Origin of the sequence: Caballeronia fortuita, from assembly GCF_001544835.2 — a bacterium.
GTDB lineage: Bacteria > Pseudomonadota > Gammaproteobacteria > Burkholderiales > Burkholderiaceae > Caballeronia > Caballeronia fortuita.
The window spans coordinates 1-226,107 of sequence record NZ_FCNX02000012.1; the positions used below are offsets into that span (position 1 = coordinate 1).

223 protein-coding genes and 15 pseudogenes (1 of these 238 only partly in view) are annotated in these 226,107 nt (G+C 59.0%); 122 read left to right on the forward strand and 116 right to left on the reverse strand.

Translation table 11 applies throughout. From position 1 onward, the window contains the following. From AWB77_RS36650 to AWB77_RS22175, 12 genes and pseudogenes are all read right to left on the reverse strand, one after another. Nucleotides 1-231: pseudogene (locus AWB77_RS36650) on the reverse strand (hypothetical protein); the annotation flags it as partial. Further along, nucleotides 228-500, reverse strand: coding sequence for a hypothetical protein (locus AWB77_RS22120; RefSeq protein ID WP_061136597.1), 273 nt, complete (start codon nt 498-500; stop codon nt 228-230). The gene AWB77_RS22120 and the pseudogene AWB77_RS36650, both read right to left, overlap by 4 nt. Before the next feature lie 1,059 nt (nt 501-1,559). Next, the gene (locus AWB77_RS22130) at nt 1,560-2,630 is read right to left on the reverse strand and encodes an SDR family oxidoreductase (RefSeq protein WP_061136788.1); all 1,071 of its coding nucleotides are present in this window, start codon (nt 2,628-2,630) and stop codon (nt 1,560-1,562) included. Nucleotides 2,631-2,703: 73 nt separating this feature from the next. Beyond that, nucleotides 2,704-3,783, reverse strand: a complete 1,080-nt coding sequence (locus AWB77_RS22135; protein WP_061136599.1) for a maleylacetate reductase — start codon at nt 3,781-3,783, stop codon at nt 2,704-2,706. Then, a complete protein-coding gene (locus AWB77_RS22140; protein ID WP_061136600.1) occupies nt 3,780-4,643 on the reverse strand; it encodes an intradiol ring-cleavage dioxygenase in 864 nt (287 codons plus the stop codon). The genes AWB77_RS22135 and AWB77_RS22140 overlap by 4 nt, the downstream gene beginning before the upstream one ends. Nucleotides 4,644-4,664: 21 nt before the next feature. Next, nucleotides 4,665-4,949: a YciI family protein gene (locus AWB77_RS22145; protein ID WP_061136601.1), complete on the reverse strand. Its 285-nt coding sequence runs from the start codon at nt 4,947-4,949 to the stop codon at nt 4,665-4,667. 30 nt (nt 4,950-4,979) lie between these two features. Further along, nucleotides 4,980-5,888 (reverse strand): NAD(P)-dependent oxidoreductase, encoded by a 909-nt coding sequence (locus tag AWB77_RS22150; protein WP_061136602.1) that lies wholly within the window; start codon nt 5,886-5,888, stop codon nt 4,980-4,982. Between the two features lie 4 nt (nt 5,889-5,892). After that, nucleotides 5,893-6,882, reverse strand: a complete 990-nt coding sequence (locus AWB77_RS22155; RefSeq protein WP_244158610.1) for a 2,3-butanediol dehydrogenase — start codon at nt 6,880-6,882, stop codon at nt 5,893-5,895. A 139-nt stretch (nt 6,883-7,021) separates the two neighbouring features. Further along, nucleotides 7,022-7,990 (reverse strand): ABC transporter permease, encoded by a 969-nt coding sequence (locus AWB77_RS22160; protein ID WP_061136604.1) that lies wholly within the window; start codon nt 7,988-7,990, stop codon nt 7,022-7,024. Beyond that, nucleotides 7,987-8,940, reverse strand: a complete 954-nt coding sequence (locus AWB77_RS22165; protein WP_061136605.1) for an ABC transporter permease — start codon at nt 8,938-8,940, stop codon at nt 7,987-7,989. The genes AWB77_RS22160 and AWB77_RS22165 overlap by 4 nt, the downstream gene beginning before the upstream one ends. Beyond that, nucleotides 8,924-10,498: a sugar ABC transporter ATP-binding protein gene (locus AWB77_RS22170; RefSeq protein WP_061136606.1), complete on the reverse strand. Its 1,575-nt coding sequence runs from the start codon at nt 10,496-10,498 to the stop codon at nt 8,924-8,926. Before AWB77_RS22170 ends, AWB77_RS22165 begins: the two co-directional genes overlap by 17 nt. Next, a complete protein-coding gene (locus AWB77_RS22175) occupies nt 10,495-11,649 on the reverse strand; it encodes an ABC transporter substrate-binding protein (protein WP_061136607.1) in 1,155 nt (384 codons plus the stop codon). The genes AWB77_RS22170 and AWB77_RS22175 overlap by 4 nt, the downstream gene beginning before the upstream one ends. 229 nt (nt 11,650-11,878) lie before the next feature. Between AWB77_RS22175 and AWB77_RS22180 the strand changes: the two genes are divergently transcribed. Both AWB77_RS22180 and AWB77_RS22185 read left to right on the forward strand, forming a co-directional pair. Continuing rightward, on the forward strand, nt 11,879-12,796 hold the full coding sequence (locus AWB77_RS22180) for a helix-turn-helix transcriptional regulator (RefSeq protein ID WP_061136789.1): 918 nt from the start codon (nt 11,879-11,881) through the stop codon (nt 12,794-12,796). After that, nucleotides 12,793-13,296 carry a hypothetical protein gene (locus AWB77_RS22185; RefSeq protein WP_061136608.1) on the forward strand — a complete coding sequence of 168 codons (504 nt, stop codon included), beginning with the start codon at nt 12,793-12,795 and terminating at the stop codon, nt 13,294-13,296. Before AWB77_RS22180 ends, AWB77_RS22185 begins: the two co-directional genes overlap by 4 nt. 210 nt (nt 13,297-13,506) lie before the next feature. Here the strand turns inward: AWB77_RS22185 and AWB77_RS37010 are convergent, their stop codons facing one another. Continuing rightward, nucleotides 13,507-13,776 (reverse strand): nuclear transport factor 2 family protein, encoded by a 270-nt coding sequence (locus AWB77_RS37010; RefSeq protein ID WP_061136609.1) that lies wholly within the window; start codon nt 13,774-13,776, stop codon nt 13,507-13,509. 532 nt (nt 13,777-14,308) lie between these two features. On the opposite strand from AWB77_RS37010, the gene nthA reads away from it, so the two are divergent. The 10 genes and pseudogenes from nthA to AWB77_RS22230 all read left to right on the forward strand — a co-directional run. Continuing rightward, nucleotides 14,309-14,929 carry a nitrile hydratase subunit alpha gene (gene nthA, locus AWB77_RS22195; protein WP_061136610.1) on the forward strand — a complete coding sequence of 207 codons (621 nt, stop codon included), beginning with the start codon at nt 14,309-14,311 and terminating at the stop codon, nt 14,927-14,929. An 11-nt stretch (nt 14,930-14,940) separates the two neighbouring features. Further along, nucleotides 14,941-15,261, forward strand: a complete 321-nt coding sequence (locus AWB77_RS37220; RefSeq protein WP_208601545.1) for an SH3-like domain-containing protein — start codon at nt 14,941-14,943, stop codon at nt 15,259-15,261. Continuing rightward, complete coding sequence (locus AWB77_RS37225) at nt 15,254-15,601, forward strand: SH3-like domain-containing protein (RefSeq protein ID WP_208601546.1); 348 nt, start codon at nt 15,254-15,256, stop codon at nt 15,599-15,601. The genes AWB77_RS37220 and AWB77_RS37225 overlap by 8 nt, the downstream gene beginning before the upstream one ends. Nucleotides 15,602-15,603: 2 nt before the next feature. Next, nucleotides 15,604-15,960, forward strand: coding sequence for a nitrile hydratase accessory protein (locus AWB77_RS22205; protein WP_061136611.1), 357 nt, complete (start codon nt 15,604-15,606; stop codon nt 15,958-15,960). A gap of 34 nt (nt 15,961-15,994) precedes the next feature. Beyond that, nucleotides 15,995-17,008: a CobW family GTP-binding protein gene (locus tag AWB77_RS22210; protein ID WP_061136612.1), complete on the forward strand. Its 1,014-nt coding sequence runs from the start codon at nt 15,995-15,997 to the stop codon at nt 17,006-17,008. A gap of 164 nt (nt 17,009-17,172) precedes the next feature. Continuing rightward, nucleotides 17,173-17,397: a hypothetical protein gene (locus tag AWB77_RS22215; protein WP_061136613.1), complete on the forward strand. Its 225-nt coding sequence runs from the start codon at nt 17,173-17,175 to the stop codon at nt 17,395-17,397. Then, on the forward strand, nt 17,387-18,805 hold the full coding sequence (locus tag AWB77_RS22220) for an amidase (protein ID WP_061136614.1): 1,419 nt from the start codon (nt 17,387-17,389) through the stop codon (nt 18,803-18,805). The genes AWB77_RS22215 and AWB77_RS22220 overlap by 11 nt, the downstream gene beginning before the upstream one ends. Nucleotides 18,806-19,270: 465 nt before the next feature. Beyond that, nucleotides 19,271-19,480, forward strand: coding sequence for a CbtB domain-containing protein (locus AWB77_RS34625; protein ID WP_074168933.1), 210 nt, complete (start codon nt 19,271-19,273; stop codon nt 19,478-19,480). 9 nt (nt 19,481-19,489) lie between these two features. Then, nucleotides 19,490-20,281, forward strand: a complete 792-nt coding sequence (locus AWB77_RS22225; protein ID WP_061136615.1) for a CbtA family protein — start codon at nt 19,490-19,492, stop codon at nt 20,279-20,281. Next, a pseudogene (locus tag AWB77_RS22230) lies at nt 20,281-20,806 on the forward strand (transposase); the annotation flags it as partial. The gene AWB77_RS22225 and the pseudogene AWB77_RS22230, both read left to right, overlap by 1 nt. Here the strand turns inward: AWB77_RS22230 and AWB77_RS22235 are convergent. Together AWB77_RS22235 and AWB77_RS22240 are read right to left on the reverse strand one after the other, a co-directional pair. Next, nucleotides 20,804-21,000 (reverse strand): annotated as a pseudogene (locus tag AWB77_RS22235) (ISL3 family transposase); the annotation flags it as partial. The pseudogenes AWB77_RS22230 and AWB77_RS22235 overlap by 3 nt on opposite strands. A gap of 103 nt (nt 21,001-21,103) precedes the next feature. Further along, nucleotides 21,104-22,714, reverse strand: a complete 1,611-nt coding sequence (locus AWB77_RS22240) for an acyl-CoA synthetase (protein ID WP_061136617.1) — start codon at nt 22,712-22,714, stop codon at nt 21,104-21,106. Nucleotides 22,715-23,210: 496 nt separating this feature from the next. Between AWB77_RS22240 and AWB77_RS22245 the strand changes: the two genes are divergently transcribed. The 3 genes from AWB77_RS22245 to AWB77_RS22255 are packed head-to-tail and all read left to right on the forward strand — an operon-like array spanning nt 23,211 to nt 27,189. Continuing rightward, nucleotides 23,211-23,666: a (2Fe-2S)-binding protein gene (locus tag AWB77_RS22245; RefSeq protein WP_061136790.1), complete on the forward strand. Its 456-nt coding sequence runs from the start codon at nt 23,211-23,213 to the stop codon at nt 23,664-23,666. 1 nt (nt 23,667) lies between these two features. Next, entirely contained in the window at nt 23,668-25,911 is a 2,244-nt protein-coding gene (locus AWB77_RS22250) for a xanthine dehydrogenase family protein molybdopterin-binding subunit (protein WP_061136618.1), read from the forward strand. Between the two features lie 12 nt (nt 25,912-25,923). Further along, nucleotides 25,924-27,189: a c-type cytochrome gene (locus AWB77_RS22255; RefSeq protein ID WP_061136619.1), complete on the forward strand. Its 1,266-nt coding sequence runs from the start codon at nt 25,924-25,926 to the stop codon at nt 27,187-27,189. Here the strand turns inward: AWB77_RS22255 and AWB77_RS22260 are convergent. From AWB77_RS22260 to AWB77_RS22275, 3 genes are all read right to left on the reverse strand, one after another. Then, entirely contained in the window at nt 27,186-27,473 is a 288-nt protein-coding gene (locus AWB77_RS22260) for a DUF1488 family protein (protein ID WP_244158611.1), read from the reverse strand. The genes AWB77_RS22255 and AWB77_RS22260 overlap by 4 nt on opposite strands. 954 nt (nt 27,474-28,427) lie before the next feature. Continuing rightward, nucleotides 28,428-29,762 (reverse strand): MFS transporter, encoded by a 1,335-nt coding sequence (locus AWB77_RS22270; RefSeq protein WP_082852722.1) that lies wholly within the window; start codon nt 29,760-29,762, stop codon nt 28,428-28,430. Nucleotides 29,763-30,037: 275 nt separating this feature from the next. After that, a complete protein-coding gene (locus AWB77_RS22275; protein WP_157694873.1) occupies nt 30,038-30,790 on the reverse strand; it encodes a cupin domain-containing protein in 753 nt (250 codons plus the stop codon). Nucleotides 30,791-31,094: 304 nt separating this feature from the next. Here AWB77_RS22275 and AWB77_RS22280 point away from each other — a divergent pair, with 304 nt between their 5' ends. Together AWB77_RS22280 and AWB77_RS35975 are read left to right on the forward strand one after the other, a co-directional pair. Next, nucleotides 31,095-32,072, forward strand: coding sequence for an AraC-like ligand-binding domain-containing protein (locus AWB77_RS22280; RefSeq protein ID WP_061136622.1), 978 nt, complete (start codon nt 31,095-31,097; stop codon nt 32,070-32,072). 28 nt (nt 32,073-32,100) lie between these two features. Then, nucleotides 32,101-32,289, forward strand: a complete 189-nt coding sequence (locus AWB77_RS35975; protein ID WP_157694874.1) for a hypothetical protein — start codon at nt 32,101-32,103, stop codon at nt 32,287-32,289. A 96-nt stretch (nt 32,290-32,385) separates the two neighbouring features. On the opposite strand, the gene AWB77_RS22285 is transcribed toward AWB77_RS35975, so the two are convergent. The 3 genes from AWB77_RS22285 to AWB77_RS37495 all read right to left on the reverse strand — a co-directional run bounded on the left by AWB77_RS22285 (nt 32,386) and on the right by AWB77_RS37495 (nt 34,140). Then, nucleotides 32,386-32,679 (reverse strand): DUF1330 domain-containing protein, encoded by a 294-nt coding sequence (locus tag AWB77_RS22285; protein WP_061136623.1) that lies wholly within the window; start codon nt 32,677-32,679, stop codon nt 32,386-32,388. Between the two features lie 158 nt (nt 32,680-32,837). Continuing rightward, entirely contained in the window at nt 32,838-33,521 is a 684-nt protein-coding gene (locus AWB77_RS22290; protein WP_061136793.1) for a type 1 glutamine amidotransferase domain-containing protein, read from the reverse strand. 223 nt (nt 33,522-33,744) lie between these two features. Further along, the gene (locus AWB77_RS37495) at nt 33,745-34,140 is read right to left on the reverse strand and encodes a DUF3331 domain-containing protein (protein ID WP_074168934.1); all 396 of its coding nucleotides are present in this window, start codon (nt 34,138-34,140) and stop codon (nt 33,745-33,747) included. A gap of 196 nt (nt 34,141-34,336) precedes the next feature. Here AWB77_RS37495 and AWB77_RS22295 point away from each other — a divergent pair, with 196 nt between their 5' ends. Continuing rightward, nucleotides 34,337-35,239 (forward strand): LysR family transcriptional regulator, encoded by a 903-nt coding sequence (locus AWB77_RS22295; RefSeq protein ID WP_061136624.1) that lies wholly within the window; start codon nt 34,337-34,339, stop codon nt 35,237-35,239. A 204-nt stretch (nt 35,240-35,443) separates the two neighbouring features. On the opposite strand, the gene AWB77_RS22300 is transcribed toward AWB77_RS22295, so the two are convergent. Next, nucleotides 35,444-36,397: an alpha/beta fold hydrolase gene (locus AWB77_RS22300; protein WP_061136625.1), complete on the reverse strand. Its 954-nt coding sequence runs from the start codon at nt 36,395-36,397 to the stop codon at nt 35,444-35,446. Nucleotides 36,398-36,823: 426 nt separating this feature from the next. Next, entirely contained in the window at nt 36,824-37,492 is a 669-nt protein-coding gene (locus AWB77_RS22305) for a glutathione S-transferase family protein (RefSeq protein ID WP_061136626.1), read from the reverse strand. A gap of 187 nt (nt 37,493-37,679) precedes the next feature. Between AWB77_RS22305 and AWB77_RS22310 the strand changes: the two genes are divergently transcribed. The 6 genes and pseudogenes from AWB77_RS22310 to AWB77_RS22335 all read left to right on the forward strand — a co-directional run bounded on the left by AWB77_RS22310 (nt 37,680) and on the right by AWB77_RS22335 (nt 45,942). Next, a complete protein-coding gene (locus AWB77_RS22310; protein ID WP_061136794.1) occupies nt 37,680-38,423 on the forward strand; it encodes a TrmB family transcriptional regulator in 744 nt (247 codons plus the stop codon). Between the two features lie 726 nt (nt 38,424-39,149). After that, entirely contained in the window at nt 39,150-40,781 is a 1,632-nt protein-coding gene (locus tag AWB77_RS22315; protein ID WP_061136795.1) for an MFS transporter, read from the forward strand. Between the two features lie 109 nt (nt 40,782-40,890). Continuing rightward, nucleotides 40,891-41,961, forward strand: a complete 1,071-nt coding sequence (locus AWB77_RS22320) for a phenylacetaldoxime dehydratase family protein (protein WP_061136627.1) — start codon at nt 40,891-40,893, stop codon at nt 41,959-41,961. 82 nt (nt 41,962-42,043) lie between these two features. Beyond that, on the forward strand, nt 42,044-42,661 hold the full coding sequence (locus tag AWB77_RS22325; RefSeq protein WP_244158621.1) for a glutathione S-transferase family protein: 618 nt from the start codon (nt 42,044-42,046) through the stop codon (nt 42,659-42,661). A gap of 244 nt (nt 42,662-42,905) precedes the next feature. Next, a pseudogene (acs, locus tag AWB77_RS22330) lies at nt 42,906-44,867 on the forward strand (acetate--CoA ligase). 160 nt (nt 44,868-45,027) lie between these two features. Then, nucleotides 45,028-45,942 carry a LysR family transcriptional regulator gene (locus AWB77_RS22335; RefSeq protein WP_061136629.1) on the forward strand — a complete coding sequence of 305 codons (915 nt, stop codon included), beginning with the start codon at nt 45,028-45,030 and terminating at the stop codon, nt 45,940-45,942. A gap of 4 nt (nt 45,943-45,946) precedes the next feature. On the opposite strand, the gene mdcH is transcribed toward AWB77_RS22335, so the two are convergent. The 12 genes and pseudogenes from mdcH to AWB77_RS22395 form a co-directional block, all read right to left on the reverse strand. Continuing rightward, nucleotides 45,947-46,885, reverse strand: coding sequence for a malonate decarboxylase subunit epsilon (mdcH, locus tag AWB77_RS22340; protein WP_061136630.1), 939 nt, complete (start codon nt 46,883-46,885; stop codon nt 45,947-45,949). A 51-nt stretch (nt 46,886-46,936) separates the two neighbouring features. Continuing rightward, entirely contained in the window at nt 46,937-47,551 is a 615-nt protein-coding gene (locus AWB77_RS22345; protein WP_244158612.1) for a malonate decarboxylase holo-ACP synthase, read from the reverse strand. Continuing rightward, nucleotides 47,551-48,315, reverse strand: a complete 765-nt coding sequence (madM, locus tag AWB77_RS22350; protein ID WP_061136631.1) for a malonate transporter subunit MadM — start codon at nt 48,313-48,315, stop codon at nt 47,551-47,553. Before madM ends, AWB77_RS22345 begins: the two co-directional genes overlap by 1 nt. 14 nt (nt 48,316-48,329) lie before the next feature. Then, a complete protein-coding gene (gene madL, locus AWB77_RS22355; RefSeq protein ID WP_061136632.1) occupies nt 48,330-48,725 on the reverse strand; it encodes a malonate transporter subunit MadL in 396 nt (131 codons plus the stop codon). Between the two features lie 39 nt (nt 48,726-48,764). Then, nucleotides 48,765-49,580, reverse strand: coding sequence for a biotin-independent malonate decarboxylase subunit gamma (gene mdcE, locus AWB77_RS22360; protein WP_061136633.1), 816 nt, complete (start codon nt 49,578-49,580; stop codon nt 48,765-48,767). Next, nucleotides 49,577-50,428, reverse strand: coding sequence for a biotin-independent malonate decarboxylase subunit beta (locus AWB77_RS22365; RefSeq protein WP_061136634.1), 852 nt, complete (start codon nt 50,426-50,428; stop codon nt 49,577-49,579). Before AWB77_RS22365 ends, mdcE begins: the two co-directional genes overlap by 4 nt. Nucleotides 50,429-50,434: 6 nt before the next feature. After that, nucleotides 50,435-50,743, reverse strand: coding sequence for a malonate decarboxylase acyl carrier protein (gene mdcC, locus AWB77_RS22370; RefSeq protein ID WP_061136635.1), 309 nt, complete (start codon nt 50,741-50,743; stop codon nt 50,435-50,437). 8 nt (nt 50,744-50,751) lie between these two features. Beyond that, nucleotides 50,752-51,643: pseudogene (locus AWB77_RS22375) on the reverse strand (triphosphoribosyl-dephospho-CoA synthase). Further along, nucleotides 51,643-53,304 (reverse strand): malonate decarboxylase subunit alpha, encoded by a 1,662-nt coding sequence (mdcA, locus tag AWB77_RS22380; protein WP_061136636.1) that lies wholly within the window; start codon nt 53,302-53,304, stop codon nt 51,643-51,645. The pseudogene AWB77_RS22375 and the gene mdcA overlap by 1 nt, the downstream one beginning before the upstream one ends. A gap of 408 nt (nt 53,305-53,712) precedes the next feature. Continuing rightward, nucleotides 53,713-55,248 (reverse strand): methyl-accepting chemotaxis protein, encoded by a 1,536-nt coding sequence (locus AWB77_RS22385; RefSeq protein ID WP_061136637.1) that lies wholly within the window; start codon nt 55,246-55,248, stop codon nt 53,713-53,715. Nucleotides 55,249-55,681: 433 nt separating this feature from the next. Beyond that, a complete protein-coding gene (locus AWB77_RS22390; RefSeq protein ID WP_061136638.1) occupies nt 55,682-56,614 on the reverse strand; it encodes a carbon-nitrogen hydrolase family protein in 933 nt (310 codons plus the stop codon). 120 nt (nt 56,615-56,734) lie between these two features. Next, the gene (locus tag AWB77_RS22395; protein WP_061136639.1) at nt 56,735-58,060 is read right to left on the reverse strand and encodes an MFS transporter; all 1,326 of its coding nucleotides are present in this window, start codon (nt 58,058-58,060) and stop codon (nt 56,735-56,737) included. A 78-nt stretch (nt 58,061-58,138) separates the two neighbouring features. On the opposite strand from AWB77_RS22395, the gene AWB77_RS22400 reads away from it, so the two are divergent. After that, complete coding sequence (locus AWB77_RS22400; RefSeq protein WP_061136640.1) at nt 58,139-59,101, forward strand: LysR family transcriptional regulator; 963 nt, start codon at nt 58,139-58,141, stop codon at nt 59,099-59,101. Here AWB77_RS22400 and AWB77_RS22405 read toward each other — a convergent pair. Together AWB77_RS22405 and AWB77_RS22410 are read right to left on the reverse strand one after the other, a co-directional pair. Continuing rightward, nucleotides 59,098-60,006: a polysaccharide deacetylase family protein gene (locus AWB77_RS22405; protein WP_157694875.1), complete on the reverse strand. Its 909-nt coding sequence runs from the start codon at nt 60,004-60,006 to the stop codon at nt 59,098-59,100. The genes AWB77_RS22400 and AWB77_RS22405 overlap by 4 nt on opposite strands. Before the next feature lie 329 nt (nt 60,007-60,335). Then, nucleotides 60,336-61,118, reverse strand: coding sequence for an alpha/beta hydrolase (locus AWB77_RS22410; protein ID WP_061136642.1), 783 nt, complete (start codon nt 61,116-61,118; stop codon nt 60,336-60,338). A 306-nt stretch (nt 61,119-61,424) separates the two neighbouring features. Here AWB77_RS22410 and AWB77_RS22415 point away from each other — a divergent pair, with 306 nt between their 5' ends. Further along, entirely contained in the window at nt 61,425-62,894 is a 1,470-nt protein-coding gene (locus tag AWB77_RS22415) for an MFS transporter (protein WP_157694876.1), read from the forward strand. Nucleotides 62,895-63,047: 153 nt separating this feature from the next. Here the strand turns inward: AWB77_RS22415 and AWB77_RS34635 are convergent, their stop codons facing one another. Beyond that, complete coding sequence (locus AWB77_RS34635; RefSeq protein ID WP_341844990.1) at nt 63,048-63,965, reverse strand: LysR family transcriptional regulator; 918 nt, start codon at nt 63,963-63,965, stop codon at nt 63,048-63,050. A 46-nt stretch (nt 63,966-64,011) separates the two neighbouring features. Between AWB77_RS34635 and AWB77_RS22420 the strand changes: the two genes are divergently transcribed. The 5 genes from AWB77_RS22420 to AWB77_RS37500 all read left to right on the forward strand — a co-directional run bounded on the left by AWB77_RS22420 (nt 64,012) and on the right by AWB77_RS37500 (nt 67,252). Continuing rightward, the gene (locus AWB77_RS22420; protein ID WP_061136644.1) at nt 64,012-64,785 is read left to right on the forward strand and encodes an MBL fold metallo-hydrolase; all 774 of its coding nucleotides are present in this window, start codon (nt 64,012-64,014) and stop codon (nt 64,783-64,785) included. A 173-nt stretch (nt 64,786-64,958) separates the two neighbouring features. Then, entirely contained in the window at nt 64,959-65,642 is a 684-nt protein-coding gene (locus tag AWB77_RS22425; RefSeq protein WP_061136796.1) for a type 1 glutamine amidotransferase domain-containing protein, read from the forward strand. Between the two features lie 521 nt (nt 65,643-66,163). Beyond that, nucleotides 66,164-66,748, forward strand: coding sequence for a sigma-70 family RNA polymerase sigma factor (locus AWB77_RS22430; protein ID WP_082852724.1), 585 nt, complete (start codon nt 66,164-66,166; stop codon nt 66,746-66,748). Further along, the gene (locus AWB77_RS35170; protein ID WP_061136645.1) at nt 66,748-67,032 is read left to right on the forward strand and encodes a hypothetical protein; all 285 of its coding nucleotides are present in this window, start codon (nt 66,748-66,750) and stop codon (nt 67,030-67,032) included. The genes AWB77_RS22430 and AWB77_RS35170 overlap by 1 nt, the downstream gene beginning before the upstream one ends. A gap of 16 nt (nt 67,033-67,048) precedes the next feature. Beyond that, complete coding sequence (locus AWB77_RS37500; protein ID WP_082852725.1) at nt 67,049-67,252, forward strand: NrsF family protein; 204 nt, start codon at nt 67,049-67,051, stop codon at nt 67,250-67,252. 185 nt (nt 67,253-67,437) lie between these two features. On the opposite strand, the gene AWB77_RS22440 is transcribed toward AWB77_RS37500, so the two are convergent. Next, nucleotides 67,438-68,718, reverse strand: a complete 1,281-nt coding sequence (locus AWB77_RS22440) for a glycosyltransferase (RefSeq protein ID WP_061136646.1) — start codon at nt 68,716-68,718, stop codon at nt 67,438-67,440. A gap of 532 nt (nt 68,719-69,250) precedes the next feature. On the opposite strand from AWB77_RS22440, the gene AWB77_RS22445 reads away from it, so the two are divergent. Beyond that, nucleotides 69,251-70,450, forward strand: a complete 1,200-nt coding sequence (locus AWB77_RS22445) for a lactonase family protein (RefSeq protein ID WP_061136647.1) — start codon at nt 69,251-69,253, stop codon at nt 70,448-70,450. A gap of 463 nt (nt 70,451-70,913) precedes the next feature. Continuing rightward, a complete protein-coding gene (locus AWB77_RS22450; protein ID WP_061136648.1) occupies nt 70,914-71,816 on the forward strand; it encodes a LysR family transcriptional regulator in 903 nt (300 codons plus the stop codon). A gap of 110 nt (nt 71,817-71,926) precedes the next feature. On the opposite strand, the gene AWB77_RS22455 is transcribed toward AWB77_RS22450, so the two are convergent. The 7 genes from AWB77_RS22455 to AWB77_RS35985 all read right to left on the reverse strand — a co-directional run bounded on the left by AWB77_RS22455 (nt 71,927) and on the right by AWB77_RS35985 (nt 79,655). Continuing rightward, nucleotides 71,927-72,577: a glutathione S-transferase N-terminal domain-containing protein gene (locus AWB77_RS22455; RefSeq protein WP_061136649.1), complete on the reverse strand. Its 651-nt coding sequence runs from the start codon at nt 72,575-72,577 to the stop codon at nt 71,927-71,929. Then, the gene (locus AWB77_RS22460; RefSeq protein ID WP_061136650.1) at nt 72,574-73,554 is read right to left on the reverse strand and encodes a nitrilase-related carbon-nitrogen hydrolase; all 981 of its coding nucleotides are present in this window, start codon (nt 73,552-73,554) and stop codon (nt 72,574-72,576) included. Before AWB77_RS22460 ends, AWB77_RS22455 begins: the two co-directional genes overlap by 4 nt. Nucleotides 73,555-73,677: 123 nt before the next feature. Further along, nucleotides 73,678-75,012 (reverse strand): MFS transporter, encoded by a 1,335-nt coding sequence (locus AWB77_RS22465; RefSeq protein WP_063936541.1) that lies wholly within the window; start codon nt 75,010-75,012, stop codon nt 73,678-73,680. Nucleotides 75,013-75,127: 115 nt separating this feature from the next. Next, nucleotides 75,128-75,778 (reverse strand): 3-isopropylmalate dehydratase small subunit, encoded by a 651-nt coding sequence (leuD, locus tag AWB77_RS22470; protein WP_061136652.1) that lies wholly within the window; start codon nt 75,776-75,778, stop codon nt 75,128-75,130. Next, entirely contained in the window at nt 75,775-77,193 is a 1,419-nt protein-coding gene (gene leuC, locus AWB77_RS22475) for a 3-isopropylmalate dehydratase large subunit (protein ID WP_061136653.1), read from the reverse strand. The genes leuD and leuC overlap by 4 nt, the downstream gene beginning before the upstream one ends. 811 nt (nt 77,194-78,004) lie before the next feature. Further along, nucleotides 78,005-79,381: an amidase family protein gene (locus AWB77_RS22480; RefSeq protein WP_061136654.1), complete on the reverse strand. Its 1,377-nt coding sequence runs from the start codon at nt 79,379-79,381 to the stop codon at nt 78,005-78,007. 133 nt (nt 79,382-79,514) lie between these two features. Next, nucleotides 79,515-79,655 (reverse strand): hypothetical protein, encoded by a 141-nt coding sequence (locus tag AWB77_RS35985; protein ID WP_157694877.1) that lies wholly within the window; start codon nt 79,653-79,655, stop codon nt 79,515-79,517. Nucleotides 79,656-79,986: 331 nt separating this feature from the next. Here AWB77_RS35985 and AWB77_RS22485 point away from each other — a divergent pair, with 331 nt between their 5' ends. Beyond that, entirely contained in the window at nt 79,987-81,087 is a 1,101-nt protein-coding gene (locus AWB77_RS22485; RefSeq protein WP_061136655.1) for an alkene reductase, read from the forward strand. A 792-nt stretch (nt 81,088-81,879) separates the two neighbouring features. Then, nucleotides 81,880-82,284, forward strand: coding sequence for a ProQ/FinO family protein (locus AWB77_RS34645; RefSeq protein WP_074168937.1), 405 nt, complete (start codon nt 81,880-81,882; stop codon nt 82,282-82,284). A gap of 775 nt (nt 82,285-83,059) precedes the next feature. Here the strand turns inward: AWB77_RS34645 and AWB77_RS22490 are convergent. From AWB77_RS22490 to AWB77_RS22530, 9 genes are all read right to left on the reverse strand, one after another. After that, nucleotides 83,060-83,821 carry a class II aldolase/adducin family protein gene (locus AWB77_RS22490; protein ID WP_061136656.1) on the reverse strand — a complete coding sequence of 254 codons (762 nt, stop codon included), beginning with the start codon at nt 83,819-83,821 and terminating at the stop codon, nt 83,060-83,062. 91 nt (nt 83,822-83,912) lie between these two features. Then, on the reverse strand, nt 83,913-84,107 hold the full coding sequence (locus tag AWB77_RS22495; protein WP_061136657.1) for a hypothetical protein: 195 nt from the start codon (nt 84,105-84,107) through the stop codon (nt 83,913-83,915). Between the two features lie 2 nt (nt 84,108-84,109). Beyond that, the gene (locus tag AWB77_RS22500) at nt 84,110-85,807 is read right to left on the reverse strand and encodes a hydantoinase B/oxoprolinase family protein (RefSeq protein WP_061136658.1); all 1,698 of its coding nucleotides are present in this window, start codon (nt 85,805-85,807) and stop codon (nt 84,110-84,112) included. An 11-nt stretch (nt 85,808-85,818) separates the two neighbouring features. Further along, entirely contained in the window at nt 85,819-87,849 is a 2,031-nt protein-coding gene (locus AWB77_RS22505) for a hydantoinase/oxoprolinase family protein (RefSeq protein WP_061136659.1), read from the reverse strand. Nucleotides 87,850-87,882: 33 nt separating this feature from the next. Continuing rightward, the gene (locus AWB77_RS22510) at nt 87,883-88,584 is read right to left on the reverse strand and encodes a GntR family transcriptional regulator (RefSeq protein WP_082852726.1); all 702 of its coding nucleotides are present in this window, start codon (nt 88,582-88,584) and stop codon (nt 87,883-87,885) included. Further along, nucleotides 88,581-89,672, reverse strand: coding sequence for a branched-chain amino acid ABC transporter permease (locus tag AWB77_RS22515; protein ID WP_208601547.1), 1,092 nt, complete (start codon nt 89,670-89,672; stop codon nt 88,581-88,583). The genes AWB77_RS22510 and AWB77_RS22515 overlap by 4 nt, the downstream gene beginning before the upstream one ends. After that, nucleotides 89,672-90,583 (reverse strand): branched-chain amino acid ABC transporter permease, encoded by a 912-nt coding sequence (locus tag AWB77_RS22520; RefSeq protein ID WP_061136661.1) that lies wholly within the window; start codon nt 90,581-90,583, stop codon nt 89,672-89,674. Before AWB77_RS22520 ends, AWB77_RS22515 begins: the two co-directional genes overlap by 1 nt. Next, on the reverse strand, nt 90,584-91,351 hold the full coding sequence (locus AWB77_RS22525) for an ABC transporter ATP-binding protein (RefSeq protein ID WP_061136662.1): 768 nt from the start codon (nt 91,349-91,351) through the stop codon (nt 90,584-90,586). A 39-nt stretch (nt 91,352-91,390) separates the two neighbouring features. Next, nucleotides 91,391-92,818, reverse strand: coding sequence for an ABC transporter substrate-binding protein (locus AWB77_RS22530; RefSeq protein ID WP_208601548.1), 1,428 nt, complete (start codon nt 92,816-92,818; stop codon nt 91,391-91,393). On the opposite strand from AWB77_RS22530, the gene AWB77_RS22535 reads away from it, so the two are divergent. Together AWB77_RS22535 and AWB77_RS22540 are read left to right on the forward strand one after the other, a co-directional pair. Next, nucleotides 92,795-93,532 (forward strand): ABC transporter ATP-binding protein, encoded by a 738-nt coding sequence (locus AWB77_RS22535; RefSeq protein ID WP_061136664.1) that lies wholly within the window; start codon nt 92,795-92,797, stop codon nt 93,530-93,532. The genes AWB77_RS22530 and AWB77_RS22535 overlap by 24 nt on opposite strands. 67 nt (nt 93,533-93,599) lie before the next feature. After that, the gene (locus AWB77_RS22540; RefSeq protein ID WP_061136665.1) at nt 93,600-94,190 is read left to right on the forward strand and encodes an HD domain-containing protein; all 591 of its coding nucleotides are present in this window, start codon (nt 93,600-93,602) and stop codon (nt 94,188-94,190) included. A 604-nt stretch (nt 94,191-94,794) separates the two neighbouring features. On the opposite strand, the gene AWB77_RS22545 is transcribed toward AWB77_RS22540, so the two are convergent. Together AWB77_RS22545 and AWB77_RS34650 are read right to left on the reverse strand one after the other, a co-directional pair. After that, nucleotides 94,795-95,034: a DUF1488 family protein gene (locus tag AWB77_RS22545; RefSeq protein WP_061136666.1), complete on the reverse strand. Its 240-nt coding sequence runs from the start codon at nt 95,032-95,034 to the stop codon at nt 94,795-94,797. Nucleotides 95,035-95,079: 45 nt separating this feature from the next. Then, a pseudogene (locus tag AWB77_RS34650) lies at nt 95,080-95,352 on the reverse strand (tyrosine-type recombinase/integrase); the annotation flags it as partial. Nucleotides 95,353-95,472: 120 nt separating this feature from the next. Between AWB77_RS34650 and AWB77_RS22555 the strand changes: the two are divergent. The 5 genes from AWB77_RS22555 (at nt 95,473) to AWB77_RS37505 (ending at nt 99,696) form a co-directional block, all read left to right on the forward strand. Next, nucleotides 95,473-95,706, forward strand: a complete 234-nt coding sequence (locus AWB77_RS22555) for a hypothetical protein (RefSeq protein WP_061136668.1) — start codon at nt 95,473-95,475, stop codon at nt 95,704-95,706. A 346-nt stretch (nt 95,707-96,052) separates the two neighbouring features. Next, entirely contained in the window at nt 96,053-96,184 is a 132-nt protein-coding gene (locus AWB77_RS37230; RefSeq protein WP_279616192.1) for a hypothetical protein, read from the forward strand. Nucleotides 96,185-96,895: 711 nt separating this feature from the next. Then, nucleotides 96,896-98,326, forward strand: coding sequence for an AAA family ATPase (locus AWB77_RS22565; protein ID WP_074168938.1), 1,431 nt, complete (start codon nt 96,896-96,898; stop codon nt 98,324-98,326). Continuing rightward, nucleotides 98,323-99,165 carry an HNH endonuclease family protein gene (locus AWB77_RS35990; RefSeq protein WP_157694879.1) on the forward strand — a complete coding sequence of 281 codons (843 nt, stop codon included), beginning with the start codon at nt 98,323-98,325 and terminating at the stop codon, nt 99,163-99,165. Before AWB77_RS22565 ends, AWB77_RS35990 begins: the two co-directional genes overlap by 4 nt. A 141-nt stretch (nt 99,166-99,306) precedes the next feature. Then, nucleotides 99,307-99,696, forward strand: coding sequence for a ProQ/FINO family protein (locus AWB77_RS37505; protein WP_082852727.1), 390 nt, complete (start codon nt 99,307-99,309; stop codon nt 99,694-99,696). Between the two features lie 263 nt (nt 99,697-99,959). On the opposite strand, the gene AWB77_RS35995 is transcribed toward AWB77_RS37505, so the two are convergent. Next, entirely contained in the window at nt 99,960-100,217 is a 258-nt protein-coding gene (locus tag AWB77_RS35995) for a hypothetical protein (protein WP_157694881.1), read from the reverse strand. 49 nt (nt 100,218-100,266) lie between these two features. Then, nucleotides 100,267-100,479 (reverse strand): CsbD family protein, encoded by a 213-nt coding sequence (locus tag AWB77_RS22575; protein ID WP_061136672.1) that lies wholly within the window; start codon nt 100,477-100,479, stop codon nt 100,267-100,269. Nucleotides 100,480-100,571: 92 nt separating this feature from the next. Between AWB77_RS22575 and AWB77_RS36000 the strand changes: the two genes are divergently transcribed. After that, the gene (locus AWB77_RS36000) at nt 100,572-100,766 is read left to right on the forward strand and encodes a hypothetical protein (protein WP_157694882.1); all 195 of its coding nucleotides are present in this window, start codon (nt 100,572-100,574) and stop codon (nt 100,764-100,766) included. A gap of 128 nt (nt 100,767-100,894) precedes the next feature. Next, on the forward strand, nt 100,895-101,263 hold the full coding sequence (locus AWB77_RS22580) for a response regulator (RefSeq protein WP_157694883.1): 369 nt from the start codon (nt 100,895-100,897) through the stop codon (nt 101,261-101,263). Nucleotides 101,264-101,714: 451 nt separating this feature from the next. Here the strand turns inward: AWB77_RS22580 and AWB77_RS22585 are convergent, their stop codons facing one another. Then, nucleotides 101,715-102,011 carry a DUF6723 family protein gene (locus tag AWB77_RS22585; RefSeq protein ID WP_061136674.1) on the reverse strand — a complete coding sequence of 99 codons (297 nt, stop codon included), beginning with the start codon at nt 102,009-102,011 and terminating at the stop codon, nt 101,715-101,717. Between the two features lie 67 nt (nt 102,012-102,078). On the opposite strand from AWB77_RS22585, the gene AWB77_RS22590 reads away from it, so the two are divergent. Further along, nucleotides 102,079-102,657 carry a response regulator gene (locus tag AWB77_RS22590; RefSeq protein ID WP_082852729.1) on the forward strand — a complete coding sequence of 193 codons (579 nt, stop codon included), beginning with the start codon at nt 102,079-102,081 and terminating at the stop codon, nt 102,655-102,657. 311 nt (nt 102,658-102,968) lie between these two features. Here AWB77_RS22590 and AWB77_RS22595 read toward each other — a convergent pair whose 3' ends face one another. The 3 genes from AWB77_RS22595 to AWB77_RS22605 form a co-directional block, all read right to left on the reverse strand. Next, entirely contained in the window at nt 102,969-103,220 is a 252-nt protein-coding gene (locus tag AWB77_RS22595) for a DUF378 domain-containing protein (protein WP_061136676.1), read from the reverse strand. 640 nt (nt 103,221-103,860) lie between these two features. Next, the gene (locus AWB77_RS22600) at nt 103,861-105,120 is read right to left on the reverse strand and encodes an MFS transporter (RefSeq protein ID WP_063936542.1); all 1,260 of its coding nucleotides are present in this window, start codon (nt 105,118-105,120) and stop codon (nt 103,861-103,863) included. Nucleotides 105,121-105,226: 106 nt separating this feature from the next. Continuing rightward, the gene (locus tag AWB77_RS22605; RefSeq protein WP_061136677.1) at nt 105,227-105,958 is read right to left on the reverse strand and encodes an SDR family oxidoreductase; all 732 of its coding nucleotides are present in this window, start codon (nt 105,956-105,958) and stop codon (nt 105,227-105,229) included. A gap of 121 nt (nt 105,959-106,079) precedes the next feature. Between AWB77_RS22605 and AWB77_RS22610 the strand changes: the two genes are divergently transcribed. Further along, the gene (locus AWB77_RS22610) at nt 106,080-106,991 is read left to right on the forward strand and encodes a LysR family transcriptional regulator (RefSeq protein WP_061136678.1); all 912 of its coding nucleotides are present in this window, start codon (nt 106,080-106,082) and stop codon (nt 106,989-106,991) included. A gap of 18 nt (nt 106,992-107,009) precedes the next feature. On the opposite strand, the gene AWB77_RS22615 is transcribed toward AWB77_RS22610, so the two are convergent. The 6 genes and pseudogenes from AWB77_RS22615 to AWB77_RS22640 form a co-directional block, all read right to left on the reverse strand. After that, nucleotides 107,010-108,032, reverse strand: coding sequence for an LLM class flavin-dependent oxidoreductase (locus AWB77_RS22615; protein WP_061136799.1), 1,023 nt, complete (start codon nt 108,030-108,032; stop codon nt 107,010-107,012). A 101-nt stretch (nt 108,033-108,133) separates the two neighbouring features. Continuing rightward, nucleotides 108,134-108,991, reverse strand: a complete 858-nt coding sequence (locus tag AWB77_RS22620; RefSeq protein WP_061136679.1) for an oxidoreductase — start codon at nt 108,989-108,991, stop codon at nt 108,134-108,136. 771 nt (nt 108,992-109,762) lie between these two features. Next, a pseudogene (locus AWB77_RS37020) lies at nt 109,763-110,216 on the reverse strand (alpha-amylase family glycosyl hydrolase); the annotation flags it as partial. A 652-nt stretch (nt 110,217-110,868) separates the two neighbouring features. Continuing rightward, complete coding sequence (locus AWB77_RS22630; RefSeq protein ID WP_061136681.1) at nt 110,869-111,498, reverse strand: hypothetical protein; 630 nt, start codon at nt 111,496-111,498, stop codon at nt 110,869-110,871. Beyond that, nucleotides 111,495-111,722, reverse strand: coding sequence for a hypothetical protein (locus tag AWB77_RS22635; RefSeq protein WP_157694884.1), 228 nt, complete (start codon nt 111,720-111,722; stop codon nt 111,495-111,497). The genes AWB77_RS22630 and AWB77_RS22635 overlap by 4 nt, the downstream gene beginning before the upstream one ends. Then, complete coding sequence (locus AWB77_RS22640; protein ID WP_061136683.1) at nt 111,677-112,135, reverse strand: DUF2934 domain-containing protein; 459 nt, start codon at nt 112,133-112,135, stop codon at nt 111,677-111,679. The genes AWB77_RS22635 and AWB77_RS22640 overlap by 46 nt, the downstream gene beginning before the upstream one ends. A gap of 616 nt (nt 112,136-112,751) precedes the next feature. On the opposite strand from AWB77_RS22640, the gene AWB77_RS34660 reads away from it, so the two are divergent. The 3 genes from AWB77_RS34660 (at nt 112,752) to AWB77_RS22650 (ending at nt 116,212) form a co-directional block, all read left to right on the forward strand. Beyond that, on the forward strand, nt 112,752-112,952 hold the full coding sequence (locus AWB77_RS34660) for a DUF2934 domain-containing protein (protein ID WP_074168940.1): 201 nt from the start codon (nt 112,752-112,754) through the stop codon (nt 112,950-112,952). A 1,127-nt stretch (nt 112,953-114,079) separates the two neighbouring features. After that, nucleotides 114,080-114,814 (forward strand): bestrophin-like domain, encoded by a 735-nt coding sequence (locus AWB77_RS22645; protein WP_341844995.1) that lies wholly within the window; start codon nt 114,080-114,082, stop codon nt 114,812-114,814. Between the two features lie 831 nt (nt 114,815-115,645). Beyond that, complete coding sequence (locus AWB77_RS22650; RefSeq protein WP_061136685.1) at nt 115,646-116,212, forward strand: FcoT family thioesterase; 567 nt, start codon at nt 115,646-115,648, stop codon at nt 116,210-116,212. A 759-nt stretch (nt 116,213-116,971) separates the two neighbouring features. Here the strand turns inward: AWB77_RS22650 and AWB77_RS22655 are convergent. Next, the gene (locus tag AWB77_RS22655; RefSeq protein ID WP_061136686.1) at nt 116,972-118,018 is read right to left on the reverse strand and encodes an aminopeptidase; all 1,047 of its coding nucleotides are present in this window, start codon (nt 118,016-118,018) and stop codon (nt 116,972-116,974) included. Between the two features lie 955 nt (nt 118,019-118,973). Between AWB77_RS22655 and AWB77_RS22660 the strand changes: the two genes are divergently transcribed. From AWB77_RS22660 to AWB77_RS22670, 3 genes are all read left to right on the forward strand, one after another. Then, nucleotides 118,974-119,309, forward strand: a complete 336-nt coding sequence (locus tag AWB77_RS22660; RefSeq protein ID WP_061136687.1) for an HdeA/HdeB family chaperone — start codon at nt 118,974-118,976, stop codon at nt 119,307-119,309. Between the two features lie 404 nt (nt 119,310-119,713). Further along, a complete protein-coding gene (locus AWB77_RS22665; RefSeq protein WP_061136688.1) occupies nt 119,714-122,155 on the forward strand; it encodes a hybrid sensor histidine kinase/response regulator in 2,442 nt (813 codons plus the stop codon). A gap of 548 nt (nt 122,156-122,703) precedes the next feature. Beyond that, on the forward strand, nt 122,704-123,558 hold the full coding sequence (locus AWB77_RS22670) for a CPBP family intramembrane glutamic endopeptidase (RefSeq protein ID WP_061136689.1): 855 nt from the start codon (nt 122,704-122,706) through the stop codon (nt 123,556-123,558). Between the two features lie 452 nt (nt 123,559-124,010). Here the strand turns inward: AWB77_RS22670 and AWB77_RS22675 are convergent, their stop codons facing one another. Continuing rightward, entirely contained in the window at nt 124,011-124,910 is a 900-nt protein-coding gene (locus tag AWB77_RS22675) for a LysR family transcriptional regulator (RefSeq protein ID WP_061136690.1), read from the reverse strand. Between the two features lie 114 nt (nt 124,911-125,024). On the opposite strand from AWB77_RS22675, the gene AWB77_RS22680 reads away from it, so the two are divergent. The 11 genes and pseudogenes from AWB77_RS22680 to AWB77_RS37025 all read left to right on the forward strand — a co-directional run. Then, a complete protein-coding gene (locus AWB77_RS22680; protein WP_061136691.1) occupies nt 125,025-126,380 on the forward strand; it encodes an MFS transporter in 1,356 nt (451 codons plus the stop codon). Beyond that, on the forward strand, nt 126,377-127,375 hold the full coding sequence (locus AWB77_RS22685; RefSeq protein WP_061136692.1) for a hypothetical protein: 999 nt from the start codon (nt 126,377-126,379) through the stop codon (nt 127,373-127,375). Before AWB77_RS22680 ends, AWB77_RS22685 begins: the two co-directional genes overlap by 4 nt. A gap of 56 nt (nt 127,376-127,431) precedes the next feature. Next, entirely contained in the window at nt 127,432-129,138 is a 1,707-nt protein-coding gene (locus tag AWB77_RS22690; protein WP_061136693.1) for a tannase/feruloyl esterase family alpha/beta hydrolase, read from the forward strand. A gap of 499 nt (nt 129,139-129,637) precedes the next feature. Then, nucleotides 129,638-130,441: a response regulator transcription factor gene (locus AWB77_RS22695; protein WP_082852730.1), complete on the forward strand. Its 804-nt coding sequence runs from the start codon at nt 129,638-129,640 to the stop codon at nt 130,439-130,441. A 205-nt stretch (nt 130,442-130,646) separates the two neighbouring features. Further along, nucleotides 130,647-131,390 (forward strand): response regulator transcription factor, encoded by a 744-nt coding sequence (locus AWB77_RS22700; protein ID WP_082852731.1) that lies wholly within the window; start codon nt 130,647-130,649, stop codon nt 131,388-131,390. Between the two features lie 393 nt (nt 131,391-131,783). Further along, nucleotides 131,784-132,092 (forward strand): hypothetical protein, encoded by a 309-nt coding sequence (locus AWB77_RS22705; RefSeq protein ID WP_061164373.1) that lies wholly within the window; start codon nt 131,784-131,786, stop codon nt 132,090-132,092. Nucleotides 132,093-132,232: 140 nt separating this feature from the next. Next, nucleotides 132,233-133,912, forward strand: coding sequence for an acyl CoA:acetate/3-ketoacid CoA transferase (locus AWB77_RS22710; RefSeq protein WP_082852737.1), 1,680 nt, complete (start codon nt 132,233-132,235; stop codon nt 133,910-133,912). Nucleotides 133,913-133,924: 12 nt separating this feature from the next. Continuing rightward, nucleotides 133,925-134,374 (forward strand): cupin domain-containing protein, encoded by a 450-nt coding sequence (locus AWB77_RS22715; protein ID WP_061136695.1) that lies wholly within the window; start codon nt 133,925-133,927, stop codon nt 134,372-134,374. A 138-nt stretch (nt 134,375-134,512) separates the two neighbouring features. Then, a complete protein-coding gene (locus AWB77_RS22720; RefSeq protein ID WP_061136696.1) occupies nt 134,513-135,862 on the forward strand; it encodes a sensor histidine kinase in 1,350 nt (449 codons plus the stop codon). A 137-nt stretch (nt 135,863-135,999) separates the two neighbouring features. Then, nucleotides 136,000-136,683 (forward strand): response regulator transcription factor, encoded by a 684-nt coding sequence (locus tag AWB77_RS22725; protein WP_061136697.1) that lies wholly within the window; start codon nt 136,000-136,002, stop codon nt 136,681-136,683. Nucleotides 136,684-136,830: 147 nt separating this feature from the next. Beyond that, nucleotides 136,831-137,134, forward strand: a pseudogene (locus AWB77_RS37025) (IS30 family transposase); the annotation flags it as partial. Between the two features lie 432 nt (nt 137,135-137,566). Here AWB77_RS37025 and AWB77_RS22730 read toward each other — a convergent pair. After that, entirely contained in the window at nt 137,567-137,965 is a 399-nt protein-coding gene (locus AWB77_RS22730) for a nuclear transport factor 2 family protein (protein WP_061136698.1), read from the reverse strand. 1,146 nt (nt 137,966-139,111) lie between these two features. Here AWB77_RS22730 and AWB77_RS37565 point away from each other — a divergent pair. Continuing rightward, a pseudogene (locus AWB77_RS37565) lies at nt 139,112-140,124 on the forward strand (transposase). A 768-nt stretch (nt 140,125-140,892) separates the two neighbouring features. Then, nucleotides 140,893-141,069 carry a hypothetical protein gene (locus AWB77_RS36450; protein ID WP_167354168.1) on the forward strand — a complete coding sequence of 59 codons (177 nt, stop codon included), beginning with the start codon at nt 140,893-140,895 and terminating at the stop codon, nt 141,067-141,069. Between the two features lie 719 nt (nt 141,070-141,788). Here AWB77_RS36450 and AWB77_RS22745 read toward each other — a convergent pair. From AWB77_RS22745 to AWB77_RS22755, 4 genes and pseudogenes are all read right to left on the reverse strand, one after another. Then, complete coding sequence (locus tag AWB77_RS22745) at nt 141,789-142,763, reverse strand: NHL repeat-containing protein (protein WP_061136700.1); 975 nt, start codon at nt 142,761-142,763, stop codon at nt 141,789-141,791. 196 nt (nt 142,764-142,959) lie between these two features. After that, a pseudogene (locus tag AWB77_RS37040) lies at nt 142,960-143,325 on the reverse strand (transposase); the annotation flags it as partial. Between the two features lie 11 nt (nt 143,326-143,336). Beyond that, nucleotides 143,337-144,154 (reverse strand): IS5 family transposase gene (locus AWB77_RS34675; protein WP_096031168.1). Its coding sequence is split into 2 segments (ribosomal slippage): nt 143,337-143,806 and nt 143,806-144,154, totalling 819 coding nucleotides; the frame shifts between segments, so codons are not numbered across the junction. Between the two features lie 199 nt (nt 144,155-144,353). After that, the gene (locus tag AWB77_RS22755) at nt 144,354-144,548 is read right to left on the reverse strand and encodes a hypothetical protein (protein WP_157694885.1); all 195 of its coding nucleotides are present in this window, start codon (nt 144,546-144,548) and stop codon (nt 144,354-144,356) included. 1,554 nt (nt 144,549-146,102) lie between these two features. Between AWB77_RS22755 and AWB77_RS36005 the strand changes: the two genes are divergently transcribed. Next, nucleotides 146,103-146,312 carry a hypothetical protein gene (locus tag AWB77_RS36005; protein WP_157694886.1) on the forward strand — a complete coding sequence of 70 codons (210 nt, stop codon included), beginning with the start codon at nt 146,103-146,105 and terminating at the stop codon, nt 146,310-146,312. Between the two features lie 816 nt (nt 146,313-147,128). On the opposite strand, the gene AWB77_RS22760 is transcribed toward AWB77_RS36005, so the two are convergent. The 3 genes from AWB77_RS22760 to AWB77_RS22770 all read right to left on the reverse strand — a co-directional run bounded on the left by AWB77_RS22760 (nt 147,129) and on the right by AWB77_RS22770 (nt 148,985). Next, on the reverse strand, nt 147,129-147,386 hold the full coding sequence (locus AWB77_RS22760) for a cupin domain-containing protein (RefSeq protein WP_244158623.1): 258 nt from the start codon (nt 147,384-147,386) through the stop codon (nt 147,129-147,131). A 381-nt stretch (nt 147,387-147,767) separates the two neighbouring features. Then, nucleotides 147,768-148,745 (reverse strand): alpha/beta fold hydrolase, encoded by a 978-nt coding sequence (locus tag AWB77_RS22765; protein WP_061136702.1) that lies wholly within the window; start codon nt 148,743-148,745, stop codon nt 147,768-147,770. A 42-nt stretch (nt 148,746-148,787) separates the two neighbouring features. Beyond that, a complete protein-coding gene (locus AWB77_RS22770; RefSeq protein WP_061136703.1) occupies nt 148,788-148,985 on the reverse strand; it encodes a hypothetical protein in 198 nt (65 codons plus the stop codon). 703 nt (nt 148,986-149,688) lie between these two features. Here AWB77_RS22770 and AWB77_RS37570 point away from each other — a divergent pair. Further along, entirely contained in the window at nt 149,689-149,940 is a 252-nt protein-coding gene (locus AWB77_RS37570) for a hypothetical protein (protein ID WP_445343887.1), read from the forward strand. A 4-nt stretch (nt 149,941-149,944) separates the two neighbouring features. Next, nucleotides 149,945-150,783: pseudogene (locus tag AWB77_RS37510) on the forward strand (IS21 family transposase); the annotation flags it as partial. 88 nt (nt 150,784-150,871) lie between these two features. Here the strand turns inward: AWB77_RS37510 and AWB77_RS22785 are convergent. The 3 genes from AWB77_RS22785 to AWB77_RS22795 form a co-directional block, all read right to left on the reverse strand. Further along, nucleotides 150,872-151,201 carry an HdeA/HdeB family chaperone gene (locus AWB77_RS22785; RefSeq protein ID WP_061136801.1) on the reverse strand — a complete coding sequence of 110 codons (330 nt, stop codon included), beginning with the start codon at nt 151,199-151,201 and terminating at the stop codon, nt 150,872-150,874. A 607-nt stretch (nt 151,202-151,808) separates the two neighbouring features. Then, complete coding sequence (locus tag AWB77_RS22790; RefSeq protein ID WP_157694887.1) at nt 151,809-152,606, reverse strand: sulfite exporter TauE/SafE family protein; 798 nt, start codon at nt 152,604-152,606, stop codon at nt 151,809-151,811. A 319-nt stretch (nt 152,607-152,925) separates the two neighbouring features. After that, nucleotides 152,926-153,135, reverse strand: a complete 210-nt coding sequence (locus AWB77_RS22795; protein WP_061136706.1) for an MFS transporter — start codon at nt 153,133-153,135, stop codon at nt 152,926-152,928. 161 nt (nt 153,136-153,296) lie between these two features. On the opposite strand from AWB77_RS22795, the gene AWB77_RS22800 reads away from it, so the two are divergent. Beyond that, nucleotides 153,297-153,500, forward strand: coding sequence for a hypothetical protein (locus AWB77_RS22800; RefSeq protein ID WP_061136707.1), 204 nt, complete (start codon nt 153,297-153,299; stop codon nt 153,498-153,500). A 79-nt stretch (nt 153,501-153,579) separates the two neighbouring features. Beyond that, nucleotides 153,580-154,860: an MFS transporter gene (locus AWB77_RS22805; protein ID WP_063936544.1), complete on the forward strand. Its 1,281-nt coding sequence runs from the start codon at nt 153,580-153,582 to the stop codon at nt 154,858-154,860. Nucleotides 154,861-155,433: 573 nt separating this feature from the next. Here AWB77_RS22805 and AWB77_RS36010 read toward each other — a convergent pair. Then, complete coding sequence (locus AWB77_RS36010) at nt 155,434-155,613, reverse strand: hypothetical protein (protein WP_341844991.1); 180 nt, start codon at nt 155,611-155,613, stop codon at nt 155,434-155,436. On the opposite strand from AWB77_RS36010, the gene AWB77_RS36015 reads away from it, so the two are divergent. The 3 genes from AWB77_RS36015 (at nt 155,570) to AWB77_RS36025 (ending at nt 156,666) form a co-directional block, all read left to right on the forward strand. Then, a complete protein-coding gene (locus AWB77_RS36015; RefSeq protein ID WP_157694889.1) occupies nt 155,570-155,791 on the forward strand; it encodes a hypothetical protein in 222 nt (73 codons plus the stop codon). The two genes, AWB77_RS36010 and AWB77_RS36015, sit on opposite strands and share 44 nt — an antisense overlap. A gap of 206 nt (nt 155,792-155,997) precedes the next feature. Beyond that, a complete protein-coding gene (locus AWB77_RS36020) occupies nt 155,998-156,261 on the forward strand; it encodes a hypothetical protein (RefSeq protein WP_157694890.1) in 264 nt (87 codons plus the stop codon). Nucleotides 156,262-156,363: 102 nt separating this feature from the next. After that, nucleotides 156,364-156,666 carry a hypothetical protein gene (locus AWB77_RS36025; protein WP_157694891.1) on the forward strand — a complete coding sequence of 101 codons (303 nt, stop codon included), beginning with the start codon at nt 156,364-156,366 and terminating at the stop codon, nt 156,664-156,666. Here the strand turns inward: AWB77_RS36025 and flgM are convergent. Together flgM and AWB77_RS22825 are read right to left on the reverse strand one after the other, a co-directional pair. After that, on the reverse strand, nt 156,585-156,965 hold the full coding sequence (flgM, locus tag AWB77_RS22820; protein ID WP_082852738.1) for a flagellar biosynthesis anti-sigma factor FlgM: 381 nt from the start codon (nt 156,963-156,965) through the stop codon (nt 156,585-156,587). The two genes, AWB77_RS36025 and flgM, sit on opposite strands and share 82 nt — an antisense overlap. Before the next feature lie 93 nt (nt 156,966-157,058). Then, complete coding sequence (locus AWB77_RS22825) at nt 157,059-157,505, reverse strand: response regulator (protein WP_061136712.1); 447 nt, start codon at nt 157,503-157,505, stop codon at nt 157,059-157,061. A 391-nt stretch (nt 157,506-157,896) separates the two neighbouring features. Between AWB77_RS22825 and AWB77_RS22830 the strand changes: the two are divergent. Beyond that, a pseudogene (locus AWB77_RS22830) lies at nt 157,897-159,446 on the forward strand (methyl-accepting chemotaxis protein). A 70-nt stretch (nt 159,447-159,516) separates the two neighbouring features. On the opposite strand, the gene AWB77_RS34685 reads toward AWB77_RS22830, so the two are convergent. Then, a complete protein-coding gene (locus tag AWB77_RS34685; RefSeq protein WP_074168944.1) occupies nt 159,517-160,116 on the reverse strand; it encodes an H-NS histone family protein in 600 nt (199 codons plus the stop codon). 202 nt (nt 160,117-160,318) lie between these two features. Between AWB77_RS34685 and AWB77_RS22840 the strand changes: the two genes are divergently transcribed. Both AWB77_RS22840 and AWB77_RS22845 read left to right on the forward strand, forming a co-directional pair. Continuing rightward, nucleotides 160,319-161,056 carry a nucleoside 2-deoxyribosyltransferase gene (locus tag AWB77_RS22840; RefSeq protein WP_061136714.1) on the forward strand — a complete coding sequence of 246 codons (738 nt, stop codon included), beginning with the start codon at nt 160,319-160,321 and terminating at the stop codon, nt 161,054-161,056. A gap of 47 nt (nt 161,057-161,103) precedes the next feature. Continuing rightward, nucleotides 161,104-162,036 carry a tyrosine-type recombinase/integrase gene (locus AWB77_RS22845; RefSeq protein WP_061136715.1) on the forward strand — a complete coding sequence of 311 codons (933 nt, stop codon included), beginning with the start codon at nt 161,104-161,106 and terminating at the stop codon, nt 162,034-162,036. Nucleotides 162,037-162,148: 112 nt separating this feature from the next. Here AWB77_RS22845 and AWB77_RS22850 read toward each other — a convergent pair whose 3' ends face one another. Then, nucleotides 162,149-162,610 carry a hypothetical protein gene (locus AWB77_RS22850; protein WP_061136716.1) on the reverse strand — a complete coding sequence of 154 codons (462 nt, stop codon included), beginning with the start codon at nt 162,608-162,610 and terminating at the stop codon, nt 162,149-162,151. Nucleotides 162,611-162,917: 307 nt separating this feature from the next. On the opposite strand from AWB77_RS22850, the gene AWB77_RS22855 reads away from it, so the two are divergent. The 10 genes and pseudogenes from AWB77_RS22855 to AWB77_RS22895 all read left to right on the forward strand — a co-directional run bounded on the left by AWB77_RS22855 (nt 162,918) and on the right by AWB77_RS22895 (nt 172,353). After that, nucleotides 162,918-163,640 carry a hypothetical protein gene (locus AWB77_RS22855; RefSeq protein ID WP_244158615.1) on the forward strand — a complete coding sequence of 241 codons (723 nt, stop codon included), beginning with the start codon at nt 162,918-162,920 and terminating at the stop codon, nt 163,638-163,640. A 320-nt stretch (nt 163,641-163,960) separates the two neighbouring features. Beyond that, a complete protein-coding gene (locus AWB77_RS22860) occupies nt 163,961-164,410 on the forward strand; it encodes a P-loop NTPase family protein (protein WP_244158616.1) in 450 nt (149 codons plus the stop codon). A gap of 81 nt (nt 164,411-164,491) precedes the next feature. Continuing rightward, nucleotides 164,492-164,785: a GFA family protein gene (locus tag AWB77_RS37515; RefSeq protein WP_074168945.1), complete on the forward strand. Its 294-nt coding sequence runs from the start codon at nt 164,492-164,494 to the stop codon at nt 164,783-164,785. A gap of 660 nt (nt 164,786-165,445) precedes the next feature. Next, complete coding sequence (locus AWB77_RS36030) at nt 165,446-166,453, forward strand: hypothetical protein (protein WP_157694892.1); 1,008 nt, start codon at nt 165,446-165,448, stop codon at nt 166,451-166,453. A 25-nt stretch (nt 166,454-166,478) separates the two neighbouring features. Then, nucleotides 166,479-167,015 (forward strand): hypothetical protein, encoded by a 537-nt coding sequence (locus tag AWB77_RS22875; RefSeq protein WP_063936545.1) that lies wholly within the window; start codon nt 166,479-166,481, stop codon nt 167,013-167,015. Nucleotides 167,016-167,471: 456 nt separating this feature from the next. After that, nucleotides 167,472-167,906 (forward strand): SgcJ/EcaC family oxidoreductase, encoded by a 435-nt coding sequence (locus tag AWB77_RS22880; protein ID WP_061136721.1) that lies wholly within the window; start codon nt 167,472-167,474, stop codon nt 167,904-167,906. Nucleotides 167,907-168,008: 102 nt separating this feature from the next. Then, entirely contained in the window at nt 168,009-168,908 is a 900-nt protein-coding gene (locus AWB77_RS22885; protein WP_061136722.1) for a DMT family transporter, read from the forward strand. A 431-nt stretch (nt 168,909-169,339) separates the two neighbouring features. Next, a complete protein-coding gene (locus AWB77_RS36035) occupies nt 169,340-169,618 on the forward strand; it encodes a hypothetical protein (RefSeq protein ID WP_157694893.1) in 279 nt (92 codons plus the stop codon). Between the two features lie 219 nt (nt 169,619-169,837). Further along, on the forward strand, nt 169,838-171,277 hold the full coding sequence (locus tag AWB77_RS22890) for a DNA-3-methyladenine glycosylase 2 family protein (RefSeq protein WP_061136723.1): 1,440 nt from the start codon (nt 169,838-169,840) through the stop codon (nt 171,275-171,277). Between the two features lie 195 nt (nt 171,278-171,472). Next, nucleotides 171,473-172,353 (forward strand): annotated as a pseudogene (locus AWB77_RS22895) (DMT family transporter). Nucleotides 172,354-172,434: 81 nt separating this feature from the next. On the opposite strand, the gene AWB77_RS22900 reads toward AWB77_RS22895, so the two are convergent. Continuing rightward, on the reverse strand, nt 172,435-173,082 hold the full coding sequence (locus AWB77_RS22900) for a TetR/AcrR family transcriptional regulator (RefSeq protein ID WP_061136803.1): 648 nt from the start codon (nt 173,080-173,082) through the stop codon (nt 172,435-172,437). A 163-nt stretch (nt 173,083-173,245) separates the two neighbouring features. On the opposite strand from AWB77_RS22900, the gene AWB77_RS22905 reads away from it, so the two are divergent. From AWB77_RS22905 to AWB77_RS22920, 4 genes are all read left to right on the forward strand, one after another. Next, nucleotides 173,246-173,704, forward strand: a complete 459-nt coding sequence (locus AWB77_RS22905) for a hypothetical protein (protein WP_157694894.1) — start codon at nt 173,246-173,248, stop codon at nt 173,702-173,704. A 90-nt stretch (nt 173,705-173,794) separates the two neighbouring features. Beyond that, nucleotides 173,795-174,181, forward strand: coding sequence for a hypothetical protein (locus tag AWB77_RS22910; protein WP_061136725.1), 387 nt, complete (start codon nt 173,795-173,797; stop codon nt 174,179-174,181). 62 nt (nt 174,182-174,243) lie between these two features. Then, complete coding sequence (locus AWB77_RS22915; RefSeq protein WP_061136726.1) at nt 174,244-174,582, forward strand: hypothetical protein; 339 nt, start codon at nt 174,244-174,246, stop codon at nt 174,580-174,582. 81 nt (nt 174,583-174,663) lie between these two features. After that, nucleotides 174,664-176,142, forward strand: coding sequence for a 3'-5' exonuclease (locus tag AWB77_RS22920; protein ID WP_061136727.1), 1,479 nt, complete (start codon nt 174,664-174,666; stop codon nt 176,140-176,142). Nucleotides 176,143-176,147: 5 nt separating this feature from the next. Here the strand turns inward: AWB77_RS22920 and flhC are convergent, their stop codons facing one another. Both flhC and AWB77_RS22930 read right to left on the reverse strand, forming a co-directional pair. Continuing rightward, nucleotides 176,148-176,732: a flagellar transcriptional regulator FlhC gene (gene flhC / locus AWB77_RS22925; RefSeq protein ID WP_061136728.1), complete on the reverse strand. Its 585-nt coding sequence runs from the start codon at nt 176,730-176,732 to the stop codon at nt 176,148-176,150. Nucleotides 176,733-176,734: 2 nt separating this feature from the next. Next, nucleotides 176,735-177,031 carry a flagellar transcriptional regulator FlhD gene (locus tag AWB77_RS22930; RefSeq protein ID WP_061136729.1) on the reverse strand — a complete coding sequence of 99 codons (297 nt, stop codon included), beginning with the start codon at nt 177,029-177,031 and terminating at the stop codon, nt 176,735-176,737. Between the two features lie 442 nt (nt 177,032-177,473). Between AWB77_RS22930 and imuA the strand changes: the two genes are divergently transcribed. The 3 genes and pseudogenes from imuA to AWB77_RS22940 form a co-directional block, all read left to right on the forward strand. After that, the gene (imuA, locus tag AWB77_RS22935; protein ID WP_061136804.1) at nt 177,474-178,181 is read left to right on the forward strand and encodes a translesion DNA synthesis-associated protein ImuA; all 708 of its coding nucleotides are present in this window, start codon (nt 177,474-177,476) and stop codon (nt 178,179-178,181) included. A 25-nt stretch (nt 178,182-178,206) separates the two neighbouring features. After that, a complete protein-coding gene (locus tag AWB77_RS37050; protein WP_157694895.1) occupies nt 178,207-178,353 on the forward strand; it encodes a hypothetical protein in 147 nt (48 codons plus the stop codon). 239 nt (nt 178,354-178,592) lie between these two features. Then, nucleotides 178,593-179,969: pseudogene (locus AWB77_RS22940) on the forward strand (helix-hairpin-helix domain-containing protein); the annotation flags it as partial. A gap of 2 nt (nt 179,970-179,971) precedes the next feature. Here AWB77_RS22940 and AWB77_RS22945 read toward each other — a convergent pair. Beyond that, the gene (locus AWB77_RS22945; RefSeq protein WP_061136730.1) at nt 179,972-180,220 is read right to left on the reverse strand and encodes a hypothetical protein; all 249 of its coding nucleotides are present in this window, start codon (nt 180,218-180,220) and stop codon (nt 179,972-179,974) included. Between the two features lie 267 nt (nt 180,221-180,487). Continuing rightward, nucleotides 180,488-181,399 (reverse strand): LysR family transcriptional regulator, encoded by a 912-nt coding sequence (locus AWB77_RS22950; protein WP_061136731.1) that lies wholly within the window; start codon nt 181,397-181,399, stop codon nt 180,488-180,490. 458 nt (nt 181,400-181,857) lie between these two features. On the opposite strand from AWB77_RS22950, the gene AWB77_RS22955 reads away from it, so the two are divergent. The 3 genes from AWB77_RS22955 (at nt 181,858) to AWB77_RS22970 (ending at nt 185,344) form a co-directional block, all read left to right on the forward strand. After that, the gene (locus AWB77_RS22955) at nt 181,858-183,720 is read left to right on the forward strand and encodes a CocE/NonD family hydrolase (RefSeq protein WP_157694896.1); all 1,863 of its coding nucleotides are present in this window, start codon (nt 181,858-181,860) and stop codon (nt 183,718-183,720) included. Nucleotides 183,721-184,226: 506 nt separating this feature from the next. Continuing rightward, on the forward strand, nt 184,227-184,565 hold the full coding sequence (locus tag AWB77_RS22965) for a nuclear transport factor 2 family protein (RefSeq protein ID WP_061136805.1): 339 nt from the start codon (nt 184,227-184,229) through the stop codon (nt 184,563-184,565). Continuing rightward, the gene (locus tag AWB77_RS22970) at nt 184,562-185,344 is read left to right on the forward strand and encodes an SDR family oxidoreductase (RefSeq protein WP_061136734.1); all 783 of its coding nucleotides are present in this window, start codon (nt 184,562-184,564) and stop codon (nt 185,342-185,344) included. Before AWB77_RS22965 ends, AWB77_RS22970 begins: the two co-directional genes overlap by 4 nt. Before the next feature lie 600 nt (nt 185,345-185,944). On the opposite strand, the gene AWB77_RS22975 is transcribed toward AWB77_RS22970, so the two are convergent. The 7 genes from AWB77_RS22975 to AWB77_RS23000 form a co-directional block, all read right to left on the reverse strand. After that, a complete protein-coding gene (locus AWB77_RS22975; protein WP_061136735.1) occupies nt 185,945-186,295 on the reverse strand; it encodes a hypothetical protein in 351 nt (116 codons plus the stop codon). A 15-nt stretch (nt 186,296-186,310) separates the two neighbouring features. After that, nucleotides 186,311-186,559 (reverse strand): hypothetical protein, encoded by a 249-nt coding sequence (locus tag AWB77_RS22980; protein ID WP_061136736.1) that lies wholly within the window; start codon nt 186,557-186,559, stop codon nt 186,311-186,313. Between the two features lie 119 nt (nt 186,560-186,678). Then, the gene (locus tag AWB77_RS22985) at nt 186,679-186,969 is read right to left on the reverse strand and encodes a DUF2471 family protein (protein WP_061136737.1); all 291 of its coding nucleotides are present in this window, start codon (nt 186,967-186,969) and stop codon (nt 186,679-186,681) included. 14 nt (nt 186,970-186,983) lie between these two features. Further along, complete coding sequence (locus AWB77_RS22990; protein ID WP_061136738.1) at nt 186,984-187,202, reverse strand: hypothetical protein; 219 nt, start codon at nt 187,200-187,202, stop codon at nt 186,984-186,986. Between the two features lie 33 nt (nt 187,203-187,235). Continuing rightward, entirely contained in the window at nt 187,236-187,412 is a 177-nt protein-coding gene (locus tag AWB77_RS36460; RefSeq protein WP_167354169.1) for a hypothetical protein, read from the reverse strand. Nucleotides 187,413-187,446: 34 nt separating this feature from the next. Continuing rightward, entirely contained in the window at nt 187,447-187,824 is a 378-nt protein-coding gene (locus tag AWB77_RS22995; RefSeq protein ID WP_061136739.1) for a type II toxin-antitoxin system VapC family toxin, read from the reverse strand. Continuing rightward, nucleotides 187,824-188,057 (reverse strand): type II toxin-antitoxin system Phd/YefM family antitoxin, encoded by a 234-nt coding sequence (locus tag AWB77_RS23000; RefSeq protein ID WP_061136740.1) that lies wholly within the window; start codon nt 188,055-188,057, stop codon nt 187,824-187,826. Before AWB77_RS23000 ends, AWB77_RS22995 begins: the two co-directional genes overlap by 1 nt. A 324-nt stretch (nt 188,058-188,381) precedes the next feature. Between AWB77_RS23000 and AWB77_RS23005 the strand changes: the two genes are divergently transcribed. The 7 genes from AWB77_RS23005 to AWB77_RS23035 all read left to right on the forward strand — a co-directional run bounded on the left by AWB77_RS23005 (nt 188,382) and on the right by AWB77_RS23035 (nt 193,994). Further along, complete coding sequence (locus AWB77_RS23005; protein WP_074168947.1) at nt 188,382-189,488, forward strand: CAP domain-containing protein; 1,107 nt, start codon at nt 188,382-188,384, stop codon at nt 189,486-189,488. 672 nt (nt 189,489-190,160) lie between these two features. Continuing rightward, nucleotides 190,161-190,670, forward strand: coding sequence for a DUF2726 domain-containing protein (locus AWB77_RS23010; RefSeq protein ID WP_061136742.1), 510 nt, complete (start codon nt 190,161-190,163; stop codon nt 190,668-190,670). A gap of 95 nt (nt 190,671-190,765) precedes the next feature. After that, entirely contained in the window at nt 190,766-191,707 is a 942-nt protein-coding gene (locus AWB77_RS23015; protein WP_061136743.1) for a hypothetical protein, read from the forward strand. Then, nucleotides 191,704-191,886, forward strand: a complete 183-nt coding sequence (locus tag AWB77_RS23020; RefSeq protein ID WP_061136744.1) for a hypothetical protein — start codon at nt 191,704-191,706, stop codon at nt 191,884-191,886. The genes AWB77_RS23015 and AWB77_RS23020 overlap by 4 nt, the downstream gene beginning before the upstream one ends. Nucleotides 191,887-192,076: 190 nt before the next feature. Next, nucleotides 192,077-192,886 (forward strand): CsgG/HfaB family protein, encoded by an 810-nt coding sequence (locus tag AWB77_RS23025; protein ID WP_244158617.1) that lies wholly within the window; start codon nt 192,077-192,079, stop codon nt 192,884-192,886. A 104-nt stretch (nt 192,887-192,990) separates the two neighbouring features. Continuing rightward, nucleotides 192,991-193,185, forward strand: coding sequence for a hypothetical protein (locus tag AWB77_RS23030; RefSeq protein ID WP_035510755.1), 195 nt, complete (start codon nt 192,991-192,993; stop codon nt 193,183-193,185). A gap of 323 nt (nt 193,186-193,508) precedes the next feature. After that, on the forward strand, nt 193,509-193,994 hold the full coding sequence (locus tag AWB77_RS23035) for a hypothetical protein (RefSeq protein ID WP_061136746.1): 486 nt from the start codon (nt 193,509-193,511) through the stop codon (nt 193,992-193,994). Nucleotides 193,995-194,240: 246 nt separating this feature from the next. Here the strand turns inward: AWB77_RS23035 and AWB77_RS23040 are convergent, their stop codons facing one another. Then, nucleotides 194,241-194,951 carry an SOS response-associated peptidase gene (locus AWB77_RS23040; RefSeq protein WP_061136806.1) on the reverse strand — a complete coding sequence of 237 codons (711 nt, stop codon included), beginning with the start codon at nt 194,949-194,951 and terminating at the stop codon, nt 194,241-194,243. A 196-nt stretch (nt 194,952-195,147) separates the two neighbouring features. On the opposite strand from AWB77_RS23040, the gene ku reads away from it, so the two are divergent. From ku to AWB77_RS23070, 6 genes are read left to right on the forward strand one after another with little or no spacing between them, the layout of a single operon-like run. Continuing rightward, complete coding sequence (gene ku / locus AWB77_RS23045; RefSeq protein ID WP_061136747.1) at nt 195,148-196,104, forward strand: non-homologous end joining protein Ku; 957 nt, start codon at nt 195,148-195,150, stop codon at nt 196,102-196,104. Nucleotide 196,105: 1 nt separating this feature from the next. Continuing rightward, nucleotides 196,106-196,930 (forward strand): tetratricopeptide repeat protein, encoded by an 825-nt coding sequence (locus AWB77_RS23050; RefSeq protein WP_061136748.1) that lies wholly within the window; start codon nt 196,106-196,108, stop codon nt 196,928-196,930. Between the two features lie 55 nt (nt 196,931-196,985). Next, nucleotides 196,986-198,239: a cation:proton antiporter gene (locus AWB77_RS23055; protein WP_244158618.1), complete on the forward strand. Its 1,254-nt coding sequence runs from the start codon at nt 196,986-196,988 to the stop codon at nt 198,237-198,239. A gap of 57 nt (nt 198,240-198,296) precedes the next feature. After that, a complete protein-coding gene (locus AWB77_RS23060; RefSeq protein WP_008343290.1) occupies nt 198,297-198,506 on the forward strand; it encodes a hypothetical protein in 210 nt (69 codons plus the stop codon). A gap of 46 nt (nt 198,507-198,552) precedes the next feature. Continuing rightward, a complete protein-coding gene (locus AWB77_RS23065) occupies nt 198,553-198,837 on the forward strand; it encodes a DUF4148 domain-containing protein (protein ID WP_061136807.1) in 285 nt (94 codons plus the stop codon). Next, a complete protein-coding gene (locus AWB77_RS23070) occupies nt 198,791-199,351 on the forward strand; it encodes a hypothetical protein (protein WP_167354167.1) in 561 nt (186 codons plus the stop codon). The genes AWB77_RS23065 and AWB77_RS23070 overlap by 47 nt, the downstream gene beginning before the upstream one ends. A 55-nt stretch (nt 199,352-199,406) precedes the next feature. Here the strand turns inward: AWB77_RS23070 and AWB77_RS36045 are convergent, their stop codons facing one another. From AWB77_RS36045 to ligD, 4 genes and pseudogenes are all read right to left on the reverse strand, one after another. Further along, nucleotides 199,407-199,889 (reverse strand): hypothetical protein, encoded by a 483-nt coding sequence (locus AWB77_RS36045; RefSeq protein WP_157694897.1) that lies wholly within the window; start codon nt 199,887-199,889, stop codon nt 199,407-199,409. A 606-nt stretch (nt 199,890-200,495) separates the two neighbouring features. Continuing rightward, on the reverse strand, nt 200,496-201,005 hold the full coding sequence (locus AWB77_RS23085; protein ID WP_061136751.1) for a hypothetical protein: 510 nt from the start codon (nt 201,003-201,005) through the stop codon (nt 200,496-200,498). Nucleotides 201,006-201,642: 637 nt separating this feature from the next. Further along, on the reverse strand, nt 201,643-201,933 hold the full coding sequence (locus AWB77_RS36050) for a hypothetical protein (protein WP_157694898.1): 291 nt from the start codon (nt 201,931-201,933) through the stop codon (nt 201,643-201,645). Nucleotides 201,934-202,139: 206 nt separating this feature from the next. After that, nucleotides 202,140-203,486, reverse strand: a pseudogene (ligD, locus tag AWB77_RS34705) (DNA ligase D); the annotation flags it as partial. Between the two features lie 131 nt (nt 203,487-203,617). Between ligD and AWB77_RS23105 the strand changes: the two are divergent. The 11 genes from AWB77_RS23105 (at nt 203,618) to AWB77_RS23150 (ending at nt 212,838) form a co-directional block, all read left to right on the forward strand. Beyond that, entirely contained in the window at nt 203,618-204,892 is a 1,275-nt protein-coding gene (locus AWB77_RS23105; RefSeq protein ID WP_061136755.1) for a tyrosine-type recombinase/integrase, read from the forward strand. Beyond that, on the forward strand, nt 204,879-206,435 hold the full coding sequence (locus AWB77_RS23110; protein WP_063936546.1) for a site-specific integrase: 1,557 nt from the start codon (nt 204,879-204,881) through the stop codon (nt 206,433-206,435). Before AWB77_RS23105 ends, AWB77_RS23110 begins: the two co-directional genes overlap by 14 nt. Continuing rightward, nucleotides 206,428-208,464, forward strand: a complete 2,037-nt coding sequence (locus AWB77_RS23115; protein WP_063936547.1) for a hypothetical protein — start codon at nt 206,428-206,430, stop codon at nt 208,462-208,464. The genes AWB77_RS23110 and AWB77_RS23115 overlap by 8 nt, the downstream gene beginning before the upstream one ends. Before the next feature lie 5 nt (nt 208,465-208,469). Further along, entirely contained in the window at nt 208,470-208,931 is a 462-nt protein-coding gene (locus AWB77_RS23120) for a hypothetical protein (protein ID WP_208601549.1), read from the forward strand. A 93-nt stretch (nt 208,932-209,024) separates the two neighbouring features. Next, nucleotides 209,025-209,360, forward strand: coding sequence for an ArsR/SmtB family transcription factor (locus tag AWB77_RS23125; RefSeq protein ID WP_061136758.1), 336 nt, complete (start codon nt 209,025-209,027; stop codon nt 209,358-209,360). Then, nucleotides 209,357-209,827, forward strand: a complete 471-nt coding sequence (locus AWB77_RS23130; RefSeq protein ID WP_061136759.1) for an ArsI/CadI family heavy metal resistance metalloenzyme — start codon at nt 209,357-209,359, stop codon at nt 209,825-209,827. The genes AWB77_RS23125 and AWB77_RS23130 overlap by 4 nt, the downstream gene beginning before the upstream one ends. A 40-nt stretch (nt 209,828-209,867) precedes the next feature. Next, nucleotides 209,868-210,359, forward strand: a complete 492-nt coding sequence (locus AWB77_RS23135; RefSeq protein ID WP_061136760.1) for an arsenate reductase ArsC — start codon at nt 209,868-209,870, stop codon at nt 210,357-210,359. A gap of 22 nt (nt 210,360-210,381) precedes the next feature. Then, nucleotides 210,382-211,452: an ACR3 family arsenite efflux transporter gene (gene arsB / locus AWB77_RS23140; protein WP_061136761.1), complete on the forward strand. Its 1,071-nt coding sequence runs from the start codon at nt 210,382-210,384 to the stop codon at nt 211,450-211,452. A 19-nt stretch (nt 211,453-211,471) separates the two neighbouring features. Next, on the forward strand, nt 211,472-211,618 hold the full coding sequence (locus AWB77_RS36055) for a thioredoxin domain-containing protein (protein ID WP_157694899.1): 147 nt from the start codon (nt 211,472-211,474) through the stop codon (nt 211,616-211,618). Then, complete coding sequence (gene arsH / locus AWB77_RS23145; protein WP_061136762.1) at nt 211,611-212,333, forward strand: arsenical resistance protein ArsH; 723 nt, start codon at nt 211,611-211,613, stop codon at nt 212,331-212,333. Before AWB77_RS36055 ends, arsH begins: the two co-directional genes overlap by 8 nt. 91 nt (nt 212,334-212,424) lie before the next feature. After that, nucleotides 212,425-212,838: a GNAT family N-acetyltransferase gene (locus AWB77_RS23150; RefSeq protein WP_063936551.1), complete on the forward strand. Its 414-nt coding sequence runs from the start codon at nt 212,425-212,427 to the stop codon at nt 212,836-212,838. A 478-nt stretch (nt 212,839-213,316) separates the two neighbouring features. On the opposite strand, the gene AWB77_RS23155 is transcribed toward AWB77_RS23150, so the two are convergent. The 3 genes from AWB77_RS23155 to AWB77_RS36060 form a co-directional block, all read right to left on the reverse strand. Beyond that, nucleotides 213,317-213,931 (reverse strand): ATP-dependent DNA ligase, encoded by a 615-nt coding sequence (locus tag AWB77_RS23155; protein WP_061136764.1) that lies wholly within the window; start codon nt 213,929-213,931, stop codon nt 213,317-213,319. Nucleotides 213,932-214,202: 271 nt separating this feature from the next. Continuing rightward, a complete protein-coding gene (locus AWB77_RS23160; protein ID WP_208601550.1) occupies nt 214,203-214,421 on the reverse strand; it encodes a hypothetical protein in 219 nt (72 codons plus the stop codon). Then, entirely contained in the window at nt 214,387-214,713 is a 327-nt protein-coding gene (locus tag AWB77_RS36060) for a hypothetical protein (RefSeq protein WP_157694900.1), read from the reverse strand. The genes AWB77_RS23160 and AWB77_RS36060 overlap by 35 nt, the downstream gene beginning before the upstream one ends. A gap of 152 nt (nt 214,714-214,865) precedes the next feature. Here AWB77_RS36060 and AWB77_RS23165 point away from each other — a divergent pair, with 152 nt between their 5' ends. Then, entirely contained in the window at nt 214,866-216,275 is a 1,410-nt protein-coding gene (locus tag AWB77_RS23165; protein WP_244158619.1) for a sensor domain-containing diguanylate cyclase, read from the forward strand. Here AWB77_RS23165 and AWB77_RS23170 read toward each other — a convergent pair. From AWB77_RS23170 to AWB77_RS23195, 6 genes are all read right to left on the reverse strand, one after another. Further along, a complete protein-coding gene (locus tag AWB77_RS23170) occupies nt 216,272-216,538 on the reverse strand; it encodes a hypothetical protein (RefSeq protein ID WP_061136767.1) in 267 nt (88 codons plus the stop codon). The genes AWB77_RS23165 and AWB77_RS23170 overlap by 4 nt on opposite strands. A gap of 107 nt (nt 216,539-216,645) precedes the next feature. Beyond that, nucleotides 216,646-218,589, reverse strand: a complete 1,944-nt coding sequence (locus AWB77_RS23175) for a hybrid sensor histidine kinase/response regulator (RefSeq protein ID WP_167354170.1) — start codon at nt 218,587-218,589, stop codon at nt 216,646-216,648. Between the two features lie 213 nt (nt 218,590-218,802). Next, the gene (locus AWB77_RS23180; RefSeq protein WP_061136769.1) at nt 218,803-219,639 is read right to left on the reverse strand and encodes a hypothetical protein; all 837 of its coding nucleotides are present in this window, start codon (nt 219,637-219,639) and stop codon (nt 218,803-218,805) included. A 524-nt stretch (nt 219,640-220,163) separates the two neighbouring features. Further along, on the reverse strand, nt 220,164-221,783 hold the full coding sequence (locus tag AWB77_RS23185; protein ID WP_157694901.1) for a tannase/feruloyl esterase family alpha/beta hydrolase: 1,620 nt from the start codon (nt 221,781-221,783) through the stop codon (nt 220,164-220,166). A 579-nt stretch (nt 221,784-222,362) separates the two neighbouring features. Beyond that, nucleotides 222,363-222,596: a DUF4148 domain-containing protein gene (locus AWB77_RS34710; protein WP_244158625.1), complete on the reverse strand. Its 234-nt coding sequence runs from the start codon at nt 222,594-222,596 to the stop codon at nt 222,363-222,365. 151 nt (nt 222,597-222,747) lie between these two features. Continuing rightward, the gene (locus tag AWB77_RS23195; protein ID WP_061136772.1) at nt 222,748-223,527 is read right to left on the reverse strand and encodes a cyclase family protein; all 780 of its coding nucleotides are present in this window, start codon (nt 223,525-223,527) and stop codon (nt 222,748-222,750) included. A gap of 232 nt (nt 223,528-223,759) precedes the next feature. On the opposite strand from AWB77_RS23195, the gene AWB77_RS23200 reads away from it, so the two are divergent. Next, nucleotides 223,760-224,209, forward strand: a complete 450-nt coding sequence (locus tag AWB77_RS23200) for a MarR family winged helix-turn-helix transcriptional regulator (protein ID WP_061136773.1) — start codon at nt 223,760-223,762, stop codon at nt 224,207-224,209. A gap of 38 nt (nt 224,210-224,247) precedes the next feature. Here AWB77_RS23200 and AWB77_RS23205 read toward each other — a convergent pair whose 3' ends face one another. The 3 genes in view from AWB77_RS23205 to AWB77_RS23215 are tightly spaced (at most 1 nt apart) and all read right to left on the reverse strand, a layout consistent with a single transcriptional unit that may run on beyond the window. After that, nucleotides 224,248-224,919 (reverse strand): flavin reductase family protein, encoded by a 672-nt coding sequence (locus AWB77_RS23205; RefSeq protein ID WP_061136774.1) that lies wholly within the window; start codon nt 224,917-224,919, stop codon nt 224,248-224,250. 1 nt (nt 224,920) lies between these two features. Further along, nucleotides 224,921-225,679 carry a maleate cis-trans isomerase family protein gene (locus tag AWB77_RS23210; protein WP_061136775.1) on the reverse strand — a complete coding sequence of 253 codons (759 nt, stop codon included), beginning with the start codon at nt 225,677-225,679 and terminating at the stop codon, nt 224,921-224,923. After that, nucleotides 225,676-226,107: the 3' portion of a carbon-nitrogen hydrolase family protein gene (locus tag AWB77_RS23215; RefSeq protein WP_061136776.1), read on the reverse strand. Its footprint extends 615 nt past the window's final position; 432 of the gene's 1,047 nt are visible here — the last part of the coding sequence; its start codon lies off the right edge, out of view — the gene reads right to left on this strand; the stop codon is at nt 225,676-225,678. Before AWB77_RS23215 ends, AWB77_RS23210 begins: the two co-directional genes overlap by 4 nt.

A 226,107-nucleotide genomic window follows, 5' to 3' on the forward strand; every position in this document is an offset into this window, starting at 1 on the left:
ATAACTACCGACAATCATCCCGGTCGACCGGCCAAGATGATTGTCGGTAAACCGGCCATGCTGCTTGACGCTATCTAATGCGTTTTCGTATCCCAGTTCGGTAGCTTTCTCCTCGCATAGCACCATGTAGCGAGCGCCGCGATGTGCTGTTGGCCGCTTAACGCACAGACTGCCGCTTGCGCCGGTCAATTCGCATGTCCGGCTGGCGATTTCGCGAGCTCGGTCGATCATTGGATCATTGCGTCGGTTATCGGCGTGCTCTCTCTGAGCAGGAAATGGAGACCCCCGAATTTTGCCTTGACCTGAGTTGCCTCGACGCGAAGCTGAGTATTTAAGGAACCGTAGTTTGTCAGTTCTTTCGACAGCGAGCGGAGCAATGCGTACCAACCGTCGCCGCATTCGAAGCCCCAGCACATGGAGCTTTCCTCCGATGCCCTGGAGCGGCCGGAGTAAAGGTGGGGAAATTCCTCGTACAGCGCCCGCGTCAGGCTATCGTTCATTGCGTATGTCTATTTTCGATGGAGCGGGTTTGACGCGGGCGTCAGAAATCGCGTCAGCAACGGGGCCCTTTCAGATGCTGTACATCTGCATCGTGACGTATCCCACGGTTCGGCAACGTGCGTTGCCGAACCGAGTTCATGTCAGAGCGGGTCCCAGGGAAGCGAGGTTCGCGTGGCTAAGTTGCCGGCCTTCGCACGCCCCTGCGATCCACGGTTCGGTAGTCGAGCAACAAAACAAGGACATGAGAGTGAAGAGTTCTCCGCTCACTCCTACGGGCAACCTTTCTACCAGATAACCGAATTTATCAACGACTACATGTACATGGTCGGAAACGTCTGGGGTGAACGCGACGATTGGAAGCGCGTCGCGCTGACATCACTGCCAAGTCTTCAGATCTTCTCTGCTTGTCCGTTACTGCGCAGCGCTAGAAACGGCTTTTGGTCGTGAAGAATCGTTCACCGGTCGAAATACCGACGTTTTGCCGCGCCGCGTCGCGAATGACAGCGATGCGGCGACCTGCAGCCGCGCAGCGGACGAACGGCGAGCGTCGGCTTTGGCCGAAAGGGCGCATGTCGGCACGCGAGCAGACGGGCGCGTTTCTCTCGAAGAGCGTCGGACGTGGCAAGCTCAGCACGGCTCGAGACACGTACTGGTTGTTGAAGGTCTTGCTCTCGAGACCACGCTGCGGGTGTGCGATCGGTCCACCACGCTTGCTTGTTGCTTGCAACGGTTCGTAGCGAAGTCATAACCGGGGCAGGCGTCGAATCGTCCCGCTTGCACCTCGGTTGCCCGGCTCGCTCGCAATATGTGGATTGAATTTCTCATCGTTGGTCAGCCGAAGGGGGCAGAAATCTACGCACGGGCTTCATTCGCTCGCTCGAAGAACTCTGCTCGGAATCTGTGCGGCAAAGTGCGCAGGAGCATTTTCAGGCGGCCGCATGCAGCCGACCCGGCATCTGCAGCATACATGCTGCTCGCGGAGTGGAACCACGTGACACTCGAGTGTCGTCATTGTGGTTTGCGTAGGACTGGACGCCCGCCTCGCTCCGAAGCGACGTCTAAGAAGGAATGATCCGTCCGAGCTTCAATTTATCGAACAGCGCGAAGAACGCGTCCGGCGTGGACCGATAATCGAGGAAGCCTGCTTTGCGGCTCTTGCTCATGTCGGTCAGCACTTCCATCGGACGTCCGAGATCGGCATCGGTATGCCACCACGACACGAGCTTGTCGATATTGGCTTCCTTCAACTGATAGCGGCTCGCGATGTCCGCCCATTGTTTTCCCGCGTCCTGCATGCGATGTTCGAGCGGACGCGTCACGCCGTCGAAAGGCGCGGGCTCGATGCCGAAATACTGCGCGAGCTGGGACCACATCCATTTCCAGCGGAACACGTCGCCATTGACGACGTTGAAGTCTTCATTGCGTGCATTGGGCGAGGTGGACGCCCACTCGAGATGCCGCGCGAGCAGTCGTGCGTCGGTCATGTCCGTGAGACTGTTCCATTGCGCCGCCGAGCCGGGAAACACGAACGGCTGCCCCGTTTCCTTGCAGAGCGTTGCGTACACGGCAAGCGTGACGCCCATGTTCATCGCGTTGCCTAGCGCGAAACCGATGATCGTATGCGGTCGATGCACGCTCCACCCAAAGCCGTATGTGCGCGCGGCTTCGAATAGCCGGTCTTCCTGCTCGTAGTAGAAATTATCGACGGGTTGCCGGCCTTGTTCTTCCCGAAACGGCGTGAGCGGGACACTGCCTTGCGCATACGCTTCGAAGGGTCCGAGGTAATGCTTGAGGCCCGTGACGAGCGCGGCGTGTTCGAGCTTGCCGGAAGGGCCGAGCGCGTCCAGCACGTGACGCACCATTGCGCCGTTCACTTGAATGTTCTCGCGTTCGGTTGCCTGTCGCGACCATGCAGTGAAGTAGACGTGACTGAAATGCTGCCCCTGCAGCGCATTCGCCACGGATTGTGCGGAAGTGAGATCGGCGATGACGGATTCGACGCCGTCGGGCGCTTTCGTGCGCCCGCGCGAGAGACCGGTGACGTCCCATCCTCCGCGTTCGAGGAGATGTTGCGCAAGATTGCCGCCGACGATGCCCGTCGCGCCGATGATGAGTGCCCGTTTGTTCATGAAGATCAATGTCGAAAGTTAAAGTGTTGGCGGGAAGAGTCTGCGGATGCGCGCTTTCGCCAGCGGATGCGAACTACATGATCGGAAAGGTCCGGCTGTCAGGCCGTATGCCGTCGAAAGCGCATGCCAGTAAGCGATGTACCGCGTCACGGGAGAGCGGTCTGGGGTTGTAATAGGGAGCCTGCATGGCCGCCGTGGCGGCGGCATCGATGTCGGTCAAACGGAGCCCTAGCGCGCCGAGAGACGCGGGTGCGTCGAGCGAGCGGCCAAGGTCGTGCAGCGCGGCCGCGGGTTCTTGCGTTTCGAGTGCCTTGCACAAACGTTCGTTGGCGTCTGGTGCGGCAGGCAAATTGAACGCCATCGAGTAAGGCAGCATCACCGCATGCGTCTCCGCATGCGGTAGATTAAAAATCCCGCCGAGCGTGTGGCAGAGCTTGTGATGCAGCGCCATGCCGACACTCCCGAGAACGGTTCCGCACAACCACGCACCATACTGGGCAGTTTCGCGTGCCGCAGTATCATCTGGCTGCCTGACGATGCGCGGCAAAGCCCTTGCGAGGCTGCGGATGCCTTCTTCGGCGAACAGCGACATCACGGGATTGGCGTCTTGCGCGTAGAGCCCCTCTGCGGCATGCGCAATCGCGTTAAGGCCGCTCGTCGCCGAGAGCGACGCGGGCAAGGTCAGGGTGAGGCACGGATCGTAGATCACGGTGCGCGGCAGCACGCGAAAACTCTTGCCGGTCTTTTTCTCGCTTGCCGAAGTCACGCCGTAGATAGGCGTGACCTCTGAGCCGGCATACGTGGTAGGAATCGCGAGAATCGGCAGCGAGGTTTCGAGCGCGATGGCTTTCGCCAGTCCGAGCGTCGAGCCGCCGCCTGCTGCGACAAGTCCATCCGCACCCGCTGCGAGCGCCGCCGCGACGCCTTCGCGCGCGGTTTCGACGGGTACATGCATGACGGCCCGATCGAATATGTCGGCGCAGCGCTCGGCTGCGAGCTTGCGCACGCGGTCAGCAAGAAAGCGCTGCTCGGGCGTGCACAGCACGAGCGCGCGTCGGATGCACAGTTCGTCCAGCTCATCGGCGAGGCGCTCGATCGCCCCCGTGCCGAAGACAATGCGGCCCGGGCGGCTGGTGTAGGTAAAGGAAATCATGAGGATTGACTCAGGACGAAGTCGAACGAGAGCGTGCTGAATGGCGTGGTCATCACCGTGCCGTCGGGCGCCGTGCCGTGCCCGTGACGGATCCACGGCGCGATCAGTGAGGAACGCACGCCGAATACGGCGTCCGAGTCCAGATAACGATCGCCGTCGCGGAAGACGTGCGTGACGAGTCGGTCATAGCCGGGCGCCGTAATCATGAAATGCAGATGCGCCGGGCGCCAGGGATGACGCCCCAGCGCCTCGAGCATGCGTCCGACCGGGCCATCGTGCGGAATAGGATAGGGCTCCGCGACGATCGACCGAAAGTGATAGCGGCCATCGGCGAGGCTATGTAGCACACCTCTTGCGCGATGCGTCTCGGCGTCGGCTCTCTGGACGTCGTAGAAACCATCCACATCCGCCTGCCAGACTTCGATGCGGGCGCCGCTCACCGGCTCGCCGTCCTGGCCGCGCACTACACCTGACACGAAGCAAGGTTCGCCGCGCGCGCCGTTGGCGACGTCGTCGCCGTTACGATATTCCGGCGCATTGTCCACGAAGAACGGGCCAAAGACGGTTGCTTCCGTGCAGCCATCGGGCTTGCGATGCGCCATTGCCGTCACGAGCATCGACAGGCCCAGCGTATCCGACAGCAAAATGAACTCCTGGCGGCGGTCGTCGGTGATATGGCCGACGTCGGTCAGAAAGCGGATGCCGGCTTCCCACTCGCGCTCGCTCAGACCAACTTCGCGGGCGAAGGCGTGCAAATGCCGGACGAGACTCGTGACAATCGTCTTGAGCCGCTCATCGGCTGCATGTTCGTGGCGGGCAAGTACCGCCTCCGTGATGGTGTTATCGTCGAGGTTTCGCATTGGTTCAATCCGTGACCGTGACTAGCGGTTGTCAACGCGCTTGAGGAACGGACGGATATCCACGCTGCGCCAGATCCCCGCTTCGTTAAACGGATCGTTGCTGTTAAAGCGCATCACCTCGCCGATCTCGTCCGCCTCAAAGAGGAAGAAACTGCCAATCATCGTTTCCTGGTCACCCGCCAGCAGCGGGCCAGACATGACCATCTTGACGGGTGACGTGGCCAGATAGGCCTTGTGTTCTTCGTAATGGGCAAGACGGCGTTCGACCATGTTGTCATGGTCAAGGCAGTAGACGGTGTAGTGCATTGCAACTCCTGGATGTAATGAGCAAAGAATTCAGCGGCGAATCCCGGCTTGCGCCTCGACGGCGCGCACGATGGAGAAGAAATCCAGATCCGCACCGTCGCTCTCTGCGTAGCGCTTGAACTGCTCACGCACGAGCGCAGCGGCTGTCATCGGTACGCCGGCGTCCGCGCCCGCATCGACCACGAGCGACATGTCCTTGAGCATTTGACGCGACGAAAACGCGGGGGAGAAGTCCCGTTTCTTCAGCGGATCGAGCTTGTATTTGACGAGTGGGGACGCCGCGACGCTATCGCCGATGACCTCCAGCATCTCGGCCCAGTCCAGCCCGCCCTTTGTGCCGAGCGTCAGCGCTTCGGCTAGCAGCACGGCGGTCGAGCCGACCAGATGATTGATCGCGAGTTTCAGGTAGCGTGCCTGCTGATCCTCGCCGACGTAATACTGCCGCGCGGACATGGCCTGAAAGACAGGCAACGCGCGGCCGTACGCGTCTTGCGAGCCGGATGTGAACACGGTCAGCTGCGCCTTGTCGGCAAGAACGGTGCTGCCCGACACGGGCGCGCAGATATAGCCGATTCCGCGCCTGTGCGACGCGTCGCGCACTTCGCCCGACGCCGTGGGCGAGACCGTGCTCATGTCGATATAGACGGCACCGTCGTTTGCGTTTTCGATCACGCCATGTGCACCGAGCGCAACCTTACGCAATACGGCATCGTCGGGGATGATCGAGAACACGAGCGGGGCCGAACGCGCGACGCTGGCGAGATCCTCGGCGCGGCGGGCGCCGAGTCGAACGGCCTCGTCGATGCGCGCTGCGTCGACGTCAAACACGGTCACGTGGAATCCTGCGGCGAGCAGATTGCGCACGATCGGCGTGCCCATCTTGCCGAGGCCGATCCAGCCGATCTGTTGTGCGTTGTGTTTCTCTTGCGTTTGCGGCATGTCGTCACCGTACCTGGGGATTGATGAGAATCTTCATCTTGTCGCTGCCCTTGTCGCTCAGCACGTCAAAGCCTTTTTCGACGACATCGTCGGCATCGATCAGGTCGTGGATGAGCTTTTCAACCGGGAATTTGCCGTTCGCAATCATGCCGATGATGCGCGGCCAGATAGTGACGGGATAGCACCACGTTCCCTCGATTCGGATGTCCTTGAGTGACCATTTCATCGGATCGACGCTCGCAGTGCCGACGTGCAGACCTGCCTGGACCACGGCTCCCGCCGAACGCACGGCATCGACGCAGGCGTTCAGCGCATGCTGGTTGCCCGCGCATTCAATCGCAACGTCGACGCCCACGCCTTCAGTCAAATCGCGAATCTTTTGCGGCAGGTCGCCGTCGGATGGATCGAAGATTTCAGTCGTGACGCCGAAGCCGGCCATCTTCGCGGCGCGCGCCGCGTTGGGTTCGCTGACAAATATCTTCGTGGCGCCCGCTGCGTGACAGGCGAGGGCAGCAAGCACGCCAATCGGGCCCGCCCCTGTAATCAGCACGGTCGAGCCGACCGTGACGCCGCCCCGGTCCACGGCATAGAGTGCGACGGCAGCCGGCTCGATCAGCGCACCCTGCTTGTCGCTGACGGAGTCGGGCAGGCGGTTCGCGTGATAGTCGTTGAGCACTGTGTATTCGGCCATACCGCCGCCGTCCCAACTGAGCCCGACGCAACCCATTTTCGTGCAGAGATGGCGCATGCCGCGCGCGCAGTAGTAGCACTGACCACACGACGCGAGCGGCATCACAGAGATACGGTCGCCGCGCTGCACGTTCTTCACGTCCTTGCCGACTTCGACTACCTCCGCACTGAACTCATGACCGAGAACCTGAGGCGCTTTTGCTCCCGTCAATGCATGCGGCTCGGTCGGCACGACGATGGGACCCGCCTGATACTCGTGCAGGTCGGTGCCGCAGATGCCGCACCACAGCGGTTTGACGATCATCTGGCTCGCGCCCATGCTCGTCGGGTCGGGGACGTTCTCGACCCGGATATCGTGCGCGCAGTGAAAACGCACTGCTCTCATATTCGACTCCTTGGTTTAGACGGGCCATTTCGAATGGCCTCATGGGGATCTGGAAAATTCAGCGTTGCCGGCGGCTCACGTAGCACGCCGATGCGCCGATGATGATGACGCCCTTAACGATGATCTGCGCTTGCACGGGCATGCCGATCAGCAGCACGATGTTGAAGACGATGACGAGAATGGCTGCACCCGCGAGGCCGCCGAGCAAGGAGCCGCGGCCACCGGAGAGTGCGAGCCCACCCATCACGGCGGCGACGATCGAATCGAGTTCGAACCCGCGGCCCACCCAGTTGTCGACGATGCCGACGTAGCCCGACAGGATCAGTCCCGCCAGACCCGCGAGCAGAGCGCTAATCACGTAACACGCGATGCGTACTGTGTCGGGACGCACGCCGACCAGTCTCGCCGCCACGGCATTCCCGCCCGCCATGTACACCCGCCGTCCGAAGGTTGACAGATGCAGCAGCGTGCCGAACACGATCGTGCACACGAACAGCAACAGCACGTTGACGGGCACTCCCGCGATCGAGCCTGTTCCCAGTAAGTGAAAGAGCGGCGGTACGTTGCCGGAAGGCGCGCCCTGCGTATAGGCAAAACGCAGGCCGTCAAGCACGACGGCGGTGGCGAAGGTCGCGAGAAACGGCGATACCTGGCGCTTCGTGACGAGCAGACCGTTGAGCAACCCGGCACCGATGCACAGCACGAGCGTGACGCCAAAAATGGATGACGCTGAATGGTTCGTATCGTCGAACGCAGTCGCAATTACGGCCGCCGTCGCCATCACCGAGGCAACGGACAGATCGAGCCCGCCCACGAGAATCACGAACACCTGGCCAATCACGACGATGCCGAGCGGCGCGAACTGCACCAGCATGTTGACGACGTTATCAGCGCGAAGGAAAGTGGGCGACCACGCGCCAGAGAGCACAATCAGCACCACGAGAAACAGATAGATGCCATAGCGCTGCACGGCACGCAGCGACAGCGTGCGCACGGGCGTGGCGCCGCGCGGAGCAACCGAGTTCATGCGAGCCTCCGTTTCTGCTGGACGTTGACGCAGACAGCCGCAATGATCGCGATGCCCTGCACGATGAGCTGATACTGAGAAGGCACGCCGGCGAAGTTAATCAGATTGTTGAGCATGCTAAGCAGGTACACCCCAAGTAACGTGCCAACGACACCGCCGCGCCCCCCGCTCAGAATCGTGCCACCGACGACTACGGGCGTAATCGAAGCAAGCGTGTAGTTAGCGCCAAGATACGGTTGGCCCGAGCCGAACTGGGCGGCGAGATAAATGCCCGTGAGGCCGGCGCAGAGTGACGAGAATGTGTAGACGAACAGAATGACCCTTTTGCGGGGAATGCCTGAGAGGGTTGCCGCATTGTCGTCGTCGCCTACGAGATAGACGTACCGGCCCAGGCGCGTATTGCGCATGAAGTACGACACGCTGGCATAAAGAAGCAGCACGACGGTGGCGGTGACCGGGACGTTGGCGTAGCGTCCATAAGCCAGCGCGTCGAAGCCGTCCGGTACGCTGCCTGCGGGGCCGTTCGCGTAGTACAGGATGCCGCCTTGCAGGATGGCGCCCATCCCCAGCGTGATGATCAGCGGATGCACGCGCAGCCAGAGTACAAGTAGGCCATTGGCCAGTCCCACCACCGCGGACAACGCAATCGCGACGGAAATCGCCATGCCCCATCCGCCCTGTGTCGCATCGGAGATACCGGATGTGAGCGTCGCGGTCACGCTGATGAGCGAACCAACTGACAGATCGATGCCCCCTGTCAGGACGGCGAGCGTCTGCCCGAGCGCGACGAGCGCCAGGCCTGTCGCCTGCTGATGGACGTTCAGCAGATTGGACAGCGTTGAAAAACGGTCGTTGACGTTTGTGCCCGTGACGAACAGCACCGCGATCAGCACTGCGACGATGAACGGCGCTGCATTCTGCGAGACGTGGCGTCTAATGAGCGTACGCATGAGCGCCTCCCGTCTGCGTGAGCTGCGTGCCGCCCGTTGCGAGCGCCATGATGTCGTGCTCGGTCATCTGCTGGCCGCTGACTTCGCCCGCGATACGCCCTTCGCGCATCACCAGCACGCGGTTGGACATGCCGATGACTTCCTGTAACTCGGAACTGATCATCAGGATGCCGAGGCCGCGATTCGTCAGTTCGCGCATGAGGCGATAGATTTCCGCCTTTGCGCCGATGTCGACCCCACGGGTTGGTTCGTCGAGAATCAGCACGCTGGTGCACACCCGCACCCATCGGCTGATGAGCACTTTTTGCTGATTGCCGCCCGACAGCGTTGCGACGCTGCCCGCAGGCCGTGCGCCCGCGATGCCGTATTCGCGGATTGCATCCGCGCCTGCCGTGCGCTCTTCTTTGCGTCTCAGCAACCCGAAACGCGACACGCGTCGCAGGGTAGTCGCCGTGACGTTCTGCGCGACGTTCAGATACATCAGCAAGCCTTCGGTCTTACGGTCTTCCGTGACAAAGCCGAGACCCAGGCGAATCGCCGCTGCTGGCGTCATACGTGTATGGCGCGTGCCCCGCACTTCGACCGTGCCGCGTGCGGGCAGGGCGCCGAACACACCCGAGGCGAGTTCCGTGCGGCCCGAGCCAACCATGCCAGCAAGCCCGACAATCTCGCCAGCGCGTACAGAAAGCGACGCATCAAAGACGCGATTTCCAACGTGCAGACCTTCGACCTTCATGAGCACCGTGCCGCCAGGGGGCAGCGTGGGCTTGGGCGGATAGATGTCTTTCATTTCGCGGCCGACCATCATGCGCACGAGTTCTGCGCGTGTCGTTTCTGACACGGGCTGTGTACCGATCTTGCGGCCGTCCTTCATGACGGTCACGCGGTCGCACAGTTCAAAGATTTCGTCGAGCCGGTGCGAGATGTAGATAATGGCGACGCCTCGCGCGCGCAGCACGCGCAGCCGTTCGAACAGAAGTTGCACTTCCTTGCCCGCGATGACCGCCGTCGGTTCGTCCAGGATGAGGACGCGTATTTCGCTCGCCATCGCCTTGGCGATCTCGACCATCTGCTGGCTTGCGACAGAGAGCGCGCCGACGCGCTCGCGCGGATCGAGTTGTACGCCGAGTTCGTGTAGCAACTTGGCGGCGCGTTCGTTCATCGCGCGATGGTCAATCGTGCCGAGCCGCGTGCGGGGCTCGATCCCCGCGAAGATGTTCTGCGCGACGCTCGACTGCGGAAACAGCACGAGTTCCTGATAGATGATGTGAACGCCGTGCGCCTTTGCGTCAGCGGGGGACTTCCACGCGACGGGCCGACCGTCGAAGCACAATGCGCCTTCGTCCGGCAGATAGGCACCCGCGAGCACTTTCATCAGTGTCGATTTGCCCGCGCCATTTTCGCCGACCAGTGCGTGAATTTCGCCGCAGCGCACGCCGAAGCTCACGTCATCGAGGCTCCTGACGCCAGGGAACTGCTTGACGATACCGCTTACCTGGATGACGTCAGGCGGTGGCGCGGCGCCATCACCTGAAAAACTCGATGTGTGCGCGTTCATTTCTCACCCGGCAGCTTGATCTTGAATGTCGACGGGTTGTAGTCCGCTCCCATGCCGCCGTCGATGATCTTGTCAGGCGGCCCCTTCGCATCGACCACCTGATCGATGTACTGGTCGGGATGCGGCACTGATGCCGTTTCGTCGCCGCGCGTGAGTGCGATTTGCGGGCTAATCTCGTAAATCTTTGGCAACGGTTGACCCTGCATCACCTTGAGGGCGACATCTAGCGACGTGCCGCCCATCGAAGGCGGATAGCCGATCTCGAGTATCGGAATCTTGTACTTCAACGCGAGTTGCAGCGGTCCGTTGAGGTCGGCCGTCGTGTGCGGCGGAATTTCACCGGGCTTGAAGCCAGCGGCAAGGAACGCTTCGATCGAGCCCGCGACGGGCAAGCCGTGCGCGCACCATACGGCGTCGATGGTGTGCCCGTACTTTGCGATCATCGCCTGCATCTGTTGCTTAGCCTTCACGGGGCTCCAGTCGGAGTAGACCGTGTCGAGCACTTTGATGCCGGGATATTGCGAGAACACTTGGTGCGCGGCGGCTTCACGGTCGGCGCTGACGCTGGAGCCCGCTTGGCCCGCGAGCATGATGACGTTGCCCTTGCCGTGAAGCTTCTCGACAATCCACTGCGCCCACATCCGGCCCATCATCGCATCCGAGCCCGTGACGAACGATACAAAGTTATCTGAGGAAATGCGCCGGTCGACCATCACGACGGGAATGCCCTGTTTCATCGCACGCGTAACGACGGGGTCAAGCGCCTTTTGCGTGTTCGCGCTGACGATCAGCAGGTCCACGCCGCGCGAGATCAGGTCCTGGATGTCGGCAGCCTGTTTGGCATCGTCCATGTTGCCGTTGGTAATCAGCAACTGCTTGATCTGGTCAGGATGCTCTGCCGCAGCTTTCATCAGCGAGTGTTGCATTACGACTCGCCAACTGTCGCCGAGTCCCGCATTGGAGAAGCCGATGACATAGGGCGGCTTCTTCTTGAACTTTGCGGTATCGGAGAACGGTATCTGCACTGCGGGATTGAACAGGAACGTGCGCGCTGCACCGGTGTAGTCTGCTCGAGCGGCGCATGAAGCCGTCAATGTGATTGCTGCAGCGGCAAATAAGCTTGCGCGCTGAAAGCGGGTCGAACGACTCATAAGTGTCTCCGTAAATGTTCTAATATCCGTCGGGAGACGCGCGTCGTTGTTCCGACTTTCCAACGCGTCTGACGGTCACATGCGCCGGCAACGGCTTCGATATGGCGTTGCCGCGTCTCAGACACGGCGTGCTTCCCGACGGCGTGACTGTGGCACGGTTGACGGAGCGCATCTAGCAATTGGCATTACTAGTAATGGCAGTAACAGGGAAAGGATGAGGAGACGAAACATGGAAAAACAGCAGCGCCTGAACGAACTGGCCGATTTCCTAAAGACGCGTCGAGCACGTCTTCGGCCCCAGGACATCGACTTTCCGAGCGGCACCCGTCGCAAGACCCCGGGACTGCGCCGGGAAGAGGTTGCGGAGCGCGCCGGTATTAGCGTGACCTGGTATGCGTGGCTCGAGCAGGGCAGGGAAGTGAATGTATCGTTCAAGACGATTGAAAGCCTCGCCAATGCATTGAAGCTTTCGCCGCACGAGCGCACGCATCTGTTCGAGCTGGCCAATCACTACACGCCGCCTGGCCCGTATCCGATTGCGCAGAACGTGACGGACACAGTTCGACGCATGCTCGACCAGCTTGGCAACATGCCAGCGTATGTCGTCGACGGCAACTGGAACTATGTGACGTGGAATGAAGCCGCTGTGCGTGTGTTCACCGACTTTCGGAAGATGCCTGCGGGCCGTTGCAATTTGCTGTGGTTTACGTTTCAGCAAGACGGCGCCCGTTCTCTCTTTCAGGGCTGGGATGCGTACGCGAAATGCGTACTGGCACAGTTTCGTGGCGATTACATCCTTCGGCCTTCCGGTGAGGTTTTTCTGCGTGATCTCGTCGAAGAACTGAGCGACACGGATGCTGACTTCTGCCGCTGGTGGGCGGAACACGAAGTGCTCAAGCGCAGCGACTGGCGGAAGGTGATTGAGCATCCGGTGGCGGGGTTGCTCGAGCTGGATGCGCTATCGCTCGAAGTTCCCGATGCGCCGGGGATGCGCATCATGGTCTACACTCCCGCGCCGTCGACGGATACTGCTCAACGTATCGAGGCGCTGATGAAAGCTAGCGGGGATGCGATTCCTGTTCAGGCGGCAACGGTACTAGATACATTTCGGAAGGCTAGAGTTTCGAAGACAAGGCACGGCGGATGATCAAGATGATCCGCGCCGAGGAAGCATGGTTGCAAAACGACTTCGCGGCGGAGGCGCGCTACTATGAACGAAGTAGCACCAGCAATTTCGATTCTGCAGTCGAGGAAGAGAGCGCGAGCTGCTCAACGCAATTCGCCTTCTTTCTTGGGCGTTACGAGGAAGGCAAGCGCTGGGCCAGCGAAGTCCTGCGTCTCAGAGAAGAAGACAGCGGTCTGCGGACTAATACAGCTGCAGTTGCTTTATCACATCTGGCCGTCGAGGCAACGCGAGCCGGTGCCCCTAATGCCGTCGCGCTAATGGCCGAGGCGGAGAGAATTCTAAAACAACATCACTATTCGGACGCGCTGCTTGTCCTCGATAGGATCAAGTCGGATGAGCAAACGCAGGTGCTCAAGCCAGCCCCTGAGAAAACTTTGCCGGTTCTCAACGCACGCACCTGGCGTCATGACGCTGCGAATAACATTCTTATTGCCGAAAGTCTGAAGCCTTTTAAGGAATAGGCCCGTTTCAGCGTACGTGACGCCGGAGTCGCTCGCGTAACGCGCGTCGGCCAGGGCGGCGGTCCGACGAATGAAGCGCCAACGAGCGATTCCAGAAATCGAGAATGGCGGGCTCGCCTCTCACAAAAGAGCGTCAAGCGCTGAGCCTACCCGCTGATCTGGCGCCGAGACTCGCTTGCATAGTGGCTGCAAAGTGGTTGAAAAAGTCGTTCAGAACTTATATCCCACGGAGAAGAACGTCACGATTGGATCCAGCTTGAGCTTAGATTCACTCTTGATCTGCCCGAGGGCAGAATTCGTCGTAAAGCGTCTTCCCCACCATAGGGTAGGGTAGACGCAGATAAGCGCTTGCGTGCCGTTCACCATTCCGAACAAAACCGCGTCTGGGTGGAATATGCTCCGCAGGAGCGCGACGTCACCTGCATACATGCCCTCGAAGTACTTTGGCAAGACCGAGAGAATTTCTTGATGTGAACTCATTTCGTGCCTTTCCTCGTTGCAGTAGGTGAGATTATGGGCGGCACAACTTGTCGTAGTACAGGTTGGTCGGAGTCCATTGCACAGACAGGCGAGCAGCGCCCAGCGAAGTTTGTTCAGTGGCGTAGTATATCGGTTGCTCAATGCTTCATCCTGTTTACCTGGGCTTTAATGCTGGCGCCGGCGGCCGGTGACAGCGCGAAAGCGGGTTTTCCACTTAGAGCCGACTTAGTCCTTCACCGGCACGTCGGCGTCCGGAGCCTCGCCGAGCGCTGCAAAGGCCGCGACCCTTGATCATCAACGGCTGCGGTTTCGAAAGGATGGGCTTACGGGGGACCAAATGCGACTCGAGCTTCCTGCAATTTGAGATATAGAGGTGCCACGGAGCCCGGCGGTGCTGTGCGCCGCCTAAGGCGTACCTACTCTTGACTTCGCTGTCCGCGTCAGACAACTAGCGTGTCGCGGGTGGTCAAGCCCGCTTTTTCGCACCTAGTACTATTAGAGAACGGATAATCAACTCGACTGAAGGACGTCTATGGACTCGAACGCGAATATCCCTGGCACCGGCTCTGACGCCGCCCTGCGGGTTAGAGCCATTGAAGAAATTCTTACAGAAAAAGGCATCATTGATCCTAAGGCCGTAGACGTGCTGGTCGATATGTTCGAGCACAAAATTGGGCCGCGTAACGGGGCGCAAGTCATCGCGAAAGCTTGGACAGACGCCAATTATAAGAAGCGCTTGCTTGCCGATGCGACTTCCGCCATCGCCGAGCTGGGTTTCTCGGGTCTGCAAGGCGAAAGCATGGTGGTCGTCGAGAACACGGATACGGTCCATAACGTAATTGTATGTACATTGTGTTCTTGCTATCCGTGGCCAACGCTTGGACTTCCCCCGGTCTGGTACAAGTCGGCAGCCTACAGGGCCAGAGCAATCAGTGACCCCCGAGGGGTTCTGAAGGAATTTGGCACTGAGATCGCTGAAAATGTTGAAGTGCGAGTGTGGGACACGACCGCAGAACTTCGATACCTTGTTCTTCCACAGCGGCCAGCGGGCACCGACGGTATGCATGAGGATGAACTTGCCAAACTGGTGACCCGGGACTCAATGATTGGCGTCACAAACGCGCGCGAACCGGCCAACGGCCGAGCAAACTAAGGACTGTCTTCATGAACAGCATCGCAGACATCGGTGGCATGGAAGGCTTTGGCCCGGTTACCCCCGAGCAAAACGAGCCGGTTTTTCATGAGGAATGGGAGCGACGGTGCTTTGGAATGTTTCTCACCTCCGCGGCCGCTATTGGTTACGGCGTCGATGAATTCCGTCACGGGATGGAAAGCTTGCCGCCCGTTCACTACCTCTCGGCCTCATACTATGAACACTGGCTCGGCGCATATGAAAAAATCTTTGCCGACCGTGCTGTGATTTTGCCGGAGGAACTGGAGCAAAGAGTTGCGGCATTGAAGCGGGAGGAACAAGCAAATGCTTAAAGCAGACCAGATTCCCGCCGCAGTTGCGGCTGGCGGTGTATATCGCAACGGCGCAAAAGTTGCTCCTTCTTTTTCGGTGGGCGACCGCGTGAGGGTGAAGAACCATCAGCCTAGTGGCCACACCCGGCTCCCTGGCTATGTGCGACTAAAGAAGGGCATCATCGCCATCGACCACGGGGTGTTCGTCTATCCGGACACAATGGCCCATGGAAACGGCGAGACTCCACAGCACGTCTACACGGTGCACTTCGAAGCAATAGAAGTATGGGGGGAGAAGGGCGTCGCCGGCGATACTGTTCGCGTTGACCTCTTTGATGACTATCTCGAGCGCTGCGAGTAACGATGGCTCTTCTTAACGAGCAGGTGGTCCTTCTCCGTGAGCGCGCGATGCCTCTCTGTGCCGACGGAGATATGGTCTTCAAAGAGCCCTGGGAAGCCAAAGCTTTCGCGATTGTGGTCACGCTTTCGCAAGAAGGGCGGTTCACGTGGTCCGAGTGGGTCGAATGCTTTTCGGCGCATGTCGAACGCGCGACCAACGCAGAGGCTGAAGGAAGAACGGCGCAAACTTACTATGAGCAGTGGGTGGATGCGCTCGAAGAATTGCTTGTGCAAAAAGGAGTAACTTCCGCTGAGCAGATCTACGCTAAGCGCCTTTCAGCATTCAAGCCGTCTCTTGGCCATCCAGTGACGAGAACTTGACCAGCAGAGTGTCGAAGAGTGATCGGAGCTAGACGTGAACGCTATAAGACAAATCGAACCGAAATTGCCTGTGACCATTCTCACTGGCTTCTTGGGTGCGGGAAAGACTACGTTGCTCAAAAACATTCTAAGCGAGCGTCAAGGGGAGCGAATCGCGATAATCGAGAACGAATTTGGCGAAACAAGCGTCGACGCGGACCTGTTGTTCGAGGACCGCAACGAACAGGTCATCGAATTAAACAACGGGTGCATATGCTGCAAGGTACGCGGTGACCTGGTGCGCATTTTGACCGATCTCCATCGTCGCCGCGCCGCAGGCGAGCTTGAATTCGGTCGTGTGATTATCGAGACGACCGGCTTAGCCGACCCGGCTCCCGTCGCACAAACTTTCTTCGTTGAAGACGACGTTTCTCAATACTACGTCCTTGATGCCATCGTCACACTTGTTGACGCTGTTCATGCCGGCTCACAGCTCGATGTGCATCATGAGGCTGTCGAGCAGGTAGCGTTCGCGGACCGACTGCTGGTGAGCAAGGCAGACATGGTTGACCCTCGGGCCGTCGAAGCGCTTTCGGCTCGTCTACGCAAAATCAATGCTCGTGCACCAATAGCATTGGTCAGCTTGGGTCGAACGGACCTCCGAGCTCTTTTAGACGTCGGTTGCTTCTCTCTTGATTCCGTACTCGAGATCGAGCCCGACTTCCTTAGCGATGTGGCGCACGAACACGACGATGATATCGGGTCATTTGTGTTTTCGTCGCTGCTGCCTTTCGACCCAGCAATGATTACGCAACATCTGCCGGAGATGATTCAAAAGCATGGGACGGAACTGATGCGCTACAAGGGCGTCTTGTCGTACGCCGGATTTGAGCGCAAGGTCGTTCTTCAAGGCGTACACATGGTCACGCGCTCTGATGTAGGACAGCCCTGGCTGAACGAAAAGCGTGTCTCGAATATCGTGTTCATCGGTCGAAAGCTCCCCGAGAGTGATATTAGACGGGCGCTCGAAGGCTGCTTAATAAAAACTGCCGCGCCAGCGGCGGCCTAGCAAAAAGCGTTAAGCGGTGCACCAGCGCTATGGACGGACTTGCCATCGGGACGCAGCAGTCGCCCAACCGGCAGTCCCTTGACGCCCCCCTCATTGGGCAGCCGAACAAAGCGGTTCAGACCGGACGATCTGTCCGGAACTGAATCTATTGATGGAGAGCGAGAATGCGGAATCAAAGTGTCGAGCAGTTGATTGCTACGACGGCTGAACACTCAAATCTGCCGCTTGAACAAGGTCGGGTCACAGTCATCAGTGAAATTTTGGCAGCGTGGTTGAGAGACGCCAACTCCCTGTCAGCGAAGATGAGCGCACCGGAATTCGCGCACGTGACGCCGATTACGGGGTTTCTACAAACCGCCGTACACGGTGAGGTCGCGCATGAGCTGTGAACTTGCAAGACTGTCGATTGCTGCGGCGGCGAAGCTAATTCGCAAAGGTGAGGTCAGCCCGACCGATCTGCTTAACGCTTCCCTTGCAGAAATTGAACTACATAACGATGGTCTCTGTGCGTTCATTTCAGTGACCGAAGACTCAGCGAGAAAGGCCGCGGCCGCGGCGGAACTAATGCTCTCCGCTGGATACGACCTTGGTCCTCTGCATGGCGTGCCACTCGGGATTAAGGACAACATTGGCATCCGGGGCCAAAGAACCACTGCTGGGAGCAAGATCCTAGCTGATTGGTATCCGGAGAAGGACGCGACTGTTATAGCCAAGCTAAAACAGGCCGGGTCAATCTTTGTTGGCAAAACCAATATGCATGAGTTCGCATGGGGCGGCACTTCAGCCAACCCTCACTATGGACATGTGCGCAATCCTTGGGATACAAGCAGATTTCCCGCGGGCTCGAGCGGCGGCTCGGGGGCTGCCGTGGCCGCAGGGCTCTGCTTCGGTGCGCTTGGTACAGACACAGGCGGTTCTATTAGACTACCGTCTGCAATCAACGGATGTGTTGGGCTACGGCCTACATACGGTAGAGTTAGTAACTCAGGAATCGTCCCGCTTGCATGGAGCATGGACACCGCTGGCCCAATGACTCGTACGGTTGAAGACTGTGCATTGATTTTTAATGCGATTGCAGGGCCCGATCCGATGGACGTTGCAACGTCGCCCTGCGCCGTTGATGATTATGTTGCTAGGCTCAATTCGGGCGTGCGAGGTCTGCGCATTGGAGTGGTGCCGCGATACTTTTTCTCACATCTGCAGGTAGAAGTGAAGCGAGCCGTGGAGCAAGCGTTGCGCACCTTCGAGGGATTGGGCGCGCAACTTATCGAAGTCGATATCAAGCACATTGATGGAAATATTTCCGCACAGCTAACCATTGAGTCAGCAGAGCCGAGCACATACCATCAAAATGCTTTGCGGGCGCGACCGAATGATTACGGCAGCGATGTGCGCGCGCTCTTAGAGGTGGGCGAGATGCTTTTGGCGACGCACTACCTGCAGGCGCAACGTTACCGGTCTCTGCTTCGCGCGGAATTCATCGATGCATTCAGGCAGGTTGATGTTTTCGTCTGTCCTACCTTACCATTTACTGCGACGACCTTAGGAGCAACAAAGGTTGTCATTGAGAACGATGTGGAAGAAGACATGCTATCTGCGATCATGCAGTTCACCGGGGTGCCCAGCTTGACCGGCCTTCCTTCACTTGCTGTTCCATGTGGATTTGATTCGGACGGGCTACCGATCGGCATGCAGATCATTGGGGCACCGTTTTCAGAGTCGAAGCTTTTCTCAGTGGGACACGCGTTTCAGACAGCGACGGACTTCCATACAAGACGTCCGAGCCCATCAGCGTAGTCCTGACGACGCCGCTTTGCAGAGGGAGCTGACTTTTTAGCCTGTCGGCATCAATTGCAGCCTAAGGCGGAAACGGGGCAGCGGCAGAAGGGAACGCTGTTGCGTTGCAGTTCCCCTCGCACCGACCCGAGCAAATCGTGGCACTCGCCGCCGTGCTTGGTGTCGCGGCCGCGCCACAAACGGTGTCTGTGGGCCATCGACCCCGCTAGTGGCGCCTGGGCAGCTATGCGTGTGTCGCTTCGAGACCGACAAGAGGAAAGTTTGCGATACGGTCCGGCGAGTGGGTGAGCGTTGCGGGTTACCTTGTCTGAGCAAGACAAATGTGGTGGCAAGGAGAGGCAAGTCTAAGTCGTGAGTTGGGCCTAGCATTGAGTACGGTCAAGCGCCTGCTGATGCGCTGGCCCTTTCAGGCCGAAATGGCCGGTTCCATCCCGTATAAGCCGCCATCGAGGGCAAGGAGCGAGCATGAGCGAAGCAGTCACCGGTGCAGTGAGCACCCCGTCCGCAATTCCCCTGAACGAACTTGCGCCTTGGCTTGTCTTCGGAGGATTGCTTTGCCTGATTGCAATCTATTTCGTTGGTGCTGAGCAAGGCGCTACTTCGCTCGTCTCGGGCACATATGTTCACGAGTTCGTCCACGATGGCCGCCACCTCCTGGGCTTTCCTTGTCATTGAGGTGCGGAGATGGCTGGTAAGTTGCTTTTGCGCGGGATGCTTGCAGGCGTCATTGCTGCACTCATCGCCTTCGTCTTTGCACGACTGGCTGGCGAGCCGCTTGTTACGAGCGCGATCGCTATCGAGCAACGCTCGGGGCACACGACTTCGTTGCAGAACGATGCGGCTCGGTCAGAAGCTCATGCTCATCAACATCATCACGAGGAAGCGGCTTCGGACGACGTTGTGAACCGGGAAACACAAAGCGGAGCCGGCTTGCTGGTAGCATTGGTCGGATTTGGGGCAGCGATAGGCGGGTTGTTTTCACTTGTATTCGCGGTTATATATGGCCGCATCTGGAAAGTCGACGCAACGACGCTGTCGTTGTTTCTTGCACTCGGCGGCTTCATAGCGCTGGTGCTCGTGCCAGCTTTAAAGTATCCACCGAACCCCCCTGCCGTCGGGAATCCCGAGACAATCGGAGCCCGCACTGCATGGTTTTTTATTGCCATCGCCGTGTCGGTGGCGCTTCTGGTTGTTGCGCTACGCTTCTACAGCGGTTGGCGTTTGAAGCTTGGGAACACAATGGCGGCCCTCCTGTCGATAGCCATGTATGTCGCCACGGCGGCGGTACTCTTCACTGCAATGCCAACAATTGATGAAGTTCCTAACGGCTTTCCAGCAACTCTTCTTTGGGACTTCCGGCTGACGGCGTGGGGTTTGCAGCTCCTAATGTGGATGAGTCTTGGTCTCGCGTTTAGCTGGCTGTCTCATCGCGCAAACATGAAACAGCGTCTTTTCGGGAGAAACGTCCGCTCCTGATGTTCCCGGAAACGACGGTCCAGACCTGCATCGTGCATCTGATCCGGAACTCGCTGGACTTTGCCAGCTGGAAAGACAGGAAATCGGTTGCAGCGGCGCTCAAGGAGGTCTACGGGGCGCCGTCGGCGGAAGCCGCCGCCGTGGCGTTGGATGCGTTCGATACGAGCCCGTGGGGTACGAAATACCCCGCGATTGCCGCACTCTGGCGCCGAGCCTGAGATCAGGTGATTCCGTTCTACGCCTTCGCGCCCGACATCCGGAAAATGTATATGACCAACGCGATCGAGTCGCTGCATATGCAGCTTGAAAGATCATCAAGGCGCGCGGCCACTTCCCGTCGGACGAGGCCGCACACAAACTGGTCTTGCTCGCGCTGCGCAACTTCGGGCCAAGTGGACCGGTTCCCGGCACGATTGGAAGAGCGCGATGACCCGGTTCGCGCTGCTTTACCCGGAACGATTCAACTTGGAATCTGAATCTCAACCCGCCTCACACACGAGATTCCGGATACCTCCGTCTCAGTGAGCGCCCGGGCCCGATCCACAGCACTTGACGGTTGATCGGATCGACCACCACGGTGGCGTAGCGATGTCCTTTATCAGGGCAAGCACGTCCATCCCCAGATAGCGCAGCGACGACCAATCGGGCTCGACAAGACCGGCACGCAAGCGCATCTTGTCGATCGACTTGACCGTGTGCCAGCCCAGATCAATAAAAGCCGTCGGTGGAATGCCTTTGCCTGTCTCGTCTGGTGCGTACATCTTTGCACAGGAAGGGGGCCGAGTAGAAGTCGTCGATGGCATTCACAGCGTAACAGTACATTCAATCTTTGAGCGCTTGGCGCAATTCATGGCGCACGACTTTCCCGGTTGCCGTCAGCGGAAGCGCGTCGATAAAGCGCACCATACGCGGATATTCGTGTGCAGCGAGGTTGGTTTTGACGTGTTGTTGCAAAGCGTGCGCGAGCGCATCGTCAGGCGCATGCCCTTCGTTAAGCACGACGAATGCGCAGACGACCTCAGTTCGCTCAGCATCGGGCGCACCGACTACCGCCGCTAACCGCACCGCAGGGTGACGGGTCAGGCAATCTTCGATAGGTCCAGGGCCGATCCGATAGCCAGCGCTCGTTATAACGTCGTCGTCGCGGCCGAGAAAGTGAAAGAATCCTTCGTCGTCCTCCCGGCCTAGATCGCCAGTGATGAGATATTCGCCGCGAAATTTCGCCGCGGTAGCCGCGCCATCCTGCCAGTAGCCGAGAAACATCACCGGGTCCGGCCGAGCGACGGCGATCGAGCCGGTTGAGCCGCGCGGCAGACGTTGACCGTTCTCATCCACTATCGCAACGCGGTGACCTGGCACTGCGCGCCCGATCGCTCCACCGACGGGCGAGAACCATCGCGCGCACGACGAGAGCACTATGTTGCATTCGGTCTGACCGTAGAACTCGTTAATCGTCACGCCGAGCGTTGCACGTCCCCAGGCTAGCAGCGCCTCCCCCAGCGGCTCGCCTCCGCTTGCCACCGAGCGCAACGCGAGCCGAGGCGGCGCGGCGAGCGACGTCGCTCGCATCATCTTAAGAGCGGTTGGTGGCAGGAAGGCGTGGCTCACCCGATGGCGGGCGAGCAGTTCGAAGGCGGACGCGCCGTCGAATTTCTCGAAGCGGCATGCGAGTACCGGCACGCCGTGATGCCATGCGGGCAGAAGAACATCGAAGAGGCCGCCGATCCACGCCCAGTCGGCGGGCGTCCACATCAGGGCGGCATCGCGCGGAAAGCCCTGTTGGGACATCTCTACCCCCGGGAGGTGACCAAGCAAGACTCGATGGGCGTGTAGGGCACCCTTTGGTTTACCAGTAGTGCCGGACGTGTAGATGATGATCGCAGGATCGTCGGCGGCGGTATCAACGCGCGGATCCGACTCGCCCGCGAGTTCGACCGCGTGCCAGAACGATGGCGCTTCGCCATTGGTCACGAAGCGATGATTCAGTTCAGGCAGCTCGATGTCGATAGCATCGAGTTTGGCTGCACCTTCAAGGTCGGTAATGATCGCTCGCGCGCCGGAATTGGCGAGACGATATGCGAGCGCCTCGGTGCCGAAGAGCGCGAACAGCGGAACTGCGATGCTGCCCATTCGGTACGCTGCCAGGTGGGCAACGGCCGCTTCGACTGACTGTCGCACAAAGATCGCGATGCGATCGCCTCGCACTACGCCGTGGGCGAGCAGAGCGTTGGCGAAGCGCGCCGATAACCTGTGCAGATCGTCGAATGTGTAACGCGAATCGGTGCCGTCGGAATGCTCGACGATCAGCGCTAGACGCTGGGAGCCATCGGCCCACTTGTCGCAGACATCGTGCGCGATGTTGTAGCGCGCGGGCACGCGCCACTCGAAATCGCGCGCCGCGTCGTCGTAGGAGTTGGAATCGGCAGGTAGCATCGGTCTCGTCGGCGCCAGGGAAAGTCGCCATCTTAGCTATCCGGCGCCGGCGGGCTTGACTGAGCGTGCCGCATCGCTTGCGTTGCTGAGACAGTGCGCGCCGTCGCCTTAGCGCACGAAGACCGGTTCGCTCAACGGCTGACTTGTTCGATCGGTTCACCTCGATCCCACTCGTTGCGGATCCCAATGACGCCGCGCGCCAACTTCACGCGCGTCATGCAGGCGCGAACCCTTGGGCTGGCGGCCGGTGACGCGATAAGCATCTCACCGTCCGCGTCATCGGCCAGATCGGCACCTCAGCGAAGTCCGCCGCCAGAGCGGAGCGGCGGGGGCAAGGGTATCTGCTAAAGATTCAAAGCCAGACTAGAATCTCGTTGCCTCACATCTGGCAAGCGTCCTCTCGAGTGAATGACGCCAATCGACGCGCGCCTTACGTTGTTTGCAGGTTCGATCGCAGTTGCGCCATCCGGCGACCCCACTTATGCACGGAACCGTTATGACAATGCTTTCAATCAATGGCCAGATACGTACCGTCGATGCGCCGCCCGACATGCCGCTGCTCTGGGTCCTGCGCGATATCGTCGGCTTGACCGGCACAAAATTCGGCTGTGGCATCGCGCAGTGCGGCGCGTGCACAGTGCATATCGACGGCGCGGCCGTGCGGTCGTGTGTCTTGCCGATTGCCGCCGTCGGCGATCGCAAGATAACAACGATCGAAGCAGTCGGCGATACGCCCGCAGGCAAGAAAGTACAGACCGCGTGGATCAAGCTCGATGTCGTGCAATGCGGCTATTGCCAGTCGGGCCAGGTAATGTCGGCCGCTGCATTGCTGAGCACGGTGCCCGATCCGAGCGACGCGGATATCGATGCCGCCATGGCCGGCAACATCTGCCGCTGCGGCACGTATAACCGCATTCGCGCGGCCATCAAACAAGCTGCGAAGGGGGCGTGACATGTCGCAAGGTCTTGTCGAAGCGGGGCGCCAGACGGGGCGTTCAGGCTTGTCGCGTCGAGGTTTTCTCAAGTTCGGCCTGTCGGTCGGCGCGACGGCGGGCGGCGGCTTGCTGATCGGCTTCAGTATTCCGGCGAAGAGCCAGGATCAACGCGATGCCTCGACCGTGATCGGCGGCGATGCCGTCGAAACGCCGCAGAACGGCGTATTCGCACCGAATGCATTCGTGCAGATCGACAAGAGCGGTAAAGTCGTGCTCATCATGCCAAAGGTGGAAATGGGCCAGGGCGTCTACACGTCGCTGCCGATGCTCATTGCCGAAGAGCTCGAAGTGCCGCTCGACAGGGTCACGATCGATCATGCGCCACCGGATGAAAAGCTTTTCACGGATCCGTTGCTCGGCGGTCAACTGACCGGCGGTTCGACTTCCATTCGCTATGCGTGGGAGCCGCTGCGTCAGGCGGGCGCGGCCGCGCGCACCATGCTCGTTGCCGCAGCAGCGCAACAATGGCAATGCGATCCCGCAACCTGCGACGCGCAAGGCGGCAAGGTCATGCGCGTATCAACCAGACAAACCGCGGATTATGGCGATCTGGTGGAAGCGGCCGCGAAGATGCCCGTGCCGCAGAAGGTAACGCTCAAGGCTCCGAAGAATTTCAAGGTGATCGGCAAGCCGGTCAAGCGGCTGGACTCCCCGGAGAAAGTGAATGGCGCGGCGAAGTTCGGCCTCGATGTGCGGCTGCCCGACATGGTATACGCGTGCATCGTCAACTGCCCGGTGTTTGGCGGCAAGCTCGTCTCTGTCGACGATACCAACGCCCGCAAAGTCCCTGGCGTCAAGCAGATCGTCAAGTTCGATGACGGCGTGGCGGTCATCGGCGAACATACGTGGGCCGCGAAGCGCGGCGCGTCCGCGCTCGTCGTCCAATGGAACGAAGGCCCGGGCGCAAGCGTGACGACGGCCCAGCTCTTCGATGACATGGCTAACGCGTCGCTGCAAAAGACGGATGCGATCGCGCGCAAGGACGGCGACGTGGACATGGCATTTTCCAGCGCCAAAACACGCGTCGACGCCGTCTATAAACAGCCGCTTCTTGCGCATGCGACGATGGAGCCGGTCAACTGCACGGTGCACGTTCAGGCCGATTCGTGCGATATCTGGATCGGCACGCAGGTGCCCACGCGCATCCGCGATGCGGGCATGCAGGCCACGGGTCTGCCGGCGGACAAAATCGTCGTGCACAACCATCTGATCGGCGGCGGCTTCGGCAGGAAGCTCGAATTTGACATGGCCACGCAGGCACTCAAGATCGGCAAGCAAGTGAACGCGCCTGTTAAGGTCATGTGGACGAGAGAAGAAGACATTCAGCACGACATGTATCGTCCATGCTATTACGACAAGGTGTCGGCGGGGCTCGACGACAAAGGCAGGCCGGTCGCGTGGACACACCGGATCGTGGGATCGTCGGTGCTGGCGCGGTTTGCGCCGCCCGCGGTCAAGAAGAACGGCGTCGATCCGGACGCGGTGGAAGTGGCCTCCGACTTGCCTTATGACGTGCCGAATCAGCTCATCGATTACGTGCGTCATGAACCGCGCAACGTGCCGACCGCATTCTGGCGCGGCGTAGGGCCGACGCGCAGCACCTTCGTCGTGGAAAGTTTCGTAGACGAACTCGCGGGGCAGGCAAAAGCCGATCCCGTGCAGTACCGGCGCGAGTTGCTTGGCAAGTCGCCGCGCGCGCTCAACGTTCTCAACGTCGCCACGAAAGCCGCGAACTGGAGCACGCATCCCGCACAGGGACAAGGCAAGGGTCGCGGCGTGTCGGTGATGCACGCCTTCGGCAGCTTCTTCGCGATGGTCGCGGATGTCACCGTGGACAAGAACGGCGCAGTAGGCGTAGATCGCGTCGTATGCGCGGTGGATTGCGGCATGGTGGTCAATCCGAATACAGTCGAAGCGCAAGTACAGGGCGGCATCATCTTCGGCATTACTGCGGCCCTGTATGGCGAGATCACCATCAGGAACGGACGCGTCGAGCAGACGAATTTTACGGATTACAGAATGCTTCGCATCAACGAGACGCCGCCTATCGAGGTGCATCTCGTGCAGAGCACTGAAGCGCCGGGCGGCATCGGCGAGCCGGGGACGGCAGCGCTCGCGCCAGCCATCACCAATGCGATTTATTCGGCGACGGGCAAGCGGCTGCGGCAACTGCCCGTCGGACAACAGTTGCACAGTGCGTGACCGAGGCCGACCATGAAAACAACACTGAAGCTGCTTGTTGCAGCGTGCATCGCGATGCCTTTCACGGCGCACGCCGACGATTCGCTCGTTCAGCGCGGAGCCTATCTCGCGCGCGCGGGCGATTGCATTGCATGTCATACCGCGCCTCGCGGCAAGCCGTTCGCGGGCGGCTTGCAGATGATGACGCCAATGGGCGCGATCTATACGACGAACATCACGCCCGACGCGGATACGGGCATCGGGCGCTACTCCGAGGAAGACTTCACGCGAGCCGTGCGCGAAGGCGTCGCAAAGGACGGCCACAATCTTTATCCGGCCATGCCGTATCCGTCCTACGCGAAGATAAATAACGACGACATGCATGCGCTTTACGCTTATTTCATGCAGGGCGTAAGTCCCGTGAAACAGGCCAACCGCGAGCCGGATATCAAATGGCCGATGAGCATGCGATGGCCGCTCAAGCTTTGGAACATTGCGTTTCTCGACAAGGACGTGTATCACGACAAGGCCGGGAAGGACGTCGCATGGAATCGCGGCGCGTATCTGATTCAAGGGCTCGGGCATTGCGGCTCTTGCCATACGCCGCGTGGCATCGCGTTTCAGGAGAAGGGCGTCGACGAGAGCAGCCGCGCCTATCTGACAGGCGGCGTGCTCGACAACTGGTTCGCATCCAACCTCACGGGCGAGCATAACGTCGGACTCGGACGCTGGTCCGAAGCGGATATTGCGGCGTTTCTCAAGACCGGCGCGAACGCTCATGCAACGGCGTTCGGCGCGATGACGAGCGTCATCAACAACAGCACGCAAGGCCTGACGAACGCCGACATCATCGCAATGTCGCGCTATCTCGAGTCATTGCCTGCTCAGGGCGGCAATGGCGCGCCTGCTTATTCGTATGATCCGAAAGCGACGAAGGTATCGCTTGCGCGCCCGGCGGCCCACGATTCCGGCGCGCGCGTCTATTCGGCTTTCTGCATGCATTGCCACGGCGTCGATGGACGCGGCTTCGCGCCGATGCTTGCGCCGCTTGCGGGCAATCCGAACGTGCTGGAGAAGGATGCGAGCTCGCTCATCAACGTGACGCTCAACGGCACCGACGATCTCGTGGTCGGCGGCGTGCCCGCGCCGTATCCCATGCCGCACTATTCGTCCGTGTTGAGCGATCAGCAAATTGCAGACGTGCTGACCTTTATTCGAGGTGCATGGAACAACAATTCGCAACGGGTGAGTGTCGACGATGTTGCTAAACTGCGTAAGGAGACGCAGGCGCCCCGCTAGGAAGCAAAGTCAATGACATCGAGACGAATGGAACTCGCCGGGTGCGCCAGAAACTTGCGATGCGCGCGCGCGCTGATTCGCTCATAGCCATCCAAGAGCGCCTTGAGGAGGCGCGCGTCGCTGGCGCCCGCCGGCACCCAGAAGCATTGTTCCAGCGCCTTGCGGGTAATAATGCATTGAATCGCATTGTTACGTGATAACGCGATAAAAGATACTGAGGCGCTGTCCGCAGAAATGTTCGCATTGATCTCGGGCTTGCTTGTCATAATTTGACAGAAGGTCATTTGGCTTTGCACTGCATTTGGTCAGGAAGTCACCGCTGACACGTGCTAATTTTTTATGCTGCGAATGCGTTCCGAGGGGCACCGAAAACCCAAGCGGGGTAGGGACTCGAAGACGAAAGGAATGTGCTAATAATTACCCCGCAGCTTTGGACGCGACTGTCCTTAGCTTATGTCGGTAGAAGCAAGGGCGCACGCTCGGACACCATCCTCATTCGCGGCAGCACGAGAGCTTCGGCCGCATCAAGCACGAGACAGCATAGGCCATAAGCGGGTTGCAACGACTGAGGTCGCATCTTGACTGCACCCTGCTCGCTCTAGCCGCCGAACGAAAAGGAACTTGTCAACGTTCGACGGGTTGCGCCAATGCGTTCAACGGTTTCTGACGCCGGTGGTTCGGCTCATCGCGCCCCACGGGATTGTACAGGTTGTCTGGCTTACGAGCCCAACGCTTCTGGCGCCTTCGCTTTTGGGGTGCGACGCGCACCGCCGTTAGCCGCCGGCGAGGGCGCCGCGGCGAGTTCCAAGTCGTGTGAGACAAATGCGGCCACGCCGCATCGGCATGCCGGGCTAGCTGCGCGGCGAACGGCGCGCTTGTGTGTTGCATGTCGGAGGAATGGACGGTTCACCGATCCGATCGGCCAGGAGAAAAAGAAGCGCATGAGGCGACAAATCGACTGAAATCTCGCGAGCGCGATCGGCGAAGAGCGGCCGCGACTGTACACGCATACGCGCCTGTATCGCGGCGCGCGGACGTTTCCCGTTTTCGCAGATATCGAGCATTTGGAAGACGCCGGTGCGACGGCCGACTGTGCGGCTGGCTATCACTTCGCGGTCCGGCTTTAGAGGCGCGAGCAACAGGAATCTGCTTGGTTGGACACTGCTTGGATCGTAAGTAGCCGTGCCCGCCACGCAGCGTGGTGGGCCAACGAAGTTGCGCGTGGCATTCGCCGGCATTTACTCGTCCTCGTGCGTGCGGCCCCGATGGCAGAGCGCCGCGAGGATCGCTACAGCGCATAACGCAACCACATAGATAACTGGCGCGCGCGCCGTCACCGTGTTCGCGAGGGCGATCAGGATTGGCGTAAGACCGCCGAAGATTGCGTATGCGACGTTGTACGAGAACGAGATGCCGGAGAAGCGGATCGCCGGGGGAAATGCGCGCACCATCATCAGCGGGATCGCGCCGATCATACCCACTGCAAAGCCCGTCGCCGTGTACGAAAAAAGCCACGCGCCCAGCGGCGCGCCCGCCGACAACTGGCAATAAAACCAGGTGAAGCTTGCTGCCAGCAGCACGGCGCCGCACGTAAGCACGATGCGCGGACCCATCCGATCGGAAAGCGCACCGGCGACGACGCAGCCGATCGTCAACGCGACAGTGGCTATACTGTTCCCAACGAGGGTGTCGGCGGCGGGTAAATGGAAAGACTTTTGCATCAGCGCTGGCATCATCAGCACGGTCACGATAATGACCGCAGACAGCGCCCATGTAAGCGTCATCGACAGTGCGACGCCACGCCAATGCGAACGCAACACAGTCCTTAGCGGCAATTCCGAAGCGATTTCGCGATTCGCCTGCAATTCGCGAAAGACGGGCGTTTCCTCGAGCCAGCGTCGCAGGAACATCGCCGCGATGCCGAACACGCCGCCCGCCAGAAACGGCAGCCGCCACGCGTAAGCGAGGATCTCGTTGCGGGTGAACGCGGCGTTGATCCCCGTGGCGATTAGAGAGCCGAGCAGAATCCCTGCGGTAAGGCCACCCGTAAGCGTGCCGCACGCGAAGCCAACGTGACGGCGCGGCACGTGCTCGGCGACGAACACCCAGGCACCAGGCACTTCGCCGCCGACTGCCGCGCCCTGCAGCACGCGCATGGCGAGCAGCAGCAGCGGTGCGGCGAAGCCAATCTGCGCGTAGGGTGGGAGCATCCCGATCAGGAGTGTGGGAACAGACATTAGCAGTACGCTCAGCGTAAACATTTTCTTGCGGCCGAGCACGTCGCCAAAATGCGCCATCACCACGCCGCCGACAGGCCGGATGAAATATCCGATCGCAAAGATGCCAAAGGTCTGCAACTGGCGCAGCCATTCCGGGCTACTGGGCGGGAAAAAAAGGGTGCCGATTACCGACGTGAAGAATACAAATATCACGAAATCGTAAAACTCAAGCATGCCGCCGAGCGCGGCAAGCGCGAGCGTGCGGTAGTCGCGGCGGCCCAGTGGACGGGATCGTTGCGAAAAGGGAAGCGGCGTGTCGATCAACAGCGCTTGATGAGGCGGCGGCGTGTGCATAGCTTTCCGTTGCGGTCTCGTTAGGTATAGCGCATCGTACGAAGCAGAAATTGCTGACGCCTGACTAACCGCGCCAGCTTGATGGTCCGCCCCCGCCAGAAAGCCCCGCCGCACGGCGGCGCACGCGGGACTGGTCCGCGCGTCTACTCGTTGGCGCTTGTTTGCACGTCGCACTTCCCAACAAGGCGACGGGTTTTCGTCGCCAAGTGCTGTCGCTTTTTGAGGCGCGCACGGCCTGACTTCTTCCCGTGTGCGGATTGCACGACAACCGTGCATCACTGCAATGGCTGGCCCATCAGCGACGTTTCGAACGGCACGTAGTTGTACTGGCCCCCTCCTTGCACAATCAGAAAGAGACACGCGTTTCCGTGTGTGCCGGAAACGAAATGCGGCTGCCGCGGATGGGCGCGACATGTGTCGCCAGGCATCAACACGTGCGACGCGTCAGGATTGCGCGTAATAACCCGCATTGGGCCGTCGATGCAGAAAAAGGTATCTGCGACATGATCGTGGCTATGCCATGGCACGCAGTGCTTTTCGCCGAGACCGAGGATCAGAACGCGCAGTGCGTCTGCGCGCGCAAGCACGTCGACCCGCGTGTAGCCGGCGCGATAGGCGTCGAGATCGTCGTCGACGACGCCGTCGAAAGCGTTGTCGCGTGGCGGGGGCGCGTCGCGCAGAAACGGCTCACGGTCCAAATGTGCGACGCTCGCCTCGCACACGTCCCATGGCGTGCCGGCTCGCATCAACACAAACCGTGCGTCGCAGTGGGGCGCGGCGAGTCGATAGGTCAGATTCGGTGGGAACGTGTATAGCTCGCCGGGTACAAGATCCGCGGCGTACATCGGTTTATCGACGTCGATGCGCAGCCGTCCGTGCAGACACATGACGATTACGCTCGCGGCTGAGTGGCAGCGCCATGACGTTGCCTGCAACCGCGGCAGCACCGCTGTACCGATCGCAAGTCCCGGCGCCGAATCGAGTGCCGTTTCGACTGCGGGGAAAAAATCTGCCGAGTGCTCTGTCATGAACTTCCTCTATTGAGATTTTTTTTTGCTGTACGTATGATCGCTCGCATGCACCGGGGCGCATCCTGCACCCAGCGGGGTCTGAAGCCCGATCGTAGCTGAGCCTTCGCGCGGTGGATGGCTTCTGCCAGCCGCCCATCTGGAACCTAGGCGCCAAGCACAGGCAGTTGCCATGGCGGCAAGCAGCACGCAGTGAAACTGCCAGTTGCCAAAGTCGCTCACCACTCTTAGATTAGGCCGTAGAACCTCAGACGAACACGCCTAACCGAACACTTTTCGACGGGCTTTTGTAGGTTTCTCGGCCATGGATCACATATATACGACTGTCGCCGTCCCGCCGTCGCAGCGGTTTGCTTACTGGCAGGAAGTCGTTTGTCGCCATTGCATTCCGGCAGCAAGCGTGCCGCTCGACAGCAACCCGTTTGACGGCAGCTTGCGCGTGCGTAATCTAGGCACGCTGAGCATGAGCGAACTGATCGCGCCGCGTCATAGCTGGAAGCGCGAGAGCACGCATATCCGCACCGGACCAAACGACAGCTACTGGGTTGGGCTAATGATGCAAGGCGAGGGCAGGCTTGAGCAGGACGGCCGCGCTGTCGTCCAACAAGAAGGCGATCTAGTTCTCTACGACGCGGCGCGGCCGTTCCAATTCGAGCTAGCGGCGGGCGCGCTGTGCATCGTCGAAGTGCCGCGCAAGGTGCTGAACTACCGTTTCCCGCTCGCGGAGACTTTTACTGCAACGCGCATCGGCGCGGGTCTGCCGACCGGCGATTTGCTAACGCGGATGATCCGCGAGGCGAACGCGCTAACACTGTCGGAGAACCAGGCAAGCACCGCCTCACTGGTGTCCAGTGCGATCGTTGATATGCTGGCGGCAACGCTCGAATGGCAGGCGGGGCGACCCGGTCACGTATCTGCACACGAGGCGCTGGTTGCCCGCGCTAAGGCGTATATCGATCGCAATCTTGACATGCCAGATCTCGACGTCGAACAGATAGCCGCGGCCCAAGGAGTATCGAGCCGAACGCTCACGCGAGCGTTCGCACAGCAAGGTGCAACGCCGATGAACTGGCTCTGGAAGCGGCGCATCGAGGCAAGCTATTGCGCGCTGAAGGAAGCGAGTGTTCGTAACGTTACCGAAGCGGCCCTTCGCTTCGGTTTTTCCGACCTTTCGCATTTCAGTCGCGCCTTCAAAAAACAGTACGGTGTCTCGCCGCTTGCTGTAAAAAAAGAGAGCGACTCCCAGAAACACTTGTCGAAAATTGTTGCGAGCAGCGGGTGAGCGACTTGAATCTCTAAAAGCGCCCGTGATGAGCGAGCATAGCAGTCTTTATCGCAGTTACTCACCGGAAATCAGCCAGATGGCGAATATTGCGACGATCGAGCAAGGCCGTGTCAAAAACCAGAACATCCAATCAACTGCGCGCCACCGTTATGATGGCCTGATTCATCGATCTTTGCCTGCCAGCCGCCTCTTCAGCTACCGCCGTCGCCAGTGAGGGCGACAAGGTATAGAGCGGCGCGGCCCCCCCACCGATTCGATGCCGAACCTTATCTAGCCAGGAAACGATCTGAATAGATCTTTGCACAATCTGCTATGTGGCAACGCCCTTGACGATAAATACTTGGTAACTTGCCGCCAATTTCCGCAATCTGAGAGCATCTTGGTATGCCGGGCTGTAATACCAATCTTTCGCCGCAGAGATCGACGGAAACTTGAGAATCACACAACCTTCGTTTTCTTTACCCTCAAGAAACACTTCTTCACCGTAAAACACTAGGGATTCGATAGCGTGTCCTTCTCGAGCTTTTTTTGCCAACTCGCCATATGACTTAAGCTTTTCCGTATCGTTCACGCCCTCGCGAATCATCACGACATACGCGCTCATATTGTCTCCAGATCTCTGCGTAATAATACTGTTGATTTGAGGAATTTTTTCTTTCCCAACAAGAAAGAAAATTAAGCGATGGATGGATCTTTTCTCACGGGTTGCCGCGCACGTTCCTCAGCAGGTGAGGAACGGCATGACAAGCCCGCACACGACCGTTAGGGCCTCAATTTATTTAGCAAGGCGCGGGCGGCCGGGTCCGCTGAAGCAGGGCTCTGTCCAGTGATTAAAAGACCGTCTTCAACAACATGTGGGTGCCAGTCTTCGGCACTAGAATAAAGGCCCCCGAGTCTAACAAGCTCGTCCTCGACGGAGAAAGGAACGTGCTGCGTCATATCCACTGATGCTTCCTCCGAATTCTTGAATCCAGTCACGCGCTTCCCGTTGACGATCGGACGCCCGTCGGGACCCTTCGCATGTCGAAGGGCTCCCGGTCCGTGACAAACCAAGGCGAGCGGCTTTCCCGCGGCAACCGTGGTTTCAATGAGTTTCACCGAGTCTGCGTCTTCAGCCAAGTCGAACAGCGGGCCATGCCCGCCGGGGTAGAAAACCGCGTCGAATCCCTCATGCGAAACTGTATTTAATGGAACAGTAGAGGCGAGTTGCTCAAGGGCAGCGGGGTCCGCGTCGAAGCGCCTCGTTGCGTCTGTCTGAAATTGCGGGAGTTCGCTGCGCCAATCCACAGGAGACTTACCGCCCTTCGGTGAGGCCAAAACTACGTCGATGCCAGCGTCCTTGAACAGAAAATATGGGGCAGCGAGTTCCTCGTACCAGAGGCCAGATTTCTCCTCCGTATCGTATCCGAGTTTGTCGTGCGAAGTTAACACCATCAATACTCTCACATTTATCTCCATTGACGTTCAAACAACCCTTGTTACCCATATATTGATATGCAACCCTCACCAAGACACTAAAAACAGTGTCAGAAACAATCGCAGGCTATCAACGATTTTTGTGCCATCATCCGACAAACCTGCCTGCACGAAGATTGCGTGCTGATATAGTCCGAGGCAAGCCGTCAGCCCAACATTTGTCGGGACGCGACGGCCAAGTCTATTTGATCTGTCACTTGTACGGCATGAGGCTCGGCACAGCGTTCGATAAGATCATCATGTCATGGTTTACTGGCTTACTTCCTTTGGTGGAAGGGCAAAATATGCTGTCGCCTTTCGCGACACGTTGATTAGTCAACGCGCAGATGCCGTTGCGCTTTGCCCTACTAAGTCTCCACAATTGGTCCTTGTAAACGCATCGCGACGCGTCGGACCAGTAGATAATCACGGTTTGATCCGTCGGGCGGTCAACTACGTGAATAACCGCGCTGGTTAGACGGTTAGCATCGTAGTGCTGTGTGTTGGAACGGAAGGTACTGATATTTCGTCCGCGCGCATCTTCGTCAAAGCTCGGTAAGCTCTCGAGAATCTGTTCCCAAGGGTCCCGATCGCATTCTTTCGACTGCATAACTTCTCCTTGGCATGTGTAAGGTCTGCTAGCCGACGGCGGCTGGCACGGGGCCTTGAAGGTCAACGCGACTTACTTGCGCTCTTAAGCCTCACGCGGACGCTACATTCTTTGCGGATTGAGAAGCGGCAGATGTTCGGGTAAAGTCTGCGCCGTCAATCAAGAAATACATCGCACGTACTTCTGCGATTAAGCCATGTCGATCAACAAACTATTTGCAACTCACCCCGCTGCGATCGATTGGGAGGACATCAAAGCGTTCACATCGCTTGCCCGCCACGGCAGCTTAACTGCCACGGCTCGCGCCCTTTCAGTGACTCACGGCACCATATCTCGGCGAGTCAACTCACTCGAACGCTGTCTCGGTACGAAGCTGGTAGAGAGGCGGCCAGATGGATACGTACTCACGCAGGCAGGACATATAGCGTTGACCTCCGCAAGCGAGATGGAATCAGCGGCGCAAAAGTTGGCCCGCGAAGCTCTTGGGGAAGGCCCAAAGGGGATGGTTCGCGTGAATGCTACCCCGGGCTTAACTTTCGGATATCTTCTCCTGCGCCTTGCGTCTTTGGCAGTACAACAACCTACTCTCGACATCGAAGTAACCGCTGATCTGCGACAAATCAGCTTAGAGCGGAGGGAAGCAGACATCGCTCTTCGTTTTGGGCGGCCAACCGATGGAGATGTCCTTGCTTCACACCTCCTTACTATCGACTATAGCTTTTACGGAACGCCGGAGTGGCGCGAACTTCTGGAGTCGGGATGCAAACCAGTCTTCGTTGGATTCGATGAGGCAAACTACGATATCCCAGACGCTACGTGGCTCTCTAAGTCCTTTCCCTCGGCGCGAGTGGCTTTCCGAGCAAATAACCAGATGGCCCATGCAGAAGCAGCACGCGCGGGTGCCGGCGTCGCTTTGCTCCCATATTTCATTGGGCGTTCTATCAACTCGCTGGTCGAATGCACACTAGACAAGGTTCCGCCTTCGCGGGAATTGTGGCTTGTTACTCGCCGGACTGACTCAAAAAGTGCGCCGATCGTTGCAACTGCTGAATTCCTTAAAGAGCTATTCGATCGCGAACGAGCCTTATTCACTCGGTAGTCGCGGCCATCTCAAGCGGCATGCGGGCGGAGGCTCGGCTGGCCATACCAAGCGATCGGGCGGCTCAGATCACAGTACTACCAATATATCTTTCCGAGTGACGCGCCGCCTCTTGATGTTCCTCAAGGCATTGTTCGAACGTTGTTTACAGTCGCACAAGAAGCGTTAGACAAGTCGATCAAGCCACGCATCTGCCACATGTTCCTACTGGGTCGGCGGCAAGGTCGCGTCTAAGAAACGATGAATCTCAGCACCGATTTCCGGGAGGTCGCTCTCGAGGGCGAAATGGCCAGCGTCGACCAAAACTACTTTCGCTTCGGGAATGTCTTTTTTGAACGCTTGGGCGCCAGCGGGAAGAAATAGCGGGTCGTTCTTCCCCCACACGGCGAGAAGTGGCGGCTTAAATTTTCGGAAGTACTGCTGATATAAGGGATATTGCGCAACGTTATTCTTATAGTCCTTGAAGAGGTCCAACTGTATCTCCACATTTCCGGGACGCGTAAGCAGCGCTGAGTCCAACGTGTACGAGTCCGGTGCGATGACCTCAGTACTGTGCGCACCTTGAGTGTATTGCCACTTAACGGCATCGGGCGTCAGAATGCGCCGAAGCTGGTCACGATTGGCTTGAGACGGTTCGCTCCAGTATTTTTGTATAGGATCCCATTCTTTGCTCAGTCCTTCAACATAAGCATTCCCGTTCTGCGAGATGATCGCGGTGATTCGCTCGGGGTGAGCTGTCGCTAAGCGCCATCCTATAGGAGCGCCGTAGTCGAACACTTCGAGAGCATAGCGACGGAGGCCGATTTTGTCTGTAAACTGATCAATGGTGTTGGCCAGATTTTCGAACGAGTAGGTGTACTTGTCTCGCGGCGGAGCTGACGTATATCCAAAGCCCGGAAGATCCGGGGCAATAACATGATATTTGTCCGCCAGCATGCCCATGAGATTGCGGTACATGAAGGACGATGTAGGGAATCCGTGCAGCAGAAGCACAGACGGCGCAGCTGGATCGCCTGCTTCCCGATAGAAGACCTTCACATCGTTCACTTCCGCGTAGTGGTAGGTCACCACTGGCCGGACCGATTCAGCGTGAGCTCCGTAATTATAAAAGAAGACAAAAAAGCTCAGAAGACCACCAGCAAGCTGCTTTATCGGCATGTTCGCGATTACCGCTTCAGTAAGATGCTCGGTTGATGTACGACGGTTGCCATGTCAGTCGACTCATTCTCGTCGAGCAACTTCGCTTAGTCACTGTTTATTATTGCTCGACCGCTGTGCGAAAATCCTCCAGCGACGCATAGAATGACATGCCCGGCACCCCCGAGGTAAATGCGCGTCGTGACAGAAGCACGGGTCGCTGCCTCGAAGCGCAATGCGCTTCGAGACCCCATTCCACCGGCGTTCATCAGAGACCTAATTCCTGCGGCGCTTAAAGCCGGCACAGCTTCGAGGGCAGACGGTGTGCGACGGGGACATCAGGTTACAGTGACGGCCGGAACCTCTGATCATCATTCGCTTGCGAGCCAATGCCGTAGATGCGCCTCGAAGCGCGGCCGCGTTCTATACCCGGGATGCAAGAGGCGCTCAGCCCTTCGTCGGCGACGTAGCCGGTCGCGCTGCCTGCCATTCTGCCGCGACAGCGTCCGCAACAGCAGGGCGCGCTGCAATACGCTCGTGCCAATCCCTCAGATTTTCGAGATGCGTTAGGTCCACGTCGGCATCGAAAACCGAGTTTATCCATGGCGCCTTGCCCCAATTACAGAGAACCCATAGATATGAATCGACGGCCGTATAGGTGTTACCCATAACGAACTCCTTGCCGGCGAGATGCTTGTCGACGAGCGCGAAAGATTTCTCAATCTTCGGCTTGTTATAGGCTGCAAAATCAGCGAAGCGCTTCATCTTCCGTTCATAGATCAGAGGCACGAATCCTTTATGTATCTCTGTGGTTAGGAAGTTGAGCCATTCATGGGCACGGTAACGGTCGTTGCTTCCATTCAGCGGGAGTAAGTATTTGTTGGGCGCTAAATCTGCTATGTATTGCATAATCGCGGGCCCTTCGCGCAACGCGAAGCCTTCCCCGACCTCCAATACCGGAACGTATCCGAGTGGATTGACATTGGCAAAGTCCTCTCCACTCGACGTTCTTTTGGTAGCAAGGTTTACCTCGACAAGTTCGAACTCGATGTCTGCCTCTCGGAGAACGATGTGTGGCGCTTGTGAGCATACTCCAGGTGTGAAGTAGAGTTTCATGACTGTACCTAAGTAGATTGGGATGCCGATCGCATGGTCGCCCGATGATAGGGAGGGATGTTAAGGACGTCCATCAAGCCGCACACCGGATCGCTTCGCGAGCCCTAATACATTGTTCTTTAAGAGTTTTCCTTGTACTATCGTCGCGAACGACGGCGCGGCCGGTGGCGCGAGGAAGGAGAGGAAAATGGACCTGAAAGGGATGCTGCAGGCAGCAGGTGTCGAGGGGAACAAGGCGGATTTCTATCTAGCGTCACTTGAATTGGGCGAGTCGTCGGTCGCAGCGATTGCGCAGAAGGCAGGAATTGGCCGAACAAATGCATACGAGATACTCGATCGCCTCTTGGCTAGTGGCCTTGTCGCCACTGTTCAAAAGGGTACGCGGAGCTTTGTAATACCGCAGGACCCGATCGCTCTTCTTCGCAGGGTCGAAGCGCAGCGTCAAACCGTGCAAGAGCTACTTCCGCAGTTGCGTGCAATACATAACTCGGCCGGAGGGAAGCCCAAAGTACGCTTTTTCGTTGGTGTCGAAGGCATAAAGACGGTTCTCAACGAGACCTTGGACTGCCAGTCCAAAGAATTACGCGCGATAATGTCGAATAGTGAATTGTTTCAGACACCTGGATTTACCGTTATCCGTGACATCATCGCGAAGCGGGTAAAGTCTGGCATTACACTGCGAATAATTCGTTCTGGTAGCCCGGACACGCGTGATCTTTGGAGGACTTCGGAGCGTGAGCGTCGTACGCTACGCTTCGCGCCCCCGTCCTTCGAAGCGGGCGTCACTACTTATCTTTATGACGACGTGGTAGCCTTTATTTCTTCAAAAGCGGAACATTACGCATTGTCTATACAAAGTGCTGAGCTTTGCGCGTTTCAAACTGGGCTTTTTGAAGCGCTTTGGGAGTCAAGCGTGCCAGATGTTCGCTGACAAGCATGTTCAAAGACCTCTCTAGAGTTGAGATCGGAACAAATAAGGCGGGAGACGAAGTAAACGGCAAAAAATCGGCCGAATTGTTGGCGACGAAGTATCTCTTCGCGCAGCGACTGGGCTACAGGGCAATCGCGACTCGCCTTTGCACACACACCAAAGTCCGTCGCTAGCTTATCGGCGCACCTTCTGTTTGATTTTGCGGTGGTGGACAACTACATGGCTTCAAAAAGCCGTCAGCTGCCAGCTAGAAGTCATGCGATCGTGTGGCGCCCCTTGAGGCCTGCAGGCTGACAGAGTCAAGCAGCACTGCGGGCGGCTAGTTGACGGCGACCTACCGCATTGTGCCGTTGCGCGGCCGCGGACTGCTGCTTACTTCTTGGATTACTCTGCGCGACACCTAAGTCTCCGCAACCATCACGTTGCTCTGCCGACCGGGCGTGGCAAAGTCTCCGCGCCGGTTGATGGAGATGTTAGGGCAAACCCACGAAATCGTCGATAGAACGCCGGTGACATTGCGTGTACATCTCGACGTCTCAATGGCTGCCTAGTTGTCGAGGGCTCCGAATCGCCGACTTGCCCCGTTTCGTTCGGTCGAATAGTACAAATATTGTCTCGTAAAAACAGTAACTTAGAAAAAATCGTCAGTGCATTTTGCGGTTCCGAGTGACGGCGGAGAATTGGCCTCCTAGGATGGATTTCATTAATAAAGGAGGACTGGAGATCATGCAAACGTCTACGCCCGCGGTTCCAGGAAAGGAAGCTTCAAGCGAGAAGTTGGTCATTATCGGATCGACGCTCGGTACGCTCTTTGAATGGTACGATTTTTTCCTCTACGGCGCGGTAGCGTCCGTTTTCTCGAAGCAGTTCTTTTCAGCGCTTTCGCCGACAAGTGCATTCCTTTTTGCGCTTATCGCATTTGGAGTTGGCTTTGCCGTTCGGCCCCTCGGCGCTCTCCTTTTCGGGCGACTAGGGGACACGATTGGACGCAAGTACACGTTCCTAATGACCATCGTTCTCATGGGCGGAGCGACCTTTTGCGTGGGCCTCTTACCGACATACGCACAAGCCGGGATCATCGCGCCGATCCTTTTACTGTCATTGCGGGTATTACAGGGTTTAGGGTTGGGAGGCGAGTATGGTGGTGCGGCCATCTACGTTGCCGAGCACGCAGCTGCAGGGCGAAAAGGTCGTAATACAAGTTGGATTCAGATGACGGGCGCAGGCGGGACGATACTCGCATTGCTGGTAGTGTTCACGTGCCGCTCCATTTTCGGAAGCCAGTTTGAAGAATGGGCCTGGCGCATTCCTTTTCTGCTCTCCGCGGTAATGCTAGCGGTTTCGATTTGGATCCGTACCACGCTTCACGAGTCGCCCGTATATGAGAAGATGAAGGCAGAGGGCAAGACGGCGAAGGCCCCAATTCGCGAGACCTTTGGAAGCTGGGCTAACGTCAAGCAAATGCTGATTGCGCTGTTTGGCTTAGTCATGGGCGTAACGACGGTTCTGTATATGGGACAGACGTACACCTTCTTCTTTCTCACGCAGACCTTGCACTTGGATATCGGAACCGCGAGCTTTTTGAACGGCGCCTCGTTGCTTGTTTGTCTCCCCCTTATGTGGATAGCAGGCGCGCTTTCGGACATCATCGGGCGCAAAAAAGTCATCCTCACCGGTTGTCTTCTAGCCGCATTGACGAGCTTCCCGATTTTTAAAGGTATTACCCACTTCGCAAATCCAGATCTCGAAACAGCGACGCGAAATAATCCAGTGGTTCTGCACGCGCCCGCTTCGTCGTGCAGCTTCCAGTTCGATCTTCTGGGTAACAAGCCGGCTACGAGCGAATGCGATAAGTTCAAAGCAGCGCTTGCAAAGGCGGGCGTTCCGTACACGAATGTCGCGGACTCAACTGCGGCTCGCCCATTCGTCCTCGTCGGGACTACAAAACTGAGCGGATACGATGCGATCACCTTGCAACAGCTCCTTCACAACGCAGGGTACTCGAACGAAGCCGTCGCATCGCATATCAATAAGCCGATGGTGATCTTGCTGTTGATCGTTCTCTGCACGTATTTCGCAATGGTATATGCACCGCTTGCCGCGGCGCTCGTCGAGATGTTCCCGGCTCGCGTTCGATACACTGCGTTGTCTTTTCCTTATCACGTAGGCAATGGGATCTTCGGAGGCTTCTTCCCTGCCGTAGCATTCGCAATGGTTACTATGACCGGCGATATCTACTTTGGAATTTGGTACCCCGTATTCTTTGCGGCGGTTACTTTTGTGGTCGGCGGGCTTTTCTTGCGCGAGAGACCCGTCGTTGACGATGCGACCGCGCCGGCCTCAACTGCGCGGGCCTAGCGTTCCTCGCTGACCTCGTTCTGTGGGAGCCGGCGTTCAGCGGTCCGAACACAGGCTCACCTCCCGAAAAGCGACGACCTTTACGTGAGCCAATTCAAAGGCGAATATCATGAGCTTCCATATCGAATATCCACGGACCTTGCCCTTGCAACGTCCGGGTGACTTTCAACCTGGCGCCCCGAAGTTCCACGCGAGATGGGACTCGGCTGTTACGACGCTGGTGTGTGATTACATTGCGGTCCAGCGGGACCGCGATGATTTGACCTCGGAGAACAACTTTTTCGAGCGTCTCCAGCGCGATTTCGACAGTGAGTTTGGGCCAGACTGCGCAGAACGCATGCGAATGGTTGATGAAGCAGGCAAGACTAATTCAATAATTGTTGCATACTGGACCGATCCGTCCAGATACGCATTTTGGAAATTCACGGCAGCATTTAATGCGTGGCTTCAGTCAGCCGAGCGTGAGGCTGAGGATGTCGGATATTGGCGGGAGACTCTTGTAGTGCCGTATGATCGGCTGGAAACTATCTATTCAGAGCCGGAGTATCGAGTCGGCCTGAATCGTACAAAGGGCTGCAATATCGAGCCGATGTACACCGCGGGCTATTTTGGAGCTATGCGCGATCGGCTTCCGATTTCCGCCGTTGATGGCTTGAATTCTCCCTATGAAACGTCACTGCCGAAAGGGGCTTTCGAAGACGGTCTTCGTAAGCGGATACGCGTTGACATCCCCCACAACCTCGTAAGTATCCGATCTGGTCAATATTGGCAGAAAGCCGAAGGCGAACAGCTCGCAGACTATTATGAGAATCTGCAGCCCAAGCTCGAAGTTGGCATGTCGTATATCAAAGATAATCCGCTAACAACGGGTTGCCTGTCTTTGCGAGCGATGGTTAACTTGGATCAAGAGGGCAATGAGCTTCGAGAGACGTCCAAGCACGGATACTTCATTTCCCTGGCTTTTCTGGAGCGCTGGGCGTCGAGTCATAAAAGTCACCTTGACATCTTCAAGCACGCGCTCGCGATGAGGCGAAAGTATGGAGCGGAACGTTCTGTTGTTACGTGGCACGAGGTGTTCGTTCTCGGGAGTTCCCCATCTTTCGAGTACGTGAACTGTCATGCGGAAACCGGTCTTCTGAAGTATGCCAACCTTTGGGGTTCGGCTCCGATCGCCCGTTGATCAGGGTCCAATATTAGTTCATTCAATGGGAGGCGACACCGTGCCAGACCAACAAGTTCAAAAACCACTCAAACTCTATGGGATGACTTATTCGGGGCACAGCCACCGAGTGGAACTTTTCCTGTCTATACTTGGGTTGCCCTATGAAAAGGTAACCATTGACCCAGACACTGAGGCGCACCACAAACCAGATTTCCTAGCCCTGAATCCATTTGGACAAGTGCCAGTCATCGTTGACGGCGAGGCCGTGGTTTTTGACTCCAATGCCATACTCGTTTATTTAGCAAAAAAATATGGAGACGAATCATGGCTCCCAAGCGAGCCAGTCTTGAATGCTTCCGTTCAGCAGTGGTTCTCGTTGGCGGCTGGAGAAATTGCGTTTGGTCCATGCGCCGCACGGCGGCTGGTCGTCTATGGGGAGGAGTTGGTCCCTATGTCGGTGGCCAAACGCATTACAACCAAATTGTTCGAGACGCTTGAAAAACGGTTGGAAGAGAGGCAATGGGCGGTGGGTGATCGTCCGACCCTCGCTGACATTTCGGCGTATAGCTATATCGCCCATGCACCGGAAGGATATATCTCGCTGCAACCATACCCGAGCATCCGAGCGTGGCTTTCCCGAATCGAGGCATTGCCTGGTTACGTGCCCATGCCGAAAGCGCCTCTCCGTGCGGAGCGGAATGAGTTCGTCACCAACTAATAAGTCTTCGAGGAAGGTCGATACGTCCCCGAAGGTTCCTCTTGATATCGAAGACCTCCAGTTGAATGCAGTTCCCGCCAGGCTAACTATCCGTCTCTCAGGTTAATTGATCCACGGGGGTCGGGCGGTTACGGTACACGTGAAGCCCGTAACATTGACAACGATTGGCTAAGCGACAACACAGCGGGACGGCTGTCAGTCGCTATGGCCCTCACCCGGAGGCAACGTGTCAATTCTTGAACCCATGCGGGAACACCGCACCTGTCCTAAGGATCCTTCATTATCCGGTCGGGAGAACATCCCCGACATGGTTGCGTATGATGAACTATGCGCCGAGGCCGAGCGCGATTACGAGAGCTTTTGGGCGCGCTTCGCGCGGAGCACTCTCTAATGGTCAAAACCGTTTAGTGAAATCCTTGACCAGAGCAACGCACCTTTTTATCGGTGGTTCAGCGATGGTCAACTAAATGCGTCATTCAATTGCCTAGATAGAAATCTGTTGAACGGCAATGCGGATAAGGCAGCTATTTTGTTCGAGGCGGACGATGGCACTCAGACGCGTGTCACGTATCGCGAGCTGCACCTTCGGGTAAGTCGGTTTGCCAATGCGCTGCGTAGTCTAGGAGTTGGAAAGGGCGACCGCGTTGTGATCTATCTGCCGATGTCAGTCGAAGGTGTAGTCGCTATGCAAGCCTGCGCCCGCATCGGGGCGATTCACTCTGTCGTATTCGGCGGGTTTTCCGCCAAGGCCTTGCAGGAGCGTATTGCCGACCTCGGTGCCGTCGCACTAATTACGGCCGACGAGCAGTTGCGAGCCGGAAAGATTCTCGCCCTTAAGTCCATAGCAGACGAAGCCCTTGCGGGGAGCGATTGTTCGAGTGTAAAAAATGTTGTGGTTTACCGTCGTACCGGAAGGAAAATCGAATGGACGAAGGGGCGCGACCATTGGATGGACGAGCTGCTCTCGGCGCAGTCGAACGACTGCGAGCCTGAACCGGTCGACGCAGAACACCCGCTTTTCGTCTTGTACACCTCCGGATCTACTGGCCGCCCCAAAGGCGTACAGCATAGCACGGCGGGTTACCTGCTGTGGGCAATGCTCACGATGCGCTGGACGTTTGACATCAAATCCAGTGATGTCTTTTGGTGTACCGCAGATATAGGCTGGATAACCGGGCATACATACATCGCGTACGGACCGCTTGCGGTAGGCGCGACCCCAGTAATCTTCGAGGGCGTGCCGACTTATCCCGACGCCGGTCGCTTTTGGGAGATGATCGCCCGTCACAAGGTCAGTATTTTCTATACGGCACCAACTGCCATCCGTTCGCTAATCAAAGCGTCGGACGCGAACCCGGCAGTTCATCCTGCTCGGTACGATCTATCAAGCCTGAGAGTGCTCGGTAGCGTCGGCGAACCAATCAGCCCGGATACGTGGGAGTGGTATCACAGTAACGTTGGCTCGGCCCGCTGTCCTGTTGTCGATACGTTCTGGCAGACGGAAACTGGCGGCCACATGATCGCGCCTTTGGCGGGCGCCACCCCGCTTGTTCCGGGATCTTGCACGCTCGCTCTACCGGGGATCATGGCATCGGTCGTTGATGAGACGGGCCAGCCAGTGCCCGACGGAAGCGGTGGCAATCTCGTCATTCGGCGTCCTTGGCCGTCGATGATTCGAACCATCTGGGGCGACAACGAGCGCTTCAAGCAGAGCTACTTTCCCGAGGAACTCGGTGGCGGCGTCTACCTTGCAGGCGACGGAGCCGTTCGCGACATTGAGACTGGCTACTTCACGATCACGGGCCGCATTGACGATGTGCTCAACGTTTCGGGACACCGCATGGGCACGATGGAGATTGAGTCAGCCTTGGTGGCTCACCCGCAGGTTGCCGAAGCTGCCGTCGTTGGACGCACCGACGATGTTACCGGCGAGGCTATTTGTGCCTTCGTGGTTCTGAAAGGTTCGTCGCCCGTCGGCGACGAAGCGCGCAAGCGCGCGGTCGAGCTGCGCAAGTGGATCAGTGACCAGATCGGACCGATAGCCAAACCAAAGGATATTCGGTTTGGCGACAATTTGCCAAAAACCCGTTCTGGCAAGATTATGCGCCGACTCTTGCGTTCTCTCGCCAAAGGGGAGCAAATTCTACAAGACGTGTCCACACTAGAGAACCCGTCTGTTCTGAGCCAGTTGGGCGAAGCATACTGACTCCTGAGAACTTGCGTTCGGCCGTACGCCGTCGGCGGTACGGGCCGAGCGCAGCCAGCTGCGAGATGTTTCCTCTCTGGGCGTGAAGACAGTGTCACCCAGCAGTATAGGTCGCTGGCGAGGCGATAAGTTAAAAACTTGGCCCATACCTTGAGCTTAGATGCGCGACCGAATCGACGATGAGATAACTTTTCGCAAGCTTGAAGTCCTGCTTGCCTTCATGGAGACCGGTAACCTGGCGAAGGCGGCCGAGGCATTGAACGTGAGCACGGTAAGCGTGCATCGCGCACTTCATTCGCTTGAGCAAGGCGTGCGTTGCGCACTCTTTCGCCACGAGGGCCGTAACCTAAGGTCGACCGAGGCCGCGCAGATGCTTGCCGACGTGGCACAAGAAGTAATCACCCTTATGTCTGACGGTATTCGCGCGACACGCGAGGCCGCAGGCTATTCGTCAGACCGCCTAAAAATTGGCTCTTTGTATTCGCTTACGATTAAGACGGTGCCGGGAATCGTTGTTGACATCAAGGTGCGCAAGCCTACGCTCCATGTCGAATTGGTACTCGGGTCGAATGTCGAACTGATCGAGAAGCTAAAGCGCAACGAGATCGATGCGGCCCTTACGGCTATGCCCGACGCCGAACCCGAAATCGAATCTATTCCTCTTTTCGAGGACGATATTTTCTTCGCGGCGCCTGCCGGTTCGCGGTATGCGCGGCAGAACCAGGTCGATCTCCGCGACTGCCGCGAGGAGACATTCGTTTCGCTCGGTGAGGGCTTCGCTACGTATCACGGGTTCGTCGAGGCATTTCGCGTCGCTAACTACACGCCGAACGTGACGATGCGAACAGGCGACATTTTCTCGCTAATGAACCTGGTGAGCGGCGGTGTCGGCTATACGCTGCTGCCGGGTCGCGTGCGCGGCGTCTTTGGCGACAAGGTGCAATTCATTCCGCTCGAGGCGCAATATATGATGCGCCAGACAATCGGCGTCAGCTTCTTGCGCGCACGTGAGCGCGATCCGAATCTACTCGCGCTCATGGCGGTCTGTCGTCTTCGGACGAGACGCGGCGACTGAGGCGTCAACGCGCTGCGCGAACGCGTTCCCTATTGATAAGCGCGCTGAGGTCGGGAAGCGAAGTGTCGCTGCCACTCACAGCAAGTCCGTCCGTGAAAATCGGGCTGGCGAGCCGCGTCAATACGTTCGCGGGAGGCATCTCTATTGCAAGACGCGCTCCGCGTTCCCATGCGAGTCTCATTGTGTCATGCCAGCGCACAGGGTGTGCCATATTGCCGGCAAGATCGGCGGCGATTTGCGCGCCGTCGAAAAGTGGCCGCGCAGCACTGCTGCTGAGATAAGTGACGCGTGGCGCACGCACCTCGACGTCCGTAAAGGCATCGGCGAGCCTGGCTGCCGGGGCGTTAAGCAGGGCGCAATGGGACGGCACGGCACCGTCGAGGCGCTCACAGCGTTGCGCACCTTGTCTCTTCGCCGCTTCGGCGAGTTGATTGATGGAAACCTCGCTGCCCGAGACGACCATCTGGGTTTCAGCGTTTATATTTGCAAGAAAAACCGGTCCTACCTCACTGTTGACTTGCGCAATCAGCCGCTCGAGCGGACGTTGCGTCAGGCCGACGATTGCGAGCATGCCGAAGCCGCACGGATATGCCTGTTCCATCAATTGGCCGCGCAAGGCGACGAGCCTGAGCGCGTCGGAAAAGCCAAGAGCGCCCGCTACCACCGCGGCGGGGTACTCGCCGATCGAAAGTCCCGACACCATATCAGGCACGTGACCGTGAGTCTGTAGGGCGCGCGCCTGACCGACGCCTGCGATCAGCAGACAAAGCTGCACGGCGACGGTGGAGCGTAGCGATGCCGCATCGTCTATAGATCTGATATCGAAGCCTAGCGCGTCACCCGCTTCTTCGATAGTGCGAGCGATTTCGTTGTGAGCCGGCAGCGCATGCAACATGCCGGCGCGCTGTGAGCCTTGGCCAGGAAACGTAAACAGCACGCTCATGATATGTTCGGTACCCTTAAATTGTCGACGAGCAATGGGCCGTACCCCGTCTTAAGCAGCACTCGGTCCGATGCACGCTAGCGCGAAGCCGCCGTAACCAGTGTCAACTTGCATATCGATGCGTGCCGGCGCGGTCCGCAGCAGCCACAGCAGCGCGTACGCTTCAGTGCGCGGAAGCGGTCGCGCGTCGCGAAGCAGCAGACCGAGGTCGCTGTCTTGCCGCAAAGTGCTCACGCCGCTTGCAAGCGTAAAACCGACGCTTCCGATGACGCCCCAAGCCAGCTGGAGTTGATCGAGTTCGGGCGCGATTTGAGCGAGGGCGCGCATGCAAAGCAGGCGCGCGACCGCGGTTTGCTCACGCCGCGCGCCCGCCCGAAATAGCGCTTCGGGTGTTATGCGACGGGATTTGCGCTCGCTTGTGATAAATGCCGCAAATCGCTCGCCGCGTGTGCGTCCTCGAATGCCTACGGGCACGATGTCATTTGCGCTGACCGCTTCTCGACGCACTACGACCGGCGCGACTGACAGCCACTCAGGCGACGCCCACGCAGGCAGCTCCGCCTTCGCGCGAAAGTCTCGCGGCTCGGAAATCCACAGAAGATCGTGCGGACGGATCTCCTTATTGGCGAGCAACACAGCGGTTCTCCATGAGGCATTGGCGCCCATTAACTCATCAGCGCCTTTGTTGCGAAGAACAGCACCGACGGCCCGAGTAGGCAGCCAACGCCCGTGTGGAACGTCGCGATGAGTGCGCCGTATGGAACGAGCCGCCTATCGGTTGCGGCTAGCCCAGCGCTGACGCCACTCACGGTGCCAGCCAGTCCGCCAAAGATCATCGCGGAACGGGGAGTCTTCAGCCCCATGAAGCCCGCAGCTATCGGCGTGCCGATCATCACGATGATCGCCTTGATTAGGCCAGTCGCGATACTGAGTGCGATCACATCGGAGCTTGCGCCAATCGCAGCGCCCGTCACCGGTCCGACGATATACGTCACGGCGCCTGCGCCGATGGTCGTCATGCTTACGGCGTCGTTATAACCGAAAGCGTGCGCGATGCTCGCGCCGACGATGAAGGGTAGTACTGTTCCAAGCAACAACGATACGACACCAATCAGACCCGCCTTGCACGCTTCAGTCGCCTGCACCTCGAACGCCGTCGCGACGATGGCAAAGTCGCGCAGCATCGCGCCTCCCATTAGGCCCACACCGGTGAGAAGCGGCAGGTCCGCCAGCCCTTTTTGCCCTCCGGTGAATGCTCCGCCGCAATAGGCGAGCACGAGGCCGATCACAATGGCGATCGCCGAGCCGTGTACGCGCCCGAAGGTCAGTTTGCGCGAAATCAACGACGACACCCACATGATTAGGCCCACCAGCGCGAGCGCCGTAACCAAGCCGTTTTGGATCAGAATTTTATCGATCATCTGCAACATGGCTGTCTCCTCGTTCAAATTTCTTCGAGATGCGGCGCGTTTACGAGCGAGGTGCTATCGCGACCGGTGCGCGACAGCACGGCGATGCAACCCGCGCAGACAGCCGCAGCACCCAGAGCCGACAATAGCGCGACAGGGCCGCCCTTCAACGCGGCGACGACGTTTTGATTCGCCGCCATCGCGACGACGACTGGAATGTACATCGCGCCCCAGAAGGCCACGCCCGCTTCGGTTTCCTTTGGCAGCAAGCCTTTCCCCTGCAAATAGAGGCGCAGGAAAATCAGCAGCAGCATCGCGATGCCGACACCGCCGACATTCGTCTTGACGCCGATCGCGACCCCGAGCAGGTCCCCGAGGAAAAGTCCCGCCAGATGGCAGAACGCGAGCAGGGCGGTTCCATAGATGATCATTTCGTGTCTCCTGTATTTGTCTGTTAGGATTTCGATGCTTTAGCGCCACGCTTCCCGCAGCTTGCGACGAACGGCCGCCGAGGCCGCGCGGTGCTCGCTTCGAAGGCGGCTTTCGAGGCCGCGCGACGGGTCGGCGCGAATGTCGTCGACTGCAGCTTTCAGCGCCTTTTCAACCGCCGACTGGTCCGTGCCGGTAGGGGCATCTGCGTTGCTAACGGGAAGCAGTTTCCAGAGCAATCCGAGCGACGCGTAGTTGTCGATGTCGTAGGCCATCGGCGGAACGCGCTCCGTGAAAGCTTCGAGTTCGGCGACCGAGCGCAGCGTTACGCGCGCGGCCGATTCCTTACCCATCGCGTGGACCATTACGCGCGGATCAGCGAGCGCGATTAGCCTATTAGCCTGGTAACCGTGTGCGAGAAACGCGCCGGACATTGCGCGTCCCACGATCAGGCCAATTACCGGGTGACGAGCCAGGCGCGCGCTTGCGTAAGCATCGGCGGCCCCAGCGAGCGCCTGATGAATGCCGTACGCTTCCTCGCGGCGTCCATAGGCCTGACTCGCCACATCGATGACGGCCACGAGCGCCCGTTTTTCTTCGCGATGTGTATCAGCATCGATGACTTCACGCACCGCCCGCGCGATCTCCCATGCTTCCACGAGTCCCACCTCGCCGCCGCGGGCTCGCGGGAACGGGTTGTTGGGGTCCGGCAGCACCGCGATGAAACGCGCTGCCTGGTCCCCGAGACGCGCATCGGCGACGCGCACAGAGGGTGGGTAGCCGGCCCGCAACGGCGCGCTGCCGGTGAGCGCATCCAGCCAGACTGCGCCGCGTTTCGAAAGGTCCTGTGTTCTCACGATGCAAATCCCCTGCTAAAGATGGCGGCTGCTTGTTCCGGCGTGGCCTGCACCCGCGGATCGACTTCGGACAGCCGCTGGAGAAAGCCCACGACGCGTTCGCTGCGGCATGCGTCTGGACGCCCGGCGCGAAAACAATCGATGATGGCAGTGCGGATCGCATCGGCATCATCGGCGGTGTATACGTCGAGCAGTCCCGTGCGATGTCTTTGCTCGCAGCCCGTAAAGCTCCAGATCATCGCGCGGTCGCGGGAATCGAACTCCGCAATGCCTGCTTCCTGCTCGATTACGGCCGGTCCGTTGAGCCCGAGCCGCGCCTCGCGCGTGCCGATCAGATAGCTGCAAAGACCTGCGGCGATCGACATGCCGCCATAACAACCGATAGGGCCAGCAGTGATGCCGATCACCGGCTGGTAGCGCCGCAAATCGACGATGCCCGCGTGGATTTCCGCGATGCCCGCGAGACCGAGATTGGCCTCCTGCAAGCGCACGCCGCCCGTCTCGAAGAGAATGACGGCGCGCGTAGGAATGCCTCGGCGGTTGTCATCGGCGGCAAGGTCGAGGCTGCCCGCTATTTTCGCCGCCGACACTTCGCCCATGCTGCCGCCTTGAAATCCGCCATCGATGGCAAGGACGACCGCGGGCTGACCGTCGATGGTTCCCTTGGCGACCACCATGCCATCGTCGGCTTGCGTCACGATGCCCTGGCGCTTGAGCCAGGGCGAGCTCACGCGCTCGAACGGACCGAGTAGCTCATTGAAAGTGCCTTCGTCGACTAGCTTTTTGGCGCGGCCGCGGGCATCGAGTTCGATGAAACTTTGGCGCTCGAGCAGTGCTTGCATATCCATAGTTTTTCAAGCTCCCCCGTTGGATTTCAGCTGTTCAAATACTTGCCCAATGCGCATCTGCACCACACCGGGGGTCGCGCCGGAATCGTTAATTTCGAGCTTTGCGGCAGGCAGGGACCCGCCGCCGAGAATGCGTTCGAGCACGGCTCGCCATAGATGGCCATTGCCGTCGACAGATGTCGTGATGTTCACCACCGTGCGGTTCGCCGCGTTCGCTTCGAGCAGAACTTCGAGGTCGCCCGACGCGACCACGCCGGCCAGCGCACGGCCGTGTGCGGGTGCGCCTGCCGGAAATTCAAGGACAATAGTTTCCATGAGCGTTTCTATGCCTTCGTCGGATGACCCGCTTTGCATCGGAGCTGGTCGAGGAAGAGAGCGGCGGCGAGCAGATCCGCTGCGCCGCCGGGCGATACGGACAATTCGACAAGCCGCCGGTCCAGCGCCTTGAGCCGTCGACGGCCGTCGAACCGTGCCGCACCTCCATGCATCAGCACGAGCCGCGCGCCGTCCTGCGTCTCGGTGAGCGCGCTTCGTCCGCCACGCGCGAGCACGCAGGTGTCGTCGAGGCTCGCCATAATCGCGAGCAGCGCATTGAGGCGCGCGGCGGTTTCGCTGTCACCGCGTTCCCGTGAGCGTTTGAGTTCCGGCAAGGCAACGTCGACAACATGCGGAAAGCCTGCCTGCGCTTGCCCACGCGCACCTCCGACGTCGTAATCGCGGCACGCTTGCTCGCCTTTGTTGCCGGTGACGGCGGGCGCGTGACGATCTTGCACGCGGGCGATCGATGCCGCGCGCGTGGCAACTGATCGAGGATCGAGCTCCGAGGGTGCCCGCGCTGCAGCAGTCACAAGCAGTCCGAGCGCCCAAACTGCGCCGCGATGCGTATTCACGCCGCCGGTTGCGTCGAGCATGCGTGCTTCGCCTTCGCGGCCAACTGCTCCGATGCGCTCGCGCAGCGCGAGCATCGGGCGCGTCTCAAGGCCCGCGCGCGCCAGTTCGACAAACGTCGGCTGCAGCGTGAGAGCCGATACGCACATCAGCTTCCAGTCGAGATCGTCGTGGCGCGCCGCGGCTCCGAATATCGACAAGGCCAGGCTTCGGCGCCAGCGTCACTTCGTCGATCAGCGCTTCAACCGCATGCTTGCCGAGAAGATCGGCCAGAGCTGGCGCGTAAGCTAAGGGACGCGCCGCATTCGTTGCGATAAGATCCTGCATCACCAACTCCGAAAGCGTGCGGGCGGGTCGTACAGCCCGCCCGACCAGTCGACTAGATCCGCCACGCTCTTCGCCGCGAGCAACGAGCGGCTGGCTTCACTGCGATGAATGCCGAGATCTTCGGGCAGCGCGACGAAGCCGTCTCGACGCAGTTCGGCGAGCTTTTCCGGGCGGCTCGTGAGCCCGACCGGCGTGACGCCCGCGACGGCCGCGATCATCTCCTTCCTATGTTCGAGCGACCTTGCCTTGTACAGATACGCCATGCCTTCCTCGGTAAGCACGTGCGTGACGTCGTCGCCGTAGATCATAACGGGCGCGAGCGGCATGCCCGACTCGCTTCCGACCTCGACCGCATCGATTGATTCGACGATGCTCGGCTGGCCGCTTGCTTGGAACGTCTCCACCATCTGCACGACGAGCTTGCGGCCGCGTTCAAGCGGACTCTCCGTTTGCAGCAGGTCAAGCCATGCAGGTGTCGCATGTCGTCGGCCGTGCGGGTCGTGTCCCATGTTGGGCGCGCCGCCGAAGCCGGTGAGCCGACCATGCGTCACCGTCGACGAGTTGCCGGCGCTATCCATCTGCAGCGTCGATCCGATGAACATGTCGACTGCGTACTGTCCGGCAAGCTGGCACATCGCGCGGTTGGAGCGCATTGAACCGTCGCGTCCTGTGAAAAATATGTCCGGCCGTCGCCCAACGTATGCTTCCATGCCGAGCTCGCCGCCGAAGCAGTGCACGCTTTGAATCCAGCCGGTCTCGATCGCGGGAATCAGCGTCGGGTGCGGGTTAAGCGTCCAGTGCCGGCAGATCTTGCCTTTAAGGCCGAGCTTCTCGCCGTACGTCGGCAGGATCAGTTCGATGGCCGCCGTGTTAAAGCCGATTCCGTGATTGAGCGACTGAACCTGATGCCGCTCATAGATTCCGCGAATCGCCATCATCGCCATCAGGATCTGAATCGGCGTCACGAGGCGCGGGTCGCGCGTGAAAAGCGGCTCGATAAAAAACGGCTTGTCCGCTTGTACGACGAAGTCGATCCACGAGCCCGGGATATCGACCCGGGGCATTTTTTTGGGATCGTCGACGATCTCGTTGACCTGCGCGATGACGATGCCGTCGCGAAATGCGGCGGCTTCAACGAGCGCGGGCGTGTCTTCAGTGCTCGCGCCCGTGTAGATGTTGCCGTCGCGATCCGCTATGAAGCCGGCGATCAGCACGACGTTTGGCGTCAGGTCGACATAGAGGCGCGCGTACAGTTCAATGTATGTGTGGATCGCGCCGATCTGAAGGATCCCATCCCGGAGAAATTGAGAAACGCGCAGGCTTTGAGCGCCCGCGTAAGCGAAATCGAGTTTTCTAGCGATGCCACGCTCGAAGAGATCAAGATGCTCGGCGCGGCTCACACTTGGAATGATGAGATGCAAGTCGTGTATGATTTGCGGATCGACCTTCGCGAGCGAACGCGAGAGGAAATCCGCTTGTTTCTGGTTATTGCCCTCGACGACGACGCGATCGCCCGGTGCGATCAGATTTTCAAGGACGTCGACGATGCGTTCGGGCGGCAACACGACGCCGTCGGCGATCGATGCCACCCGAGCAAGCCGGCGCTGTTTTTCCGCGCGGCGCGTCGCCCAACGTGAAGAGGATGAATGCGGACTTAACATGTTTGCTCTCGCTCAGGACTCAAGAGCCGAGTCTAGAGAGCCAGCGACCTGCGTTCAATCACGCTCGGACGATGATCATTATCCAAAGGCTAACGAATTGACGTTGTTGTTGGTCAATCAAATAGTCAACGACGGCTGCCTGGTCTGGCGCGCGAAGCGGATGAAAGCCCACGAATCAATTCGATGAAAAAAACCGACGCATTGAGCGTCGGCAGAAGGGCTCCGGGTGGGGCCACTGAGAGATCGGTACTTCAGCTTCATCTCGGAAACCGCACTGTTTTTGACAAGCCGCACACGAACTGCGCGCCGCCTACTGCGGCCGTCAAGAACAGTCGTAGCGGCGCGTCGACGCCTGTCATAGGGTTCGTACTAGTCGTCAAGTCCGCGACGTAACCACGCGAGCGATCATCAGGCAATTTTGAAGACTGCGACAGCTGCCGTCAGTTGCTTGGCCTGATCGTGCAATGAACCGGCAGCAGCTGCAGCTTGCTCTACTAATGCAGCGTTTTGCTGCGTTACTTGGTCCATTTGGGAAACCGCAATATTGACATGAGCGATTCCCCGACTCTGATCTTGTGAGGCTAGGGCGATCTCAGTCATGAGATCGGCAACATGCTGAATTGCGACTCCGAGATGGTCCATCGTGCCTCCCGCCTTGGCAACCTGGTGAGCTCCTTCTTGTACGCGAGTCGCGGACGCTTCAATCAGTGTTTTGATCTCCGCTGCGGCGGCCGATGCCCGTTGTGAGAGACTTCTTACCTCGCTTGCCACAACTGCAAAGCCGCGCCCCTCTTCTCCCGCCCTTGCAGCTTCCACTGCCGCGTTGAGCGCCAAGATGTTCGTCTGCGAGGAAATCGCTTCTATCATTCCAACGATCTCAGCAATCCTTCGCGAGCTTTGCTCAATCCCAGTCATCGTACTGATGACTTGGCCGACAATCGCACCGCCTTCCCTAGCAACCTCGTTGGCAGTTTCGACAAGCTTACTGGCTTGCTCGGCGCTTACAGCATTCTGTTCAACTCTCGACGTCAGCTGCTCCATGCTCGCTGCGGTTTCCTGAAGCGATGCAGCCTGCTGCTCCGTCCTCGACGACAGATCGGTATTGCCCATCGCGATTTGATTACTCGCGCTGGCAATCGCGTCGCTGCTCGCGCGAACTACCCCTACGGTTTCCGCTAGTCTTAGCCTCATCGCAACAACGCCCGCTAGCAATTGCCCCATCTCGTCCGTACCCCGAACCTTTATCTCTCCCGTGAGATCGCCGGACGAAATGTGGTCGAACTGCCTAAGCGCTTCGGCCAGCGGGTTCATAATCGCCTTGCGAAGAAAGATCCAAGCGGCGATGGCAGCAGCGATCCCAGCTGGGACCACAAGAAGGGCCCATAACCGCATGGTTTCAAACTGGCGGTCGTTATCCGCGTCTTGACGCGCTGCATCCGTCAGTTGAAAGTTCCTGAGAGCATCGAATGCATTACTAACCCGATTGTATGCATTCGGAACGTCCTCGGTGACGAAGTGATCGATTTCAGCCGAGTTGCCTCTCGCAATTGCCTGACTAAATGCGTCAAGCACCTGGCGGAAATTCTTGCGAGCCTCTACTAATGCCTTGGCAAGAGCGTCCTCATCCGGTTCACGAAGAATCAAATCATACTTGTCGTACCACTGATCCGACGTCGCCATGAACTGCGCGGCTCGCGCCGGCAGGGTCGCAGCGCCGGGTGCGTCAGGGGACAGTGCATATCGGTCCAAGACAAGCCGAGCTCGACCGAGATAAAGATCGGATAAGCCCAACGCATTAATGGCAGGAAGACTATTCAAGCTCACATCCTTCGCGGATGCGTTGATAGTGTTCAGGCTCCAGAGGCCGAAGCCCACGCAAATGCAGAGAAGCGCCGCAAGGGACGCGATTGTGAGTGCAATACGCGCCCGAATTGTCATGGTCATCTGTCAAGTGGTTGTTGCTCGCTGACCCACGCGAGTTCATTGCGCTTGGCGATACGGGGCGTGACGAGCGTGGAGCCACCCGCGCCTGTGCGGCTTCTCAGCCACATCGACGGACCTTGTCAACGACGTAGAGGACAACAAACGCCCGATAAATCTGCCAGTTGAATCATTCTCGTCTACCACCTTCGCTTAGTCACTGTTTATTAATCCCCGACCGCTGTGCAAGAATCGCAGTGCGCGTCACCTGGTGGTGCGAAGTCAGAACTTCGGCAACGCGTACATGCTTCAAAACGCCGAACGACGATCCGAGTGGCCCCCTAACGTCCAAGGTATTTGGAGCGCATGCAAAAAGCGCGGGTGGAGCTCCCGCACTGCCGTCGTCCCCTTCATCCCGCACTGGTGGAAAAAGCCTCTAACAGCGAGGCGTACACGGTCATTTGGTTTGGAAGTTGACGGGCGACATCGGTGCCGTGTTGACTGACAGGTTGAACACATCCGGGCGCGAGTAATGCCCGACTACGTCGAAGTCAAGGTTACTTGCTCGCCCCAACCCCGGGTCGATCTCAGCATAGAGGATGGTCTCTTCGTCGAAGATCGGTCCAGCCAGTACTTTTCCGAGGGGGTCAACAATCATACTGCCACCATGCATAATGTAATCATCGCCTCGAGCATCAAGGTGGAAATCCTCGAGGTAATATGATGGATATTCACTCAGGCGAATCGCCTGGCACGCACTCAATACATGAACTCTGCCTTCGATTGCAACGTGAATCATAGAAGGCGCCCACGTGGCTCGATCGTCAGCCGTTGGCGCACAGTAGATTTCGGTGCCTTGTGCATACATAGCTTGACGAAACGCCGGCATGTAGTTTTCCCAGCAAATAACGGCACCGACCTTGCCAAACGGGGTATCTACCGGAGATATTGTCGATCCATCGCCGAATCCCCAGATGATGCGCTCAGTGCCTGTCGGCATAAGCTTTCGATGGTAGCCAGCGACGCCCGCATTCGGCGAGATCGTAACCGCTGTGCAGTAAAGCGTTCCGCCTGCGCGTTCGATAACCCCGGCAACGATGTGAACACCGGTTTCAGCTGCCACTTCGCTCAGCCGGGCGATCTCTGGGCCGGTGAGCTCCACTGCACCATCTCGATAGCGTTTGAATAGGGCGCGTCCGGCGTCGGTGCGACGACCGACGAGAGTGCCGAACGATGCCCCTTTCGGGTAACCGCCGATGAACGCTTCCGGAAAGACCACAAGCGAAGCCCCTTCGCTCGCTGCCGTTCTCACAAGCTTCACTGCTTTTTCCGCCGTTTGTTGAGCGTCAAATGGAATTGAGGAGGCTTGTACCACTGCGGCCTTGAACATTTAGAACCTCGCGTTGGTGATGGTTGATATTGCGCAGGCCGAGTGTTTTCCGCCCGCGTTTGATTGCCGTGAACTGTTGGGGTTAGTGTCCGCTTGAGGCAAGCACTTGAAGTTACGCTTTCAACCTTGGGAAAGGTCGCGGTTGCTGGTCTCGGGAAGCATGCGCCATAGCACGATGAAGCATGCAAGCGACACACCGGCAAGATACCAAGCCGGGATGTTTGGGTTATGCGTGTACTGGATCAGGGCAGCTGCAATGAACGGACCCGGGCCTGCAAGGATCGCCAAGGCTAGGTTATGGCCCAGCGCGGCGCCAGTCGAACGAATGGAAGCTGGGAATACCTCTACTAGCAAGACAACATCCATCACAGCAGTAATGGCAACCAACGCGGCGAGGATGGTCAGTCCGATTAAAATGGCGACTGGATTGCCGGTGTTCATGAGCAGAAAGATCGGATAAGAAAATACGGCCAAGCCAAGTGCCGAAGCGAGAACCAACGGGCGGCGACCGATCCTGTCACTGAGTCTTCCGACGAGCGGTTGAAAGATGGTGTACATCGCGAGCGAGATACTGCACAGCCATAGGGACGTTGCCTTGCTCAGACCGACCGTCTGCGTCAGGTGATTGTTCGCATAGGTGATGAAGTAGTAAAGCGAGACGCCGAACAGCGCAGAGAAAGCGAAAGTAACGACAAACGCGCGCGTTTGCTCACGTCTTGGCACCGCCTCGACGTCATTAGAGGCGCGCCTACGCCGTACTTCTTCGAAGACTGGTGTGTCGCCGAGTCGTCGGCGGATATACATTGCAACGGCCGTCATCACAATAGACGATACGAAGGGCAGTCTCCAGCCCCAGCTTGACACGGCCGCGTCTGGCAGGGAGACGGATATGGCCGCTGCAATCAAGGTGCCGAAGAGGAAGGCCGCGCCCGCCGTGCCGGTGATGATGCTGGCTGCGACTGCGCGGTTCCTGTGCGCAGCGCTCTCGACGATGTAAATACCCGCACTTGACCATTCCCCGCCTACCATCATCCCTTGCGCGAAACGCAGCAAGATAAGCAAGGCAGGGGCGGCCAGCCCCCATGTCTTGTAACCGGGAAGAAGCCCAATTAGCGTCGTCGTGAGACCCATGCCGAAAACCGTGATAATCAGCACGGCGCGGCGTCCAAAGCGATCGCCGACCGGGCCAAGAACAACCGCGCCTAATGGCCTCGAAACGAACCCGACGGCGAATACCGCTAAGGATGAAAGCAGCGAGACACCAGGTGCCGTAGACGGAAAGAACGTGTGCCCGATTACTGATGCAAAGTACCCATATATTGCGAAATCGAACCATTCCATGAAATTACCGATGCCCACTGCGGCCGAACGCCTGCGCAGCTCATCCCTCTCCCGAGCCTGCGTAGGGTTGGCTTCTAAGTTCAGGTGCGCAAGCGTCTGTTTCATCGGAGCCTCAACGCGAGAATTTGACGTCGTTGTCGAAGTGTCGGATTAGATCGCCTATCAATCAAACGATTATTAAAAATGACGATAATTAACCTAGCTAATATCAGCAGGGTGGACCTCAACCTGCTGGTCGTATTTCAATGCTTGATGAACGAGCGCAGCGTTACCCGCACAGCGGCGATCCTCAACGTTACGCAGGGGGCGGTGAGTGCTTCCCTGAAGCGACTTCGGCTCCAGTTCGGGGACGACCTCTTCGTACGGAGCGCCGCCGGGATGGTCCCAACCCGCCGCGCGGTCGAGTTGGCTCCTCAGATTAACGATGCGTTGGCGCGTGTCTCGAACATATTTATCAGTGAGTCCCAGGTTGACGCAAACATCGCTCGTCGAACCTTCAACATCGCGCTTTCTGACGATATCGAAGCGTGTATTTCCCCGATGCTAATCAACGAGGCACGTGTCCGTAAGCTTTCTGTCGGTTTTGCTTTCCATCAAAGCAACAGCATCATCTGGAAGGAATCGTTGTCTGACGATGCCATTGACTTGGTTCTTTGTGGAGAACCGAAAGGTCTTGGGTCGCACTTTTCATCGAAGGTGCTTTTCTCAGCCTCGTATTCATGTCTTTACGACGGCGTGCGCTTGGGCATCCAGTCGCCGATTACACGCGATGAGTATCTTTCTCACGATCACGTGCGTATCTCATACGATGGGCGTCGAGGGTTCGTAGACGACTTGCTGGAAGCGGACGGCGTAACAAGAAAAGTGTCCGCGTCATTCACACACTTCGCTGGAGCGATCGCTTCGCTCGTCTACTGCGACGCCATTGCAACCATTCCGACCTTCGCGGCGAATGCATATGCACGAATAGCTCGTCTAACGGTAAGCCCGCCACCCATCACAGTCCCAGCGTTTCGTGTTTTTATGATTTGGAATGTCGCGCGCAACGAAGGCGTTCATAATCAATGGCTCCGCAGCTTCGTCTCAGAGACGACTAGGGAGCTCCAGTATGGAGCAAGCCAGCCGCAGTCTCCATTGCGGCCCTAGCAACTTCTCGCGAGCTGCTCGCAAGTGATAAATCTCGCGCCGTCGCCCAACAAAGCATATTCAATCCACTTCTCTAGCAGCAGGAGTGTGCTCGTCTGCCGCGCTGCGAACGGATGTATCCGGATCGTAATGTTAGAAGCGAATGAGTCCCGACGTAAAAAATCTAATTGTGCCCGCCATGCTGTCTCCGCATCGCGGAGGCTTGGCGCCCCCTGATGACCAGGGAAATGCCTAAAATACAATTCAAGCGGCAACTCTTCGATAAACCAGTTCGTCGGTATTTTGGTCAAACTTGAGTGATCGCGCTCAACTTCACGACGCCAAGGCTGTCCGGCTTTTTCGTCTACCAAGTACCAGCCGCGGCCGATACGAATGCATCCGCACGCGTGTCCACGATAGGCGGCTGTGAGTTCGTATGACAGGCCTCGGTTCTCGATGTCCGCTGAGCTGAATTGCCAGGCGCCGACCAGAGGGGCGGTGTATCCCAAAGGGGCTCGGCCGCACAGCCGAGTGATAACTGAAATTAGTTCATCCAGTCGTTCGCCAGGGCGCAGACCCTCGACTCTGCTCGAGTCCGTTTGAGTGGGTCCTCGAACGCCTATCTCGTGGCCACGTACAACGATATCTTGCAATGGAAGCATCTTGGTCACGCGGTCGCAGATAAACCATGTCGTTCTGATTGCATAGCGCTGAAACAAATCAAGGAGAGCTTGCATGGCCTGTTCAAGGTCTGACAGCTCGCTCAGTCGTCTGCTCAGACTGTCATCACCGCAAGCACGGCTTACTGCCGACGGCCACATATCCAGGTCGATGGCAAAAGCAATGAAGATATGGCCGCGCATTCTGGTTAATGTGATCACGGTTATTTCCACGAATCGACGTACATCGCTGTTGCCTTTGCGCACTGCACGTCTCTAATTTCTACCTCCCCGCATCGACTTCGGCGAGTCAACGCTGATAATGCAAGAAAGCGCCGGAATCGGCTTGGCTGATGAACTCGGTTCCTAGAGGCATGATAAAAGACGAATCACCACCATCAGTCGACTGTAAGGCGGAACCCTTCAATTGACCCCAGCTGATGCCCCAACTGACTTCAACGGACGCGCGGATCTGCGACAGCTACTACTGGCCAATAATGTTGAAAGGTTGGGGTGACCACTAAAAGCAGGTGGCTGAGTTGAATCCGCGCGATCCGGCTACATGGAGTTGTTAGTGCGACTCGATCTCTAGGTAGCTAGTTGGTCTCAACACCTGTCGCGGAAATAATCAAGTCGGCGATTTCCTTAGGGTGCGAAATGAGTGATACATGACTTGACGCAACCTCGATTGTATGGGCCTGCATTCGTCGCGCCATGAACCGCTGGAGCTCCGGGTTAATCGTTCTGTCCTCCGTGGAAATTGCATACCACGTAGGCTTCGCACGCCACGCAGCCACGGTAGTCCTCGCCGCTAGGATGGGCTTGCCCATCGGTTGCTGCACCGCATAGTACTTTTCAGCTTCAGAGGTGGGGAGATCACCCGCGAAGTCGGTCAGGAACGCGGGCTCAGAGAGCTTCCCGTAGCCGTCCGGCGACCACTGCAGCCCCTTCGACGCAGGCGCCGCCGGAAACTTACGAGTCAGTCCAGGATAGTCTTCGCCCGCATCGGGGGCCCGTGCTGCCACGTAGACTAGGCCGCTAACCTTGGGATCATCCCCCGCTTGGCTAATTACCATACCCCCGTACGAGTGCGCCACTAGGAGTGTCGGCCCGTCTTGCTCCGCAAGCGCCCGTTTCACCGCCTCGACGTCGTCATCAAGTGAGGTCGTTGGATTTTGTACTGACGTGACATGGAAACCTCTCGCTTGCAGCAACGGGATCACTTTCTCCCAACTGGATCCATCTGCATACAGACCGTGCACCAACACGATGTTGTGGACGCTCGCAGAGGAGGCCGCCGCCGTGTCTCGTGCGAGAGCGTTGGCGCCCGCGAGAGCGGCAAGCAAGGCCAGCGTTAAACCAACACGCCGAATTTTCATTCCAACTTTCCTTTGATCTATTTTCGCTAGGGAAACGAAGCAAAGCGTCGGTCTTGAATGCACAATCCACTTCGTCCGTTTGATCGTGACTCTATCACCGTTATAAGAATCGATGGCCGTTCAAATTTGTACAGCCGCTGGGACAGAAAAGAGGATGCCTTCTCGGTGACGGCACTGCTACGATTAACAAGCCTAGCTACTTCTCTCGGCCTGAAGACAAGGGGCTGTATTCGACCCAGTACCCTGCCGCGCTCCGCGGACAGTATTTTGAACATAGTTCTTCCGGCGGTCAAAAAGGAAACTTCCATGAATGAAAGTTCTCTGAATTCGCCCCGTGCAAACGCGACACGACCTGTTAAAGGCGAAGCGATGACTCTCAGTCGTCGGCAATGGTTTTCGCTCTTTGTTATGTTGACCGGGACATTCATGGCAATCATGGATGTTTTCATAGTCAACGTGGCGATTCCTAGCATACAGAGGGAACTGAAAGCGAGCGTGGCGGAAATTGAGTTCATTATCGCTGGTTATGGATTGACTTACGCTTTATCCCTGATTACCAGTGGTAGGCTTGGCGACATCTATGGACGGCGACGACTATTTATGATCGGCTTGGCTGCCTTCGCTTTCACGTCTTTGGGCTGCGGCTTAGCGCCTACTGCTCCTATGCTTGTGCTAGCCCGACTGTTTCAAGGCGTAGCGGCCGCCATCCTTTTTCCTCAGGTCTTTTCCCTTATTCGAATTACTTTCACGCAGCCGACACAGCGGCGGATCGCATTTTCCAGCCTAGGTGCCGCAATTGGCCTCGCTGTCATCGCCGGACAGGTTTTGGGGGGGTTCCTTGTTGATATCGACTTGTGGCATTTGGGTTGGAGAGTTGTCTTTCTGATTAATGTCCCAATTGGTCTCACGGCGTTCATCGTCTGTCCCATGTTTATTGTCGAGTCGCGCGCTTCATCTGCCGGTACCCTCGATGGCGCCGGTGTGGCTTTGAGCGGCGCCGGCCTCGCCTTGCTGCTGTTCCCGATGATACAAGGGAGGGATCTCGGGTGGCCAATATGGTCAGTCATTATGATGCTATTTTCGGTTCCTGTACTGCTTGTGTTTGTACTGCATCAGCGCAGTAAGACTGATAGCTCCAAAACGCCGTTACTAGACATCACGCTTTTCCGTGACCGAGACTTCTTAATCGGAGCAGTGACAGTCCTCGTCTTCTACTCAACGCTCAACTCAACCTATTTGGCGCTGACAATGCTTTTACAAACCGGACTGGGTCGATCCCCGTTGTCAGCCGGCCTTATTCTAGCTGCCAACGCCGGGGCATTCACGATTACATCATTGCTCTCGGCTCGTATTCCCGCTCACAAGGTGAAAGCCTCGCTGATCGTTGGTGCCACCGTTACCGCTGTTTCATCAATCATTGCTGCGGTTATAGTCTGGAGAACCAGTTTTTTGCTCGGTACGGAGCTCATACCGGCCTTAGCTCTGCGGGGTATCGGTCAAGGACTATTGATGACGCCTTTATTAGGTGCAATCTTGGCGCGAGTGGACGAGCGCCGCGCAGGAGCGGCCTCCGGCTTGCTGAGTACGATGCAGCAGGTTGGGGGGGCGATAGGTGTCGCCATCGTTGGCATCGCGTTTTTCAGCGTTGTCGGTAGCGTTACAGCCGCGGGCGGAAGCGTTCAGCACGCCTATACAGCGGGATTTATTGCCGCTTCGATCTACGGAGCGGTTGGGGTTGCAATCACAGGTGCGCTGCTTAGCGCGTTGTCTTCTTGACGCCTGCACCCGTCCAATCGCGCTCCCTCGCTCGACTGTAGAAGAGATCCTTAGTCGTCGCGAAAGGCAGAAAGATATTGGCAACAAGCGCTCTTTGAGCGCAGCGTCTTCATTGGCTAGGACTGGTTTGGATTCCAGTAGAAATCATGTCACCTATTCGAAAAGAGCTGATTTTGAAGCAAAAATGTCTGTGAGGAATTCAACAATTGTTCTAGTGGTCGGATTACCGCGATCTTGCCGCCGCGTTATTATCCAGAGGTCACGTGATGGCGGACTAGGCTCCAGGTTGCATGGATATAATCCCGCTGTTGTGCGTCCAAGGAAATGCGGAAGTAGGGCGATGCCGGCGCCTATCCGAGAGGCGTCAGCTTGCGCAATTTGCGTGTTGGTTTTAAAGGCAACTCGGGCGCGGGCAAACCGTTGCGAAAGCCATGCCGCCTCAGGTAAATGCGCGTTTCCCTCATCGAATCCAGCAAACACAGGGGGCGCGCCCGCAAGAACGCGCTTACACCAGCTTTCCGAAGCGTAAAAGCCGAAGCCGCATTTTGCCGCAAACCGCGCTATTACGTCCCCATCTTCGGGGCGACCGAATCGTAAGGCGACGTCGGTCTCATGACGTTCCAAACTCACATTTCGCAGGTTTGTAGTCACGTTGATATCCAAGTGAGGATTTTCTACCGCCAATTCAGCGAGACGCGCGGCCAGAAAACTGTGTGTCAAAGTTGGCGGAGCGTTAACACGAACCATCCCCTTAGGTCCTTCCGCCGGGGCACCGCGCACCATCCGCGAAGCGGCGGCTTCCATCTCAGTCGCTGGGGTCAGAAAATAAGAACCCGCAGGTGTCAGGACGTAACCATCCGGTCTGCGTTCAACCAGCGTTTGCGCTAATACCCTTTCCAATGCCTGTATCCGTCGAGAAACAGTTGCGTGTGTAAGAGACAGCGCTCTAGCTGCCGCGGAAAGACTTCCGTAGCGTGCAAGCGCGACGAAAACGCGTACGTCTTCCCAATCAAGGTCTGTGAATTTTTGTTCAGCCATTGAGACAGAATAAGGGATTTCTGCACGATCCACAATCGACTACATTGTCCTTGTCAACACAACCTCAGCGGAGACTGTCATGCCGTCCACCTTAACGCTGACTCTCATCGGCGGGCCGACTGCACTTATCGAGAGCAACGGATTCCGGCTTTTGACGGATCCGACCTTCGATCCTCCCGGGCTGTATCAAGAAGCGCCCGTCCGGTTCGAGAAAACAACCGGTCCTGCCCTCACGGTCGAAGAGGTTGGTGCGTTGGACGCTGTGCTGCTGAGTCACGATCACCACTTCGACAATTTAGACCATTCCGGTCGCGCCATGCTCGCGAACGTCGAGAGGACGTTCACTACGCATTCTGGTGCAAGACGCTTGGGAGGAAACGCGCTTGGCTTGGCGCCTTTCGAGACCCGCCTCCTCGAAGGTTTTGATGGAAGAAGAATGTTTGTCACTGGAACGCCGGCTCGTCATGGTCCTGTCGGCATCGAGCGGCACTCAGGTGATGTCATCGGCTTCGCACTCGGGTTCGACCAACCCGGCGACCTTGTCTATGTCACCGGAGACACTCTGTGGTTCGAGGGCACCGAAGAAGTCGCTAGGCGTTTTTCCCCGAAAGCAGTAATTCTTTTTACAGGGGCAGCGGAGCCGCGGGGGCGCTTCCATATGACCATGGGAAGTGAGGATGCGTTAGAAGCGGCTCGAGCTTTTCCGAGATCTGCACTTTTTGCCATTCATAACGAAGGCTGGGTCCATTTGAAAGAGACGCAGGAGCAACTCGTAGACGTCTTTAGCAAGCTGGACGCAAGCCAGCGTTTAACCCCTTTGGAACGGGGAAAAGCCATCCAACTAGTCATCTGAACCTGATCGGCTAAAGCAAATCGTGCAAAGCGTTGTAGGGTGTTAAAAAAACATCGATCAGATTCCAAGATTCAAACGTTAGTTGTGCAAATGGGTGGGCTATTTTGTAATCAGGAATCAAATCCCTGGGGATGCGGTCGCTTTCTCTTTAACCAATGCGTGGAGAGCATATTATGAAAGTCTTAATGGTACTTACGTCACATGACAAGCTTGGCTGGAATACGGACGAAAAATCCGGGCTGTGGTACGAAGAGCTGGCGTCGCCGTATTACATCTTCAGAGATGCAGGGGTAGATGTAGTACTGGCGTCGCCCAAGGGAGGCAAGTCACCCGTTGATTGGCGAAGCGAACTTCCTCAGTTCCAGACCGATGCGACGAAAAGGTTCGACGCGGATCCTGAGGCGCTGGCGGCGTTGGCTTCTACGGTTCCCCTCGCTAGCGTGTCCCATCAGGATTTCGACGCTGTGTTCTATCCGGGTGGACATGGCCCCTTGTTTGACCTCGCGGAGGATCCGAAGTCTGTTGGGCTGATTGAATCGACGATCGCGGCGGGTAAGCCGCTCGCGCTGGTTTGCCACGGGCCGGGTGCTCTGCGACACGCAAAGTCAGAAAGCGGTCAGCCACTTGTGAAAGGCCGAAAGGTGACCGGGTTCAAAAATTCCGAAGAAGCGGCGGTCAACATGACAGCCCACGTTCCCTTCTCGGTGGAAGACGAGCTGAAGCGTCTAGGCGGCGAGTATTCAAGCGCGGATGACTGGCATCCACACGTGGTGGAAGATGGTTTGCTCATAACTGGCCAGAGTCCCGCGTCTGCCGATCCCGCAGCGCGCCTACTTCTTAGTCGCATTTCGTCGTGATTCGCGGAACTGGTTGCGCCCTTGCTTAGTGTGGGCGCGGCGCGACCATGTAGTCACGGCTCGCCGCATCGTGGGCGAGCCGGTTGTTGAAACTCGTTCATGTGTGCGCGCACCGTCGTCGCTCAGCTACAAATCCCCGTCAGGACTAAGCCTGGGTTGTCTTTCGTCGCGCGAAATCGCCTGAGTTGGAACTCGGCGGGCGCGGTCGTTCATGCGGGCCGACATTGGCTCGTCGGGCATGTAACAAGCGAACGTTTTCCTTCCTGAGCGCCAGATCAAAGCTACTAGATGCGTGCACTGTGGCGTCCCATGGACTCCGACGTCGCATCATTGCATTCGCGACGTCGTCCAATGATGCGAATAACGCTGTTCTGTGTTCCACTGTTTGGGGCCTACGTCAGCAAAGCATCGTGGATGCAATTGCGTGCGTCGCAACCGTTGCGACGCTGCGCAGGTTCGGCTATTCTCAAGCGCTTTACTTGATCTCGACGTTGAGCCCGCCGCAGCGTTGCATCGTTCGCATGAATCCTGGTCCTGACGTTACCGACGATGGTCGTTCCAGACTGCAGGAAACGGAAAGCAGCCTGAAAGCGGTTTTCGCGCGCGGGCTTGAGGGCGATCACAATGCCTATCGCTGCTTCCTGCAGGCGTTAGCGCAAAATCTCCGTGCCTTCCTTAAGCGGCGCATCCCCGCCTACCGTGACGACGTTGAAGACCTCGTCCAAGAGATTCTTCTGGCGGTGCATAACGCGCGTCACACATATCGCCCAGACGAACCGCTGACAGCTTGGCTTCACGCAATTGCTCGCTACAAGCTGATGGATTTCTTTCGCTCGCGTGCACGCCGTGAAGCGATGCATGACCCCATCGACGATCATCTTGATCTTCTATCGGCGGTCGACGACGAACCGCTGGAGGCGCGTCGTGATATCACCAAGCTGCTTGAGGCTCTACCGGATCACCAGCGTTTGCCCATCGTCTATATGAAATTGAATGGATTTTCGGTGAAAGAAACCGCGCGTATAACAGGGCTGTCCGAATCGGCGGTGAAGGTAGGCGTTCATCGAGGCCTAAAGGCGCTGGCCGCGCGCCTGCGAGGCGTGTGATGACGACTGACGACCTAATCGGCCTGCTCTCAACCAAGGCAGCACCCGTCGACCAGGCTTGTTCGGTGCGATGTGCAACGGCGCTGCCCCTTGGCATGCTTGCTTCTTTCATCATCATGATTTTGGTGTTAGGCGCGCAGCAGAATTTAATCAATGATCGCATTCCCTTCATAATCGGCATGGGCCCATTGCTAGCTGTCAATCCCATTGAACGGCCCGGCGACCGCGCCGGCGCCGCGCGGACTTTGCTTGCGTTGCCTCTCATCCCTGAGTGGAGTGTTTGACAGCGCGACGCCTGACATGCGTCCAGCGAAGTTGCTCGGCCACTCATGGCCCATATGCCCGTTCAGCATATTGCTACTGGCGGTTACCGCGTTTCCCGCTGTTTTCCGGTCAATGACATCATTAGCGCAGAGCCATCTACGGCTTGCAGGCGCAGTAGCCCAGACTAGTCCCAAGCTCGACCGCGACAGTCTTCTACGGCGTGCACTGCCCCTGAGATGAACGTTGGTACGTCCTCGGGATGGCGATCCGGTCAATAACCGCGCTGGGCTAGGCCAGAACCTTTTGCTTTGTAACCATCGGATCGGGGAACCGGCCTCCTCGCAAGGCGCGCTGAACGCGCTCGGCCCTTTCGAACGAATGCGTGTCAGCTAGCAGACCAGATCGGGAAGACCCCGTTTGAGTCATTAAGCTACCGAAAGCGATTCGAGAAGTCCAACGATGTTTGCGTCGCGTCTGACTCGCTGATGCTCTTGGGACATCTGCCGAGCCCGCATGGAGAAGTGTGGTTTAGACATAACGGTGTCCACGGCCGTCCTTATCGCGTCGACACTTGGTCGATCGGTCTGTAGGTCGATTCCAACGCCTGACCATGCGATACGAGCATTGACGTCTGCCTTGTCCTCCGATTGCCCGGCCCCGATTACTGGGATGCCATGAGCGAGTGCTTGATTTACGGTCCCATATCCGCCATTCGTTACAAGGAGATCGATCTTCGGCAGCAACCATTCAAACGGGAGATACTTTGCTATCCGGGCGTTAAAAGGTATGCGTCCCGGAATGCTGTCGATGCAGCGCCCGCCCGCGGTAACAACGACAAGTAGATCGGACCGATCCGCTAGCGCGTCGAGGGCAGGGCTGACGAGTTGGCTGAAGTCATGGTTAGATAGCGTCCCTTGTGTTACAAGAACCACTCGTCGGGATCCGTCGAGCTCCGACGACCAAGGCGGCAAGGGCGCCTGGCCGGACATGATCGGCAGCGCGCCAACGTACCTCAACGGGGCGGGCAAGTTGCTGCGTGGAAACTCGAACGACGGCACGGTCAATTGAAGGTGGAGGTCGGGAAGCCGAGCCGTCGCGTCAAAAATATTTTCATGCAGCGGTGGACTGCCCGCGCGTAGAAGAAGCGCGTTGAGATTGGAAGCGAACGGCGCAAGGAATTCCTTGTCCACCTCTTCGGCGATGCTAGCGTAGGCCTTTGGCTCTGCGAAGGGGAGGCCCAAATTGCAGGGAGCGAGGTCGTCACGGCGCGAAAGAAGATAGGTGGTTCCGCAGAAAGCAATTGGCGGCCTCTCGCAACGAGGATGCTTCAGCAGCAGCGGAATTGCACCGAAGAACAGATTGTCGGTCACGACAAGGTCTATGGGGAGTTCGTCGAGCACATTGCACAGGCTGGTGTACTGGTCGATCAGCGGATCGGCGAATACTCGCTCGAAATAGAATTTCGTCATGTCCAATCCCGGCTTCATCTGGCTGAACTCTGGGAATGCAACGGCGAAGTCGCTTAGATCACGATTGGCTTCCCCTTGGAGAGGGCGAAATGCGCCCCCGATCCCTGAAATTTTGTGTCGCAACGATGTCGATGTCATTCCGATGACATCGTGTCCGGCGTCAATTAACGCTTTGCCAACGGACAAAATCGGATTCAGATGCCCGACCAGGGGGACGGAAGAAAGTAAGACGCGCATCGTTTTTGGTCCACGTGAGAATGATTGAAGTAATTCGTCATCGAGAGCGCACAGGTTACAGTCGACGTAACGATTAGCTCGAGCAGTGCTGGCAGATATTTGACGGCTATCAATCTTCGAATAGTCGCCCTGGATAGCGCATCTCACACTCGGCAGCCAGCGACGTTGCTCGCACTCGGCACTGAACGGGCTACGCGGGCTTGCTCGAGAGCAAACACCCAACGCTTCGGATGACGTCGCACGGTGAACCGCGATGCGGCTCGAACCTCAATCGACAGGTCTTCGCGCCTGGCTGGCTCAGGCGGGCGCGAATTACACCGAGGAGCTTTTGATGCCTACGCTGTTGGTTGCGAATCCGTAACCCGAAGCGAAGCAAGCGGAAGAACGGGGCGCGCCGCCTTCAATGCGCATCGCAAACTGCATTGAGGAAAAGAATCGGTTCGCGCTGTAACTCTCTCCGTGTTTCCGACGAATCTACGTCAGAGTTGCTCCGATTTTTGATCAGTAGGCACTCTCGAGAACAGGAGAAAGCATGTTGAATAAACGATTGATCGCTTCCGCAATCCCGATGGCTTTTCTCGCCGCCTGCGGTGGAAATAACGACAGTTCCCCCGCGGCAGCTGCGCACACGGTGTCGCCACAGCTCTTTGCGCAAAGCGACGATAATTCGAACGCTGTGCTCCAATTCATCCGCAGGGCGGACGGTTCCCTCGGACCTGTAACGTCGATCCCAACGGGTGGAAAAGGGACCGGCGGCGTTGCATTCGCAGGCGGTGGCGCGATAGCCCCCGACTCTCTGACGAGCAATTCTAGCGTCGCCGTGAATGCCGATCGCACGCGATTGTTTGTCGTCAATGCGGGCGACGCTACGGTCAGTGTGTTCTCCATTGATCCCGCCGGGGGCAAACCAACGCTCTTAGCGACGTCCAGTACAGGCGGGCTCCTCCCAACTTCGCTCGCGGTTTCCAACAATGTGCTTTACGTGACGCACCAGCGCGGGGCGAATCAGCTAGGCGCCTATCGAATCAGTATGGACGGCAAGCTGACGCAGATCGGAACATATCCAACAGTTCAGGCGGACGCGCTTCCCACCCAAGTCTCCGTATCGCCGGACGGGACATTCGTTCTTGTCGATATCCGTAGCCAGAGTAATGTTGTGGGCGGGACCCCAGGTCGGCAGCTTCTGACGTATCGTGTCAACGGAGACGGGTCGCTCGCGGCGCCCGTCGTTTCGCCTACCGTGGGATCCGGTCCCTTTGGAACATTTTTCGGAAGTGGTCCGCTGTCGAGGAACGCTGTATCCGTCGAAGCAATCAGCAACAGCGTGGCCTCCTACCGTTTGAACGACGACGGAACGCTTAGCGCTGCGAGCGGCCCGCTGACCGTCCCAGGGCAGGGTGCACCATGTTGGCTCGCGCTCACGCCCGACAACAAATTCGCCTATGTCGGAAACGCAGCAGGCTTCATATCGTCGTACGCCGTCGGCGCCAACGGAGAGCTTTCACTAATCAACGGGAATGCCGCTTCAGAGCCGCCGGTGGTGACTGGGTCAACCAGTTTTGCAGAAGACTCATGGATTAGCCCTGACAGCAAATTCCTGTACCAAGACTTCCCTGGCGACGACAAAGTCGTCGCGTACTCGATCGGTGCGAACGGTGGACTGACGAAGCTTAACGAACAGCCTGCGAAGGCTATCGGAACGATCACCTTGCAAGGCCTTGCCGGTACGTAACGCGGCGTGCAGCGCTCGGGCTGGCTGCGAGACAGACGCCAACGCCGAGGTCTGGCGCTGGCTTCGCAAGCTAGCGCTTAGTCCTCGCATCGGTAACAGTCGATCCGGCGCGTCGTTCATCTCGCCCACGCTCCCGATGCCCCAAAAGCGACTGTCGAATCTGCCGCACCTCAAGATGAGCGTGCGGAGGAACGCGTATAGCCCTAACGTTTCGAACACGGGCCGAACCATTGCTTGCCTCTTTTGATGCCCCTCGGAACGTTTCCGATTGGCGTTTGTTCTACTGCACAAGCTCCTGACCCTCCCTTATTATGACTGGTCTTGGAAGTCGCTTCGCGTAACGTAAGTACTCATACGGCACTATGCAGACACGTCTTCCTTCAGTCGCTCATCCAGGTTAACCGTAAACTGAATCCGCTGAGCGAAAGCGGTTCGCGTGCGTACCGATTAGCTTCCTGTCACGATGGACAACTTTTCTGATCTAAGCCTTTTCTCTCTGGTCGCCCGGCGCGAGAGTCTCGCCGCTGCTGCACGCGAGCTTGGCATCACACCTCCAGCGGTAAGCAAGAGGCTGAGCCAACTCGAACGCAGGTTGGGCGTAAGGCTTATCAACAGGACAACCAGGCGGTTGAGCCTCACCCCAGAAGGCGAGGTCTACCTCGCCAACGGCCTGTCGATCCTTGATGACGTCAAAGCGCTGGAGCAGTTGGTGACACGAGGACGGGCCGAGCCTGCGGGCCTGTTGCGAGTGAATGCGTCGTTCGGCTTTGGCCGATGCAGGATCGCGCCAGCCCTCTCTGAGTTCGTCGCACTCTATCCAGCGATGAAGATACAGCTTCAGCTGACTGAGCAGCCGCTAAGTCTGGGAGAGGATGGATTTGACGTTGGAATCCGATTTGGGAAAGTTCCTGATGCGCGACTCAATGCGAGATTGTTGCTCAGGAACAAGCGAATTGTCTGTGCCTCGCCATCCTACCTCAAGCGCTACGGAGCACCGAACGAACCGCATGAGCTTACGAAACACTCATGCATTGTGCTTCGCGAAAACGAATCGGCCTTTGGTACATGGCACTTCTCGCGTGGAAACCGCAGCCAGATGGTGAAGGTGGACGGCTGCCTTACGAGCAACGACGGAAACTCGGTTCTCTTGTGGGCACTCGAAGGACGTGGGATTGCAGCACGTTCCGAGTGGGAAATCAATGAGCATCTGCGGCGTGGTGATCTCGTTCCGCTTTTAAGTGAGTGGTCGCTGCCGCAGGCTGACATTCACGCGATCTATCTCGAACGCAACGTCCTAACGACCAAGCTCCGGACGTTCGTCGACTTCCTGTCCGAGTATCTACAGCGCGGAAAGAACCAAAGGTGACAACGCTCGGTGCGCAATTTGGGGGAGGCCGACTGACCAATGCCAACTGGCGCTTGGCGCGCGTCAGATTCTCGCATTCTGCGGCCGGCGTCGGCCTGCCGCCGCCGTTCTCACTGGGGACGCGTGGGGTCGAGCCACTCCGCGTCCGGTCTAGTCGCCAGCATCGACGCACGTCTACTGAACGGCTCAAACCAGTCCGACAGCGGTGTTCGGCCTAATCTCCAATCGAAGACATTGAATCGAAAATCCAGATACGCTAGAAGGCACGCTACCGATATTTCGCCAATCGTTGGGTCGGTGTTCAATTCATCAGCCAACCTATTCAACTCATCGAGCGCCTGAAAGATCCGTCGCTTTTGGAGGTCCATGCAAAGGTTCCAGCGGTTTGCTTCAGAGCGCGCATTCTCGAATCGTACAAGTAACGCCGCATCCATTGCCCCATCGGCTAGAGCTTGCGCTCGCAACGACGACCACCGATTCTTCCGCACGATTGGAAACATCGGCGGTCCCTGATGCAGACTGTCTAGGTACTCACAAATCACTCGTGAATCGAAAAGCGCGTCGCCTTCGTCGGTTATTAACGTTGGAATCTTCATTAAAGGATTGAAAGCCGAAAGCCGCAGATGTTCGCAGGACTCCAATGGAATATGCGTCCCTACGTTGCAGATGGACAGCTGGATGCGACTCGCAAGGTCCCGTTCCCACGCTAAAACCATCACCTTGCGGGCGAAGATAGAGTATTGCGTGTAGTGAAGGATCACGACCGCTCCCAGTCGGTTATGCGACAAGAGAAACGGACTGCCGGCTTCGGTGAAGTGTCGACCGTCAAGTTGAATACATCCGGCCGACTGTAGTGCCCGATAGGGTCGAAGTCATACATCGCTTCTGTAATCTTTCCCAGATCGATCTCGGCGGTAATGATGCCCTCTTCGTTCCAAAGTGGCCCCGCTAGCACCCGGCCCAACGGGTCGATGATACACGACCCTCCTCGACATACGATCGCATCGGGATCCGATGGCAACGTGCTTACGAAGTCGCGGGGGAAGTCGTGGCTACGGTTGAACTGATTTGTCGACAGCACGAAGCAGCGTCCTTCCATGGCAATGTGCTGCATGGAAGGCAGCCAAGTTGGGCGAGGGTCAGCAGTCGGCGCGCAGTAAATCTGGATGCGGTGGGCATACATCGCGGCACGCGCCATAGGCATGTAGTTCTCCCAGCAGATGACGGCGCCCACTCTACCTCGCGATGTTTCGAAAACCGGCATCGTAGACCCATCACCAAAGCCCCAGACCAGTCGCTCGGCGCCAGTCGGCATCAGCTTGCGACGTTTTCCAAGGTACCCCCTTATTGCATCGAAGAACAACACGGAACAGTAGAGGGTTCCGCCATCGCGCTCGATCACGCCAATAACGATGTCTATTCCAGTCTTATTCGAAATTTTTGCCAGCGTGCTCACGACCGGACCAGGTACCTCGATAGCGGATTCATGGTATCTACGAAACTCTGCACGTCCCGCATCTGATCTATTGCCGATGACAGTACCGAAGGCCGACCCACGCGGATACGCAGATATGAAGGCCTCTGGGAATACCGCCAGCTTGGCCCCTGTGGCTGCAGCGTCGGAAGCAAGGTCAGCGGTCTTGTGCAATGTTGCCTCGACGTCGTAGACGATTGGCGTCGCTTGGACACATGCGGCAATATATGGTTTATTTGCAATGCCGGACTTCGGGTCGTTCATATTTGTTCATCCCATTTCTTGTGTCTTGAATGGCGCTAGCAGCCTGATGCGCTGCCGACTTGACGTTTCCACATGCGACGCTGCCTGTTTCTTCGGGCCCGCTGGCCCCCATCTCTTGCCCCGTCAATTTGACAGGTAGGCGTGTCCCCGCGTCCGGGCAATCATGTAGACAATAACGCTCAAGACCGCGATCGCTGCCCCATAGATCGGAAAGAGGTGGCCAAGGTTGTTGTGGTGCAACCACAAGAGCAGATATGGTGAGGTGCCGCCTAGAATGGAGACACCGAGTGCGTATCCCACAGCCACCCCGGTCGTCCGAATACTGCGAGGCATCAGAGTAACGGCAATGTAGTTGGACAGACTCATGTTGAAGCCGACGACGGCACCGCCCGCGATCATCACCAACGCAAATCGCTCGATGTCTTGTTTAGTGTACGCCCAGAGCAGGAAGAAAGCGGGCGCCATCAAAAGTCGGAACAGGATGAAGGCGCGGGATGCACGCATACGGTCAGCTAACCCTCCAATCACAGGCCCAGACAACATCCACACAAAGCCCATTGACACAGTGATCGCAAAGACGAGACTGTTATTTTCCTTGAAGACCGAATTGGCCATACTGGGCAACCCGGTGATCCACGCGTAATTTGCAATCTGTACAGAGCCGATTACTAACGTTACAGCGAGCAACGCAAGGCGGACATCCCACAATTGCTTCCAGACATCGCGGGTTCGTTCATGGATCCTTGTGTCGTCGTTTGGGGCATGTGTGTGCAGTGCAGCCGCGATCAGAGTTTCCGGGAGGCTACTGCGTAGATACATGATGACTACCCCCATTACGCCACCAACTGCAAAGGGGATTCTCCAGCCCCAGGCATGCATCTCGGACTTGCTGATGCACAGACTCACAATCAACGCTACGAGGCTTGAGCCTACGATCCCGATTTGGATGGATGTACCGCTAACGAGTCCCATGTAGCGACCTTCCTTTCCACGAGGCGCAAGCTCGCTCGCAATTGCGTTAGCTACGCCCGCCTCAGCTCCGGTTGCGAGTCCTTGAATTAGTCGTAGCAACAGAAGCGAGACTCCAGCCCAGACCCCAATTGTGCTGTACTCGGGCATTACGGCGATCATTAGCGAGCAAACCGCCATCGCTGACACCGACAGGATCATTACCCCCCGGTGACTAATTCGGTCGGCAACGGGTCCGAGTAGCGCCGCCCCAATTGGACGAGCAAAAAACCCAGCACCGAAGACAGCCAACGCGGAAAGCAGTGATACGACAGGGTCGGTCGAAGGGAAGAACTTGGGTGAGAGAATCGCAGCCATCACCCCGTAGATATTCCAGTCGTACCATTCGAGGGCAACGCCACCCATCAGGCCCGCTGTCATTCGACGTGAACTGCGCTGCGAATGTGCAGGCGCAATCGAGCGTACTCCAGTGGACGAAGCTGTTTCCATAGTATTCGCTCCAGCGCATTTCGCGCTTGTTTAACCTACGGTGAACTGATCTATGTCGCCGTATCGCCATCAACGCGTCGCGGTATCCATTAGGGCGACCCATTGAATCGACGCGCTAATCTCTAGAAGTCTCGTGAGCGAGCACTCGCTGACTCAACACGCGAGCCCATGGATACCTCTTATGATGCTGCGCCTCGAACTCGCTGATCTGCGCCGCGAGGCCAAGCGTAAGGTCGATCGCGTCTAATCCTTCGACCACCATTTGCTTGTGGCGCGCGTCGATCTCGTAACTGAAGCTTCTTCGTGCCGATGTCCTGACCGTCTGCAGCAGCAGATCGATTTGCAACTCGGAGGACGGGTTTTGTAGGACGAACTGTGTGAGTTCGCATATTTCCTCGCGATCAAGCTGCACGAGCAAGAGCCGATTGTTCATCGCGTTCGAGTAGAATATTTCGGCGAAGCTAGGTGCAATGACTGCCTGAAAGCCGTACTGCTGCATCCCCCACACTGCATGTTCGCGACTCGAGCCACATCCGAAGTTTGATCCGCCAATCAATATTCGTGCGTTTGCGTACGCTTCGCTGTTGAGAATCGAGTCTCCCCGTGGCATCCCGTAGGCATCAAACCGCAGGTCGTGCAGAAATCCTTTGGCAAGTCCGGTCTTGTCGGTGATTCGCAGAAACTGCTTCGGCATGATCTGGTCGGTGTCCAGGTTCTCGATTGGAAGCGGCAGGGCGGTGCCCCGAATATTAATAAGTCTCGTCATCGCGCGTGCACCCGTATGGTTCGGACATCAGTGATGCAACCGTTCAGCGCGGCTGCGGCAGCCATTGCAGGGCTCATAAGATGGGTGCGGCCGCCTAGACCCTGCCGACCCTCAAAATTTCGATTCGTCGTCGATGCACAACGCTCTCCCGCCTCAAGCACGTCGTCGTTCATCGCAAGGCACATTGAACATCCCGGCTCTCGCCATTCAAATCCAGCGTCGAGGAGAATCTGGGCGATGCCCTCCTTCTCGGCAGCACGCTTGACTGTTCCCGACCCTGGAACGACCATCGCGCGCACACCTCTCGCGACGCGCCGGCCACGCACGATAGCCGCGACGGCACGCAAGTCTTCTATACGGCCGTTAGTACAAGACCCTATAAAGACCCGATCGATTGGAGTGCCTGCTAGAGGACTTGACGGGACGAGGCCCATGTATTGCAAAGCGCGACGAAGCGACGCCGCTGCCTCGGGAGTCGCCTGCGCCGCTTCACTCGGGATAAATTCGTCAACCGCGATGGCTTGGTCCGGGCTTGTTCCCCAGGTAACGAAAGGGGCGACGTTGCTCGCGTCGAAGTGAAACTCGACATCAAAAGATGCATCGTCATCCGACCGGAAAGCGCTCCAGTCGGATGATGCCGCCTTGAACTCCGATGCGTCCATTTCGACGGCGTGCGCGCGAACATAGTCCAGCGTTTTATCATCCGGCGCAATAAGAGCAGCTCTCGCTCCGGCTTCGACAGTCATGTTGCAAAGGGTCATGCGCCCCTCCGCTGATAGAGAGGCAATCGTGGAGCCGGTGAATTCTACGGCATAGCCCCGTGCGCCCTGAGCTCCGATTCGGCTAACCAGCCAAATTATGACGTCTTTCGCAGACGTTCCGTAAGGGAGTGCGCCGTCGATCGTCACCCGCATCGTTGGAGCAATGCGGTAAACGAGCGTCTGCGTGGCAAGGACGTGCTCGACGTCTGAGGTACCAACGCCAAATCCCAATGCTCCCAGTGCCCCGTAGGTCGTGGTGTGACTGTCACCGCAGAGAACGACCATCCCCGGTCTTACCAACCCTAGTTCTGGAGTGACGACATGCTCAATGCCCTGCAACGGATTGTCCAAACCAAGTACGTTGATTCCGGCGTGCTCGCAGTTTTCAGAGAGGTTCCGGGCGAGGTGTATCGAAGCCGAATCACGGATTAGACGTGGCGCCTCAGGGTGCGTCGGGATTATGTGGCTGAGGACGGCCAGATTCTGGCTCGGTCGAGCGACGCGTCTATTACTTGCCCGCAATGCGCTGAATGCCTGGGGGCTCGTGTACTCGTTCATCACATGCAGATCGACGTAGAGAAGAACGTTCTGCTCGTCGATCCGCTGAACAACATGGGACTCGACTAGTTTCTGATAAAGCGTTTTTCCTGCCATTTAAGCCATCCTCCGAAAAGCGGTCAACCAGCGCCATATAACGTGCGGCAATGGGTGGCTAAATCGGCCTGCAGTTCTCGCCTCCCACATTTGGAAGCAGTCTATCTAGCGCAATGGAGGAATTGGTTTCCGGCGCAGCAATGCAGCCGTAACTTTTCGGAACGAATGAAATAGCTCTCGATACCGTAATGCCGAGTTCCGGACGGGACTGAGGGGCGCGACGTTTTGAAACGTCTGCTACAAGCCGAATTAATGGCGATACCTCTGCACGCCTCGGGGAAGCGGGCTACTATGCATCAGGCCTCGGGGCAGTTGCATAGCGTTTCCTCGTTTTAGCTTGTTCGCTTGGCAGTCAGCGTGCGGCGACGCGGTCCGTAGCCGGGACTAGTTTCTTGGGGAACCGGTCGACCCGGACCGAAGAGCACCCCTAAGTAGCGCGCCCGCGTCTGTTCCGCCAATAAGAGTTCGAGCGCCAAGAAAAGAGTGCAAATCGTGCTCGAATTGAGTCAGTTTTATTTGCTCGCGCCCTTGGTTAGCGCCTACAGTCTTCACTGGAAGTCCGCTCGTTAGCGTCCCAAATCATCGTAATTCTTCATTTCCGAACGACTTCACCCGCCTGTTGATTTTGACCGGTTGAGGAGGGCCGAGCACGACCACGAGGCGATTCGCGGCAGGTATTGTGACAGGTCCCGATTGGACCGCACAGTAAGCACAATCAATTGTGGCTTTGTGCGTGTCTCGCCATTCGTGACCCCCGTGTCAATTGCGCATGCGACCAGAATTTCCGCAAGGTTCCAATCGATTGAGCGAATCAGTTCGGGCCGACCGTCTGCTCGACGGCCAGCGCGAGCGCGATGAGCGCATCGTCGTCGTTTTGCGCGCGCATGAGTTGCACGCTGGTGGGAAGGCCCGCTGCGTCGACGCCGGTGGGCATCGCGAAAGCGGGCGTATCGAGCAAGCTGCCGGGCATCGTCATCGACAGCGTCTCGAGGTTCACGCGGGCGAAGCGTTCCGGATCGGCTTCGAGCGGCGCGCATTCCGGCGCGACGTGCGGCACCGTCGGAAGCAGCAGCGTGGCGCCCGCGAGTTCGTCGCCGAACTGGGCGATCAAGCGCTCCCGGTCCGCGAGCAACTCGCCAAGACGCGAGGCAGGCACACCGCGGCTCAGTTCGAGCCGCGTGCGCACGCGCTGGTCGATGCGCCCGGCATCGGCAGAATCCAGCACGCCGCGATACGTCTCGAAGGCTTCGAGCGATCCGAACCAGCCGCGCTCGCGGATGAGATCGCAGGCGGCGTCGAAGGCGACGACCGGCGTAGCGTCGATGCGCGCGCCGGCTTTCGCCAGTCGAGACAGGAAGCGCATGAAGTTGCCCGCGACTGCGTCGGTCACCGCGAAACGCGCCTGCCATCCGGTCGGCACGACGAAGCGCTGGCCGCGCAGGTCGGGCAGCGCGGCAATGGCTTCGCGGCCACGCACGACCGCGTCGAACGCGGCGCAGTCGGCGGCCGTGCGGGCGAGCGGGCCGATGGTGTCGGCCGACCGCGACAGGCCGGTCATGCCCTGCTGCGGATAGCGCGCCCGGCTCGCGCGATAGCCGACGACGCCGTTCAGCGCGGCGGGCACGCGGATGGAGCCGGCGGTGTCGGTACCGACGGCGATCGGCACGACGCCCATCGCCACCGCGATCGCCGAGCCCGACGAAGAGCCGCCCGGCGCGCGATGTCCGCCACCCGCGACGGTTGAATCGAAAGCAGGATTGAAGGGCGTGCCGAAGTGCGGGTTCACACCGAGGCCCGAGTACGCGAATTCACTGAGGTTCGTCTTGCCGATGCCGACTAGCCCCGCGCGCACGCTTGCCGCGACGACCGGCCCATCGGCGGTTGCCCGAGCGCGGGCGCGGAACAACGCCGCCCCGGCCGTCGTGACGCTGCCCGCGATATCGAACAGGTCCTTCCACGCGACCGGCACGCCGTCGAGCGCGCTGGCGGGGCGTCCCTCGCGCCAGCGCGCAGCAGCGGCGCGGGCTTCATTCAATGCCCGGTCTTCGTCGATGGAAATGAAGCAGCTGTTGGCATCGCGCGCGGCGGCAAGCGACTGGCGCACGACCTCTTCGACGTTAGCGCTTCCCTCCGCATACGCGGCGGCAAGCGTGACGGCGGACGCTGGCTTGGCAGGCTGGTTCGGCATCAGAGCTCCTCAAGAAGAGTAGGTTAGCAACCGTTTACGATGCGAAGCAGGAGAAACGGCGACGACTGAGATTACCCTTAATTGCCGCCGGGCGAGAGGCAACGGCGATACGCGCCTCAATGCGTAAGGGGCGCTACGTGCGTGCGACGCCCATACCTGAACGTTCGGCTTCGTAATCGGCGTCAATGGCGACAGCAAGTGCATCGGCAGCCACGCCTTGTGAGATTTCGAGAAAAACTATCAAACTGGCCGCGGGCGTGAAATCGTACAGCATCAGGACTCGCAGCCGACGGCCTTATCCTTTTACAAGTCCCTGGGCGCGGCAACCCAGCGACTTTCAGACGATGGTCCAGGAGCGCATGGGAATTGACGGCCGGCGGATGTCGAAGTTGCTTAGTTAAAGAAGCACTCACGATGTCGTTCTACTCCAGACAAAAAGTGACGATGACCTGATCATTTTTGCACAACGGCAGAGAGGAAACTGGCATTCCTCGACGGAATTCGACATCGCATAATGACACCTTCTATGGCAGCACGCCTCGCTCGATTCAGATGGACGCGAGTTCGCCCAACAACCGGATGTCGTTAATCTTCCAAGGAAAGCTATGGCTCAGGCTGGTCTGTTCGATGCGGGCAAATTAGGTGCAATTCCGGTGTCCAACCGCATCGCGATGGCGCCGCTGACGCGCTCGCGCGCAGACTCCGAGGGTGTGCAGACGCCGTTGGCGGCCGAATACTATAGTCAGCGTGCGTCGGCTGGTCTTATCATCTGCGAAGCAACGAACATCTCTCGGCAAGGTCGCGGCTACGCATGGACGCCAGGCGTTTACACGGATGCGCACGTCAAGGCGTGGCGCAAAGTAACCGACGCGGTACACGAAGCTGGCGGCCATCTCGTCCTGCAACTCTGGCACGTCGGACGCGTTTCGCACGTTAGCCTCCAGGATGACGGTCAAGCACCGGTGGCACCTTCCGCAATCCGAGGCGAGGACACAGTATATACAGAGTCTGGCCTTGAGCGCCTGTCAATGCCGAGGATGTTGCGTCACGATGAAATTCCCGGCCTCATCGATGATTATCGAAACGCCGCGAGAAGGGCAAAAGAAGCGGGCTTTGACGGCGTCGAAATCCATATGGCTAACAGTTATCTCCTAGACCAATTTCTCAGGGACAGCACCAACCGTCGAGATGATGAATACGGCGGCTCCGTCGCGAACCGATCGCGGCTGCCGCTTGAGGTCGCGCAAGCCGTGACCGAAATATGGGACGCGGACCGAGTGGGAGCACGACTCTCTCCGCTCACTCGCTTCGCTGGCAACACACCGTTGGACAGCGACCCTCAGACCACCTACGGGTATCTCGCCGAAAGGCTTGGAATGCTTGGTATGGCGTACATCCATTGCATCGAGGGGCAGACACGAGGCGCCAATGCGAAAGCGGTGTATGACTTCCAGGAGCTGCGCCGTGCGTTTGGAGGTGGATACATTGCAAACAACAGCTACACGCGCGAACTCGCGATCGAGACGATTTCGAAGGGTGAGGCTGACATGATTGCGTTCGGACGTCCCTTTATTGGCAACCCGGATGTGGTCGATCGATTGCGGAAGAATGCGCCCTTCGTCGATGCGCCCAAGGAGGCGTACTACGGAGGCGGCGCAAGCGGGTACACAGACTTCGCTACGCTCAATGCTGTTGGCGGCTTCTAGTCCAAGACGAACGGCGTACGTGGCTTAGTACGCGCACGGAAAATACGATAGTGCGAACGTAATAGGGTGCTGGTCTAACGACGGCTTGCTGACAATATTAGTACGACTGATGGACCGACAAGTGGGCTCTCAGTGGTATATCTCGCAGTCTGTTCGAAAACTCCCGCTCGGGAGCATTAGCTATCGATTTAGCGCTCAGTTTTACTGGTAGAAATACGCTCGATGACGTGTTGATAGGGGCGCGTGGATAGCACTCGTTCGGTGTGGGCCATCGCGTTGCTCGACACTTCAATCTACTCTAACAGATGTGTCCATTGGATATGCTCCATGAAAATTGCAATCAAACTGTCATTGACCGTCACTTTCTTGACCATGCTGTGCGCGGCATGTACAACGTCGACCGTGGACGATGGCGCCAGTGCTTACCGCTCTCAGTCAGTCGCGACACTGCAGTACGTTCGAGGATACTAATGCCGTGGTTTGCGAGCACGGTAACCATGACCTCTGGGACAAACCCGGCCACTTGGTCAAGTTCGAGGCGCCAGAAATTGTGAGATATTGCATCGCGCCTTGCGACCGGAGATTTGAAGCATGGAAAGCAAAGGCATAACAAGGAAGCCTGCTGTAAGCGATATTCCGATGAGGTCCGTGAACGAACAATGCACGGTAAGGTGTGGAAGCGCGTTCGTTCGCCGTCCTAGGGATGGAGTTCGATCGCGCGGTTACCGCCTCTTGAGCGCACCAAGCTGTTCGAACCGCAAGACGTTCGCTTCGTCCGTTGGGGGGCGGTGAGTGAGCATTGCACGAGAAATCAGGCAGTCACCAGCGGCTTCACACGCGTCGGCTGATGCAGCCGCGCGCGCAATAACGACACTGCAACGTAATTTCCCGCACGCCTTCCCACGCGCTCCGGCACCTAAGGTTCCTCTCAAAGTCGGGATTCTCCATGACGTACTTGCTCATGCCGCGTCGCTTGGACTCAGCAAGCGAGACGCTCGCAACGGCCTCAAGATGTGGTGTCGTGGTCAACGCTACTGGACGTGCCTCGTCGAGGGAACAACCCGCGTGGATCTCTCTGGTGCGAAAGCCGGCAAGGTGACCGCGGCTGAAGCACTTTACGGTGCTAGGCAGGAGGGGTCTCGGCTCGCGCGCAGACAACAGCAAGTGGTGAACAAGCGCCGCGCTATTGAGCCGTAGGGCAATAACCCGCGCCCGCAGTAGTCGACATAATATAATATGAGCACGTGGATTAACACATTGCCGAACTCGCCACGCACTTAGCCCATGAAGAAAACAATCGATATCTTTAGAGAATTGGTTTGGCGATATATCGCTACTCACGGCCGCGTCGGTCCGCTAGCCGCGGCGAGCCTTTTGGCGTTTCCACCGTATGTCCATTGGCGCGAAAAGGGGGTGATACCGACCGACGCGGCGCCCTCCATCAAACGCTCCGCAAACGGAAACGGAGCTTTCGCCGATTGGACGCGAACCTTCCGTTCGTGCGCGATTATTACGGGATCCGGGTCGCCGACCTCTTCTCGCATGCCTTCCCCGCAAGAGTGAGAAAACGGCTGAATACTTCACGCATGATTGTGCGTCAGCTGGACGTAGAGAACGAAGTCAGCCTCGTGCCCGCGCCACCACGTCGATACTTTGATGCTGGAGCCGCCGCCAGGTGCTTTTTCCATCGAACAGGCGAGCGACTGGCCATTCACTGGGCTGCGCGGAGTATGCCCATTTCAACTTACCAGCAAGCGTTATCGGCCATTAATTCGAGCACTGCGGTCATGTCCGGCGCAATCAACGTCCAGGGACGAGCGCGTGATGCGGGACGACCGTGCCGTCGCAAACGCCGGTGACATCTCCGGTTCGGCGAGCAAAGGCGGATCCTTCCGTCCTTTCCAAAAAAAACTCTCCTTTCTCAGGAACACGCAAAGCTGAGCGCATCGGACGATGCGTCTCAAAATATGAATCAACTACGGTATTCCGGCATTTGCTTGTCGATCAGCTCGAGCAGCGCGTTCCAGGCGAGCACGTCGAGATTCTGGTCTAGTTCGGCTTGGGACTGTCTGGCGGTGAGTTCGCAAACCTCAGGCGGCGGGAATCGCAGCTTACGTCCGGATCTGACTGCGAGCACTTGGGCCTGGCAAGCGCGCTCCAAAAAGTAAATCTGATTGAACGCTTCTTGAACCGTCCTGCCCACTGCAAGGAGTCCGTGGTTGCGCAGAATCATGGCCCTATGTGGACCGAGGTCGGTCACCAGACGTTTTCGTTCCGACGGACTGAGCGCGATGCCTTCGTAATCGTGATAGCCGATCCGCTGGTAGAACTTCAGCGCGTGCTGACTCATCGGTAGAAGGCCTTCGTCCTGCGCCGATACCGCGATGCCGGCGGAGGTATGCGTGTGTACGACGCATCCCACGTCCTCCCTCGCAGCGTGTATGGCCGAGTGGATATTGAGCCCTGCCTTGTTGACCGCGCCTCGAGCGACATCTTGTACGACGTTGCCTTCGTAGTCCACCTTGATTAGATCGGATGCGCGGATGTGCTCGAACAGAACGCCATAACGGTTGATGAGGAAAACGCCGTGCTCGCCCGGGACACGCGCGGAAATGTGAGTGTCGATAACGTCCGTCATGCGGAAATGTGCAAGGAGCCGATAGAACGCGGCGAGGTCGTACCGCACCGCGCGCTCCTGCTCGCTTATGTTTTCAAGGACGCTTGTATCTAACATATGGTCTTCCTTTGCGAGGCACGGTGATTTCTTTGCCTGAAGCTGTGCAAGCCCGGGACCTCCATGTGTCCCGGGCCGCAAGCAAGCAGCACTACGATTCGACTAACTCGCCGCGTCTGAGTCGGCGGGCTTCAGCCCAGTCGACGCACCATTGCGAACAAAATAACCGGTCGCTGACCTGAACCGCGGTCTTCATTTCCTTCGGCTCATCCACATACACCAGCGTGCCGCAGTTGGCGCACTTAATGTACTTGTCGATGTACAGCCCGTTTTGCGAGAACTTCATCTTTAAGCCTCCGTGCGACCATAAATGTTGCGGGCGGCGTCGGCCGACACGTATCCGTCGAGAACGTCTGCCGACACGGCTTCTGCCGAGCGGCTCTTCGGGTCGCCATAGCCTCCGCCACCCGGCGTGACGAGCGTCACGCGATCTCCGCGTCTGATCGGTACGTTCGAATAGCGGCTCGACGAAGCCTTGCCGTACGCTTCACGCATGGTTTGCCATGCCGATGCTCCAGCCTTCTTCACAAGCGTTGCACCGAGACCGCCCTCAAGTCCGCCGTTAAGACCCCACGGCGCCAGTTCATGACGGTCGGTCATCTGCGAAACGGTGATGAGTTCATTCAAACAGAGCATCTGTTTCGAATAGCCGACGCCCCCGCGGTATTCGCCTGCACCGCAGGAGTCCTGATTGAAGGCGAGCTTCTCGATCCGCCACGGAAAGCGCGTTTCATAGACTTCGACGGGCGTGATCCGGCAATTGCCATTGATTGAGTCGACTGCGTCGTTGCCGTCGGCGAACGCACGGCCGCCCCAGCCGACCGCTTCCAGATCGTAGCACGCGAAGTATTCACCGCTCGCCGCACCAACACCGCCGAACACGAAGTTGCAATGCGTGGCGCCTTCTGCGGCCATCACCCGATTAGGCACCGCGTTTGCCATTGCGCCGAGGATCGCGCCGACGATACGCGGATGCGTTTCTGTATTGCCCCCGACTTCCGGTGCAGGGAAGTCCACATTCACGATTGTCCCGCCCGGTGCAACGATCCTGATCGGCCGGAAGCAGCCGCTATTGCGGGGAATCGACGGGTCGGTCATGTGCAGGATCGCGTTGTAGGCGGCGGATGTCGCCACGCCGAGCGTCGCGTTGATCGGTCCCGCTGCTTGCGGCGACGACCCGGTGTAGTCGACCACGATATTGCCGCCGGTTTTGTGAACTTCGACCCGCACTTCGTACCGGCGACCGGCGTCGATGCCATCGCTCTCGATGTGGTCGGTGAACGCATAGATGCCGTCCGGAATCGCTTCGAGCTCTGCGCGCATGCGTCGCTCCGAATAGAGCAGCAGATCGCTAACGTTCTCGCGCACGCGTTCTTTGCCGTATTTTGCTAACACGCCTTTGAACTGCTTTTCGCCGAGATCCACCGCCGCGATCAGCGCGCGCAGATCGCCATAGTTCGCGCGCGGCGTGCGCACATTAGCGAGCAGCAGTTTCCAGATGTCGCGATTGTCCTTGCCGCGCGTCTTTACCTTCACCGGCGGAATGCGCAGCCCTTCGTGGAAGATCTCGGTCGCTTCGCCGCAGAAGCCCCCAGGCGCCATGCCGCCGACTTCCGCGATGTGGCCGATGGCAACCGCCCATGCCACCAGTTCGCCTTCCACATAGATGGGCTTGAAGAAGGTGTGTTCTGGCGTGTGCAAGCCGCCGCGATATGGGTCGTTATGGAGAATGACATCGCCTTCGCCGAGGTCGTCGAGATCGATTTCCTTCAGGCAGGACTTCACGAGCAGCGGCATGCCGCCAATCTGCGCGGGGCAATAGTCAGCCACTGCGATCATTTCTCCGTCAGTATTCGCAAGACCGCAGGTGAAGTCGAGCGCTTCGTTGAAGATCGTCGAGTAGGACGTCTTCATCAGGGTGATGCCCATCTCGCGACAAATGGAGACCATCGTCGATTCGAGGATGTTCATGGTAACGAGATCCATTTGCTTGCTCCTCATGCGGTAATGATCAGATTGCCGTACGGATCGACCCGCAGCGTCTGCTTCGGCCGCAGGATCGTCACGGACGCGTTCTCTTCGACGATCGCCGGTCCCTCGATGGTTTGACCTTGCAGCAGGGCCGCACGATCATAAGTAGGCGTGTCCAGCCAGCCGTCTTCGTAGCGCACGCGACGGCTGCCGTTGCGCTGCGGCGCGGTGGCACTTTCCGGCAGCATCCTGAGTTCTGGCTTGCCCGATGCGGCGACAGCCGTGACCTTGATGGTGACGACTTCGATCGCCTCGCCTGGGATCGCGAAACCGAAGCGTGCCTCGTGCTGCTGATGGAACTTGTCCCACAGCGCGACGCCGTCTGCTCGACCGAAATCGTTCGAATCAAGCACCACCTCGAGTTCATGGTTCTGCCCGAGATAGCGGGCCTCCACCGAACGGTAGATCTCGATGTTGTCCTTATAGCCTTGTTCCTTCAACTCGGCATGGGCGTCGTCCACCAGTTCGCGCATGGCACGCGCTAGGCGCTCCATGTCGAAGCGCGTTGAGATCTGCTGCACGGTGCGGTGACGGTCGACGCGCGCGTCAGTCATCACAAATCCGAAGGCCGAGAACTGACCTGGAAAATTCGGCACCATGCCGCGCGGAATGCCGCTGATCTCCATCAGATCGCACAGATGCACCGGACCCGCGCCGCCGGAACCGACGAGCGTGAAATCCCGCGGATCGAGCCCGCGTTGCAGCAACACGGTTCGCAGCGCGCCCAGCATGTTGTTGTTGGCGATCTGAATCATCGCGTAGGCAGCCGCATCGACTTCGAGGCCGAGTTGATCGGCGATGGTCTTGACCGCGCGGCGCGCCGCATCGGCGTCCAGCTTCATCTTGCCGCCCAGGAAGTTGTCGGGGCTGATGCGGCCCAGCACCACGTTGGCGTCGGTGACCGTGGCATCCAGTCCACCGCGACCGTACGCGGCGGGGCCGGGATCAGCGCCGGCGGACTGCGGACCCATGCGCAGCATGCCGCCCTTGTCGATCCATGCAATGGAGCCGCCGCCCGCGCCGATCGTATGGATATCGATCATTGGAATTTGAATCGGAAGACCCCATTCGATCTCGAAGTCCGTCGTCACATGTTCCTTACCGTCGACGACCGTCGCGCAGTCGGTGGAGGTGCCGCCCATGTCGAATACGACGAGATTATTCACGCCGTTCAACTGGGCGATCGCGCGTGTTGCGACTACCGCTCCTGTCGGTCCCGAGAGCGACATCTGCACCGGGCTTTCGGCGGCGCGGTGCAGCGTGGACTCGCCCCCATTGGACTTGATGACCCCGACCTTGTTGCCAACACCCAGTTCCGCGAAATGATGATGCATGCGGCGAAAATTTTTTGATACGACAGGCTTCAGATAAGCATCCGCAATGGTCGTCGACGCGCGCTCGTATTCCTTCCACTTGGGCACGACGTCGTAGGAAATAGAGATCGGCATCTCGGGCAATTCGGCGCGCAGCAGCTCGCGAATGCGTCGCTCATGCGTGGGATCGATATAGGAAAACAGGGTGCAGACCGCGACCGCCTCGATGGAACTGTCTTCCTTAATGCGCTTCGCGACTTCGATCACGGCGTCTTCGTCCAACTCCGTGACCACTTCGCCAGTGGCGGATATGCGCTCCGTCACCTCGAACGCGTTGCGGCGCTTGATCAGCGGCCGGGTCTTGATCCAGGAGATATCGTAGTGACTACGGCGGTCGCCTCGCTGAATGAAAGGCACATCCCGGAATCCCTCGGTCGTGACGTAGGCCACGTTGGCGCCGCGTCGCTCGAGCAGCGCATTGGTCGCGATGGTCGTGCCGAGCCGGATCTTGCTCACGCTCGCGACATCGGGGTGCAGCATCAGACCCTCCAGCACGCCCTGAATTGGATCCTTTGGCGTCGTCAGGTTCTTCCAGTTCGAGATGTTTCCGGTCTTTGCATCATAGGCGACGAAATCGGTGAACGTGCCGCCAATGTCGATGCCGATAATATCGGTGCCCTGCATGAGTGACTCCTTGATCCAGGCCGCGGGATGCGGCTAATTTTCGGGGTAGGCCGCGCTGATGCGCGCCCAGGAATCCTTGATGTGGTACTCCAAGGCTTCGACTGCTTTGTTCATGTTGCGCGTCGCAATGGCTTCGACGATTGGAATATGATCGACCGCCGCATCTTCCAGTGTTTCGAAGCGGTGCTCGACCAGCGTGATGGACATCTGCACTTCCGCGCGAATATTCATGAACGCGCGCAAGGTCTGGCTGTTTCCGGACAGCTCGCAGATCCGTTGATGAAAGCCAATGTCGGCCTCGACCAGTCCCATTTCATCGCGCGCGGTCGCGCAGTCCTGCATGCGCTGCACGATGCCTTGCAGCCCGGCCTGATCTTCATCGGTCATGCGGGGCAGCGCTTGCTTCAGCGCGAAAGCTTCCACGACGGTGCGGAATGAAAAGATGTCGGTCATGTCCTGCTTTGAGAAGGAGCGTACGAAGGTGCCGCGTCTTGGCGACGACACCAGCAGGCCCCGCTCTTCCAGCTTTCTGATCGCCTCGCGAATCGGATTGCGGCTAATACCGAGTTCCCGCGCCAGTTCCGCTTCGTTGATTCGTTGCCCACCTCGCAACGTACCGTTCACCAGCAGCCGGAACAGGTGAGTCGCGACCTGTTCAGAAAGCATGCGGTTGTCGATGATGTTGCTGTGATTTCCTTGACGATCGCCAAAGCTGGAAGAGGAAGTAGGATTCATGGTTTTTGCTGGCCTCGCATCTTTCGCAGTAAGTTCTCTATCGACAGCTCACGGCCGCCAATGAGACCGTCGCTGCGATAGATCAGGATCGATAACATAGCACCCGCGAGAACGAGTTCCTGTACGCCGCTCGGGATCGAAACCGACGTGCCTGCCAGCGTGACGCCGCCTTCGAGCGCACGAAAGATCTCCGTGATGCCTTGCACGACGACCACGCCAACGACCGCGCCTGCCATGCTGCGCGTGCCGCCGACGATGAGCATCGCCAGCGTGATGAAGGTCAGGTCGAGGAAGAAGGCATCGGTCGAGATGCTGCCGAGAAAATGAGCCTGCAAGACGCCGGCGAGACCCATCACAGCGCCGGAGATTGTGAATGCGATGAGGCGCGACACATAGAGCGATACGCCCGATGCCTTCGCCGCGACTTCGTCCTCACGCGAGGCCCGCAACAAGAGGCCCCAGCGCGACCGCTGATAGAGAAAGGCGATCAGTAGGGCGAGCGTCGCGCCGGCGGCAGCAAGCGGTGCGGTTACGAATTCGGGCAGACCGACCACGGAGGCGGTGCCCATCGTGACGCTGTCCCAGTTAGAGTAGATCGTGTGGAAAATGAACAGGATGGCAAGCGTCGAGATTGAAGCCGCAAGTCCCGACAATCGCATCAGGACGAGGCCGACGACCAGGGCCGCGAGCGTCGCTGTGCCGACCGAAGTCGCGCCGGACAGCCAGATCGGCACGCTATGGCCCAGTAGGAAGCCAGGCAATCCCGGCATGACCATGGGCTTAAGCATCTCGCAGCAGGTTTGCCACGCGGTCGCATAGGCGGCGACGCCCATGAAGGCAATATGCCCGAACGAGATGATGCCGGAGTTGCCGATGAAGATGTACAGCCCGACCACGGCAACGATGCGGATCAACGCCAGTGTGACGATGCTCTCGACCTGCGGTCCGCCGACATCGTGAGCGAGAAACGCAACGGCAAGCAATGGAATCGCCAGCAGCAGCATGGGTGACCACGCGCTTAACATCGAACCGGCTGCGTCAGGCTTCGGACCGGCGTCACTGCGCACCGCGTTTTGTGGAGTGGACATCAGACGCGCTCCCGATTGGTGCTGTTCGGAATGAGGCCGTTGGGCTTCGCGAGCAGCATCACGATGACAAGAATGAATACGCCGGCATCGCGGAAGGGACGCAGATCTGCCGGCAAATAGGCTTGCAGGAACACGCCGAAGAAGCCGACGATGAACCCGCCCAGCACGGCGCCGGCAAGCGAACCCATGCCGCCGATAACGGTCGCAAAAAATGCATAGATGACGGGCAGGGTGCCAAGACGGATATCGAGCGTGCCAGTCTGCATCACGAACAGCAGAGACACCGCGCCCGACAGCACGCCGCTGATCGCGAACGCGATGGCGATGACGCGGTTCGCCCGCACGCCGACGAGGCGCGCCACCTGCACATTTTCCGCCGCGGCACGCATCTGGATGCCCATGGGCGTGAGCCGCAGGAAGGCAAGCAGAGCAGTCAGCAGCACGGTGCAGACGCCAAGGCTGAAGATCTGCGTGCCCTGCACACGCAGGGGGCCGAAGTTCAGCACGGTGTTGAGCCCGTGACTGATGTCGAGCGACTTGGGCCGGCTGGTGTAGACCAGCATCACAAGGTGCTGAAGGAAGTAGCTGACTGCGAACGACGACACGAGGAGCGTAGTCGGATTGGCGCGGCGCATCGGGCGGAACGCTAGGCGTTCGGTCATGAGCGCGACGATCGCCACGGTCGCCACCACCGCGAGCATCATCAGTGGGATCGGCAGCGCGCCGAACAGCAAGGTGGGCGCGGCCGCCGTGCCCGGCACGATGAGCGCATAGGCGCCGATCGTGATGTAGTCGCCCTGCGCGAAATTGACGAGCCGCATGATGCCGAACACAAAGCCGATCGCCAGTGCGACGAGCGCATAAAGACTGCCTAGCGCGAGCGCATCGAGGACTGTCTGGACGAAATACATTCAGGCCGCCCTCATGGTGTGGGACGTTTTCGCCGCGGCCTTGTCGCCGAGATACGCGCGGCGCACATCCGGGTTGTGCATCACTTCGGCCGGGCCGCCTTCCGCGAGGCTCTTGCCGCCGTCGAGCACGTGCACTCGCTCGCATGCGCCCATCACGACCTCCATGTTGTGTTCGATCAGCAGCACCCCGCAGCCGAACTCCCGTGGGATTGACGCGATCAGGTGCATGAGCGCGTCGCACTCCGCGTCGTTCATGCCGGAGGCGGGCTCGTCGAGGAGCGCGAAGCGGGGAGCGAGCGCCAATGCCCTGCCGATGCCGATGCGTCGCTCGTTGCCGTAGGACAAGCTGTCGCAGCGCCGCGCGCGCATGTCGCTGCAGCCCATCCAATCCAGGATCGTGCCGGCACGGGTTTTCGCTTCCCGGCTGCCGAGCCCGGACGACAACGCGGCGACGGTTAGATTCTCCAGCACTGTCAGCTCCTTGAAGAGCCGGCCTGCCTGAAAGGTACGCCCGACGCCCATGCGCGCTGCCTGATGCGGGCCCCTGAGTCCGACATCGGCTCCGTCCAGTTGCACGCTGCCTTGCGTCGGCCGCTGGAAACCGCTCAGCACGTTCACCATGGTCGTCTTGCCAGCGCCGTTCGGACCGATGAGGCCGTAGACCTCTCCCTGTTGCAGCGTGAGGTTGACGTCGCTCAGCGCGTTAATGCCGCCGAAGCAGACGTGAACATCGCGCGCGATTAACTGTGAGCTTCTGTCAGCGTTCATGTCAGTGCCTGTTCAGGAAGTCGGAAGCCATCGCCGGTTCTAGCTGCCGACACGAAATAACAGTTTGGTGTCAGGCGTGAACTGGTTCTGATACATCTCGACAGCGCGGAAGGAGCCGTCCGATACTTTCATGATCAGCCACGGACGGTTCACCTGGATGTGCAGATCCTTCCGATAAGTGGTCGGACCGACCAGGAACGGTTGGTTGTTGAAGCCGTTCATCACAGCGAGCACGGTGTCAGAATCGGTCGAGTTCGCCTTGGTAACGGCATAGGTCCATTGCTCGATCAAGCTATAGCCGAGCACCGAGTAGGACGACACCGGCGGCTGACCCCAGCGGCTCTTGAACTCCGACACGAAGGTTCGCATGGCCGGCCGCGGGTCGTCGCCATAGAGCGACATGAAGGCGGGCACGTAGAAGTCCTTGAGCTGAGGTACGGCGCCGAGCCAGTAGTTGTCGACCATCGCGGTGGTGCCGAGGATCGGCACGTTGATGCCGGCCGCGCGCAACTGACGGATGGCCGAAGCCCCGCCCGGTGTATAACTGCATACGAACACCGAGTCCGGTTTCTTCGGCAGACTGTTCAAACGTGTGATCTGCGCGGCGATGGACGGATCGTCGTTTTTGAAGACATCGTTGCCAAGGATCGAATCCTTGCCGCTCTCCTTGGACCACGCGGCACGAAAGCCCGCACATCCGGACTTGCTATATTCGATCGACGTGTCTTCCAGCACGTAGGTGCTCTTCAGCGCGAGCTTCTTCTGTGCATATTCGGCAATCGCGATGCCTTCCGACTGTGCGGCACTGTTCGCCGTGAAGGCGTAACCGCCGACACCTTGTGCGCCCATCTTTGGATCGGCGGCGCAGAGGCTCATCGAGATGATCTTCGCTTTCTGCGCCGCAAGCGCCGCAGGCGCGCCGAAATCGTAGTCGCACGACACGACGAGCAGTTTCACGCCCGAGCGAACCAGCTCTGCGCCGGCACTCGCCGAGCGTTCGCGATCAGTTTTCGTATCGATGACCTTGTAGTTCAGCGGATGGCCGAGCAACCCGCCCGCCTTGTTGATCTCGTCGATCTTCAAAACGGCCGCCTTAAAGGGCGCCGAATCATAATTTTCCAGCCAGCCCGACTGGGCGATCGCGAAACCGATCGTAATGGGCTCCGCGCCTGCGGCGGACGCGCTGCCGTCGCAGCCTAGCAACGACAGTCCGGCGATGACGGCTCCGGCAAGAAAACGACAGCATTTGTTGCGCATTTTTGCTCTCCGAGGGCACTGGGCTGATTTGACTTCCTGTCCTCTGTGGATTGTGGACTGTGGACAGATGCGAGTCTTATGGGCACAATAAGTTGTGTCAAGCGCTTTCTTTTGACTTGGGGCAACCGGTCGCCGAGTCGATGCAAGGCTGGTCTGCGCCAATAATTTCAAATTGGGGGTGTCGGAATGCTCGAATTCAGGGATCTTCATGCGTCATACGGCAAGCTTCAGGCGCTGCGGGGCGTGAGCCTTTCGGTGGGGGCGGGCGAACTGGTTTTCGTGGTCGGACCGAATGGCGCGGGCAAGTCGACCTTGCTCAAATGCGCTTCGGGATTGCTAGCGCCGCGCGCCGGCGAGATTGCGTTCGATGGCAGGAGCATTGTCGGGGCGCAGCCCGAGGATCTATGCCGGAGCGGGCTGGCTTTGGTGCCGGAAGGCCGGCACGTTTTCGGAACGCTGAGTGTCGAGGAGAATCTGCGTCTCACGGGCATGCATCGAAAAGATAAGGCCGAGGTGCGGGCCGATCTCGACGCCGCGCTCGACACCTTTCCAATTCTCAAGAAGCGTTTCAAGGGCGCGGCAGGTTATCTTTCCGGTGGCGAGCAGCAGCAGCTTGCGATCGCCCGGGCCATTCTTCTCAAGCCGAAGTTGATGATGATCGACGAACCGTCGCTGGGTCTCGCGCCCCTCGTGGTCGATCAGGTTTATGAAGCGCTGAAGGCGCTTAAGAAGCGTGGCATGACACTGCTGATAATCGAGCAGTCGACCGCCCGCGTGCTTGGCCTAGCCGACAGGATCGCCGTGTTACGAAACGGCCGCATCGTGTTGAGCCAGTCCCGCGAGGAGATCGGCGACGGACTGGAGCTCGAAAACGCCTACTTCGGCTATCACGGCGAGCACGCGTTGCTCGCGACAAGCGCGTAAGGCAAGCTTGCGCGCGAATCGGCGCGATGCAGCGCTATCGATAATTCAACTCACACTGAAGGTCACCATGGAATCCGATAAGCCCACCGGCGAACTGGCCACGTTCTCGGACATTAAGACCAGCACGCAGCGCGACTGGGACATCATCGGCCGCGAAGCGGTGCCGTACGACTCTTCGGTCGGCGAGCGCGTGCTGGCTCATTTGAAGCTTCTAAAGGGCGAGTTCGGGGGATTCCCCGTCGACCGTCTCGATCATAGCCTTCAGTCAGCCACGCTTGCACATCGCGACGGGAAAGATACAGAATATGTCGTGTGCGCGCTGCTGCATGACATCGGCGATACGCTCGGAAGTTATAACCACTACGATGTTGCTGCGGCGATACTCAAGCCGTTCGTGTCGGCGGAAAATCTTTGGATGATCCAGAATCATGGGATCTTCCAGGGGTATTACTACTTTCAGTACCTGGGTCTTGATCGCAACATGCGCGAGCAATTTCGCAACGAAGCCGAATTGTTCGAGCGCACGGAGGAGTTTTGCGCTAAGTACGATGCGCCGGCGTTCGCGAGAGACGGCGAGGCACTGCCGCTTGAGTTTTTCGAGCCGATGGTCCGCGTGATATTTGCAAGGAAACCGTTCTCGATCTACACGTCTTCGTGACAGCTTTCGCGTTTAATTTGGACCGTCGAAGTCGAGGTGTCGTATCGGCGCCGCAGGTACATAATGGGGAGCGTGATCCGCATGACCGTCCATATCATCCGCAATGACTTTAGGTTTGCCATCACGGCCTTAGGCCGCCTTATGTTGTATATTTGGCATAACCAATTCAGTGCGTTATCGTCAGGATTACATATGATATGGCCGCGGGAGCGAGCGGTTATCCGCGCAACCAGACACATTGACGCCGCACCATTCTTGTTGGACGGACCGGGGCAGCGGGCCTTCGCGTGGCTTCTCAATTGGCAAGCCGCTCCCTCCCTCACGCTCTTTTCGCGTCCTCACCGTGGATGTAGTTGGAGTCGTCGCAATCGTCGCAATCGTCGCAATCGTCGCAATCGACGCTAGCACTAATTGTCGCGCATCGCGACGGGTTCGGCTCGAGCCTTCGGTGCGGACGTCGTGAGCGTATGTCTTCTCCGCCGCCGGGTAGCAGTCGATCCTTTTGTGAATGCAACTAATCGTCAGTTCGGCGAACTCCCAGGACATCGAGTTTCGTGCACTCGACTTAAGCGAATCAGCCCTTTGCGACGTCAGGTGCCGATAACTACAAGTCGGTGGAAGGATGCGCGAGGAGCTTTCGCTCTGCGACGGCGGAAATGCGGCCGAATCCGTTGCTGAAAACCGTCAGCGTCCGCGCATCGTCTGTGTTCGGGGCGAGCCCAAAATACGCTGCAAGGGCTGCTCGAGAGACGGTGCACGTCACTGGCTCCCCGCGCCGAGGCAGAATGAAGGTGAGATTGCTTTTATCGGCTGCGATCTGGGTTTCCGGAACAGGAACTTTCATGAGGAGTGTTGGGGAAGCGGCGTAGCCAAAAATTAAATCAGGGCGTCAGCAGGCGATATGTCGCAAGTTGCATTTCAAAGTGATTACCATCGCTGTGAGCGAGGCATGTCCGAGCGTGTCAGGCACCATCCGCAAGTCTACCTGTCGATCAGCCATGTGCGATCCAGCGCTGTGGCGAAGCCAATGATCCGAAGCTTTTTCCAGCAGATCGGCACGCGCCGCAGATGTCTTGTCGCGCTCACGAAGTCGAGCGGCGGCCCCTGCAAACACCTCCTTGAGGATCGCATGCAGGGCGGCGCGCGTTAAGGGCGTGCACGTCTGCGTGTTCCAAGGCGCAGCGGGGGTACCAGCTTGGTTAACACACTACGTCGCAGAAGCGCGTTCACAGCAGCAAGTTCGGTGAAACCGACGACAATCAGGAAACACCGGGAGAGCGCCATGGGGCAACTGACTTTCCCGAACGCGATTACGGCCGGCAACGGGACCGTCGCGCAAGCGGAAACCGGCGAGTCCCGGTTGCTGCTAAATCTGATTGTGCAATTAACGAACTGTCAAGCTGGCAAGCAAATCTCAGTAGGCGCGTTGTGGATGAACGATGCGGAGGTTCTGGCGCTGAAGTTCTACTACCACCTCGCCTCGGAATTTCGCAACATGACGTGGCAATGTGCGTGACTTGGCAATGTGCGGGCTTGCTGGACCGGCAGAACTTAACGGCTAGCGCGCCGCTTCTCGAGATTAAGCAAAGGCTCGCGGAGGAAAGGGCGAGCATCGAGAGCCTACGCGCCGAGATGCAGAAGCATCACCTGTGGCTACTGTATATGAAAAAGAACGCGATGCATTTTTGAAAGCGAACTGGCGCAGTGGGCGCTCATGGGCCGCAATTGGTGTCGAGGACGGCTTGCATCCAGTGCAATACACATTCGAGAACTAAATAGCTACCTGTGCGGCTACCACCCTTACGAGCTGGTTGAGCATCTTGCAGATGCGGGCTGCACGTGACCTCTAACAGCAGGCTGCAATGACCAAGACGTCTGTAAGTACCGTGCGCGTGCTGATGAGCTTCTTTGCGCTTCGCTATGTTGCGCTCCTTTCCGACGCAGAGCACATCTTCGCCGCGCACCCGGAGGCGACCGCGTTGGTCGAGAAGTAGAATCTGCATGCCAGTCGCCTAGCCGACCATTATAAGCGCGAGTAGTGGATGACTATCTGACGTACTTTAAGTCGAAAAATGGCGGCTAGGTCCGAAAAAATTCAGAAGGACAAAGGACTTCGATTGGTCCGCCTGCCCGAAAATCTCAAGGGCGACAACCCAGTGCCGCAGACGGGTCGGCGCCCCGAAAGCCGTAAGAGATCGCATAAAAGGGGCGATCATCCAGACTCGCTCACCGTAGGTTGTTGGCCTCAGCGATCTTCGCGATCGGATCCCGCTACTCTCGCAGGGTCTGGTGAAGCGGATGTGCTAACCTTCTATAAATAGAACCGTAACTAAAGTATCTCGCGGCGTGCCTTCACTCGCCACCTGAGCCCGGTGCGAAATTGTCAACTGCTTGGCTCGCTGGGAGACTGGGGCATTCAGTATGTTTATTCCGGCTCCGCGCGTCGCTGTTCTGAGTATCGTTGCCGTGAGAGTTTCGATGCTAACGAGTCTTGCAGAAGTAGCTAAGCGACTTTCGGCAGGCTTTGTAGCAATGGACTTCGAATGAGCTTACGGGAATATCGGATGACTAGGCAGACCCGTGGCGACGGGTTCCGCGACATTATGCCCCGAATTGCACTATCGTGAGCCACGAAACCACCGCTCGAACACTCAGACTAACCTCGTGGAGGACTTGCTCTTGACTCCGCACCAGACATTTATTCTATGCACTTGATATCGCTTGCGATTACCGACGTTCGGTCGATTGCGAAGATGACGCTGGACTTTTCCAGTGACAAGCCAACGGCGCGTCGATGGACCCTTTTGCTTGGAGAGAATGGGTGCGGCAAAAGTACCGTCCTCCGGTGCATCGCCTTGGTGCTCGCGGGCGGAGATGGCTTGGCCGACTTGCTAAGTGACCCTGATGCATGGATCCGCCATGGACGTCCGAGTTGCAAGATATCTGCGACAATCGAATTTGAACCGGGGCGCCATTTAGATATTTCGCTGGAAATGCGCCGAGGCGATACGCTGTCGGAGATCTTAGATCGCAATCGTGAATCGTTAGTGCAATTCGACCAGTCCCTGAAGCAGAATTCTGAGTCAGCAGTAGCATTGGGTTATGGCGTCTCCCGCCGATTACCGGTTGCCGGTAGGCGCGTCACTGGGTTGAGCCGGCTAACGCGATCACCACGAGCGGGCGCTTTCGCGACAATGTTTCTGCCCGAATTTCCCCTAATCTCCCTTGAAGATTGGGCCATTGATTTACATTACCGAAAAGGCGCAAAGGGATTATCCGCGATCCGTGATTCGCTCAATACGCTGTTGCCCGGTATGGAATTCGCTCGTATCGATCGCGTGAGAGGTAAACTCATGTTCCGTACGACCGATGGGCCGATTGCTTTGAGCGAGCTTTCGGACGGTTACCAAAGTATGGCTGCATGGTTTGGGGACTTGCTCTTTCGGATCACGCAGACTTTGCCGCATGCTATAAATCCATTAATGGCGTCGGGACTTCTCTTAATCGATGAACTTGATCTCCATCTGCATCCACTTTGGCAACGTAGACTCGTTCAATTTCTCGATAAAACTCTACCTAACTTCCAGATCATCGCAACGACCCACTCGCCGCAGACCGCGCAGCAAAGTTCAGAGGGTGATCTTTATGTAATCAGACGGCATGCTCGAACGAACGCGCCCGAGCTCATACCGTTTGTTGGAGAGCCAAAAACGATGCTGCTCCATCAGCTCATCATGAGTCCAATGTTCGGCATTGATTCGATGGACTCCCTGGAAGTTGAAAAGAAGCGCGCGGCAGCAAGGCGACTCGAATTAACCGACTCACGAACCGCAAATCAAGAAAAGCGTCTTCGCAATCTCGCTACGGAGCTTAGCAGTCTTCCTGAATGGACCGTCTCCAAGGACGAACTAGTGAAGCTTGGCGTTCTTACCGACACGCGTCGCAAAACTGGCCAGGCAAGCCATTCGCCTAAACCTGTAATCTCACCCACACACCTGCGCGCGATGCGTAGACGTCTAGAGGCTAAGGGTGACTCCATGCAAGGAATTGTAGGACGTGCTCCGACTGAGCAACGCGCAACCGAAAGACCTTCACGCGCGTCCACACCTAAGAAGCGGCGGAGCGCGAAGGCATGATCCGACTTACCCGCATTCGCGATGAAGCTCATTTGAAGGGTTTTACTGGTGCTGCCCTTCAGGAAAAGCTCGAAAAGCTTCTGGGATACTATTTTTCCGATCCAGGGAAGGGCGTTGATTTTAAGATCAAATCCCGTCATGTATGGAAAACTGCTAAGAACTCGCTGAAGATTGAATCGCATAACAAATGTGCTTATTGCGAAGCAGATACTGCTACCGTTGCCTACGGTGACGTCGAGCATTTTCGACCTAAAGATCATTATTGGTGGCTTTCCTACTGTTACGACAATTTCGCTTTCAGTTGTCAAGTATGTAATCAATCATACAAGGGTGCGAATTTCCCGGTGGACCAACAGCGACTAGCTAGGCCGAAGCTTCCGCGCGCACTACCAACAGATGTCCTTAAATTATCTTCGTATGCGAAATCGCTGTCCCCAGATCCTTTCGTACATAAAGATAATGCGATAACGCGATTGTTCCGTAGTGAATTAGCACATTTGCCGAACCCTTATCAAGGTCAGCCAGAGAAACTATTTGGATGGAAGGTTACTAAGTCAACGAAAGAGGTCCACGTAGTCCCGAGGAAAGGCAGCGTGCGCTCCACGAAAGCCGTCGTAGCTGCAGAGAAATTCTTGGGCATCAATCGTTCGGAGTTGTTGCGGGTACGTTTTCTGCACTATGAAAGTCTTGAAACTATGGTATCTCTCTTTCAGGACAGTAAGTATAGTCCATCAGCTCAGAAAAAGATGCTGGCTCGCATACAGAGAATGGGAGATAACGATCAGCCGTTCGCCGGGATGAAGCGCTTCTTTCTTCGACAATGGGGTCTCATCGATTAATTAGCGCTGTCGGCCAAGCAAAACCCGCTCGCTGGCGGGGTGAAGAAAGTTCAACCCGTCCTTAATGAATGCGCTTCTTCCGTGCATGTATGCCCCGACGCCTTTTGCAAGCTTCTTGTTTGTGACGTCGAAACGGTCTGCATGCATCTATCCGGCTTCCCAGATTGGCAGTTGCCGAAGCGCAAAAAGGCCGCACCGCGCCGGACGTCGGCGCCAGTAGGCGTCGAAAGGGCAATTAAGCGGCCACCGAAGCGTGCGCCAGTATTGGCTGACGCGGCCACGCGCGCAGTCACTACGCTGCAACGAGATTTTCCGCACGGCTTTCCGCACAGTCCCGCACCGAAGGTTTCTCTCAAGCTTGGGATCCGCAAGGATGTGCTTGGCCGAGCGGCGTCGCTTGCGCTGAGCGAGCGAGACGCTCGTAATGGCGTTAAGCTCTGGTGTCGCGGCGCAATCACTGGCGTAGCACGGGGCAAGTCAGGAGAAGCTCGGCTCGCGCGCAGGGCGAAAGATTGCGAAGCATCGACATGATCAACTGCGTTGACGGCGGACACACGCTTTGGTGCAGACTATATTTTACATAATACAAATTATCGAACGATCGTTCGATAAGAGGGCCGTCGGAAATTAAAGGCGGTTGTCGCAATTCCACGAGTCTCGTTGATGGGAGCGTCGCGGGCCTCCCGGCTGGATAGAGCGAACCGTTCGCGCTCTCCGTCCTCCGCTACGGGATCGACCTCTAGCACTCGATAGCCCGTCTCCGACAGGTCCGCGTCGCAGACGGGCGTGGAGCATTATTGCTTTATTTTCCCAGTCGCCTTGCCGGTCGCGTCCGTCCCCGAAGCGCCATCCGGCGACATGCCCTTTTCACGTTGCTGCATCAGTGTCGGGCCGCCCGAGGCGCTTGCCCCGCTGGAAGCGCTGTCGGTCACTTGATTCTTCGTGGCGCCGTTCTGAGGCGTTGGTGACGGAGCCTTTTGCGTGGTCTGCGCGGGCACGTTCGTGCTTGCCGCTACAAGGAGGACGCTTAACAGAGCTGAGATGCGATTCATGTTTTTCTCCCGAGCCTTACACGGCTTCCCTCATTCTTGAACTAGTCGATTACGGTGCATCGGAGCCGCGGTCACGATCCACCGCCTCATTGGCTGCGTCTTTTGCATCCTCTTCGGCGTTGCCGACTTGTTTTCTTGCCTCGCCAGCAATTTGCTGTGCGTCGCCCTTCGCTTCTTGTGCGGGATCGTCTGTTACTTTGCCGACGCCCTCGTTGATCTTGCCCTTCACCTTTTCGCCGACCCTGACTTGGTCCTCATTCATTGCGGTTCTCCTGAATTCCTGCCGATCGCAGGCTTGACTACACTCGCAAGGAGAGTGCCGACTCCGGTGATGTCTGAGGGAGATAATTAACCGTGTCCGATGCTCCGGAAATCCGGGTTGAACGTCAGCCAGGCGGCTGGATCTGGATCGCACTGGCGGTCGATCCCGACGGCGGGCCATCGCTCGTGCTTCTTCATTCTAAGGAAGCATTCGCGAACGAAGAAGCCGCTCGCTGCGACGCCCAAAACGTCCTCAGGAACCTGGGTTTTTCGAAAACCAGCAAGTGAACCTGCGGCATAGCCGTTGCTGTTTTCTTGAAAAACCCGTCGTTCCGAACATGCAGCCCAGCTCTTCGCGTCCTTCCGGTATGTGGAGCGTCCGATCGTTCCCGAGCGTTACTCCGCCCGTCGCTGTCTTGATTGTCGATGACGATCGCGCCGGGGCGGAGGCGCTTGCGGCCGTTCTGGCGCTCGAAGGGTTCCGAACAACGGTTGTCGAAGGGGGACGGCAAGCATTGACGTCACGGCAAACATTCAGACCACACATTGTCGTCCTGGACATTGAGATGCCGCTCTGTGATGGATTCGCGGTGGCTGCGGCCATGCGTGAATCGGCCTGCTTCGCCGCGGTTCCTATCATCGGGTATAGCTCGCTCAACGAAGCTGAGGTTGTCGAACGCGGCAAACAAGCGCAGATCGACGCGTTCTGCCGAAAAGGGAACACTCTGCATTGCCTGTTCGAACTCATCGAGTTTATGGCGCCGGTCGGGCCCGCCGGCACTTAAACGTCGCCTTGTGTCGCGGGTCACGCGTTCTAGTCGGAGGCGGACTTGCTTTTCCGGGCGGACGCGTTGTGATTGGCACCACTCGACGGTGTGGCAGGCGTGACGGGCTGTCTACCGCCCGAAGATTCTTGCGTTGGAGAACGGGCGCTATCCGCCGTGTTCCCGGTATTGCCTCCCGGCGTGGACGGCTGCATGCCGCCGGCGGATCCTTGTCCACTCACCCGACCGTCTCCCTGCCCCGAAGCTGCAGATTCTTTCGAGCTCGATGCGGAGGGCCCTTGCCCTTCCGTTCCAGCCGCGTGCGCAATGCCGATTACAACGACAGTGACCGCGCACAGGCAGGCATTTCCTAGAATCAGTTTCATACGGCCTCTGAAAGCAGTTCTGACAGCCGGCCTTCTGCCTGATACAAGACAGCAAGTCGCTCCTGTGGACGTCCCCATGTATTCGGTCAGAGTTCTGGTGAATGGAGGTCCGCTTCGACGATTTCCATACCGCGACGCGACGCGGCGTCTCGCGCCGCCTCCTTGGTCTCGAAAGGACCGATTTCCTCGGCGCCGTCAAAAGGAAAGAGCAGTCGTCCGTCCGTCACACGTACGACCTTCAATGTACCCATGAAGCGCCCTGTGGTGCCCGGACGATACGACGCGTACACGCGGTAGTCTTCCGCCGAACGACCAGCAGTCGGCTCGGGGCGCTTCGTTGGAAAGAAGACCAGCTTGGGCCGGCGCAGGCTATTGTTGTCCATGGCGAAAGGCACGACTCGGGCACGTTGAGCCCTTTAGTGCGTGGCTACGTGACGCAAAATCTGCTCCATGTCCAATGCCGTGCGAACCGCAGAGCGCACACCCGTCACCGCCGCCCACCATTCGCTTGGCTGCGGAGCGCGATCGGATCGGTCATTGGTGCAATATTGGACCGATACCGTGCCCGCCATCATGAAATCGCTTCTCTTCATCGAAGACAATCCGTACGACCTCGACCTCGCGCAGATCGCTCTCGAGCCGTATTGTGAAACGTGCGCAATGGCCATCGCCCGCGACGGCGAAGAGGCGCTTGCGTATCTGCGGCGCGAGGGTGCCTGGAAACACCGCCTCAACGACGACCCGGCGCTCGAGTTATTGGACCTCAAGCTGCCAAAGATCGATGGTCTTGCTGTTCTGCAGGAAATCCGCAGAACGCCGAGCATCTCACTACCCGTTGTTGCGTTGACTTCTTCACGTGAACCGCGCGACCTGCGCCGCTGCTACGAACAAGGCGTTAACGCATACCTGGTTAAGCCTACGGATGTCAGCGAATCGAAAATGCTGGCGCTCGTTGCTCCTTTGCTGGTTGCGGTTGAACACGTTCACTGGCGCGGATTGGCGGACTTCGCTCGTAGGGTCGCCGAATGATTGGAATCACAGCGGCAAGCGGTCGGCTGACAGAGGCGCATAGGATGCCTTGAGTTTTGGTGGCGCAGAACCGACACGACCGCAGCACCAACACGGCGCGCCTCCCACGAAAACACGCCGCGCGGTACGTATTGCAAGCCACAAACGAGCTTCTGACATGCTCTAATGCACCCCTAGGGCTGCAAGCGCGAGCACCCCGCCGATACGCGGGAACGGGACCACCGTCTCGAGCACGGACCCGCTCCTCGCGTGTCGGGCAACTATGCTGCGTCCTGCTGCGCATAAGAAGCGAGACGCGTGCGCCGCATGGCTCAACGATGCGTCAACCGAGGTCCGCGCGCCGGGACAAACGCGCGAAACAGCATGTAGAGTCCGGCAAGTCCCACAAGCACATACACGATGCGCGAGGCGGCCGAGCCCGTGCCGAGTATGGCCGCTACGAGATCGAATTGTGCGAGACCAACGAGGCCCCAGTTCAACGCGCCGATGATGACGAGCGCGCCCGCGATCCAGTCGACAGGGTTACGGTGAACGACACTTCCTTCCGATGTAACCGTTGGCATATTGACTCCTTTGTTGAACGACGCGTGTCTTCCTGCGGCGCGTGAGCGCAGCAAGCCGTTTCCGAAAAGTGGGTTGTCTCGCAGCGACTGAGAGGAGCGTCAGAACGTCACTTACAGTCGGTCGATGCTACGAGCCTCAGCGCGAGAGTGCGCTGGCTTGACGCGGCGGGCCCCGCCACGAGGGTCGTTACGTGCATTCATCGGGACTGCAGTGTGTGAATGCGATTGCTTCCAAAGTTGTTTAGCAACGGCCGTGCCGATGCGCCGGCGCAACTTCTCGCGCCTGCCCGAAGGCACCGTTTCACAATCGCTGACCGAGCTTATCGAGCTAAGCCGGCTCGGCGTGCCCACGTAGGCTGGCAGTCGGGCAGCGCCTCGCCGCGCTACTCCATCCGGAATTCTTCCCCGCGCGCACCGCAGCGGCCGCGCAGTTCAGAAGAAGTTCGCTCCACATCGCGTGCGGTAGGAGACGCGCCGCTTCGTCCACGTCGGGGCGACAGCATGACATCGATTATCGCGGACCGATTTAAGGCGATCGTCGACGTTCCCGTTCCGGTCGGGCGCGACCCAATCACCCGAACAGGCGCGTAATCGTCACTGCCAGCCAAGCGCAACGTGGCCATCGTTCTGTGGACCGAACTCATGGCGAGCGGCGAGCGAGGCTAGAACTCCTCGTGGCCTGCTGGGCACGGCAAACAACAGCATCCTTGCACCGCCCGAGGGCGTCTCGAGCACGCACGACCGCCGGACGCTCCGACCATCGATACCTCGCGACAACCACGAGTCCCACCACCGCCAGAGCCACGCCGGCGTACACCGTCGTCAGGACGTCGACGCCTGCCAGCGTCAGTCCGCCGACGAAAGACCCGCCAGAGATGCCGAGGTTAAACGCTGCGACGTTGAGCCCCGCCGCCGTACCGACTGCCTCGGGCGCCACGCGTCGAGCCACAAGCACGACAGTCGCCTGCATGATGGGGGGAACGGCGAAGGCGAATGCACCCCAGACAAACAGGTTGACCAACACCAGCACCGGGTGGTGTGCGGTGAGCAAGAGCGTGCCGACCGACGCGGCGATGCCGGCCAGCGCGATGTTCATGCTGAGCTTCGGGCCATATCGGTCGGATAAACGCCCTCCGCTGATCGTTCCCACTACAGAGCCGAGTCCGAATACCATCAGCCCGAGGGTGACGCCTTCGCTTCGGAATCCCGTGGCATGAGCTAACAGCGGCGACAAGTAAGTGAACACTGCGAACGTCGCTCCCATACCGAGTGCTGCGATCGCATAGAGCGGCATCAACGCCTGGCTCTTCAGCAAAGCGAGCTGCGAGAGAACGGTCCCGGCGCTGCGCTGAGCCGCAAGCGCGGGCAAAAACCGCCAGAGACCGATGGTCGCCAGCGCGCCCATGGCAGCCACTACCAGGAACGGCAGCCGCCAGCTCATCAGATCGCCGAGCCACGTTCCGCCAGGCACGCCAGTCACCATCGCGACCGTCAGGCCACTGACCATGATCGCCACGGCCCGGCCCGACTTCTCGGACGGCACCAGCGACATAGCAACGGTCGTCCCGAGGCCGAAGAACACGCCGTGCGCGACCGCCATCACGATCCGGATCACGAGCAGCGCTGGAAAGGCTGTCGAAAGTCCGGCTGCCAGATTGCATAGCGTAAAGAAAGCCATCAGCGCGAGCAGCAGTGCGCGGCGCGGCAAGCGCGCGGTCACGGCCGAGACCACAGGCGTGCCGACGGTAATGGCCAGTGCGTAGAAACTCACCAGCAAACCGGCCGTCGACACTGAGATGCCGAACGCTCTTCCAATGTCGGGCAACAAGCCGACGATGACGAATTCCGTCGTTCCGATTGCGAACGCGGCAAATGCGAGAGAAAACACTGCTGCGGGCATGATCAACTCCTCGATAAAGTCATTCGCGCTGGCTTCGCAGTGACTGTCGCGCGGACGGGTCCGAAGCCCTCTTGCCGCCGGCGCCCAGCCACCGCAGTGCCGCGCTTCAGAAGTCCTGAACGGTGGGACGAATCACGATCTCGTTGACGTCGACCGAACTAGGCTGCTCGATCGCGTAAGCGATGGCTTGCGCGATCGCGTCCGCTGGAATCGCCATCTTGTAGAAGTCGACGACAAAATTGCGGCTGTCGTCGTGGCCCGATCCGAACTTCAGTTCGGTGTCGATCGCGCCCGGTGAAATGACGGTCGTGCGGATGTTGCCGCCCACTTCGTGACGGAGACCTTCGGAGATTGCGCGGACCGCGAACTTCGTTCCGGAATAAACCGTGCCTCCCGGGCTGAAGACCTTTAGACCCACGACCGACGCGATGTTGACGAAGTGGCCCGACTGCTGTTTTTCGAAAACCGGCAGCGCCGCGGCGACTCCATACAGGAGGCCCTTGATGTTGATGTCAATCATCCGGTCCCACTCGTTGGTCTTGCGCAGTGACAGTGGCGCGATCGCCATCAGACCCGCGTTGTTCACCATGACGTCGAGTCGGCCATGTTGCGCTACGACGTCACTGATCAAGCGGTTGACCTGCTCTTGATCCGTCACGTCGACTTTATGAACCGACACGCGCCCGCCTTTCGCCAGGATTTCCGCGGCAACGCGTTGCAGCTTGTCGAGGCGGCGAGCGGCCAGTGCGACAGTAGCACCTTTGGATGCAAGAAGTTTGGCGGTGGCTTCACCAATTCCGCTCGACGCACCGGTAATGACGACGACTTTGTTTGCCATGATTTCTCTCCAGGAAGTTGGACTGCTTGAGGAGCAGTCTCGTCCCACCGAAGATTTTTGAGTAGACTGGAATATATGGAATGTCTTTTCCACCGTCGCAAAAATCACCGCTGAGCTGCACATGACCCAACTCGCCGACCTCAACGACGTCGCCGTCTTTGTGCGGGTGGCACAGTTCGAGAGCTTCAGCCGCGCCGCGCGCGCGCTCGGCATGCCTGTCTCAACGGTCAGCCGCAAGGTAACCGCGCTCGAAGAACGGCTCGGCGTCACGCTGTTGCAACGCACGACGCGCAAGCTGAGCCTGACGTCACAGGGTCGCGCCTACTTCGATCAATGCAGCGAGCCGTTGAGCCATCTGTACGACGCGGAGCGCGTCATTACTCAGACGCAGAAGAAGCCGGAGGGCGTGCTACGCATCTCCGGTCCTGTGATGCTCGAACAGGAGCCGTTTTACGCGTTCCTGTCGGCATTTCTGAAGGACTATCCGCAAATCTTGGTGGATCTGTATTTCACCAACGCATTCATCGACCTGATCGCCGAAAACGTCGACGTTGCGATTCGCTTCGGAGAATTGCAGGACTCAAGTCTCGTTGCACAGCGAGTGGGAAGGAGCGTGCGGCAACTGGTCGTCTCAGCCGACTATGCGCGAAACCATCCCCTTCCCTCTCGCCCCAACGAGCTGAGCCAGCACCCCTGCGTGCTGATCAACGCCCGCAACAATGAGACGGAATGGCACCTGGTCAGCGGCCGCAAAACGGCCAGGGTGCACGTGAGTGGGCCTGTCGCAGCACGCGACTTCCACATCGTCAGTGCATTCGCGCTCCGGGGGCACGGCATCGCGCTGCTTCCGTCGAGTTATTGCGATCCGCACATTGCCAGCGGAGAACTGGTGCGCGTGCTGCCCGAGTGGTCGTCACCGGAAATATTCGTGCATGCTGTTTATCCGACGCGGCGCTTCATGCCGTCGAAATTGAAGGCGTTTCTTGATGCGCTGAAAGCGTGGCACGGACCGCTTTGGCTTCCGCTGCGCTGAAGCCAAAGCGATCTTGTCCTAACGCCAGCCGAGCGAGGGGGCGACGTGCGTGAGGATCGATTCGATCACGTGTGCGCAGTACTCCACGCCGAGTTGATTCGGCACGGTCAACAGTAGCGTGTCGGCTTCGGCAATCGCCTCGTCGGCTGCGAGCTGCCTGACGAGCGCGTCGGGCTCTGCCGCATAACTGCGGCCGAAAACCGTCCGGATGTTGCCGTCCAGCAGGCCGATCGTGTCGTCGCTGTTCGCATCGCGTCCGAAGTACCTGCGATCGCGATCGTTCACCAGCGGAAAGATGCTACGACTCACCGACACTCGCGGCTCACGCTCGTGTCCGGCTTCCTTCCACGCCTGCCGGTAAGCGCGGATCTGCTCCGCCTGCTGAACATGCAGAGGACGGCCCGACTCATCGTTCTTCAAGGTCGAGCACTGCAGGTTCATGCCCATTCCGGCTGCCCATACCGCGGTGGCGTGCGATCCCGAGCCCCACCAGATGCGATCGCGCAAGCCCTCCGAATGAGGCTCCACCCGTAGCAGGCCCGGCGGGTTCGCGAACATCGGTCGGGGATTTGGCTCGGCGAAACCTTCGCCGCGCAGCACTTCGTAGAACACTTCAGTGTGCCGACGGGCCATATCGCCGTGCGTCTCACCCTCACCCGGTGCAAAGCCGAAATATCGCCAGCCGTCGATCACCTGTTCGCCCGAGCCGCGGCTGATGCCGAGTTGCAGGCGTCCACCGGCGATGAGGTCGGCGGCGCCCGCCTCCTCGGCCATGTACAGCGGGTTCTCGTACCTCATGTCGATGACGGCTGTGCCGATTTCGATGCGGCTGGTTTTCGCGCCCACAGCCGCCAGTAGCGGGAACGGCGACGCGAGCTGCCGCGCGAAATGATGCACGCGGAAAAACGCCCCGTCCGCGCCCAGTTGCTCGGCAGCAACCGCGAGGTCGATGGATTGGAGCAGGACGTCGGAAGCTGAACGCGTGTGCGAGTGTGCCGACTCAGACCAATGGCCAAACGATAAAAAACCGATTTTTTTCATGTCAATGTTGCGCGCAAGCTCGATAGGCGATGCCCGCATCTTGTGCGAATCGGGCAGACGCCGCTTGCACGCGCGCCGTCTGCCCCTTAGTTTTTTGCGGTTCAGGCCGGGAAGTCGGTGGATGCGGAAAGCGACTTCCAGGTTTGCGTTTCGGCCGTCACATACGCATTCTTTTCGGCCAGTGCCTTAAGTGTGTCGGTGCCGAGCGGCAGACGCAGCGGTGGCGTCTCGGCATCGACGAGTCTGATCATCGCGGTTGCCAGTCTTGCAGGATCGCCTGGCTGATTATGATTGATTTCGCCAGCGAGGCGCCGCAGCCTGCCCGAGGTCTCTTCATAGTCACCAATGATCGTCTTGCCGACGGCCAACGACGACGCATCCAGAAAGTCGGTGCGGAAGAACCCGGGCTCGATCATTGTTACGTGAATGCCAAGCGGCCTGAGTTCAGCATGCAGCGCTTCCGTGATACCTTCCACAGCGAATTTCGTCGAGCTGTAGACGCCGACGCCTGCCGCCGCCTGATAACCGACGATTGACGACGTGTTGATCACATGCCCCGAACGCTGTTTGCGCATCACAGGCAACACGGCGCGTGTGACGTTGAGCAAGCCAAACACGTTGGTCTCGTAAATGCGGCGAACCTCGGCATCGCTCGATTCCTCGACCGCCGCGAGCAGCCCGAAGCCCGCGTTATTGACCAGCACATCGATGCGGCCGAACTTATCGACCGCGGCTTCAACCGCTGCCTTCGCCTGTGCCTCGTTTGTCACGTCGAGTGCAAAGGTGAGCAACGCAGGCGACTCTCCAAGCCGCTCGGCGATCGCGGCGGCGTTGCGGCCGGTCGCGACGACGGCGTTGCCATCGTCGAGCGCGGCTTGCGTAATCAGTGCGCCGAAACCGCGGGATGCGCCGGTGATAAACCAGACGCGTTTAAATTGCTGTTTCGTGAGGGTGTTCATGGCTCTTCTCCGTGGTTCGTGCTGGATGTGGAACGAGGTGCATGGGAGAAGTGTCGGACCGGCGGAAGCTTTTGATTAGACGGGAATGGGTGGAATGACTTTTCCGTCAATGGAAAATTGCGCGCGCGAACGCAAATGTGTCCTGCGTCGCTCACCAAGGTCGGGAAGCGCGATTGCGACGAAGCAGGTCTCGGACGCTCGCGGCAACACGGTGTCTGCGCTTATTCGACGGCTTCTAGAAAGACGACGACTCCCGGTTCGCGAGGGACGTCGCCACGTTCCTGAAGGAAGGCGGAGTCGCCCTCGAAGACCACGGCCGCTCCTAAGCGCTGCAGGCGTGAGCGGAAATTAGTCGCGGCCCAGCTTGACGTCCAGACAGTTAGCGTTCTCCATGGAGGAGGAGCAGCAACGTCAAAAGAGCCTTGAGAAGTCCATATCCGGCGAGCCCAATGCCAATTGCCCCGCAGACCGTCAAGGCCAGCGCGATCAAATGGTCGGACATCGGATCCTCATGGTCTGCCTCGCAAAATCGCGGCTTATCGGTTGGAAAACAAGGCTCGCATAGCACAGCTGAGGGCGGTGCCTAAATCTTAGTGCACTAGGACGTCAGCTTGGTCCGCATCACGCGCCGCGCCGCTATCGGCGCCTAGCTCTTTGCGACGAGATGATCGGATCTTGTCACACAGCAAGTCACGCGCCTGCGGCAGTGCGGAAATCGGTCGCAGGACGCCATGGTGCGTTCACCCCTTCCCCGAAAAATGTCTTGGCCTACGCATGCAGGTAGTTCCCGTCGGGACCGAAGTGGTGAGACGACATCAAGAACCACCATCAGCGCCAGGCCATGCGCAGCGTCGATGAGCTGCTTGAGTTCTTCCGTGCGTCCATAGGTCGAGTCGCGCGCGTAGGGCAGCACCCCGTCGTGGCCTAAGTTGCGGTACCGGAAAAGTCGTTGAGCGGCATCAGTTCGATGGTTGTCACGCCAAGTTGCGCAAGTTCCCGCAGACGCGCGTAGCGCCCGCATAGCCACACATCGCGCCGACGTGCCGTTTGTATAGCACCGTTTCTTCTCACGGGCGCCCTTGTCAATCCTCGTTGTTCCAGTTGTATGCGTCAGGATTCAAGACTTCGCTTGCCCAATCACGTCCTGCGGTTGGAAGCGCGACGCGAGATCGAGAGCGGCGAGCTCGCAGTCGAAACAATATCGATACAGCGTCCCGGCCCCGGCGTCGGCTTCCACTTCGGACCCGCCGTCGTCAGCGAGTTCAATTTCGATGAGTTCAGGCGTGGTGCTCCGGCTCGCTGAATCTCGCCTTGCACGCGTTGGAGCGACGGCGCCCCAAGCCGAAAGCGCGTACGCGGATACCCTTGTTGTGGACGCGTCCCGTGATCCTCCTGCCGTTGATATTGAGATGCGCGCCGAAGGAGAGGCAGTGGGTACCTCGGTGCCGCTCATGAACTTGTTGTCGTGCATAGTAGGGCCACTAGTGCTTTGCCATCTTGATTCAAACTCTGCCGCGCTGATTTCGGCCTAAGGCGCGACGCACATGAGTTTGTCCTATCAGCCGGCGTTCGCCCTGTCGAACTGCAAGGCATGAGCAGTCGTCGTAGACGCCCGCTGTCCATGTTGAGATTTTTCTCGTTGCGTGCAGTCGCATTGAACGCACTTGTCGGTGCGACCGGTGTCCTGCAGTCGTCTCGGCGCTAGCACGACGGTGCTCGTTTCACGCTTGACTGTCCGCCAAGGCCCGCTGGGCGCGGGCTGACATTCACCGCCCGTCCGCGTGAGTGCCGAAGATCTATGTCCCGTTTCTTGGGGCCGGAGCGGCAGCGAACGGCCGGGCCGTAGGCCGCACAACGGGACCTACCTGAGCGTCGTGTCATGGAGCGTTGACTGCGTCGGTAAAAGCGGCGAGCGCGCGTACCATTCCTCGCACTGGGATCAAAAGCCAGTCCGGTCGGTTCGCCGCTTCATAGCAGACCTCGTAGGCCGCTTTTTCAAGCGCAAACAAGTTCAGGAGATCGGGTGCGTCACTCATTACGGATGCGGTCACCTCCGTTCCGCGCGCGTCCTGATACGCGCGCAGGAAGCCCTTTTCCGCAGCGCTGATCGGCGCATGGAGAATCGCTGCGCCGTCAGCCCTATTTTCCTCTTTGGCCGCGAATGCCGCCGCATAATCGATCGATCTGAGCAGGCCGGCCACGTCCTTCACCGCGCTTGACTTCGCACGGCGCGATTCGATCGGCCGCGCGGGCTCGCCTTCAAAGTCGATGATGTAAGCATCCGTGCCCGACCACAGCACCTGTCCGAGATGGAAGTCGCCGTGGATGCGGATCTTCAATGCGCCCGAGTCACCGAACTGCGCGCGGCGAACGGCTTCGACGATCTCCGATCGCGCATCAACGATGCGGGAGACGAGCGGATCATCGCAAGACAAGAGAACATCGACTGCGCGCTCGAATTGTTCAATCGCCGCGAGCAACTTCGGGATCGAAGGCAGCGTCGTCATGTGCCTTCGACAGCACGGCGTGCAACTACGCCCAGACGCCCACCGACGACCTCCACTTCGCGCGCGGCGGGCTCCGGCCTGAAATCGAGCGTGCCGTTTTCCTCCGAAGCGCTCGCCGCTCCTTGACTCGTCTGGCCAAGCAGGGAACGGATGAACGCGGGCATAAAGAACGCGTCGCTCAGAATGCCACGGCGCCCGTCGCCAAGCACCGCCACGATGGCCATGTCACGCATCGGAGTACGCTCGGCGTCACCGCCAGCGTCACCGTCCCATGAAACCGCCAGCGGCAAGGCGTAGCGTTCAACGCTGCGTCGAGTGCGACTTCGATCTGGGCGAGTACAGCAAACTCGTCGATGGCGGCCGGGTCGGCGAGCTTGAGCGATCGGATTGCTTGGTTTTTTGTCGCGAACCAGCGACGCCGCGCGAGATAGTTCGGCAGGATCTGTTGCTCGAGAACCGCGCGGTTTTCGGGCGACAGAACGTCGGCAAGTCGATCGGCAACGATCTCCTCCCGTGCCTCATCGATCAGGCCCGCGTCGCCACGAGCCTGCGCCCAGTGTCGATCCGGATCGCCATCGGGTCGACCGGCCGCTTCCCACATGTAGTACGCCCGGAGGCGTAGTTCGTCGTCGTTCATGTCTGTTCACTCCGCTCGACTCAGTGTCATCAGCACGTTCAAGCCGGCGATGGCGCACGATCCGGTCCCGCCGAGAACCGATCCAAGTAATGGCACGGTGGAGAGAGGCGGAGATCCCCGGGACACGGCCGGGACACCGCATAGTGCGCGGGAACCGGTTCGGAACGCCGCACGGGCGAGGCGCTCCTCGCATCAATAGCGACCTCGCTGATCTCAGGAGTCCGCAAGTGAAGACCTCAGCCGGTCGGACGCGCGTGCTAAGCCTGTCCGACCGAGGCAGAATCGAAGCCGAGCGTACCCCAGGTTCTGGAAGGTACGTCCGTCAACGTCGCGAGCACCAAGTAGACAGGCTCAAATAAAGGTACTGATGGCACCTCGATCACCTCGCGCTGGTGATCAGGCCCCGTCGGCTTTCTTTCCTGACTGTGGAGATTGCCGTGGCGCTTCGGTGTCAAGCAAAGTTGTCCGGGCGCCTGCCACTATGGAAGGAATTGCAGCCGCAGAAGGGGCCGGCCAGACGACTTGCTCGGCAAGCAAACATCGCAAGTCCACTTGTTCAAATCATCTACTATGATTGGTGTACCCAGAATGCGAACCTCTTCGTCGCGAGGCACCTATGCAATCGTCCATCACCGAAGAACAGATTAGAACTGTGGCTTATCGGCTCTGGGAGGAAGCCGGGTGCCCTGAAGGCCAAGCCGACGAGTTCTGGGAACGCGCTCGGCAAGAACTCGGCGTGAATGGGCCTACTAACAATGCTCGAGCGATTGAACCCGCTGAAGAACTAGACGCACGCGGTTCCCCGGATGGGGCGTAATCGCGGAGCCGTGCCGCAGATCGCCATGTGCTCCGCGCCGGCCGGTGGTCGGCTTCAGCGACGCGTGGACTTTGATCGATCGTCACCGACTCGCCGCCGCGCGGCTCGCCACCGAGACGGGCAGTCATTGGGTCCACAGGAACCGAAGCGGCAAACAAGCCGGTGCGCTGTTCCTCTGCTGCACGGCAGAGTTAGATCAACAAGAAGGAGTGGACTTATTGGAAGCGCGATCATTGGAACTGGCATACCGAGGCACGCCCCAATCGTCTCGGCCGGACTACCATTGTTGCGCCGCCCACTCTGCCCCAGGAAGCGGCCGGTGATCGATTTCGGCCATTGCGTACAGGAAGACGAAGCGGAGCCCTTCGATGGGTCACGGGAAATCGCCCAGGACGCGGTTGCGCGGGTTATGCCATCGGGTGCGCGAATAACGAGCGTGACGGCAAGCATCACGTTGTCTCCAACAAGGTCCCGCGCGAACACCACTCTTTCGCATCGCATCTCGGCCCATTGTATGACGCTCGTCCTAACCGAACTTGCTAGCGGCTGCCGCATTGCTTAAACGATACGCACCGACGGCGTCATCTGCTTGCAAGCCGGACAGCGGTTCGCCTTTCCGGTAGAACGCGTCGGTTTCCACCGCATACCGTGCTATTTGGAAAGCTGACTCTAGTCAAAACATCCGGTTTATTGTTGCTTCTTAGGAAACACGCTGCCGAGGCAAGAGGACTGCATCTCGAAGGTCGGCGCTACGAAGAGCTAGATTCGCGCGCGCAGCTGCAGCATGCGCTTCAATCCGCTAGTACGGGCGTGCAAAGCAGGAAGGGTGGCAGCGGCGATCACTAGCGGGGCGACTCAGATCGCCAGCCGGCCTCCGGGATCCTTTGCCCTTAGACCGTATTGCCCGAGTTTCGAGGCGAGATGGTGAGCGACTCGGTTGCCAAAGAAGTACAGAAGCCGGTGACCGCAGACGAGTCGGTAGCCGTCCGGGCGGGCATCTTTCGGTTATCATGCGCCTTGTCGCAGCGGGCGTCGCCAGTTTGCAAAGGCAGCATAACATCGCCCACTCGCACGCCAGGACAACGCCCGGGAGAAGCGCATTGTCTCATTCAATAGTTGCGTTGCTGGTGTTCTTGGTCGTTTCGCTTAGCGCGCTGCTCGGTCTCTATATCAGTACGCGCTTGCCCGATCACCATCTCAGCGACGACTCGATGAGTGCCATCAAACTCTCGATCGGCTTGGTCGCGACAATCGCGGCGCTCGTCCTCGGTCTGCTCATTTCTTCGGCGAAAAATTCCTTCGATGCGGTCAACAACGCCCTGATCCAGAACGCGGCGAACATGATTCGCCTTGACAGTGTGCTTTCGCAATACGGACCCGAAACCGGGCCGTTGCGGCAAACGCTGAAGCGCAACTACGCGGACTGGATCGCGTTGATCGCATCGAACGACGCGACGCGCGACGCGCGGCTCGACAGCCCCGCGATTATCGGGCGCATGGAAGAGTTCGGCCGCGGCATCGAGAGTCTTCAAGCGGCCAACGACACTCAACGAGATCTTAAAACGCGCGCCAAACAAATCGCCGATGACGTTTTCACTGCGCGATCCCTAGCGCTGCTGCGGCGGGAAGGCACACTGCCGCGCACGCTGATGTTCGTGCTCGTGTGTTGGCTTGCGGTGATCTTCGGGACTTTCGGTGTGCTGTCGCCGCGCAACGGCACCGTCATCTTTGCATTTTTGATTTGCGCGCTCTGCGCATCCGGGGCGATTTTCGTAATCCTAGAAATGGATACGCCGCTCGATGGCGTCATCCGGGTATCGACGCGCGCCATGCGCGAAGCCCTCGAACGTCTGGGCCGGTGACGCGCGCCGTCCGGCGCTTCCCAATGACCTGTTGAGCGACGAGCCGAAGCGTCGAAGTCTTGCCTCGCCGCATAGGCGCGAACTTTCAAGAGCGCCGCCGCCTTCCTGGCGAGTCATCGGCGCGATGGGGCTCGCGATCACGACGCGGATATTTCCAACCGTGCCGGCCACTTTGTCCGCACGTGCACTATTAGCGTGGCGACGCTGCATTTTGTGCTCGTTTGTCGCCCTGTGGAGTAGCGAGTGCATCGTCGCATGAAGAGTCGGCAGTGACCGGCTATGCGGCGTTGCCAGCGTCGCCTTAGGAATGTCGGCAAGGGGTTCGCTAACGACCCGCTCGCGCGAGCCCGTCTAAATGGACGCACCGGATAGCGCCAGTGTCACTTGTGGGTGTATGAATTTGTTGATCATTCAGGTGGGGCCTGCCGCGAGGCGCCGGTAACGTCGGCGATCCGTTCGGCCGCCGAATTTGCCCGCAACCAGCACCAATGCCGGCAATGGCCGAAAGGGCGATCGGTCGCACTGGTGCAGCCAAGCAGTACACAGACACCAGTGCTAAGTGAAGCCTAAACCGCTAAAGCATTAGCCATTTCGTCCGCGGGCAAGACGCGGTCTCATCCGCTGAGCTTTGCGCCGCAGAATGCATCATCGGCGCGCCGCGCCGGTCGAAGCAGCTTTAATGGGCAAGAGAGCGCTCACCCTCGGCTAATTCTTTGCGCCTACATTTCACTTGCCTAGACACGCTGAACCGAGCAGCCTTAACCACTCGATCGGACCGCCATTCGTTGATGTTCGGGTTTGCGTTCATCTCCCAGTTCAAAGGAAACGACCATGCTTGCTCCGCAGAGACCGCTCCAGTCCCAGTTGAAACACACTGATCTTTTTCGCCCCATTTCCTCATCCCTGAAAGACAGCATTCTTGAACCTTACAAGCAGGAGTGCGTATATATTAAGGAGGCGTTCCGGGACGTCACGCAGGACAAGTCGTTGGTGACAATCGCCGAAGTGTGTGTGCCTGTGACGTTCTATGGATCTGAGACGGGTCACTTCAACGCCGTGGAGTCGCTGCTTTGCCTGAACCAACTCGCCTTTCTCGCAATTGCTGAGCTCATCGTCGATGACGAGCCGCACGAGCTCCGCAAATCAATTAGGACGACATCAATTCATGTATTCAAGGAACACGTTCTTACTAGGACGTTCATTACTTCTGTTCGAATGCAGTACCGGCGTACGCTAGACGGCAAAAATACCTTCATGCGCCTCGCATTCACCGCAGCGAGAAAACGTGCTGGCGTGATATTCCTGGCATCGGAATTTGCGTTCATCGACGGCTCTTCTACTTTCGAGGCACGGCCTGCGTTTATGGGCGACGCGACTTTCGCCATGCCCGACATTTGAGCGTTGCCGCTCGGGCGACAAGACCATAAAGATTGCCGATCCGCAGGCTATCCTTGAGTCGGACGGATTCGACTGCCACCACCGCGTGCGCCATGCGAACCAATGTGACAGCGTCGCGGCCTATGCGAGCTCGTACACGGAAGATGCGTGATGGTGCGTCCGGGATCAGTTGCAGAACTGTCGGTGGTTCTCCTCGAATGATTCGTGCGCCGATCAAGTTATGCTGGTTTGCTGAGCATCGGCAGCCTTGGCTAGTTGTCCCCGTTCCGAAGTCGAGCTACATCGGTCCACAGTGCGTGGCCAGGTCGGTCAATCGTCGATGATGCTGGTCGAGCCGCCGAACGACAGTTCCTGGTGGACCACGTCTCACGCCAGCGCGGGGGTGTCCAGCGCCGTTGATAACTTGCTATGCCGCCCACCGTGCCACCTCAGCTCGAGTTTCGCGGTAGCAGCTTCGCGTCTCGCTGCGCTCAGGTCGGCGCCCAGCAACTCCTGCCAATCCCGTTGCAAGCACTTCTTCCAACGCATCGTTCTTGAGCGCCTTCATTGGGCCTCGGTCGCCGCCAGTAATCGCTTCCGCTGGCGGCCGGTTCCGCTACGCTGGGTCGAGACCATGGCGTGAGCCCTTCCGAGGGTAGTTCACGCGGTGGGTGGCGAAAAGGCCTGCAAAAGGGTCGACGGAAGATACACCGACTTGTCCCGGAGCCTTGCGCTGGCGCCGTTGGCCGAGACTGTTACGTGGGTATGGCGTCACGCGGCTCAAATTGCATCCACGTAAAGATCCGCCTCGGCGGTCATTCCGCTTGAAAGCGTCCACTTCCCGTCGCTGAAGACAATCTCATCATCGAAACGGATCGTCGGTCGCGCGAGAATGAAATCGGTGTGCAAACGGCAGTTCCAGTCCGGATACGCGCCTTTCTTAACGGGTGAGCCGATGCCCAGATGAAATCCGGCAACGCGCTCATTGATTAACGACCGGAAAGGAACGAAACGTGAGATTGTTTGGTTCGTACCGAGGCCGATTTCACCTACCCTGTTAGCGTTCTCGATTTCAAACAACTTCTTGCACAAACTGTCGATCAGAACATCCTTGCACGAGTAATCAGTCACACGTCCTTCGCTTATTTGCAGAACAACTTCCCTACCGTCCAGTCGCGGATCGAATTCGAACGGATAGCTCATGTTGATCGCACCATCGGCGACCAAGACGCCTTCGATGTCCGCCGAGTACGTGCTGACCTCGCCACAGGGAAACACACCGGGAAACGGTGCGCGAAAATCTCCATGATTGCTCGTCCAACTAGCCAGCGAATCAGGGCGCACCACCAGATCGGTCCCCGTGTCGCTCGTGATGGTAATCTTCGAGCATGCTTTTGCGCAGGCTAAAACTCTTGTATTTAGATTCTGCAATTCGTCTTTCGACATACGGAAACATAGTTCGAACAATTCGTATCCGAAATCGAACAGGCGGTACACGGTTGTCCTGCCGACATAGTCTTGCAGACCTGTAAGAAGCTGCTTTCTATGAATGCTCTTGGTTTTGCTGACGTAGAGAACGACATCGTATCCTGCCATGTCGTCAAAACAAAAGGTCGACTGCTCATCGACCGCTTCAGCGTTCACATCGACAGATTCCTGACCACACAGGGCGACGAAATCCGAAAGCGCTGTTTGCGCCGCCAGATCGGCCGCGTCCAGGTTCCAGCGTATGAGTAGTCTGGAGCCAGCGCCGAGCCTCAGATAGTCGAGGATGAGCATGCGCATTCCTTCGGCTACATGCGGGCGCTGTTCGAGATGATGTTGCATGGTCGATGCCTTACAAAAGATGGGGGATAGAGCCTCGGTCACACTGGACCACCGTGCTTGCCCGTCCGTCACGCCTACTGCATTCCGAGCGCGTGCATGCAGTATCGGCATCGAGCAGCACGGTGGACTCAATGCACCATCGTTAGTCGTCGCCGACGGATGCGAACAACCAGCTCGACGGATAGGCACCCTCAGCGGCGCCTACGACTGCTGTCTGAATTTGACGGACAGCATCATCTACAGACTGAGGTCTTGAAGCAGCGAACTGCGCGCCTTGCGCAACTGCCCCACCGGTTTGTCCCATACTGAGTTCATTCCACATGATTCACCTCTCTAGATTGTGCAACGCCGAATACGTTCGGCAGACCAGGACCGCCCATGTCAGCGGGCGGCCTTATACCCCGAATCGGGGAGGCTCGTTCGGTGCGGATCAAAACCGTCCGAAGAAGTCTGGAATGGAGTTTCCCTTGTTTCAATTAGCAGAGAATTATGCGATCTACGTGCAACGTTGACGTGGCGCGCGGATGAGATTGCTGCCGTCGCGAAGTCCTTTGTCCGGTTTCGGGCTCAGGATTCAATCCAAGACCAATTGACATTGCACCGATGCTTCGTGCCCGCTGAAGTTCATTGAAAGTGAGGTGGCGCGACGCGAAGTATGGAGGGTCGACTCCCCCTGCTGGCGAAGATGTCTTAGGTCGCGCAGGCGACTGTTCGCAGCGGCCTCCGAATATCAACAAGGTCACAGTGCTGTTTGGTTCGATGCGAAAGTGTTTTCGAAGCGACATAAGTTGGCAACGTTCGTGGCATCGACCGGACGTCCAACTCAGCCATCCGATGACTTGCGCACCCCCGGAAAGGAGCGCAGTGGCTTCTCATCGAGAATAATTTGTGGCTAATTCAACGTCGATACGATGCCCAGGCAGCCTTAAACTCAATAACCATCAAGGAGTATTAAATGACACTCGTTAAATGCATCGCAGCCTCCGTATGTGCTCTCGCCATCGGAGCGTCCACAGTGGCCCGCGCTGCCGAACAGAAAATCGCGCCAGCCAAGATGACGTGCGCGGACTTCGTTCAGGTGGATGAAGCGTATAAGCCGGCGCTCGTTTACTGGGTTGCAGGCGTCGACAAGCTCGGTGTGACAGGCACCGAAACGACCGTCGTCGATACCATGCAGCCCGTCGCCGCCACCGTCGCGCAGGAATGTCAGAAGGACCCGCAGACCAAGTTCATGACGAAGGTTCGCTCGATGATCAAATCGAAGCAGATTGCACTGTTTGACCACCATTAATGATTTATCGAGGGTAGGACCGAGCAGGCCCCGCGAGACGCTGAGCGCCGAGCGGGAAAAAAGCATTGCTTCGGACGCGCCAGCGATGACAGCTGGTGCATCCTGGTCCCGATGTCGCCCGAGTTGTATGCTGCAGGCTTCGTTAACAAATGCGCTCACACTGTCTGCCTGCGAGGGGCGAATCTAGTTTCTCCGAGCAGTCGTTGAAGGACCACAAACCTGCGTGGTTTCTCCGACGTTTCTCAGAAAAACCGTGTAGGCGGCGGATCTGAGCCTCCGCGATAGATGCGACGCGCCACGGGACCGCAGACTGGGCCAATTACTAAGCGAGTTCCTTAACGGCTCTGGCATAAAAAATGCGTCAATGACACACTTTTGTCCATACCATCCGCGCACCGTTCCCCATGAGCAACGACATCTCCCGCGCCGCGAGCTTTGGCACAGCATGGCTTCAACTGTGGGCCGGGTCCACTGACGACTACTCCATTTTCGCCCTTTCGCCCGACGGCATCGTCATGACGTGGAACCCGGGGGGCGAGCGTATCCAAGGCTACAGGGCTGACGAAATTATAGGGCAGTCGTTCTCCGCGTTTTACACAGACACCGAACGCGCCTCGGGCGCGCCCGAGGCCGCACTCGAAGCCGCGGCCAGTTCAGGTCGCTATGTTAGTGAAGGATGGCGTCTGAGAAAGGACGGCACGCGGTTCTGGGCCCATGTCGTCATGACAGCACTTCGTGACAGCGCCGGTCAGCTCCTGGGCTATGGAAAGGTGGTTCAGGATGTCAGCGATAAGAAGGCCGCGCACGATGCGGTGCTGCAAAGCGAGCGGAGCTTTCGCCTGTTGGTTCAGGGTGTCATCGACTATGCCATCTTCATGCTCTCGCCCGACGGCCGGGTCACAAGCTGGAATTCCGGCGCCCGGCGGATCAAGGGATACAGCGAACGCGAGATCGTGGGCTCGCATTTCTCCAGGTTCTACACCCCCGAGGACGTCGCCGCCGGAGTGCCGTTTCGCGGGCTGGAAACGGCAAGACGCGAAGGCCGTTTCGAGGCGGAAGGTTGGCGCGTACGCAAGGATGGCAGCCGCTTCTTCGCACACGTCGTCATTGACGCGATCCGCGAGAATGGTGAGCTCGTCGGGTTTGCGAAGGTCACCCGGGACATCACCGAGCGTCGGCGTGCCGCGGAACTTCTTGAACAGACGCAGCGCGCTTTGTTCCAGGCGCAGAAAATGGAAGCGTTGGGAAAACTGACCGGCGGGGTGGCACACGATTTCAACAATGTCCTGCAGGTACTACGGGGAAACTTGGAACTGCTGGAAAGCAGGTACGGACGGGACAACTGGAGCGCCGAGCGTTTGGGCAAGGCGATCGACGCCGTGGATCGCGGCGCGAAACTGGCCTCGCAGCTGCTCGCCTACGGACGTCAGCAACCACTGGCGCCACTTGTCATTAATCCCGCGCGCCAGCTCCGCGCACTAGACGACCTGTTGCGCCGGGCGCTGGGCGAGACGATTGAAATCGAGTCCGTTGTCGCGGGCGGTCTCTGGAACATCATAGTCGACCCGCATCAGCTGGAAAACGTGATTCTCAATCTGGCTATCAATGCACGCGACGCGATGCCGGACGGAGGGAAGCTTACGCTCGAACTCGCCAACGCGACGCTGGATGACGAATACGTCTCGACGGTCCCTGACGTCAAGGCCGGACAGTATGTCATGCTGGCTGTTACGGATACGGGGACCGGCATGAGCCGGGAAGTGATGGAGCGCGCTTTCGATCCGTTCTTCAGCACGAAACCGGAAGGCGAAGGTACTGGCCTCGGACTGAGCATGGCATACGGATTTGTCAAGCAGAGCGGCGGGCACATCAAGCTCTACAGTGAGACCGGCGAAGGAACGACTGTCAGGATCTATTTACCTCGCTCGACCGGTACGGCAGTGGAATTCCCGCCGCGCGCGAGGGGCAGTGTGAAGCACGGCGAAGAGACCATTCTCGTGGTTGAGGACGATCCGCAGGTCCAATCGACGGTTGTCGAGCTTCTTACGGGTTTGGGCTACGCTGTGTTGAAGGCCAATGACGCCGAGCAGGCACTGGCTGTCGTCGCGAGCGGCGTGCACATCGATCTGTTATTTACGGACGTGGTCATGCCGGGGTCGTTGCGTAGCCCCGACATGGCCAGGCAAGCCACCCAGATGCTCCCCGGACTCAAGGTACTCTTCACTTCAGGCTACACACAGAATGCTATCGTCCACGGCGGCCGGCTGGACCCGGGCGTGGAACTGCTCAGCAAACCGTACAGCCGTCAGCAGCTTGCGACGAAGGTGCGGCAGGTGCTCGGCGAAAGCGATCGCAAGGTCATCGAACAACCGATGGCCGAGTCCGACGATGATCCTTGTGCTCCGGTCCAGCGCCTTGAAGATTTGCGGGTGCTTGCAGTAGATGATGACCCGGCGTCGCTCGACGCGCTTTGTGAACTGTTGCAGCTGCTGGGCATCGGCGCACGGCGCGCGGAAGACGCCGCCGTAGCACTCGAAGTGCTCAAAGCCGGCGACATTGATGTTCTTCTCACGGACGTCGTCATGTCCGATATGTCCGGCCTGGAACTGGCGCGCCGCGCAGCGGCCATGAAACCAGACCTCGAGGTTATTTTTGCTTCCGGCAACACCCTCCCGGAGCAAGAGACCTTGCAATTCGAATGGTCGGCGCTGCGCAAGCCCTATTCGCTTGCGCAGTTGCAGGATACGCTGCAGTCCGCCAGTAGCCGTCACGCAAAGCAGAAAGCCGGCAGAGGCGATCACGCCAGGATCCGCGCCTCAGATGATAAGCCGGCATCTAGCTCTTAATGCGCTTGGACCGACGTTGCTCCGAAGCGTCCTGACCAAAGAGGGCTACGCGCCGGATATACGAAGTCTCGAAAACGGTAAAACGGATCGCCGACTTGCCTCCTTTAAGGTCACAGGACGGGACAGGATGTGAGGTTCAGCGAGTCGAGCAGGATCGGCCTAGAGACGAAACGAACGCGGCGGGTATTGCGCACGGGCGCGATCCGTAGGTCCGGCCGCTGCGCAAGGGTGCGGATGTAGACTCGGACTTCTCGCGGTCCTTTCTCTTTTGCTGGTCGGGTCAAGGTAATGTCACCGGCGATGCGCTCGGTGTAGAAGTTTCCGCTTGCGAGGGCCAAGGCTCGCATACGCCGCATCTGACGGCACAGCGCACAAACCGGCGTAACTCCGGGCTAAGAAACGCGGCATAAATTGGCGACTGAGACCGCTGGCTCTCTACCGAGAAGATACACTTCCAACCTCACTTGGTGCGTCGCAGGGTGACTAACACGACGCTACCCGACGACCCTTAACATTCACGCTATCACTTTCGCTGTTCGAGGAAACACATGCTCGCCGCGCCGTTCATTGCGCTTTTTCTTGCTGCGCCTGCTTTGTGGACGCCGGTCGCCCAATGGCTGGTACCCGTTCTGCTCGTAGTCGGATACGCGCTTGCAATGGCCAGCGGGCAAGTGACTGTTCTCTCCGCCCTACCGGTCGCTCTTCTGGTCATCGCAGCATTCTCCATCGCGCCACATCGCGAAGCGTGGGTGCGTTACACAGGACATGCGCTATTCATTGTGCTCGCCGTTGCGCTAAGTATGCACTGGGTGCCAGGCTTTCATAATCTGCGCGTCATCGACGCCCAGCGACTAGCTGGCGATGCCGTACCGTTCACGATGTATTTGAATCTTGACAAGCCCCTTATTGGATTCTGGCTGCTGCTGGCGTGTCCGTGGATTCGCCCACGTTACGAAGCGAAAGCATCGATGAAAGCAGGCATGGCAAGCTTCGTTGGTACGACCATCGCCTGTTTGCTTCTCGCCGTGGCATTAGGGCTGGTGAGATGGGAGCCAAGATGGCATTCGTTGACTTGGCTCTTCATGCTCAATAACCTGCTGCTTGTCACGTTGACTGAAGAGGCGCTATTTCGAGGTTATCTCCAAGGCGGGTTGTCACGCCTGCTCGCGCGCTTCGCGCGTGGGGACCTCGTTGCGCTGTTCATCGCGGCGATCGCGTTCGGGCTGGCCCACTTCGCCGGCGGCTGGCAATGGATGGTACTCGCAAGCGTGGCGGGCGTCGGTTATGGCCTAGCCTATCGCTTTGGCGGCCTGAGTGCCGCCATCCTCGCGCACTTTGGCTTAAATGCCGTGCATTTCCTCTTTTTCACTTATCCGATGCTTCAGGCGCACGCGGCTACATAGATCACCCCGGTCCTCCCGCATCACAAGGAAGACAATACGGCTGAGATATGCGTCGATCCGTCCTTCATTCGCACGCGACCCGACGGAGTCACCAAAGTCCAGACGCCCGTGCAGTTACGATAGCGATGATGTCTCGCGCTGGCAGAACGCTGGCCGCGCGCAGGGCGCGGCAAGTACCCGCGGCTCGTCGAGTTCTCGGAACGACGATTGTGCTCCGAGGTGCTCGTCCTGCGACGGCCATGGGCACGAGCGAGAAGCGGCCGCTCGGTGGTCGGAATGCCCGACGAAGAAGCGCTCGTTCCGAAGTGCTCCGACTACCTACATGCATCGGATTTGATCCGTTGATACGCCCCCCTGCCCGCGCTCGCTGATCCGTGAGATTTTGGAGAGGAATTGTCACCGGGAGCCATCAAGTTTGATGTTCTGGAGATTTTGCGGCTCCGGCCGCATCTTCAAGCCGATGCGTGACTGAACGTGAGCACCATCTCCCTAAAGCGCGACGCGGCCGGACTTTGCGTCTGTGAACGCGTGACGAGGTGCAACGGCGCTCTAAACGCATCGTCGCCGGCGACGCGGCAATAGCGCACGCTTTCCTGCCGATATCGTTGCATCGACGCCGGCACCAGTGTCACGCCCCCGCCCGCCGCAACGAGGTTGATCGCGGTTACCATACGCGGCACTTCATCGACCACGCGAGGCGTGAAGCCGCGCGCCTCGCAGGCACGGATGAAATCCGCGTACATACCCGGCGCGCCCGGCCGTCGAACGAAGATGAACGGCTCGCCGGCGAGCGCGTCCAGCGCTATCGCGCGCGCGCCGATCAGCACATGTCCAAGTGGCAGCACCAACCGCATGCGCTCCTGCGCCAACAGTTCGAAACGCAAATCGGCGGGCGTTTCGGTGGGCTTGCGCAATATCGCCGCGTCGACCTGCCCGTTCGACATCATCTCGATGATCTCTGCCGCGTTGACCTCGCTCAGTTCGATCGAGATATCCGGATGCGTCTGCCGGAATGCCCGGATCGCCGTGGTCGCGAGCGGATGAAACGCCGCCGAGCTTGTGAGCGCGATACGCACCCGCCCGACTTGCCCCTGCGACACGCGCCGCGCATGCGCCACGCCCTGCTCCAAGGTGCGCAAGGCCGCGCGCGCATGCTCCGCAAGCGACTGGCCCGGCGCGGTGAGTTCTACGCCGCGCGGCTGACGCAGGAACAGCGCGAAGCCTAATTCCTGCTCGAGTTCCTGAATCTGCTGCGACAGCGGCGGTTGCTGCATGTGCAAGCGTGCCGCCGCGCGGGTGAACTGCCCCTCCTCCGCTACGGCGAGGAAGTAACGCAAATGGCGCAATTCCATGGCATTCGCTCTGTGAGATATCCATTGGATATGGTCACCCTATCCGATATGTATTTTACATTTGCCGGCGCGCTTCTTATGCTTGCATCACTCGAAAAGGTAGGGGAGACAAAAATGCACACCGTGTTGAACACGGGCGCGCCGCTCGCCGCCGCGCCGCCGATGTCGAACTCGCAAGTGCGCAGCGCCGTGCTGGCGTCGGTCATCGGCAACGGGCTCGAATGGTTCGACTTTCTCATCTACGGCTATTTCGCCAAGACCGTCGCGCATGTGTTCTTTCCGGTCGGTAACAGCTTTCTCTCGATCACGCTGACGCTCGCGACGTTCGCGATCGGCTTCATCGTGCGGCCGCTGGGCGGCATCGCGATCGGCGCGTGGGCCGATCGTCACGGACGGCGGAAGACGCTTTCGATGCTGATTCTGTTGATGGCCGCCAGTACATTGCTGATGGGTCTCACGCCGGGTTACGCGAGCATCGGCATTGCTGCGCCCTTGCTGGTGCTCTTCGCGCGCGTGCTGCAAGGCTTGTCGGTCGGCGGTGAATTCGCGACCGCCGCCGCGATGCTCACCGAATATGCGCCGCCTGGCCGCAAGATGTTCTTCGGCAGTTTTCAGATGACATCGCAAGCGGTCGCGCTGCTGCTGTCGTCGTCATGCGGCTATCTGCTGACGACGCATCTCTCCAGCGACGCGCTCACTTCGTGGGGCTGGCGCGTGCCGTTTCTGCTCGGCGCGCTCGTCGGCCCGATCGGGTTCTATATTCGCCACAGGGTCTCCGAATCGCCGGAATTCGTGCAGTTGCGACAGCAACTCGGCCACGCGCCGCGTCAGTCGTTGCGCGCGTTCTTTCGTGAACGCGGCGATGCGGCGCTGTGTGCAATGGGCGTCATCATCGTCGGCACGGCAACCAACTATCTGTGGCATTCGTATATGCCGCTGTATGTCGAACGGCAGTTGCATCTGCCGCTGGAGAACGCACTGCTCGGCACGGCCATTTCAGGTTTGATCGGCATCGTTGGCTATCCGCTGGCGGGCAGGCTCGCGGATCGCTTCGGCGCATATCGGCTGTTCTTTCCGATCACGATTCTGTGGATCTGCGCGGCGTGGCCGTTGTTCTCCTGGGTGCTCGCCGCGCCCACGCCCGAGCGCGTATTCGCCGCGCAGATGATCGCCACCGTCGTATTGAGTTTGATGTCGGGCGCGCATCCCGGCATGTTGACGCAACTGTTCCCGACCGCGACGCGTTCGATGGGCGTCGCGCTTTCGTACAACATCGCCGTGACGTTGTTCGGCGGGCTCGCGCCGCTGACGGTATCGACGTTGATCGGCGTGTCCGGGTCGCGCATGGTGCCTGCGTGGTATCTGATGTTCGCGGGCATCGTGTCGCTGCTGCTCGTGGGACTGAGTGCATCGGGACGGCGGCTGTGCCGCGAGCCGAATCTGTGGCTGAAGGACGGCGCGCATTCATGACAATGCCCGAGAACGGAGCGCGTCCGCGCAACGAAGCGCCGGTGCGCGTGGTCGGCGCTGCGCGCTTTCGCATCTCGACGCCGCGAGGCGCCGGCTGCGTGCCGGTGTTCTTCGGCGGCGCATCGGATAGGGCGTCGATCGAGCGCGTCGTCATCATGCTGCACGGTCGCCTGCGCGATGCCGATGCTTATCTGCGCACAGTCGAACGCGCGCTGTATGCATCGTCCGTGGCACGCGAAACGACGCTACTCGTTGCGCCGCAATTTCTCGCGACCGCCGATGTAGAGCATCACGCGCTCGATGCCGGCACGCTGCATTGGGAGTGGACCGCATGGATGGGCGGCCTCGATGCGCGCGGTCCGAACGCGCTGAGTTCGTTCGATGTGCTCGACGCGTTGATCGCGCATTACGCGCATTGCGCGCGCTATCCGGCGATACGCGACATCGTGATCGCGGGACATTCGGGCGGCGCGCAGGTGACGCATCGCTATGCGATCGTCGGACGCGCATCGAGCGGCGCGGCGAGGCTGCGTCATGTGATCGCGAATCCCTCGTCGTATGTGTATTTCGATGCATCGCGGCCCTATCCGGCGAGTCTTCCATGCGATGACGTGAACGACTGGAAATACGGCCTCGCCCGCTTGCCGCGCTACGCAAGCGAGAACGCGCACACGCGCGATCTCGAAGCGCATTACGCGCGCAGCGACGTGACCTATCTGCTGGGCGAACGCGATTGCGATCCGCTGCATCCCGCGCTCGATCGCACGTGCGCGGCGAATGCGCAGGGTCCGCATCGGCTGGCCCGGGGCCGAGCGTATTACGCGTATCTGCTGGCGCGGCATCACGGGTTGATGCATCGCTATCACGAAGTGCCGGAAGCGGGTCATAGCGGCGAGGCGATGTTCGGATCGGATGCGGGCATACGCGCCCTCTTCGGCGATGATGCGCGGCTCGTGCGATCCGTCGCCGGCGACGTGGGCGGCGCAAGCGAATAAGAGAAGCACTTTCAACCGGCCCGGGCGTTCGATCCGTGCCGATACAGGAGACGACCATGATCAGCAGAACGTCGGGGCGCACGCTCGCCCTCGGTGCGCTATGCGCAGCGCTTTCGATGACGATTGCCGGATGCGGCGGCGATAGTGGCGGCTCGCCCGCAGCCGTCGGGAACGTGCAAACGCAAGCGCAAACGCAAACTCAGACTCAGACTCAGACGGCATCGCAACAATGCGCCGCGCTCGCCGCCATGGCGATTCCGGCGTCATCCATCGGCGCGCCGACGAGCGGTGCGAAGATCGCGACCGCGACGCTCGTCCAAACGAGCGGCGAGTATTGCCAGGTGAACGGGGCCATCGCGCCCGTCGATCCGGCAGCGCCCGCCATCAACTTCCAGGTGAACCTGCCGACCAACTGGAACCACAAGTCGCTGCATTACGGCGGCGGCGGTTTCGATGGCACGCTCATCACCGGCGTCGCCGCGCTGGACATGGCGCCCACCGGCGCGCCGACGCCGCTCGCTTCCGGCTACGCCACGTTCGGCGACGATTCGGGACATCAGAGTTCGAGCATCACGAATGGCTCCTTCGCGGCCAACGACGAAGCGCTCGCCAACTATGGCGGCCTTAGCCTGAAGAAGACGCACGACGTTGCAATGCTCCTCATCAAGAAGCGCTACGCGCAGATGCCGGCGAAGAGTTACTTTTTCGGCAGCTCGACGGGCGGCCGCGATGGCCTCACGGAAATCCAACGCTGGCCCGGCGATTACGACGGCATTGTCGTGAACCGGCCCGCACTCAATTACACTGGCTTGCGTCTGTCGAACGTCGTGTTGGGACGCGCGCTTTATTTGCGCAACGGCGCGGGCTGGCTCGATGTCGCCAAGACCGGACTGCTGCAGAACGCCGTGATGAAGGAATGCGATACGCTCGACGGCGTGGCCGACGGAATCATCTCGAACGTCGATGCCTGCAAGCTGCACGCGCTTAAGGTGCTCGCGTCGGTGCGTTGTCCGGGCGGCAAGGATGCGGGCGATAGCTGTCTCTCCGATCCGCAACTTGCGACCGTCGTCACGATCGCTTCTCCCCTGCTGCTGCCTTATCCACTCGCCAACGGCGTGCATCGCTATGCGGGCTACAACATTCTCGCCGGCTCCGTGTTCGCCGGACCGTTCACGACGCGCGATCTCGGCGAATCGAAAACGCCGTCGAATCCCGCGAGCAAGCACGACGCGAATCAGTGGGTGACGGGCGATCAATGGGTCAAGTTCTTTGTCACCCGCGTGCCGACATTCGATTCGCTGACCTTCGATCCATACGATCCAGCCACCTACCGCTCGCGCGTGCAGACCGTTTCGGCGCTGAGCGATGCCACAAACACGGACGTCGGCGCGTTCGCAGCCAAGGGCGGCAAGATCATCATGACGCATGGCCTCGCTGACGAGATTGTCAGCACGGATTCCAGCACGGATTACTACAACGGACTGCTCGAGCGCTACGGGCGCGGCAAGGTCGACGACTTCGTGCGCTTCTATCTGATGCCCGGCGTTGGACATGGGACGGGGCCGTTTCATCCGGCAATCGATTCGCTGTCCGCGCTCGATCGCTGGGTCGAATCAGGCACCGCGCCCGAGACTTTGCAGATGAGCGACCTCAACACGGCGACGCTCGGCCGCACACGGCCGCTCTGCCGTTATCCGGCGTGGCCGCGGTTTGTCGGCGGCGACGTGAACGACGCGACGAGTTTTGCGTGTGTATACCGATAAAACATAATCGTAAAGTGCCTACGGCGCGGCAACTGGCAAAAAAGCGCATCCACGATAAGCGCCGTAAGCCCGTGCCGCCCGAAGACTCACTGTGGTTGGTTCGATCCGCGGCTTACGTCGTTTTAAGCTGCAATGTCGTCCGGCTCACGCGACAGAGATGCAGCACCTTTAACTGACACGCCAGCGCAGAACCGACGCGAGTTTTACGCAAAGCGGCCGACAGAACCGAACGTTCGGACTAGTTTTTGAGTGTAGTACCAATCTATGTCCAAAACATTGAGACGCATCTCGGCACTATGCTGAAATCGTCACGCCACGGGTGCCAAAGTGACAAGACACCTCCTCTGTGACGTCTTTAGTATTGCGTCGACTGATTAAGTGGTATCTAAGTGGACCTGCGGCGAAGACGCCGTAGTTCACAGCCGAGCGCGCTATCCGTTTCTGACTTCGGTCGCCCGCTCCCCCGATTGCCGCCCGGCGCTCAGCCGGCAATCGAGTGATGCTCTCCGAGCGCGATCCGCATGGAACCGTGTCAACGGCTGAGCCCAATATGAACTCGCGAGACTTCGCAGGAATTCTGCCATTTTCCAACTGCGTTCGTGCCGCTGGCACGAGTGAATTCGGCTTCGGCCTGCTCAAAGCAATTGAAGGCCTCGTTGAGGTCGACCATTGTGTCCTGGTTAATGTCTGGCCGCGTCACGCAGAACTGTCGGCGTTTGCAAACCGGCGCAACGGTGCAGGCGAACACCTGACCGAAGCGTATATTGGTGGGCGCTATCGCGAAGATCCACTCGTGCAGGAGTTTGTGACCTCCAGAGTCGCTGAGTTGGATAAGCCGGTCCTGCGATCGCTCATGCCGGAATGCCGATTCAACGAAGCCTACTACGAGCGCTTCTTCGTTGAACCGGGGCTCGTAGACAAGTTCTCACTCATCGTGCCCGATTCGAACAACACAGTCTTCCTGAGCTTTTATCGCTCGGTGGAGATGGGCCGTTTCAGCAACAGGGACAAAGTTCACTTTTTCGAATTTGCCGACCTACTGGCCGCGCTCGCATCCATCCACACCAGACTGCTAACAACGCCTCGGGTCTCCCGCGAGGTCTCGTTCAAGTGGCACACGATGCTATCTGAACGAGAACGGTCCGTTGCCAGATTGCTCGGCCGCGGTGAAACGGCAAAGACAGCAGGCGCGATGCTCTCGCTATCCCCGACCAGCGTTGTTACCTACAAGCAGCGTGCATTCGCAAAGCTGGGCATCGCGACACAGCGCGAACTTGTTGCACTGACGGCGTTGATGAGTTGACCCGCGACATCCCTGTCCTAGTTCAGTAGGACAGACGTGCACAATTGATCAATTTAAGATACTTCTGCTCGGTGATCCCTGCAGAGAAAGATCACCGAGCAGTTCCTCAAACGCCTTACATTTCACTTCGGATACCGAATCGAAAAGCCGGGCGAACTCTTTTGTCCCTCAGGCCCAAAGAGGGCCGCAACACGGTTGAGACATCATGCGCGTACTTCTTGTAAAAGACGATTTGCAGTGCGGTCAACACTTGTTCCGCGAGCTCAGAAACGCGGGCTACAACGTTGATTGGGTGCGCGATGCGCGCGCTGGAAGTCTCGCCATTGGCGCTGCCTACTATGCTGTTGTCCTCCTTGACTTGAGTCTCATGTGTGGCGGCGCTCTGGAACTTCTCCGAAGGTCGCGGGAGTCGGGCAACAAGGTGCCCGTACTGACCTTCATTACCTCCGGCGATCCGCAGGCACGTGTTCACAGTCTCGATATTGGTGCGGATGATTGCATGCCCAAACCGTTCGATGTTCGCGAGGTGCTAGCGCGCATTCGTGCGGTCCTGCGTCGGCAAGCCGGCTCTGCCACTTCACGAATCGGCAGCGAGCAAGTCGGCCTCGATCTAGACCACCGGACGCTCCGATGCAACGGTGTGTCGTCGTCACTCTCAGCACGAGAGTTTGCGTTAATGCACGCATTGTTAGAAAGACCGGAGGCGATCCTATCGCGTGCTCAACTCGAGGAGCGCATCTACGGTTGGGGGCGAGAGATCGAGAGTAATGCGCTCGACGTATTGATCCATTCGATGCGCAAACGGTTCGGTCGCAATTTGATCGAAAACGTGCGGGGGATCGGTTGGACCGCAAGGCGCGCCGTGGGCGGTTCGGCTCAGGCACACTGCGCTCCGATCCCATCAAAAATGCGCAGCTATTCTTCCCTCGAGGCGGGGCTGGTTCATTAACAACACCATAGACGGGCCAACCCAACGCCGTTCGAGGTCTGACCTAATGCGCTCGACGCACAAGGATCTGATCGCTCTGGTGTGCAGGCATCTGACTTTAGTCAACGACGTACGCAACGCGGACTCGCGAGCGCGCCCGCGGTGGTCCGCGAGTCGCCAACTGGCAGCCATCTGCTCGTCAATCGAACGATTGTGAAAGCTGCGTTCTGCCAAACGTCGCGCAGTCGATTTTCAAATCTAGGGTGCCGCATATCGCGGACTCCGAGTTCCGCATATGCGCACCGACGCGAGAGTCAACTGCTTCGATAGGGGCACCTGTCAAACGATCGGCTTAATTCTCAACTCATTGTCAGATGCAACAATCGGCCGCAAAGACAACCGAGGTCTCGAAAAATGGAACATCCGCAGGTTGAAGTTAAAAAAGTCGCTCAATCGCGACCGGACGAGAAGTTAATGGGGCGCCGCACTCGCCGGATCGCGCTTTTAGCATGCGCTTTGGTACTGGCGTTCGCCGCAATGCAGGTCGCCCTGCCTCGAGAGGAGGGATTTGCGGCCGCGCTCATCAATTCGACGTGGGGCAAGTGGCAGGAAAAACGGATGGAAGCAAGTCGCGAGGAACTCATGCGCGGATGCGTCAAGCAGGGTTTCGCGACGTTCGACGCTTGCTTCGACAGTTCCTTGTCCACCATGGGCCCTGGTTGACTATCCAATCACTGCAATCGGCGAGCATGTGCCAACGCCATCGATCGGAAGATCTTCAACCCATCTTTCCAATTTAAGGCGGTTCGCCATGCTTACACTTATCACCTGCATTGATCGCCAAAGGCGAACGAAACATCACCATGGAAAACAAAGTCAAAACTGCTGATGAAGCTGTTGCATTGATTCGCAACGGCGACGTGGTGAGTTGCTCAGGTTTCGTCGGAACCGGCACGCCGGAGGAATTGATCGCGGCGCTGGAGCGACGTTTCGTCTCAACGGAAGGTCCGCGCGATCTGACGCTCGTCTTTGCCGCCGCGTGTGGCGACGGCAAGGAGCGCGGACTGAACAGGATCGCCCGCAATGGACTGATCCGTCGAGCAATCGGAGGCCATTGGTCGCTCGTTCCCAAGCTCGCGAAGCTGGCGATGGACAACCAGATCGAGGCCTATAACCTTCCGCTAGGTACGATCTCGCATCTCTATCGCGATTCGGCCGCTCACAAAGCAGGCACACTCACTAAAGTAGGCCTCGGTACCTTCGTCGATCCACGCCAAGACGGCGGGAAGATTAACTCACGAACAAAAGAAGATCTCGTATATTTAATGCAGATCGGGGGCGACGAGTGGCTCTTTTACAAGGCCTTCAAGATCGACGTCGCCCTGATTCGCGGCACTACTGCCGATCCCGAAGGCAATATCACAATGGAGCGAGAGGCGCTGCTGTTGGACGCTCAGGCTGCTGCCATGGCTGCGAGGAATTCCAACGGGCTAGTCATTGCCCAGGTCGAAAGGATTGCATCGAGCGGCTCGCTCGATGCGAGGACCGTGGTGGTTCCGGGCATGCTGGTCGATTACGTTGTGGTAGCGCCAGGTGCGACCCATTGGCAAACCTATGCCACCGATTACAGCCCAGCGTACTCAGGCGAGATCCGCGTCCCCATCGACGCAATGCCGGCACTTCCCCTCAATGAGCGAAAGCTCATCGCGCGGCGCTGCGCCTTCGAGTTACCCCGAGGCGGCGTCATTAATCTCGGAATCGGCATGCCCGAGTCAGTGGCGGCAGTCGCAGCGGAGGAACACATACTCCACGACTTAACCTTGACGGCGGAATCCGGTGTGATCGGCGGCCTGCTCCAAGGCGGCCTCGATTTTGGCGCGGGCATCAATGCGCAGGCGTTGTTGCATCAAAATCAGCAAATTGACTTCTACGATGGCGGTGGACTGGACCTCGCGTGCCTTGGCATGGCTCAGGTCGACGGCGCGGGCAACGTCAACGTCAGCCGATTCGGTTCTCACCTTGCCGGCGCCGGTGGGTTTATCAACATTAGCCAGAATACGCGCCAGCTTGTGTTCGCCGGGACGTTTGCCGCAGACGGAGGCGCCAGCTGTGTCGAAGGTGGCGAACTGCAAATCGTAGCCGAAGGGCAAACGAGCAAATTTGTAAAAGCGGTGGAGCAGATCACGTTTAACGGACCCCTTGCCGCGGCAAGAGGCCAGTCTGTGCTGTACGTGACAGAGCGATGCGTTTTCAAGCTCCAGCCCGAGGGCCTGCAACTGATTGAAGTGGCGCCGGGAATCGACATCGAACGAGACGTGCTTGCCCATATGGCGTTCCGTCCGATTATCGGTGACGTGGTGCGGATGGACCCACGCATCTATCAATCAAAACCCATGGGTCTCGCCACGATGCGACAGGATCCGCCGCAATCGAATCATTGCGCTCAGGCCAACGATGAAAAATCCAGTGTTCTCAAATTTGAAGCCAAGCCGAACTCACACGAGGTTTTGCGTCCTTCCGCACGCCCCCCAATTAACTCGTAAGGAGTGTGTTCCATGCGACTGGTCCGTAGAACTGCAATCGCGCTAACTCTGGTCCTGATCACCGCGCGGGCGTTGGCAGCGCCCGCTGCGGCGGCGGCCGCTGGTGATCCGGAGAAGCCGGTGTCGACCGTCCTCCTCAAGACCGAGCGCTCATGGGATGGCAAACTATATAAAAGGTATCCTGCGGGGCGGCCGCAACTCACCGTTCTCAAGATTGTCATTCCCGCCCACACGACGCTACCGTGGCACATGCACCCAATGCCGAACGTCGGATACGTACTAAGCGGGAATCTGCATGTGGAAAGCAGGGACGGCCATCATCAGACGACCCTGCACGCAGGCGACGTGCTTCCTGAAATGGTGGGAAGCGCTCATCGTGGATACACCGATAACTCTCCAGTCAAACTGATCGTATTTTATGCGGGAGGGAAAGGCTTACCCACTGCGACAACAGTCCATTGAACGGCGTTCTGCGACTCTTCCGATACTTTGCAACGGCGCACTGGGACATGGAGACGCACTTCGCTTACGTTTTTTGAAGTCGCTAACTTGTAACGGGCTGCAGCATCGCGCCGTCTCATCCCAAGGCGGCGGACTCGAATGATCAAATCATTGAAGAATCAGCTGGTGCTCGCGCTCGGACTGCTCGTCAGCGGGATCGGCGTCGTGCAGGGCGTGAGTTCGTATCAGTTGAGCAAGACCGGAATGAACGCGCTGCTCGACATGCGCCTCGAACAGGTAGCCGCGCGCCTGCGCGACGGCTTGGCCGAAAGCCTGCCGAAAAATCCCGCACGCGGCACGCAGGACGAGCGCGATGTCGTCGCCGTGGTATGGAAGCCGGGCGAGGCGCTGCCTTTCCGCACGACCGACCCGTCGCTGCACTTTCCGCGCGACGCGCAGCCGGGTTTTTCCGGCGTCGACGTCAACGGCGAGCATTGGCGCATGTTCACGCGCCAGGAGCCGACGATGACGATCCAGGTCGCGCAGCGCTCGTCGATCCGGCGCGAAATCACGCAGGAAGCCGCGACGCAAACGCTCTGGCCGATCGCGGTGCTTTTGCCGCTCGTGTGGATCGCGGTCGCGCTCGTCGTGCGGCGCTCGCTGCGTCAGTTGAACGAGCTGGGCGAGGAAGTCCGCGCCATCGACATGGGTCATCTGCAGCCGCTGCCGACCGTCGGCGTGCCCACGGAAATCGCGCCCTTCATCCATTCGATCAACACGATGATCGAGCGCCTCGCGACATCGATCGAGAAGGAGCGCAAGTTCATCGCCGATGCCGCGCACGAATTGCGCACGCCGCTCACCGCGCTGCAGCTACAGGCCGACAATCTCGCGCCGCATATCTATCCCGGCAATCAGGAGCGCTTTCAGGAGTTGCGCAAGGGCATCGCGCGCAGCGGCAAGCTGATTACGCAACTCTTGCGGATGGCGCGCGCCGATGCGCCGATGAACGGCGCGCCGCTCGCGCGCGTGAACATCGCGGACGTGGTCACGGCCGCCGTCGCCGACGTGCTGCCGATCGCCTTGTCGCGCGGCATGGATATCGGCGCGGAGGAAATGGTGAACGCGCACGTGCGCGCGGTGGAAACCGACATCGGCATGGCGGTGAAGAATCTCGTGTCGAACGCGGTGCGCTATACGCCCGATGGCGGCACCATCGACCTGCGCACGCGGCGCGATGGCGACATGGTCTGGATCGATGTCGTCGACACGGGGCCGGGCATCGACGAAGCGTTGCTGCCGCGCGTGTTCGACCGCTTTTTCCGCGCGAATCCGGACATCGAGGGCAGCGGGCTGGGGCTGTCGATCGTGAAGGCGATTGCCGCGCGTTACGGCGGCGACGTGACGCTCAAAAATCGCAGCGACGGGCGCTCGGGCATCGTCGCTTCGATCGGTTTTCCGGTCGAGGAAGTGAGCGAAAGAGTGCCATCGCCTACGTTGATTCTTTAGCATTTGCGAGCGATAAAATACAATCGTCGCCTGTCACGGAGTCGCCTTCGCCGGTCAGTCCGAGCGAAAAGACACCCGTGCGAATGAAACAGTCTCCGGCGCGTGTGGCACCATTCTCGCGGGATTAGGAGTAGGACATGCGAATTCTTCTGATCGAAGACGACCTGCAGATCGGCACGAGCCTGATGCGTGCGCTCAAGGACGCCGATTACGCCGTCGATTGGGTCCGCGACGGCAACGCAGGCCGCGAGGCGATCAACGCGGCCGAGTACACCGTCGTGCTGCTCGATCTCGGCTTGCCGGGCATGACGGGCATCGAACTCTTGCGGCAGGCGCGCACGGCCGGCAACGCGACGCCGGTGCTGATTCTCACCGCGCGCGACGATCTCGACACACGCGTCCAGGGCCTCGATCTCGGCGCCGACGACTATCTGCTCAAGCCCTTCGACATGCCCGAACTGCTGGCGCGCATCCGCGCGGTGCTGCGCCGCAAGGCGGGCTACGCGGTCTCGCGCCTCGGCGACGATTCGCTCTGCCTCAATCTCGATCAGCGTACGCTTACGTGCGGAGAGACGTCGGGCGTGCTGTCCGCGCGTGAATTCGCGCTGATGCACGCGCTGCTCGAACGTCCCGGCACGATCTTCTCGCGCGATCAACTCGAAGACCGTCTCTACGGCTGGGGCAAGGAAGTGGAGAGCAACGCGGTCGACGTGCTGATCCATTCGGTGCGCAAGAAATTCGGCGCGGGCGTGATCCGCAACGTGCGCGGCCTCGGCTGGACGGTGATGCTCGGCCAGCCCGGCCGCCAGGAAACGAGTTAGGACACTTGGCATCGGCGGGCGGCTCACTGCTCATCGTATCGACGGCCGAGCGCGCCGCAAAAATGCATGCCGTAGTTGTGATCCTGCGTTTCAATCTGACACATGCGCCGCTCGGTTTCGGCGGGATTGTTAGACAACCCGAGATAACAACAAACTTTTACCTCCGACCAGCGAAAAGAAATGTCGCGGCATCAAGAACTCACAGAAGCCACTGGCGTACGCGTGTACTTCTGCGACCCACATAGCCCCTGGCAGCGCGGGACCTGCGAACACACAAGCGGATTGCCCCCTCAAGGGTATCGACCCCTCGGTCTACAGCCAGGACGAGCTCAATGCCATCGCCGACAGCCTGAACAGTCGGCCGCGCGCAACCCACGCTTTCCATTCGCCATTCGAAGTCTTCGCTGCAACACTTGCCTCAGCGAGCCGACCTCAACGACCTAAACCTTAGCCCACGTTGCACTTCGGTTTGAAACCGCCCGACGTTATCGCTATAGGCCGCGCGCCGGTCCTTTCATATCACCTTCGATTAACCGCGAGCAATCGGAAGCTCGGCATTCGCGGGCGCCGTACCCGCCACGGGCGTCCCCTTTGTTTCATGGGAAGTCGGAGATGTCAAATGGAGCGGCCGCCTGTCGCTAACGTGCTTTATGCTTTTTATTCTGAAGCGCCCCGAGTGGCCGGTCCATGCATCAGCTGGTGTTAGAGATCTACGCGACCGCGGGACAGAATGTACGGCGTCGCATTAGGCAGTCAAGTGCGTCTGCCGTCTCGCTCAATCCGTCGGAACTGGACTCTTGAATCCTGTCGGGCGGGACCGCGACAAACAGGTGTTGCACTTGAGAGTTGAGGCGGCCCCGGGAAACGTGCGCCTGTTGGCGGCTCATTCTCGTTGAGACGAATAGCTATCGAACGCCTTCACCTGTCGCCAATCCGGATAGGTGGTTTCCCAAACACGATGGATCTTGCCGTCGACAAAGGACGCAATCAATAGGATTTCGAATTCGACGGGCGCCTCGTCGGGCCGCTGGGTCTTGATCCAGAGCCTTACGGCGACACGATCTTCCGATTCAACCCAGGTGGCTTCGTCATAACGGACGTCGTAGCGGATCGAGGTCGGATACACCTTCGCATGGCCCGATTCAAATGCTGCGTAATCTTGAATATTGCCATTGGTCTCGAGTATAAAATCGCGGCTGTAATAATGGGCGATCCGGGACAAGTCCTTCTTGAGCACCATCTCCTCAAACATTTCGCGCAGGAGCTCAGCAGGCGAATTCATGTCCGTTTCCTTTGACAATATTGTTTGGATTCAATCGCGCCGCCACCTATCGGCCATAACACATTGTAACGACCGTCTCGGTGCGTAGGCTTCTATCATCGAGCCTTTCAAGTGCGGCTCCTCGCATAAAGTTTGACATTCATACAACAGGTGACCGCAATCAAATAAACGAAACGGATAAGGGGGCTCAGCCGCGCGGACGCCGGACGCGTGCTCGAAGAGCGCACGGTTCGGCCGAGTCCCGATCGTAGCGGCGCAGAGTTAGCCTAGAATGAGCGCGCGGGGTAGCTTTGCCTTCGAAAGCGAGGAAACCTCAGTGAACCGGGGCACGCGCTGAACGCCGTTGCGCCGGGGTGCGTATCCGTCGCGCCGATTCGCCGCCTTTTAGTCTTTCCCTTTGCCTGCATCATCGCCGGCGCACGCCCCGGCCGCTTCATTTATCCGGCTGTCCGATCCGCGCGGCCACTTCTGAAATCGATTTGCCAGGTTCGTTGACTCATCTTAAGCTAAGTTTCGCGCCCTACTCTACCCGGAAGAATAGACAGACCAGGAACGAACTATGAGCGCGCGACCCGACGAACGCCTTTGCACATTGAGCGAGATTGCCGCCGAATGCTTTAACGTCGATGTCCTGAACGCCGATGCACCCGAGTGCCGTGTGTCGGTGAGACCGGTCGACATCGTTCGCGCTCTCGAGAGCGCTTACGACATGGGCCTAATAGCCGGCTATCAATTGACGCGTTCAGCAACGCTTCACGCTTGACTTTTTTCAGCGCATCTGCTCATACGATGTACACATCGTTTTTAAGGCCCGCGACAATGATGCTCCCTACGCTGCCGCTTGAGGGAAAGCCAGTTGCGACTCTTCAGAGCGCTCCAGGAGAAGCATCGCAGTCGTGTGCGACGGGGCACGGTCTAGGGAGTCCCAGACCGTCGCGCTCGAAGCGCCAACCGTCGTCGCGACCTCGCGCTGCCTACGTTGCATACGAAAAGCAGGCGCAGCACTTCGCTGATATGACGCATGGATAATATTCTTTCGACATTCGGCCGCTCGACAAAATCGTCGAGAATGCCATGGTTATCCGCGTCGCCATCGCCTCCACCTTACTGCTCGGTTACGCGTATTCGCGCTCGGGCGGCGGTCGGATTCCCGCTCGGTTTGTGATCGATGAGACCGATCGCATTGTCGCAGAGAAGCGCCTGCCGAACGATCTCGCGAGGATCCTGGCGTTTCTTTCGCCCTGCCGGACGAAGTTGCCGGCGTCATCATCGAATCGACCTATAACCGGTACTGGCTTGCCGATGGTCTGCAGGCAACCGGCTTCACCGTGCACGTGGCCAACACTACCCCGACCGGCTTCACCGTGCACGTGGCCAACGCTACCCCGATCAGGAAGTATGACGGACTCAAATACAGCGACGACGAGACGGATGCACGCTATCTCGCCGACCTGTTGAGGCTCGGCATCCTGCCCGAAGGAACCATCTTGCCACCCGAGATACGCATGGTGCGCGATCTCGCACGCAAGCGGCAATAACTCGTGCGTTCGCATAGCTAGCACATTCTCGCGTCGAGAACATTACCGCCTGCTATCACGGAAACAGAATTACCAGCAACCAAGTCAAGCGGCTGGACAGGGAAAACCATCGAGCAGTGGCGTCTGCCAGACGACGTATCACTCGCCCTTCGGGCCAACGTCGCGGTCATCACGACGCTCTTTGCCCAGATCGTGATTCTCGAAAAAGCGTCTCGAGAAAAAGTTCTACTTCGACCCGAGTCTGCATTGCTAATGACCGTGCCTGGGACTGGCCTCACCCTTGCGACCGTTATCCGGCTGCAAATCGGCTCGACCGAGCGTTTCGCCAGCGCTGCCAACTTCGCTTCCTACGCGCGCTGTGTCGAACGTCAGTATTTGATCAACGGCAAGAAGAAAGGCGAAGGTAACGCTAGGAACGGCAACAAGTATCTCGCCTGCGTATTCGTCGAGGCAGCTAACTCGCGCTGCGCTTTTGCGATCGGAGCCGACACTTCTATTAGCGCAAGAACGCCAAAATCAGTCCGGTCGTCGCCCGCAAGGCCTCGGCCCCCAAGCTGGCGCCCGTGTTCCCATATGCTGAAGAAGCGCAAGTCGTTTGATATGACCCGCTGCTTCGTATAGCGCTACCACGGCGACCGACAAGCCCGGTTCCACCGATGGAGCCACAGCACTGGTTTGAATGGGACACCGATTCGCCGTCGCCCGTAGTGTAGTCAAAACGGACCGTCTGCAATGCGGACCACCCACAGATCGGCGCCGGTTGACCGGCAGCCCCGATATGTGTAAACCTTTGGGCGCATTTGCGGTACCAGAGCTCTTATGGCGTGGCCAAGCCACCAGGGCGACCGGCTGCTTGTCGCCGCTCGCTTGATCCCGCTGGGTGTCTGGCGTGATTCGTCGCAGCCTCCAAGTGAAAAAACGGGCACCCTCCGGGGACTGCCTCTCGCGCCGACGATCCGTTGCAGGGTAGAAGGGATTGCTTGATTCACGGAAATATTAATTCGGCGCCAGAAGGCAAGTCCTTTTCGGAACTAGGGCGCCCTAACCCGGAAGATGTACGGGAATCAAGACCACCCCAAGGCGCGCTTCACGAATCCGGAGAAAATGGGCTCAACATCCGGTGATTGCTCCGGCGAGCGTGGGCGCGAGGATATGCAGCAACGGCATGTCGCACAAACTGTGACGGCGGAGCGCGCCAACGACAATGGCCGGGGGCGTCGAACGGGATCGAAAGATCTACAGACGGCCACCTGTTCGATGGAGGGCAGTTTGGGGCAGATGCATCGAATCGGGAAGCGACGTCAAAGCCTGCGAGAACCGCGGGCCCTCACGCTCTGCTAATTCTCCCCGATCACACTTCCCTCACACGCTGCAAGACAGGAGGGAAAGATGAAGACCGAACCGACGCCAATCGCCGCGGCATCGCCCGTCGCGCAGGATGTGCAGGACGTGCAGCGCGATGCATCGTACGGGGAAAGCGCGTTCGACGCATCGTCGCGTGCCGCGTCGATGTCCTACGAAGACCTTCTGCCCTACCTGCTTCTGCCGATGGCCGGCTCGTACTGAATCATGACACCGATCAGCCGATGTTCCCGAGACGGCGTCGCCTACAGGTTTCATCACATTGGCATTTCGACGCACGCCGTGCGCAATCACCGCTTCTTGAAAGCCAGCATGAGCATACAGTCGGCGTCGCTCTTGCACGTGCGGAACTATATGCCCACATCGCTCACCCGCGCGTGGCCCGTCGGCTGCCCGAATTAATGGTTGGCGCCGGGACGCGGCGTTCAGGGCGAGGTCTGGCGAAGGGACTGGAAGGACAGACGGTGCTGCCCAGTCCTTACGAGCGAATCGACGGCTTACACGTCACGGTGATTCGGAACGGTGACTCAAACGCCGTAGCATAACCTTAGCTGCTTGAGTCGTAACGTGTGATGTGCACATACGCGTACGAAGAATGAACGCAGGACTAGCGCACGCTGAACCGCATCACGGCCCTCGCACACTTGCCGATGGGCGCCTTGCACGCAGCGGGCAGCACGGGCACATCGCTGACTGCGGCCCGCGCCGACTTCAGCACGTCAATGCTCTCGATACCCGGCACACCGAGCCCCAACAGAGCGACGGCATAGTACGCCGCGCCGATCACTACGCTGCGCGCCTGGCCGTCAGAAACCCGGTTGACGTTAGTCCGCGTCTTTCAGTGAGCGTTCCAAGCTGCCGCCAGCCTTCAAATCGTCGTCGACAAGTAGTACTCCCCTCGTTGTCCATCGCCATGTTGCCTCTCATTGAAGCGGGCCGATTGACAGGATTACGTTGTCGTCGACATCGGTCGAGTACAGCGCCTGTCCGATGAAAAGCAGCCCGCCGAGATCAGGCAACGGTGCGGGCAACGGTCCCGTTACGAGATTCGTCTGGCCCGGAACACCTGCCACCGTGCTAACGACGCCGGCCGGCGAGATTTCGCGAATGGTCTTATTGAAGAAGTAGCTGGCGTAGATGTTGCCGGCAGGGTCAAGCGCCAGCGTCGTGAGGCCGTTGAAGGTCGCGACGGTGCCCGGGCCGTCCGTCCCGCCCTGCACTTCAGTCGATCCGGCGAGCGTCGTGACGACACCGTGCGTGCCGCTGAGCTGCATCTTGTAGAGAACGCCTGCGCCCGCGTTCAGGTCATCGTCCGATACGTAGAGGTTGTTGGCCTGATCGATCGCGATGGCTTGCGGGTTCACGAGCGCGAGCGACGCACCGTTCGTGATGCCCTCCAGCGAAATCACGTTGACCGTACCACCCGGCGTGATCTGCGCGAGCACGCTGGGTTGCGTCGGCGTGGACATGAAGAAGTACACGTTGGCGTTGCTGTCGGTGCCGATCGCGTCGCTTCCGTCCGTCTGCACGGCGACGTTCGTGGCCGAGTCGATTAGCGTCGTCACCTGTCCGGCGGGCGTGATCTTGCGAATCACGGCGACCGTCGCGGTCGGGCCTTGATCCGTGACATAGAGATTGCCCGCGCGGTCCGTCGCAATCTGCTGGGGACCTTCGAACAATGCGCCATTACCCACGCCGTCTGCGGAACCGGCCTTACCCGGCGTGCCGGCGATCGTGGTGACGACGCCATTGCTGATCTTGCGGATCGTGTAGTTGTCGGTGTCCGCGACAAAAATGTCGCCTGCATTGTCGGACACGAGACCTTGCGCGTAATTGAACTGCGCAGCCCTCACGGGGCCGTCGACATTGCCCGTCGCATCCACGACGCCCGCAAACACGTTGATGGCTGGTTGCGGAACAACGGGCGGCGGAGGGGCCGAATTGTTCGCTGACGAAGGCGAGCCACCGCCGCAGGCGCACAGAAAACCTGCCAGCGTGCCGACAACAACCAAGCGGGCTATGGCGGAAGAACACGGAATGGAATAGAGCTGCTTCATTTTGTATCTTTACCTGCATGAATAGGCAACACCGCAAAACCCTGCTAAGGGAATTCTGCAAAACACCGGCCCTTCGCTTGCTGGACCGCATCGCGACATGCCATCGCGCTGAGCACGTGTGCTTACGCTTTTCGATGCCTTGGTATCCGGCGTCAGCATAAACATCCGTTTCTTCACCGTGCAACAACGCAAGGGCCGGATTGATGTCGTGCTCGTTAGCCGCCGTGCCGATGACCGTGTGAACGATGCCTGAATCCGCGTCCACGCCTATATGCGCGTTCATGCCAAAGTACCAATTCCTGCCTTTCTGGGTCGACTGCATCTCGGGGTCACGTGTGCCCGAGCCGTTATTGGTCGAGCTCGGCGCTGCGACCAACGTAGCGTCGACAGCCGAGGCCGCCTTAAAAGGCCAGTTCAAAAAGACCGCTCCGTTCGGCTGAAGATATTCCAGCAGACGAGCGCGCAGGCCAGTTTTAAGAATGCCTCGTGAATGTCCGAGCGGCGTTCGAAGCGAGTACGAAGGCGACGGAAACCATGGAGCCACGAATGAGTTCGCTCGACGACCCAACGGAATTTCCCGAGACCGCTGCCGTGTTCGGTCCGACGCCTAGCGATAACCGGTCGGATGCCGCGCTCGCGAAGTCGGCGGCGATGGGCCTCGGAATCGTAACCACGGTCGGCGCAGATAACCTTGGGCTTACGAAGCGGTCGGCCGCGCGTTCCACGAATTGACGGGATAGCGTCGACCAGCGGCAGCAGTTGCGTGACATCGTTGCGGTTTGCGCCGGTGAGGATCACGCTGACTGGAACGCCGTTCGCGTCTACGAGGACGTGGTGCTTGGAGCCTGGTCGTGCGCGATCGGTGGGGCTTGGCCCAGTTTTTGGCCCGCCCCAACGGCTCGTACAGACGAGGAATCGACAGCCGCATATGAGAAGTCGAGCTGCCCCGATTCGCGCAGCTTGTCGAGCAGCAACCCATGCAGTCTGTCCCACACCCCGGCCTGCTGCCAGTCGTGCAATCGACGCCAGCAGGTCGCGCCAGAGCCAAAGCCCAACCGGGTCGACAGATGGTTCCATCGCATACCTGTCTTTAGCACAAGCAGGATGCCATTGAGTGCCGCACGGTCCGAGACTCGTAGGCGCCCAGGGTATCGCTTGCGTCGCGGTTTGGACGGTGGAAGTAGTGGTTCGATTAGTGCCCACAGTTCGTCATCGATGATAAGTGCCGGCATTCCTTGATCCGTTGTTCAGGCATCCAAGGTTAACCGTTTCGAAGGAAAGTAAACAGCCCTCCTGGGCTCTTTTTGAACTGGCCTTTAAGAGCTCGTCGAGTAAGTATCGCCCTCGGCGCGGAAAGCGGTTGTTCATCTGGCTTCACGGTGACTCATCCATTCACCGGACGGGCTGTGATCGGGTCACAAGAAGTGCCAATCAGTATCGATGATCACGCGAATCACGCCTGCGATCGCCGTAGTACATCGAATACGGTGAGTGACTTGCTTCAAAGTAGCGGTCGCGGCGCTCCAGACCGGCCAAGTCAGTCGCCGAGCTAAGGTACGCATCGCGTCGCATGTCTTCCGCCGCAGTCAATCGGGATACGAGCTTTTCCATCAGTTTCTTGAACATGATCTCCTCCGGGAGAGGCACGGCTTGACCGTGCATAGAACGTCTATCAAGGGAGACGAATGTTAAGTAATGAGAATTAGGCGAACGTGAGCGGGCGCAGGGCAACGTGGCAGGAAAGGAAAGTGACGGAGCAAAGCCTCGGCATGATCGCCCCGACTGCTAGCATCATCATGCATCATGCTTAAAGCCCAAAGGCGCAGCTGTCGCTCGAAGCGCCCCTGCCTGCGAAAACACGAAAGTGCAGCTAGCGCCCGCAATAGCGCCGCGACGCGAAAGGTTGCGGGAACCGAGATGGTCTACAACGAGTTCGCCGACCGACGAGCCGGCCGTAAACGCAACCTGCACTATTGCAGACAAGGAGAGCCGCGCCAGCTTGAGCATTTTCCGCAGTTGCGCGTTGCATCCACAGCAGCTCTGTACAGGAGCGAGTCACGGCAAGGCAGCCTCGACCGTGGGAGCATCATGGCGACGACCGCGATTGAACGCTTCAATTGCGTTCGACGGCGCGGGAATACACGAGATTTGACACCAAACCAACGGTCCCGGAGCCCGGTAGATCCAGGTGATGCTCGACATTGCGAGATTCGCACGCTCAATGAAAAATGGCGTGACGTAGGTGTTTGCGCAGAAGTGGGCGCCAAACGGAAGCCCGACAACGATGAGTGCAATCCGGGCATCGTGGTGATGCAACGGGCGCACAAGATCTCGCCATCGCATGGCTACATGCGATGGCGGCGCCGGTACGAGGCAGAACTGGGCGGCGAATGCCACGCCGACAAGCACGGCCGTCGACGTGAACGCGCCCCCGCCACGATAAAACTGCCGTGCGCTCAAGCGACGTGGCCGCGAAGCGCTGGATCGAGCTTACGGCGAGTGAGGACGTCCAAACTCTGCGGGAGCATTACGCGCTAGACGCCCCCGACGCAGAAATCGAATGCGGTGCATTGCCGACCCGCAAATCTTTTGACACCGCATTGGGAATGCGACGTACCGAGGCGCTTCACTGGCGTTTCCGATAGCTAACGCTGCCGTAAGCCGCGAGCCATTCGCGGTTAATTCGAACGCGCGAAGGTTGCTGCTTATTCGATGTCAGTGAGGACATGCCAATGAGCCGACTCGTTAAGGCCGGACCGCGACATGCGCGAGAGCTCGTCGAACTGAACTGCACGACGGGCTCCGTATCGAGCGGCAGTCGCAAACAATTCGGAAGGTTGGAACTCTCGGGAATTCGTCGCGCGCTTTTTCGCGCTACCGCACCTCGGGGAGCGAAAGCGCCGACGTCACGGTGTTGTCGGACTGAATGTACCGACCCGGCTGACCTCTAACGAGCAATACGACAGGTAGAGTTGATTCGCGATGTTCCGTCTGAAGGAAATTTGTGTAAGCCGTTACGAACTGTGTGGCCATTCAATGGCCGATAACGGGCGGGGGAAGCAACTCATTCAGCGCTAATCATCGTCCACTATCATGGTTCGGACAGCGCGGTAACGTTACGCGAGAGGATCGAATCGCTCGCAAACGCGGCAGTCGCTCGTCTTTGACCTGGAGTAGAGCATGAACACAGCATATGAAGAACGCCTGAATGTCCTGAGTGAAATCGCCGAAGAGTGCTTCGATGTGAACGGGTTGTCGTCGGACGCCTCGGAACCGGAAGCGCGCCTTTCGGTTCGGGTGAGCGATATCGTCCGTGCTTTGGAATCAGCGTATGACGTCGGGCTGATTGCAGGATATCATCTGTCTCGTAAGCAGCGGGCACGGTACTGAACCTCAATGATCCAAACTGCCCGTTGGACTGTCACACGTCAACTTGGTCAAGACATGTGAAGGCCAAGAGACACTGGCCGATGGTCTTTTTTACCCCCCGACGGGATCGCGGGATGGACATGATGAGCCGCACGTCAGGTGGGAGAAAAAGGTTTCATGCGGAGGCTTAGACGTGAGTCGAATGCTTCCCTCGAGCCGATAACTACCGTCGCATTGATTTTCGGAATGCTGTGCGCAGGCTTTGTGGCGGGGTCTGTCATTTATGCTGCCGCTGCCGTCCACGTTTTGACTTTGGACCCGTCCCCTGGCACCGTTTCCGCAAAGGCTGGGGAGCATCCGTGAATCGCTCTGCGAGAACCGTTCGCTTAACGAGCGGTACGAATTCGGGGAGACCGATAAGAACTATGCCTATTCGCCCCGTGCGAGCTGCGGAAACACCTGCTGAGAATCGCTCGAGCGAGTCCGAGGCGAGTGCTGAGCGCCTGTAGTGTCCCGTCCGCAGGTAGCACTGCGCAATACACTGTTGCGGGCGATCTTCGTCCCGGGCTGTTGACTTTGTATTCAGCGTGCGGCTGCGTACGGATGAGCGGGTGCAACGGCGAGTCGCCGTCGAAGCGATGTCATTGGATTCGTCTGGTCCTGCCGGATCGTCGGCCGTATGGAGGCCAAGTGAGCCCGCAAAGCGCTCACGGTTCAGCGGATGCTCTGTTGGAATGCCGATTCGGCGCAATGTGTACGTCACGCCTTTGTATTCCGTCGCGCGCGCCGACACGCTCAGTCCGGCCGCGGCGCGCTTCATACAAACGCTGTTGCAGTTCACCGCGACTTGTCGGCCGTCGACATGTTCTTGACGCCCGCGTAGAACACGATCAGTTCAACGGGCGTATCGCCCGTGACGCCACGATGCGCGATTCCCACCATTTCCGGCAGCGTATCGCCCGCATGCAGGGTCTTCTCGTGATGTCCGTCGCGGCTCTGGACCTTCAGCGTTCCCGAGATCACGTAGGCCGCGTTCGGCATGGGATGCGTGTGCCAAGGCAGCGCCGTGTGCGCGGGAATCACGATCTTCAGCACGGTCAATTGCGGCTCTCCGGCGGGATAACTCTTATAGCGCGTGCCATCCCATGAATGGTCGCTCTTGGCGTGTCACGCATGCTGTTTCGTGGACTTTTCGTTCGCCTGCTCGCAGGCTGTTGCGTCAATCACGCGTATGCGGCGGATGCTGCCGCCTACCCTTCTAACTACGCACCAGGAGTTTCGTCGGATTCGATACTTCTGAAGTCGCGTGGTCGACGGTGTCTCTGCGTCCACACAGCGCCGCGCTCGAACAGGCGGCGAATCGCATTGCAAATGGCGAAGACGTTTCTCGCGCCACCGCGTTTGCGCAACCATCCGACGACGCGGATGCATGCGCTCTTCGCGCAGTACGTCGATCAGCAGTTCGCGGCGAGCGACTCAGGGCATTGACTGGGTATCCGGCGATCGCGCGATGAAGCGGTTGACGGCTGCGGCGAGCGCGTTCGGATACTGGAACATCATCGCGTGGCCTGCCGCCTTGACGTCAAGAAGCCGCGCGCCCGGAATTGCCTTCGCGAGCGCCTCGCCGTTCTGTTCGTGCAGCACCTGATCGTCGGCGCCTGACAAGACCAGCGTATCGATGCGCAGCTTCGGCAACGCATCGGCGGCCGCATCGTCTTTTTCCCATGCGGATATCAGCGCGGACTGACCCGCCGTCACAGCGGCGGACACGGGCGGATTGCCGTAATCGGCAGGCACGAACATGTTCTGGCGGAAGCATTTCGACGCCGCCTTCACCGCCGATGCGGGAAACAGCACTTTCATCACGTCGTCGAAAGTCGTGCCGGGCGCGCCCGAGAGCGCCGCCATCACGTCGGGCGCGACGGGGACGCCGAGGCGGCCGGGTGCGGGCGCGCTCATCAACACGATGCGCCGCACGTTCGCGGGATGATCGAGCGCGAGTTGCGCAGCAACTGCGCCCCCCATCGACCAGCCGAGCACGGTCGCATCGCGCAGTTTCAACGTGCCGATCAGCGCGTCGAGATCGTCTGCCATGTCTTTCGCGGTGAACGCCGACGCATGTGGCTCGGAGCGTCCGATGCCGCGATTGTCGAGCACGATCACTTCGTGCCCTCTGGCGAGGGTCGCAAGAAAGGCGGCGTTCCATTCGGAGAGCGTCGCGCGATAGCCGGTTTGCAGCACGATCGGGCTGCCTTTGCCAAAGCGGTAATACGCGATGTCGCCGCGCGCGGTATGCGCGATCTGCTCGCGGATCGTCGGGTTCCTGTCCGGACGGTTCGCGACAACGGAACACGCGTCTTCCGCCGGATAGATGACGGTTCTCGCGTCGACGGGGCGGCTGAGCGTGCCGGCCAGCAGCGACGCAAGCGCGACGATCGTGAGCAGGCGGTTCATGTGTCGGGTCCTTTCGCGTGGCTTTATCTGTAGAACGTCGGTTCAGAGATGCAGGTGCGGCCCTTTTTCGTCCATCGATGCCGGCGAAGGTTCGCTGCGGATGCGCTTAGTTGCGGGTCGGGCCTGACGTTTGAGAACGCGGGCGTCGATCATCTCGAGGAGAAATGCCAGCACGATGCAAGCGGCAAAGACGCTCGATCCGAGTGCGAAGAAAACGGCGAAAGTCGGTTGGAAATCCATGATGTGCTCCTGAGGCAAAGATTCGTTTTCCCGGGTCGGTCCGTAGCGCGATGCCAGAGCTTCTGGCCACTGTGCAATGATGCGGGCGTCGAATTAGGTGAAAATGATCGGCATTCACGCGATCAACGCCAATCGGCCTTCTACCGGAACCGTCCGGTCCGAGCCCGATCCGTCGCTGTACCGCTCGCTCCAACGCGGCATGGACACCTGTCGGCTCAGTATTCCCTTGCTGAGTGCTGCGCAGCCCCCGGGCGCGGACCTAAGAGATGGTGTTTCTGGAGCCCGTCTGCTACACCCCGCGTGCCCTTCTGCGCACGGTGATGTTGTCGGGTTAGCACCTGCCAATGGTTCGCGCTAACCCGTGGCGTCTCACCCGATAGCATAGCCCCGCCTCGGAGCACATACTTGAGGACGGGAATTCGGAGTAGAGGCCTGACCGGGATTCGCTAAAAAGCCACCACGTCTTAGCCTAAGCGGCTGATCTGGATGCGGAATCGATGGCTAGAGAACGCCAATTATCTTGGCCGGTCCTTTGACAGTTACCTTGGCCGGTGGCGAGGAGTCGAAGGCGGCGTAGCCGCCGAAGCCGACGAACTACCGGCGGCGCCGGAGTGGCGGCTTTTACGTTGGGCTGATCGCGTCGAACAAGAAGCGAACAGCCATGCCTGGAACCTACGTAACGGACCAGCAGGTCCGACTATATATGAGCAAGCGCAAACATCACACTCAGGAAGTCGCCGTGGCGATGGCGGGCATGAGCGTTCGCGCGGCTCGGCGCATTGAGCATGACGACCGTCTGCCGTCGCAGAAGCCACCGCGCGCGTGGCGTACACGTCACGATCCGTTCGCGAAAGTCTGGGAGTGCGAAGTCGTGCCATTGCTGCGGCACGCGCCCCGGCTCAAGGCCATCACGTTGCTGTGCGAGCTCAGGAGGCGCATCTGGCCTCTTACCTGACAGCATGCGGCGTACGCTCGAGCGGCGCGTCAGCCAATGGCGCGCACTCGAGGGCCCTGGCAAGGAGATCTTCTTCCCGCAGCAGCACTTGCCCGGCGTGCAGGGGCTCTCCGACTTCACCGACATGCGGGATCTGCGCGTCACGGTTGCCGGCGCGGCCCTCGATCACCGGCTCTATCACTTCGTGCTCCCGTTCTCGCACTGGGAATACGCCTATGTCGTCGAAGGTTGTGAGAGCTTCCAAGCTCTCACAACCGGTTCACAGAACGCGCTGTGGCAGGCTGCCCGCATGAGCATCGCACCGACAGCCTATCCGCAGCGTCTAAGAATTTGCAGACTGAAGAGGATTTGACGGCTCACTATGACGCACTGCTGGTGCATTACGGCATGGCCGGCACGCGTAATAACGTCGGCGTGCGCTTGAGCACCTCGATGAAGTGCCGGTAGTCGAGCTTGCGACGGCGGCTGTTAGCCGCATGCGAGCCGCGCGCTGTGTTGTGCACGAGCGCGCGGATAGATAGCAGTCGAGGTGATCGGCGTAGACGCGCAGCTTCAGACGGTGGCCAATCAGGCGCGACCGTACGCTGTAGAGAATGCCCGCACGGTGAAGGTGCCACAGCGTGTCACGCGTGCTTCGTCTTCGATGAAGTCGGTCGTGCGATGCCCCATGTGTTCAAGGGGCTGACGTTTCGCGACGACTTGTTCCCGCGCGAGGCGTACCGCCGGACGTGGGAGCGGCTCGAGGCGGAACTCACCCAGCGGGAAGCCTGCAAGACCATGGTCGGCTTACTGGAACTGGCCGCGAATCACGGAGTCGAGGCCGTTCTTGCTGGGCGGCTCGAGATTAGCAGGCTTCTGGAGGACGCTGAACGCGTGTGGAAATGAAAATGCCGCGAACGATGTTGCGGCATTGAGCACGCTAGCGAAGCGATCACGTATGGCTGAAGAGCGCGATACGGCCAGCCTTGTACAGGTCGCGCACTTTGCTCGCGAACGACGCGTTTGGCGCGCGCCCGCATTCGCCGACGACGGCTGCCACGGGCGTTGCCGTATCGACGACCGTCGTCACCGTTTCCTGCACGCCGAGCTTGTCGGTACCCGACACCCAGTAGACGAGCGCAGGCTTGTACGTATCTTCAACAGCGAGAAAATCGCCGCAACTCATCGTTGCGGGCTTGATGGGTTTGGCCGCCTGTGCGAGCGCAAACGGGGACGCACAAAGACTGGCCAGAACGGCGGCACTAACTGCGATGCGTTTCATGAACTTCTCCAAGGTAGTGTTGTAACTCTCCCTACCTTGCGGGCGGCAGAGTCGTGAGCATCATTACGGTAGGCTATGCAATGATGTGTACATCGTAAGGGCGCACAGTGAGTTGAAAATTACGTCAGGAACAAGGCGTTTCGGAACATGTCGGTTGACAGCCGGCGATCAGGCGCATGTTGTACTCGTTTTCGAGCGCACGAACGATATCGACCGGTTTCACCGATACACCGTATTGGGGTGCGTCGGCATCGAGAGTACGTGGTGTGCGAATGGTCGAGCGCGATGATTCAAAGCTTTGCTATTTTCATCGCACGGGTCACGTGTTCCGGGGCAGCAGCGTTGTCCCTGGGCGGTCGACTGGTCGGCCGGTCTTTCGCTCAGTTCTTCACGACGCCGAGGGCGCCTGAAGCATCGGATAAGTGAAAAGAAGGAAAGAGGTTGACAATGAACCGTATCAGTCTTCGAGGCGCGTCGCCAGGCGATGAAGTTAGACCATTCAACCATCATTGTGTTCGCATCACTTTCAGCGTTGACGGGGAACCCACCGGCTGCCGTTGCCACGCTGCTCCTCACCTGCAGATGGCAGACATCAAAGAATTTTGAGTTAAAAAAATACCGCACCCAGCAAATGTATGAGTTCTGCCAGCGTGACCAGCACGAGTAATCCGACAATCCATCGCCGAGCCTGCTCCGACACCGCAAGTCGTGCACCCAGCAGTCCCCCTGCCACACTGCCTAGCGCCATCACACCGCCAACGCTCCAGTCGATGCTTCCTTTCTCGGCGAAAATCATCATGGCCACGGCGGTTACCGGAACAAGCACAAAAACTTTGATCGCGTTCGCCTCCACGATCGGTATACCCATTGCAAGCACGAGCACCAGAAGCGTATATGTCGCCGACAAGCCGATGAGGCCGGCCCAAACTCCTACGAGGAACAGCATCACGAAAGGCTTAGTTCCGAGTTTGAAGGTTGCCGACGCAGCGGACTTTAAAAGGACGTTAAGTTTCGTCAGCAAGAGCGCTAGCGTGATTACGACGGCGCCAACGATACCGATGCGAATATCATGGCTGGGTAGAGACTCTGCAAACAGGGCGCCGATGACGGAACCTAGAGTAGCCGGAGTTGATACGAGGAAAGCCCGTCTCCACGGTATTGCACCTCGGCGAGCGAGGCCAACGACCGAAGACATCGCTCCGACCAGGACCGGGATGCGATTCGTCGCGTCGGCATTGATCGCATGAAGGCCGGACCACATCAGGATAGGCAAAGACACAGCCGATCCTGATGATGCAACGGCATTTAAAAAACCTGAGGCAAGCCCGGTGAGAACGACGATGAGTGCGCCGGCGGGTGTGATATGCATGCTGATATTGACATTACGGAAGATTGAATGCGGCACCGGCACTCCATCGGATCACTAGTACATGTGGCGAAACGCTCAACAATAAATAGCCGACACGTCGCAGGGAGGATCCTGAACCCGGTACGCTTGGGTTGCGGCAAAGATAAGCAGGCAGAATTAGTCGAAAGTTACACGCATGCGCAAGCTTCGCTTTGAGAGCAAACGTAGGCTTTACTGGAAGCTCGCTTATCGAGCAGCCCACGCCACGACGAAGGGAACGGCTTAGAAAGAACCGTGAAAAGTACGGTTTGTGAGAAGCCAGATTCTTGAGAAGCAGATCTGCATCACCGGCATCACCGCGCGCGACAGTTGCCTGCTACCACGCTGACCTGCAAAAAACGAGATAGACACCTCTCCGATGTTCCGGAGAAATTTCGCTCAGGCAGGTGGTACTGGTGCCGTATTGACAGCCCATGCTCAAGGCTTGCAGGAACGGCGCGAAAATCAGCATGATTGGCGCGAAGACGCCGATCGTGGCGTAGTCTGGTGCGCCAGCGATGATTGGCGAGCCGATGGACATCGCCATGCCCTATTCCTCAATGAAGAGATGATCGGTCCGAAGACGAAAACTAGGTTGATCGGCGATATAAGCTGCGAAGCGACGCATTTGCGCAATCCGGCTCCTCGGCATTCGGTTCGACCAGCTTTGCAGCGCCCGTCTGCCACACGAAAACAGGTATCGTCATCATGGCGATCGACAACATCACCGTGATGTTACCTGTCAAGTGCAGTGCGATTCTCAGTGAACACATTCTTCCGTATGTTTGCTCCTTCCTGCTCGCGGGTGGAATGTACGACGCTTGCCCTTTTCAACGCCTGGTCGCCGCGTTTCATGCGGCTTGCGGCAGCCTCGAGATGGATTCTGCGAAGCTAACCGTAACTCTCGACTAAATCTCGACCGTTATCGTCTGTTCGCCCTTAGTGACGCCGGTGCGTGAGCGCACCGCATTTGACGAAACGGAGATACTGTATGTCGGAGCTTGTCAATGCAACTCTCGGACCCGAAACGAAACGTAGTCTATACCGGGGTGCTATTGCAGGTGCCATTGGTAACGCGATGGAGTGGTACGACTTCACGGTGTACGGCTTCTTTGCGGCTACCATCGGTGCGCTGTTCTTTCCTTCACAAAACCATTTCATGTCACTGTTGGCGTCGTTCGCTGCGTTCGCGGTGGGCTTTGTCGTGCGCCCGTTCGGCGCGCTGATATTCGGGCATATCGGCGACAAATTCGGCCGACGTGCGGCGCTGTGGACTTCCGTCGTCTGCATGGCCGTACCGACATTCATGATGGGCGCGCTGCCGACCTATGCGCAGATCGGCGTGTTTGCGCCGGTGCTGCTCGTATTGCTGCGTTTACTGCAGGGTCTCGCGGTTGCCGGTGAGATGGGCACATCCGTCACTTTCCTCGTCGAGCAGGCTGGCGGACGTCGGCGCGGCATCGTTGGCAGTGCGGCGATGATGAGCGCAGCGGGCGGAACGCTGGCCGGCTCCGCTGTCGGTGCTCTGCTCACGACCGTATTGAGCAGCGAATCGATCCACGCGTGGGGTTGGCGCATCCCTTTCCTGATCGGTCTCGGCATCAGCGCGATCGCGTTGTACCTCCGGCGCACGATTTCCGACAACGCGGCGCCCGCGAAGAAATCATTTTCGCCGTGGCGTGAGTCATTGACCACGCAATGGCGCATGATGCTGCGACTGATCGGCATGAATGCAGTCGGATCGATCGGCTTTTACCTGTGCTTTGTGTTTTCGACGACCTATTTGCGGCAGACGGTGCATATGCCCGCATCGATCTCGCTCGACATCAATACGCTGGCTGTGGCGATTCAGATGGGCATGTTCCCGATAGCAGCCGCGCTCTCGGACAAGGTCGGACGGAGGCCGGTTCTGCTGGCTGCTGCGACGGCGCTGTTGGTGCTCGCGCTGCCACTTTTCTGGTTGATGCATCACCTCAATCCGATATTCGCCGCAGCGGGTCAATGCTTGTTCGCGGCGCTCATCGGCTGCTTCGTCGGCGTCGCGCCGACCTACATGGCCGAAATGCTACCCCGAAACCTGCGATGTACGACACTTTCGCTCGCGTACAACGTTGGCTTTGGCGTCCTCGGCGGACTGACACCGTTGGCGGCGCTGTGGTTCATGCACCTCGATGCCAACCCCCTATCGGCCGCTTATCTGTTAATGGCGGCTGCCGTCGTCTCGCTGCTTGTCGTTGTGCGCTTGCCGGAAACAGCCCATGTCGAAACCTGATCGAGATACTGACCACGCATGCACGGGCATAACCAGTTCTTCCATTGGCGATTGCAGAAGACGATCAACCGGGTGCGCAGCCTGTCGTCCCAGTGTGACCCTGGTTGCACTGCAACTGGCATGAAATACGTGCCGACGAACAAAGCGCGCTGAATTTGCAGTGCTTTCGCCAGTCGCGCGCATAAGGATTGGAGCGCAGTGCCATTTCGTATTCATCTTCCGACACCAGAAAGATGTCGATCGTTAGCCTGTCTGGACCGACGGCCACGTGAAGCCTTATCTCGACATGCGTCCTGTGCAAATACACACGGACAGTTACACCGAGGACGGCGCCGGCGGGGCTGGAGACCGGCGCTCGCGCGCCCACAACCCCATTCCCGTGCGGGCACGGCGGTTGCCGCAATGCAGGGCGACGCTATCGAACACAGATGCTGGGCGCACCGCATGTCATCATCTCGCGAGCACATCGCTGCTGAAGAAAAGGCAGCCACGCGCAGTGACGCCTCAGGCAGTCATTCGAAACGATCGAGCGCTGACCTGAACAGCGGTTTCCACGCAAAATGTGGCGGCTGATCAGCGCGCCGATTTTTTCGACTTCGCCGTTTTCGGCGAAGGGCACCATCTGTAGTGCTCTTCCACGGATTCCTTCTGCCGTTTGAGACCTTCAGACGAATCGATTCCGTAAAGCCGCATGTCGTCGCGCAGTTGCATGACCATCTTCGTCAGCAACGGATTGCCGACCTGGCTCACCATCGCCTTGTTTAAACGAGCGGTCGCACGCAATGTAGGCGACGACGTCGCGGGCTTCGACTGCCTGCGCGACTTCATCCGCAAGACAAATCATCGACTCGCGATTTTTCGGACCCTGATGAGCCAGCATTTCGAGTGCATAGCCCTGACGCAAAGCCTTGCCAGGGCGGAATCGCCCTAGCCCGGAATCTGCACGGAATCAACACTACCCCTCATGGGAATGTCCAAACTTCTTTTTCGACTGACAGGCGCGCCGCTTTCGTCATGCTGCCGCCGTTTGCCGATTATCGGATATCTACGACGTGGTAGACCAGCCTACTGGCTTCGGTCGCCGCTAAATGATAGTCCCGGAAGGAGAAGGGCAAAGGCTTAGACGAGGAAAAGCAAGTGTCTTTCGCGCTCGTACATGCGTGCGAGGCAATCAGCAGGCATTTCTGCATTGACGCGGGAATCCTGGAACGCGCATTGCGGCCTGAGAATCTGGCGGAGTTAGCCGCCGCACGCGATGCAGAAATCGCATCTCTGCTCCAAGATCTTCCCGAACTTACGAAAGACGCCGAGGCCGTGCGAGAAAAGCATGCGTCGGTGCAAGCGGCTCTTGCCGACGAGCTTGCGAAGGCGATCGCTGCCGGCAAAATTACGTCCCACTGAGCATCCAAAACGCGTCAGGCGCTGCCTTGACAATACTGTCGCGTCGGTACCCTGGGTAGTGAGCCGAGTATCCTGCTCGGCCGCTACCGATGGAGAAATTGGATGGCTTTTCGTATCGACCCCTCGTCCATAGCGTTCCTAGAAACCCGCCGTGGCATCAACGCGACCGCGACGATCGTGTCTGATGAAGGCGTCAAAATCGGCGAAGTTGACGATATAGCGGAGAAAATCGTCGCCGACGTGGCGTTCGTATCGGCGGCCGCCCGTTTGGCGTTCGTTGAGGAGGCGCGGCTCGTGAATCCCATAGTTCTGGGTCGCGCCGATCACAACGACGATATATTTGCCTCGGAATTTGCACGAGCGCTGCTTGCAGAAGCGGAGAAGGTCCTGCTCTCTAATATGTGACCGCGTTGCAGCAGGTCGCGCGCCGTGCCGAGCATGCCGTCGGCGATGCTGCCCGAATCGATGCTGTAGCTACCGTCGCGCAGAGCGGCTTTGATTGCTGCGACCTTGTCGATATCGATATCCACTGCGCCCGACGGGCGCAACACGGAGGTCGATGAAAGCGTTACTGCTGAGGTATCGGCGGTGACGGCTTCTGTTTTCTGCGCCGTGCCGGCGGCGTAGCCTGCGCTTGCGTTCGTGAAACGTCGAACGGCAAATTCACGCGACGTATTTGCGGTGATTGTGGTTTGGATCTTCATGGTGTCGTTTGTCGCTGGCATGTGTCTTCTAACGGTGCCTGCGTTGAAACCTTTACCATGTGCGCGACCGGGCGTCTGCTGTGAGTCGTGCCGTTACATGGTGCGTTCGAAGATTGCGCCGAATACGGACGAACCTTTTTCTGTTGGGGCGGCGCTAGCGGACGGCGGCGCAATTTGACCCAGCTTGTCCGCCAGTGCAGCCTCTGAAAACGGCTTTACGATATAGCCGCTAGCACCGGCCTGAATCGCCGCAAGTACGTGCTCACGCCTCTTCTCAGCGGTCACCATGAGGACCGGCAGTTCAGCCAGATCCCCCGACCAGCGAATCTCCTGCAGGAGGGTCAGCCCGTCCATATTGGGCATGTTCCAATCGGTGATGACCAGATCAAATTTCTGTGCGCGCAACTTTTCGAGCGCTGATACCCCGTCCTCTGCTTCGTCGATGGCCGTATAACCGACCGCCCTCAGCATTTTTCGGATCAGATTGCGCATGGTGGCCATGTCATCGACCACCAACAGACGCGTATGGACATTTACCATCTGTGAACTCTTCCCTCTTCCACCGGGCCTCCCGGTTCGCTTAGAACGACAGCAAGTCCCCGTCAGCCGGCGTCAACAACTGCTGTCCGCTATGCGGTGCTGTCGGTCGTAACACTCGCGTCGGTGTGCGGCGCTCGTCGCCGAGCGTGGGGCCCGATGGCTCGGCGCAGGTGCGAGACCAGCTTATCGGCGGTGACCAGCCGAACTGAACAACGGAACGTCACAATCCTGACAATTGTTCGTCGGACCAGAGGTAGATGTTTCCGACGCGCGGTCGCGGTGAAAAAGACGCTGTCTGCGCGGCATTAAGTCGCGGTGATCGCTTCCGTAATGGCAAAGAGACGCCCGAGCTTACGAGGCGTCGCCAATTACAACGACCGGTCGATAACGCATGTCTTTTTCAAGAAAACTGTGGCTCCCCTTGCTTCTCAGCCTTGCTTGCCTCGCGGGCGTTTCCATTGTCGACGCATATCCCATGCGCGCCGTGCGGACGGAACTGATCCAAGCGGATATCAAGCACGCGACCGAGGTCGTCAACAGCATCGTTAAGGAGTTTGCCGATGACGCGGCAAAGGGCTCGCTGACGGAAGAGCAAGCCAAGCAGGGCGCGCTGCGCGCGATCAGTGGAATTCGCTTTGGCGATAACGGCTATTTCAGCGTGTTCGACTCGCAGGCAAAGGTGCTGGTGCATCCGATGAAGCCCGAATTCGTCGGCAAGACGATGATGGACTTCAAGGACCCAAACGGCGTCTACCTGTATCGCGACCTGATTGACGTGGGCAAGCGCCAGGGCGCGGGTTACACCTATTACTCGTTCGCCAAGCCAGGCAGTAGCGAAATCCTTCCGAAGATGTCCTACGTGTCGCTGTATCAGCCGTGGGATTGGCTCATCGTGACTGGTGTGTATATCGACGACATTAATGCAGCGTTCTATGTGTCGCTCGAATGGAGTCTTGGTGTGCTTGCGGTGATCGCGATTGTGCTGAGCGTCGTGGTGTCGCGCCTCAATCGCGGGATCCTTCGCTCGATGGGCGGGGAACCGGCCTACGCAGCCGAAGTGGCGAACCAGATCGCGGACAACAAGACAACAATCTCGCGGTCGAAGTAGCAACTGCTTCGAATGACCGCTCCAGCCTCATGTATTCGATGGCCCGCATGCGCTCGCAACTGCTGTCAGCCGTTGACAGCGTAAAAACGTCCGCAAATGCGATCGCCAATGCGAGCCGTGAAATCGCCGTCGGCAACACCGACTTGTCGTCGCGCACCGAGCAGCAGGCAGCGTCGCTGGAAGAAACAGCGGCCAGCATGGAAGAGCTGACTGCCGCCGTGAAGCACAACTCCGAAAACGCGCGGCAGGCAAGCGGTCTTGCCGGGACGGCACGAGACGTCGCACAAGAAGGCGCGACGATCGTCGGGAACGTCGTCGGCACGATGGCGGAAATCGAGGAAAGCTCGCACAAGATCGCTGAGATCATCGCGATGATCGAGGGCATCGCTTTCCAGACGAACATTTTGGCGCTCAATGCTGCGGTCGAGGCCGCGCGTGCCGGTGAACAAGGTCGCGGTTTTGCAGTGGTCGCGGGCGAAGTGCGCACGCTGGCGCAACGGTCGTCCACGGCCGCCAAGGAAATTCGCGAGTTGATCGAGGCGTCGGGTTCGCGCGTCAACGCAGGCACCGCACTGGTTGGGCAAGCCGGGGAGACGATGACGAAGATCAGCGCAGCGATTCAGAAGGTCACCGACATCATGGACGAGATCGCGTCTGCTTCCAACGAACAAAGTCGCGGCATCGAGCAGGTCAATCAGGCGATCAGCCAGATGGACGAGGTCACGCAGCAGAATGCAGCGCTCGTTGAGCAGGCGGCCGCCGCTGCGGGTTCGCTTCAAGATCAGGCTGAAACGCTGCGCGCGACGATGGCCGTGTTTAAGACCGAAGCGTAGCAGGCGTGGGCGAGCGGTCCGCTGACGGCTCTGCCTTCTTTAAAGAAAGAAGACGCCCCACGCTGCGCGGCTATGTCCGCTTCGCGCGGGGCGCCTTTGCCGCGATGGGCGTCTTTGCGGCCTTAGTGGAGCGCGCGGGCGTCGGGTTCGTTTTTGACTTTGGCTTCTTAGTGCCAGCCGCTTTGGTATCGGCAGCGGAGATCAGAAACTTGGTCCTGTCCTTCACCGATGCCAACCATCCCGGCGCCTTGCCGCGGCCGCTCCATTCTGCTCCTGATTTGGGATCTCGGTACTTCGCCGGTTGGGGACCGCGAGGGTAGTTCCCCGTGCGCTTGCCCGAGTCGCTATCGTTAGACTCGACTGCCTCAGAGACCAGAAATCTCGCACGATTCTTAGCGTTCGCTATCCACGCCGGCGCTCGGCCTCGACCGCTCCACGTTGCGCCAGTTTTTGGATCGCGATATTTGCCGGTCGCAGCTAGCGCAGCGTTGGCCGAGTCCTTTCCTGCGCCAACTCTACCTCGACTAATTAGGTCGTCGATTGTCAGGCCGTGCTCTTTCATGAGCGAATGAATTTTTGCGACGGCAGCAATGGCCTGCTTCTTTTGAATCGCGTCTGCTCGAGCCTGCAATTTCCTAATCCTTTCTTCGATGTTTGAGAGGGTCGTCATATTCTCCCCTGGGTTGGCCGACGTCCCGCACTATGCCATACGTCATTTCTTCCAGGCTGGGATACGCAGGCTAACGAACTCGCAACCGCCGTTGGTCAGTTCCGCGCAACTCAGAGGCGGGAGGGGCCAGTGACTTGACAACCCGGGGTTATTGGTAAGCTCATAGGCGTTCCAATAGCCCCGCAGTCGAAGCCACAAACCGATGTCTAAAAGAAATCCGACGAAGTCGCAGCGTGCCGTGATGGAGTTGCTCGATCAGGGCTTACCGGTCGAGCAGATTGCAAACAGTCTCGGCAAGAGCGCCTTGGCTGTGAAGAAGCAGCTAAGCCGGATCAAACGCCGGGTCCGTGAAGGAAGGATCGATCCTTCTCCTCTCCCGATAGAGCGCGCCGCGAGCGAGCCGCGCATCTACCTGGCAGGCTTCGATGTGTTCGGCCGCGACGCGAAGGAACACGGCGAGCACCTCAAGCAGCTCTGCCGCGATCGCGGCTTCGTTGGCCTCTATCCACTCGACGGACAAGTGCCCTCCTCGCTCCGACGGCAAGACGCTGCTCGATGGATATACGCCGCAAACATCGAACTGATCCGGTCGGCCGATATCGTGATGGCGAACCTCGATGACTTTCGCGGGTCGGGTGAACCAGACAGCGGGACGGCTTTTGAGGTTGGCTTTGCGGCCGCGCTTGGAAAGCCGATATGGGCATATCGGTCCAGCGGAGAGACGCTTGTTGAGCGCGTGAAGGCTGCGGCGATTGGGGCCGAAGGCGGCTTCTGTGCCGGCGGCTACCTGATCGAGGACTTTGGCCTGAGCGTGAATCTGATGCTGGCGTGTTCCACGCAACTCGTTGTCGGCGGACCGGCTGGCTGCCTCGACGCCATTCGAAGCGAGGTCGTCGAAGGCAGCCACCACGTTGGTGGCTCGGGGTTGGCGAAGCGTTAGCTTCGCTGTAGGGTTTGGGATGAGCGAATTTCAGTATATCGATTTCTATGTCTGACGATATTTGGCTTGTTGCACCGAACGACGCCTACATCCAATGGCAACGGGAAGAAGCCACCGGCGCCGATCGCCGGGCGTTCGCCGACCAATCGATCGTCCAGCACTGCTCGATGTTTTCTCGCTTCAACGACTATCTGATCGCGCACCGTGCGACGGTGGCGAGCTTCGGGGCGGACCACATCGATGGATTCTTCGCCGAACTGGCGCAGGAATGCGCTCCCGGCACGACGACACGCCTGCGCTATCTAAAGCTCATCGACCGGTTCACGCGTCACCTCGTGAACATCGAATTGCGCGGTGACAATCCGGCGGCGCTGATGTTGGTCAATCAGAGCTGGCCACAGGACGAGCCGACGCCGATCTATCTCTCATCGGAAGACGATGCACGGCTACAAGCGGTGTGCGTTGCAACCGAGGGCGCGGCGTTCAAGGAACTGCGAAACGCGGCGATCGTGGCGCTATTTCTGGCGTCAGGGGTCACGGCCGCCGAACTCAAGCAGTTGCGCGTCGACGACCTCGATGTGCATGGCGAGCGCCCCACTGTCTTCGTTGACAAGCATGGACCTCGCATTGCACGGCGGGTGCCGATCGAATCTTTCGCGGTCGACGTGCTGCGCGAATATCACAAGGCGCGCAGCCGCATCCAGGCCCCGACGCAATGGCTTTTCATAGCCACTGCGGGCGGCAAGCCGATGCTGCCGGATACGATGCTGAAATGTGTCCGCGTAGCGCTATGCCGCGCTGGCCTGTCGGCGGCCGACGAGAGTCCACGCTTGCTCAGAAACACGTTCGGTCGTCGGCTGATCATCGCCGGCAAAACCAATGCGCAAGTGAGCAATCTTATGGGCCTGTCGAGCCATCGCACTGCGACTCGCCTTCGCCAAACTCTCAAACTGAGCGAGGCGTCCGACGCACAAGCCTAGCGCCTTGCGGGCCGGCCTCGGCCACAATCGGGGATCGGACGCCGCGACGCGCTTGCCCCCTGTCACCTGGTCCGAGCAGGACCAGTACGTTGATCGGAATACCGTCGTCGCGTCATCGCTTGCCAGATGCTTTGTCACGGTCTTCCAGCGAGCCTAAACGACCGTTCGACGCCGCGCGTCGAGCCGGCGCACGCGTCACGCTGGAACCACCCTTGAGCCATCTATCAACGGCTATGTAGCGGGCGGATGAGAACTCGACCATTTTCTCGACCGCTTTCGCCGTCCGTATTTGTTGCGCGATTTCGGGAGGAATTTCGCCACAGGCAAGCAACACGCCCTTTCCGCTGATTGCCTGCTCTATCGTCTTCCCACGAAAGGAAAGACGTACGCGAAACGACGGCTGCTCATCTGCGTCCGGCGAGTATGCAACGTCAAGCGTCGAGTCCGCAAAGTCGGTCCACAATTCGGCGAGTCCAGGGTGCTCACTGCCCGTCAACTCCGATGCACGGTCGAACCCATCGTTCACCTTGGTTATGCAGCGTCTGTCAGGGTCAATCAGGTAGCACAGAAACATGTTACCTCCTGCAGTTGGAGGACCTCTCCGAAAGCCAGCTTCCGGTTAATGACTTTGGTCGAATGGCTTGCTGCCCGGCCAAAGAACCGAGCCACGGTGTTGGGAGGCGCGGTACAGCGCGCCGTGGTGCTGACCGCCGCTTTAAGGATAGGAGCAAAAAAGAGCCCTGAGCGCGGCTTTTGCGTTCGTCAGACCAAAATTGGGATAGGAGCCGAAGCGCAGACTCGTGGACGGAGGCGCGGCGAAGGGGCGAGTCGTCCGGCTCATTCCGGCCAGAAGCGGTCACTCGACGTGGACCTCTGAACCGTTGACAATCCCTATCGTTGACATTTACGACAGGGACAGCCGGAAGAGCACCATCGATGATTCCCGGTTTGTCGAGCGCGATAAAAAAGGACCAGAATTGAGGCTGCGGACCCTATTTGCCACAACGGTATCGATCGCTTGCTGCGGATGCTTGCATTCACCACCGAGCTATCCGGGCGCAGGTGGCAAGAACCTCGAACCTGCGTATTACGCATCAAGTTCGTGTCCAGATCTCAGCGGAAAGTATGAGGGACGTGGATCGCTGGTGGACGGGGATCCCGCTGCCAGGCAGGCACAGCAGAGCTTGCGTATCCATTATGCCTTCCCTTTCAGGGATGATCTGGAGGCGGGCGAAATGCAGGCGGCAGAAAGGGGTAGAACTCCGCAGTCCGGATCCATCGCCTGGAACAATCGAAGGGCGACTGTGACGCTTGCCTTTGCTATCGGACAGCCTGTCGAGTTCACCTCCTCTATGGAGGACAAAGATCGATTCGTGTGCACGGGTCGAAACGGAAAAATTGTATGGGGTGGCGCAAGTGGAACGGGGCGTTCGGAGTTGGGCCCAAACAGTACAGATTCATCGGCTGCGCTTTACCTCGACGAGCATGGCGACCTGATGGTTGAGGACCACATGCAAGTTCACATGAGTATGCTGTTTGGCGCAATCCCGACGGGAACGGCAAAGCATTACTCGATCTATAGATTTAAACGCATATTGGACTAACCGGCGCAATTTGCGGCGACCATCCCAACTGCTTGTAAGATGGAAACGCCGAGAATTTCTTGTATTCATTTGTCTCGCGGAATGCCTGCTCTGGAGCAGATCGAAAGTCCGCGTTGGGTCGGGTGCGGCAGTTCGCGCCGCGGTACGCGAACGCCTACGGCTCCGCCGGTGAACAATCGGCAGCCGGCCAGTAGGAGACTGGTCGACAAGTACCGGCCAATCGTCGACAATCACAAGCCGACGGACGGACGATTGGGCCACGGCTTATGAATTTAACAAGAACCGTTGTGATCGGAAACTCGGGCTCGGGTAAGAGTTGGATGTCGCAGCGACTTGCCGCGTTTACAGGGGCCAACTGGATCGATCTCGACGCGTTGAACTGGGAGCCTGGTGGCTACGGTGTTGCTCGCGAACGGGAAGACGTCGTCTCGATGGCGCGTGAGGCGGCTCTTGTCGAACGGTGGGTGATGGAAGGCATCTACGGCTGGATCGTTTCCTACATTCTGCCAAGCGCATCCGCATTGGTTTGGATTGCCCTCGATGAGTCGGAATGCGTCGCGAATATTCACCGACGAGGCATGCGTGGCGGGGCGACTCCCGAGTCGTTTGCCGAACTGCTAACGTGGGCGCAAACATATCGATCCCGCAACGGGTCAAGTTCGTATGGAGCACATGAGGCGCTGTTCACCTCTTTTCCGTTGGACAAGATATCGCTGCGAACTCGGGGCGACGTTACCTTATTTTCTGAAGGAAAGCTTTCGGCGTCGTAGGCTATCGCTCGCACAGATACGAGGGCTTGGATCGGCCATCGTCGGAGTCCATCCGCATGTAGTTACCGTTCCGGGGAATCAATGTCTGGCCCTTACATTGGCAACTGTCTCTGTACTGAAGTCCACTATGAGCTCAGGGCGGAGCCGCTAACGTTCTATATCTGCCACTGCACAGATTCTCAGGCAAGGTGCGGAGGTCCTGCTTTCCCCGTTATGTGTGTCTACCGACGCGAACTTCATGTTGTGAAAGTTGTTCCGGCCATGCGCATATTGGATCTCGGAGAGGGTCGACAACGAAAGCGAGTTGCTTGTTCGCGATGCGACACCCAACTTTGGGGCGAGCCGGTCAATAAGCCTGGCCGGGCACGTTGCTAAATCAAGACTAGTTCTCCCCTATCGCGCACGTTTTCACCCACAGTAAGCGTCCTTGGGTTCTGATTCCGGACGGCGTGCCAACGTTTGAGGGCGGAACGGGCGACCCGGATGCGCTCTTCCGTCTATGGCGCGAGAGGAACGCGGTGTCGGAGCCAACGATCCATAAATGACCCGCTGCACGCGAAGGGCTTAGACTGCATCGTGGCGGGCGTGATGACCCGCTCCGCCCCAGACCGTGTCAAAACGCACAGCCAATCGAATTGACAAAGCGCTGCCTCGGCGCGAGTCGCGTCTTTCTCCGCACGCTCGCGAACTTCTGGGGAAGACATGGTTACCTTCTAGCTCATGCTCCATTGTCTCAAGAGTTGGAGCCTCCGCAAAATCTGATGCGGTTCAACTAGCTGCTGACCAATGGCACCGAAAGGAAGAATGTGGGGTGGACACCTCGACGATGACCGCGTGCGGCATGCCGCCATGCAAAGCGGCGAGCGGATCATTAACGCCGTCGACCACGCCCCCGGCTTGCCGGATGCGCAGTGCGCCGGCCGCGCGGCCGATTGCAAGAGCGTAGGTTCGCCTTGAAATAAACACATCCTAAAACTATCCTCATGTGACTGAAGTATGGGACGTGAATCGGTGAAGGCCACGTCGGGGAGAGACATGATGCGTCGCTCGTTGTTTTTGCTGACCTCCTTGCTTTATGGCGCCATATGCTTGGCGTATGCCGATTCACATCACGAAGAGAGGCATAGGCGCGACGCCGCCGATGGCATATCCGTGGTTTTCGATGCCAATGGCAAGCCGGTCGGACCGCTCGTATCGTACGGACGCAATGACGGCGTGTTTCTCATCGTGAACGGGGCGCTTGTCTTCGTCCCGCTCACGCTCGTCAATGTCAATTTCAATCCGTCGCAGTCTGCGCAGTTCCAATGGCTCACGGTCGATCCCATCGGCAATTGCGGCGGCGTTCCAGCTATCACGGCAGACAGCGGACCGAGGCCATCGGTCGCCGTCAGGACCGCCACTGACGTCACTCTTAGCATAGCGGCAGATGCAAATTCTTTACCTTGTCCATCCTCGCCCGGCGAGACGTCGTCCTCGATGACATTCGCGGTTGAGAGCACCTATTCGCTGCTCTCCCACTATCCTGAGCCGCTGACGCTTGACAGCGTAGACGGTGAACGACGGCATCATGACGGCGCCAAAGACCGCTTGCCTGTAGTGTATGACGCCCAAGGCAAGGCGGTCGGCGCGCTGCAATCGTATATGGGGCGAACGGGCGTATTTCTTCGCATCGACGGTTCCATTGTCTTCGTGCAAGTCGGTCATAAGCGGGTCGTTGGAACCACGTACTCCGCGTCGCAGTTCGAATGGATAGGCTATTCGCAGGTGCCTTATTCATCGGCCGGTTGCAGCGCGGGAATCTTGGTCGTGGACACGGGGAGTCCGACGCCGGCGATGGCCGTTCGCGATGGAGTAGACGTCACCCTTTACATTGCTAGCAACGCGCCATCCATGGACGTGACCGCCGGATCGTCGCGGTTGACCGATTTGGCTGGCGCGACTTCGTGCGTGTCGCTTTCGGTGCCAATCAATGTCGCTTGGATGCCGAGGCGTGGCTATTCGCTCACGCAGCATTATCCAGAGCCGCTGCGCGTCGGCTACTAAACGGCATGATCACGGGAGGCCCCTCATGAGAAACTATCTATGCGCAATGCTGTTACTCGCCCATGCAGTCGGCGTCCGCGCTGATGAGCGTTTCCATTCCGCGGGGCACCGATGGCCCCAAGTGTATGATGCCAGCGGTCAATGGGTCGGAGGGCTGGAGAGCTTCGGCGGCGTAAGCGGAGTTCGTGTCATTGCCGGCGATGCCGCAACGATCGTCCCAATCGCACGAACAAGTGATGCGTACGGTAACCAATCGGCGACCGACTTTACTTGGGCCACGTCGTCGTCCGCCGAGTTCACCTCCACCGATTGCAGCGGTGATCCGGTCGTCGTTCCGTCTGGCGGGCCAAGACCATCTATCGCAGTCCGACAGGGTAACGACGTAACGGTTTACATCGCCGCCGAAGGCCCGACGCAAAACTTCGCGGCTCGCTCGGTTCTCCTAGTGGTGCCGGCCGGATGCGTGGCGAACCAGACGCCTGTCACGGTGACGGGCTTCGCGGTGGGTGCCACGATTCCCGTCAGCAAGCTTCATCCGGGCGCGCTAACAATCGGATTTTGAAATCGATGACGAGGCTGAGAGCTAGAACGACGCGTAGAGCGCTGCGTCGTCAAGCATTACCAGGCCATGCGGTGCTTTTCTTCGGTCTCTTGATGGCGCCATCGTCGCCGGGTTGCAAGTAGACGAGTAGATGCTGATCGTCGTCAGCGGCGCATGTCCGAGGTTGTCGCGGGCCACCGCCATTGATCCAGGGCGAGACGCGCCACCAGAACGGGATGCTTCAAAGCAAGCTCGCGGCGCTCGAGGCGGCACATCGGTCCCTTCAGGAACGGCTGAAGTCGCTGCGGACGGCGGCGCGACCGTCGACGCGCGTGGCCACCCCAAAGTAAAGCTTCACGTGCAAGCTGGCGTAGACTGCATTCGGCATGAAACGGGCGATTGCGGCGAACGCATCGCGGGCAAGCAAGCGCTCAATGCGGCGTGGACGCCTGCACATGGGCAGTCAAGAGAATTCACATGATTGAAATTAGACAACCCGAAGACGCGCTTTATGCATTTCAGATCGCGTGGAACGGCCACGACATGGAGTCCTTCGAAGCATTGTTCCATGTGGATGCCACGTTCGTTAATAGGTTTGGCCACTATGTGCGCGGCGTCTCGGCGATTATTGAGATGCATGCACCCATTCACGCCACCATCTACCGCGATTCAACGTTGAAGAACGAGCTAATCGACGTGGTGCCGATCAGCGACGATGCGGCGATCCTGCACTTCTGGAGCCGGCTCACGGTCGGTGCGGCTCATCCGGCGGGCCCGCACGCCGTCGACACGCTGATTCTTACCGTGATGACGCGACAGGATGGGCAGTGGCGAATCAAAGCGCTCGAAAATGTCACCCTGACGAATCCTCGCACGGGAGAAGCCGTCTTAAGGCAGGGCGGGGGACTTTGATCGAACAGTGAAATCAGCTCAACGGCGCACACGGCCGTAAGCGAATGTCCGCTTGCGGACGGACTGTGCTCCCGTACTTCGCAATTACGCTGCCGAGGTGATATGCGCGTCAACGTCTCCGTCTTCGATCGCACCGCCCAATACCAAACAATCGCACTGATTTTGGTTTCGATGTTTTGTTTTGCCGTCGTCGATGCGCTGGGCAAAGCGGTAGCCCTCGACTACCCGGCAAACGAAGTGACTTTCTTCCGGATGCTGTTTGGTGTTGTGCCGGCTCTTCTCGTCAGTTTTCGTGGTGGTTCGTTTGGCGCTCGGATCCGAAAGATCGACCTTCGCGGACAGACAACCCGCGCACTCACGCTCCTCGGTGCTTCCGGGCTCTTTTTCGCGGGCTTGCCGTATCTGCCATTGAGCGAAGCAGTGGCGATTGTCTATTCGGAGGCCATTTTTGTTGTCCTCCTTGCTCCCATTTTGCTTGGTGAACGCCTACTGGCGCGAAATGCCGTCGCCGCGTTTGTCGGCTTTGTCGGGGTGCTTCTAGTGGTTCGACCACAGGGCAGCTTGTCCAATCTCATTGGCCCGAGTCTGCTACTGCTGAGCGCTTTGTGTGGTGCTCTTTCAATGATTCAGATTCGCAAGCTCAAGGCTGCCGACGATTCAAGCATCACGGTGCTCTTTTTCACGGCGTTCGGATCTGCCGTTACAAGCGTTTCTTTATTCTTTGCCTGGCGGACGCCGACGCTCAAAGACCTGCTGATCATGGCACTGCTGGCGCTATTTGCGACAGTCGGCCAGCTGCTTTTCACGGTGGCGGTAAGGCGTGATAGTGCTGCGAAACTGGCTCCCTACACTTACACAAGCATCATCTGGGCAACGCTTTTCGGGTTCCTCGTGTGGGGCGAGACGTTAGGCCTCGTACCAGTCATTGGAATAGCCGCGATCGTCGGCAGCTCTATCGCTGTTGCGGTTCGCGAAGAGCCACCTGAGGGACCGGCGGTCTAGCAAGGGTGCTCTTCGACGCATATTGGACCGGCTTCGAGTAAATCGACGCAGGTCGGCCACGAACGTCATTCGACATGCCGTCGCAAATCGCAGGCAATCTCGCGGATTCACACCCCCGCAGGCGGAGCGATGAAATGCCAGATATGTGGACGAGCACTCGATCAGCCCGACGAGCCCTTGTCGATGAACTGTGGCGGTGACTGCTGGGGTTGCGTTGGCGAGATTGAGGCTGAGTTGGGCTATGAAGAATCGGTCAAGCAGGTCCGAGACGAACACGTTCGCGAACTTCGCCCAGGATGAAAGTCTCTGCGATGCAGTGACTAATATTTTCCTGCTAGGGTCAGTGTCGGCCAGGAAGGGACGTTCGACGTGATGACCCGAATCGTTGACAATTGTGGTCGGAACGGTAATCGAGGACTCAGAAGACCAAGATGCTGACTGAAGAATTTACCGACGGGTGGCAGCCAATTCATGTTGGATTCGGGGGCGCACCTCTCTCGATCAACGGCATCAACCCGTGGTTGCAGGTCAGTAACTGGCAACGGGTGTCTCAGAAACACATTGTCGTTCCGCACCCGGCTTATCCTAACGAACGTCATCGTGCATGGGTCTATGAAATCACAATTCCTGGAAAGGCAGTTTGCTTCGCAGCCACTGAGCTTTCCAACGGCGTGTGGGGTTTCTACGTGCAACCGGATACCGCGTCATAGTCAAGTCAAGGGCTGCTTTACGGCAACGTGACTGTGCTCGGCCACTTTCGGCCGTTAACCCGTCGGAGCAAGATCGTCAACAATTAGAAATGACGTCCGGTGCTCCGCTCAGCAAGAAGTGATGATGCATCATCGCGCGGGGACCCGTCTCGCAGGGGCTTGAATACTCATGTCCGAATCTGGCCAGAACCACGCGCTGGTTTCCGCTAAAGTTTGAGCATGAATCTCGACCCTGACACCTTCTATCAGACATTGCTTTCGCGAGATCGCCGCTTCGATGGCTGGTTCTTCGTCGGCGTCACCTCGACGGGCATTTACTGTCGACCGGTTTGTCCCGTCCGGACGCCGAAGCGGCAGAACTGTAGATTTTTCCCCAACATGGCAGCGGCCGAGAAAGCTGGGTTTCGCCCCTGCCTGCGCTGCCGCCCGGAGTTGGCACCGGGAAACGGACTGCTAGATGCATCGGCCCGACTGGCGCAAGCGGCCGCGACGCTCATAGAAGAGGGTTTTTTGAACACCGCAAGTCTCGCAGAGCTTGCGGCGCGCATTGGCATTACCGATCGGCACCTGCGTCGGATTTTCGATGCCGAGTATGGCGTATCGATGATCGAATTCGCTCAGACGCAAAGATTGCTGCTAGCAAAGCGCCTCCTGACTGACACGCGTTTGCCCGTCACCACGGTGGCATTGACCGCAGGGTTCGGCAGCGTTCGGAGATTCAACGATCTGTTTCTGAAACAGTATGGTTTGAATCCACTTCGGTTCCGGAAGGAGATCGACTCTCTTCCGCTGGAAACCATCACCTTTTCGCTTGGATACAGACCGCCTTTTTCCTGGTCAGGCATGCTTGCGTTTCTCGCGCACCGGCAAATCGACGGCGTTGAGCACATTGGCGACGACTCCTATTCCAGAGTCATCGAGCTCAAGCGGGGTAGCCAGAACACAGCGGGCTGGATCAGCGTAACGCAGGCACCACAACGATACGCAGTCGACGTTAAGGTTTCCATATCGCTGACGCCGATCATCGCACCGATTCTCGGTCGAGTTCGACGAATGTTCGATCTTTCCGCCCGCCCAGACCTGATCGACATGCATCTCGGCGATCTGGCTGCTGAGTTACCGGGTATGCGGGTTCCCGGCACCTTCGATGGTTTCGAGGTTGCGGCACGCGCTATAGTCGGACAGCAAATCTCCGTTTCAAGTGCACGAACGATCTTGTCGCGTTTAGCTGACCGTTTTGGCACCAAGCTCACGGGCCCCTTCGACTTAACGACGACGTTTCCTTCGGCAAGCGTGTTCGCCGATATGCCGGTCACAGCGCTTCAGGAGGCAGGGATCACACGCATCCGGGCCGAAGCAATCATTGCCGTCGCGAAGGAAGTATCCGCCGGTCGGATCGTTTTGGAACCGTTGGCACCGTTGGACGAAACGCTCGCCTCGCTAAGGAGTATCCGGGGAATTGGCGAATGGACGGTCCAGTACATCGCTATGCGCTCGCTGGCATGGCCCAATGCGTTCCCCGACGGCGATGCCGTACTGAAGAAGCAACTGGGCTATTCGAGCGCACCAGCACTTAGCCAACACGCCCAACGATGGCAACCCTGGCGAGCCTATGCAACGCAGCACGTTTGGCGTCGCCACGAAGCGCAGCGCGAATAACTCAGATCTACCGAGTTCACGGCCCGTAGGGTGACGCGGTCCCATACACCCCGGACGAGGTGATATTTAACGCCCCGGATCTCCGTCGCGACGAAGCGTTGTCGCGCGGTTCATTCATGCACCCGCCACTCGCAGCCTTGCAGAAGTGGCGGATGCTAGCGCCTATACCAATCAACCACTGGATCGACATATTCAATGAACGTAATCGAACTGCTCACGCTTGCTGCTATCTGGGGTGCATCGTTTCTCTTTATGCGCGTGGCGGCACCAGTGCACCAGATATCGGACCGATCCCTCTAATCGCGCTACGCGTCACAATTGCAGCAATCGTGCTGGCGCCTGCGCTTCGATCCGCAACAGCGCGTAGCCAGTTTAGATCCAAAGCGTGGCCGTTGTTTGTCGTGGGCGTGACCAACTCTGCCGTACCGTTTTGTTTGCTCGCATATTCGACTCTCTACGTGAACGCGGGCGTTGATTCGATCTTGAACGCGACGACGCCGCTTTGGGCTGCGCTGATCGCGGTCGCTGGTTTCGGAGGATCGATGCGATTCGGGCAGGCTATCGGGTTGATACTTGGGCTTGCGGGTGTCGTGATTCTGGCGTGGAGCACTCTCATCAACGGCGCCAGCGCTCTCCCGCTCGCGATCGGTGCTGCACTGCTCGCGACTCTGTTCTACGGATTTGCGGTGAACTATTCCAAACGTCATCTTGCGGGTATGAATCCGTTCCTTGTCGCTTTTGGCAGCCAGTTGTTCGCCTCGATCTTGCTGATCCCTCTCGCGCTGTATTTTTGGCCAAAGCACTCCGTCGCGCCGTCAACTTGGGCATGCGTCGCAGCACTCGGCGTGGTGTGTACGGGCTTTGCGTACGTGTTGTTTTTCAGGCTGGTTGAGCGTGTCGGTGCCGCATACGCTGCGTCTGTCACTTTTCTCATCCCTATCTTTGGAATGATCTGGGGCGCGGCTTTTCTGGGGGAGACGATCACATTGGTGATGATCGCTGGATGCGCGATTGTACTCTTCGGAACGGCTTTAGCGAGCGGAAAGCTCGGGTGGATGCTGGCTCGCAGCGCATGACCGTCCGCTTTGGAGGGCTGCGTAGGACCGCTGCGGGTCGGCAACGGCCGGCGCCGACTCGACACATCGGCGTTTGCGCGGCTACGTTGCGGAACGCAGATAGGCGTCCAGCATCTCCAAATGCATTTCGGAGATTTTCTGCCGATCAGACCAGTGTGCATAATCGCGACCGGTGAACGCGTTTATCGTGAAGCGGTTCGAAGCGATGTAGTAGCCCATCCCAACTAGCGTGACGTAAAAATCGAGCGGATCGATTCCGCTACGAAATTGTCCTGCATCGGCTCCCCGCGCAAGAATCGACCTGACGACTTCAACCACCGGCGAGATCGTCTCGCCGAGTTTTTGTGAAGACTTCAGGTACCGGCCCTGATGCAGGTTCTCGTTGTTGATCAGGCCGATCCATTCGGGGTTGTCCCATAGATGCGCCCAGATGGAGGTAGCGAGCGCTGCCATCGCCTCACGAGGCTGCAGCCTGGTCAGGTCCAGCTCGCTCTCCTTCTTCGCGTAGTCGGCGTACATGGACTCCAACACGGCGACATAGAGCAGCTCCTTACTGCCGAAGTAATAGTAGAGCATTCGTTCGTTCGTACCAGCGACCTGGGCAATTGCGTCGGTCCGCGCGCCGGCTAGTCCGAACTTGGCGAATTGGCTTTTTGCCGCTTCAAGAATGCGGCGACGAGTCCCCTCGGGATCACGTTTGACTACTGACTTAGGCGGTTTGCTGTCCATTTTTTGTCGGTTCATTTTGCGGCGGCATATGGCCGCTCGACAGCATTATGAACGCCACATCGCGCCCTCGATCGGTTTGCCGGCTTGCCTTGACTTCACTGGCCGTTCCGTAGGCTAGGTAGTGAGTCGTGACGTTAGTGTCGCGGCAGCTAACGGAGGGACCATGGCGTATCTAGGTCAATTTAGGGACATCGTCTACGCGAATGAGAAACGGGAGCCTCGCGTCGCGACTTACCGCTTGGTGCTACTTGAAGAAAAACCCACAGCGGCTGTTGTGATCCACCTGCATCGTAAGCACCACGCAGGAACCGTTCGCCTCGCGCGAGAGCAAGAACTCGACGTCGTCATCGGCCGCATTGTCGGCCAAGAGCTTCGGGGCATTCGCGTGGACCGCACGCGTGTCGTGGTCGAGACAGACCGGAGTTTCACGGAATACTCGCTCGACTTTAATGCGGCTGACCTGCCGACCACTCGGCCGGCTGCCGAACCATGGAAGCTCCCCGTAGTCGCCGTAGAGTCACGCGACATCGTCGGCGGCAGTCTTCCCATCTTCGTGGACCTAGCTAGCGCGCGCCCCGTCGACGCGTGGCTGCTGAAGGTTCTAAAACAACGGTCCAGATAAGGACTTTTCGGCAAGCTCTTAAGAATTTCGGTGGTTTGGCCGCTATGACGTCTTCTACCGCCGAGAATATTTCAGGAGAGAGGATCTGCTGTGCCGCCGAGATTTATAGAAGCAGGAAACGAGATAAGCCTCGCGCTTTTGGACATTGAATTTGACGTATTCGAGCAGTACAAGACGAACGAAGACCGCATTCAGGCACGTCGCGACGTCCATGAGCACGTGCGGCAAAAGTACGGCTTGGCGAGCGCTCGCGAAGCCGTTCGCTGTCGGGAGATTAGCGCGTTGGTCGCGAACCGACCCGCGATGATCCATCTCTTCGACTATGACGAATTGGAGGCGATGGTGATGCTAAGGGTGAAGCCGACACTCGTTGACCAATTCATCGCAGCAAAACGAAGGGCGTCGTCGTTTGGCTTACCGGATATTCTTGGGTTGGCTCTCCATGCGAAAGAGCGTCACGATTGGCGCTGGGACTAGGAGCGTCGATGCAACGATATGCGGTCGGAGAATGGGAATCGCTGTGGGCCAACGAGCCATACATGAAGCACCGGTTCGTGCTCGATCTTGAGTCGCGCACCGTAATCGCCGGCGAAGACCGCGTCCGACGTCACTGGCGGTCGATGCGTCTTGAGCACATCGCCTACATGCAGCAGATCCTCGACGAGACGTTCAACCTGATATGGGACGAGCCGGAGGAGTTCGGGTTCGTTCTGCAGGCGGACATTCCATCGTGGGCAACCGAAGCTTGGCCGTGGCCTCCGTTGCCTGAGGTTGAGGACGTTGAGAAGATGTTGGACAGCCCAGACCTGCCCGTCGAGCGAGACGAGCTCGGTCACATCATCTTTCCACCTCGCTTCATCGCCGACGGACGCAAGTAGCAGCAGCGAGCGTGGCGGCCGCGCCGGCACCGGTCGGTCGAACTTGCGGCACACTGCTTCTTTTCGTTGGAAGAGCGATCGGTGGCCAAGGCATACAAACCCACGGCGGAACAGGAAGCGGTCGTCGAAGCCGCAAAAGGTGGTGGCGATCTGAAGGTCAAAGCGTATGCGGGCGCAGGTAAGACCTCGACGCTTCGGCTCGTCGCTCTGCAGCTCACTGGCCGGCGCGGTAGCTATCTGGCGTTCAATAAGGAGATCGCGGACTCGGCGCGCCGAGGCTTTCCCGCCAACGTCTCAGCCCGCACCGTCCATTCGCTCGCCTACGCTAGCACCCCCGCGTGGCTGACCGCGCGCATCAATCTGCCCGCGGAGCCACCGCACGAACTGGCTGCCCGATACGGCTTCGGTCCTGTTGAGGTGCCGACCATCACGGGAAAGAACGCGGAAGTCGCGCCGTTCGAGATCGGCCGGATGATTGCCGACGGTCTCGGCCGCTTTTGTCGGTCCGCTGACGACACGCCACAGCCCTTCCACATACCGGTCGATGAAAAGATCCGCGACGATGCGGCCGACTGGCTGCGCGAGCAGCTCGCGCCTAGCGTTGGGCGGCTATGGGCGGAAAGCATCAACCCACGCGGTCTGAAGGCGATACAGCCAGACGTTTATCTGAAGGTGTGGGGCCAGTCCAATCCGCGCATCAACGCCGACTTCATCTTGTTCGACGAAGCCCAGGATAGCGATGGGATCATGCTGTCCGTTCTTGCCCAGCAACGGCATGCGCAAAAGATTTACGTGGGCGATCCGTATCAGCAGATTTACGAGTGGCGCGGCGCGGTCAACGCGATGGCGCAGATCGCTACGCCCGAACGGCCGCTGACCGAATCGTTCCGTTTCGGGCCGACCTTCGCAGGTCTCGCGAGTTGTGTGCTCGCACTACTTGGGGAATCCACCCCGATCCGCGGCCAGCCGACCATCGGCTCGATTATGGTCGAAGATCCGTCAGTGCAGCCGCCCGTGGACGCGGTGCTTTGCCGGAAGAACGCGACCGCAATCTGGCAGTTCGCGGCGGGCATTGAGATGGGACACCGACCGGCGCTTCGCATGAACCCGAGCGAGATCATTGCCTTTGCGGACGGCGCCGATCAGTTGCTCAACGGAAGGCGCACCTTTCGACCAACCGCCCTATCGCTATTCGAGAATTGGAAAGAAGCGCAGGCTTTCGCGCGCAGCGCTGTCGGCCGCGATTTGCTGCCTGTCGTAGAGATCATCGACTATCGCGGCACGGATTACTTGCGCGCGCTCGCTCAACGTCAGACGCCCGAAGGCCAAGCTGACTATGTCATCTCGACCATCCACCGGGCGAAAGGACTGGAATGGAAGCGGGTGCGGATCGTCAACGACTTCCGCTTCAAGATGGTCGATGGGCGGTTGACCTTGGACGAGGACGAGATGCGGCTGCTCTACGTAGCGCTCACGCGCGCGCAACACGTGCTCGACATCTCCGATGTTCGTGACGAGCTGCTTCGGCTTTTCAACGTGCCGAAGGCCGCTCGCGGATAAAACGCTCAGGCCGCCTTTGCCTGCAAGGCGGCGTCGCGCTCGAGCGCGGCTTTTGCGGCCGCCTTCGTCTTACCTGCTCGTGACGGCGGCTGGCAGATGCCACACACCATCGAATGCGACGGCTCATGGGCGTGCGCGACGAACTTGCCGCGGCAACGCGTGCAACCCGCGAGACGCAGGATGCCGGCGTCCTTAAAACGTATGAAGGTCCAGGCGCGCGTCAGGTCCATCTGCAACGGCTCGCCGATCATGTCGAAGTGCTCGGCATAGAGCGAGTACGCGCGACTCAGCAGATCCACGCGGTCCAAGCCTTTGCTGTTCGCTTCGAGAAAGGCGTAGACGTTTGCGAACATCGACGTATGGATGTTCGGTGCCCACGTCAGATACCAGTCCTCCGAGAACGGCAGCATGCCCTTGGGCGGCGATGCGCCCTTCACTTCTCGATACAGACGAATGAGCCGTTCACGCGAAATCGTCGGGATTTCCGATTCCAGCACTTGCATGCGAGCGCCGAGCTTGATCAGCGTGATGGCGCGCATGACTTGTGCAGCTTCGTCAGCGAGGCTCTTTGAAGGCGTGGCCGTGGTCATCTTCAGGCCGCCATAAGGACGTCGTTAGCGACGGGCGACGCCACAACGTCGTGGCTGCGACCAGCCAGGCCCGCGAGCATCGCATCCGTGCTCATGCGAAAGAAGCACAGCACTTGCGACGACGATGCGAGTTTCAGCGTCTGTTCCGGCGAGAGCTTCAGAAGCATGTCCGCCGTATCCACCGAGAGACCCAAGTGCGACTGTGCCGCTTCCCGGTCCGATGCCAGAATGCGCTGCGCGAGCGCGAGGTACGACATGTTCAGTTCGCGGATAGCACTGAGATCGGAGGTGGTGTTCATAGCGGCAGCCCAGAGAGTAATTTCGACTTGCTCATCGCGCTGTCAACCAAAGCGCGAATGAATTGTCTGATTACAAATCCCACTTTGCAACAATTAGTTACACAGGGTAAACGTTTGCGAGAGGCAGTCAGTCTTTTCGCAATCGTTAGCGCGGAATAGGATTCTTCTCATGAACGCCACCTCCACACAAAGAATATTCTCCCTTTCCGGTGATCTGTGTGCTGTCTGCCGTGATGCTTTCACTCTCGTGAGCGCAGTCCCCTTCGTGGCTGTTGGAAGCGTGAAGCGCCCGAATAAGTAACCGATACCGATTCGGCAATTAAGACTGACGTTTCCATGCGACAAGCTTACACGCGCTGCGAAAGTTGTTGCGCTCCTCCGGCATACCAAACCGCTGTCCTTCCTGTAGACTACTGTACAAACATACAGTACTGGGTTGAACATGGGAGCGTTGGCCCTCGAAGACATTCATCCAAGTTTGTGGCGAGGTTCGCAACTGGCCTCTGCTCGCGTGAACGTCGTGCCGTGTGGATCTGAGACGCTTGCCGCGGAACTGCCGGGAGGTGGCTGGCCCAAGGGCGCGCTGACCGATCTGCTGGTGCAGCAGCCGGGCGTGGGTGAAATGCGATTGCTGCTGCCGGCGCTGAAGGCGGTCGCGTCACGGCGCATTGCTTTTCTGCAGCCGCCTCACCGCTTTCAACCCGAAGCGGCGGCTTACTGGGGTCTGCCTGAGACGTCGATCAACGTCGTGCGCGCTCAGAAGACCGCCGATGGGCTGTGGGCGGGTGAGCAGATTCTTCGCGCGGGGACGTTCGGCGCACTGATCTTCTGGCAAACGCATGTGCGAGCTGAAGCGCTACGCCGCCTGCACCTTGCCGCGCAGACGAGCGAATCGCTGTTCTTCATGGTCCGGCCGCTCGCTGCTGCAAGCGATACGTCGCCTGCCCCGCTTCGCATTGCTGTACGCCCTGCGCGCGACAGCGTTTCATTGGAGTTCATCAAGCGCCGCGGCCCGGCGCGTGATGAGCCGCTTGTCGTTGGACTGACCCATTCGCCTATCCTGTTGAATCGCCATGCAAGTGTGGATCGGCGTGTATCTGCCGCACCTCAGCCGAGAAGTCTTCCAGCCGAACTGGTCGTCCACGAGTGAGGCCGGCTTCGGTCCGGGCCTAGTCGTGCTCGACCATGAGCGTGTGGTCGCACTTGATCATGTGGCGCACGAGGCCGGTGTCCGCATGGGCATGCGCAAGGGCGGCGTCCTCACAAGCAAGGCGGGCAAGCGCGGCAACTGCCGCATCAGCGAGCGGATGGAAAGCCGGTGACCGCCGCGATAGCGGGCCATGAGCCATGCGCTTTGGCCGGTGGGCGCGACGCTCATCCGAGCCGTGAAACCGAAAGCCGCGAGCGATGTGCGGATCGCGCGTCTAAGCGCGCGCACGCCACCAAAGAGGCGCAAGCTCGCCGACACATCAACGAGAGCCGTTTGCTCCTCAGCGATCGATACCTGCGGGCTGAACTGCATCAAGGCCGTGGCGACATCCGCGACCGCCTGCTGCTCTTTGATTTCGTCCTTGTGTTCCAAATCGAATCGCGTGCGCAGATGAGCATGTTGCCGCGCCTGCAGCCGCGCCAGTTCTATGACCTCGTGATCGAAGTCGCGATCGTGCGGCCGGGCCCCGTTCAGGGCGGCATGGTGCATCCGTACCTACGCCGGCGGCAAGGACTGGAAGCTGTGTCGTTTCCCTCACCCGAGATGGAAACGGCGCTGGCCCGCACGCTCGGCGTGCCGATCTTTCAGGAGCAGGTGATGCAGGTCGCGATGCTTGCCGCAGGCTTCAGCGCCGGCGAGGCCGACCAGCTTCGTCGCGCAATGGCTGCGTGGAAGCGCAAAGGCGGGCTACAGCATTACTACGACCGCATCGTGAACGGCATGCTCGATCGTGGCTACGACCGCGAGTTCGCTGAATCCATCTTCGCGCAGATCCAGGGCTTCGGGGAGTACGGCTTCCCCGAGAGCCACGCCGCGAGCTTCGCCCTGCTCGTCTATGCAAGCTGCTGGCTGAAGTGCCACGAACCCGCTGCGTTCCTGTGCGCGATGCTTAACAGTCAGCCGATGGGCTTCTACTCGCCCTCGCAGCTCGTTCAGGACGCGAAGCGTCACAAGGTGCGCGTGCTGCCAATCGACGTCACGATCAGCAACTGGGATTCGTTGTTAGAAGGCGATGGCTCGATAGCGCCGGTGCGGCTCGGCATGTCGCTCATTCGCGGCATGCGGGACGAGTCGGCCGCGCGCATCGAGGCCGCGCGAGCAGTGCGTCCTTTCGAGTCGGTCAACGATCTTGCCAACAGAGCACGGCTCGATCGCCGCGACCTTCAGCTGCTCGCCGACGCGAACGCCCTTTCCGCGCTATCGGGCAATCGGCGGGAGGCGCTTTGGCAAGCGGTGGCAGCCGTTCCCGACAAGGACTTGTTGCGCACGACGACGCGCGATGAAGAACTGCCGGTACTGGCCGCGCCCAACGATGCGCAGGAGATCGTCAGCGACTATCGCTCGACGGGCCTGACATTGAACCGGCACCCTCTTGCTTTGCTGCGCGAACGGCTCAGCGAGAAGAAGATCTTCGCGGCGTCGAAGCTCGCCACCTATCCGAACGGCCGTCTCGCAAAGGCATGCGGGATCGTCACTGTGCGCCAGCGGCCCGGCACAGCGAACGGTGTTCTTTTCATTACGTTGGAAGACGAGACCGGCCAGATCAACGTGATCGTATGGCCGTCGTTGGTCGAGAAGTTCAGAAAAGAAGCACTCGGAGCTTCGCTGCTTGGCGTCTATGGAGTCTGGCAGAAGGAAGGCGAGGTAAAGCACCTTGTCGCGAATCGCCTCGTCGACATGACGTCACTCCTTGGCAACTTGGCGACGTCAAGCCGCAATTTTCACTGAACCTATTTGTGCCCACCGTTTATGCGGTATATCGTGTTGTCAACGTCTGCCTGGGCTTGCTTCAAGTGCGCACATAGACCTTGTGGTGCTTCCAAATCGCCGCATTTTACCTCGGCGATCACCATCTGGATTTGTTCGTTCGCGGCGCGGGCAGCCGACAACAGCGACTCTTTTTCGTCGGACGGTCGGTGCTCGCTGCAACCAAATGCGAACGCAGCAACGAGCGCAACGACGTAAGCAGTGGTTCTCATTGTTTTGGTTTTCCGGTGTCTTCGCGCAAGAACGTGGTCTTCGCTCCCGCTTGTGATGTGCTCGCTGAGCGACTGAAAAAAGACTTGGCGCTCCCTTTGCTAATGACATTGCGCGGTCGCAAACGAGCGCAGGCCAGCACCAACATTGTTGCCGAGAGCGGCCTGGCGCGTCGCGGAGCACTGGCCAGGACAGACCATGAGCCGGGTGGTGCCCCGCTTTCTATAAAACTTCCGGGATCCGCGGACCAGTCAACAATAGCGAAGGGCCTAAAGCTGATCGAACGGCTTTCGATCCAACAAACAGTCGATGAATGCACCGAGGAGCGCTGGTCGGTGCTGCCTACTCGGATAGTAGAGGAACAGCCCCGGGCGCGAAATTGACCAGTCCGCGAGAACTTGGACTAGCCGTCCCTGGGCCAGAAGCTCACCCACGCCATCTCGTTCAAAGTGATACGCAATGCCGAGCCCGTTCACGGCAGCAGCTATCCCGATGTCAGCATGGTTCGTGACGACGGGGCCGTCAACCTCAACTTCGAGTTGTTGCCCCCGTTTCCTAAACTCCCAGCGGTAACGCCTGCCATCCATCTGGAGCCGCCAGTTGATGCATGCATGCTTATGCAAATCGGCAGGTGATTTGGGAGTCCCTCGACGCGAGAGGTAGTCTGGGGACGCTACCGCAACCATGTCTAGGTCCGGCGTGAGGCGCACGGCCACCATGTCTTTCTCGAGTCGGTTACCCACACGGATGCCCGCGTCAAAGCGGCCAACCACGATATCGGCCAGCGCATCGTCGACCACGATGTCGAGAACCACGTCAGGGTGTGCTTGATGGAAACGTGAAAGCCGGGGCGCGATGATAGTTCTCGCCGCTATCCCCAGCGTGTTAATGCGAAGTGTGCCGCTCATCTGTCCCGTGGACTCACTGGCTTCAGCGACTGCAGCAGCCATCTCTCCAAACAACGGAGCTATGCGCCTGTACAGCAGCTCGCCACTTGCCGATGGCGCAACGCTTCGAGTAGTGCGATTCAGAAGACGGGCTCCGATGCGGCCCTCGAGCTGTCGGATGGTCTGGCTGAGTGCCGAAGCGGATAGGCCCAGATGCTCTGCGGCGCGCGCGAAGCTCTGTCGCTCCACGACGGCAATGAAGGCCTTCAACTCAGCAAAATCGGACCCGCGCATTATGCACCGTTATCTTCATTGACTGCACGCAATATACAGCGATTACCTAAATTATCGCAAGGGCGACGCCTGCAACTGTCTCCACCAAAGAGTCCAACGCATCGGCCCCCTCGCCCCAGACCCGGAGAACGGTAATGAACGCCCAGATTTCCCTCGATGGCCAAATCGGCTTCCTTTGGACGGCCGGCGAGCGGGCTCTGGAAACTTCCCCATCACTTGAATCAGCAGTTTGTATGCGCCGCGCTACATGACCTATTAAGAATTCGAGCGATTACCTGTTAGCTCCGACCGCGTCATGCTTGTTGCGCGGCGAGTTCGGCTCGGAAGGAACCAGACGGCTGCGCGAATCCGGTCATCGATAAGGATGGCAGGCACTTTCAAACAAAAAATCTGGAGACAACGGTATGCCTATAGTACGGAGCACGGGTTGCTATGCGCTTGTCTCGGCATGCGCGGCAATGCAGATAGCGGGCTGTGGCGGCAGCGATGCAGACAATCATTCTGCTGTGAACGATTTGAAAATCGTCACGTCCCCCGACTATCCGTCTTTGGTTTGCGAAGAACAGATTGTTCCAGCGCGAGACGGCACTCGTCTCAAGACCTATGTTTATCGCAACAACAAAACGACGGGGAAAATGCCGACGTTGATGATCCGAAGTCCTTATAGCCGCCTGTATGGCGAGAAATGTTTTTCCGGGTACCACTTCGAAAATCTCGTCTCGTATGCAAAAGATGGGTATGTCGCGGTCGTGCAAAGCTCGCGCGGGACGTTTATGTCCGAAGGCACCTTCAAGCCGATTGATCAAGAGGGCCAGGACGGCTACGACGCTATCGAATGGGCGGCGTCCCAGCCGTGGTCGAGCGGGAAGGTGGGGATGAAGGGTGCGTCCTACTTTGGCCTAACACAGTGGCAGGCGGCCATTAAGCGCCCTCCCCACCTAGTTGCGATCGCGCCTGACATCACGGCCTCCGACTACCACGACAACTGGACGTATCAAAATGGCGTGTTTGATCTCTGGTTCAACGTCTCATGGACGGCAGGAGCCTTCGAAGCGGACCAGATCATTCGAAAGTTGACCGCCAGCGGGGCGCCCCAGAGCACGATCGACGCTCAAGCGGCAGCATGGACTGCGGAAGTCGCGCAGAACGTCGATACGACGTGGCCCAATACCCTGCCTCTGACCTCTCTTCAGGTGATGAACGCGGACCAGCCCTTCTATCTGGAATGGTTGAAGACGCCCACCTACGATGCCTCGTGGGAGAGGATCGATATCGAGAACAAATATGGCACGCTTGACATCGCGACCCTCACTAGCGGTGCCTCCTATGACATCTTTTCTGTTGGAAGCGCTCGTAATTTTCAAGGAATGAAGAAAGCTGCTGCAACTGCGGCCGCGCGCAACAATGCCAAGCTCGTGTGGAGAGCCTACGGACATTCTGTCGATAGCGGCTTTCCGACGTTCGGCAACGATACGCCCGATCCGAGCATCGAAAAGCGCTTCTTCGACTACCACCTGAAGGGCGTTGCAAACGGGTTTGACAGGGAGCCGCCAGTTCGGATCTACGTGCTGCTTCCGCCGGATTCAGGCCAGACGGGCAGTGGCTTTTGGATGACGGGCGACGACTTCCCGCTACCTGGCACGGTTTCGACCCGCTACTACATGGGCAGCGGTGGTAGTGCAAACACGCGATCGGGCGACGGCTTCCTCTCGCCGACGCCGGTGACCACGGGGGCCACTTTCGATTCATTTGCATATGACCCGAACAAGCCAGTGCCGACCGTGGGCGGCAATGTCTGCTGCTTCGTAAGTCCGACGAACGCCGTACGAGGGGGTGCGCAAGAGCAGGCATCCGTAGAACAACGCCCGGACGTCCTGGTTTATACAAGCAAAAGCATGGACCGTGATATGCCCGTGATCGGTAATGTCAGAGCCAGCTTTTGGGCGAGTTCTTCAGCCGTGGATACGGACTTCACGATGAAGCTCGTGGATGTTCGCCCCGACGGCAGTACGCACAATGTGGTCAACCGCATCGTCCGTGCAAGTTATCGTGCCGGATCGAAGCTGCCTCGGCAGCTGCTCACGGCGGATGGAGCCACCAAGTTTGAACTTGATCTGGGACCGACTGCGATCATCGTGCCCAAGAATCACAAGCTTCGTGTGCAGATTTCGTCCTCGGACTTTCCGCACTACGCGAGGAATTTGAATACTGGGCTCGACAGCAACAGCACGGAACAGATAAAGACGGCCCAGCAGCGTATCTTTCATGATGCTAACCATCAGTCCTTTATCGAACTACCTGTCGCACCTATCACGCGATGAACGGCGGCGCTGCCCAGAAGGTCTCAAATACTTGGGCTCGGGGCAGGCGCATCTTGGAGCCCTGTAGTCGGAAAAGACGAAGGGCGGGTCGATCCAGCCCTTCGTCTCGACCTCCAGGCTGTTGATGGCCACCTGCTCCGTTGGGTGCAACGCGGAATCGACGGCCATTGCTGCAATTCAACAGGCGCCGACGTCTCCATCGGCGTCAGGCGCCTCGCGATTCAAGCCGACTCGGTGCAAGGCTCAGAGTGTGCCGCGGCAATCAGTATGCCGGCGAAGGGCTGTGAGCAGCTCAGTGAGCGCTCGGTTGCAGAGCAAAGGCCGGCAAGGTGGTGCTGCCCTGCGCACCTCGCGATCAGCAACCAGCCGAAAACACTGAACCCGGGAAACGCATCCGCGCTGATTATGTGCTGTTTTTTTAACTGGCCATACGGATTCTGACTCATTCTCTAATTACGAAGCTTGAAGCACTCTTACCAATTCGTTCGTTACAAGGAGCCATGTATATGAGTGCACAAGTTGAGCTGACTCTTCCCGGACCGATCTCAGCGTATTTTGCGGCGGATCGGCAGGGCCCTGAAGCCGTCGCGCGGTGCTTCACCGCGCAAGCCGTCGTTAACGATGTCGGGCAAATGCACACCGGGACAGACGAAATCAAGGCTTGGAAGGCGAAAGCTGACGCAAAGTACACCTACACGATGATGCCCTTCGAATTGGAGCGCGACGGGGAGTTTCATATCGTCCGCGTACATGCAGCCGGTACCTTCGAAGGGAGTCCTATTGACATGACCCTCCGCTTCGGGTTTGCCACGGGCTTAATCGCATCTCTGGAGATCTCGGTATGAGCTTCGACCTTCAGTTGAATGGTCTGCGGGCGGTGGTTACCGGCGGCACGCTGGGCCTTGGCGCTGCAGTCGTGAAAACTTTTGCCGAGGCCGGCGCGCGGGTGACGACATCCGCGCGCACCTTGCCGGCGCAGCCGATGGAGGGAGTCACCTACGTAGCTGCGAACCTATCAACAGCGGAAGGCACGAGTCTGCTTGCTCATACCATTCTGCAGGATTGGGGCGGCGTCGACATATTGGTCAACGTGCTCGGCGGCTCAACTACTCCCGCTGGCGGTTTCGCCGCAATTAGCGATGACCAATGGATCGCCGAGCTGAATCTGAATTTGATGCCCGCCGTACGGTTGGATCGTGCGCTGCTGCCGTCGATGCTCGCTCAAGGCTCGGGTGTGATCATCCACGTCAGTTCCATCCAGCGCGTGCTGCCTCTTCCTGAGTCGACCACTGCCTATGCGGCGGCCAAGGGTGCCCTCACGACATATAGCAAATCATTGTCAAAAGAGGTGACGCCAAAGGGAGTGCGCGTGTTGAGCGTGGCGCCAGGTTGGATCGAGACCGAGGCTTCGGTAGCGTTCGCTGAGCGGATGGGTGCACAGGCAGGAACGGACTACGAGGGCGGTAAGAAGATCGTCATGGATTGGCTGGGAGGGATTCCAGTGGGCCGACCCGCCAAGCCACATGAGGTTGCCGATCTAATCGCCTTCTTGGCGTCGTCGCGATCCGCTTCGATTGCAGGGTCCGAGTATCGGATCGACGGCGGCACTGTTCCCACCGTGTAGCCGACTGCAGCGGCCGGCTGAGCTAACGCGAGCCCAATGGCTTGCCTTCCATTAGTTAAGGGGCCTCTTACCCGTCCTGAAACATCTCAAACGCCGCGACGCTGCTCAAGATCGAATCAGAAAGCGGAGTTGGAAAAAGGTATGGGCGGCAAGATCATGCGCCCAAAGTGTCCAGCAGGCTTGCGACAGCGTTGAAGCCACCGCCAACTTCAATTGGGAAGCGAGCTGAGGACCGGTCTTGACATTCGCATAGGCAGCGTGCAGCAGTCGTCTATCCGCCTTGACATGGTGCAGTTTGTTCGGTGTGCCGGTCTCTCAGGGCTCCACTGTGAGCCTTTTTGCCGACGCGCAATGCGTCGGTTTTTTTTGGTGCAAGAAGTTTGGTTGTTTTGTTGCTTGATGGCGAGTTACGGATGGCGCCGTCGGACCGTCTCGCAAATCGATATGCGTCTTTGTGACCGGCGTCGCACGACGAGCGTACTCAACAGGCCCGTCTGTCCTCGCAATCTTTGCGCATGCTGGTGTCCAATCGCTTCGGGGGGACGCTTGCCGTTGAAGGCTCGTATCTCGTCGCGAGCGCTGTCTAGGGCGCATGTGAATTCAGGGAAATTTGCTCGTCGGGTACTTCTCGAAATCAGCAACGAATTGCGCCGTAAGCCCGGATGCCAACATCGCTTCTCGGCCTGATGCGACCTCCCTCTGGAACGCGAATGCTCCAAGACATAGGACGACAAGCAGGACGATAGGCGCGACGGTCTGCGTCCATTGCAGAGCGCTCGAAAGCTCCGCCCCCGATTGCATCAACCAACGAGTTATGAGGACGCTGCCGCATCCGAACACGGCTGCCGCGCCGGCCTGGAACAAAAATCGCCGACGGCGCATTCGAGCTTCCACATAGAGCGCGATCGCTTCCCATTGCTGCTTCGTATAAGTGCGCTCATCGAGCTGCATGGCCCCAACTTCCTATCAAACATCCTGCTTCGCCTCTGCCTTGAGTGCGAATACGAAGATCACAACGGCGAGGCCGAAGCCGATCGCTCCGCCAATGCCACCGGCTTTTGAAACGTCGACCGTTGCGTAGTGCAACTCAACGGCACCCAGATTAATCGCCTGCCCAACGAGAAGCCCGATAAGGCCCAGGGCGCCGGAAAGGATCCCGACGAGAGCAGCCAGCCCGAATATACGAAGCAGGCTATCGTTCCAGGCTATGTCCATTTATATCCTTATTGTCGCTGCGTCGGGGTTTCCGCCGGGCCGTGGACGCTGCGCGCGCCGGCGACACCCACCAACTATTTCATAGTGAGACCGTGTCGGTCAGTTCAATGCGCCCGTTGTCACTTGATCCGATTCCATTCGGCGTAGATCGCGCCGAAGACCGTGGGCACCACGTCGTGGCCTTCGAAAGAAACCGGCCGGTCGTCGTTTGGATAGCCCATTGCGGGAGAGGCCCGCAACATGCCGAGCATCCGCGCGCTGTGTTCGCCAGTGGATGCAACTTCACTGAGAACCTCCGACTCGATTTTATGAATTAGCGCCCAAGTCAGCGTCCCGGCCTGCCGATGGCGTTGCACGGCTGCAGGCACGGCGTCTCTCAAAGCCGCATCGGCGGCATACAGTGCGTCCATTTTCTCTCCGTTTCCTAATTGGGCAGTGCGTGCTTTCGTAGCAGAGCCCTGATCGCATCTTCGACCGTCGACCGGAGCACATACTCCCGACCTTGCGGGAGTAGCGCGGCGAACGCTTCAGTCAATGAATAAGCGACCTCAGCCACATCACGTTCACGAACGATTACCCTTAATCCAGCGGTAAGCTCGGCTTCAAGTTCACGATCGTTGATTCGGAGTTCGATAGTAGCCATCGTCTCATCTCCTGATTCGATGCGTCGTTTTCCTCATTCGTGGTCACGAAGGTCCGACAGAGATTCTTCGAGCATGTCCGCCGCGTCCAAATGAAGCTGCACAACGGTATCGGTTAGCGGCTCGCCGTTCGGCATCCTGCGTGACTCCGCAGAATCGCGCAAAACGTTAATCGCTGCCCGCAGAGCAAGCGCTGGAGTCAAATTGGACATGGTTCGTTTTCCGTGTTTCATGACTGGCTGACAGTCAGAGCTTTATGACGAGGTCCGTGTACTTTGCGACGTTGTCGTCTTCGCTGAGCAGGCGCAGCGGCTCCGTGATGGCTTGTGCCACGAGCATCCGATCGAAGGGATCTCGGTGAATGTCTGGCAGCTCGCGAACAGTCGCAGCGTGCGCCGCCGTTACTGGTAGTTCGCGAAACCCCGCGTCCTCCATCCGCGCGACTAGCTCCGGTACATCGGCGTCAAGCTTTCCGAGCGCCGCCTTGATAGATATCTCCCAAATGCTCGCGGCGCTGACGAACACAACGTCGGCGCTAAGCATCGTTGCTTCAGCACGCTTGGAAAGCCTTCTATCGCCGCCCATCGCCCACAAAAAAACGTGTGTGTCGATCAACAGGCGCATTACCGGCCCTCGAACGTCGCCAAGACCTCGTCCGCCAACGGCGCGTCGAAGTCGTCGGCGATCGTGATTTTTCCCTTCATCAAGCCGAGGCGAAGTTTCGGCTTCTGCTCCACGGAAACGAGCCGAACGACGGGCGTTCCGGCCTTGGCAATGACGACTTCTTCGCCGCTAACGGCTGCCTCGATGAGGCGCGACAGCTGCGACTTTGCTTCATGGATATTCACGGTCTGCATGGACCCTCCACCACTGATTAGCTTAGTTTAGCCAAGTCTCGACGTGATGGCAATGTGTAGAACGCAGTAGGTGGTTTGATGCTTGACCTAACCGGGACAGGGACGGGCAAAAGACGGATGAAAAACCGTAGCTTTCGCCTGCGCAAGATTCGGTTTTTTGTTCACGATGCAGTGCTGCCGGTCCGCCAAGGCGCGCGGCTGCACCTTGACAAGGCACCTTTTCCCCAACACTGGCTTTACATCGCCCCTCGCAAGCGAGGGAGTCGGTGGCTAAGAAAACGATCGGAACGCCCTACGGCGTCCACGAACTTAACGAGGTCTGGTTTGAAACAGTCGTCTGCTGCATTGCCGTCCATTCGCCTTTTCGCTTTGACGGCTTTGACCGTCGCCGTGCTCGCCGCATGCGGCGGGGGCGATTCTTCTGACTCGAACAGCGCGAAAAGCTCAAACAGCACAGGAGGCTCGAACGACACGGGGAGCAAGAGCGGCACGCCGGCCGCGTCTCAGAAAGCGAGCTTCCTGCCACCGGCGTCCACGGCGCAGAGCGTTGCGGCCACGGGAGACCCCATCGCCGACAGCATCGCTTACCTTAACGCCATGCGGCATAACGTCGGTTACACGACGGCGCTCTCGATCGACGAGGGGCTAATGACGTCGTCGCAAAACCATGCTGTTTATCTTGCCGACAACTCGATTCTGAGCCACAACGAGACGGCTGGTCAGCCCGGATTCACCGGTGCAACTCCCGGGGTCCGCATCAACGCACAAGGCAGCTACACGGCTTGGGGCGAGGTAACGTCTGCAGGTGATGCGCGAGCATTCACCGACTCTCTGGTGGCCGTCAGGCTGCTGTTCGACGCGCCCTATCACCGTGTCATCATGCTCGACAACCTCGCCAGTATGGGCGTGGGCAGCGCCTCCAGCTCGACGTGGGGGGCGTTCAACATCGACTTCGGCAACATGACGTCCGCCCTCAGCGGCACGCAAGTCATCGCTTATCCGTACCCGAACGAGACGGACGTTCCGACGGATTGGTACGTCAACGAGATCCCGAGCCCGTTCGCGTCCGCGCCGCAGTACAACCAGACATACACCGGCTATCCCATCACTATTCAGGGCAACATGTTGTCGAAACTCAATTCCGTCAGCTATACGGTGACCGACAGCGGCGGGAATGCGGTGCCGTGTCAGCTTCAGACGCCTGCCAACGATACGCAACTCACGAACGCTGCGATGTGCGTTCCTTTCAAGCCGCTCAACTCAAGCGTCACTTACACGGTGCATGTCGTCGGCGTTCTGACCACATTCGGGGCGAATGGGACGCAGAACAGTCCGCTTGATCTCAGCTGGTCGTTCACCACCAAGGCTGCAAGCACAACGAAGGCTCAAAGGGTGAACAGTGGCGGTGTTCGTCCGCCAGCCGTTCTATAAGCGTCTTTCACGAAATGCACGGCTTGCAACGTGGCGCCGGGAGATGTCCGCACATTGGCAGGGCCGTGCGATCAATGACAAACCGCCCAAGCTCGGAAACCAGAAATGAGCCTTGAAGACAGAGATTGGTATCGGGAAGAAATGCGCCGAAGAAACTCTGCCAGCAGTTCGCTAGGGCGGAGCGGATATATCCACCCAAATCTGAGGCACTTGCACTCCGCCGGCCGGAGCCCATCCCGCGCCAAAATCGCTTTGGTGTGGCTGCTCGTGTTAGGTGGGTTGTACCTCGTTTTTTCGTGGGCGGCCCAACGAAGCCTCCATTTGGACCTTGCGGCCTCACACGCTGTCGATCTGTTTCACCGAAACAGAACTCGACTGTTGGGACTGTTCTGCGTCCTTTTTGTCTTGGCGTTAATCCGCAGTATTCGCGGAAGCCGCCGACGAAGGCACCTCACAGCGTGGCAGAAGGCGGTTTACGACCCTAAAGAGTTTCGGCGGGAGCGGTGAGGGTACCAATGCGCGAGCAACGAAAGCTCGACCCGTGAACCGTCGCGGTGGTCATCCGACAGCCGTTCCAAAGTAACGCCTCAAAAATGCACGGCTTTCAGCGAGGCCCGAACAAGCGTTCAGCCTCTGCTTGCCGTGCTCAACCTATAACCGCACCGAGGGAACATGCAAAGCCACATTGCGCCAGTCGTAGTCATCGCCCTACTGGTGGGCATCGTAGCGGTCATTGCCAGAAAGGTAGCCGCGAAGCCGCGATATAGGGCGATTCCTCTGCTGACCGCCAACGAGAGGGAGTTCTTCGAGCGGCTTCGCCGCGCGCTTCCCGAGGCGTTGATCTTTCCGCAAGTCGCGATGTCAGCGATCATCCAGCCGATCTCGAGCGGAAAGCAGCGCACCATCGACTTTCGACGGATCTCGCAGAAGCGGGTGGACTACGCGGTCTACGATAGACAGCTCGCCCTCGTTGCTGTCGTCGAGCTTGATGATAGGACGCACGACGCCGCGCGTGACGCCGTGCGCGACGCATATCTCGCAAGCGCGGGTATTCGGACAGTCCGCTTTCAGTCGAAGGCGAAGCCGGACGAAATCGGAATCCGCGCGGCGCTATTCCCTTCCGAAACGCGCATTCAAGCGGTTCAAGCAGCCGAACGTTCCCCGCTCTTCTCGCAGGTGTGAAGCGGCGGCAAGTTCCTTGACTTCGCGGTGGTGTCGATAGGCTGGTTTGTGACGCGGACGAACTCGCGTCGCTATCGTCACCTAAGCGAGGTCCCATGGAACCCAACAAGAAAGAGCCCGTCGACGCGATCAAAGTGATCAAGTCGCTCATCGACGTCATTCAAGCATCCTTCTCGACCGCGTGGAAAGCGGTCCTCCTCCTCGGCGGTCTGATACTGGTCGCCTACTGCTACTTCGAAAGCATCGTGCCCGAGGGGTTGTCGCTGGGCGATGCGTTCTTCTTGGCGTCCGCCGCGTTCTCATTCACCTGCATAGCATTGATCGGCGTCGGCTTCGGGGCCTTCTCGACGTTGTGGGCGCTCAAGCTTCTGGTTGTCGCCAACAACTTCCGCCTCAAGCGGCGCGGGGAGCCGCCGGCGGCTTCGCTGCATCGCGCAGTCGATAGCGGATCGATGGTCTTTATGTCGTTTCTCGTGGCGCTCCCCCTTGCCTATCTGCTCGTTTTTGTCAGGGACCAGTCCCCCGACGCCCGCATGCACGCGACCTTTATGTTCTTTGCTGCTGTAGGCGCAATCACCGCGATCATCGTGCTGATCGTTCCGTCCAAAGTGCAGCAGCGCGATATTCGTCTCACGGTGGTCTTCTTGGCGGTGGCCATTTCTGGCGCGCTCGTCGCTACCCGCCCCGCCCCCCTGAATTTGTCGATGGTGAACCTCGGCGTGCGCTCAGCGCCCGGCCAAGATGTGATCTTTTCCGATGCTGAGCATACGCAGTTGGCTGCGATCGCAACGGCGAGCGGTGTGAAGGTGCAGTTCTGCAAGCTTCCGACCACCGATAAGTGGGGTACGCGCGACGCCCGCGCCGTGTGGCATGGGGTCGGCGGAAGCTCGTACATACGGCTCTTCGACGAAACAAACGGGTCGCGCGACGTTCTCGTGCGGGCGAACCGCGCAGATGTCGAAGTAATCCGAGGGGACCGAACCGGCTTCGACTGCCCGCCGAAGGTGGCGGCTTCTCCGGACGGCAAGTCGTCATGACTCGCATCTACGCGACGCTGAGAAGGCGATACACCACTGAGGCATTGAAAGGCATGGGGTTCGTCAAGGACGGCGGGCTGATGGTGAAGCGCGGGGCGATGCGTCGCGTTCGCGCGCAAGCATCGAGCCTTGACGGCGTGTGGTGGCGAGTAACCCCGCTCGAGCGCCGCTGGCGTTAGACACCTCAGAAACATGAAAGACGCGCAAAAACACGCGTCTTTCCAAATCCAAGACGCGCCCACGGCCGGTAGCCTTGTTTTCGCTCATGAAAGCGTCTGCGCGGTGACCGCGCAACCGCTGCTGGCTCAATCGGCCGTTGCGCCATAAATCAAGAATTCACGACTACAACGAGGAACCATGAAGCTCAAAATGATCGGCATCACCGCCCTGTCCGTTTTCGCGCTGTCCGCTTGTTCACAGATGCAGCCGGGCGCGCAATCCGCCAAGACGGCGGCGACCGGTTCCGCCGCCGGCGAAGCGTCGCAGAACGCCAATGCAGGCCTGCAGCACTGCCCGGCGCCGCTCGGCACCGTGGCCATCGTCGAGGATACGGAAGCGCCGTGGTACGACCTTCTCACTGGTCAATATCAGCTCGGCTCGACGGTGCCTGTGCTGAAACTGCTCGTCCAGCAAAGCAACTGCTTCGTGATCGTCGATCGCGGCCGCGCGCTTGGCACCGCGATGGGTGAACGCGCCCTGAACGCATCGGGCGAACTGCGCAAGACCTCCAAGATGCACAAAGGCCAGATGGTCGCGGCCGACTACACGATCAGCCCGAGCGTGACGTTCAGCAATCGCGACGCGGGCGGCGGCGCAGCAGGGCTCCTCGCATTTGTGCCCGTGGTTGGCGGTGTGCTCGCCGGTGCCGCTGGCACGATGAAGGCGCAGGAAGCGTCGACCATGCTGACGCTCGTCGACAACCGCTCCAGCGTCCAATTGGCGGCCGCAGAAGGTTCGGCGCGCAACGTCGACTTCGGCATGCTCTCCGGCGTGTTCGCAGGCGGCTTCGGCGGCGCTGGTGCGGCGGGCGGCGGCGCCTACGCACGCACGGCACAGGGCAAGGTCGTCGTCGCGGCTTTCACCGACTCCCTCAACAACCTCGTTGGCGCAGTTCGCCAGTACCGCGCGCAGAACGTCAAGGGCGGTCTCGGCAACGGCGGCGCTCTGGTCGTCAACTGATCGCGGTATCGCATAGAGGCGGGAGGCCAGAAGTCTCCCGCATGTTAAGGAACCGTTTAAGCAGGCCGTTATACCGGTCTCATCGAACCATCAAGGAAGCACATATGCGCCTCTTTCTCGCCATCATCATCCCGTGGCTCCAGTTTTTCACGATCGGCCGTCCGATCGCCGGGATCATCTGTTTTCTGCTGCAGATCACGCTGATTGGCTGGATCCCCGCCGCTATCTGGTCCGTTTTCGCACTCGGCCAGTACAAGACCGATCGTAAGATCGAGCGCGCGCTCGGCAGCCGGGCCTGAGAAACGCAATGGGGCTGTCACCGGGGCAGGAGCTTCAGAGCTTCACGTCGGTCCCCATTCTGAGATGAGCGTGATCATCCGATACGCATTCAACGTCGGGCGACTTCTGTTACGTCGAAGGATTACGTGGCAGACATTCAAGTATTCGCTTCGCGCGCGCCCGATCGCGGTTGCTGGCCGCGGTGGCGGCTACATCGTTGACCCGGAATTCGACTAGCAAACGACGCTGCGAGCGGCCAGCGTCGGTTGGTGTGACCTCGACATCGACATCCGCGAGTGGTCGCGCACAGAGCCGGGACCTCGTTTACGGGAAACAATTCGAAATGAACAAAGCAAAACTGCTTGCATCAGCATGGGCGATTCTAGCGACGCTCGGAACCGCGCATGCTCAGCAGGTCATGGGCGCGAAATGCGCCGGCGAGAACAATGGCGCGTTCGACGAGACTGCATCGCATCAAGCAGTCATTTGCGCCAACGCCAAGTGGCAGGATGCGACCACCGCCCCTCTGGCGACTGTCAATGTCGAAAAATACAGCGACGCCAAAGCTCTCGAAGCGTCTTATGCTACCAAGGATGTGATCGGCCGCTGGAGAGTCCAGCAGAGCAACGACGGACACCGCCAATTCACGCTAGTGGCTAACGTCGTTGCGCTCAATTCCGACAATACGGCGCACGTCGTCGTTGATTTAGAGGATTCGGGCTGGCAGCAGCACGTTGACACGACGGTCCCGCTCAACGCCGCGACGGCCATTGCGACCGACAACCGCGGCGCAGAGTACCGGATCACAGTCAAACGCACGCCCGCCTAAGTTCTTCGGCAATCGATGATGCGACGCCTCTGTCGCATCAGTCACTCCAGTTGCCTATGACGATTTCGCCTTCTACGCCATTGGCAGCGGCCACCTGCCGAGCAACGGCCATCAATTCGTCGTCCGTCAAGGTGGCGTCAGCAGCACGCCGACGCCGTTCGAACCGAATTCCGGCGGAACGTATGCCGCTCGATAAGTAGGCATCGCCCTTCTCCTGTTATTCATACCGGCATCTTCCGCCCTCGATCAGCCACCGTCATCCGCAAGAAGGGACGCTTGCGCCAGATCAACGTTAGCGGCTGCCTTCGGTTTGGCGGTTCTGGGCGGCAGAGGAAACGGCTCGGCGTGCATCTCGTCGGCCGGGTAAAGCTGCAGGAAGGACCGCGCTTCGTCCGTGCTTTTGCAAGACAGCCAGTCCTCGTACTCGGTTGGCGGGATGATGACCACCGACCTCTTCTCCGCTCCCGGCCTATGGAACCGCTTCATCAACGGGTGGTCGCCGGCGTTGACCGTCAACATGGTCATCGACAGGCTCGCTGAGCCGTCGGCGGGATCTTTCCAAGCACGCCATAGCCCAGCTATAGCAAGCGGAGCGCCATCGGCCATCCCAATGCGCCAGCGCACTGCCTTGCCCGTCTCGTAGTCTGGCTCGTAGAACCGGCGGCACGGGATCAGGGCGAGTTGCAACTTATTCCACGCGGTGCGAAAACTCGTCTTCTGCCCGACTGATTCGGACCGCGCGTTCATCGTATCGAAGGCTTTCACGCCCTGCGGGATGAACTCGCGCGGCACCATGCCGAACGTCGCAGCGTCAGTCAAATACTCACCGTCGATGCGGCGGAAGATCGGCGCGGCATAGTCCTTGTAAATCTCCGGCTTGTAGTCGAAATTCGGCACCGGGAACAGACTGAAGACGTCGAACGCATCTTTCGGATTAGACTCGTAGCTGGTGCACACTTTTCCCTCTCTCTCGCCGAAACGGGTGAGTTGCCGGAGCGCATCTGGCGCCGCCCAACGATGTATCGGGTCCCGGGCCATGCCCCGGGTCGTGGCACCTATTTTGCACGAATCGTGCCGTTGGCCTTGCCGCCTAGCCGTAGCGCCGCGTCATGCGGCGAGATGTGGCCGGCCATATAACCTACGAGAGGTTCGTATGGCTGCCCGTTCGATCGCATCGATGACGCTCAGTTTTGGACTCGTTTCCGTTCCGGTGAAGGTCTATACGGCCACCGAGAGCAAGTCAGGAGTGGGTTTCAACCTGATGCACAAAGAGTGCGGCACCCGGTTGAGACAGCAGTACGTCTGTCCGCACGACGGAAAAGTCGTCGAGCGCGCCGATATGGTCAAGGGCTACGAATTCGAGAAAGAGAAGTACGTGATTTTCGAGAAGTCGGAGCTGGAGGCGCTGGAAGCGAGCGCGAGCCACACAATCGACATCGTGTCGTTTGTGCCGACCGAGGCGATCGACCCGATCTACCTCGACAAGCCCTACTACCTCGCCCCGGACAAGCGCGGCGGCAAACCGTACCGGCTGCTGCAAGAAGCGATGAAGGACAGCGGCACGTGCGCCGTGGCTCGTTGGACGTGGAAGGGCAAACAGCACATGGTGCAGGTGCGCGCCGGCAACGACGGCCTGATTCTCCAGACCTTGCTCTACGCCGACGAGGTTCGCTCGCAGGCCGATATCGGCATCGAAGAGACGGATATTCAGCCGACGGAGCTACAGCTCGCCGAACAACTGATCGATCAGTACCGCGTCGACAGCTACGACGCCGCCGCGTACAAGGACGAAGAGAAGGAGCGCATCCTCGCCGAGATCGACAAGAAGATCGCGGGCAACAAAATCACCGCCGCGCCCGCCATCGAACAGCCCGGCGCGCAGGTGATCGATCTCGTCGAAGCACTGCGGGCGAGTTTGAAGAAAAAGCCGCCTGTGGAACGGCCAGCAGAGCAGCCAGCCGCACCGCGAGCCGCACGCAAGAGCGCGCGCACCGCCGCGCCAGCGCAAGAAGCGGCAGAAGCTGCTTCGGCGCCCAAGCGCCGGGCGGTGCGCCGGGCGGCCACTGAGGACCAACCGGCACCGGCGCGCAAAACTGGCACGAAACGGTGATATGCAAGACGACGGGTACAGCCTTCGCGATGTGCAGCGCATGCTCGGCGTGTCGCGCAGCGTCGTTGAACGGTTGATCGCAGCGGGCTTCGTGTCACCGGTGGGCGGCGAAAAAGGCGAGCGGCGCTTTACCTTCCAGGACATCGTCATGCTCAGGACCGCGCACGCGCTCCGAGTGGCAGGTGTCTCCCCCATGAAAATCGTCCGCGCACTTGATCACCTTCAGAAGAGCTGGGGGCGTGAAGGATCGCTCACTGGCGTGCGCATTGCTGCAGTCGGCGACCGGGTTGCGGTGCGGGATGGGGCAAGCCGCCAGTGGGATGCGGAAACCGGCCAACTGCTGCTGGATTTCGAGCAGCCACAGGCGTCGGGAAACGTCGCTTCCATGCAAGCGCCGCGCGAGCAGCGGGCACGTGAAGAAGCCGTTGACCTGTTCCGGCAGGCGCGCGCCTTGGAGGACGATGACCTCGACGCCGCAGAAGCGGCCTATCGGAAAGCGCTTGAACGCGCGCCCGACTATACCGACGCATCGCTGAACCTTGGGGGCATCCTGATGGACAGCGAGCGGTTCGACGAGGCGATAGCGGTGTACCGCGACGCGCTGCGATACCGCGCGAACGACCCGGTGCTGCTGTTCAACATCGGTGTGGCGCTTGAAGATTCGGGCCGCTTCCGCGAGGCGCTGCAGTTCTATGAGCGTTGCATCGAACAGGACCCCGACTTCGCGGATGCCCATTTCAACGCCGCGCGCATCCACGAAGAACTGGGCGAAGCGACCCTTGCCATTCGCCACTTCAACCAGTTCCGCAGACTGCAGAAGCTATAGGAGATGTTGATGACGATCGAAGCCGTCTGGTTCCTGATCGTCGGGGCATTGATAGATGGCGCTGGGCCGAAATCTGGTTGAGCGGCTGCCGATGACCGGCGCAATGGTGTACCTCATCGTCGGCTTCCTCCTGGGTCCGGCGGGCGCTGGACTGTTGACGATCGACGTCGAGCGCGACGTGCGCCTGCTTCGCACGCTTACCGAAGCGGGACTTGTGGTGTCTCTGTTCGCCATCGGAATGTACCTGCGCGTCGAGCTTTCCAGGCCGCTTTGGCGACTGACCTTACGCCTCGCCGGTCCAGCCATGCTGATTACCATCGCGGTCGTGTTCGCCGCCGCGCGATGGGGTCTCGGGTTCGCCGCAGGCCCGGCATTGCTGCTGGCGTCTGCGCTCGCGCCTACCGATCCTGTATTGGCCAATGAATTGCGCGTCGAGGAAGCGGGCGACGACGAACCGCTGCGCTTCGCCCTTTCATCGGAGGGCGGAATCAACGACGGTGCAGCGTCTCCGATAGTCTACATTGCTCTCGCGCTTTGCGGCGTCAGCAGTATGGGCAGCGATAATCCGTGGACGTTCGCCCTCGCGATTGCTTGGGGGCTGGCGAGCGCACTCGTCTTCGGCTGGGCGTTGGGAACCGGCGTGGTCGTGCTGGTGACGAAACTGCGCACGAAGTACGACTATGCGCTGGGTCTCGAAGGCTTTCTTGCGCTTGGGCTCGTTGCCTTAGCCTACGGTGCGACCCTGATCGTCGATGGCTACGCCTTCATCGCAGTCTTCGCCGCCGGCGTCGCGCTGCGGCGGCAGGAAATGAAGGCAACGGGTGACAAACCACCGAGCGAGGTGTTGGAATCAGTCGAGCGGGGCCAGCGCGAGGAAGCCGCCAAAGATCCCGAATTGGCTCACGCGTATATCGCGGAAAACATGATGGGCTTTTCGGTCGAGATCGAACGCTTTGTCGAACTAGGCCTGATGGTCATCATCGGCAGCGTCGTATCTGCGCACTGGCGGGAGCTTATTCATTGGTCCGTTGTCTGGCCGGTGCTTTTCCTCTTTATTGTGGCCCGGCCGCTCGGCAGCACCCTCTCCCTGATTGGCTCGTCGATGGACCGCCATCAGCGGTTTTTGTCTGGATGGTTGGGCCTGCGTGGCGTCGGCGCGTTCTACTACCTGCTGTTTTCTCTCGAACAGGCCGGGCACGACCGCGTTGGACCACTCCTGCCAATCCTGCTCGCTGCCATCGTCCTGTCGGTGTTCGTGCACGGCGCCAGTGCCACACCCCTCCTCAATCGCTATCTCAGCCGGAAGTAATCGGGGCGGAACAGTCTTTGCTCCTTCCACGCTATGAACGAAAGCGCGGAGGAACTCATGGCAGAACAGCACAAGCCCGGCGAGAAAGTTCAGACCTCGGGCATCTACAAGGTCGTGAAGGAAGGCGACGGCGGATCCGGCTTCGAAGTGACGTGCGTCGAGGGCGAGCATTTTCCGCCGACCCGAAGTGGCAAAGGCGCTCACTACGAGCTCGTTCACGCGGCCACGCATTCGCACAAGCATAGCGAGCTTGGCAGCGGCGACTAATGCAGGTGGCAATCGTGGGCGCGACACGGAAACACTTGGTGACGGCATTGGCGTCGGCATATATTTGCTCGCCGGTTGCGTAGGCGTCGGCGAGATGCCACCGCCCGGCAGGTACCTCACGGATCGCGAGTGCCACGACCTGACGGCGCTGAGGACGAATGCAAACCCCACAATGGCGGAGCACCAGTCGGAGTTAGCCGCGTTGCGGAAGGCAGGATACGACCCGCCGCCATTCTGGGACGATCCCTACTATCCCGAGGACCTGCAGGCGGCGCAGCGACTCGTTGACTACTGGTACCGGATGGAATGCGCCCCATCACGAACGCAGTGAACCGGTGACGGGGGTCCATTCAATCCGAACGACGCACGCGCGGGAACTGTCGATCGCTATCAGCAGGGCCCGCGTCATTCCCGGTTCTCCAGCGCGGGTGACGTTCGTCCTGCAGAATCGTTGCGACTTCGATTTTGAGGTCGTCAGCAGCGCATTCGAGGTCAAGCGTACGTACATCGGCGCACGACACGCCCTCCCGAAAGCTGGATGGGGCTACGCGGTCACCGACGCGGTCACGCCCGCGACGGTCCTGCCGGCGCGCAGCGAGCTATGGACGACGTTTGAGGCCGACACACGCACCACGTTCCGCGGAGCCGTTCCAGCCGAAGCGCCCTCTTCCTTTGATCCGCAGTACTATTTCGCCGGGCGCATTCTCTACCGCCGCTTCTGCGGCGAGTTGATCGAGACCAGCGTGTATCGTCGGCTGGCGTACCCCGAACTCGACTGCTCGATCATCGAGCCGAACGATGCCTGCCTCAACAAGGAGGGCGGCGTCGTCTTCGCCTCAGTCTGAAGCACGGTTGGCCGGATCATGATCGCGCGCTAAGTGAGGCAATGAAAAGCCGAGATCAAGGGTTGTCTGGTCGACGAACTTCGGTAAGGCCGTCGTCGCCAATGCCTAAAGCCCAGCGCAAATCTCGAGCAAATTCGATGCAGGTGTTCTTCCACTCAGGCGTGCCGAAATCGACGTCGCGCGGATTCTTCTTCCCGCGCGCGCGACGGATTGTCTCGATGCTAATAGCCAGCGCCCGGGCATCTGCGTGTAGCTGCTCGTCCACAATTGGTCGTCGTCGCTGTTCCTTATCCATCACTCGATTTTCGGCATTCGCTTCAGAAACTTTATGTGCCGAACAGCGCTTGTGCGGGGCAATTTGCGACTGAGATGCCGGAACTGGCGGCACCCGTGGCGGAGCAATGGTTTGAATCGCACCAGTCCAAGCTCTCGGCATTGACAAGGCACGCCGTGTGGGCGGCATCATCATAGCGTGTGCGGCGGAGGCGGGTTGTGGCGAGCAAGGAAGGAAGTTAGAGACGATGAAGATGTCGAACATCCTCAAACGTTTGCGCCACTGCCACGGCTGCCGCAGGCGAATCCGGGGCCCAATCCCACCCAGTTGCCTCCTCGTCGCTGCATCCACGCGGCGTCAAGAAGACGTGGAGGCCGGGAGAAAATCCTCGCTGCCGGGGCAGCAGTCTATTCATCTCCTCGACGAACAGAGAGGGGCGAATCGGAGGGAGGCTCGTGTTCACGATGTTGATTGCTCCGCAACGTTTTCCGTTCGGCGCCTCCACGCGGACAAGAAGGCTAGCTTAGCCCATGCAAACGCATCGGCACCGACGTTCTCCTCTCGAAGTCCGGTGTATGCGCAGAAGTATTCAAAGTCTTCTTGTCCGGTGTGCCCTAGTTCGTTACGCAGGGGGAGCGCGCTCGCAACGAGTTCCAGCAGATCGTGAGGGTTTCCGTAGCACATCGATGTCTCCTTCAACGGTGACATCATTTCAGCAACGAGCGGGCCAAGCTGCGACATTCTTTACCGCCGCTTCCGCGGCGAGTTGCTCGAGACCAGCGCGTACCGCGGCTGGCCTAGCCCGAGCTCGAGTCCTCGATAGTCGATCCGACTGATGCCTGCCTCTACAAGGAGGCGGCGTCCCTTGCCTCAGTCTGAAGCATCGCGCAGCTCAGCGCTGCGTTGCCCGCTCTCCCGGGCTGGCCAGAGTGAGGTGCTCAGGAACTCAGCTTCGGCATCGGCGACCGGTCCAAGCCCCTCTCCGAACCATGGCACCTGCGCGCGCAGCAACGCGACGTACGACTCCCATCCTGATTGGTTGCCTGCGAACAGGTCATGCTGAATCGTGTAGGCCAACAGCTTGCGATTGAGCGTCGGCTCAAGCAGCTCTTTGGTCCAGAGGAAGAAAGCGGTGGCTGCTCGCGCAGCGAAGTCGTGCGGCGTCAGTTGCGGTGTGACGAGGCCCAGTATCGGAAAGCTGGCGAGTGATTCCTCATCGGCGGCCGCCTCGCCGATCGTCCTATGACGCTCGGCGCACTTCAATACGCAGCCGATTGATTCCACTACGTCACCGAGATGCAGCAGGAGCGCTCGCCGCTCGTTGGCGTCTTGCAGGCTGGCAGGCTGTACTTCAATGTCGTCTCGTTGTAGTTCGCTCATCTTCCCTCCCTTCGCTCATGAGAACGCGGCCGACGGCCACGGTTGCTTTGAACTGGCTAGGACCAATAGCAAGTCACGCGCCGTGGGCGGGCGTCACCAAGGAAGCGCTGAAGAACACGCCGGAGTGCGAGCACAACAAGGTTAAGCCGCCGCCCAAACCGCACAACTGAAAGACGCGCGATAGCCGCAGAAAGACGAAGCCCCGACCGATGATTCGGGCCGGGGCTTCGCTTACTACGATTGCGTCAACTTCCTACAACGTCTCTCTAACGCTGGACAGCAACGACTACCCCGTAACGACTAATCTCTTAAAGCGGAGCGATGAACGCTGAGACGCGCGCGCGTCAACCGCTTGTCCGGATAGGCGTGAGATTGGGCCGGATGCTCGGTGACTGCCGTTGTGAGACTCGTGTTTGGGCTTCATCGCCACGGAAAGAAGTGTACGTGTCGGTGCAGTAGTCTCATTCGTTGAAAAGGAGCAGAAAACGCGCTCTTCCCAGAGGATAGGGAATCAGTTGCTTGCCGATAGGACGACAACGGCGCGGGCGCGCTTGATGGCATTCGGACGTCGTGCAGTTCGTTCTTGTTGAGATCAAGACAACGTTTCCTGTTTCGCGCGCTGTCGCTACGCGGCGGCTTACGCGGCTAAGCGCTGCCCGCGCGGTCGCTCACGTACAGCGCGCTTCTCATTGCGAACTGCGCGTAGATGCGACTGCAAGCGCTCGCAGACATCTTTCCTGCGCACAGGATTAAGAGGATCGCAAAGACGTATGGTCAGCGTCGCCGCTTGCATATGCGGCCGCATCGAAAGGTCTGGTTCGGGTGCTTCCCATAGCACCACGGTATGCGTGCCATCCGAGACCTGCACGACCTGAAAGGCCGCGAGGTCGATCTTGCTGAGCTCGTGAGGTTCGATCGAGTGATGCATGATGTCACCGGGGATCAGTTCTCCATGTACCGTCACATCATGCAAACAGCGTGCCGGTTGACTTTCGGCGAGACCTACAGACACCGCGGTTTGAGCGTGTAATTTTCAGTATGGCATCAATGAAATTACGACACTCCGCTGGATCCACCAAGGTGCCGCGGTGCTCGACAATTGCGGCAGGCGGCAGGAAGTCTGACGCTGGGCTGTCAGCGCAAGCCGACCGCCCTTCGCATCGCAACCGTAATGCCTTGCCGCGTGCGGTGGAAGCCGTCCCATGGATCGGCCCTTAGCGAATGCATGCGCCGCGCGGCCGTTTTGATAGTCCACTGATCGGCGCGGCCGATGTCCTTTAGCTCGTCCCACGCGATGAGCATCGACACGCCCATGCCTGAGCGCGCGCGTGCCGAGTACGCCGCGACCGTGCTCGCCCCTTTGCTGTTGCGCAGGTAGTCGATGAAGATTGTCTTCACCCGGTTCTTGGGTCCGAGGACCGCCGAGAACCGCTCGGGCATGAGCCGCGCCATGTAGCGCGCGACCGCGTGCGAGAAGTCTTTGACTTCATCCCACTGCTGCCGGCGCGTGAGCGGCACAACGATATGGAAGCCCTTGCCGCCGCTCGTCTAAATGAAGCTTTTGAGTCCGATCTCGTCTAGCAGCACCTTTGATAGTGTCGCCGCATCGACCATCATTTGCCATGACAGCTCCGGGTCGGGGTCAAGGTCGAGGATGAAGCGGTCGGGATGATCAAGGTCGGGCTGCACGGCGTTCCAGCTATGCAATTCGACCACGTTCATCTGGGCGAGGCCGATGAGCGCTTCGTGATGGTCGACGACTAGCAGCGGCGGGTGGCCGGGGTGCATCTCAACGGGCAGTCGCGTGATGCCAGGGATCTTTGAGCGCTCCTCGTGCTTCTGGAAAAACAGCTCGCCGTGGATGCCTTCCGGCGCGCGTACCAGCGACACCGGCCGCTCTTTCAGGTACGGCAACGCGAACTCCGCGATCTCGTCGTAGTAACGCACCAGATCGATTTTCTTCAGGCGTGTCACGTCGTCGATGATGCGCTCGGCGTTGGACACTTTCACGCCAGCGATGACTAGCGTTCCCGCCCGGCCCGGTGACGCGCGCGTGGTTCCCTTCGCTTGGGGCAGGCTCTCCGGCTCGTCCACATCGACGACTGTTTCTTCTGTCACGGCCGTGGCGGGCTTGTCGTCGCGCATGCCTTGGAAAACGGGGTGACGAACTTCGCCCGAGGGCGTCCATTCAAGGAAAGACGCTTCAACGACGAGTTCGGGGGCTAGCCAAACGAAGTCGCGATCCTTTTCGCATGGGAGCGGGTTGTAAAAAGGAGGATCGTCGCGAAGGAGCTTCGCCGCCTTCTTCTCTAACTCAGCTAGCGGGCGCGGCTTTAGTTCTACCTTCACAGTTCCGGCGAAACGCAAACTGCCGTCTCGCTCGTCCACGCCGAGCATGAGCGATCGCATCCCGCTTTTCGCGCCCGCGAGCCTCGTCTAGCCGCCCACGACAAATTCTTGCCGCTGATTGCACTTTAGTTTTTGTGGGCGTTTTCAAGAAGATGTAATTAGTGAGCCCTACGATGAGTGTCCGCGAGCTTCTCTGCTCTTTACATCTTTTTTTTGCGATCCATTGCCTGCAGCGATCGAGGCATTTCGGGGAATGTCAATAAATGGCGGAACACTACAAGGTCAAGGTTGCCGTTTTCGTGTCCGGCGAGCGGTTCCCGATTCTCGTAAATGTCGGCACTGGGGTTCCATTGTTCGATCCGACCGTCTTCACCCTTTCTCAAATCCGCGCTCGTAATCGGGCGAGCGCCACGATGGAGGTAGTGCTGCGCGCATTGGTGGTTTTGCAGCTGTTCTGTGATCAGCATCAAATTGACTTGACTGACCGCATGCGAGCTGGAAGATTGCTCGAATTGGGTGAGCTCGATGCATTGGTGCGACTGTGTCGTCTTCCGATGAGCGCCATCGTGGCGCGGGGCGACGCGAACTCAACTGGCCTCCGTCGTGCACCAGTTTCCCTTGAGGGATACCGGGCTCGTGCAAAGAATGTCATCGAGGAAGTTGCGAGTGACTTCGCAGGTGTCCGCATAAGGTATATCCGGAACTTCATTGAATGGCTGACTGACAGACATCTTCTCACCATGGATGTACAGCATCCGACGCGGGCGACCCTTTTCGACGTTAAGAAGCTCGTCGTTTCCGGACTCACGGCGCGAATCCCAAGTGCAAAGGGGCGCAACAACGCTCGAAGACGGGCGGCGCTAGATGAATCGACCCAGGAGCGGCTTTGGAATGTTATCGACGTTCGCTCGACCGAAAATCCTTGGGAAGGCCGGCACGCGAAGATTCGCAATGAACTCATCGTGCGATGGTTCATGGGTCTCGGCATTCGTCGCGGAGAGCTTCTGGGTGTCAAGGTTAGCGATGTGAACATAAGAACGGGAGAAGTGTTCATCGCTCGCCGGGCAGACGATTCTATCGACCCACGCCCCTACCAGCCCAATACAAAGACACACGACCGCACTCTGCCCATCAACAATGATTTGGCGCAGCGAACGCTTCAATACATTGTCGGGGAGCGGCGGCGCTATCCAGCCGCTCGTAAGCATCCGTTCCTGTTCGTAGCGAACGGCGGGGCGCCTCTCTCTTTGCGCGGGCTGAACGAAATATTCATTGCGCTCAGGCAGAGGCACTCCGACCTTCCAGCCATCCATCCGCACATTCTTCGCCACACTAACAACTACAACTTCTCGAAGCTTTCGGACGAACGGGGCATGGATCCTGAAGTCGAGAAGAAAATCCGCTCTCAGATGATGGGATGGTCGGAGACGTCCGGCACGGCCGAACGCTATACCCGGCGTGAAACCGAGCGCAAGGCGCGCGACGCCTCGCTGCAACTGCAGGACAGGATGGTGAAACCTATCAATGAACCACAATAACCTCAGCAACATGCCCGTTGCCGCACGATACATCGGCATCCTCCCGGCCGTCGTGACGGCCAAGCAAGGATACCGGTTCGACCCGCACCAGGACACCTGGGTCCTTCGGGAACTGACGCACGAGGTCTGGCTGCGGTTCAACAAGATGCCTCCTCTCCGAAGCGACTTCAAGACCGCACTCAAGACGGTTCTCGTTTGGTACGCAGAAAATCATTCGATTGGGTACGTGAAGAGTCAGTACAACTGCATTCGGCACCTGCTTCTGCATAAGGCGACGATTAACGGGACGCCCAACGCCGAAATATCGAGCGTCGATATTCTGAATTACAGGGCTCACATTGGAAAAGCCGGTGAGTGGCGTCTGGCCTCCGTGTCAGGGTTCCTCAGACGGTGGTACGGACTCGGATATCCGGGGATAACGAACGATGCGGTCGTGCTACTGAATCAGCTTCGACTCAAGGGCGCAACAAGTGGCGTCGCGGTGGCGACGATGGATCCGATAAGAGGGCCGTTCACAGCGCTCGAGCATGAGGCGCTCCAGTACGCATTGAACGCGGCATACGCTCGGAACGAAGTTACGCTCCACGAATACATACTTTCTTGGATGTTTCTCGCCCTTGGGATGCGACCGACCCAGTATGCACGCTTGAAGGTGTGCGACGTCGTGCGATTGCACTCGAAGGATGGGTCTTCCTCCTACTCGGTGAGAATGCCTCGCGCAAAGCAAAAAGGAGTCAGCAACGCGCGCAGCCAGTTCACGGACCGCTTACTCACCCCCCAGATTGGCGGGCTGGTTTTTGAATTCGCCCGCCAGATCGAGTCACGGTTCACCGGAATTATTGACGACCCGACTCAGGCCCCGCTCTTTTTCGACGAACAGTTTGCACCTCGGGCAAATGCCGACCTCTACCACTTGCAGGCGGATGACGTGGGGAGAAGGCTCACTGCGATCATGAGACGGCTGACCGTCATTTCCGAACGTACGGGAGAGCCTCTCAAGATCCACGCGAAGAGGTTCCGGTCAACGATTGGAACCCGAGCCGCCGAAGAGGGTCACGGCGAGCTGGTGATAGCCGAACTGCTGGACCATTCCAACACCGCGAACGTTGGCGTGTACGTGCGCTCAACACCTGCAATCGTCGAGCGTATCGATCGTTCGCTCGCCATGCAACTCGCGCCGCTTGCGCAAGCGTTCTCGGGCAAGCTCATCAACGGCCCGTCAGAGGCATCACGGCTTGGAAGTGAGGCAAGCCAAATCCGGGCGCCAGCGATTGTCGGGAACTTCGACGCAATGTCGAGTTGCGGCAAAGATGGATTCTGCGGTTTCCTCAAGCCGATTGCATGTTATGGCTGCACCAGCTTCGAGCCATGGCTGGACGGACCACACGAGCAGGTTCTCACTCACCTAATCGCCGAACGAGAGCGGTTGATGGATGAGGGCGACGCGCGCATTGCAGCGATCAACGACAGAGCCATCCTTGCGGTCGCTGAGGTCATCCGGCGCTGCGAGGCAGCGCGTGCGGGGAGCTCATTCCGTGGCTGACATTGTTACTTTCGTGCCGCAGTCTCATTTGGACGCTCAGGCCAACATGGCCGGCTTCATTGAGTTGTGTCGAACAAAGCTCACCTCGTTCGGCGCGTCACTTGTCTTCGATGCCGACCGCTGGGAGGTGTCAGAACATATCCAACGCAAGGGAAGGCACAACGCCCTGGGGCTGGTGTTCAGTAAGCAAGCAACGTCGCGCAAAAGGCAGTCCAGTATGATGGACGAACCGTTCCGCTCGTTCGCAAAATCATATATCCGCTACCAGCATGGCATGCGGCCAACAATCAGTTTGACAAACCGCATGACTGCGCTACGTGCACTCGAAGCGGCGCTGCTCGAAGCTGGAACGGCAGACGCCGTGTGGACGGACGCCCACGCTTTAAATCGCGCGGCTCAGTTGCTCGCGGAGCGACTCGCACCCAGCAGTGCTTACGTTGGGGCGAACCAACTGGAAATGATCGCCGAATTCTTGTGCGATAACCGCCTAATGGCGGTGCCGACGCGGTGGGTCAATCCGTTGCTGGCACCCCACGATTATCGGACACGAACAGGAAAGTCGGCGGATGAGCGCCAGGCGGCAAAAATGCCAAGTCAAGCGGCACTTGACGCGCTGCCTAAGGTGTTCCTTATGGCGACAATTTCGATCGATGTCATGGTGTCGTCAATCACCGCGTTTCTCTGCGCGGCGCCGGACCGCATCAGCGAAATACTTTGCCTCCCGTACGATTGCGAAGTCGAGCAGAAAAGCGATCGCTCGAATGAAGGCGACTATGGCGTGAGATGGTGGCCCGTCAAGGGAGCTGCACCGATGGTGAAATGGATTATTCCCGCGATGGCCTCCGTCGTCAAAGAGGCAGTCGGCAAGATCCGCCGGCTTACCGACGAGGCGCGTGAGATCGCTCGCTGGTACGAGCAAAACCCGGCACGGCTTTACTTGGCTCCAGGAATGGAGCATCTACGTGTCAAAGAATGGCTGAGTTTAGATGAGATCGAAGCGATAGTTTTCGCTGAGCCCGTATCCCCGGAATTACCAGTCAGATGGTGCAGCAAGAATGGTGTCCTCAGGGAGCATCGCGGGAGAAGAGCATACGCGCGGTTCGCCGACGTGGAAGCGGCCGTCCTGCGACAACTGCCGCCGGGATTCCCCGTCGCTGACAGGACAACGGGACTCAAGTACAGCGACGCACTTTTCGTGACACAGCGCAATGCGCTGCATCGTTCCAAACCTCGGTTCCGCTGTGTCATCGAACCTGTGCGGTACAACCAGATCCGTCTTCGGCTGGGTGCTCCTTCTATACCCAGCCGCTACTCCATCTTCGAACGCTGTGGCTTTGCCGAGCCGAACGGGGAGCCGATTCGTATCAAGACTCATCAGTTCCGCCACTACCTGAACACACTGGCGCAAGCAGGTGGGCTGAGCCAACTTGACATTACCAAGTGGTCCGGTCGCAAGGAAGTGCGGCAAAATCGGTACTACGACCATGAGACATCCAATGCCGTAGTCGCGCGCATTCGGGCTGCAGTCGGCGACAACACGCGCTTCTTCGGTCCATTGGCGACGGGGCCGCGCGCGGAACTCATCACGCGGGACGAATTTGCACGACTGAAGGTTCCGACAGCGCACACCACGGACTTCGGATATTGCGTTCACGATTATGTGATGTCGCCGTGCGAGATGCACCGCGACTGCCTGAACTGCAGCGAACAAGTTTGCGTGAAAGGCGGGGCAGAGAAGGAGAAACGCGTCCGCCAGGCTCATTCTGAGGCCACGCAGCTGCTGTCGATGGCGGAGCAGGCCGAAGCCGATGGGGAACTCGGTGCAAACGAATGGGCCGAGCATCACAAGGCTCATCTCGCCCGCGTCAAGGCGCTGCTTGACGTGCTGGATGATCCAGCCGTTCCGCGGGGTGCAGTCATCCAACTGATGTCGGTAGATACACCGTCTCGGCTAGAGCACGCGGTCCAAGCGCGTGCACTGTTGCCGTCGTCCGTAAATTCATCGACGCTCGACGGGGCGGCGGCATGACTCGCATGAGAGAGAAAAACCTTGACGACGATGTCGTTGCCACGATCGTTGGGGTGCTCGAAGGCTGGAGCGGCCGACTAAGCTGGGAAGCGCTTATCAAGGCGGTTGAGCGGCGCGCAGGTCTTAGCTACACGCGGCAAACGCTTCACCGTCACGAGCGTATCCGCCTGGCCTTTGCGGTCCGAAAGAAGGTACTGTCGGGTCAAACGGATGAAGGGTCTCGCGAGGCGATGTCGCCGGAGCTTCAGGTCGCCCTAGACCGAATAGCTCGGCTGGAAGCCGAAAACCTGCGACTCGCGGCCGAGAACAACGCTCTGCTTGAGCAGTTTGCAGTCTGGAGCTATAACGCCCAGACCCGTAACCTGACGAGGGAATTTCTGAACAAACCCCTCCCTGGTGTGGACCGTGAGCCGAGTGAGCCGCGTGTGTCCAAGAAGCCATCGGCGACAAACGATAAAACACGATGAAGACGGCGGGAATGCCGACTTCACCTTCCCATCAAGGGGACGTCAAGAAAGCATTTTCTGGCGTTCATTCCATATTTCGACTATTATCGAATCATGGAAACCAACCAGACCATTGCCGCTCTGGCGGCGCTCGCGCACGAGTCGCGGCTCGCAGTGTTTCGCGCTCTGGTACAGGCAGGCCCCGAAGGCATGCCCGCAGGCCAGATCGCCACGCTGCTGGGTGTTGCGCCGTCGTCCCTTTCCTTCCACCTGAAGGAACTGTCTCATGCGCAGCTCGTCACCAGTCGGCAGGAAGGCCGGTTCGTCTTCTACGGCGCGAACTTCGAAACGATGAACGGCCTATTGGCCTATCTCACCGAGAACTGCTGTGGCGGCAACCCCTGTTCGCCGGCATCAGCGTGTTCTCCCTCCCGGGAGAAGCAGTCATGAAGCGCTTTCACATCCACGTCGCCGTCACGGATCTCACCGCAAGCATCCGCTTCTACTCAGCGTTGTTTGCGGCTGAACCGACGGTCGTCAAGAACGACTACGCGAAGTGGATGCTCGACGACCCGCGCGTCAATTTCGCGATCTCGCAACGCGGGGCCACGCCGGGCCTGGACCATCTGGGCGTGCAGGTCGAGAACGAAGCCGAACTGGCTGAGATGCATGATCGCCTTGCAGGCGCGGCTTTGCCTGTCGACACCCAGGTGGATACGGCCTGCTGCTATGCAAAGTCAAACAAGTACTGGACCGTCGATCCGCAGGGCATCGCATGGGAGTCGTATCACACGCTGAACGGCATCCCGGTATTCGGCGAGTCGCGTCATGCGCAGAACAGTGCACCTGCTTCTGAAGTTGGAGCGTGCTGCGCTCCGTCGTCGGGCAAACCGGTCGGTGTTCCGGTGAAGTCTTAGTCGTGCTGCTGAGTCCGGCGCGCCATTCAATGAGAAACCTATGACGACCAACGTATTGATCCTGTGCACGCACAACTCGGCGCGCAGCGTGCTCGCCGAGGCCATGCTGAATCACCTCGCCTCGAAGATGGGCAAAAATGTGCGCGCTTTCAGCGCTGGCAGTTCGCCGAGTGGCCGCGTGAATCCGCTCGCTATCGAAGCGCTGACAAAGGCAGGTATCGACGTCAGCGGCTACCGCAGCAAGAGCTGGGACGAGTTCGCACAGGACGGTGCGCCGCAAATGCGCATCGTCATTACGGTATGCGACAGCGCGGCCGCCGAAGCGTGTCCGTTCTGGCCGGGTAGTCCGGTCAAGGTGCACTGGGGCTATGCAGATCCGTCAAACGCACCGGGCGATGAAGGCAAGCGTCAGGCGTTCGATCTGACCCGCCAGGCCATCGGCTATCGAATGCTGCAGTTGCTTGAACTTCCCCTGGACCGTCTGGGCGATGCCGAGCTTCAGCAGGCACTCAACGACATCCTGAAAAGCTAACCCCTCTCCATCGAGTTGTCCCATGAACACCCCCAACGTCGCCGCTTCGCGCAAGACCACTGCCAAACCGGCCATCAGCTTCTTCGAGCGATACCTGACCGTCTGGGTCGCGCTGTGCATTGTCGCAGGCATCCTGGTCGGCCAGCTCCTGCCCGGTGTCTTTCAGGCGATTGGCCGGATGGAGTATGCGGAGGTCAACCTCCCGGTCGGGCTGTTGATCTGGGTGATGATCATCCCGATGCTGGTCAAAGTCGATTTCGCGTCGCTGCATGAAGTGCGTCAGCATATCCGGGGAATCGGCGTCACGCTCGTTGTGAACTGGCTCATCAAGCCTTTTACGATGGCGTTCCTCGCCTGGCTGTTCATCAAGCACCTGTTCACGCCAATGCTGCCCGCGGCGCAACTCGACAGCTACGTGGCTGGCCTGATCCTGCTGGCGGCCGCACCCTGCACGGCAATGGTGTTTGTCTGGAGTCGTCTCACCGGCGGCGACCCGCTCTTCACGCTCTCGCAGGTCGCGCTCAACGACAGCATCATGGTGGTCGCGTTTGCACCGCTCGTTGGCCTGCTGCTCGGCATTTCCGCCATTACGGTGCCGTGGGCAACGCTGCTCACCTCGGTCGCGCTCTACATCGTCATTCCGGTGATTCTCGCGCAGATTCTGCGCAAGGTGCTGCTCGCCAGGGGAGAGGCCGCGTTCGAGGCGGCAATGGCGAAGATCGGTCCCTGGTCGATCACGGCGCTGCTCGCGACGCTGGTCCTGCTGTTCGCCTTCCAGGGCGGAGCTATCCTGAAGCAACCACTCGTCATTGTGCTGCTCGCCGTGCCGATCCTGATCCAGGTGTTTTTCAATTCGGCGCTGGCGTACTGGCTTAATCGTGCGGTAAGTGAAAAGCACAACATTGCCTGCCCATCTGCCCTGATCGGCGCATCGAACTTCTTCGAGCTCGCGGTCGCCACGGCAATCGGCCTATTCGGTTTCAACTCTGGCGCTGCGCTCGCGACCGTCGTCGGGGTGCTGATCGAGGTGCCGGTTATGCTGCTCGTCGTACGCATCGTCAACCGTTCGAAGAACTGGTACGAGTGTGCCTGAAGGTTACGGAAGCGAATGCATGAACGAGGTCATCATCTATTTAAACCCGAGGTTCGGAGCCCCGCGTCACACGCTCGCATTGATTCAAAATGCGAACATTGAAGCGACGATCGTCGCGATACAAGACGGCGAAGTCATCATCGATATGGAGGGCGAACGTGCCTGATCTTTCGACCGAGCTGCCGCAGGTTGACCCGGCGCTGTTCCGCGTTCCCGACATCGACCGCCTTCAGGCCGCGAAAGCTTCGTCCCATCCCCCGCGCATCCTGCTGCTCTATGGATCGCTGCGTGAGCGGTCATTCAGCCGATTACTGAGCGAAGAAGCGGCGCGCCTCCTCACGGCGATGGGTGCCGACGTGCGGACGTTCAACCCGAGCGGCCTGCCGCTGCCGGACGATGCGCCGGACACTCATCCCAAGGTGGCCGAATTGCGGGACCTGGTGCTGTGGTCGGAAGGCATGGTCTGGTGCTCGCCAGAGCGCCACGGCGCGATGACCGGCATCATGAAATCGCAGATCGACTGGATTCCGCTTTCGGTCGGCGCGGTCCGGCCGACGCAGGGCAAGACGCTCGCGGTGATGCAGGTAAGCGGCGGCTCGCAGTCGTTCAACGCGGTCAACCAAATGCGCGTGCTCGGTCGTTGGATGCGCATGTTGACGATCCCCAACCAGTCGTCGGTGGCCAAGGCGTTCATGGAGTTCGACGAAGCCGGCCGTATGAAACCCTCGGCCTACTTCGATCGGGTCGTGGACGTGATGGAAGAGTTGGTGAAATTCACGCTGCTGACCCGTGACATCGGTCCGTATCTGGTCGACCGTTACAGCGAACGAAAGGAAAGCGCCGAGGAGCTGATGAAGCGCGTGAACCAGGGCAGTATCTGATCAATGTCGCCCGCCGCTCCGATCGTCGTCGCGCGCTCGACGGCGACACATCAACGAAGGTCGCCGCACGAGAACGGAGCACGTCGTGAAAATGAGAGCCGCTGTCGACAACGATCTTGTCGGGATCAGAGCCTTGTTGGCAACGTGTGAGTTGCCAACTGAGGATGTAACGACTGCACTCCTGCCGGGATTTCTCGTTTCCGTCGACGAAGGGGGAGCGATACTTGGAAGCGTCTGTCTAGAACCTTTGGGCACTGACGCGTTGCTCAGGTCGCTGGCTGTCGCCGTGCATCGACGTGCAACGGGTCTCGGAACCTCTCTGCTTCTGGCGATAGAACGGGAGGCCAGGGCGTGCAACTATTCGCGCCTGTGGTTGCTCACAACGAGCGCGCGCAAATTTTTTGAACGCGAGCGGACCAAGGTGCCAGATGAAGTACTGAAAACGGCACAGTTCATGCGCCTCTGTCCGTCTACCGCCGTGTGCATGAAAAAGCACATCGCGTGAGCCATTACACTGCGGGCCATTGTGCTCGATGGTCGCGTCTTCGGCCGCTTTCAACGTCTTTCGATGGATTCAAACGAGCCATCGAACACGACACAATCAATGGCCGCAAGCGGCCCGACTAACTGCCTGATATGGGGCGGCCGCACACCACGAGCCCGTGGAAGGTCTGCGACTGCTGACATCAAATCGCACCCGGCAGACGCTCGCTGTTCCGCGGTGGCCTGGCAGGGGGCGCGCGCGGCTAGGACAGATCTGTGGATAACTTAAGTTGCGCTCCCCCTGCACCCCCTCAAAAGCTATGAGAGATATTTCCGGGACCGAAAAACGAAGAAACGCGAAGCAGCAGCCCGGCTACACCAGGCTGAAAACGTAACTAAACAAGGCCATATTCCGCATAATTAGCTACATCAGCTACTATGACAATGCGCTAGAGGCCTGCGCAATAAGGACTTATGGTTCTATTGACACCCAAAAATGCTCATAAGAGCTTGATCCAGTCGGTCGAGCGGCCGGAACGGTACGGCGCATCCGCACGCTTGCCGATGATCCCTTCAAGCCGCATTCGGCACGCCGACGCGAGCAGCGATTCCGGATCCTCTGTGAATGACTCACTGAAGCGCACGCGCTCGCTCGACGTCCGGGCGATTAACTCGCCGAGCAGCTCGCGGCGCTGCGAGAGCGGCGCCTCACGCAAGTCACGTCCGTTGACAAACGGGACATCAAACGCGAAGAAGGTCAGTTGCGCCGTGCTGCGTCGGTCAAACGCGTTCTGCAAAGCGTTGAAATCGGGAGTTCCCGACTCGGTGAGCACCACTACTTCTCCGTCCAACCACGCATTGTCGACCGGCATTTCTTCGATCGCGGTGGCGAGGGTGCGCATCTTCGTTGTCCAGTCGTGGCCTCCGCGCGTGATGAGTTTGACCCGCCCCGCGTCCAGCCTGCACATCAGGCGATAGCCGTCGAACTTTATTTCGTAGACCCAGTCGCCGCTCGCGGGAGGTCGGCGCACGAGCGTGGCCAGTTGAGGAGGGATGGACTCCGGCAATGGCTCATCAGCGGTGCGCCCGCCACCGCGCGAGAAGCGCCTTTTCATGTGCTGATCGCTGGGTCATTGACAATGTGGATGTGAGCTTGAGGGCAGAGTCGCGCGACGAGATCTAGCGTTTCTAGCTTTTGAGCTACGATCGTCACAAAGACTCTCCCCCGCCGGGCGGCATCGGGAACTTCAATGCGCCACCCAGTGTCCGTCGCCGCCTGGCGACGACCTCGTCCACCGCTCCGTTACCGCTAGTCATCGCCTCGTTCCGGGAATGTGGGTATGGCGACGCTTGCGCAAAGTGCTTGCCCGAGCATGTTGGCCGTCTTTAGAAATTCTCGTCTAGCCAGGCCTTCGCCCACGCGATGGCGCGGTCGTGCGCCGCGCGCTCGCTGTCGAAGTACCCGATATCCGAAAAGTGGAAGATCTGGCCGTCAGCGTCATCTTCGGTCGGATTGCGCTCGAGCTCACACCACGCGTGCCAGTGATGGCCGCTTCGGGTGGGGCGCGAATCAATGGTCCACTCGCGGTACGCGGTTTTGTGCACCGATCCATCGTCGGGCTGCGGCACGTGGCGCAACGTTGGCGTCGTTGTCATCCGTATAGGTGCTCCTGATCAAAGTGTCGTAGTCGGCGCGTTGTGTGCTGAGGATCGAGCGAAGCATTTTGGTGACGGCATCGTCGCGCCTTAGGTTGCCGACGATCACGCGGGCGGTGCGCAGCGTGATTTCGTGAATTCTAGGCGGGCCGAAGCCGTCATCCGCTTCGAAACGAAACCGATGGAGTTCCTCCGCCGATCCGAGCGGTGGAGGCTCGTGCGAAACAATGGTGACTTTCATGCCGATCGATCCTAGCTACCGTTGCTGTACATCGATAGCAATACTCGAACCCAGGGTTTCTCAAGAACCATGGCCCGCGGCCGTAATGGGAAGCGTAGATTCCTCAGCTGAGGGCTAAAGCGGCAGCGGTCGCACTTACGCCTTTTCCTACGATGCAAACCACCCTCATTCACCTGCCCTCTACGCCGCGGCATCGAGCCATGGCTGCCGCGGCGGCGGCCTTGACGATTGTTGCAGCCGTTCTGGTCTGGCCGCACGCTAAGAACGCCGGGCCCGTCATTCCCGCTTTTTTGCCGGTGTTCGCGACCTGGGTCACCCTCACCGAAGGGCTGACCGCGTTGCTGCTCTGGACGCAGTACGTTGTCTCGGGAAGGCTGCTGTTCGCCGCGCTCAGCGGCGCGTATGCCTTCACCAGCGTCATCGCCGCCATCCAGTTGCTCGTGTTCCCAGGCATTTTTTCCACAACGGGACTGCTCGGCGCGGGACCGCAGACGGCGATTTGGATTTGGGTGTTTTGGCATGGCGGCTTCCCTGTTCTTGTGACGGCATCCCTGGTTGGCCGGTCCATACCCTCGACTCTTGGCCGCCGGGCGCGCGGCAGAGCTGTTGTCGTGGGCGCAGTCGCCATCGCGATTGCCCTTTGCGCGCTTGCATCCGCCGGCCAATCGCATCTTCCTTCGCTGGTCGCCCAATCAGGTTCCTACGCGCAATTATCGAGCAGCCCCGCCGCACTTATCGTCGAGGCGATGTGTCTGGCAGCGCTCGGATGTCACCTCTCGGCCACGCGCCTGCGTTCGTTGATGGATCTGTGGCTCGCGGTCGCGCTGCTTGGCACGCTGATTGATGTGACGTTGACACTTTCGGCGAGCGCCCGTTACAGCGTGGGCTGGTACGCGGCACGGGGAGCGTCCATGGTGTCATCTAGCGCCGTACTCGGGATGCTGATCTACGAGACCACGGGCCTCTACCGGCGTCTGTCCGAGACTCACCGGACCTTGGTGGAGGCGTCGGCACGCGACGGCCTGACAGGCGTCTTCAACCGCGCCTACTTCGACGAGCGTTTTGCCCGGGAGTTTTCCTTCGCTCGCGCCAGCAATCAGCCCTTGTGTGTCCTGCTCATCGACGTCGACCATTTCAAGCAATACAACGACATGTTCGGGCATCTGGCTGGCGACAAGTGCCTGAGACAAGTCTCGGGCGCGCTCGCGGGCACTTTGCGTCGACAAGGCGATGTCGTCGCTCGCTACGGCGGTGAAGAGTTCGTCGTGGTCTTGGCTGGCTGTGAACCGACGGCAGGACTGCGCGTGGCAGAGTCGCTGCGAGCAGCAGTGGAAAAGCTCGCGATCCCATCGGCATCGCCGGACGGCGGCCCGGTCACCGTCTCGATCGGTTTGGCCACCTCGTTTTCGAACGCCGGCGAGTCGGCGACCGCCCTGTTGGGCCTTGCAGACGCGGCTCTCTACCGAGCCAAAGCGCGCGGCCGCAATCGGGTGGTCGACGACATTGCCGGAAAAGCGACCGCCATAGTGATTCCCGCCAGCGCCGAGCGTTTCGGCCACTAAGCTGAGACGCGATATCCGACTTTAGGCGGCTTGCTATGGTCCGGCCCGTCAGGGAGGGGGGGGTCCCGACGATCCACTTCCGCCATACCGTGGGCAATCGCGAACTCTCTAGCCGACGCTGCAGATGGGAACTGGCCGAGCGCACCGCTTGCCCGCATCTCGCCGTCGGGCGTCGTCACCAGGACCATCGCGGTGAAAAACTCGCCGTCGTCGACAGCGATGGGCGACAGCGTCCAGCCCTTGTACAGAACGTCAGCTTCCATGACCGCCTCTCTCAGTCATCTAGAGTCACCCCTAAATAGTAGACCAAGATCGGCAACTAATGCACAGAAGTCTAAAAACCGGCAATCTTTTCGCGACGACTAACGCCTCAAGCGGCTCTCCCGGCGCTATCGATTGCTGCATTGAGTTGGACGACATCGACAGGCTTCGTGAAATGGAAGTCAAACCCGGCTTCAGCGGTCCTCGCCCGATCTTGTGGCTGCCCCCAGCCGGTGATGGCAATCATCGTCACGTCCTTCGTCGCCGGCCTCGCGCGTACCCGACGCGCGACGTCTATTCCGCTCATGCCCGGCAATCCAAGATCGAGCAAAACCACCTCGGGGTTGTAGTGCTTGAGGATGTCGACGGCTTCCTCGCCCGAATAGACCGTCCGTACCTCGTGCCCTTCAAGCTCAAGGAGCGCGGTGAGCGCATCGGCCGCATCAACATTGTCGTCAACGACCAGAATGCAACGCTTCGCAAGCGCCGACGCGACGGTTGGCGCCTCTCGCGCCGGTATCGGCGCGGCCGCCACCCGGATTTCGTCCGGGAGGTGGATCGAAAAACAGCTTCCCCGATCTTTTCCACCGCTCGAAGCCGTCAGCCGGCCCCCATGCAGTTCGATCAGCGACTTCGATAGCGCGAGCCCGATACCAAGCCCGCCCTCGCGGTGAGGGTCGGGGTGAACCTGTGAAAACATTAAAAAAATTGCCGACAGCTTGTCAGGCTCGATACCGATCCCATTGTCGGCGACTGACATCACGATCTCGTCATCCTCGGCCTTCGTCGAGAGTTCGATGCGCCCACCCGGTGGGATGTACTTCGCGGCGTTTGTAAGCAGGTTGCCCAACACCTGCGCGAGGCGCAGGCGGTCTGCCTCCACATGCAATGGTCGCGCGGGCGGCTTTATAACAAGCTCGTGCGCCTTGCCTTCAATAATCGGCCTCGCGATCTCGACTGCCTCGTCGACAACTTCCCGCAGCGACACGACCCCCTTTCGCAATGTCAGCGCGCCGCGCGTAATTCGTGACACGTCGAGCAAGTCGTCCAATAACAGTGCCATCGCTGCGGACTGGCGACGCAGCACCGCGACGCACCATTTCCTGCCCTCATCGGTCAGTCGCGGCTGCTCCAGTATCTCGGCGACCTGTCTGATTGGCGCGAGCGGGTTGCGTAGTTCGTGCGCGAGGGTGGCGAGGAACTCGTCCTTGCGGCGGTCTGCCTCCGAAAGCGCCTGTTCCGCCCGCACATGCGGCGTCACGTCGCCGAACCATGCCACGACCGAGCCGTCGAGAGATGCGGCGACGACATGAAACCACTGCTCGCCGGTCTCCGCTTGCACGTGAAGATTGAATGCGTCACGACCGCCGCGTTTGGCAAGCGGCGCAAGTCGGTCGAGAAGCAGATCGGCGTCCCAGCCCGTCGGGCGCACATAGGACGTCGAACTGCCGATGACAACCGTCGCGGCCTGATTGAAGAGTCGCGCGGCCGCCTCATTGAGATAGTCCCATCGGAGTTCTGCTACCTGCCCGTCTCTCACGACGGGTGTAAGTATGAAGAATGGCACGCCTGCGCTGTTGAGGGCTACGTCGAAGCGATGTCGCGCGTCGCGCTCGACTTCCAAAAGGCGGCCCGCAGCATCATGCGTCGCTGATTCGGCTCTTCCGGCGCGTCGCGCAACCTTCGCCAGTTGCTGCCCGGCCACCACCAGGGATGCGCCGATGACGACGTAAGCCAGCAGCACGATTTGGTCGTCCGGCTGCTGGACGGCCAGACTGCCAAGAGGCATCATCCACAGTGCACCAAAGCCGATCCCGGTCATGAGAAGCAATAGTCCCGAGAAGGCGCCGAACAGCACGGTGACGAACGGCAGCGCGGCACTGATCAGCAGGAACGTCAGCCGACCATGCGCAACGGTTGTCAGCGCTTGCTGCGCGAGGAGGACGGCGGCCGTTGACGCCATGCCGAGCAGCAGGCGCTTCTTGAGCGGGTATTGCGCGATTCGGACAATCATGGACTTTCCCCGGTCTTCTGACGCCTTATTCGTCTGCATTAAGCATTCCTCGCACATTAGCGACTGAAAGTCAGTTCGCAGCGCAAAAAAAATCCCGGGTTCTATGCCCGGGATTCTTCTAGATATTGACTGGCTGCTAGGCCGCTACAAAGAGGCTGAGCTGTGCCCGGTCGTGGCCCAACAGTGCTCGATGCTCATCGTCGTCCATTGCATTCTCAATGAGATGCGCATCGAGCTCAGCCGGCGTCAAGTTCAGACGCTGAGCGAGTCGCGCGAAGTACTGCCCGCGTTTGGCCATGTCCCACAGCGCTGGGCCATGCCGGTCGGCAGCTTCACAATGCCCTCGTTCAGCCAGAAGTGCGCCGAGTCGATCGCGTCCCGATGCTGCGTGTCCAGCATGAAAGCGGTGTCGTAGGTGCAGGTGACGAACAGGCACGCCGCTTCCGCATCCACCTCGAACTGCGAAGCTTCCTCGAAATAGACTGTCTGCTCACCGCCGGTCGTCCTCGCATATCGCCCGGGCCGATCCGGATGCCGGTAGGAATTCCACTGTTCAGCATCGAACGAGCGCAATCCCGTTGAAGGCGCCTCCTTGTCGTACCGACCGACTGGATACCAGCCGTGCAACACGATTTCGGTCTTCGGCAAGCCGTCGAGCTTCGGAACCGGATACCGACGCCCAAGCACGTTTACGTCGTGCCAAACCGCAAGCGCGGGAAACGCATGTGGCGCGTAGTGATGCATCGACAGGAAAAAGTCGATGGCCACCAACTGCTGCGGCGTCACGAACTCGAACTGCGGCTCGCACAGCAGCCGGTTCTCTTCCGTATCCGGAATTGATCCGGTCGCCAGTGCGGCCGACTGTGCTTCTGCGCGGTCCCGCTCGGCCGCGTCGATACTGCAGAGCTTTTTCAGGAGGTCGACACGCGTTAGGTAGCTGTACGTGTCCGCCTGGATGCGCGTGTAGCCCGCATCGCTCAGCGACCGCCCAACCAACTCCCGGCGCGACATATCCCACTGGATCGCGAGCAGATAGTTGCGGAAGTCGTTCAGCGGTCGAAGATGACCGTATTGCTCATCCTCGATCATGGCCTCAAGCGACTTGTCACGATCACCGGAGACACAACAGAAAACGCATCCGAAACTTATATAACAAGAATAAACTGGACAGGATGTGAGTGAGCGCGTCAGATCGCTGCCGCACAGGGAGGCGGCGCCTACCACCACCGTAGTGAGATCGGCAGGCAGCATGAAGACCGAGTGTCTACCCGGTGAAATGTCAGTAACAACAATACCGAAGGAAGGTATCGATCGGTGGCGTCCACAATTCTCGGATTGCTTTGGTACGCCACGCGCTAAGGTCGCAGACTGAATTTCGCTGGTCAACGGTGGATGCAACCGGTCGATGCATCATTTGCAACACTCCGCTGCTCACCCAGATTCTAGGCGTTGCATTGACCGGTTGAATTCACCACCTACTACAGCCGTTCGGCACCGGCCGGGCCAGACGTCACTGTTGAAACAAAAGGTCGTCGCTCCGAGCCGATAGCCCTGTTAGACCAGCGTCCGAGGTACCGTGAGCCTGAGCTTGTCGCGAATGCGTCTGAGCGGTTTCAATCTGCAGCGACACAATCGAAGCTCGCCGCTGAATTCACGTCGCCCGTTCCTTTGTACTTGCTCACCTTCGGCCACGCGCAAAGCGGCATTGTTCGTTCCACTGGGCCGGTGGGCTGGCTATTGACGTATTTGGTCGCGGTAATTTGCGTCGGCGCGCGTCCGTTCTCAACCCATTGCTCCATGGCCGCAAGCAGATCTTGCGTAGGGTCATTCGGATGCTCCGGAAAGCCGACTTGGAAGTTGCCAAAGACATTTGGTCCGACACCCCCCCCGCAGTGGCCCATGCCCGGTGCATTGAAGAGCCTGACGAATTTATCCGATTGCCCCGGCATTGTCTTCTCGACGGTGTTCAGATAGTTCAACGTTTCACCTGGCGCGGCGATCGGATCAGCCAGGCCTTGGAACATCATCATCTTGCCGCCTCGGGCGTTGAAGGCGGTGAGATCTCCGCTAGTTGCATCTACAGCGAAGTTGAGCGTATTGCGCATAACGTCCACGTCGCGCCCAAAGTCGAAGCTTCGCCAATTCCAGTTCAAACCCCAAATCCACTGAAAAGGGAAGTTGCCGCCTCCCGATACGGCCGTGGCCGACGGGACCTCAGCCGGGAAGCTGAGTTCAGTGCCTCGGAGGAAACCAGGATAGAGGTGTTCGCCGGTGACCGAATGAGTAGGCCCCGCGTAAATTTTTCGCAATGCGCCGACCTGACCCGCTGACAGGCAGTCCGGGCCGTCACCCGCGGCACATTGCAAAACAGAAGGGTCGACCGCGCACTTATCAGGCCGTCCGATCACCCCATCCCTGAGGCCGTCGAGCGCGTCGCATGAGTCCATCACCTTGTCGGCCCAGAGCTTACGCTTGGCAGCAGTCAGATAGGTCGTCATATCGTGTTGGGTTGCCACGTAGGCCCAAAGACCCGCAACGTGGGCGGGCACGCGATTGTGGCCCATTGCGCCTACGACAATCCCGTCGTAATCCTGCGGAAACTTAAGCGCCTCCTGTACGCCCTGCGCGCCACCGGTTGAACACCCGTAGAAGTAGGAACGTGTCGGGTCGGTCGAATAGAACTGCTTCAGCATGGCCTTTGACATCGTGGTCATGAGGTGCGTCGATCGGTATCCGTAGTCGACGATTCTTTCCATTTTGCCAACCACAGCGCTGACGCCATCGGGGGAAGTTCCCATATCGGTGTTCGCGACCGCGAAGCCGCGCCGCAACCCGATCGCCATGGCGTCGTACTGGATAACGCCTCCGGCTCCGCCGTTACCTGTCCCGAGAAACTTGCCGTTCCAATCGGTGGGCATCCACAGCTCAACTTTGATGTCGGACTCCGCCGTCGGCTTTATCGTAGCGGCCAGTCGGCAAAACGCTGGTAGTCCTGCCACCGTTTTGCCAGCCGGAGTTGTGTAGTCGCCTGCTGGGATAGCTTCCGCCGCAGTGAACGTCGTATCGGCAATGCTTGTTCCGGGAAGCGAAGAGCAGCTAGCCCTCATCGATGGCACTGGCGGCGCCTCGTCCGACCCTCCTCCGCATGCGCCAATCGAAGCCGCTACAGAGGTCGCAACGACCAGCTTGACGGTAAGAAACGGTAAATCCGCCCACTCTCTTTTCTTTTGCAATTCAAGTCTCCTCTTTCGCTTGTAGACGCATGGCGGCAAAACGTCACCGTGATTAGGTTTGCGGTGCCCTCTCAAGCGGTACCCGCGCACTGTCATCGGTGGTGGTAAGGAGCAAAGACCAACGGCCCAGATCATTAAGCGTAGGATAACGAACTGCAATTCTCATGGACCCTTACCGAGGTTGCCCCACGTGCTGAGTCTAAGATATGCGCGGCACATATCGCAAATTTGCTTTTAATATCGCCATCATCCGCCAGGCTGATTCGCACTGCGTCGAACTCACTCTCTGCCGCACCTGCAACAGTGTATGGAAAGCAGCTCGCCGACATCCGACTGAGCTTTGCGGTGCGGCCGACGGATCGTCGACGTATTGCCCAACATGAACGCTTCGATTCAGCAAATGGACATCGACGTATACGTCGTTTTCAACCCTGAGGTTGGTCAACTGCACCGCGCCTCTTTGACCACGTTGCTCGGCGGCTACTCTCGATTGAAGTGCAAGGAGCGCGACTGACCGCAACCGGCATAGCCTGCCTACCGGCCCATTATTCGACGGTCACGCTGTATCCGAAGCAGTGTCTATTGGCTAGCGGCCCCAGCGACACCGGCCTTCTTCTGGGCGCTCTGAAGATCCTGCGGATAATGAGGATCGTTGCCCTTCGCCGGGTTGTATCCCGCGTCTTCGAGTTTCTTCAGCTCTGCGTTTTTCTTGGCACGAGCCTGTTGTCTCGCTTCCTTCCGCTGTGCCTTGGTGCTATGAGACGCCTGCGCGCTCTGCGCCCCCGCTGGGCCTTCATTTTGAGCGTGCGACACGCTAACGAGCGACACACCTAGTGCGACACAAAATATAGCTTTCGCGATGGTATTGATATTCAATTTTCGGCACTCCTACGGTCGAGTAAGGACATAAGGACATAAGGACAATCCATCTTGGCACGTCATCAGCGGGCAATTGCAGGCTCGCTCAGTTCGCGACGAGCGCCAGTACTCGCAGCGGACTCCCTGATCCGCCTTGAATTTTCAACGGCGCTGAGACGATCACAGTGCCCGTAGCCGGCAATTGATCGAGATTTTTTAGACACTGCAAGCCGTACCGATTAGAACCGTGCATCAGAGTGTGACACGGATAAGGCGTAGGCCATGCGTACGACTGACCAGCATCAGTGTTGATGGTCTCGACGCCGAAGCCGCGCACCTTCCGCTCGTGTATGAGCCATTCAACCGCCTCCTGCGTCGGGCCGGGGGTGTGCGCCCCATCCTCACGCATATTAAGAAACGCAACCGGATCGGTGCGTCTGGACCAGTCAGAGCGCAGTAGCACCCAGGCGCCAGCCGGGATGCGCCCGTGCTTTGCTTCCCACCCTTCAAGGAAGCCGACGCTCAGAAGCCAGTCGTCATTGGCCGCCACCTCGGCGCTCGCGTCGACCACGACCGCCGGAGCAATGAAGTTTTGAACGTCTATGGTATCGACGGTGTTCTGCTCGTGGTCCTTGCCCGTCACCCAATGTACGGGAGCGTCGAAGTGCGTGCCGGTGTGTTCGCCGCACGAGAAATTGTTCCAGTACCAGCCCGGGCCCTGCTCATCGTACTGACTGATCCTTTCCATCTTGAACGCCCAAACCTGACCGAACTGCGGCGGCAACTGCAATGCGGGGAAATCCGGTGACAGGGTTTGCGTCAGATCGACCACGCGGACACGGCCGCTCGCGAGATCGACGGTAAGATGCTCAAGACTATTGCTCATGCTGGGCTCCGTTTTATGCTCAATCGACTGTGAATGCACTGGGTTGCGCCCGCAGTGCGCGTTGCTATCTATCGTGTCGTCCGATTTCGCCTACCTGCCGCGTTGTCTTTGGCGGGAAAACCATTCAAAATCATGTTTAGCCTGTCTTTGGTGCCTCGACACTTGCGGCCCCGGCGGCACAAACGCTTCTTACGCAACGGCGCGTCCCTCTACGACTGCAGACCATCCAAGCATGAGCAATTCACCTTTCAGCGGCTTCGTCGATGACTACACGCCCGCGCTGCTCGCACAAGTCAGCCAGCTCATCTCTGGCGAATTCCATGCGATCGTGCAAGCCGCCGGCTTTGAGGTTTCTGACTGGCGCGTGTTGTCGACGCTCTCGGAAGGCAAGACGATCAGCATCGGTCAGCTGGCTCAAATGACCGTCACGAAGCAGCCCACCGTGACACGGTTGCTGGACCGCATGGAAGCGCAAGGCTATGTCAAGCGGGTCCCGCACGATACCGACCGACGTGTCACACTGGTACGCATCACGCCGCGAGGCCAGAAGCTCGTCTCCGCGCTCATTAAGCAGGCGAAAGCTCATGAGGAGCGGGTGCTGGCGCCGCTGGGAAAAGCCAAGGCCGATGAACTCAAGGCCACTTTGCGTCTACTTCTCGATCTCCACCGCCCGCCCGCGTAAAGCGTTCCCCGGCCGGTTCGTTCAGCGGGTAGCCTTGGCTATCCTCGGTTAAGCGCCTTAGGCCGAGCCATCTTGAACTTCGCCGCCTCTTCAATTTCAAAGTAGTCCGCGGGACCGCCGCCGCGCATGACCGGGCGCGCGGCCGCCGTTGCATACGCGTTGTCACTCAACAATCCACGCGCGATGTGCACGCCAACGACCTCCCCGACCACCATCCATGTATCGATTGCGCTGCCATTCGCGCGCCGCAACTGGATCACGTCAGACACCCTGCACTCGAACGAAACGGGGCTTTGCGCCACGCGGGGGACGGAGACGGCGCGTGAAGAAGCCGCATCCACGCCGGCGATTGCAAACTCGTCGACGTCGGCCGGCACCTCCGCGCTCGTCAAATTCATGCGCTCGCATAGGTCCCGGGTTACCAGATTCCAAACAAACTCTCCCGTTTCACGCGCGTTCCGTACCGTGTCCTTAAAGCCGACGCTCGAGAAAGCAAGGACGGGCGGCGAATAGTTGAAGATGTTGAAGAAGCTGTAAGGCGCGAGATTGAGGCGGCCATCTGCGGCGCGCGTGGAGATCCAGCCAATTGGGCGCGGTCCGACGATCGCACCGAGCGGATCGTGGGCGAGACCGTGCCCGCGTGCGGGCTCGTAAAAATGGATGTCGTCGTCTGCGACGCCCTGCGACGCAACGAGCTGCGGCGCTTCCATCTCAGTACCTTCCGGAGAGAAGTTCGCCGCAACCCGCCACCTCGGTGCACAGGTCAAGACGCCGCAGCATCTGCCACGTCGTCGCCACCGCTGCCGAGACAGTGGGAATGCCTGACTCGTCCTGCACACGCTGGATAGAAGGCAACGATTGCATTTGCACGCAGGCCGACAGCACGAGGGCATCGGTGTTCGCGCTATTCAGACGCTTGTAGATTTCGACCAGCCGCGCCGGGTCTTGCGCGGCCACCTGCAGGTTATCGGGAATCTCCAGCGCGACGTAATCCTGTACTTCGATGCCTTCGCTCTCGATGTACTCCACGACCATCTTGGTCAACGGTTTCATATAGGGGCACACCACCGAAACGCGCTTCGCGCCCATTGCGTGCAGTCCATCGACCAATGCGCCCGCGCTCGTCACGACCGGCGCTGAGCCACCATTTTCTACAGTACGTTCGAAAAGACGCTTCTCAGATACCCGGTGATAGCCCTGCCCCATGCTCATGATCGCCACGAGGCACGCGTAACCGAGCACGTCGACGCGCGCATCAGACAACTCGAGCGCGCACCGGTCGCTGTCGCGATCCATGGCTTCAAGTTCCTCCTTGACGACCTTCTTCATTCGCATCCGGCTGGAGTGGAACGTGAAGCGCTCGTCGAAGTCGCGCTCGCGCGTACGAAACATCGCCGGAATCTCGGTTTCCATCGTCGTGTTGGACGAGGGCACAATCTGCCCGATACGCAGAACACGGGGTTGTGTCATGACTTGCTCTCAGTAAGCTCGAAGGAGTTAAGGTCCGCCAGTTCGGCGTCAGCGTCGAGGCGGTTGAAGGTTTCGACCGTGCCATCAACAAACTGCGCAGGCGCGAGCGGCCGGCGGTTCACGCGCAGATCGAACACGTCAAAGCGGTTGTAGTGGCCAGTAATGTCGTGCATCTGGCGCGGTTGGATGCAGCGCGAGAGATCGATGTCGGCGTACACGATCCCTTCTTCGTCGATGAGCGGTTCACCGACCACGCGGCCGTCGGGGCCGAGAATCCCCGAGAACGCGCTATTGCGGCGCGCGAGGAGCTCGCGCGCTTGCGGATGCGTGGCACTCATCGCGTCGACGATCTCAGGCGACACCGTCGAACATGAGACCACGGTAAATAGCTTGCCTTCGAAGCAATGCGCGGCGGCTCTCACGCGAAT

Excerpts from the sequence above, each read along its gene's own strand:
- AWB77_RS22120 (WP_061136597.1), bottom strand. The coding sequence starts at position 500 with ATGAACGATAGCCTGACGCGGGCGCTGTACGAGGAATTTCCCCACCTT.
- AWB77_RS22130 (WP_061136788.1), bottom strand. The coding sequence starts at position 2,630 with ATGAACAAACGGGCACTCATCATCGGCGCGACGGGCATCGTCGGCGGC.
- AWB77_RS22135 (WP_061136599.1), bottom strand. The coding sequence starts at position 3,783 with ATGATTTCCTTTACCTACACCAGCCGCCCGGGCCGCATTGTCTTCGGC.
- AWB77_RS22140 (WP_061136600.1), bottom strand. The coding sequence starts at position 4,643 with ATGCGAAACCTCGACGATAACACCATCACGGAGGCGGTACTTGCCCGC.
- AWB77_RS22145 (WP_061136601.1), bottom strand. The coding sequence starts at position 4,949 with ATGCACTACACCGTCTACTGCCTTGACCATGACAACATGGTCGAACGC.
- AWB77_RS22150 (WP_061136602.1), bottom strand. The coding sequence starts at position 5,888 with ATGCCGCAAACGCAAGAGAAACACAACGCACAACAGATCGGCTGGATC.
- AWB77_RS22155 (WP_244158610.1), bottom strand. The coding sequence starts at position 6,882 with ATGATCGTCAAACCGCTGTGGTGCGGCATCTGCGGCACCGACCTGCAC.
- AWB77_RS22160 (WP_061136604.1), bottom strand. The coding sequence starts at position 7,990 with ATGAACTCGGTTGCTCCGCGCGGCGCCACGCCCGTGCGCACGCTGTCG.
- AWB77_RS22165 (WP_061136605.1), bottom strand. The coding sequence starts at position 8,940 with ATGCGTACGCTCATTAGACGCCACGTCTCGCAGAATGCAGCGCCGTTC.
- AWB77_RS22170 (WP_061136606.1), bottom strand. The coding sequence starts at position 10,498 with ATGAACGCGCACACATCGAGTTTTTCAGGTGATGGCGCCGCGCCACCG.
- AWB77_RS22175 (WP_061136607.1), bottom strand. The coding sequence starts at position 11,649 with ATGAGTCGTTCGACCCGCTTTCAGCGCGCAAGCTTATTTGCCGCTGCA.
- AWB77_RS22180 (WP_061136789.1), top strand. The coding sequence starts at position 11,879 with ATGGAAAAACAGCAGCGCCTGAACGAACTGGCCGATTTCCTAAAGACG.
- AWB77_RS22185 (WP_061136608.1), top strand. The coding sequence starts at position 12,793 with ATGATCAAGATGATCCGCGCCGAGGAAGCATGGTTGCAAAACGACTTC.
- AWB77_RS37010 (WP_061136609.1), bottom strand. The coding sequence starts at position 13,776 with ATGAGTTCACATCAAGAAATTCTCTCGGTCTTGCCAAAGTACTTCGAG.
- nthA (WP_061136610.1), top strand. The coding sequence starts at position 14,309 with ATGGACTCGAACGCGAATATCCCTGGCACCGGCTCTGACGCCGCCCTG.
- AWB77_RS37220 (WP_208601545.1), top strand. The coding sequence starts at position 14,941 with ATGAACAGCATCGCAGACATCGGTGGCATGGAAGGCTTTGGCCCGGTT.
- AWB77_RS37225 (WP_208601546.1), top strand. The coding sequence starts at position 15,254 with ATGCTTAAAGCAGACCAGATTCCCGCCGCAGTTGCGGCTGGCGGTGTA.
- AWB77_RS22205 (WP_061136611.1), top strand. The coding sequence starts at position 15,604 with ATGGCTCTTCTTAACGAGCAGGTGGTCCTTCTCCGTGAGCGCGCGATG.
- AWB77_RS22215 (WP_061136613.1), top strand. The coding sequence starts at position 17,173 with ATGCGGAATCAAAGTGTCGAGCAGTTGATTGCTACGACGGCTGAACAC.
- AWB77_RS22220 (WP_061136614.1), top strand. The coding sequence starts at position 17,387 with ATGAGCTGTGAACTTGCAAGACTGTCGATTGCTGCGGCGGCGAAGCTA.
- AWB77_RS34625 (WP_074168933.1), top strand. The coding sequence starts at position 19,271 with ATGAGCGAAGCAGTCACCGGTGCAGTGAGCACCCCGTCCGCAATTCCC.
- AWB77_RS22225 (WP_061136615.1), top strand. The coding sequence starts at position 19,490 with ATGGCTGGTAAGTTGCTTTTGCGCGGGATGCTTGCAGGCGTCATTGCT.
- AWB77_RS22240 (WP_061136617.1), bottom strand. The coding sequence starts at position 22,714 with ATGCTACCTGCCGATTCCAACTCCTACGACGACGCGGCGCGCGATTTC.
- AWB77_RS22245 (WP_061136790.1), top strand. The coding sequence starts at position 23,211 with ATGACAATGCTTTCAATCAATGGCCAGATACGTACCGTCGATGCGCCG.
- AWB77_RS22250 (WP_061136618.1), top strand. The coding sequence starts at position 23,668 with ATGTCGCAAGGTCTTGTCGAAGCGGGGCGCCAGACGGGGCGTTCAGGC.
- AWB77_RS22255 (WP_061136619.1), top strand. The coding sequence starts at position 25,924 with ATGAAAACAACACTGAAGCTGCTTGTTGCAGCGTGCATCGCGATGCCT.
- AWB77_RS22260 (WP_244158611.1), bottom strand. The coding sequence starts at position 27,473 with ATGACCTTCTGTCAAATTATGACAAGCAAGCCCGAGATCAATGCGAAC.
- AWB77_RS22270 (WP_082852722.1), bottom strand. The coding sequence starts at position 29,762 with ATGCACACGCCGCCGCCTCATCAAGCGCTGTTGATCGACACGCCGCTT.
- AWB77_RS22275 (WP_157694873.1), bottom strand. The coding sequence starts at position 30,790 with ATGACAGAGCACTCGGCAGATTTTTTCCCCGCAGTCGAAACGGCACTC.
- AWB77_RS22280 (WP_061136622.1), top strand. The coding sequence starts at position 31,095 with ATGGATCACATATATACGACTGTCGCCGTCCCGCCGTCGCAGCGGTTT.
- AWB77_RS35975 (WP_157694874.1), top strand. The coding sequence starts at position 32,101 with ATGAGCGAGCATAGCAGTCTTTATCGCAGTTACTCACCGGAAATCAGC.
- AWB77_RS22285 (WP_061136623.1), bottom strand. The coding sequence starts at position 32,679 with ATGAGCGCGTATGTCGTGATGATTCGCGAGGGCGTGAACGATACGGAA.
- AWB77_RS37495 (WP_074168934.1), bottom strand. The coding sequence starts at position 34,140 with ATGCAGTCGAAAGAATGCGATCGGGACCCTTGGGAACAGATTCTCGAG.
- AWB77_RS22295 (WP_061136624.1), top strand. The coding sequence starts at position 34,337 with ATGTCGATCAACAAACTATTTGCAACTCACCCCGCTGCGATCGATTGG.
- AWB77_RS22300 (WP_061136625.1), bottom strand. The coding sequence starts at position 36,397 with ATGCCGATAAAGCAGCTTGCTGGTGGTCTTCTGAGCTTTTTTGTCTTC.
- AWB77_RS22305 (WP_061136626.1), bottom strand. The coding sequence starts at position 37,492 with ATGAAACTCTACTTCACACCTGGAGTATGCTCACAAGCGCCACACATC.
- AWB77_RS22310 (WP_061136794.1), top strand. The coding sequence starts at position 37,680 with ATGGACCTGAAAGGGATGCTGCAGGCAGCAGGTGTCGAGGGGAACAAG.
- AWB77_RS22315 (WP_061136795.1), top strand. The coding sequence starts at position 39,150 with ATGCAAACGTCTACGCCCGCGGTTCCAGGAAAGGAAGCTTCAAGCGAG.
- AWB77_RS22320 (WP_061136627.1), top strand. The coding sequence starts at position 40,891 with ATGAGCTTCCATATCGAATATCCACGGACCTTGCCCTTGCAACGTCCG.
- AWB77_RS22325 (WP_244158621.1), top strand. The coding sequence starts at position 42,044 with ATGACTTATTCGGGGCACAGCCACCGAGTGGAACTTTTCCTGTCTATA.
- AWB77_RS22335 (WP_061136629.1), top strand. The coding sequence starts at position 45,028 with ATGCGCGACCGAATCGACGATGAGATAACTTTTCGCAAGCTTGAAGTC.
- mdcH (WP_061136630.1), bottom strand. The coding sequence starts at position 46,885 with ATGAGCGTGCTGTTTACGTTTCCTGGCCAAGGCTCACAGCGCGCCGGC.
- AWB77_RS22345 (WP_244158612.1), bottom strand. The coding sequence starts at position 47,551 with ATGGGCGCCAATGCCTCATGGAGAACCGCTGTGTTGCTCGCCAATAAG.
- madM (WP_061136631.1), bottom strand. The coding sequence starts at position 48,315 with ATGTTGCAGATGATCGATAAAATTCTGATCCAAAACGGCTTGGTTACG.
- madL (WP_061136632.1), bottom strand. The coding sequence starts at position 48,725 with ATGATCATCTATGGAACCGCCCTGCTCGCGTTCTGCCATCTGGCGGGA.
- AWB77_RS22365 (WP_061136634.1), bottom strand. The coding sequence starts at position 50,428 with ATGGATATGCAAGCACTGCTCGAGCGCCAAAGTTTCATCGAACTCGAT.
- mdcC (WP_061136635.1), bottom strand. The coding sequence starts at position 50,743 with ATGGAAACTATTGTCCTTGAATTTCCGGCAGGCGCACCCGCACACGGC.
- mdcA (WP_061136636.1), bottom strand. The coding sequence starts at position 53,304 with ATGTTAAGTCCGCATTCATCCTCTTCACGTTGGGCGACGCGCCGCGCG.
- AWB77_RS22385 (WP_061136637.1), bottom strand. The coding sequence starts at position 55,248 with ATGACCATGACAATTCGGGCGCGTATTGCACTCACAATCGCGTCCCTT.
- AWB77_RS22390 (WP_061136638.1), bottom strand. The coding sequence starts at position 56,614 with ATGTTCAAGGCCGCAGTGGTACAAGCCTCCTCAATTCCATTTGACGCT.
- AWB77_RS22395 (WP_061136639.1), bottom strand. The coding sequence starts at position 58,060 with ATGAAACAGACGCTTGCGCACCTGAACTTAGAAGCCAACCCTACGCAG.
- AWB77_RS22400 (WP_061136640.1), top strand. The coding sequence starts at position 58,139 with ATGACGATAATTAACCTAGCTAATATCAGCAGGGTGGACCTCAACCTG.
- AWB77_RS22410 (WP_061136642.1), bottom strand. The coding sequence starts at position 61,118 with ATGAAAATTCGGCGTGTTGGTTTAACGCTGGCCTTGCTTGCCGCTCTC.
- AWB77_RS22415 (WP_157694876.1), top strand. The coding sequence starts at position 61,425 with ATGAATGAAAGTTCTCTGAATTCGCCCCGTGCAAACGCGACACGACCT.
- AWB77_RS22420 (WP_061136644.1), top strand. The coding sequence starts at position 64,012 with ATGCCGTCCACCTTAACGCTGACTCTCATCGGCGGGCCGACTGCACTT.
- AWB77_RS22425 (WP_061136796.1), top strand. The coding sequence starts at position 64,959 with ATGAAAGTCTTAATGGTACTTACGTCACATGACAAGCTTGGCTGGAAT.
- AWB77_RS22430 (WP_082852724.1), top strand. The coding sequence starts at position 66,164 with ATGAATCCTGGTCCTGACGTTACCGACGATGGTCGTTCCAGACTGCAG.
- AWB77_RS35170 (WP_061136645.1), top strand. The coding sequence starts at position 66,748 with ATGACGACTGACGACCTAATCGGCCTGCTCTCAACCAAGGCAGCACCC.
- AWB77_RS37500 (WP_082852725.1), top strand. The coding sequence starts at position 67,049 with ATGCGTCCAGCGAAGTTGCTCGGCCACTCATGGCCCATATGCCCGTTC.
- AWB77_RS22440 (WP_061136646.1), bottom strand. The coding sequence starts at position 68,718 with ATGCGCGTCTTACTTTCTTCCGTCCCCCTGGTCGGGCATCTGAATCCG.
- AWB77_RS22445 (WP_061136647.1), top strand. The coding sequence starts at position 69,251 with ATGTTGAATAAACGATTGATCGCTTCCGCAATCCCGATGGCTTTTCTC.
- AWB77_RS22450 (WP_061136648.1), top strand. The coding sequence starts at position 70,914 with ATGGACAACTTTTCTGATCTAAGCCTTTTCTCTCTGGTCGCCCGGCGC.
- AWB77_RS22460 (WP_061136650.1), bottom strand. The coding sequence starts at position 73,554 with ATGAACGACCCGAAGTCCGGCATTGCAAATAAACCATATATTGCCGCA.
- AWB77_RS22465 (WP_063936541.1), bottom strand. The coding sequence starts at position 75,012 with ATGGAAACAGCTTCGTCCACTGGAGTACGCTCGATTGCGCCTGCACAT.
- leuD (WP_061136652.1), bottom strand. The coding sequence starts at position 75,778 with ATGACGAGACTTATTAATATTCGGGGCACCGCCCTGCCGCTTCCAATC.
- leuC (WP_061136653.1), bottom strand. The coding sequence starts at position 77,193 with ATGGCAGGAAAAACGCTTTATCAGAAACTAGTCGAGTCCCATGTTGTT.
- AWB77_RS22480 (WP_061136654.1), bottom strand. The coding sequence starts at position 79,381 with ATGCCGAACCAGCCTGCCAAGCCAGCGTCCGCCGTCACGCTTGCCGCC.
- AWB77_RS35985 (WP_157694877.1), bottom strand. The coding sequence starts at position 79,655 with ATGCTGTACGATTTCACGCCCGCGGCCAGTTTGATAGTTTTTCTCGAA.
- AWB77_RS22485 (WP_061136655.1), top strand. The coding sequence starts at position 79,987 with ATGGCTCAGGCTGGTCTGTTCGATGCGGGCAAATTAGGTGCAATTCCG.
- AWB77_RS22490 (WP_061136656.1), bottom strand. The coding sequence starts at position 83,821 with ATGTTAGATACAAGCGTCCTTGAAAACATAAGCGAGCAGGAGCGCGCG.
- AWB77_RS22495 (WP_061136657.1), bottom strand. The coding sequence starts at position 84,107 with ATGAAGTTCTCGCAAAACGGGCTGTACATCGACAAGTACATTAAGTGC.
- AWB77_RS22500 (WP_061136658.1), bottom strand. The coding sequence starts at position 85,807 with ATGGATCTCGTTACCATGAACATCCTCGAATCGACGATGGTCTCCATT.
- AWB77_RS22505 (WP_061136659.1), bottom strand. The coding sequence starts at position 87,849 with ATGCAGGGCACCGATATTATCGGCATCGACATTGGCGGCACGTTCACC.
- AWB77_RS22510 (WP_082852726.1), bottom strand. The coding sequence starts at position 88,584 with ATGAATCCTACTTCCTCTTCCAGCTTTGGCGATCGTCAAGGAAATCAC.
- AWB77_RS22515 (WP_208601547.1), bottom strand. The coding sequence starts at position 89,672 with ATGTCCACTCCACAAAACGCGGTGCGCAGTGACGCCGGTCCGAAGCCT.
- AWB77_RS22520 (WP_061136661.1), bottom strand. The coding sequence starts at position 90,583 with ATGTATTTCGTCCAGACAGTCCTCGATGCGCTCGCGCTAGGCAGTCTT.
- AWB77_RS22525 (WP_061136662.1), bottom strand. The coding sequence starts at position 91,351 with ATGAACGCTGACAGAAGCTCACAGTTAATCGCGCGCGATGTTCACGTC.
- AWB77_RS22535 (WP_061136664.1), top strand. The coding sequence starts at position 92,795 with ATGCTCGAATTCAGGGATCTTCATGCGTCATACGGCAAGCTTCAGGCG.
- AWB77_RS22530 (WP_208601548.1), bottom strand. The coding sequence starts at position 92,818 with ATGAAGATCCCTGAATTCGAGCATTCCGACACCCCCAATTTGAAATTA.
- AWB77_RS22540 (WP_061136665.1), top strand. The coding sequence starts at position 93,600 with ATGGAATCCGATAAGCCCACCGGCGAACTGGCCACGTTCTCGGACATT.
- AWB77_RS22545 (WP_061136666.1), bottom strand. The coding sequence starts at position 95,034 with ATGAAAGTTCCTGTTCCGGAAACCCAGATCGCAGCCGATAAAAGCAAT.
- AWB77_RS22555 (WP_061136668.1), top strand. The coding sequence starts at position 95,473 with ATGGGGCAACTGACTTTCCCGAACGCGATTACGGCCGGCAACGGGACC.
- AWB77_RS37230 (WP_279616192.1), top strand. The coding sequence starts at position 96,053 with ATGACCAAGACGTCTGTAAGTACCGTGCGCGTGCTGATGAGCTTCTTT.
- AWB77_RS22565 (WP_074168938.1), top strand. The coding sequence starts at position 96,896 with ATGCACTTGATATCGCTTGCGATTACCGACGTTCGGTCGATTGCGAAG.
- AWB77_RS35990 (WP_157694879.1), top strand. The coding sequence starts at position 98,323 with ATGATCCGACTTACCCGCATTCGCGATGAAGCTCATTTGAAGGGTTTT.
- AWB77_RS37505 (WP_082852727.1), top strand. The coding sequence starts at position 99,307 with ATGCATCTATCCGGCTTCCCAGATTGGCAGTTGCCGAAGCGCAAAAAG.
- AWB77_RS35995 (WP_157694881.1), bottom strand. The coding sequence starts at position 100,217 with ATGAATCGCATCTCAGCTCTGTTAAGCGTCCTCCTTGTAGCGGCAAGC.
- AWB77_RS22575 (WP_061136672.1), bottom strand. The coding sequence starts at position 100,479 with ATGAATGAGGACCAAGTCAGGGTCGGCGAAAAGGTGAAGGGCAAGATC.
- AWB77_RS22585 (WP_061136674.1), bottom strand. The coding sequence starts at position 102,011 with ATGGACAACAATAGCCTGCGCCGGCCCAAGCTGGTCTTCTTTCCAACG.
- AWB77_RS22590 (WP_082852729.1), top strand. The coding sequence starts at position 102,079 with ATGTCCAATGCCGTGCGAACCGCAGAGCGCACACCCGTCACCGCCGCC.
- AWB77_RS22595 (WP_061136676.1), bottom strand. The coding sequence starts at position 103,220 with ATGCCAACGGTTACATCGGAAGGAAGTGTCGTTCACCGTAACCCTGTC.
- AWB77_RS22600 (WP_063936542.1), bottom strand. The coding sequence starts at position 105,120 with ATGCCCGCAGCAGTGTTTTCTCTCGCATTTGCCGCGTTCGCAATCGGA.
- AWB77_RS22605 (WP_061136677.1), bottom strand. The coding sequence starts at position 105,958 with ATGGCAAACAAAGTCGTCGTCATTACCGGTGCGTCGAGCGGAATTGGT.
- AWB77_RS22610 (WP_061136678.1), top strand. The coding sequence starts at position 106,080 with ATGACCCAACTCGCCGACCTCAACGACGTCGCCGTCTTTGTGCGGGTG.
- AWB77_RS22615 (WP_061136799.1), bottom strand. The coding sequence starts at position 108,032 with ATGAAAAAAATCGGTTTTTTATCGTTTGGCCATTGGTCTGAGTCGGCA.
- AWB77_RS22620 (WP_061136679.1), bottom strand. The coding sequence starts at position 108,991 with ATGAACACCCTCACGAAACAGCAATTTAAACGCGTCTGGTTTATCACC.
- AWB77_RS22630 (WP_061136681.1), bottom strand. The coding sequence starts at position 111,498 with ATGACGACGCTGCCTTCGATCCCGAAGTTGCTCGCGGCGATTGAACAA.
- AWB77_RS22635 (WP_157694884.1), bottom strand. The coding sequence starts at position 111,722 with ATGGCCATCGTGGCGGTGCTTGGCGACGGGCGCCGTGGCATTCTGAGC.
- AWB77_RS22640 (WP_061136683.1), bottom strand. The coding sequence starts at position 112,135 with ATGAACGACGACGAACTACGCCTCCGGGCGTACTACATGTGGGAAGCG.
- AWB77_RS34660 (WP_074168940.1), top strand. The coding sequence starts at position 112,752 with ATGCAATCGTCCATCACCGAAGAACAGATTAGAACTGTGGCTTATCGG.
- AWB77_RS22650 (WP_061136685.1), top strand. The coding sequence starts at position 115,646 with ATGCTTGCTCCGCAGAGACCGCTCCAGTCCCAGTTGAAACACACTGAT.
- AWB77_RS22655 (WP_061136686.1), bottom strand. The coding sequence starts at position 118,018 with ATGCAACATCATCTCGAACAGCGCCCGCATGTAGCCGAAGGAATGCGC.
- AWB77_RS22660 (WP_061136687.1), top strand. The coding sequence starts at position 118,974 with ATGACACTCGTTAAATGCATCGCAGCCTCCGTATGTGCTCTCGCCATC.
- AWB77_RS22665 (WP_061136688.1), top strand. The coding sequence starts at position 119,714 with ATGAGCAACGACATCTCCCGCGCCGCGAGCTTTGGCACAGCATGGCTT.
- AWB77_RS22670 (WP_061136689.1), top strand. The coding sequence starts at position 122,704 with ATGCTCGCCGCGCCGTTCATTGCGCTTTTTCTTGCTGCGCCTGCTTTG.
- AWB77_RS22675 (WP_061136690.1), bottom strand. The coding sequence starts at position 124,910 with ATGGAATTGCGCCATTTGCGTTACTTCCTCGCCGTAGCGGAGGAGGGG.
- AWB77_RS22680 (WP_061136691.1), top strand. The coding sequence starts at position 125,025 with ATGCACACCGTGTTGAACACGGGCGCGCCGCTCGCCGCCGCGCCGCCG.
- AWB77_RS22685 (WP_061136692.1), top strand. The coding sequence starts at position 126,377 with ATGACAATGCCCGAGAACGGAGCGCGTCCGCGCAACGAAGCGCCGGTG.
- AWB77_RS22690 (WP_061136693.1), top strand. The coding sequence starts at position 127,432 with ATGATCAGCAGAACGTCGGGGCGCACGCTCGCCCTCGGTGCGCTATGC.
- AWB77_RS22695 (WP_082852730.1), top strand. The coding sequence starts at position 129,638 with ATGCTCTCCGAGCGCGATCCGCATGGAACCGTGTCAACGGCTGAGCCC.
- AWB77_RS22700 (WP_082852731.1), top strand. The coding sequence starts at position 130,647 with ATGCGCGTACTTCTTGTAAAAGACGATTTGCAGTGCGGTCAACACTTG.
- AWB77_RS22705 (WP_061164373.1), top strand. The coding sequence starts at position 131,784 with ATGGAACATCCGCAGGTTGAAGTTAAAAAAGTCGCTCAATCGCGACCG.
- AWB77_RS22710 (WP_082852737.1), top strand. The coding sequence starts at position 132,233 with ATGGAAAACAAAGTCAAAACTGCTGATGAAGCTGTTGCATTGATTCGC.
- AWB77_RS22715 (WP_061136695.1), top strand. The coding sequence starts at position 133,925 with ATGCGACTGGTCCGTAGAACTGCAATCGCGCTAACTCTGGTCCTGATC.
- AWB77_RS22720 (WP_061136696.1), top strand. The coding sequence starts at position 134,513 with ATGATCAAATCATTGAAGAATCAGCTGGTGCTCGCGCTCGGACTGCTC.
- AWB77_RS22725 (WP_061136697.1), top strand. The coding sequence starts at position 136,000 with ATGCGAATTCTTCTGATCGAAGACGACCTGCAGATCGGCACGAGCCTG.
- AWB77_RS22730 (WP_061136698.1), bottom strand. The coding sequence starts at position 137,965 with ATGAATTCGCCTGCTGAGCTCCTGCGCGAAATGTTTGAGGAGATGGTG.
- AWB77_RS36450 (WP_167354168.1), top strand. The coding sequence starts at position 140,893 with ATGAAGACCGAACCGACGCCAATCGCCGCGGCATCGCCCGTCGCGCAG.
- AWB77_RS22755 (WP_157694885.1), bottom strand. The coding sequence starts at position 144,548 with ATGTTCAAGAAACTGATGGAAAAGCTCGTATCCCGATTGACTGCGGCG.
- AWB77_RS36005 (WP_157694886.1), top strand. The coding sequence starts at position 146,103 with ATGAACACAGCATATGAAGAACGCCTGAATGTCCTGAGTGAAATCGCC.
- AWB77_RS22765 (WP_061136702.1), bottom strand. The coding sequence starts at position 148,745 with ATGAACCGCCTGCTCACGATCGTCGCGCTTGCGTCGCTGCTGGCCGGC.
- AWB77_RS22770 (WP_061136703.1), bottom strand. The coding sequence starts at position 148,985 with ATGGATTTCCAACCGACTTTCGCCGTTTTCTTCGCACTCGGATCGAGC.
- AWB77_RS37570 (WP_445343887.1), top strand. The coding sequence starts at position 149,689 with ATGAGCAAGCGCAAACATCACACTCAGGAAGTCGCCGTGGCGATGGCG.
- AWB77_RS22785 (WP_061136801.1), bottom strand. The coding sequence starts at position 151,201 with ATGAAACGCATCGCAGTTAGTGCCGCCGTTCTGGCCAGTCTTTGTGCG.
- AWB77_RS22795 (WP_061136706.1), bottom strand. The coding sequence starts at position 153,135 with ATGGCGATGTCCATCGGCTCGCCAATCATCGCTGGCGCACCAGACTAC.
- AWB77_RS22800 (WP_061136707.1), top strand. The coding sequence starts at position 153,297 with ATGGCGATCGACAACATCACCGTGATGTTACCTGTCAAGTGCAGTGCG.
- AWB77_RS22805 (WP_063936544.1), top strand. The coding sequence starts at position 153,580 with ATGTCGGAGCTTGTCAATGCAACTCTCGGACCCGAAACGAAACGTAGT.
- AWB77_RS36015 (WP_157694889.1), top strand. The coding sequence starts at position 155,570 with ATGACCATCTTCGTCAGCAACGGATTGCCGACCTGGCTCACCATCGCC.
- AWB77_RS36010 (WP_341844991.1), bottom strand. The coding sequence starts at position 155,613 with ATGGTGAGCCAGGTCGGCAATCCGTTGCTGACGAAGATGGTCATGCAA.
- AWB77_RS36025 (WP_157694891.1), top strand. The coding sequence starts at position 156,364 with ATGGCTTTTCGTATCGACCCCTCGTCCATAGCGTTCCTAGAAACCCGC.
- flgM (WP_082852738.1), bottom strand. The coding sequence starts at position 156,965 with ATGAAGATCCAAACCACAATCACCGCAAATACGTCGCGTGAATTTGCC.
- AWB77_RS22825 (WP_061136712.1), bottom strand. The coding sequence starts at position 157,505 with ATGGTAAATGTCCATACGCGTCTGTTGGTGGTCGATGACATGGCCACC.
- AWB77_RS34685 (WP_074168944.1), bottom strand. The coding sequence starts at position 160,116 with ATGACGACCCTCTCAAACATCGAAGAAAGGATTAGGAAATTGCAGGCT.
- AWB77_RS22840 (WP_061136714.1), top strand. The coding sequence starts at position 160,319 with ATGTCTAAAAGAAATCCGACGAAGTCGCAGCGTGCCGTGATGGAGTTG.
- AWB77_RS22845 (WP_061136715.1), top strand. The coding sequence starts at position 161,104 with ATGTCTGACGATATTTGGCTTGTTGCACCGAACGACGCCTACATCCAA.
- AWB77_RS22850 (WP_061136716.1), bottom strand. The coding sequence starts at position 162,610 with ATGTTTCTGTGCTACCTGATTGACCCTGACAGACGCTGCATAACCAAG.
- AWB77_RS22860 (WP_244158616.1), top strand. The coding sequence starts at position 163,961 with ATGTCGCAGCGACTTGCCGCGTTTACAGGGGCCAACTGGATCGATCTC.
- AWB77_RS37515 (WP_074168945.1), top strand. The coding sequence starts at position 164,492 with ATGTCTGGCCCTTACATTGGCAACTGTCTCTGTACTGAAGTCCACTAT.
- AWB77_RS36030 (WP_157694892.1), top strand. The coding sequence starts at position 165,446 with ATGATGCGTCGCTCGTTGTTTTTGCTGACCTCCTTGCTTTATGGCGCC.
- AWB77_RS22875 (WP_063936545.1), top strand. The coding sequence starts at position 166,479 with ATGAGAAACTATCTATGCGCAATGCTGTTACTCGCCCATGCAGTCGGC.
- AWB77_RS22880 (WP_061136721.1), top strand. The coding sequence starts at position 167,472 with ATGATTGAAATTAGACAACCCGAAGACGCGCTTTATGCATTTCAGATC.
- AWB77_RS22885 (WP_061136722.1), top strand. The coding sequence starts at position 168,009 with ATGCGCGTCAACGTCTCCGTCTTCGATCGCACCGCCCAATACCAAACA.
- AWB77_RS36035 (WP_157694893.1), top strand. The coding sequence starts at position 169,340 with ATGCTGACTGAAGAATTTACCGACGGGTGGCAGCCAATTCATGTTGGA.
- AWB77_RS22890 (WP_061136723.1), top strand. The coding sequence starts at position 169,838 with ATGAATCTCGACCCTGACACCTTCTATCAGACATTGCTTTCGCGAGAT.
- AWB77_RS22900 (WP_061136803.1), bottom strand. The coding sequence starts at position 173,082 with ATGGACAGCAAACCGCCTAAGTCAGTAGTCAAACGTGATCCCGAGGGG.
- AWB77_RS22905 (WP_157694894.1), top strand. The coding sequence starts at position 173,246 with ATGGCGTATCTAGGTCAATTTAGGGACATCGTCTACGCGAATGAGAAA.
- AWB77_RS22915 (WP_061136726.1), top strand. The coding sequence starts at position 174,244 with ATGAAGCACCGGTTCGTGCTCGATCTTGAGTCGCGCACCGTAATCGCC.
- flhC (WP_061136728.1), bottom strand. The coding sequence starts at position 176,732 with ATGACCACGGCCACGCCTTCAAAGAGCCTCGCTGACGAAGCTGCACAA.
- AWB77_RS22930 (WP_061136729.1), bottom strand. The coding sequence starts at position 177,031 with ATGAACACCACCTCCGATCTCAGTGCTATCCGCGAACTGAACATGTCG.
- imuA (WP_061136804.1), top strand. The coding sequence starts at position 177,474 with ATGGGAGCGTTGGCCCTCGAAGACATTCATCCAAGTTTGTGGCGAGGT.
- AWB77_RS22945 (WP_061136730.1), bottom strand. The coding sequence starts at position 180,220 with ATGAGAACCACTGCTTACGTCGTTGCGCTCGTTGCTGCGTTCGCATTT.
- AWB77_RS22950 (WP_061136731.1), bottom strand. The coding sequence starts at position 181,399 with ATGCGCGGGTCCGATTTTGCTGAGTTGAAGGCCTTCATTGCCGTCGTG.
- AWB77_RS22955 (WP_157694896.1), top strand. The coding sequence starts at position 181,858 with ATGCAGATAGCGGGCTGTGGCGGCAGCGATGCAGACAATCATTCTGCT.
- AWB77_RS22965 (WP_061136805.1), top strand. The coding sequence starts at position 184,227 with ATGAGTGCACAAGTTGAGCTGACTCTTCCCGGACCGATCTCAGCGTAT.
- AWB77_RS22970 (WP_061136734.1), top strand. The coding sequence starts at position 184,562 with ATGAGCTTCGACCTTCAGTTGAATGGTCTGCGGGCGGTGGTTACCGGC.
- AWB77_RS22975 (WP_061136735.1), bottom strand. The coding sequence starts at position 186,295 with ATGCAGCTCGATGAGCGCACTTATACGAAGCAGCAATGGGAAGCGATC.
- AWB77_RS22980 (WP_061136736.1), bottom strand. The coding sequence starts at position 186,559 with ATGGACATAGCCTGGAACGATAGCCTGCTTCGTATATTCGGGCTGGCT.
- AWB77_RS22985 (WP_061136737.1), bottom strand. The coding sequence starts at position 186,969 with ATGGACGCACTGTATGCCGCCGATGCGGCTTTGAGAGACGCCGTGCCT.
- AWB77_RS22990 (WP_061136738.1), bottom strand. The coding sequence starts at position 187,202 with ATGGCTACTATCGAACTCCGAATCAACGATCGTGAACTTGAAGCCGAG.
- AWB77_RS36460 (WP_167354169.1), bottom strand. The coding sequence starts at position 187,412 with ATGTCCAATTTGACTCCAGCGCTTGCTCTGCGGGCAGCGATTAACGTT.
- AWB77_RS22995 (WP_061136739.1), bottom strand. The coding sequence starts at position 187,824 with ATGCGCCTGTTGATCGACACACACGTTTTTTTGTGGGCGATGGGCGGC.
- AWB77_RS23000 (WP_061136740.1), bottom strand. The coding sequence starts at position 188,057 with ATGCAGACCGTGAATATCCATGAAGCAAAGTCGCAGCTGTCGCGCCTC.
- AWB77_RS23010 (WP_061136742.1), top strand. The coding sequence starts at position 190,161 with ATGCAAAGCCACATTGCGCCAGTCGTAGTCATCGCCCTACTGGTGGGC.
- AWB77_RS23015 (WP_061136743.1), top strand. The coding sequence starts at position 190,766 with ATGGAACCCAACAAGAAAGAGCCCGTCGACGCGATCAAAGTGATCAAG.
- AWB77_RS23020 (WP_061136744.1), top strand. The coding sequence starts at position 191,704 with ATGACTCGCATCTACGCGACGCTGAGAAGGCGATACACCACTGAGGCA.
- AWB77_RS23025 (WP_244158617.1), top strand. The coding sequence starts at position 192,077 with ATGATCGGCATCACCGCCCTGTCCGTTTTCGCGCTGTCCGCTTGTTCA.
- AWB77_RS23030 (WP_035510755.1), top strand. The coding sequence starts at position 192,991 with ATGCGCCTCTTTCTCGCCATCATCATCCCGTGGCTCCAGTTTTTCACG.
- AWB77_RS23035 (WP_061136746.1), top strand. The coding sequence starts at position 193,509 with ATGAACAAAGCAAAACTGCTTGCATCAGCATGGGCGATTCTAGCGACG.
- ku (WP_061136747.1), top strand. The coding sequence starts at position 195,148 with ATGGCTGCCCGTTCGATCGCATCGATGACGCTCAGTTTTGGACTCGTT.
- AWB77_RS23050 (WP_061136748.1), top strand. The coding sequence starts at position 196,106 with ATGCAAGACGACGGGTACAGCCTTCGCGATGTGCAGCGCATGCTCGGC.
- AWB77_RS23055 (WP_244158618.1), top strand. The coding sequence starts at position 196,986 with ATGGCGCTGGGCCGAAATCTGGTTGAGCGGCTGCCGATGACCGGCGCA.
- AWB77_RS23060 (WP_008343290.1), top strand. The coding sequence starts at position 198,297 with ATGGCAGAACAGCACAAGCCCGGCGAGAAAGTTCAGACCTCGGGCATC.
- AWB77_RS36045 (WP_157694897.1), bottom strand. The coding sequence starts at position 199,889 with ATGTTCGACATCTTCATCGTCTCTAACTTCCTTCCTTGCTCGCCACAA.
- AWB77_RS23085 (WP_061136751.1), bottom strand. The coding sequence starts at position 201,005 with ATGAGCGAACTACAACGAGACGACATTGAAGTACAGCCTGCCAGCCTG.
- AWB77_RS36050 (WP_157694898.1), bottom strand. The coding sequence starts at position 201,933 with ATGCATCACTCGATCGAACCTCACGAGCTCAGCAAGATCGACCTCGCG.
- AWB77_RS23105 (WP_061136755.1), top strand. The coding sequence starts at position 203,618 with ATGGCGGAACACTACAAGGTCAAGGTTGCCGTTTTCGTGTCCGGCGAG.
- AWB77_RS23110 (WP_063936546.1), top strand. The coding sequence starts at position 204,879 with ATGAACCACAATAACCTCAGCAACATGCCCGTTGCCGCACGATACATC.
- AWB77_RS23120 (WP_208601549.1), top strand. The coding sequence starts at position 208,470 with ATGAGAGAGAAAAACCTTGACGACGATGTCGTTGCCACGATCGTTGGG.
- AWB77_RS23125 (WP_061136758.1), top strand. The coding sequence starts at position 209,025 with ATGGAAACCAACCAGACCATTGCCGCTCTGGCGGCGCTCGCGCACGAG.
- AWB77_RS23130 (WP_061136759.1), top strand. The coding sequence starts at position 209,357 with ATGAAGCGCTTTCACATCCACGTCGCCGTCACGGATCTCACCGCAAGC.
- AWB77_RS23135 (WP_061136760.1), top strand. The coding sequence starts at position 209,868 with ATGACGACCAACGTATTGATCCTGTGCACGCACAACTCGGCGCGCAGC.
- arsB (WP_061136761.1), top strand. The coding sequence starts at position 210,382 with ATGAACACCCCCAACGTCGCCGCTTCGCGCAAGACCACTGCCAAACCG.
- AWB77_RS36055 (WP_157694899.1), top strand. The coding sequence starts at position 211,472 with ATGAACGAGGTCATCATCTATTTAAACCCGAGGTTCGGAGCCCCGCGT.
- AWB77_RS23150 (WP_063936551.1), top strand. The coding sequence starts at position 212,425 with ATGAGAGCCGCTGTCGACAACGATCTTGTCGGGATCAGAGCCTTGTTG.
- AWB77_RS23155 (WP_061136764.1), bottom strand. The coding sequence starts at position 213,931 with ATGAAAAGGCGCTTCTCGCGCGGTGGCGGGCGCACCGCTGATGAGCCA.
- AWB77_RS36060 (WP_157694900.1), bottom strand. The coding sequence starts at position 214,713 with ATGAAAGTCACCATTGTTTCGCACGAGCCTCCACCGCTCGGATCGGCG.
- AWB77_RS23165 (WP_244158619.1), top strand. The coding sequence starts at position 214,866 with ATGCAAACCACCCTCATTCACCTGCCCTCTACGCCGCGGCATCGAGCC.
- AWB77_RS23170 (WP_061136767.1), bottom strand. The coding sequence starts at position 216,538 with ATGGAAGCTGACGTTCTGTACAAGGGCTGGACGCTGTCGCCCATCGCT.
- AWB77_RS23175 (WP_167354170.1), bottom strand. The coding sequence starts at position 218,589 with ATGCAGACGAATAAGGCGTCAGAAGACCGGGGAAAGTCCATGATTGTC.
- AWB77_RS23180 (WP_061136769.1), bottom strand. The coding sequence starts at position 219,639 with ATGATCGAGGATGAGCAATACGGTCATCTTCGACCGCTGAACGACTTC.
- AWB77_RS23195 (WP_061136772.1), bottom strand. The coding sequence starts at position 223,527 with ATGAGCAATAGTCTTGAGCATCTTACCGTCGATCTCGCGAGCGGCCGT.
- AWB77_RS23200 (WP_061136773.1), top strand. The coding sequence starts at position 223,760 with ATGAGCAATTCACCTTTCAGCGGCTTCGTCGATGACTACACGCCCGCG.
- AWB77_RS23205 (WP_061136774.1), bottom strand. The coding sequence starts at position 224,919 with ATGGAAGCGCCGCAGCTCGTTGCGTCGCAGGGCGTCGCAGACGACGAC.
- AWB77_RS23210 (WP_061136775.1), bottom strand. The coding sequence starts at position 225,679 with ATGACACAACCCCGTGTTCTGCGTATCGGGCAGATTGTGCCCTCGTCC.